This window comes from Alistipes communis, assembly GCF_006542665.1.
Classification (GTDB): Bacteria; Bacteroidota; Bacteroidia; order Bacteroidales; family Rikenellaceae; genus Alistipes; species Alistipes communis.
The window spans coordinates 1786390-2017075 of sequence record NZ_AP019735.1; the positions used below are offsets into that span (position 1 = coordinate 1786390).

The following is a 230686-nucleotide window of genomic DNA, read 5'->3' on the forward strand; positions in this document are numbered from 1 at the left end:
GAATCGCTGCGTGCGTCGGGGCGCCGGGGCGATGAGGCGTGGTACGATCTCTCGGCTGCGGTCGAGATTCCTCACCAGCGCAACTCGGTGACTTTCCGCTACGCTCCGCGTCGGGGCGCGGTTCCCGGCCTGCGTTTCCGCCACCGCCTGACGGGCATGGAGAGCGCATGGTCGGAGTCCGACCGGACGGGAACGGCCGATTACGCCCGTTTGCCGCAGGGGCGCTACACCTTCGAGGTCGCCGTGGGCGACGTGTTCGGCCGCTGGTCGGAACCCGCCCGTTTCCCGTTCGTCGTTCTCACGCCCTGGTACGCTACCGGCTGGGCCTATGCGGGCTACGTGCTGCTGCTGGCCTTCACTTTCTATTGTCTGTGGCTGTTGGTGATGCGTTTCTATCGCCGGCGTTACCTGCGGCGTCTGCGCTTGCAGGAGATCGTCGCGTTGCGGCGCGCCAACCGGGAGCTGACCCGGCAGATCGAGACGCGCGACGCCGAGATCGTGGCGCAGAGTTCGACGCTCATCGGGCGCAACGAGATCATCCTGCGCCTGCGCGACATGGTCAACGAGTTCCAGCAGAAGCAGGGCAACCGCACGACGGCGCCCCTGTGGCAGAAAGTCAACGCCTATGTAAGCAGCAAACTCGATACGGAGAGCGACTGGACGCTGTTCCTGATCAAGTTCGAGCAGAAGCACTCTTCCTATTTCCGCATCATGAAGGAACGCTTCCCCGACCTGACGACCAGCGATCTGCGTCTGAGCGCCTGCCTGAAAATGAATCTTTGTACCAAGGAGATCGCCTCGCTGATGAGTCTGTCGGTGCGGGCGGTCGAGAACGGCCGTTACCGGCTGCGAAAGAAACTCGGATTGACTTCGGCCCAGAATTTGAACGAATTCCTCTTGCATATCGATTCGCAGGAGTCGGGGCCGGAGGATGATGAGAAGTAGAATTTCGATTTTTAATCGGTTGATTTCAAATTATTTCATTGTTCTTTGAGAGGTAATTGAGAGGCAGTGGAAGAGTCTTTTTCGAGGGTGGAGTAGTCGGAGTGTAGCCGCTTTTCCCCGCGATTTTTCCGAACCTTTTAATTTTGTTTTCGTAAAAACTTTTCCGGGCGACGCTTCGGCGGATTCCGTTCCGCATTTCCCTGCCGAGGCGCGGAGCCCACAGTAGAAACATAAACCTAAAATTGCAATGAAAAAGAATCGACCAGAGAGTTGCGGCGTCGGCCGCCTCTTGTTCAAGGCGTTTGTATCGGTCGTTCTGCTGCTCGCGGCCTCCGTATCGGGCGCCTTCGCGCAGAGCACGATCGATGTAACGGGAAAAGTCATCGATGCGGACGGGCAGCCTGTCGTAGGCGCCAGCGTCGTGGTCGCGGGGACGTACACGGGTACGACCACGGGCGCGGACGGCGGTTTCGCACTGAAAGCCCGCGAGGGGCAGGAGTTGGAGGTTTCGTTCATCGGTATGTCCACGCAGCGCGTGCCCGTATCGGCCGTGCCGGTTACGGTGACGCTCGAAAGCGAGTCGACGATGATCGAGCAGGCCGTGGTGATCGGTTACGGTACGGCCAAGAAACGCGATCTGACGGGTTCGATCGTCAACGTCGACGCCGCGACGATCGCCAACCGTCCGGCGTCGAACCCGCTGGCCTCGTTGCAGGGCCGCGTGGCCGGTGTGCAGATCACCAATTCGGGTCGGGCCGGACAGGATCCCGAAATCCGTATCCGCGGTACGAACTCGATCAACGGCTTCGCACCGCTCTATGTGGTGGACGGAATGTTCACCGACAACATCAACTACCTCAATGCGAATGACATCGAATCGTTCGAGATTCTGAAAGACCCCTCGTCGCTGGCTATCTTCGGCGTGCGCGGCGCCAACGGCGTCATCATCGTCACGACCAAACGCGCCAAGATGGGGCAGACGGTGGTGAACGTCAACCAGTCGGTGGGCGTGAAGCACGTGGGGCACCGCATGTCGCTGACCAACGGGCCGCAGTTCAAGGAGCTCTACAACGAGCAGCTTTCGAACATGGGCGGCGATCCGTTCGACTATACCTATTATCAGGCCAATACCGACTGGCAGGACGCCATCTTCCAGAATGCCATGATCAGCCAGACGACGGCCAGCATCATGGGCGCCAACGAAAAGAGCAACTTCTATCTGGGCGTGGGCTACACCTACGAGCAGGGCAGCATCGTGGGTGAGGAGATGCAGAAGGTGACCGTCAATTTCAGCGACGAGTACAAGATGAAGGACTGGCTCAAATTCGGCGTGCAGATGAACGGCGCCTACATGTTGCCGGCCGATGCGAAGAACGTGACCGGCGCCATCCATGCGGCTCCGATCTCGCCGATCTACGACGATACGACGGGCGGCTACTACAAACTGCCTTCGTTCCAGAGTTCGCAGATCTCCAACCCGATGATCGACATCGAGGAGTTCGCCGCCCACAACAAGGCGCAGAACTACCGCTTCGCAGGCAATGTCTACGGCGAGATCAATTTCCTGCCCGAACTGAAATTCCGCGCCGCCTTCTCGATCGACTACCTGTCGAACAATTCGCGGCTCTTCACGCCCGTGAAATACGAATACGATCCCGATCTGGGGACGATCAACGCCCGCAGCGACCGCGAGTCGCTGTCGCAGACGAAGTCCAACACGCTCAATGCGCAGCAGGACTACATCCTCACCTATGCGAAGACCTTCGCCGACAAGCACGACCTGACGCTGATGGCCGGTCTGACGACCAACTTCACCAACTACGAGGAGCTCACCGGCGGCCGCAGCCAGAACGTCGCTTCGGCCGACCTGCCGATTCCGAACGATCCCGACAAGTGGTGGATCTCGTCGATCGGCGACACGGCGTCGGCGACCAACGGCGGCTCGCAGTACCGCAAGTTCACGATGTCGTACCTGTTCCGTGCGCTCTACAACTACAACCGCCGCTACCTGGTCAACTTCTCGTTCCGCCGCGACGGTGCGTCGGTGTTCAAGTACACGGGCAACACGTGGGACAACTTCTACTCGGTCGGTGCCGGATGGATCATGTCCGAAGAGAATTTCATGCGCAACCAGCATGTGATCGACTACTTGAAGATCAAGGGGTCGTACGGCGTGCTGGGTAACCAGAACGTCGGTACCGAGGGCGGCAATTATCCCGCGTTCCCGACGCTCAACTCCTCGAACGCCATCTTCGGCGACAACATCATCTCCTCCTATGCGCAGGCCTATCTGGCGACGAATCTGCGCTGGGAGAAGACCAAGGCGTGGGAAGTGGGCTTCGAGATGCAGATGTTCAACCAGCGCCTGCACATCGAGCCGACCTATTACAGCAAGAAGACCGAAGACCTGATCTGCTACCTCGAATCGTTCATGGGCGCGCAGGACGGTCTGATCAATTCGGGTTCGATCCGCAACCGCGGCTTCGAGTTGTCGGGATCGTGGAGCGACACGATCGGCGACGATTTCCGCTATACCGTTTCGGGTAACCTGACCACGATCGACAACGAGGTGCTCACGTTGGGCAAGACCTACTATCAGGGCGACAAGAGCGTGGCCGTATCGGAACCGGGCAAGCCCATCGGTTATTTCTACGGCTACGAGGTCGAGGGCATCTACCAGAACAAGGCCGACATCGCCTCGTCGCCGGAAAACACGCTGGCGGCCGTGGCTCCGGGCGACCTGAAATTCCGCGATGTCACGGGCGACGGCAAGATCACCGAAGCCGACCGTACGATGATCGGCAATCCTACGCCCGATTTCACCTACGGTTACTCGGTCAACCTGCAATACAAGAATTTCGATCTGGGTATCGACTTCCAGGGTGTCTACGGAAACGAGATCTTCAATACGAGCTTCCTGTCGGCATATGCACAGTATAATTATCATACCAAGCGTCTGGGACGTTGGAACGGCGAGGGCACGTCGAACTGGGAGCCGATTCTCGATTCATCGCGCGCCACGCAGATGATGAATTCGAGCTACTTCATCGAGGACGGCAGTTACCTGCGTCTGAAAAACATCCAGCTGGGTTACAGTTTCGGCGACCGGATCCTCAAGAAGATCCGTCTCAAAGCGCTGCGCGTGTTCATGAACATCGACAACCTGGCCACCTGGTCGCACAACACCGGCTATACGCCCGAGATCGGCGGTACGGCCCTTGCGTTCGGCATCGACACGGGCGACACCTACCCCATGCCGACGACCATTACTTTCGGTGTAAACGTGTCTTTCTAAAACAGCATAACCAATGAAAACGATCATAAGAAATCTGAAACTCTGGATCATCGCCGTCGCGGCGGTCGCATCGGCCGCGTGCAGCGACCTGCTCGACCAACGCCCGCAGGGCCAGTGGACTATCGACGACATCGAAGGCGGCGCCTACTTTTCGCAGGTAATGGCGCTCTACACCAAGGCGCGCCACTACAATATCACGTCGGGTATTCCCGCCTTCGCGGTGCATTACTACCGTTCGGAGGATTCGCGTAAGGGATCGACCACGACCGACGGTGCGGAACATGTGCCGATGTACGAGAATTTTCAGTATTCGGCGGCCAATTCGCTGTTGAATCCTTATTGGACGCAGAACTACGAGATCATCAATGCGGCCAATACCGTGCTCGACCAGATGCAGAAGGCGCAGGAGGCCGGTGAACAGCTCGATGAGGCGGAACTGCAATGCGGCATGGAAGCTCGCTTCTTCCGCGGCTGGTGCTATTTCAATCTGGTGCGTGCCTTCGGCGAGGTGCCGCTCGTCGACTTCGCCATCACCAATTCCGACGAGGCCAATATCCCCAAATCGTCGGTGGACAAGATCTACGAGTTGATCGACGCCGATCTGACGGCGGCCGAAGGGCTGCCCCGCCGCTGGGAGTCGAAATATATCGGGCGGGTCACTTACGGCGCCGCACGTGCGTTGCATGCCAAGACTTACGGCCAGCGCGGTCTGTGGTCGCAGATGTATCAGGCTGCCAAGAACGTGATCGATACCAGGGTCTACAATCTCGACACGCCGTTCGACGAGATTTTCCGCGAGGAGGGCGAAAACTCTTCGGAATCGGTTTGGGAGTTGCAGTGCACGGCCACCGTCGCGCAGCCCGCGACCAACGATCTGGGCAGTCAGTTCTGCCAGGTGCAGGGCTGCCGCGGTTCGGGTACGAGCAATCTGGGCTGGGGCTGGCACATGGCCGACCAGTCGATCGTCGACGTGTTCGAAGAGGGCGATCCGCGCCGCGACGAGACGCTGCTCTACTTCTCGACCCCTTCGAAGCCGTGGCCTGCGATCGCTCCGGCGACCGGTAACGCCCCCTTCAACGAGTTTCTTGTATCGCAGGACGGTCTGGACGGTGACTACTACAACAAGAAAGCCTATTGCAGTCCCAAACTGCGCGAATATTACGGCAGCAACGACGGATTCTGGTACAACATTCGTATGATCCGTTACTCGGACGTGGTGCTGATGGCTGCCGAAGCGGCCTGCGAGATGGGCGGCGAGGCGATGATCGAGGAGGCGCTGGATTATCTGGAACAGGTGCGCGCCCGTGCCCGCGGCACCAATACGAACGTGCTGCCCAAGGTGACGACGACCAACCAGTTGGAGTTGTGCAAGGCGATCCACCATGAACGCCACGTGGAGCTGGCGCTCGAATTCGACCGCTTCTACGATCTGGTGCGCTGGCAGGAGTTCAGTATCGCCGGTGCGGAGGACGGTGCTTCGGCCGTGCTCGGCAACAAGGGCTACACCGCCAAGAACAAATACCTGCCGCTGCCTCAGGAGCAGGTCGACGCCTCGAACGGCGTACTGGTACAGAATCCCGATTATGCTAATTAAAACAAGTCAGATACCATGAAATTCCTCAGATATTTTCCGTTGATTTTGACGACCGCGGCGCTTTTGTCCCTCGGATCGTGCAAACAGGATTTGGGTCAGGATCCTCCCTTCGACTATCCGGATGAGGGCTCGTCGGGCGTACAGCTTCCCGATCCGCTCTACCATTTGGCCTGCGACGACGATCTGTTCCTCGACGGAACGCTCGCGGGCGAGATGAAGACCTTCACCGGCGAGTCGCCGATGTTCGTCGACGGCAAGTCGGGCAAAGCCTACCAGAACGTCGACGGCCAGGCGCTCATCCTGACGCCCGACGCCGCTTCGACGACAGCGCTCAAATCGTTGGGCAGCTACTCGATTTTCATGTGGATCAAGTTCGACGGTACGAACAAGAATGCAGCGGGTCTCTTCTCCATCGGCAACAAGACGATCGAGGTGGCCGACGTCGCCTTCTTCCTCAACAACGGCAACACGACCACTCCGTCGGAGTTCTTCTTCAAGGGATTCATGCAGGCGACCGGTGCGAGCGGCAAGCCCGATGCGTGGTTCGATGCCGGCGACGACGCCAAGATACAGAATATGGCCGGCGTCTGGGCGCATGTCGGCGTGACCTACGACGCAGGGACCTCGACCATCACGCTCTACCACAACGGCGGGGCGGTCTGCGACCGCGTGTTGAAGGACGGAGCCTTCGGTCCGATGACGTTCGACGAGGTGAGCGGCATCTGCCTCGGCGCCTTCCCGTCGCAGGTCGGCCTGGGTTCGGGTGCCGGCTGGACGGCCGAGGCTTCCTTCTATACGGGAGCCATGGACGAGATCTATCTCTACGATCAGGTGTTGACGCCGGCACAGGTGACGGCACTGTACGAACAGGCGAAATAGCAGGGCTCGATTTCTGCATTGATCGGAAGAGGGGACCGAAATCAGGCCCCCTCTTCTAAAAAAACGACGATATATGAAAGGTTTTCCGTTTTTCAAGCCTCTCCTGCCTGCACTGGTTTTGCTGGGTGTCGGCTGCGGCGGCGATTCGACCGACGACCGCACGCCCGCGGGCGATCAGCTGGCGTTGAGCTCGGTTACGATCGGCGGGCAGAGCGGCCTGTCGGATTTCGACGACGTGTCGCCCGACGCCGAGATCGTGCTCGACTTCACGGCGGCGCTCGACGCGGCGACCGTCGAGGCCAATATCTATCTGCTCGACGCCGGAGGCGCGAAGGTGGACGCCAGCGACGTTTACGACGGCGCGAAGCGCGTCACGCTCAAACCCTCCGCCGGGTTGAACGCGTATGCTTCCTACCGGTTGATCGTCGACAGCGGCCTGAAATCGGCTGCCGGGGAGGCGATCCTGACCGGCAAGGTGATCCGGATCCGGACGGGGCTGGACACGAGCGACAAATTCCCGCAGATTTCCGACGAGGAGCTGCTCACCAAGGTGCAGCAGCAGACCTTCCGCTATTTCTGGGAGGGTGCCGAATCGACGAGCGGCATGGCGCGCGAGCGCACCTCGTCGGGCGCGACGGTCACTACCGGCGGGACGGGCTTCGGCGTGATGGCCATGACGGTGGCCGCCGAGCGCGGTTTCGTGACCCGCAGCGAGGCGTGCCAGCGGGTGCAGCGGATCGTGACCTTCCTTGCGGAGCGGGCGACCTCCTATCACGGCGCCTTCTCGCACTGGATCGACGGCCAGACGGGGCAGACGCTTCCCTTCTCGGCCGATGACAACGGCGCCGATCTGGTGGAGACCGGGCTGTTGTTCCAGGGGTTGCTGACGGCGCGTGCCTACTTCGACGGCGCCGATGCGGCAGAGAGCAAGCTGCGCGCCGACATCACCGCCTTGTGGGAGGCCGTCGAGTGGGATTTCTTCACCAAGGAGGGGACGGAGAAGGTGCTCTACTGGCATTGGAGTCCCGACAAGGGCTGGGCGATGAACATGCCGATACAGGGGTGGAACGAGGCGTTGATCGTCTACGTGCTGGCCGCCTCGTCGCCGACGCATCCCATCGGCCGCGAGGTGTATGCCGAAGGCTGGGCGCGCGGCGGCGCGATGCGCAACGGCAAGTCGTTCTACGATACCGTGCTGCCGCTGGGCGAGGATTACGGCGGCCCCCTTTTCTGGGCCCACTATTCCTTCCTGGGGCTGAATCCCCGAGGACTCTCCGATGCCTACGCCGACTATTGGGAGCAGGTGTGCAACCATACCCGGATCAACTACGCGTATTGCGTAGACAACCCCAAGGGGTATGCCGGTTACGGTGCCGACTGCTGGGGACTGACGGCCAGCGATATTCCCGACGGCTACACCGCCTCGTCGCCGACGAACGACCGGGGAGTCATCGCCCCCACGGCAGCCTTGTCGTCGATGCCCTACACGCCCGACGAGTCGATGGCCGCACTGCGCTTCTTCTACTATAAACTGGGCGACAAGTTGTGGAGCGACTACGGGTTTATCGACGCCTTCGATCTCACGTCCGGCTGGTTCGACCGGGGAATGCACATTGCCATCGATCAGGGCCCGATCGTGGTGATGATCGAAAACTACCGCACGGGATTGCCGTGGAACCTGTTCATGTCCGATAAGGATGTGCAGAGGGGACTCGCCGAACTCGGATTTACGGTCGAGGCGGGCAGTTGACGCGTGCCGCCGCAAGTGATCCGCGACCGTGAAACTCCGTTTTTCGGGAAGCGAAATATTATACCATAAAAAACAGAGATTACGATATGAAAAAAACACTCATTACCCTGCTGGGCATCGTGCTCTGCGGCGCGGCCGTCGCCGTCGAGAAGCCTGCGGGCGCTACGATGGAGCAGTATGTCGACGCGCTGATGCGCCGCATGACCCTCGAAGAGAAGATCGGCCAGCTCAACCTGCCCAGTGCGGGCGACATCACCACCGGTCAGGCCAAGAGCAGCGACATCGCCGAGAAGATCCGCCGCGGCGAGGTGGGCGGTCTGTTCAATATCAAGGGGGTGGAGAAGATCCGCGACGTGCAGCGTATCGCCGTCGAGGAGAGCCGTCTGGGTATTCCGCTGATCTTCGGCATGGATGTGATCCACGGTTATGAGACGACCTTTCCTATTCCGCTCGGCCTGACGGCCACGTGGGACATGGAGGCCGTCGAGCGTGCGGCCCGTATTTCGGCCGTCGAGGCGAGTGCCGCCGGTATCTGCTGGACCTTCTCCCCGATGGTCGATATTGCGCGCGATCCCCGCTGGGGACGTGCGTCGGAGGGCATCGGCGAAGATCCCTTCCTCGGCAGCGCTGTGGCGCGGTCGTTCGTCTACGGCTATCAGGGGCGTGATCCGATGCATTTTGCCACCGACGAGATCATGGGATGCGTGAAGCACTATGCTCTCTACGGTGCTGCCGAAGCGGGACGCGACTACAATACGACCGATATGAGCCGCCAGCGCATGTACAACGAATATTTCCCGCCCTACAAGGCGGCCGTCGAGGCAGGCGTGGGCAGTGTCATGGCGTCGTTCAATGAGGTCGACGGGATTCCCGCCACGGCCAACCGCTGGCTGATGACCACCGTGCTGCGCGAGCAGTGGGGCTTCGAGGGCTTCGTCGTCACGGACTACACGGGCATCTACGAGATGATCGCGCACGGTCTGGGCGATCTGAAAGAGGTGTCGGCGCGCGCCGTCGAGGCGGGTGTCGACATGGACATGGTGAGCGAGGGTTACCTGGGAACCTTGCAGCAGTCGCTCGAAGAGGGGCGTATCCCGCTGTCCGACATCGACCGCGCGTGCCGCCTGGTGCTCGAAGCGAAATTCAAGTTGGGACTTTTCGACGATCCCTACCGTTACTGCGATCCGCAGCGCGCCGCCACGCAGATCTATACGCCCGCACACCGCGCCGAGGCGCGCCGTATCGCGGGCGAGAGCTTCGTGTTGCTGAAAAACGAAGGCGACGTGCTGCCGCTCCGGCGCGAGGGAACGATCGCCGTGGTCGGCCCGCTGGCCGCTTCGCGCGCGAACATGCCCGGCACGTGGAGCGTCGCTACCGATCTGACGAAGCCGCTGACGCTCGTCGAAGGGTTGCAGCAGGTGGCCGGCGAAGGGGTGAAGATCCTCTATGCCAAGGGCAGCAACGTGATCCGCGACGAGGAGCAGGAGCGCTATGCCACGATGTTCGGGCGCGATATTCCGCGCGACGGCCGCACCGACAAGCAGTTGCTCGACGAGGCGCTCGCCGCGGCGGCCGAGGCCGATGTGGTGGTCGCCGCGCTGGGCGAGGCTTCGGAGATGAGCGGCGAGAGCAGCAGCCGGTCGCAGATCGGCATTCCCGACGTGCAGCAGGAGTTGTTGAAGGCGCTCGTGGCGACGGGCAAACCCGTCGTGCTGGTACTCTTCACGGGGCGCCCGCTGACGCTCGAATGGGAGGCCGAGCACGTGCCTGCGATGCTCAATGTATGGTTCGGCGGCACGCAGGCGGCCGAGGCGATCGGCGACGTACTCTTCGGCGACGTCAACCCGTCGGGCAAACTTCCCGTGACCTTCCCGCGCAGCGTGGGGCAGATACCGCTCTTCTACAACCATAAGAATACGGGACGTCCGCTGCTGGGCGACAAGTTCGAGAAGTTCCGCAGCAACTATCTCGACGTGCCCAACACGCCGCTCTATCCCTTCGGCTACGGTCTGTCGTATACGACCTTCGACTACGGCGACGTGCGCCTTTCGGCGTCGGAGATGACCGCCGACGGGTCGATCGAGGCCACCGTGCGCCTGACGAACAGCGGCCGGCGCGACGGCGTGGAGGTCGTGCAGCTCTACATCCGCGACAGGGTGGGTTCGTCGACCCGTCCCGTGCAGGAGCTCAAAGGCTTCCAGCGCGTGGCGCTCAAAGCGGGCGAGAGCCGCGACGTAAGTTTTACGATCGACGTCTCGCTGCTCAAATATTACGATTTCGACCTGCGGTACGTGGCAGAGCCGGGCGAGTTCGACGTGATGATCGGCGGCGCGAGCGACGCGGTGAAGCAGGCAAGTTTCACCCTGAAATAACCTTCGCGGCATGAAGACGATCAAACGGATTACGGCGGCCATGGCGGCGCTCGCTCTGGCGGGCGTCGTCGCGGGCTGCGCGCAGCGTCCCGCAGCGACGCTTTCGGACGAGGCGTTGCTGGACAGCGTCGAGCGGCGTACGTTCGATTATTTCTGGTCGGGCGCCGAGCCCAACAGCGGCCTTGCGTGCGAACGGATCAACATGGACGGCATCTATCCCGAAAACGACGAGACGGTCGTGACGACGGGCGGCAGCGGCTTCGGTATTCTGGCGCTTATCGCCGGTATGGAGCGCGGCTACGTCACCCGTGAACAGGGGATCGAACGCTTCGAACGCATCGTCTCGTTCCTCGAACGTGCCGACCGCTTCCACGGCGCCTGGCCTCATTGGATCGAGGGCCGGACGGGCCGCGTGAAACCCTTCGGCAAGAAGGACAACGGAGGCGATCTGGTGGAGACGGCCTTTCTGGTGCAGGGGCTGCTGGCCGCGCATCAGTATTTCGCGCAGGGCAACGAGCGCGAGCAGGCGCTCGCACAGCGTATCGATACGTTGTGGCGCGGCGTCGAGTGGTCGTGGTATCGCAACGGGCAGAACGTCCTCTACTGGCATTGGAGTCCCGAATACGGGTGGGAGATGAATTTCGCCGTACACGGGTTCAACGAGTGTCTGGTGATGTATATTCTGGCGGCCGCTTCGCCGACCTATCCGATCGACCGCGAGGTCTATACCGAGGGGTGGGCCGAGAACGGGGCGATCGTCGACGAGCACGAGGTCGAGGGTTACCGCCTCCGCCTGCGGTATCAGGGCGTCGAGGCCGGTCCGCTCTTCTGGGCGCACTACTCCTTCCTCGGGCTGGATCCGCGCGGGCTGAGAGACGACTACTGCGAGGACTATTTCGGCGAGATGCGCAACTATTCGCTCATCAACCGTGCCTACTGCATCCGCAATCCCCGGCACTACAAGGGTTACGGCAAGGATTGCTGGGGGCTGACGGCCAGTTATTCGACGGCGGGGTATGCGGCGCACGCTCCCGTCGAGCGCGAGGATCGCGGCGTGATCGCCCCCACAGCGGCGCTTTCGTCGATCGTCTATACGCCCGAGGAGTCGATGGATGTGATGCGTTACCTCTACGGGCCGCTTCACGAGAAAGTATGGGGGCCTTACGGCTTCTACGATGCGTTCAGCCAGACCGACGACTGGTATCCGCAGAAGTATCTGGCCATCGATCAGGGGCCGATCGCGGTGATGATCGAGAACCACCGTTCGGAGTTGTTGTGGCGGCTCTTCATGAGCCACCCCGACGTACAGAACGGTTTGCGGAAGCTGGGCTTCGAGTCGCCCGTGCTGCAATAGGGGCGAAGCGGGATTTTTTGAGACGGGACGCATCGGTCGGTGCGTCCCGTTTTTTCAGATCGAACAGAAGAACGTGACCAGGAAGGGAACGCTGAAATCGGTGACGCAGCCGTGGAAGATCGCTACGACGGCATACTGCGGCCCTGCGACGCGGGTGAGGATCGGGAGGGTGGTGTCGAAGGTCGTGGCGCCGCCCGACGAAATCGCGGCCAGCGGCCCGAAACGGCCCGCTACCCACGGTGCGGCCAGCAGCGTGAAGAGTTCGCGCAGGACGTTGCAGAGCAGAGCGACCGTTCCCAGTTCGACGCTGCGCAGTTCGGAGATGAAGATGCTCGACAGCGAATAGTAGCCGAATCCCGCGCCGACGGCCATGGCATCGGCCGGCGGTACGGTGTGCAGCAGCGGCGATGCGAGCGCCGCTCCGGCCAGCGTTCCGACGACGGTGCAGAGGGGCAGCAGCGCCATGCGGCGGTCGAGCGAGCGGATACGCTCGACGAGCGTGGCGTCGTGTCCCAGCGACACGCCGACCGAGAACATCAGCCCGTAGAGCATGTAGGTGCTTACGGGCGAGGAGGCTGCGGTAGCCGGAATCCATCCCGCGACGCCGAAAATCGCTCCGGCTGCGAAGAAGGCGACGATCACCAGACTGCCGCGCAGTGCGGCGAAGGCCGGCGGAGCGGGTGCGGCGGAGTCGGTCGTGTCGGTGCGTCTGCCGCCGATCGACCGCCACAGCAGCCAGGCGCAGGCGATGCTTCCCGCCAGCGCTCCCGTGCAGAGAACGAGCGCCTGCACGCCGAGCGTGGCCAGCGACCGCATGACCTCTTCATTGCCGCCCACTTCCGTTCCCAGCATGAAGAGCAGCAGCCAGATGATGAACGTGATGACGCTGCCGAGCGCACGGAGCGGTCGGCGGCGCAGCAAGCGGCCCGTGAGGATGCCGCCGAAGAGGACAGCGAACAGAATCAACATCGGCAGTGCGGAATTTTGCGTGCAAAAATAGGAAAAAAAGCCGACGGCCGCAAGCTGTGCGCCTGCGTCCGTCGGAATGAGGTGCGTCGTTAACGGACGTCGAAACGGAAGCGGATCGTCCGGCGGTACGCTTCGCCGGGGCGCAGTTCGGCCGAAGGGAAATCGGGGCGGTTCGGTGCGTCGGGGAAACCCTGGCACTCGATCGCCACGCCGTCGTAGTCCGCGTAGGGCCGGCCGCTCTTCGAGAGCGGCGAGCCGGCGAGCCAGTTGCCCGTGTAGACCTGCACGCCCGGCTGTGTGGAGCGGACGCTGAGCCGCCGACCCGATTTCGGGTCGTACAGTTCGGCCACGGTCGTCTCCTCGTCCGCGCGCCAGTCGTCGACGGCCCAGCAGTTGTCGTAGCCTTTGCCGTAGCGCAATGCGGGGAAATCGGCGCGAATGTCGCGGCCGAGCGGTTTGGACGTGCGGAAGTCCATCGGCGTGCCGGCGACGCCGGCGAGTTCGCCCGTGGGAATCAGCGTTTCGTCGGTCGGCAGCCAGCGCGAGGCGCGGAGCCGCAGCTTGTGGCCGAGCACCGATCCGGCATTCTCGCCCGCGAGGTTCCAGTAGGAGTGGTTCGTCAGGTTGACGATCGTGGGGGCGTCGCACGCGGCTTCGAGTAGGACGGTCAGGCAGCAGTCGTCGTCCCACGCATAGGCGATGCGCGCCGTGAGCGTACCCGGGTAGCCCTCCTCGCCGTCGGGGCTGGTGCGGGTGAAGGCCACGCCGTCGCCGGTCGTTTCACCCTGCCACAGGCGGTTGGCGAATCCCGTCGGGCCGCCGTGCAGGTGGTTGGGGCCGTTGTTGACGGCCAGCCGGTACTCCTTGCCGTCGAGCGTGAAGCGCCCTCCGGCGATCCGGTTGGCGAAACGGCCGGGCGTCTTGCCGAAGCAGGCGCCGTCGCCGACGTAATCGGCGTAGGCGCGGTACCCCAGCGCCACGTCGGCCATGCGCCCCTCGCGGTCGGGAACGACGACGGCCGTGATGCCAGCGCCGATGTTGCACACGTCGACGTAAGCCCCCGCGGCGTTCGCGAGGCGGAAGACCTCGATCTCGCCCTGCGCGTGGGGTTCGGTGCTGATTTTCGAGACGGTCATCGCCCTAAAAGAGTTTGGCGGGGTATTCGCCCGCGTCGACCAATGCACGGATTTTGTCGACCACGCCCTGACGGTCGGCGGCGTAGGTCACGCCGAACCACTTGGCCGTGGTGTCGAGCACCTCGACCGTCGCCGTGCCTTCGGTGATGAGTTTGTTGACCATCAGCGGGATGTAATACTCGGCTTTGGGGTTGTCGATGTTGGCGCGCAGGAACTCCTTGAAATACTCCTCCGAGTAGCGGAAGTAGTCGGGCGTGAAGCCCCACATGTTCATCGAGACGGGGGTATTGTCGTCGGTGGTGGTCGGCTGTCCGTCGTCGCCCGTGAAGGTGATGCGGCCGTCGACGCGGGCGATGTCCGTCCGTTCGACCACACCCGTCAGGTAATTGTTCGCATCGGTTCGGCAGATGCCGCGCGCCACGGTGCCGCTCTCCGAGAGGGTGTTGCCCACGCGGTAGCCCACCATGCAGTAGCGGTTCTGTCCGTCGGCTTTCGACAACCACTGACCCAGTACGCGGAAGCCGTCGCGGCCGTAGAAGTCGTCGGCGTTGATGACGGCGAACGGTTCGCGGATGACCGCCTTGCCCATCAGCACGGCGTGGTTCGTACCCCATGGCTTGGTGCGCCCTTCGGGGCGGACGAAGCCCTCGGGCAGGTCGTCGACCGACTGGAAGACCACCTTGACGGGGATGTGGTTTTCGTATTTGGAGAGGATCTTCGTGCGAAAATCCGCTTCGAAATCCTTGCGGATGACGAAGACCACCTTGCCGAAGCCGCCGCGGATGGCGTCGAAGATCGAGTAATCCATGATCGTCTCGCCGTTGGGGCCGAGACCGTCCAGCTGTTTGAGACCGCCGTAGCGCGAGCCCATGCCTGCGGCCAGTACGAAAAGTGTAGGTTTCATATCGAATCTGTGATTGAATTGCATCGGGGAGGGTTAGTTCATGCCGCGCACGTGTTTTTCCCAGGCCCAGGCCGAGCGGAGCGTCTCTTCGAGAGGCCGTTCGGCCTTCCAGCCCAGTTCTTTGTTGGCGCGCTGCGTGTCGGCCCAGACCGCCTTCACGTCGCCGGCCCGTCGCCCGACGATCTTGTAGTTGAGCGTCAGCCCGTTCGCCCGTTCGAAGCCCTTCACCAGTTCCAGGACCGAGACAGGCGTGCCCGTGCCGATATTGAAAATCTCGTAGGCCTCCTTCATCCGCCGCTGCGTCATGCGGTCGACCGCGGCTACATGGGCTTTGGCCAGGTCGACGACGTCGATGTAGTCACGCAGGCAGGTGCCGTCGGGCGTGTCGTAGTCGTCGCCGAAGATCGAAAGGCATTCGCGCAGTCCGGCGGCCGTCTGGGTGATGTAGGGCACCAGATTCTGCGGCACGCCGCGCGGCAGTTCGCCGATGAGCGCCGAGGGGTGGGCGCCGATGGGGTTGAAGTAGCGCAGCGCGATGCCGTGCAGGCCCTCGTAGGCCGCGCAGCAGTCGTGCAGGATGTCTTCGGCCATCTGCTTTGTGTTGCCGTAGGGCGAGGTGGCGGGTTTGCGGGGCGTCTGCTCCGTGACGGGCAATGTGTCGGGCTCGCCGTAGACCGTCGCCGACGACGAGAAGAGGATGTTCGGCCGGCCGAACTCCTTCATCAGCGCGCAGACGTTCATGAACGACGCGAGGTTGTTGCGGTAATATTTGAGCGGTTCGGCGACCGACTCGCCGACAGCCTTGTAGGCGGCGAAGTGGATGACGGAGCCGAAATCGTATTTTTCGAAGACGCGTCGCAGCGCCGCTTCGTCGCAGGTGTCGACCCGCTCGAAGGGAACGTCGACGCCCGTGATGCGCCGCACACCCTCGACGGCCGCCGCCTCCGAGTTGGAGAGGTTGTCGATGATGACCGCGTCGTATCCGGCGGCGATCAGTTCCACGGCGGTATGCGAGCCGATGTATCCGGCACCGCCCGAAATCAGTACAGTCTCTTTTGCCATAATCTGGGGATAAGTTGTTGTGCGACAGATGTTCGTTTCAGCCGATCGGTTATTCCATGTCGAAGGTGAATTGGTCGTAGTCGGCCGTGCGCCACGCCTTGTCGCAGGTGACGGGCGAAAGGGCGAACATCGGCGAGAAGGTCCGCACCGATACGGTCCGTCCGTCGGGCAGGAATTCCAGGATGCGCAGCCAGCAGTCGCCGCCGTTGCCGTGCCACTGTCCGTCGGCCGTCTGGGCGTTGAACATCATCTGCGCGACCGATTTGCCGGCGGCGTTCTTGTCCGTGCGGAAGCCGACCGTCTCGAAGTAGTCCGTCGTGGGGTGGCATTCGTGGCCGCAGATGACCAGCCGGATGTTCGACGACGGATAGACGAGCTTGTCCCAGATCGCCTGCTGGTAGTTGGCGTCGGTCAGTTCGTAGGGTTCCGTTTTCTTGCGGTTGCCCTTCCATGCGATGAACGAGTGGGTCAGCAGGATCACCCGCGTGTTCGCGTACCTGGGTTCCGCAACCAGTTTGCGCGCCCATTCGATCGCTTCGTCGCGCGGCGCGAATTCGAGCGATACGACCAGCAGATCGCCCCACGTGTCGGTGTGGAACTCGTAGGCGGCGTTCTCCAACGTGGGGATTCCGTGCGCGTTGTTGCATACCGATACGATTTTGTGACGCCAGCACTCGTTGCGCGTCATCGGGAAGTAGTCGGGGAAGCGCGACAGGCGGTTCTCCGACTTGGTGTATCCGTAGTCGTGGTTGCCCGTGCAGACGACGTAGGGCAGCTTGTTGTCGAGCCGCTCGAAGGCGCGCGACGCGGCCCGCCACTGCTCGGCGCTGGTCTGGTCGGTCTTGCGGAAAGCCAGCGGGATGGCTGTTTCGTTCTGTTCGACCAGATCGCCCGTGCAGAGCGCCGTGAGGATGCGCAGCGAGTCGATCTCGCGGGCGATCCATGCCGTCTGCAACTCGAACAACGGCTGGTTGGCGGCGAACTTGGTGTAGCTCTGCGGGTCGGGAATGACGATGACCGAGAAGGAATTCGGGTCGCTCAGGCGGGCGCGCAAGGGGTAGTTCTGGGCTTGCAGCGACAGCGTGCCGGCGAGCAGAGCGAAAAGGAAGATCGTTTTTCTCATGAACGGGATGGTTTGAATCAGTCGATTTTATGTGCGCCGTCCGAGATGACGACGGGATAGACTTTGGGTTCGTGGCCGAACCGCTCGGTGAATTTGCGTTTGGCCGTGGCGATGAAATCGGCGAAGAGGTCGTCCTTCACGAGGTTGATCGTGCAGCCGCCGAAGCCGCCGCCCATCATGCGTGCCCCCGTGACGCCGCATTCGCGGGCCACGTCGACCAGGAAGTCGAGCTCCTCGCACGATACTTCGTAGTCCTTCGACAACCCCTCGTGCGTGGCGTACATCCGCTCCCCGACGGTGGCGTAGTCGCCACGCTGCAAGGCGTCGCAGACGTCGAGCACACGCCGTTCCTCGCCGATCACGAAGCGTGCACGGCGGTAGTCTTCGTCGGAGATCTCATCGCGGATCGCATCGAGCCGCTCCATCGTGGCGCCGCGCAGAAACTCCTGTCCCAGCATCTTCGCCACGCGCTCGCACGACTCGCGCCGGCGGTTGTAGGGCGAGCCGACCAGTTCGTGCTTGACGACCGTGTCGAGCAGCACGAGCTTGTAACCGACGGGATCGAAGGGGAAGTATTCGAACTCCATCGAACGGCAGTCGAGCCGCATCAGACAACCCTTCTTGCCGAAGACCGAGGCGAACTGGTCCATGATGCCGCACTTCACGCCGCAGTAGTTGTGCTCGGTCGACTGACCGATGCGTGCCAGTTCGAACTTGTCGATCCCCAGCGCATAGAGGTCGTTGAGCGCAAAGGCGAAGGTCGACTCCAACGCTGCCGACGACGACATGCCCGCTCCCAGCGGTACGTCGCCCGAAAAGGCGGTGTCGAAGCCGCCGATGCGGCCGCCGCGTTTCTGGATTTCGCGGCAGACGCCGAAGATGTAGCGGGCCCACGACTCGGAGGGTTTGTCCTCCTCGCGCAAGCCGAACTCCGCATAGGAGTCCAGATCGACGGCGTAGGCGCGCACGCGGTCGGTGCCGTTGGGGCGGATCATCGCCGTGATGCCGCAGTCGACGGCACCCGGGAAGACGAAGCCGCCGTTGTAGTCGGTGTGTTCGCCGATCAGGTTGATGCGTCCCGCCGAGGCGTAGAGTGTTCCGTGGGTATTGAAATGCCGCTCGAATGCGGCCCTTACATTGGATTGCGTCATGGTCCGAATGGGATTAGTGGTTTTAAAGTCTTACAAATATATAAAAAATTTAGTAAACGGCGATTCCGAAAAACGGGAACGGCCGGAAAATCGTTCACATTCATGTTCCTTTTCTCGTCTCGGCGCAGCTTGCACAAGTGCGGCTTTGCGCTCGGCTTATCGAAAAGTTCCCGTCGAGGACTCGTCGTCTCCGGCGTCTCTGACGGCGAGGGTCGTATGTCAGGCGTGGCGGGGATGCGCCGTCCGGCTGCGGATCGCGGCGAGCATGTCGTCGGTCATCCGCGAAAGATCCCATTCGGGACGCCAGCCCCACTCCTCGCGGGCGCAGGTGTCGTCGAGCGAGTCGGGCCAGCTGCGGGCGATCTCCTCCTTGACGGGATCGATGTTGAAGTCCATCGTGAACGAGGGGATGCGCTTGCGGATCTCGGCGGCGATGATGTCGGGCGTGAAGCTCATCGAGGCGATGTTGAAACTGTTGCGGTGGCGCAGCCGCGCGGGGTCGGCCTCCATCAGTTCCACGCAGGCGCGCAGCACGTCGGGCATGTAGATCATGTCCATGTAGACGTCGTGGGGCACGGCGCAGGTGTAACGGCCGCTTCGAATCGCTTCGTAGTAGATCTCCACGGCATAGTCGGTCGTACCGCCGCCCGGCAGCGTGACGTTCGAAATGATGCCCGGAAAACGGATCGAACGGGTATCGACGCCGTATTTGTGGTGGTAGTAGTTGCCCAGCATCTCTCCCGTCACCTTGCAGATGCCGTAGATCGTCGTGGGCTGCATGACCGTGTCCTGCGGCGTGCGGACTTTGGGCGACGAGGGGCCGAACGCCCCGATCGAGCTGGGGGTGAAGAGCGCGCAATGGTGCTGGCGCGCCACCTCGAGCGAGTTCATCAAGGCGCCGATGTTGACGTGCCACGCCATTTGGGGGTTGCGCTCGCCGACGGCCGACAGCAGGGCCACGAGGTTGAAGATCGTGTCGATCTCGTGTCGGGCGACGACTGAGGCTACCGACGTGGCGTTGAGTGCGTCGAGGACTTCGAACGGGCCGTCGGCCCCCAGCGCCTTGCATTCACGTACGTCGGTGGCCACGACGTTGCGCGAGCCGTAAATACCACGCAGGTAGGTCGTCAGTTCCGATCCGATCTGACCTCCGGCGCCGATAATAAGTATCTTTTTCATTGTTGCGGGTTGATAGTTGTGCGGTTCCGTTCCGCAAATCTAACGAAAGATATAAATAAATCGTGAAAAGCCGCGATTTTTTTTGCCAATTCGAAATTGTTGCTTATTTTTGCAACGCTTTTTAAGGCGATCGCTGTTGTAGCTCAGTGGTAGAGCACTTCCTTGGTAAGGAAGAGGTCACGAGTTCAAGCCTCGTCAACAGCTCATAAAATCAAGAGGTTGCAGAATTTGCAATCTCTTTTTTTGTGCTGTTTTGCGAAAACAAGCTGAGGGGGGAGGGCGACGAAATGTCGGACATTGGGATTGTTACTCAATAGTGCTTGTATCATCTGTAAATAGTTGAAAATTAAATTTCATTGATCTTTATCTGATTTTTTTGTTCTCTTGGCCTCTGTAACGTCGCTTCGGGATTTTCCTCAGGGCGAGGGGGCGCCGTTTTCGGGAGCGACGTGTTTCGCTCCGCAGCCTTTGTCATGAGCGAATCCGCCTTTCGGGGAGGGATGCGGTGAGGGTGCGCGGAACGTGAGCGAGTGCGCAGGTATCCCTGCTAATGGTCGGAATTATATCGGAGGATTTTTGTCGGGGAGGTGTTTTCGGAGTTGACGTCGCTTCGCTCGTCTTTCCCTGCGCTGCCGCGGGCGGTCCTGCACCGGTCTGTTGTGAAGTCGGTGACGCTTCGAACGAAAAAAGCAGAGGACATGTTCTCTGCCTTCACCATGGATTTTGGTTTGCGGAAAGAGAGGGATTCGAACCCCCGGAACCTCTCGGTTCAACGGTTTTCAAGACCGCCGCAATCGACCGCTCTGCCATCTTTCCGGCGACAAAAGTAGCACCTTATTTCCATTTTACCAAATTCCGGCCGGGATTTCGCCCCGCGCCCTTCCGGCGTGCGGCGGTCGGCGCACGGCCTTCCTGAACGGCCGTGCGCGGCTGCGGTTCCGACCGGCTGCTTGCCCGTTGTCCGTGTTCCTGCCGTGCGTCGCCCGTGCGGTCGCGGTCTCCCTTTGCCGGCGGGGAAAAAGGTCGAAACGGATGTTCGGGAAATTTTTATTAACTTTGTCGGATACGGTTAGGATTTCGAGACGAAGAATGTTGTAACCTTTATACCCTCTCTGTTATGAACAAATCTCAATTGGCGGAGGCCGTGGCCCGTGAGGCGCGGCTTTCGAAGATCGATGCCGTGAAGGCGCTCAATGCGTTCGTCAAGGTCGCCGTCGAGGCGTTGCGCGGCGATGAGAAGATTCTGCTGACGGGGCTGGGGACGTTTTCGACCGTCCGTTACCCCGAGCGTATGGGACGCAATCCCCGCACCGGCGCACCCGTGCGGATCCCGGCGCGCCGTGCCGTGCGCTTCCGCCCGTCGCGCACGATCGAAGACTGAACGGGCGAAACGACCGATCCGCTGAAAAAAACGCTATCTTTGCCGCACATCCGATCCGTTGAGGATGTCACAGACGAAAACCGCTCGCTATGCCGCAAATTTCCCTTCGGGCCTGTGAAATGCCCGAGTCGCCGATTCGAAAACTCTTTCCGCTGGCCGAGGCCGCCAAGGCCCGCGGCGTGAAGGTCTATCATCTCAACATCGGCCAGCCCGATCTGCCCACGCCGCAGGTGGGGCTGGACGCCTTGAAGCAGGTAGACCGCACCGTGCTGGAATACAGCCCCAGCGACGGCTACCGGTCGCTGCGCGAAAAGCTGGTCGAGTATTACGCCCAGTACCAGATCCGCCTGACGGCCGACGACATCATCGTCACGACGGGAGGCTCCGAAGCGGTGCTTTTCGCCTTCATGTCGTGCCTCAATCCGGGCGACGAGATCATCGTACCCGAACCGGCCTACGCCAACTACATGGCTTTCGCCGTATCGGCCGGCGCCGTGATCCGGCCGATCACCGCCTCGATCGAGGACGGCTTTGCGCTGCCGTCGGTCGAGAAGTTCGAGGAGCTTATCAACGACCGCACGCGCGGCATCCTGATCTGCAACCCCAACAACCCGACGGGGTACCTCTATACGCGCCGCGAGATGATGCAGATCCGCGATCTGGTGAAGCGCTACGACCTTTTTCTCTTTTCGGACGAAGTCTACCGCGAATTCATCTATACGGGGTCGCCCTATATCTCGGCCTGCCATCTGGAGGGGATCGAGCAGAACGTGGTGCTGATCGACTCGGTGTCGAAACGCTACTCGGAGTGCGGCATCCGCATCGGGGCGCTCATCACCAAAAACCGTGCGCTGCACGACGCCGTGATGAAGTTCTGCCAGGCGCGGCTGTCGCCGCCGCTCGTGGGGCAGATCGTCGCCGAGGCGTCGATCGATGCGCCGCGCGAGTACCATACGGAGGTGTACGACGAGTATATCGCCCGCCGCAAGTGTCTGATCGACGGTCTGAATCGCCTGCCGGGCGTCTATTCGCCGATCCCCATGGGTGCATTCTACACCGTGGCGCGGCTGCCGATCGACGACAGCGACCGTTTCTGCGCGTGGTGCCTCGGCGAATTCGACTACGAGGGCGAGACGGTGATGCTGGCTCCCGCCTCGGGGTTCTACTCCGACCCGACGTGCGGTCGCAACGAGGTGCGCATCGCCTATGTGCTTTGCCAGCAGGATTTGCAGCGTGCGATCCGCGTGCTGGGCGAGGCGCTGAAACGCTATCGACGCGAGGTGATGGGGGAGGAGTGATCCTGCCCGAACGACTGGAAAACGGAATCCTGCGGGATTCCGTTTTTCGTTCGCTGAAAGGGCGGATGTCCGTGCGGATGCGTCGGACGATGATTCCTCCGGTTTCATGCGGAGGGATCGTGCAGCGCGCAGTTTCCCAAATTGAAATAACATTGTTCGAAGTCAATATTGATTTTCAGGAACTTTTTGGCGTAATTTGCTGCTGTTTTTACATGAGTGTTGTTCAATGTGAAAATTATTTTCTATTTTTGTCTTGCCGCGCAAGCGGCAGACATACAGAAAGTGTTTTCGCACTGTCCTAATCTGAAAATGTGGCAATTTTCAACGAATCAAGGACAACGAACGGCACTCATTTCTTGTTAGCATATGGCAAGGCGTATTTTTGTGCGCCTATATCCCATATCTATCAAGTGTGGGGTATTGCATCTTCGTTTATTTGATTCGGGTTCGCCACAACCTTCAGATTGATAAACGAAATCGGCTCCACACTTTCTTTTTGCTATTACCCAGCCATACAGGAGCCGAGTGGCATTGATAAATCAACGTATTATGAGAGCAGAAACACAGTATGAAGATTTTATTGGCACGGTGGCGGCCGATTTCAATGCCGACGATTCGTTTGTCGAATTTTGCCGAGCAGTCGACATTGATCTTAACCGATATAAACCAGTCGGATTCCGATTCCATTGCAGTTATGGGAAATTCGATACGGCAATTCATTGTCAAGATTTGCATGAAGCGAAACCATATCTTGTCGAATTGAAATTTAAATGCGAGCCTATCGAGGTGTTTTTCCATTTATTCCGTGCATTGCAGGTGGTGGCATATGATCGCACTTGTGGAGAATATACAGAATTGCCGATTGAAAAGTCGTTTGTACTCGAATAATTAATTATTAAATGTTGTTATTATGAAAAAACTTTGGCTGGTAGGATTGGTTGCGGTTATTTTGTGTAATTGTAGTAAAGAAAACGACGGAAACAGCGGGTCGTTACCGCCATTACCTGATCCGGATGATGTTTGTTCGGCGATGGATAATATTGAATTTATGAATTTTTGCTATGAAAAATTCGATGCGAATAAGGATGGTAAAGTATCGGTAAGAGAGGCCGAGGCTGTGCGAGAAATAGCTTTCTCTAAGGGAGAAGGATTAAGGGGTTCGTTAAAAGGAATCGAACGGTTTCCTAATTTGGAAATATTAGATTGCGATAGCTACTATTGGGCTTCGGGCACGTGGTATTATAAATTTTCTTTTGCAGAATTGGATCTTCGATATAATAAAATGCTGAAAGAAGTGCTATTACATACATGTTCCAATCTTGTAACACTGGATTTGAGCCGAAATACGATGTTGGAGGAGTTGTCTGTATATGAGTGTAATGCGCTAAATACTTTGATACTTCCGGAAAATCTGAAAAAAATCGTTGGAGGTGATTGCCCGATATTACAGAAAATAATATGTTATGCAAAAAATCCTCCCAAGGGTTCTGATCCCGATTATTATTTGCGCTTCCCGGAAGAATGTGTTGTTTATGTTCCGGCCTCAAGTGTGGAAGCGTATAAGACAACAACGTTTTGGATGAAACTTGACATTCGGCCTTTGAACTAAAAGAAAAAACCGAACTTTCAAAGTTCGGTTTTTTCATAGGGTTTTTCCAGTTACAATCTAAATAAATTTGGATCAAAGGCTTTGGTTAAATCTGTTTTTTTTCTTTCATTTACAATACATTGCGATTCTTGGTTAGTTTCCCGACCAAAGATCAAGCACGATGTACCGGACACCTTTAGCTCTCTTGAAAGCCGAGATATCAGAACCCGTAAAAATCCTTTGGTAAACAGACTTTCCACAGCGGTCAGTATCCTGCCGCATGTTTCTGTATTGTTTACAAAGGCGAGAGGAGCAATCTATTTTGGTTTCACATCCTAGGTTCGGCGGATGATCTACACGACAAATACCGTCGAGGGATACCATTGGCAAATCCGTAAAGTCACTAAAAATAAAAGGTATTTTCCCTTCGGATACGGCCCTCGAAAAACTCACCTACCTATACACAAATCCGTCGCAAATAGACGATGCTCATTACAAACTGGGGACAGACCGCACAGCAACTCGCAATCCGATTCAATGATCGGTTTTCTATCATGTAAATATGGAAAAGATCCAAAAAATAGCATTAAATTTACGAAACGATTTCGGGATTGCTAATGATCCCAAAATCGCTCCGAAAAACTATTGACACATTTTGATTTACGCTCCCTTGCTTTATATTTCACTCCTGCCAAAAGTATGTTTGGCAGGAGTTTTTATGTTTACAAAATTAGTTAAGACAAGGAATTTACTTTGAAAGCCAAAAGATTTTGTTATCTTTGTATCAAATAAGGGTTATTTGACAAGATGGTTACGCAATGTAGCGAATTTCGCACATTCTCCAAATCGTTACCAAAACCCCTGCAAAATCTTCTTAAATCCTGTTTATCAGATTGAGACATCTATCAACTGATTGCTTAAAATATGCAGGATAGGAGCTAGCCGGCAAGAATTCTATTATTGAAATGGAGGAGCACTGGCAGTGTCAGAACTGCGGAAATTCCGTGCCGGACGGATTGACTGTATGTCCGAAATGCGGATTGGTTAAAGGTGGATTCGACGAGTCGCCGGAACAGACGGCAGACGGCTTGGAGATAGCTCGGGTCGAACGGAACGTCAAAGTAGAAATTCCATTTATTTTGTATCTGGGAGCGGTCTGTTCGATCGTGTTGTTGGGCGTCTTGGTTTATCTGTTGATAGAACTGTCGGGAATCGCTCGTGGATTTTCAGAATTCATTCATGGGATATAAATTCCGGAAAACCGGTAAGAAGAATATCCGTAGAATATTTGCTTTATGCCCGATACGACCGGGGATTGGTGCTGTTCGAGGTGGAAAAATATATGAAAAACTTAAATAACGATCGACGATGAAAAAACTGTTTTTTGCAAGCCTGTGGGCTTTGGCTTGTTTGGTCGTAGCTTGTTCCGATGAAAAAGACGAACCGAACGACGAGTCCGGATCGATCGTCGGCGAATGGGTATTTCAGAGGAACGAGTATTACCGGAACGGGAAACTGGTCGACAGTTTCACGGCCGTGGAAGAGGAGGACAAAGCGATTGCGATCTTTCGGGAAGACGGAACCTATCGTTATTACGATTTCCCGCCTGAGGAGTATTACGACGGGACCTACTCTTATGACGAAATGTCGGGCGTGTTGACGACGGATGACGGAGTGAATGAACAGACTTGTCTGACCGAAATAACCGTCTCGACGATGAAATGGATTTACGACGAAGGCGACGGCGAGGTGCTCGTCGAATATTATTCACGGAAGTGATCGGACGCCGGAACAGTCGGCTTTCGGGACGGGAACACCGTCCCGATTTTTTTACGGATAAGCATTTTTTTGTGTACGGAACAGTCGTTGCCGATTTCGGGAAAGTCCGGAGAACGGAGTTTCCTTTTTCGGCCAAATGTTTACTTATATTCCAGAATTTCGGAAATAACGACCAAATAATTTGTCGACGCGGCATTTAATTCCTACTTTTGCGCCGGATTTTTGTCTCGGAACGGAGCGCGTTTCGGGGCGTAACGGTTTAAAATTTGTGCGAATGAAAAGACTTTTGACGCTTCTCGTGGCCGTCGTCTCGGCGACCGGTCTTCGGGCCGAGGGCTATCAGGTAAACAACCTCTCGACCCGCCAGACGGGTATGGGCCATGTCGGCACGGCCATGAAACTCAATTCGGAATCCATCTTCTTCAACCCCGCTGCCACGGCGTTCCAGGATTCGAAATTCGACCTGTCGGTCGGCGCTGCGGGAATCCTTTCCTATTGTACCTACACCCCTTCGCCCACGATGGAGAACGGTTTCTATTCGGGCAACCGTCCCGAGTGGGAGTCCGACAACAAGATGTCGACGCCGATCTACGCCTATTTCAACTACAAACCTTCCGACCGCTGGGCCGTCGGCTTGGGTTTCTTCACGCCCAACGGTTCGTCGATGAACTGGGGCGACGACTGGCCCGGCGCGAATCTGGTGCAGGAGATCAATCTGGCGGCCTATACCGTGCAGCCGACCGTGTCGTTCAAGCTCTGCGACCGGGTGTCGATCGGTGCGGGTCTGATGATCACGTGGGGTAATTTCGATCTGTCGCGTTCGATGCTTCCCGTCGCGACGGGAAGTGCCACGGCAGCCGGAGGCCTTCAATTGGCAGCGAGCAAGTTGCAGGCACAGGTCGATCAGTTGGAGCAGTTGCCCTCGACGCCCGAGATCGCCGCTCAGATCGCCGCTTTGAACGGATATATCGGTCAGGCCAATGCCGGAGCCGGTTATTTCGCGGCGAATCATGCCGGCGAAGCGCTGGTGTCGGCACGGCTCGAAGGCTCGGCCGATGTGGCCGTAGGCGTCAATGCGGGCATCATGTGGGATATCAATTCCGAGTGGTCGCTGGGCATGTCATGGCGTTCGCGCATGAATATGAAGGTGGGCAGCGGCCATGCGGCGCTCAGCTACGTTTCGCCCGAGACGCAGCAATACCTTACGCTGCTCAACGCGCTGAGCACGATGGCCGGCGGCAGCGAAGTGATTCCCGGACTGGATCGGGGAACCTTCTCGGCCGAGCTGCCGCTGCCGACGACCGTGACGTGGGGCGTCAGCTTCCGCCCCGCACCCAAGTGGGAGTTCGCCGTCGATCTGCAATGGGTCGGCTGGTCGGCCTACGAGGCGCTCAACGTGGAGTTCAACGAGAAGGAGCTGGGCATCGACCCGATCTATTCGGTGAAGAACTACTCCAATACGCTCACGTTCCGGTTCGGCGGTCAGTACCGCGCCTGCGACTGGTTGACGGCGCGCATGGGTATGTACGTCGACGAAAGCCCCGTGAGCAGCGACTACCTCAATCCCGAAACGCCTTCGATGACGAAGGTCTCCTATACGGCCGGTCTGAGCTTCCGTCCCCGCAAGTACGTCTCGATCGACGTGGCCTACTGTTACGTTTCGTCGGCCGACCCCGAACGGACGGGTTCCTATCCGATTTACAGCTATCAGGACAACACGAAGCTCGAATCGATCTTTTCGGGCAATTACAAACTCCACGCCCACGTCCTTTCGTTCGGTGTGGGATTCAATTTCTGAGTCCGCCCGTTGTTTTTGCGGAAAAAACGCTATCTTTGCGGAGCCTGCCGTCCGACGGCCGGGCTCCGTTTTTTTTCGGGGCCGCCCGCACTGCGGGGCGGGCTGCGAGGCTCCATAGTTCAAGGGATAGAACGAGGGTTTCCTAAACCCTAAATTCGCGTTCGAGTCGCGGTGGAGCTACAAATGCGGGGGGGGAGGATTGTCCGGTTCCCCCGCTTTGCGTATTTTTGCTGCAAAATAAACAGAGAATCCGATGACCCGACTCGCTATTTTCGATCTCGACGGAACGCTGCTCAACACGATCGGCGATCTGGCCGTCAGTTGCAACGCCGTGCTGGCGCTGCGCGGACTGCCGCAGCACAGTTACGAAGACTACTGTCGTTTCGTAGGCAACGGCATCATGCGGCTCGTGGAGCGCGCACTTCCCGAAGCACTGCGCACGCCTTACACGGTCGACGCCGTGCGACGCGATTTCGTGGCGTATTATCTCGCGCATATCGACGAACATACGCTCCCTTACGAGGGAATTCCCGAACTGCTGGACGAGTTGCAGCGGCGGGGCGTGCGGCTGGCCGTCGCGTCGAACAAGTTCCAGGCCGGCACCGAGAAGCTCATCGGCCGCTATTTCCCCGACATCCGCTTCGACGTGGTTCTGGGACAGCGTCCCGACGTGCCGCTCAAACCCGATCCGGCGGTCGTCGGCGAGATACTGACTGCGACGGGCGTCGCCGCCGGCGAGGTGCTCTACGTGGGCGATTCGGGGGTGGACATGCAGACGGCCGCCGCCGCCGGCGTCCGTTCGGCGGGCGTCACGTGGGGGTTCCGCACGCGTGCCGAGTTGGAGCAGAGCGGCGCCCGGCACATCGTAGACCGCCCTGCGGAGTTGCTCGGACTGTTGTAATCTTTCCGGTCGGTTCTTCGGAGCCGGATTCTTCGCTGGTTATCAACGGAAAACGGAATCTCCGAGAGATTCCGTTTTCCGTTTTGTGCGGGCGGCGTTACGATTGGCAGTATTTATGTACATCATCGATCGTGATGGTGTCGCCGCTGAGGATGATGAGCCGTTCGATTACGTTGCGCAGTTCGCGGACATTGCCGCTCCACCGCATCGCCGAGAGCGCCTCCATGGCGTCGGAGTCGATCGGCTTGGGCGGGATGCCGTAGAGGGACGATATTTCGTCGACGAAGTGCTGCGTCAGTTCGGGAACGTCGGAGGAGCGTTCGCGCAGGGGCGGGACGCGGATGACGATGACGCTGAGACGGTGGTAGAGGTCTTCGCGGAAATTCCCCTTGGCGATCTCCTCGCGCAGGTTCTTGTTGGTGGCTGCGATCACCCGTACGTCGACGTCGATGTCCTTGTCGCTTCCCACGCGGCAGATCTTGTTCTCTTGGAGGGCGCGCAGTACTTTGGCCTGGGCCGCGAGCGACATGTCGCCGATCTCGTCCATGAAGAGCGTACCGCCCGTGGCCTGTTCGAACTTGCCCTTGCGCTGTTTGATGGCCGAGGTGAAGGCGCCGCGTTCGTGGCCGAAGAGTTCGCTTTCGATCAGCTCCGAGGGAATGGCCGCGCAGTTGACTTCGACGAAGGGGCCCGAAGCCCGTCTGCTCTTGGCGTGGAGCCAGCGGGCGACCAGCTCCTTGCCGGTCCCGTTCTCGCCGGTGATGAGGGTACGGGTATCGAAGGCTGCGATCCGTTCGACGACCTGCCGCACGTTGCCGATGGCGTTCGACGAGCCGATGATAGGCTGCACGGACGAGGTGCGCGTGCGCCGGGCGCGCCCCATCGCATGTGCGGACATGCGTTGTTTGGGGAGCGGCGTCTGTGTCGGAGCCTCCTCTTCCGAGTAACGCCGCAGCGTGTCGTAGAGACGGTTGATGTCGGAGGGGATTTGCAGGAAGTCCATCGCACCGTCGCGGAATGCGGTGACGGCGCGCTGAATCTGGTTGTCGCCCGCGCCCGCGAGTACGATAAAGGGAATTCCGAGCGGCGAAGCATTGCTGCTGTCGTCGGTGAGGACTACGTCGAAGGCCATTTGACGACACATTTCGGAAGCCTCCGATACGTCGTCCGTGGCTTCGATGGCATAACCTTCGTATGCGAGTCGTTCGCCGAGCGTCTTTCGCATACTTTTTGAATGGTCTAAAATTAAAACTTTTGTCATAAATATTCTGTTTTCTCTCGATTTTTTGTTTACATTTGTAGCCAAATTAGTGAAAATTTTCAGGCGAGTCAAACTCCTGTAAGTTCGGTGCAAACGCTTGCGGAGAGCCTTTTTTACCATTAAAAATTCGATGTATTCGGTCCGAACGGAACAATGTTCCGGCTGCGGGACGGTCTGCGCGAATCAATTCCGTTATGAAAAAGAATTATAATTACACCCGCTGCAAACTTTTCCTGCCGGAGTACGGGCGCCATATCCACGAGATGGTCGCGTCGCTGCTCGAAATCGAAGACCGCCGCGAGCGGACGCGGCAGGCCAAGGCCGTCATCGCCGTGATGGGCAACCTGAACCCGCTGTTGCGCGATACGGCCGACTTCACGCACAAATTGTGGGATCACCTCTTTATCATGTCTGATTTTCAGTTGGATGTGGACTCTCCCTATCCGCGTCCCTCGCGTCAGGATCTGACGGTCGCACCGCGGAGGATGCCCTATTCGCAGCGGCGCATCCTGTTCAAGCATTACGGGAAATATGTGGGAGAGATGATCCGTTCGCTGGTCGGCAAAAGCAGTCCCGACGTGAGCCGGACGGTCGACAATCTGGCGCGTTACATGCGTGCCAAGAGCTACGAGTACAATCAGGAACACCCCAACAACGAGGTGATCATAAAAGATATAAGACAAATGTCCGGCGGGAACATTTCGATAGACGAAGCTGCTATCAATAATCTCCGAAGCGACTATAAACAACACTTTACGGCCCACCCCCCAAAAGGCCCCCAGCGCACCGGCGGACGTCCCGTGCAGAAAGGCCGTAACAATCCGCGTGCCCGTCAGGGCAATTATCAGCAGAATCACCAGGGGCAGCATCAGGGATACGTTAAAAACGGCCGTTCGTACAATTCGACCAAATAATTTTGCGTTATAAGGCAAAAAAGTTATATTTGTAGTTACGAAAATCCGGTTGCGGCAGGCGTATCCCGCCGGAAGCGGGATAGGGAACGGTGCGATTCGGCCCGTCGTGTTGCGCGGACGGCCTCGTGCGGGATATTCCTGCGGACGGAGACGTTCCCGGTACGCGCGGTCTTTCCTTCGTTCGCCGAAACCGAATATTGTGTGTTTCCTGCGTTGGGAAGAGCGGCACGCTCTCCGCGCTGAATGAAAACGTGCGAAAAAATGGAGAAAAGCAAGATAGTGATGGGAATTCTGGCGGCGGCGACGCTCGGCGCCTGCCAGTCGTCCAAGGTGAAGATTTCGGGCCGCCTGGTCGGGGCTGACGCCCGGCAGGTCTACATCGAACAGCTTTCGGCGGGCGGCAAGGCCCCCCTGATCGATTCGGTGTCGCTCGACGACGCGGGTAACTACCGGTTCGAATTGAAGAACGTCCCCTCCACCCCGTCGCTTTACACGATCTCCTACAACGGCGAGAGCGTGCCCGTGCTGATCGAGGGCGGCGACCGCCTGACGATCAATTCGGCGGGCAGTTTCGCCCGCAACTATACGGTCGAGGGGAACGAGGAGTCGTCGCTGCTGCGCGAATTCAACCTCGCCTATGTCGAGGGGGCCGAAAAGCTCAACGACATCGCCGCAGCCTATGCCCGCAACGGCCAGTCGGAGGAGGAGCTCAAACGCCTTGCCAAAGCCTATTCGGACGAATACCTGCGCATCAAGCGTGCGCAGCTCGCATTCATCGTCGAACACAAGGCGTCGATCGCGGCGGTCTATGCGCTTTCGCAGCGCCTGCCCGGTGACCGCTACCTCTTCAACGGGCAGGGCGACGCCGTCTACTACCGCACGGTGGCCGATGCGCTCGAAGAGCGCTATCCCCAGTCGCCCTATCTGGCGTCGCTCCATGCCGAGATTTCGCGCCTCGATGCGTTGCAGAACCTCTCGGCGACGGTCTCCGAAGCGGGTTTCCCCGATCTGGAAATCGCCGACATGTACGGCAAGAAGGTGCGGCTGTCGTCGCTCGAAGGCAATGTCGTGCTGATCGACTTCTGGTCGCCGTCGCTGGGTAACAGCAACGCGCTGAACGCCGACCTGAAACAACTTTACGAGAAATACCACGACAGCGGGTTCGAGGTCTACCAGGTGGCTGTCGAGACGTCGAAACCGATGTGGATCAATACGGTGCAGGAGCAGTCGCTGCCGTGGATTTCGGTCTGCGACCTGCGCGGCGAAGCATCGCCCGCGCTGACGATCTACAACGTCCGCAAACTGCCCGCCAACTACCTGATCGACCGCAAGGGCGACATCGTCGCCAAAGATCTCTACGGAACTTCGCTCGAACAGCAACTCGAAAAACTGTTGTAAGGGCGATGATCTACTTCGCCTCGGATATTCATCTGGGTGCCGGCGATCCGGCGACGGCACGGCGCACCGAGCGTCGGTTCACGGCGTGGCTCGACGCCGTTTCCCGCGATGCCGAGGCGATCTACCTGCTCGGGGACCTGTTCGATTTCTGGTTCGAATACCGGCGGGTCGTGCCGCAGGGGTTCGTCCGCACGCTGGGCAAACTGGCCGAACTGACCGACCGCGGCGTGCGCGTGGTCTTCTTCACCGGCAACCACGACATGTGGGTGGGCGACTACCTGCACCGCGAATGCGGCGTGGAGATCCATACCGAGCCGCAGGTAGTGACGCTCGCCGGCAAGCGGCTCTTTCTGGCGCACGGCGACAATATCAACGTCGGCCACCTGCCGTGGCTCTGCTTCATGAATCGTGTTTTCCGGTCGCGGCCGCTGCGCTGGCTCTTTTCGTGGGGCGTGCATCCCGACTGGGCGGTGAAGTTCGGCCGCTGGTGGAGCGGTCGTTCGCGCAAGTCGCATGGCGGCGAGTCCGACCGGAGCGTGACCGAACCGTTGATCGCCTATGCCCGCGACCGGCAGCGGATCGATCCGGTCGACTACTATATCTTCGGCCACATGCACTACGCGCGCGACTATGCGGCCGACGGCCTGCGGGTCGTGCTGCTCGGGGCGTGGGACGCTCCGGCCTGTGCCGTGCTGGACGATGCCGGAAAGCTGGAACTCAAACGACTGTGACGTCATGAAACAATACCTCGATCTGCTGCGCAGGATTTGCGACGAAGGCGTCGTGCGGGGCGACCGCACGGGAACCGGCACGCGCAGCGTCTTCGGCCACCAGATGCGTTTCGACCTCGGCGAAGGATTCCCGCTGCTGACCACCAAGAAGGTCTTCCTGAAAGGGGTGATCCACGAGTTGCTCTGGTTTCTGCGGGGCGATACCAACATCCGCTATCTGGTCGAGAACGGCGTGCATATCTGGGACAACGACGCCTACCGCTATTACAACGAACTGTGCGTGCGCCACGGCGTGCTGCCCGTCGACCGCGAGACGTTCCTGTCGGCCGCAGGCGAGGAGTCGCCCGTCGAGGGCTACCGCTTCGGCGATCTCAACCACGTCTACGGCTGGCAGTGGCGCAGTTGGGGACGGCCCGACGGCAGTGCGATCGACCAGATCGCACGGGCCGTCGATACGATCCGCCGCAATCCCGAGTCGCGGCGAATCATCGTCTCGGCGTGGAATGTCGCCGAGGTCGACGACATGGCGCTGCCGCCTTGCCACGTGCTGTTCCAGTTCTATGTGGCCGACGGGCGGCTGTCGTGCCAGTTGTACCAGCGCAGTGCCGACACGTTTCTGGGCGTGCCGTTCAATATCGCCTCCTACGCCCTGCTGACGCTGATGATGGCGCAGGTGTGCGACCTTCGTCCGGGTGATTTCGTCCATACGCTGGGCGATACGCACCTCTACCTGAACCACATGGAGCAGGTGGCCGAGCAGTTGTCGCGCACGCCGCGCAAGTTGCCTTCGATGCGGCTCAACCCCGCCGTGCGGTCGATCTTCGATTTCCTTTACGAGGATTTTACGCTCGAAGGCTACGACCCGTGGCCGGCGATCAAGGCTCCCATGTCGTTCTGAGGCGCCGGAACGACCGTTAAAAGTTGAAACTGACATGATTTCGATTATCGTAGCCGTTGCCGAAAACGGCGTCATCGGGGATAACAACCGATTGCTGTGGCACATATCCGAGGATCTGCGCCGATTCAAACGCATCACGACGGGGCATCCCGTGGTGATGGGCCGCAAGACGTGGGAGTCGCTGGGCCGGCCGCTGCCGGGGCGGGAAAACGTCGTCGTCACGCGGCGGGAACTGTCGTTCGACGGTGCGCGGACGGTGCATTCGCTCGACGAGGCATACGCTCTCTTCCCGCCGGAGGAGGAGGTGTTCGTCATCGGCGGCGCGCAGATCTACGGCGAGGCGCTGCCTGCGGCCGACCGATTCTACCTCACGCGCGTGCACCGCGCCTACGAGGGCGATACACGCTTTCCGGAGTGGGACGCCGCCGAGTGGCGGCTCGTCGGGAGCGAGTCGTTCCCCTGCGGCGAACGGTACGAGTATCCCTTCACGTTCGAGACCTACGAACGGAAGCGGTAGGGAGAAGAGCCTTTTTCGTTAAGCCGGATTTGTTCGGACTCTGCCGAGGTGAGAAATGGACGAAAGAGATCAACCATTTCATTAAGCCTAGTGCAGAGCCGAACTCGGTTCGAGCTCTGCCGAAGCGGGAAATGGAAAAATGAAATTCAATCTTAAAACCGAATAAGATGAAAAAGTTGTTTTTGTTGCTTTTGGCGGGATGCCTGTGGTCGCTTGCGGCCGATGCGCAGCCCGTGATCGAAAAACAGGGCTCGAAGAAGGAGCCTTTCACGTTCGTACAGATCGCCGATCCGCAGCTGGGCTTCTGCGACAAGGGGCAAGACTGGCGGTGGACGGTCGACAATCTGAAAGCGACCGTCGCACGTGTCAACGAGCTTAAACCGGCCTTCGTGATCGTGACGGGCGACCTGATACACAACCATAAGAACGCCGAGCAGGCCCGGGCCTACCGTGAGAACATCGCTCTGATCGATGCGTCGATCCCCGTATTCCATATTCCCGGCAACCACGACATTCCCAAGTACGGGGCCGAAGCCCTGGCGCAGTACCTCGACGAATTCGGTTACGACCGCTTCTCGTTCTCCTACAACGGTTCTGCATTCATCGGGCTGAACAGCAATGCGATGGTCTGCGACAGCGAACGTGCGGCGGCCGATGCCCGCGCCCAGTTGGAGTGGTTCGGGAAGCAGTTGGAGCGCTACCGCAAGTGCAATCACATCTTCGTCTTCACGCATCACCCGCTCGTTTTGAGTCCCGACAGCCGGGTCACGCACAAATCGGCCTACGACGAACCTTTCCGCACGGAGTACGCCGCGCTGATGAAGAGATACGGCGTGCGTGCGGTCTTCGCCGGCCACACCCATATCACGGGGCTGACCGAGGTGGCCGGTATTCCGATGATTATCGCGGGAGCGTCGAGCTATCCGCTCTACGGGGCCTCGACGGGCATCAACGTGGTCGATGTCACGCCGACCGGTTTTAGCAGCGAGTTCGTCGCCAACGATCCTGCCGATGGGAATATCCGGTTGCACTGAGGCGGCAGCGGTAGTCCGTTCTGCGGGCAGGAAACGGCATCGGGGCGTTCGAGCAATCTCGAACGCCCCGATGCCGTTTTTCGTCCGTTTCAGTCTGCGACGGGTTGCAGAATGTTCCAGTCGGGGATGCCGATGACGGAGAGGAAGGGCGCGAAGGCCTCCTCCTCGCGGTCGGTGCCCGCGTCGCGGTAGGTCTCCCAGATCGGTTTCTTGCCGCCGGGGTCTTCGGCGTCGTCGGGATAGCGGCGCAGGCCGATGCGCAGCGTCCCCTCGTTGCGGTGGTCGAACCAGTTGTGCCACTGGATGCCGTCGATGCCGGGCAGGGCGGCGATTTTCTTCCAGCCGTAGGCGAAGCCCGCGCACTGGTTGCGCAGATCGGCTTCGGCGTAGGTGGGGGAGTTGGTTCCCGCTTCGGAGAGCCATACCGAGCGGCGCGTCGTGCCGCGGAAGAGGTTGGCCGGCGTCAGGGCCCATTTGCTGAGCACTTCGAGATTTTTGAGCGTGACGAAGGGGGTGTTCATCGCGAAAGTCGCATTCGGTTCGCGCCACGTACAGGGGTCGGAGATCGTCTCGGGGTAACTGTGGCAGGCGAGCGCCCAGCGAAAGTCGCCTTCCGCGCGACTGAAATCGCCGAGCAGCCCGACCATGTCGCGCACGGGATACCAGCCCGGGTTCGAAGCGCGGCTCCACGAATGGGAGAACGAGGCGAAGAATTCGGCGTTGGCGTCGTATTGGCGGACGATCGAGGCGCACAGGCGCATCGATTTGACGTAGGCGTTCGTGTAGGTCGTGATGAGTTTGTCGTCGCCCATGTTGGTCCAGTCGACGCCGCCGTCGACTTCGTTGTGGACGATCCAGTGCGCGATGCGGCCGTAGGCGTCGTCCTCGCGGCAGTAGCGCTGCGCGAGGAAATCGATCATCGCCGCGTAGGCGCGCACGGCCTTGGGGGTGGTCATGTTGGGCATGGTGTAGGTTCCCCGCGTGTAGTCGGGGTGTTGCAGCAGGGCGCCGAGTTCGGCGTCGCGCGCCTCTGCGGCGGGATCGACCAGCAGGATCACCGCGACGGTAATGTCGCGTGCGGCGGTTTCGCGGAGCGTGGCGTCGAGCGCATCGAGCTTTTCGGAGTCGAAATAGTAGGTTTCGCCGCAGTAGGCGTGTTCGACCATGCCGGCCTTTGCGGGCGACAGGTACATGAATTGCAACGGACTGACGTTGACCGTGGCGCTGGTGATGCCCAGGTCGTCCAGATCGCTCGTGTAGTCGCCGGCGTAGAATCCGCCCAGTCCCTTCTTCGACCGCATCGGTACGGGCGGCAGGTTACGCAGCGCGGCGACCTCGTCGGCGTAACGGCCGTGCGAGACGATGCGGTCGCCCTCGGCCGTGCGGCATACGACGGCCCATTGCGACAGCAGCCGGTCGTAGGGAAATCCTTCGGGCGAGGCCATGCGGTCGAGCGTGACGTCGAACGGACTCTGCGTGAGCGGTGTGGCGTATTTCTGGTAGGCGGTCTCGATGCGGGTGATGTCGGCGTAGGGCGGCAGTTCGTAGAGCAGGAAGCTCCCTTCGCCCGCATAGCTGCCCATGATGCGGATTTTGTCGGCGGTCGCCTCGACGCGGTCTACTTTGCTCGTGTACGATGCGTGGAGGTACTCTTTGAGTCGTTCCTCGTAGACCGATGCATTCTGGTCGTTCTCGTTTTCGGCCGCGTCTTCGGCACGTTCGGCGTCGGTCATTTCGCGCAGCCGCAGGTTGCGCAGGCGGATGTCGGCGTCCTTCACCGTGCCGAAGTCGATACGCAGCAGGTTGCCCGCTTCGCCCCAGAAGAACTCCTCGCGGCATTTGCGGATGCGCACGCTATACTCCTTCCATGTGTCGGCGGCCTCGAACGGCGTGGTGACGATCGTCCGTTCGACGTCGGGAATCACTTCGCCGTCGACTTCCGTCCAGAAGAAGAGCTGTATGTGGTCCGTGCGACGGTCGGTTTGATATTCGAAGGCCAGTACGTTGAGGTCGGCGGGGACGTTTCCGTCGAAGGGAACGGTGCAGAAATAGGGATCTTCTCCGGTAGTATGGATGCGGTAGACGCCCGTCGTCTCTTCTTCGATTTCGATGTCGTTCTGTACGCGGGGATCCATGTTCGGCACGAGCGTCAGCGGGGCGAGAGGCTCGGGGGCGGGCGGCGTGTAGACATCGGGGTCTTCGTTTTCGCAGGCACTCCCCGCGAAGAGCAGCAGTGCGGCGGCGAGCGTGTGTAGCGCGCCGTGCAGCAGGCGTCCGGAGCAGCCGGTTCCGGACGGGAATCGGAAATTCGTTTTCATGTTTTTCTGAAAATTTGGAAGTGACGAAGCCGTCGGCAGGCGACGTTCGTATTTTTCAATTTTTTAAGTAAAACAAGGCGCATGCCGGTTTACTGCATGGCCGGAACGGAAAAATTGCGCTTCGGAACGCCGCGTCCGGTGTGCGGAAGGCCGTTCGCCCCTCTCTCCGGTTGCGTGCGCCGGATGCGGGGAAGGAGGCCGTTCCGGCGCAACGGCGTTTGAAAATAGGTATTTATACTGTTTCCCGTCCGATACGTTACCGGTAACTTTGCCTGATGCAAAGTTGTAGGTTATGAGTCGTTATTTCGAAATGCTGATGGAGGACGTTCGCTTCCGCGAGGGGTTGAAGTCGTGCATGAACTGCGGGATCTGTACGGGAGTCTGCCCTGCGGCCGAGTTCTACGACTACGATCCGCGCCAGATCGTGGCGATCGTCCAGACGCGCGACGAGGAGCAGATCGAGCGTCTGTTGAAGGGCGACACGATCTGGTTCTGCGGCGAGTGCATGTCGTGCCGTCCGCGCTGTCCGCGCGGCAATACGCCGGGATATGTCATTCAGGCGCTGCGTACGCTGTCCCAAAAGCTGGGCTTTTTCGTCGAGAGCGAGAAGGGGCGCCAGCAACTCGCGCTCAAACGCACGATCGGCGAGAATATCCTGCGTACGGGGTATTGCGTGACGCCCAAGCTCGTCGCTCCCGACCTGCATCCCGAACAGGGGCCGGTTTGGAGTTGGGTCTACCGCAACGACCGCGAAATCTACTGCCAGTTCAACCCCACCTACGACCGTCCGGGGCCGGGCGCCGTGCGCCGAATCGACGACGCCACGCTCGGCGAGCTGCACCGCATCTTCGACGAAACGGGCGGTACGGCCTTCTTCGAGAACATCGAACGCTGCTCCGAGCGCAAGGCGCGCGAGTTGGGATACGACGGTGCCGACGAGCGTTATTTCATGGATGTATACACCCGCAATTCACAGAACGAGGATGAATAGAAATTGGCAAGACTACCAGAAGGAGATCGCCGACGACCGCTATTACTACGTGCGCAGCTGCATCCGGCAGAACTTTTTCCCGGGCAGCGAGAAGGCTTTTTTGGATATCATGCACGACGATCTGGGTCGCGACTGCTTCGACGATCCGCTCCACACCTCCTGCACGGGCATCGGCTATCACGCCGATATCGTGCCGTTGGAGACGATCATGACCGTCGTGGCGCGGCAGTTCGCGCTGATGGGCGAGGCGGGCTACGAGAACTTCATCTCGTCGTGCATCACTTCGTTCGGCATCTACACCGAGATACTGGCCACGTGGGAGGAGTTTCCCGAGACCGAGGAGCGGGCGCGCGAGGCGCTCTACAAGGCCACGGGCCGCACGCTGGTCAAGCCCAAGAATCTGGCGCACACGTCGGACGTCGTCTTCCATCACCGCGAGGCCATCGCCGCACGCGCCAGGCACCGGCTGGTGAATGTGCTCACGGGCGAGCCGCTGCGCGTGGTGGAGCATATCGGCTGCCACTACGCCAAGATCTTTCCCAAGTCGGGTGTCGGCGGTTCGGAGTTCCCCTACGTGCTCTCCGGCATGGTCGAGTCGTGGGGCGGCCAGTGCGTCGACTATCCCGAGCGGCGCCACTGCTGCGGCTTCGGGTTCCGCAACTATCTGGTGCAGGCCAACCGGGGCTATTCGGTGGCCAACACGCAGAAGAAACTCGAAAGCATGGCCCCCTACAAGCCCGATTTCATCGTGGCCAACTGTCCCGGCTGCGCGATGTTCATCGACAAGTGGCAGTATACGATCGCCGAGATGGAGGGCCGTACCTACGGCGAGAACGGGCACGGCATTCCGGTGCTCACCTACGAGGAGATGGCCGGACTGGTGCTCGGCTACGATCCGTGGGCGCTGGGGATGCAGATGCACCAGGTCGACGTCGAACCGCTGCTGGACAAGATGGGCATCGAATACGATCCGGCAGCCAAATATCTGGGAATGAACGGAAAATATATCGGACAACCCGCCTCCGCCATCGTCAATTGCGGTTCGCAGGATACGGTCTACAATATCAAACAGTGATGGGAAAACGCGTAATCGTCGTCGGCGGGGGAATCGCCGGCATGCAGACGGCATTGAAACTCTCCGCCGGAGGCGTCTCTGCGCTCCTGTTGGAGCGCGACGCCGACCTGGGCGGAAAACTCACGGGCTGGCACAAACTCTTTCCTTCGTTCACGCCGGCGCACGAGGTGCTGGACGAACTGCGCCGTCGGCTCGCCGCCAGCGACGTCGAGGTGCGCACGCGGTGCGAGGTCGCGGAAGTGGCGCGCGACGGCGTGATGCTTTCGACGGGCGAACGGCTGGAAGCCGACGCCGTGGTGGTCGCTACGGGCTTCACCCTTTTCGACGCCCGCATCAAGGAGGAGTACGGTTACGGCATCTACGACAACGTCTATACGACCGTCGACATCGAGCGGATGCTCAACGAGGGGCGCGTGGCGTTGAAGGACGGCACGGCGCCGCGCCGCATCGCCTTCCTGCACTGTGTCGGTTCGCGCGACGAGAAGGTCTGCCAGCACCACTGCTCGAAGGTGTGCTGCATCACGGGCGTCAAACAGGCCATGGAGCTCAAGGAGATGTTCCCCGCGGCCGACGTCTTCAATTTCTATATGGACATCCGCATGTTCGGGCCCGGCTACGAGGAGATGTACCGCGACGCCCAGCAGCGGCTCAACATCCACTTCGTGCGCGGCCGCATTTCGGAGGCCAGCCCGACGCTCGACGGCCGCGTGCAGATCAAGGCCGAGGACACGCTCACGGGGCGTCCGCTGAAAATGTCGGTCGACATGCTGGTGCTCATCGTCGGGATGCGCAGCAATGCGTCGAACGCCCGTTTCGCGGCCGGAGCGGGGCTCGGCGTGCAGCCGAGCGGGTTCCTGGCGCCCCGCGACGCCTTTCTTCACAATGTCGAGAGCGGCGTCGACGGAATCTTCTACGCCGGAGCGGTCACTGCGCCCAAGAATATCGGCGAATCGTTGTCGGAGGCGGTCGTGGCGGCCGACCGTGCGGCGGAATATCTCAAACGTGCATAGGACGATGGCGACGGTGAATTTCGGATTCGGCATCAACAAGCCGCGCGTGATCGATCTGGATCGCAACAATCTGCGCAAGAGCGACGAGATCCTGCGCGAGATGCCCGAGTTGCAGACCTGCATCGGCTGCGGGGCCTGCACGGCGCTCTGTACGGCGGGCAACCTGACGTCGTTCAACTTCCGCAAGGTGCATACGCTGGTGCGGCGCGGCGAGTACGAGGGTGCCTACGAGGAGATGAACAAATGCATGTTGTGCGGCAAGTGCCGGCTGGCCTGCCCGCGGGGGATCAACACGCGCGGCGTGGTGATGCTCATCAAACGTAAACTGGGGGATTTCTGACGATGAAGTTTTACGCACCCTTCTGCCTGCCGTTTCTCGTCGGCGCTTTGGTGATGGCCGCCGTCATCGTGTGGAAATACGTCGTGTGGTTCGCCGAACTGCCGCGCGCGGACAAGAAGCGGGTGCTGTTCGGCATCCCGACGCCGCGGACGCTCGGAGCCGTCGGGGAGGTGATCGGCGAATGCCTGCTCCATCGCCGTATCTTCCGCGTCAATCCGTTGCTGGGATACATGCACATGTCGCTGGCCTTCGGCTGGTTCCTGCTCATCGTGGTGGGGTGGATCGAAACGGTGGCCTACCTCGGCCTGCGCTGGGTGCCGTTGCAGGGACATGTCTTCTTCAAGTACTTCGCGCCGACGCTGATGCTGCGCGAGAAGCCCTTCTTCGATTTCGTAATGGACTTGCTGCTGCTCTTCGTCCTGTCGGGCGTGGCGCTGGCATGGGCCAAACGTTTCTGCTCGCGGGCGATGGGAATGCGCCGCACGACCCGACACGTGCCGGGCGACCGGATCGCCCTCACGGCACTGTGGTTCGTCTTTCCGGCGCGGCTCGCGGCCGAAAGCATCACCTGCGGCATCTACGGCATGGGAGGCTTCCTGACCGGAGGGCTGGGGGCGTTCATGGCCGAGCATCTCGGCCGGTCGACGCTCGTCGTGCTCGAACAGGGGGCGTGGTGGTTCTATTCGATCGCGCTCGGCGTCTTCTTCGTCGCGCTGCCGTTTTCGCGCTACATGCATATCTTCACCGAGATCCCGCTCATCTTCCTGCGTCGCTACGGTGTGCGCCCGCGCGAGAAGGAGTCGTCGGCCGACCGCTTCCAGATCGAAGCCTGCTCGCGGTGCGGCATCTGCATCGACCCCTGCCAGTTGCAGAGCGTGCTGGGCATCGACGACGTGCAGTCGGTTTACTTTCTGCGCGATCGCCGCTACGGGATGCTGACGCGCGAAGTGGCACAGAACTGCCTGATGTGCGGCCGCTGCCAGGCGAAATGTCCGGTGGGGATCGATCTCAACACCCTGCGGCTCAATTCGCGCGACACGATGCGCAACACCCCCGACGAACGGCGCTACGACTACTTCAAGGGACTCGACCGCTCGGAAGGCGAAGGGAAGGTCGGCTATTTCGCGGGCTGCATGACGCTGCTCACGCCGCGCACGATGACGGCCATGGAGCGCATCTTCACGGCTGCCGGCGAGGAGGTGTGGTGGGCCGACCGCAACGGCGGGGTCTGCTGCGGCCGGCCGCTCAAACTTTCGGGCGAAACCGACTCGGCGCGCCGCATGATGGAGTACAACACGCAGCTCTTCCGCAGGCACGGCATCCGCACGCTCGTCACCTCGTGCCCGATCTGTCTGAAAGTCTTCCGCGAGGAGTACCGGCTCGACGGTATCCGTGTCATCCACCATTCGCAGTATATCCTCGAACTGCTGTCCGCCGGCCGGCTGAGGCTGGAACGCGGCGCGGCGAGCTATGCCTATCACGACCCCTGCGAACTGGGGCGCGGCAGCGGCATCTACGACGAACCTCGCCGCGTGATCGAGGCGGTCGGCACGCTGCTCGAACCGGCGCATACGCGCGAAGATGCGCTCTGCTGCGGGTCGTCGGTGGCCAATACGGTCATTTCGGACAGCGATCAGGTGCGCATCGCCACGTCGGTGGCCGACGAACTGACGGCCACGGGCGCCGATGCGATCGTCACGGCCTGCCCGCTGTGCAAGAAGGCGCTCGTGCGCGGCACGACGACGGAGGTGTGCGATCTGGCCGAGATCGTAGCCAAACGGATTCGCTGAATCCGCCTGTCCGCCGGCCTGAAAGCCTGACGACCCGCCGGACGGCCGACTGCCCATCCGTCTGTCTGTCGCCCGCCGTTCTTCCGCTGGCGGGCGGAAGAGTGCGGAGATACGGAGAATACCTGCTCGTGCGGTCGGTTCGTAAACGGCTGTACGGCAGTCGAAAGGGTCTGCGAGAATGGGAAAGTTGCGATTTTATTTGGCAGATTCGAAAATTTGCCTTATCTTTGCATTCACAAAAGCGATAGATCGGGTGCCGCGGCACCGCATCGAACGATACATCGCGGGATAGAGCAGTTGGCAGCTCGTCGGGCTCATAACCCGGAGGTCGGAGGTTCGAGTCCTCCTCCCGCTACCAAAGCAGACAACTTGAAAGGGTTGTCTGTTTTTTGTTTTCATGAATTTCTGCGGGACGATCCCTTTTCATATTGTTGCTGTGCTTAGGGTCTTTCGACCTTGCCGGAAAGACGCAGCCCTGCCACCCGCAATGAAGCGCTGCTCTGTTCGCAACAGTTCGCTCGCATCCTCCTTTGATTGCGGACTGAGATGTTCCGATGCGAAAAGGGATGGTTTCGGATTTCCGTAATCGGATGCCATATCACGGAATATTTCAAACACCTTGTTCTCCGAAAAAGTTCGATAAATGCCTTTTCCCTTGTCCCATTCGACTCCTCCGGAATTAGGTTTTCATCGTGTTCCAATATCGAAGACCTCCATGTAGAGGCGGGCGTCGCGCGGTCGGTCTGTTTCCGCAGTTGCGGAGTTCGGGAGCCTGTTTTGCGGCGGGTCTTCCGACGGCGGTGCATGTATGCGTCGCGGGAGGATATTCGTTTTGAAAAATAGCGTGAAAAAGTTTGAATTATGATTTGAAAAGTTCATCTTTGCAAAAACGGAAGAGTTATGCGTAATCGGATTTTCGGGTGGATCATGACGGTGGGATTCGTCGCTGGCGGCGGGGAGGTTGCGGCACAGGAGCCGCTGCGGCAAGGGCCGCAGGAGAGTGTCGTGCTGCGTTTCGACGAGGCTCGGCGCGATACGCTGGCCGACGTGCCGTCGGCGACGGCGGAAACTCTGCCGGCCGCTGCCGGGCGGCCGTTCGCCTACAAACTCAACCACCGCCGCGTAACCCGCGAAGAGGCTTACGGGCGGGTTACATTGTGGAACGTCCGCCGCGTGCGGGTCAAGAACCGTCGTATGCGACTCGCCGATACGACACGGCGCGAACGGGTGCGACTGTTGAAATTCTTCATCGAACGCGACCGCCGCAAGGGCGTGCGGCCGCATCTGCAAGGTAACGTAGCGGGGTACAGGTGGAGTGCGACGAGTCTGGAAGGCGCACGGCAGCGCAGGCAGGCAGTGCATATCCGCACCTATACGCTGCGTGCGGAATACGATTCGCTGCGCCGTGCCGGTGGCATCGACCGGTCGGGTCGCATTCCCGACGGATTATGGCATCCGCTGCCGCACGACGCCCGTTATTTGCTCGACGGGATCGAAGTACCGGGCAGGGTTTTCCAGTTCATCGACGGATTGATCCTCCGTTCGCTCGACATTCGTACCGATTCGGCGACGATCGACGGACGTCCGCTCGTCGTCGGGAGAACCTATGCCGACCGTGCGCCGCTGGTCGTGATCGACGGAATGCCGTCGGATGTCGGAGAGTGGCTGCGGATGTGTCGGGCGAACGTCTTCTCGTTGGAGGCGGAGGTTCCGATGTACTATTATTACCTGCTGCCCGTCGAAGCGGTCGAAACCTTCGGCCGGCGCGGCCGGTTCGGCGCCGTCTGCATCGAACCGGCGCGCTGAGGGAGAAAATGCGGCGGATGAAAATTTCGTAAAAAATGGTCGGGACGGTCGCGGATTCCGAAAAAAATGTTGTACCTTTGTCCCCGATATCGGGAAGCCATGTACAAAGACCATCCGAACATATCCGCCTCTTTCGCGTTTCGGCGAACGAAGAGTAATCCGTCGGATTACGATACTTGCGGGCTTCTTATTTTCCAATTTAAAGGGTAACTGTTTTTCAGTTACTCTTTTTTTATGTACGCAGATGAAGAGATTGTTGCAGGGCGCCGAAGTGTGGCGTGACGGAGGGTTCGTGCGGGCCGACGTGCTCGTCGACGGCGACCGGATCGCGGCCGTGGGGCTCGGGTTGCCGGTCGAAGGGTGCGAGGTCGTGCCGCTCGGAGGAATGAAGATTCTGCCGGGGCTGGTCGATGTGCACGTACACTTGCGCGAACCCGGCTTTACGGCCAAGGAGACCATCGCCACGGGAACGCGCGCGGCTGCTCACGGCGGTTATACGACCGTCTGTCCGATGCCCAATCTTTCGCCTGCGCCCGATTCGCCGGAGCATCTGGCCGTCGAGTTGGAGGCGATCCGGCGCGACGCCGCGGTGCGGGTCGTTCCCTACGGCTGCATCACCCGCGGGCAGAAGGGGCGCGGCGAGCTGGTCGATTTCGACGCGCTGGCACCCGACGTCGTCGGCTTCTCGGACGACGGCCGCGGCGTGCAGGAGGAGGCGCTCATGCGCGAAGCGATGCGCAGGGTAGCCCGCACGGGGCGTCCCGTGGTCGCCCACTGCGAGGTCGAGGCCCTGCTCGACAAGGGATATATCCACGACGGCGGCTATTGCCGCGCGCACGGTCATCGGGGCATCTCGTCCGAGAGCGAGTGGCGGCAGGTCGAGCGCGACATCCGGCTTGTGGCCGAGACGGGGTGCCGCTACCATGTCTGCCACGTCTCCACGAAGGAGAGCGTCGAGCTGGTGCGCCGTGCCAAAGCGGCCGGACTGCCCGTGAGTTGCGAGACGGCGCCGCACTATCTGGTGCTGTGCGACGAGGATCTGCGCGAGGAGGGGCGCTTCAAGATGAACCCGCCGCTGCGCAGCCGTGCCGACCGCGAGGCGCTCGTGGCCGGCTTGCAGGACGGGACGATCGAGGTGATCGCCACTGACCATGCGCCCCACACCGCCGCCGAGAAGGCCCGCGGGCTGGCGGGCAGCGCCATGGGCGTCGTGGGGTTGGAATGCGCCTTCGCGGTGCTCAATACGGCGCTCGTCGGGCGGGGGATCATCTCCTTCGCGCGGCTGGTGGAGGCGATGGCCGTCGCGCCGCGCCGCATCTTCTCGCTCGGCGGCGGCACGATCGCTGCGGGCGAGCCGGCCGACCTGACGGCGGTGGACACCGAGCGGGCGGGGACGGTCGATCCCGACCGCTTCCTGTCGATGGGGCGCAGCACCCCCTTCGCCGGAATGGCGGTGCGGGGCGAGGTGATGCTGACGCTGGTCGGGGGCCGCGAAGCCTATCGCAACGGGGATTTGAAAAGATAACACAATACTATGAATATGAAACCTTATACGAAGAAAATCGTTCTGGAAAACGGACAGGAGTTCTACGGATACGGCTTCGGGGCGGACAAGGAGGCGATCTGCGAGATCGTGTTCAACACCTCGATGGTCGGTTACCAGGAGATCATGTCCGATCCGTCCTACACGGACCAGATGGTCGTGATGACCTACCCGCTGATCGGCAACTACGGTATGACCGACGAAGACTACGAAACGAAAAACCCGACCATCGGCGGCATGATCGTGCGCGAGTACAACGATTCGCCCTCGAATTTCCGTTACACGAAGACGCTCAGCGAGGTCTTCGAGGAGCACGCCATCCCCGGCATCGAGGGGGTCGACACGCGGATGCTGACACGCATCATCCGCAACGAGGGCAGCCAGCGGGTGATGATTACTTCGGTCGAAACGCCCCGCGAGGAGGCGCTCGCACGCATGGCCGCGACGCCGTGGCCGCACGACATGGTGTCGCGCGTGAGTTGCCGCAAGCGGTGGATGTCGCGCGTGCCCAACCACAAGTACGACGTGGTGGCCGTCGACTGCGGCATCAAATACAACATCATCCGCCTGCTGAACCGCGTGGGATGCAACGTGACGGTGGTGCCCTACGACGCTACGGCGGAGCAGATTCTCGCGTTCCGTCCCGACGGGCTGGTGCTTTCGAACGGCCCGGGCGACCCGAATGACGTGCAGGGGGTGATCGAACTGGTGCGCCAGCTGCGCGGGCGGCTGCCGATCTTCGGCATCTGCATGGGGCACCAGCTCATCTCGCTGGCCTACGGAGCGAAGACCTTCAAGATGAAGTTCGGCCACCGCGGCGCGAACCATCCGGTGAAGAACCTCCAGACGGGCAAGATCGAGATCACGAGCCAGAACCACAGTTTCGCCGTCGACGTGGCGTCGCTCGAAGGCACGGGATTGGAGCTCACGCACGTCAATCTGCTGGACGGTACGGCCGAAGGCGTCGCCTGCTACAAGGACGGGGTCTTCTCGATGCAGTATCATCCCGAGAGCGCTTCGGGGCCGCAGGACAGCGCCTATTTGTTCGATAAGTTCACTAAAATGATGGAGGATTGGAAAAATGCCTAAGAGAACGGATATCAAGAAAGTAATGGTGATCGGCTCGGGGCCGATCGTGATCGGTCAGGCCGCCGAGTTCGACTATGCGGGGACGCAGGCCTGCCTCGCGCTGAAAGAGGAGGGGTACGAGGTGATCCTGGTGAATTCCAATCCGGCGACGATTATGACCGACACGCATATCGCCGACAAGGTCTATATGGAGCCGCTGACGCTCGAATACGTGGCCAAGATCATCCGTTACGAGCGTCCCGATGCCATCGTGCCGGGGCTGGGCGGCCAGACGGGCCTGAATCTGGCCGTGCAGCTGGCCAAGAAGGGCGTGTTGCAGGAGTGCCAGGTCGAGATTCTGGGTACGTCGTTCGAGAGCATCGAGCAGGCCGAAGACCGCGAGCTGTTCAAGGAACTGTGCGAGCGGCTGGGCGAACCGGTGCTGCCGTCGCATATCGCCAACAACATGGAGGAGGGCATCGCCGCCGCCGAGCGGATCGGCTATCCGGTGGTGCTGCGTCCGGCCTTCACGCTGGGCGGTACGGGCGGCGGCTTCGCCGACAACCGCGAGGAGCTGGAGGAGCTGATGCGCAACGCGCTGATCCTCTCGCCGGTGCATCAGGTGCTCGTCGAAAAGAGCATCAAGGGGTATAAGGAGATCGAATACGAGGTGATGCGCGACGCCAACGATACGGCCATCTCGATCTGTTGCATGGAGAACATCGATCCGGTGGGTATCCATACGGGCGACTCGATCGTGGTGGCACCGTGCCAGACGCTCACCAACCGCGAATTCCAGATGTTGCGCGACAGTGCGCTCAAAATCATCCGTGCGCTCAAAATCGAAGGTGGTTGCAACGTGCAGTTCGCGCTCGACCCGCTGTCGTTCAAATACTACCTGATCGAGGTCAACCCCCGTGTGTCGCGCTCGTCGGCGCTGGCGTCGAAGGCGAGCGGCTATCCGATCGCCCGCGTTACGGCCAAGGTGGCCATGGGGCTGACGCTCGACGAGATCCGGCTGGCCAACACTCCCGCCTCGTTCGAGCCTGCGCTCGACTACGTGGTGACGAAGGTGGCGCGTTTCCCCTTCGACAAGTTCTCCGACGCGTCGAACAAACTCGGCACGCAGATGAAAGCCACGGGCGAGGTGATGTCGGTGGGCCGCACGATGGAGGAGAGCCTGCTCAAAGCGGTGCGCTCGCTCGAGACGGGCGTCTGCCACATCTACCACAAGAAGTTCGACACGATGTCGGACGACGAGATGCTGACCTACATCAAGGAGGGTACCGACGACCGCCTCTACGCCATCGCGCAGCTGATCCGCAACGGCGTCGACCTGGCGCTCATCTACAACAACACCAAGATCGACATGTTCTTCCTGGAGAAGTTCAAGAACATCGTCGAGATGGAGCGCACGGTGGCGGCGCACCCCTTCGACGAGGCGACGCTGCGCGAGGCCAAGCGCATGGGCTTCGGCGACAAGTACATCGGGATGCTGTGGGGCGCTACCGAGCACGAGATGTACGCCCTGCGCGAGAAGCTGGGGATTTTCCCCGTCTACAAGATGATCGATACCTGCGCGTCGGAGTTCTCCTCCTACGTGCCCTATTTCTACTCGACCTACGAGCAGGAGAACGAGTCGCTGGTGAGCGACCGCGAGAAGATCATCGTGCTCGGTTCGGGCCCGATCCGCATCGGTCAGGGCGTGGAGTTCGACTATTCGACCGTCCATGCGATCTGGTCGATCCGCAAGGCGGGCTACGAAGCCATCATCATCAACAACAACCCCGAAACCGTCTCGACGGACTACACGTGCAGCGACAAGCTCTACTTCGAGCCGCTCACGGTCGAGGACGTGATGAACGTCATCCACCTCGAAAAGCCCAAGAGCATCGTCGTCTCGCTGGGCGGCCAGACGGCCATCAACCTGGCCGAGCCGCTGGCGCGGCTGGGCGTGCCGATCATCGGCACCGACGTGCAGGCGATCCGCAACGCCGAGGACCGCGGCTGCTTCGAGAAGATCATGGAGCAGCTGGGCATCCCGCAGCCGCAGGCCGAGGCCGTGACCGACATCGAGGCGGGCGTGGCGGCCGCTACGCGCATCGGCTATCCGGTGCTGGTGCGTCCGAGCTACGTGCTGGGCGGCCGCGCCATGCAGATCGTTTCGAACGAGGAGGCGCTGCGCCATTACTTGCAGACGGCCGTCGAGGTCAACGACGACTCGCCCGTGCTGGTCGACAAATACATCATGGGCAAGGAGTTGGAGGTCGACGCCATCTGCGACGGCCGCGACGTCTTCATCCCCGGTATCATGGAGCACGTCGAGCGGACGGGCATCCACTCCGGCGACTCGATCAGCGTCTACCCGACTTTCAGCGTCTCGCCCAAGGTCAAGGAGAAGATCATCGACTATACGGTCAAACTGGGTCTCGAAATCGGCATCGTCGGCCTCTACAACATCCAGTTCATCTGCGACGGCCACGACGAGGTCTACGTCATCGAGGTCAACCCCCGTTCGTCGCGCACGGTGCCCTTCCTCTCGAAGGCCACGGGCGTGCAGATGGCCGACATCGCCACGCAGGTGATCCTCGGGCACAGCCTGCGCGAGCAGGGCATCACCGAGGTCTACGGCCGCGAGAAACAACGCTGGTTCGTCAAGGCGCCGGCCTTCTCCTTCTCGAAGATCCGCGGGGTGGAGTCCTACCTCTCGCCGGAGATGAAGTCCACGGGCGAGGCGATCGGTTACGACGACAAGCTGACACGCGCGCTTTACAAGGCGTTGCAGGCTTCGGGCATGAAGGTGGCCAACTACGGTACGGTGCTGCTCACGATCGCCGACAAGGACAAGGAGGAGGTGCTGCCGCTGGCGCGCCGTTTCTACAACCTCGGCTTCAACATCGAGGCGACTTCCGGTACGGCCGATTTCCTGCGCCGCCACGGCCTGCGCACGCGCTTGCGCCGCAAGCTGTGCGAGGGTAGCAGCGAGATCATCGATTCGCTGCGCCAAGGCCACGTGAGCTACATCATCAACACGATCGACCTGGATCAGCACAATACGCGCTTCGACGGCTACGAAATCCGCCGCACGGCGGTCGAGAACAACGTGACGCTCTTCACTTCGCTCGAAACGGTGAAGGTGCTGCTCGACGTGCTCGAAGAGATTACGCTCTCCGTTTCGACGATCGACGCGAAGTAATTTCGATTTCATGCGGCACCTGCGGAACATTCCTTGTCCGCTCCGAACGGGACATGCGCTTGGTATGCCCCGTCCGACTCGGACGCACGATGCACCACATCTGCCTGCCTGAAATCAAAATTCGGGAACAGAGTTATGTACAAGAAAGCAATCTACACGCTTCGCTCCAACGAACGGCTGACGCCTGCCGTATGGCGCATGACGCTCGAAGGCGACACGCAGTGGATCACGGCGCCCGGACAGTTCGTCAACGTCGAACTCGACGGGTGCTACCTGCGCCGCCCGATCTCGGTCTGCGACTGGGACGAACGGACGATCACGCTGATCTATAAAGTCGTGGGCGAGGGGACGGCGCTCATGGCCGGCCTGCGGCCCGGCGCGCGGCTCGACCTGCTCACGGGGCTGGGCAACGGCTTCGACGTGACGAAGGGCAGCCGCCGCGAGCTGCTCGTGGGCGGCGGCGTGGGCGTCCCGCCGCTCTACAATCTCGCCAAACGGCTTCTGGCCGACGGCCGCGAGGTCGCGGTCGTGCTGGGCTTCAACACGGCGGCGGAGGTCTTCTACCGCGACGAGTTCGCGCAGTTGGGCTGCCGCGTCGTGGTGGCGACGGCCGACGGGACGGAGGGCGTGCGGGGTTTCGTGACCGACGCGATCCGCGAAAGCGGCTTGGCATACGACTATTTCTACGCCTGCGGCCCGCTGCCAATGCTGCGTGCGCTGAGCGACGCTACGAAGTGCAGCGGTCAGCTGAGCTTCGAGGAGCGCATGGGCTGCGGATTCGGCGCCTGCATGGGGTGCAGCTGCAAAACCAAATACGGCAACAAACGCATCTGCAAGGAGGGGCCGGTATTGACGAAGGAGGAGGTGATATGGTAACGAAAACGATTGCGCGCGACCTGTCGGTCACGCTGAGCGGCTGGCGGCTGGACAATCCGGTCATTCCGGCCAGCGGCACGTTCGGATTCGGCAACGAATTCCGCGATTTCTACGACATCAACATTCTGGGCACCTTCTCGTTCAAGGGTACGACGCGCGACGCGCGCTTCGGCAATCCGACGCCCCGTATCGCCGAGTGCACGGCGGGGATGATCAACGCCGTGGGGTTGCAGAACCCGGGCATCGACGCCGTGATCGCCGAGGAGCTGCCCCGCCTGCGGACGTTTTTCCACAAGCCGGTGATCGCCAACATCTCGGGCTTTTCGGTCGAGGAGTACGCCTACTGTTGCGAACGTATCGACCGCGAGGAGGGGATCGGACTGATCGAGGTCAACGTCTCGTGTCCCAACGTGCGGCACGGCGGCATGTCGTTCGGCACGTCGCCCGAGTGCGCCGCCGAGGTGACGCGCGCCGTGAAGGCCGTGACGACCAAACCGGTCTATATCAAGCTCTCGCCCAACGTGACCGACATCGTGGCGATCGCCCGCGCCTGCGAGGAGGCGGGTGCCGACGGGTTGTGCCTGATCAACACGATGCTCGGTATGCGTATCGACGTGCAGCGCCGCAAACCGGTGATCGCCAACGTGATGGGCGGATTTTCGGGCGACGCGGTCTTCCCTGTGGCACTGCGCATGGTCTATCAGGTGGCCGGGGCGTGCGGGATTCCGGTGATCGGCTGCGGCGGCGTGTCGTCGGCGCGCGACGTCATCGAAATGATGATGGCCGGCGCGACGGCGGTCGAAGTGGGTGCGGCGAACCTGAAAAATCCTTATATTTGCAAGGAGATCATCGAGGCGCTGCCCTCCGAAATGGAGCGGCTGGGCATCGAACGGCTCGCCGACATCGTGGGTTGTGCTGCGCGGTAGGACGCCTATACGCAGGTGCGGAAACGTAAAAAGGGATGACGATGTTTCCGGCTGCGAAGCCTCCCTTTACGACCGCGTCGCCAGCCGAGTGCACCCGCTCGCGGGATGCCGAGGCGCCGCAGCGGAAATCGAGCGCAGCGAAGGGAAAGGGAGGTTTGGAGGGATTTTAAATACTGTTACATCTCGTCGCAGAGGCGTTCGGGGATGTACGGAGCAGGAACGGAAACGTAAAAGAAAAGATAAAGATGTTTCCGGCTGCGAAGCCTCCCTTTACAAAGGGAGGTTTGGAGGGATTTTAAATACTGTTACATCTCGTCGCACAGGCGTTCAGGGATGTATGGAGCAGGAACGGAAACGTAAAAGAAGAGATAAAGATGTTGACACGAGATGTAATCATAGCGTGCGATTTCGCCAGTGCCGAGGCGACGTTCGCTTTTCTGGATAAGTTCGAGCAGGAGCCGCGCAAGCCGTTCCTGAAAATCGGCATGGAGCTTTACTATGCCGAAGGGCCGTCGATCGTGCGCGAGATCAAGCGCCGCGGTCACCGGATCTTCCTCGATTTGAAACTGCACGACATTCCCAACACGGTGCGCAAGGCGATGGCCGTGCTGTCGAAGCTGGATGTGGATATGTGCAACGTCCATGCGGCCGGTACGATCGACATGATGCGTGCGGCCGTCGAGGGACTGACGCGGCCCGACGGTACACGGCCGTTGCTCATCGCCGTGACACAGCTCACCTCGACGAGCGAGGAGCGGATGCGCGGCGAACTGCTGATCGACGCGCCGATCGACGAAGTGATCGTCCGCTATGCCCGCAATGCCCGCGAGGCGGGGTTGGACGGCGTGGTCTGCTCGCCGCTCGAAGCAGGCATGGTCAAGCAGGCGTGCGGTGCGGAGTTTCTGACCGTCACGCCCGGCGTGCGCTTCGCCGACGGCGACATGGGCGACCAGGTGCGTGTCACTACGCCGGCGCGTGCCCGCGAGATCGGCTCCGACTTCATCGTCGTGGGGCGTCCCGTCACGGCGGCGTCCGATCCTGTGGCGGCCTATCGCCGCTGCGTGGCTGAATTCGTCGGTGCGGAATGAAATATGCGGGATGCGGGACGACGACGGCGTTTCCCATCCGAAAAATAGACGAGTCATGAAACCGGTGAAACTTTTCTACCTGAAAAACTGTCCCTTCTGCCGCAAGGCGCTGCGTTACATCGACGAGGCCAAGGCCGCCCATCCCGAGCTGGCGGCCGTCGGCATCGAACTGATCGAGGAGTCGGAGCAGCCCGCCGTGGCCGACGGCTACGACTACTATTACGTTCCGACCTTTTATGTGGACGGCGTGAAGGTGCACGAGGGCGGGATCTATCCCGACGAGGTGGAGGCGATTTTGCGCAAGGCAATGAAATGATATGAAGCCCGTGTTTTTTTCCGCACCCGAGCGCTGCGTGTCGCGCGACGATGCGCTCGTCGGCCGGCTCGTGGAGCTGTGGGAGGCGTCGGTGCGCGCCACGCATGACTTTCTGAGTGAGGAGGATATTCGCGGCATCCGCACCTATGTCCCCGACGCCCTGCGTTCGATAGCCGATCTGCGGATCGTGCGCGATGCGGAGGAAGTTCCGGTCGCCTTCATGGGGTGTGACGGCCGGCGGTTGGAGATGCTCTTCGTCGATCCCGCCTGTCGGGGTGCGGGTGTCGGCACCGTGCTGGTGCGCGAGGCTTTCGCCGCGGGGGTGACGGAGGTCGTGGTCAACGAGCAGAACCCCTCGGCGCGCGGGTTCTACGAACACGTGGGGTTCGCCGTGTGCGGCCGCAGCGAGCGCGACGAACAGGGCGGTCCCTTTCCGATACTGTATATGAAATTGAACGATAACAACAAACCGAACATGGAGAAAGCCATAGCAAAAGACCTGCTCTCGATCGGCGCGGTATTCCTGCGTCCAGAGCAGCCGTTCACCTGGGCGAGCGGTATCAAAAGCCCGATTTATTGCGACAACCGTCTGACGCTGACGGCCCCCGAGGTGCGCAAGCACGTAGAGGCGGGATTGGCCGAGATCGTCCGCACGAAATTCCCCGAAGCCGAAGTGCTGATGGGAACCTCGACGGCCGGTATCGCCCATGCGGCCATCACGGCCACGATCCTCGATCTGCCGATGGGGTACGTGCGCAGCGGCGCGAAGGATCACGGCCGCGGCAACCGCATCGAGGGTCGGCTCGAAAAAGGGCAGAAGGTCGTGGTGATCGAAGACCTGATCTCGACGGCGGGAAGCTGCATCGAGGTGGTCGAGGCGCTGCGCGAAGCGGGCGCCGAGGTGCTGGGCGTGGCGTCGATCTTCACCTACGGGATGCAGAAGGGGCTCGATCGGCTGGCGGCGGCCGGAGTCGTGAACTACTCGCTGTCGAACCTCGACGTGCTCGCGGAGGTGGCGGCCGAGGAGGGATATATCCGTCCCGAGGACAAGGCGCGCCTGATCGCCTTCCGCAACAATCCGTCGGACGAAAGCTGGATCAACAAATAATTCGAAGAGAGTTATGCGTCATTTGATCGAGCCTACCGATCTGTCGGTGGACGAAACCGAGCGGATCATCGACCTTGCGCTGGACATCATCGCCCATCGCGAAAAGTACAGCGAGGCCTGCAAGGGCCGCAAGCTGGCGACGCTCTTCTACGAACCCTCCACCCGCACGCGGCTGAGTTTCACGTCGGCCATGATGGAGCTGGGCGGCAACGTCATCGGTTTTTCGGACGCCGCGTCGTCGTCGGTGTCGAAGGGCGAAACGGTGGCCGACACGGTGCGCGTGATCGCCTGCTTCGCCGACATCATCGCCATGCGCCATTTCAAGGAGGGGGCGCCGCTCGTGGCGTCGCAGTACGCCGGCATCCCGGTCATCAACGCCGGCGACGGCAGCCATGCGCATCCCACGCAGACGCTTACCGACCTGCTGACGATCAAGCGCGAACTGGGACGGTTGGACGACCTCACGATCGGCTTCTGCGGCGACCTGAAATTCGGCCGTACGGTGCACTCGCTCATCAAGGCGCTGTCGCGCCGCACGGGGATCAAGGTGATCCTGATCGCGCCCGAAGAGCTGCGCCTGCCCGACTACATCCGGCACGAGGTGTGCGACAAATACGGCGTGCCGACCGTCGAAGTGCGCACCATGGAGGAGGTGATGCCCGAATTGGATATCCTTTACATGACCCGCGTGCAGAAGGAGCGTTTTCTGGACGAGGAGGAGTTCGAGCGGGTAAAGGACAGTTTCGTGCTGACGCCCGAGAAACTTGAAACGGCCAAGAAGGAGATGGTCGTCCTGCATCCGCTGCCGCGCGTCAACGAGATCACGCGCGCGGTGGACAACGACCCCCGCGCCGCCTATTTCCGGCAGGTCGAGAACGGCAAGTTCGTCCGCATGGCGCTGATCTATACGCTGCTGCAATGGGCGGGCGAACGGAAAGCGGCCCCTACGCCGCATCTGACCGAAGCATACGACGTCAATCGCCTGCGCTGCCAGAACCGCCGCTGCATCTCGGCCACCGAAGACGTCGACCAGCTCTTCCATGAGATCGACGGCGAACCGGGCAGTTACCGTTGCGCCTACTGCGAGGCGAAGCTGCGCGAATAACGGCGGCAGAGCCGCTTCCGGAATCGGTCGCGGCCGACCGGAAGAGGGGCGTTCCGTGCGTTGGAATGTTGATAAGATTGTTTATAATTTTATTTATTATAAGCTTCGGTTTTCCGTGAAAAAGGAGCTATCTTTGTGTCGTCGATAAGAAGAAACCGCACGCCATGTACGCTTTTTGGTTACAGCAGAATCAGAAAGGACGATACTCGAAAGGGTACGTACATCGTTCGTGTGCTCGGAACTGATGGAGAAAAAACCGCCGTGACGTATCGTGTCGCGGCGGTTCTTCTTTTCGGCGACGGAGCCTCTGCCGGGGTGATACGGAAGGAGTTGAGGCGGTTCGGGCGCGTGCAGGAGCGGTTCCGGGATGCGCTTCGCCGGAGAAGAGTACGCGCCGGTCGCATCCGGTGGAAAGCGGATATCGAACGTAACGGGAGCATCCGTCCGACGGGGCGGGCCCGCAAAGAAAATTTCTGATATGAGTGCGAAAGTAGGAGTCATCATGGGGTCGGCCAGCGACTGGGAGGTCATGGCCGCCGCCGCCGAGACGCTCGAAGCGTTCGGCATCCCCTATGAGAAGCGGGTCGTAAGCGCCCACCGTACCCCCGACCTGTTGGTCGAGTACGCCAAGACGGCGCGCGGGCGCGGCATCGAGGTCATCATCGCCGGTGCCGGCGGGGCGGCCCATCTGCCGGGCATGGTGGCCAGCATGACGCCGCTGCCCGTGGTGGGCGTGCCGGTCAAGTCGCGTGCGCTCAACGGGCTGGACTCGTTGCTGTCGATCGTTCAGATGCCGGCCGGCGTGCCGGTGGCGACGGTGGCGATCAACGGAGCGAAGAACGCCGCGCTGATCGCCGTGTCGATCTTGGCCTTGTCCGACGGGGAGGTGGCCGCACGGCTCGATGCGTTCCGGACGCGGCAGACGGCCGACGTGTTGAAAGCGGAGTTGTAGGATGGGTGCGGCGATGAAGACGATCGGTGTGATCGGCGCGGGTCAGCTGGGGCTGATGCTCGCCGAGGAGGCGCACAAGTTGGGGGCGCGGGTGGTGACGCTCGATCCTGCGGCCGATGCTCCCGCCGCACGTGTGGCCGACGGGCATATCGTGGCGGCCTACGACGACGGGGCGGCGCTCGAAGAGCTGTGCCGCCGCAGCGACGTGGTGACCTATGAATTCGAAAACGTCCCGGGCGAAGTGCTCATTCCGCTCGTGGAGCGATACAATATTCCGCAGGGCTTCCAGCCCCTCTACGACTCGCAGGATCGCCTGCGCGAGAAGCGCAACGCCGTCGCGCACGGCCTGCGCACGCCGCGTTTCGCGCCGGCCGACGACCGCCCGTCGCTCGAAGCGGCCGTCCGCGAGGCGGGCGGCTTCCCCTGCGTCTTCAAGACCCGCACGCTGGGCTACGACGGCCACGGGCAGGTCGTGCTGCGTTCGGAGGAGGATATGGCGAAGGTCGAACCCTATTTCGGCCGGCCGGGTATCGTCGAGGAGTTCGTAGCCTTCGATTTCGAGGCGAGCGCCATCGTGGTCGGCGACGGCCGCGAGACGGTCTGCTTTCCCGTGGGGCGCAACGTCCACCGCGACGGGATTCTGGATCTGTCGGTCGTGCCGGCGGAGATTCCGGACGCGCTGCGCGACAGGATCGTGAGCGAGAGCCGGCGTTTCATGCAGGAGTGCGGTTATCGGGGCATCCTTGCGATCGAGTATTTCGTCAAGGGCGACGAGATCTATTTCAACGAAATGGCGCCGCGCCCGCACAACAGCGGGCACTGGACGATCGAGGGATGCACGACCAACCAGTTCCGCGAACTGGCGCGCTACCTGCTGGGGATGCCGTTGGAAGAGCCGCGGTTGGTGGCTCCCACGGTGATGAAGAATATCCTGGGGCGCGATTTGGCCGCCGCCGAGGCGATCGCCCGGGAGGGGCGGGCGGATGTCCACGTCCATCTCTACGGCAAACGCGAGAGCCGCCCCCTGCGTAAAATGGGGCATATCACCTTCGTGGGCCTGAGCGGCGGGCAGTTCGCCGCCGAGTGGGCCGCGCGATTCGAATGACCGGCGGAGCCGTCGGGCCGCCGCAGCGGAATAAAGAGAAAAAAGAGAACTGAACGATATGAAGAACTACCGTATTTTCGTCGAGAAACGCCCCGGATTTCGGGTCGAGGCCGAGAGCCTGCAACACGATTTGAACGAGAACCTCGGATTGCACCTCTCGCAGTTGCGTCTGCTGAACGTCTACGACCTGTTCGGCTTCACGCCCGAACTGCTCGAAGCGAGCCGTTACAGGGTGTTCGGCGAGGTGCAGACCGACGAGGTGACCGACGCCTGCGACCTCGAAGGGAGGAAATTCCTGGCGGTGGAGTATCTGCCGGGACAGTTCGATCAGCGCGCTGCGTCGGCCGTCGACTGCGTGCGGCTGATCGATCCCGAAGCCGAGGTGCGCATCCGCTCGTCGCGGCTGCTGTTGCTGGATGCAGCGACGACCGACGAGGAGCTGGCGCGCGTGCGCAAATACTACATCAACGCCGTCGAGTCGCGCGAGAAGGATCTCTCGGTGTTGAGCGACATGGAGCAGGCCGAGGTGAAGCCCGTGGAGGTGCTCGCGGGACTGCGCGAGCTGACCGACGGCGAACTGGCTCCCTATTGCGCGAAGATGGGGCTGGCGATGAACGCCGACGACCTGCGCGAGGTGGTGAACTATTTCCGGGCCGAGGGGCGCGATCCCTACGAGACGGAATTGCGGATTTTGGATACCTATTGGAGCGACCATTGCCGCCATACGACCTTTACGACGGTGCTGACCTCGATTCGGGTCGACGAGTCGTTCATGCGAGCCGAGTTGGAGGAGTCGTTGGAGCTGTATCATAAGATCCGCCGCGAACTGGGCCGCGACGAAAAACCCCTCTGCCTGATGGATCTGGCCACGATCGGCGCCCGTTACCTGCGCAAAATCGGCAAGCTGGACGATCTGGAAGTGAGCGAGGAGAACAACGCCTGCTCGATCTTCGTCGACGTCGACGTGGACGGGCAGCCCGAAAAGTGGCTGTTGCAGTTCAAGAACGAGACGCACAACCATCCCACCGAGATCGAACCCTTCGGCGGCGCTTCGACCTGTCTGGGCGGTGCGATCCGCGACCCGCTGTCGGGGCGCAGCTACGTCTACCAGGCCATGCGTGTGACGGGTGCGGGCGATATCTATCAGCCCGTCGGCGAGACGCTCGCCGGCAAACTGCCCCAGCGGGTCATCAGCCGCAAGGCTGCGGCCGGTTATTCGAGCTACGGCAACCAGATCGGTCTGGCCACGACCCACGTGCGCGAAATCTATCATCCCGACTACGTGGCCAAGCGGTTGGAGGTGGGAGCCGTGGTGGGAGCCGTGAAGGCCGAAAACGTGCGGCGCGAAACGCCTGCCGCGGGCGACGTGGTGCTGCTGCTGGGCGGCCGCACGGGGCGCGACGGCATCGGCGGTGCGACGGGTTCGTCGAAGGAACACAATACCAAGTCGCTGGAAACCTGTTCGTCGGAGGTGCAGAAGGGCAACGCTCCGGAAGAGCGCAAACTGGAACGGCTGTTCCGCCGGCCGGAGGTGACGCGCCTTATCAAGAAGTCGAACGACTTCGGCGCCGGCGGCGTGTCGGTGGCCATCGGCGAGCTGACCGACGGTCTGGACATCTATCTGGACCGCGTACCGACCAAGTACGACGGCCTGAATGCGACGGAGCTGGCGATCAGCGAGTCGCAGGAGCGCATGGCCGTAGTGGTCGAACGGGCGGACATGGAACGGTTCATGGATTATTGCCGTGAAGAGAATATCGAGGTGACGCACGTGGCCGACGTTACGGATACGCGCCGGATGCGCATGTACAACCGCGACCGGCTCGTGGTCGACCTCTCGCGCGAGTTCATCGACTCGGCGGGTGCGGCCCACTATGCCGAGGCCGAGATCGGCGCCGTCGAGGCGTGCGACCCCTTCGTGCGCAAGCCGCAGGGTGCGACGCTCGCCGAGCGCATGGAGGCCGACCTGGCGGACGACAACGTGGTGTCGCAGAAGGGCCTCGTCGAGATGTTCGACTCGACGATCGGCGCTTCGACCGTGCTGCTGCCCTTCGGCGGCCGCACGCAGGGCTCCGAGACGCAGGTCTCGGTGCAGAAACTCCCCGTCGACGGATACACCGAGACGGCGAGCATCATGGCCTACGGCTACAACCCCTTCCTTACGTCGTGGAGCCCCTATCACGGGGCGGCTTACGCCGTCGTCGAGGCCTGCGCCAAGGTGGTGGCCGCCGGTGCGGAGTTCGGGGGGATGCGTTTCTCCTATCAGGAATATTTCGAACGGATGCACACCGCCCGTTCGTGGGGCAAACCGCTGGCGGCGCTGCTGGGTGCGCTGCGGATGCAGGTCGAGCTGGGGCTGCCGTCGATCGGCGGCAAGGACTCGATGAGCGGCACCTTCCAGCAGATCAACGTGCCGCCCATGCTCATGGCCTTCGGCATTACGATCGTCGACGCGCGGCGCGTGATCTCGACCGATCTGAAAGAGGCGGGGCATACGCTCTACCTGCTCAAACATACGCCGAAGGCGAACCGTATGCCCGATACCGCGGCGCTCCGAACCTTGTGGAACTATGCTTCCGAGCGGATCGCCGCAGGTCGGATCGTGGCGGGCTATGCCGTCGGGTTCGGCGGTGTGGCCGAGGCGCTGGCGAAGATGGCTTTCGGCAACGGAATCGGCGCGGAGGTCGAGTTGCCGGAGGAGGCGCTGTTTGCCTACGACTACGGTTCGATCGTGGTGGAGAGCACCGTCGAACTCGATGCGCCCTTCGCCGTGCGGCTGGGCCGGACGACGGCCGACGAAGCGTTGACCGTCAACGGCGAGCGGATGCCGCTCGACGCGCTGCGCCGCGCCAACAGCGAGCGCTTCGCTCGAATCTATCCCGACCGCGGCGCGAACCGCGGGACGGTCATGGAGAGCACACCCGCACCTCGCACGTTCGTCTACGGGGGCGAGGCGGTGGAGCACCCCGTGGCCTACCTGCCCGTCTTCCCGGGCACGAACTGCGACTACGACACGGCCCGCGCCTTCCGCCGCGCCGGCGCCGAGGTCGAGACGACGGTCTTCTGCAACCTTTCGGCCGAGGCGATCTTCCGCTCGATCCGCGAGATGAAGGAGCATATCCGCCGGTGCCACATCTTCGTGCTCAGCGGCGGATTCTCGTCGGGCGACGAACCCGACGGAAGCGGCAAGTTCATCGCCAACGTACTCAACAACAAGGATATCGCGGAGGAGATCCATGCGCTGCTCGACCGCGGCGGCCTGATCCTGGGCATCTGCAACGGGTTCCAGGCGCTCGTCAAGTCGGGACTGCTGCCCTACGGGCGGCTGGGCTGCGTGACGAAGGATTCGCCCACGCTCTTCCGCAACGACATCAACCGCCACGTTTCGCAGATCGTCACCACGCGCGTGGCTTCGACGGCTTCGCCGTGGCTCAGTTCGTTCTCGGTGGGCGATCTGCACAGCATCGCCGTCAGCCACGGCGAGGGCAAGTTCGTGGTCGGCGAGCAACTGGCGCGCCGGTTGTTCGAGCGCGGGCAGGTAGCTTTCCAGTACGCCGGCCCCGACGGTCATGCGACGGCCGAAGCGCCCTGCAACCCCAACGGTTCGTTCTACGCCATCGAGGGCATCGTCTCCGAGGACGGGCGTATTCTGGGCAAGATGGGCCATACGGAGCGCTACGGAGAGAACCTCTTCAAGAATATATGCGGGGAGAAACGGCAGCCGATCTTCGAGAATGCCGTCGCCTATTTCCGCAAACGGAACTAACCTTAAACTTGAATACGCATGAACCTGAAACGAATCCTTTTCTGCCTGACGGCTTGCGCCGCTGCGATCGCTACGTCGGTTCCCTGCGCCGCCAAGCGTCCGTCGGGTTCCGACCTGCGGCTGCTCTATTGGAACATCCAGAACGGCATGTGGTCGGGGCAGGACGACAATTACGACCGCTTCGTGGAGTGGGTGAAGGAGTTCGACGCCGACGTCTGCGTGTGGTGCGAGGCGCAGTCGATCTACCGTTCGGGCACGGCCGACAGGATGCCGGAGGCCGACCGCTATCTGGTCGGCAACTGGGGCGAACTGGCGGCGCGTTACGGCCACAAGTATTGGTACGTGGGCGGTCACCGCGACAATTTCCCGCAGGTGATTACCTCGAAATACCCGATCGAGAACGTCGAGCGGATCGTGGGCGAGGAGCCCGACAGCGTGGTGACGCACGGCGCGGGGTGGGCCCGCATCGTGAAGAACGGTCGCACGGTCAATATCGTGACGCTGCATCTGTGGCCGCAGGCTTACGCCTACCGGGCGACCGACGTGGCGGCGAGCCGCGACGCGCACGAGGGCGACCGTTACCGCCGCATGGAGATCGAGTATATCTGCCGGCATACGATCGGCACCGCTCCCCGTGCCGCCGAAGAGCTTTGGGTGATGCTGGGCGACAACAACTCGTGGTCGCGGCTCGACAACTGGTTCTACAAATGTCCGGAGGACGATCCGCGGCTGCTGACGCAGGACTACGTGCTCGAACATACGCCCTACGTCGACGTGATCGCCCGACAGCATCCCGGCCGGTTCCAGACGACGACTCATTCGGAAAAGCGTATCGATTTCGTCTACTGCACGCCGGCGCTCTACGATTGCGTGACGCGCGCCGAAGTGGTTCGCGACGACTATACCGAGCCGGTGCGCGATCCGAAGAAACTGTCGAATTTCTGGCACCCGTCGGATCACCGGCCGATCGTGGTGGACTTCGATCTGAAAAAAGCGAGAAAACAATAACTTCAAAAAATAGAACAAATTATGAAACAGCTCGAAATGCTTTACGAGGGTAAGGCGAAACAGGTTTTCCGCACGGACGACGACGATGTGATCCTGATGCATTACAAGGATGCCGCCACCGCTTTCAACAACATCAAGAAGGCGACCATCGAGGGCAAGGGCGTCCTCAATAACAAGATTTCGACGATCATTTTCGGCTATCTGAAAGAGGCGGGCATTCCGACGCACTACATCTCTACGCTCAACGAGCGCGACCAGCTGTGCCGCCGCGTGAAGATCATCCCGCTGGAGGTGATCGTGCGCAATATCGTGGCCGGTTCGATGGCCAAGCGGCTGGGGCTGGAAGAGGGGCTCAGACCGTCGAACACGATCTACGACATCTGCTACAAGTGCGACGAGCTGGGCGATCCGCTCATCAACGACCATCACGCCGTGGCGCTGGGCGTAGTGACTTACGACGAACTGAAACGGATCTACGACATGACGGCCAAGATCAACGAGGTGCTGACCGGTCTGTTCGACCGCATGAACATCACGCTGGTGGACTTCAAGATCGAGTTCGGCCGCACGTCGGACGGGCAGATCGTGCTGGCGGACGAGGTGTCGCCCGACACCTGCCGTCTGTGGGACAAGACGACCAACGAGAAGCTCGACAAGGACCGTTTCCGTCGCGACCTGGGGCGCGTGCGCGAGGCCTACGAGGAGATTCTCGCCCGTTTGGAGGCTTTGAAAAAATAGAGGAGCGACACGGCGGGGGTGGGTTCCCGCTCCGGTTTTCGTTTTCGGATTAACTAATACAGGAGGAATCACGATATGAATGAATTGCCTTTCGACTCCCTGCACGAGGAGTGCGGCGTCTTCGGCGTCTTCGGCGTGGACGATGCGCCGGGAATCGTCTACTACGGCCTTCATGCCTTGCAGCACCGCGGCCAGGAGGCGTGCGGCATCGTCAGTGCCGAGGAGGGCCGCCTCGCGTCGGTCAAGGGCGAGGGGTTGGTGACCGAGGTCTTCAACGGCGACAACCTTTCGACGCTCCACGGCCGCATGGCCATCGGCCATGTGCGCTACTCGACGGCAGGGGGCGGCGGCCGCGAGAACGTGCAGCCCTTCGTCTTCCGGCACCATACGGGTGATTTCGCGCTGGCGCACAACGGCAACCTCGTCAATTCACGCGAGCTGGTGCGTTACTTGGAGGACAAGGGGAGCCTCTTCCACTCGACCTCCGACAGCGAGATCCTCGCGCACCTCATCAAGAAGGAGCACAGCTCGGAGCACCGCATCTTCGCCATCATCGATGCGCTCAACATGCTCGAAGGCGGGTTCGCCTTCCTGATCATGACCGAGAACCGGCTCTACGCCTGCCGCGACAAATACGGCCTGCGTCCGCTGTCGATCGGCCGGCTCAACGACGGCTGGGTCGTCAGCTCGGAGACCTGCGCGCTGGACATCGTGGGCGCAGAGTTCGTGCGCGACGTCAATCCGGGCGAGATCGTCACGCTCGACCGCAACGGCATCCGCAGCCGCGACTATTCGATGTACAAGCGCAACTGCATGTGCGCCATGGAGTACATCTATTTCGCGCGCCCCGACAGCGACATCGAATGTTGCAACGTCCACGCCTTCCGCAAGGAGTCGGGCCGGCTCCTTTTCGAGGAGGCTCCGGCCGACGCCGACGTGGTGATCGGCGTGCCCGATTCGAGCCTTTCGGCCGCGATCGGTTACTCGGAGGCCAGCGGCATCCCCTATGAAATGGGGCTGGTCAAGAACCGTTACATCGGCCGTACCTTCATCCAGCCGTCGCAGGCGATGCGCGAGAAGGGCGTGAAGATGAAACTTTCGGCCGTGCGGTCGCTCGTGGCGGGCAAGCGCGTGGCGCTCATCGACGACTCGATCGTGCGCGGTACGACTTCGCTGCGCATCGTGCGGCTGCTCAAGGCCGCCGGCGCGAAGGAGGTGCACGTGCGCATCGCATCGCCCAAGATGACCCATCCCTGCTTCTACGGCGTCGACACCTCGACCTGCGACCAGTTGATCGGCCACCGCTGTTCGGTCGAGGAGATATGCCGCCAGATCGAGGCCGACTCGCTGGCCTTCCTCTCGGAGGGAGCGCTGCTGAGGGCCGGCAACCGCAAGGAGATGTGCATGGCCTGCTTCACGGGCCGTTATCCGACGGCGCTCTACGAACATGCCGCCGAGATCGGCCGCAAGGAGGACAAGAACCGTTAGCGGGGTATTCCTCGCGCGACAAATGTCAAACGAAAAACAGAAAAAACGATATGGCAGAAAGTTATGAGAAGGCCGGCGTGAATCTCGAAGCCGGTTACGAGGTGGTCCGCCGCATCAAGAAGCACGTCGCTTCGACGGCGCGCACGGGCGTCATGGGTACGATCGGCGCCTTCGGCGGCATGTTCGATCTGGCGGCTCTCGGAGTCAAGGAGCCGGTGCTCGTAAGCGGTACCGACGGCGTGGGAACCAAGCTCAAACTGGCCTTCGCGCTGGACAAACACGATACGATCGGCATCGATGCCGTGGCGATGTGCGTCAACGACGTGCTGGCTCAGGGTGCCGAGCCGCTCTTTTTCCTCGATTATGTGGCCGTGGGGCACAACGAACCGGTCAAGATCGAGGGCATCGTCTGCGGCGTGGCCGAGGGGTGCCGTCAGGCGGGCTGTGCGCTCGTAGGCGGCGAGACGGCCGAGATGCCGGGCATGTACGAAGGCGGCGAGTACGACATCGCGGGGTTCACGGTGGGCGTCGTCGAACGCAGCCGGCTCATCGACGGGTCGAAGGTCAAGACCGGCGACGTGCTGGTCGGGATCGCCTCGTCGGGCGTCCATTCCAACGGCTTCTCGCTGGTGCGCAAGGTGCTGTCGGACAACGGACTGGAACTGAACAAGGTCTATCCCGAACTGAGTAACCGCACGTTGGGCGAGGTGCTGCTCACCCCGACGAAAATCTATGTGAAGCCGGTGCTCGACGTGATCCGCCGGTGCGACGTCCACGGCATCAGCCACATCACCGGCGGCGGATTCGACGAGAACATTCCCCGCATCCTGCACGAGGGGCAGGGCATCGCCATCGAGGAGGGGACGTGGGAGATCCTGCCCGTGTTCCGCTTCCTGGAGAAGTACGGAAAGATCGCCCACCGCGAGATGTTCAACATCTTCAACATGGGCGTCGGCATGGTCATCGCGCTCGACGCCGAGGAGGCGCAGAAGGCCGTCGACATCCTCGCGTCGCACGGAGAGCAGGCGTCGGTCATCGGACGTGTCACCGACTCCGAAGGGGTCGTCATCCGGTAGCGTGCCGATGAAGCGGATCGCTGTTTTCGCCAGCGGCGAAGGGAGCAACTTCGAGGCGATCGCCGCTGCATGCGAGCGGGGGGCGATCGCGGCCGAGGTGGCACTCGTCGTCTGCGACCGGCCCGGGGCGCGCGTCACGGAGCGCGCGGCGGCGCGGGGCATCGCCTGCTTCGCCTTCGCGCCGAAGGAGTATGCCTCGAAGGCCGACTACGAACGCGAGATCGTCGCGCGGCTCGATGCCGTGGGAGTCGATCTGGTCTGTCTGGCGGGGTACATGCGCATCCTCTCGGAGGTGCTGCTCGGCGCCTACGGCGGGCGGATCGTCAACATCCATCCCTCGCTGCTGCCCGCCTTCAAGGGGGCGCACGCGATCGAGGAGGCCGTCGCCTACGGGGTGAAGGTCTACGGGGTGACGATCCACTGGGTCGACGCCACGCTCGACGGCGGGCGGATCATCGCGCAGCGCGCCTTCGCCTACGACGGCGACGACGTGCACGAGGTCGAACGGCGCGTGCACGAGGTGGAGCATGAATTATACGTGGAAACGATTGATAAATTGGTAAAAGCATAAAATACGAAAAATGAGGGCATTGATAAGTGTCAGCGATAAGACGGGCGTCGTCGACTTCGCAAAGAATTTGAAGGCTTTGGGCTGGGAGGTGATCGCCACGGGCGGCACGATGAAACTGTTGCGCGAGAGCGGTGTCGAGGTGTTGAACATCAGCGACGTGACCGGCTTCCCCGAGATTTGCGACGGGCGCGTGAAGACGCTTCATCCGGCCGTGCACGGCGGTCTGCTGGCGCGCCGCGACGTCGAGGAGCACGTCGAGGCGCTGCGCGTCAACGGCATCGAGTTCATCGATCTGGTCTGCGTGAACCTCTATCCCTTCCGCCAGACGATCGCCAAAGAGGGCGTTACGCTGGCCGAAGCGATCGAGAACATCGACATCGGCGGCCCTTCGATGCTGCGCAGTGCGGCCAAGAATTTCCGCGACGTGACCGTCGTCTGCGATCCGGCGGACTACGCCGCGATTCTGGACGAGATGCGCGCCGAGGGCAATACTTCGGTCGAAACGCGTCTGCGTCTTTCGGCCAAGGCCTACACCCATACGGCGGAGTACGACAGCATGATCGCCACCTACATGCGTGCGCAGGCGGGCCTGCCCGAGAAACTGTTCCTCGATTTCGATCTGGTGCAGTCGCTCCGCTACGGCGAGAATCCCCATCAGACGGCCAAGTTCTACCGCTCGGCCGAGGAGGTTCCCTTCTCGCTGGCCCATGCCCGGCAACTCAACGGCAAGGAGCTGTCGTACAATAATATCCAGGACGCCAACGCCGCGCTGAACATCGTGCGCGAGTTCGACGAGCCTTTCTGCGTGGGGCTCAAACACATGAATCCCTGCGGCGCGGCCGTCGGCCGCGACGTCGTGGAGGCGTGGACGAAGGCCTACGAGGCCGACAAGGTGTCGATCTTCGGCGGTATCGTGGCTGTCAACCGCGAGGTGACGCGCGAGGCGGCCGAACGGATGAAGCCGATTTTTTTGGAGATCATCATGGCGCCCAAGTTCTCGGAAGGGGCGTTGGAGGTGCTCTGCACGAAGAAGAACCTGCGGCTGCTCGAAGTCGACATGACGCGCAGCGACGTGCATCCGATGCAGTACGTGAGCGTCAACGGCGGTCTGCTGGCGCAGGAGCTCGACGTGGAGACGAAGCGGGTCGAGGCGTCGATGACCGTTACGAAGGCGCGTCCCGACGCTGCACAGCTGCGCGACTTGGAGTTCGCCTGGCGGATCGTCAAGCATGTCAAGTCGAACGCGATCGTGGTGGTGAAGGGGGGACAGACGCTCGGCGTCGGCGCCGGTCAGATGAACCGGATCGGATCGGCCGAGATCGCGTTGAAGGAGGCGCAGGCCAAAGGTGCGACCGAGGGGCTGGTCATGGCGTCGGACGGCTTCTTCCCCTTCGACGACTGCGTGACGCTCGCCGCCGCCAACGGTGTCGCGGCGATCGTGCAGCCAGGCGGTTCGGTACGCGACGAGGATTCGATCCGCAAGGCCGACGAAACGGGCGTGGCGATGCTCTTCACGGGGATGCGCCATTTCAAACACTGAGATGACGAGATCGGGGTCAGGTCCGCTGTCCGTTATTCGGGCAGGATTCGGCTCTGCCGCCGGAGAAGAACCGGGTGCGGCGGGACGGCAGCCGCGACGTGAAACCGCATGATTTTGAAACCGAATTAAAGATATATTTCGATCCATGAAAGTTCTTGTAGTGGGCGGCGGAGGCCGCGAACATGCCATTGTCGATGCGCTGACGCGCAGCGGAAGGATCGACACGATCTATTGCGCGCCGGGCAATGCGGGCATCGCGGCGCAGGCCGAGTGCGTCCCGATCCGCGAGACGGAGGTGGAGGCTTTGCGTGATTTTGCGCTGGCGCACAACGTGACGCTGACGGTCGTAGGCCCCGAAGCGGCGCTGGCGGCGGGTATCGTCGACTGTTTCCGTGCGGCGGGGTTGCGGATCTTCGGCCCGACGAAGGCGGCCGCGCGCATCGAGTCGTCGAAGGAGTTCGCCAAGGAGCTGATGGCCAAATACGGTATCCCGACGGCAGGGTTCCATGCCTTCACCGCGTATGAGGAGGCGCGCGACTACGTGGCCTCGCGTCCGTTGCCGGCAGTGCTGAAATACGACGGGCTGGCGGCAGGCAAGGGTGTGGTCATCGCGCAGACGATGGAGGAGGCCGATGCCGCGTTGCGCGACATGCTGCTCGACGACAAGTTCGGGCACGGCAAGGTGGTGGTCGAGGATTGGCTCGAAGGGCCCGAGTTCTCGTTCATGTGTTTCGTCGACCGCCGGCGCGTCTATCCGATGGCGCTGGCGCAGGATCACAAGCGGGCCTACGACGGCGACGAAGGGCCCAATACGGGCGGCATGGGCGCCTACTCGCCGCTGCCGTTCGTGACCGGGGAGGACGAACGGTATGCGTTGGAGCGGATCATGCAGCCCGTCGCCGATGCGATGTGCGCCGAAGGGTGTCCCTTCACGGGGGTGCTCTACGGCGGCCTGATGAAGACGCGCGACGGCATCAAGGTGATCGAGTTCAACGCCCGTTTCGGCGATCCGGAGACGGAAGTAGTGCTGCCGCGCCTGAAAAGCGACATCGTGGAGATCTTCTCGGCCGTGGCCGACGGCTGGGAGCTGGAGCACCCGCTCGAATGGCACGACTTTTCGACGGTGGGCGTGGTGCTGGCCTCGAAGGGCTATCCCGGCAACTATGCGAAGGGCGCCGTGATCGAGGGGCTGGACGAGGTCGACGGTGCGGTCTACCACATGGGTACGGCCTCGAAGGAGGGGCGGATCGTGACGGCCGGCGGTCGGGTGGCGATCGTCGTCTGTGCGGCGCCGACGCTCGGCGAGGCGCTGGAAAAGTGCAATCGGGAAGTAGGTAAGGTGCGGTGCGACAATCTGTTCCATCGTACGGACATCGGACGGAAAGCAATCAAGTGATTCTATGGCGACGATAATCAGCGGAAAAGAGTTGTCGGCCTCGATGAAGGCCGAAATGGCGGCGGCGGTGAAGGAGTTCCCCGCCAAATACGGGCGGGCGCCCCATCTGGTCGTGGTGCTCGTGGGCGACGATCCGGCCAGCGTGAGCTATGTGACGGGCAAGGCCAAGGCTTCGGCCGAGGTGGGCATTCGCAACACGACGATCCGCCGCCCGGCGGAGACGGGCGAGGCGGAGTTGCTGGCGCTGATCGGCGAACTGAACGTCGACGACGGCGTGGACGGGATTCTGGTGCAGCTGCCCCTGCCGAAGCATATCGACGAGGATCGGGTGATCGCGGCGATCCGCCGCGAGAAGGACGTGGACGGTTTCCATCCGCTCAACGTAGCCAATCTGTGGCTCAAACAGCCCTGCACGCTGCCCTGCACGCCGAAAGGAATTATCCGGATGTTGCAGCGGGCAGGTGTGGAGATCGCCGGCAAACGTGCCGTGGTGATCGGCCGCAGCAATATCGTAGGGCTGCCGGTGGCCAAATTGCTGCTCGACGCCAACGCTACGGTGACGATCGCCCACAGCCGCACGCGAAATCTGCCGGAGGTGACGCGCGAAGCGGACATCCTGGTCGTGGCGATCGGCCGGCCGCGTTTCGTGACGGCCGACATGGTGCGTCCGGGCGCCGTGGTGATCGACGTGGGGGTCAACCGCGATCCCGGGACGGGCAAGCTGTGCGGCGACGTGGACTACGCCGCCGTCGAACCTCTGGCCTCGGTCATCACTCCCGTGCCGGGCGGCGTGGGGCCGATGACGATCGCTTGTCTGATGGAGAATACGGTCGAATGTTTCCTGCGTAAAATGGAGCGGTGACGCGGCGGACGATCGGAATTACGGGGCTTTCTGCGATTTGCGGAAGGCCCCGTTTCGCATCGGGCCTCCGGTCGTCGGGGGATGTTGCGACCTGCCGCAGGGCGGTTCCGGAAGAGGTCGGGCGTTCGGCCGGATTCCGCGGTGCGCATCGTCGTCAGTGTTCCATGTCGTTCAGGTAGATTTCGAGTGCCCGTACCGAAATCTGGATTTCGCGGATGGAGACGCCGAGCGAGCCGATCAGCGCCAACAGGCCCGCACCGAAGACGTATGCGGCCACGAGCTGCAGCCCGATGTAGAGCAGGAACATCGTCACGACGCACAGGAACAGGCTGGCGATCCCCAGAATCTGCATGGCGCGGGTCAGGTAGAGCCGCCGCCGCAGGTTGTCGATCTGGGCGGCCGTCAGGTCGGAACGGTGTTGGAGGTATTGCGCTTTGAGCGTGCGGATCAGCTGGGCGTAGGAGAGAAACCGGTTGGTGTAGGCCAGCAGGATCAGCGAAATGGCGGGAAAGAGCAGCGCGGGGACGGTGAGTGTGAGTTCTTCCATAGCGAACGGATTATCGTGTCGTCGAGACAAAGATACGATTAAGCCGAGCGCAATGCAAATTTATTTGCTTTTTGCCGAGGCGGAGTATCTTTGGTTTGCGCCTTGGATGCTCTGTCTCGGCATAATCAAGCTTGCGCTTGCTTCTGCGCTCGGATTTTCGTATCTTTACGTCGCGGGACACGGACGGTTCCGGAGTCTCCGAATATTTTGTAGGAAAATAAGGGTTACGATGAAAACTGCGAAACGAATGAAACGTCTGCTCGGTTGGCTGCTCGTGTGCCTGCCCGTTGCGGCCGGTGCGCAAAGCGTGCAGGATTCGCTGGCGATCGCCGCGATCCGCTGGGATACCTGCTGCGTGCGGCCGCATCTGGTGGCCGTGCAGGCGCAACTCGAACTGTTCGGCGCGCCGCAGGCGATCTCGATGGTCAGGTATGACGCGGGAAGATACCGCACCCGCATCGTACAGCCGGATTCGCTGACGCTTACGTCGGTTTTGGCCGAGGCGGAGGGGGCCGTGGCGGCCGTGAACGCGGGCTATTTCAATGTGAAGACGCTCGTTCCCTCGACGTTCGTGCGTGTCGGAGGCCGGACGGTCGCCGCGACCGAAGCTCGGGAAGAGTTCCGCGTCAACGGCGTGGTGGCGATAAAGGGGCGCCGCGTGCGGATCGAACCCTATGTTCCGGCGGACGACGCGCGGCTCGCGCGGCGTTACCGTGACGCGCTGGCTGCCGGGCCGCTGCTTCTCTGCCGCGGCGAGGCGTTGTCGTATGCCGATCGCGAGGGCGGTTTCTGGGGCCGGCACCCCCGTTCGGTCGTGGGCGTCACGCGACAGGGCGAGGCGGTGATGATCGTCGTGGACGGCCGTTTCCCGGGGCAGGCGGCGGGTATGACGATCGGCGAACTGATCTATCTCGTGCGGCAATTGGGGCTGTATTCGGCGCTGAACCTCGACGGCGGCGGTTCGTCGACGCTCTGGTGCGAGGAGGCGGGCGTCGTGAACCGCCCGTCCGACAACCGGAGGTTCGACCACGAGGGCGAACGGCGCGTCACGAACTGCATCGCGGTGGTGGCGGAGTGATGCCGCCCTTTCCGATCGGGAAGCCGAGGCGTTCCGTCGCTTCGGCTTTTCGTCGGATTTCGGAAATGCCCCCCCCCTTCCCGCATCTGCGGAAAGGCGGAAACAGCGTGTTTTCACGTGGGGCTGAATGTGCTGTTATCAGCATGTCGATCTGCTTGATGCCGGCTGTGTCCCGGCTTCGTCTCCTCGGTTTTTTAAATTTTGTGAAAAATTACTGTTAATTTTTTCACATTATCGTTTTTTTTACTAATTTTGCATCGGGAAAAAAGGGACTTGCCGCGAGTGCGGAGCCTTCGTCGGGAGAGTCCCGGGAAATCCCGGATAGAGTTGGATAAAGAGGTTTTAATAACGAATACAATTATGGACAAAATGGATTTGAAAAAGTACGGCATCACCGGCGTTACGGAGATCGTGTACAATCCGTCGTATGACGAGCTGTTCCGCGAGGAGACCAAGAAGGGCCTGCGCGGTTTCGACAAGGGCGTTGTAACCGACATGGGCGCCGTGAACGTGATGACCGGCGTCTATACCGGCCGTTCGCCCAAGGACAAGTTCTTCGTGATGGACGAGACGACGAAGGATACCATCTGGTGGACTTCGCCCGAATACAAGAACGACAACAAGCCCGTGACGAAGGCTGCATGGAAGGAGTTGAAGAAGCTCGCCGGCCAGGAGCTTTCGGGCAAGAAGCTCTACGTGGTCGATACCTTCTGCGGCGCCAACGAGAACACGCGCTTGAAGATCCGCTTCATCATGGAGGTGGCCTGGCAGGCACACTTCGTGAAGAACATGTTCATCCGTCCGACCGACGCCGAGCTGGAGCAGTACGGCGAACCCGACTTCGTGGTGCTCAACGCTTCGAAGGCGAAGGTGAAGAACTACAAGAAGCTGGGTCTGAACTCGGAGACGGCCGTGGTCTTCAACCTCACGGAGAAGATGCAGGTAATCCTCAACACGTGGTACGGCGGTGAGATGAAGAAGGGCATGTTCTCCTATATGAACTACCTGCTGCCGTTGAAGGGCATCGCTTCGATGCACTGCTCGGCCAACACCAACGAGAAGGGCGAGACGGCGATCTTCTTCGGTCTGTCGGGTACGGGCAAGACGACCCTCTCGACCGATCCCAAACGTCAGCTCATCGGCGACGACGAGCACGGCTGGGACGACGACGGCGTGTTTAACTTCGAGGGCGGCTGCTATGCCAAGGTCATCAATCTCTCGAAAGAGAACGAGCCCGACATCTGGAACGCTATCCGCCGCAACGCGCTGTTGGAGAACGTGACGGTCGGCCCGAAGGGCAAGATCGATTTCGCCGACAAGTCGGTGACCGAGAATACCCGCGTGTCGTATCCGATCTTCCATATCGAGAATATCGTGAAGCCCGTATCGAAGGCTCCGGCCGCCAAGAAGGTGATCTTCCTCTCGGCCGACGCATTCGGCGTGCTGCCTCCCGTCTCGATCCTCACGCCCGAGCAGACGAAGTACTACTTCCTCTCCGGCTTCACGGCCAAGCTGGCCGGTACCGAGCGCGGTATCACCGAGCCTACGCCGACCTTCTCGGCCTGCTTCGGCGCAGCCTTCCTGTCGCTGCACCCCACCAAGTACGGCGAGGAACTCGTTAAGCGCATGAAGAAGTCGGGCGCCAAGGCATATCTCGTGAACACGGGCTGGAACGGTACGGGCAAGCGTATCTCGATCAAGGATACCAGAGGCATCATCGACGCCATTCTCGACGGCTCGATCGACAAGGCCAAGACGAAGAAGCTCCCGATCTTCGATTTCGAAATCCCGACCGCACTGCCGGGCGTAGATCCCGCGATCCTCGATCCGCGCGATACCTACAAGTCGGCTTCGGAGTGGGACGTCAAGGCGAAGGATCTGGCCGAGCGCTTCATCAAGAACTTCGTGAAGTTCACGGGCAACGACGAGGGCAAGAGCCTCGTGGCTGCCGGTCCGAAGCTCTAAGCCGGTCTTACCGTTCAGGAGGAGCGAAAGAGTACGCGAAGGGCCGGTTCGATCTTCCGCAGACCGCAAGTGTTTGTGTTGTTGGTAGGTGAGAGCGGTTCGGCGGAGGTACGGTTTCCGATAGGGATTTCCGGTTCAGGGAATCGACCTTCCGCAGGCGGTGCGATCCGCAATCGGTTCGAATCTTCGCGGAGCGGGAACTTCCGTTCCACTCGTTGATCCTCCTAACTATTGAATGCAGGTTGGAAAATCATCGGATTTTCCAACCTGCATCCTTTTTATCCGGTCGGGTCGATCGTTCCGGCGGCGGTGCGGATCTTCCGGATGCGGCAGGGCCGGTTCGTCTGGAATCTTCCGGCGATGCGGTCGGCCGCGACGGCCTTTTACGCGGTTTTGCCTGCCGGCGGCTGCCCGCGCGGCCGGGCGGAGAGGGCGATTCCGGAGTCTCGTGCGTTGGTTTTGTACGCCGCAATCGGGGATCGCTACTTTTTAAGGGGTGAAAAAGGGGATTTTTTAGGAAATTCCGGGGAATTTCCGTATCATTGTAGATCGAAAATCCGGAAATGTGGATTCTTCCGGGGATTCACGTTCGGGAAATCTTTCTCGTCGGAGGAGGATGCGCGGCGGTCGCCGGGATGGATTTCGGGGCGGAGTTCCCGTAACGTGAGTTCGACGTGAATCCATGACGGCGAATCCGCAGGCAAGGTCAACAATTTGTTACGTCGAACTCTCGTTACGTTTTATGGTGAAGCCCAACAACCTGCGCAAGGTGTCCATCGCCCGGTTGAAGCAGGAGATGCAGGATACGGTTTTTCTGTCGGACGATCTGGCCATTACGACCATCGATTATCTGCGCAATCCCACGTCGGAGATTCCCGTGTCGCTCGACGGGTTCGCGGCGATGATCATGATGAGCGGGTCGGCGGTGCTCTCCATCGATACCGAGACCTATGAAGTCCGGCCCAACATGCTGGTATTCTTCCGTCCCGGCAGCATCATCCGGACGATCCGCTGTTCGTCCGATGCGACGGCCTATCTGGTCGCCTGTTCGAAGGCGTTCGTCAGCGACATCCAGGTCGATATTTCGGCGTCGCTGCCCATTCACATGCGCTTCGGCCGCAAACCCTGTTTGCAGGTGACCGAACGCGACGTGGCCGAAATCCGGCAGTTTTTCCAGCTTATCAAGACCGTGATCCAGAGCGATAAGGAGCGGTATCGCAAGGAGATCATCCACACGCTTTTCACGGCGGTTTTCTATCTGATTACCGAGTTGAACCAGCGCGAGCAGTCGAGCGAGCAGAAGCAGGGCCGCTGCGAAGTGCTTTTCGACCAGTTCATGCAGCTGCTGGGCGAGTACAACAAGCGGGAGCGGAACGTGAGTTTTTATGCCAGGCAGTTGAACATCACCCCGAAATATCTCTCGTCGGTGGTGAAGGAGGTGAGCGGCAAGACGGCGGCCAAGTGGATCGACGAATCGGTCATCCTCGAAGCGAAGTCGTTGCTGAAATATTCGGGCATGAGTATTCAGGAGATCGCCTACCACCTCAATTTCAGTACGCAGTCCTTCTTCGGAAAGTATTTCAAACAGCATACGGGTACCTCGCCGTCGCGTTACAAGCGCAAGGGGTAACGACGAAGCGCGGGGTTCCGGAATCGGGACCCCGCGCTCGCATTTTATACGGAGCGGATCAGTCGCGCAGGTAGGCGCCCGTCGCACGCAGTTCGGCGCGCAGCGCCTCCACGTCGAGATCGGCGGGCTGCACGCCCGCCTTCAAGGCCAGCCGTGCGGCGCGTCCGGCCGCTTCGCCCAACGCCATGCAGGTCGACATGACGCGCGTCGAAGCCATCGCTTCGTGGTTCATCGACGAGCAGCGGCCCGCGACGAGCAGATTGCCTACATGGGCCGGAATCAGCGTGCGGTAGGGGATGTCGTAGCAGTCGTCGCACCAGTAGAGCGTGCAGTCGCCGCCCTTGGCGTGGTGGATGTCCACCGGATAGCCCGCCACGGCGATGGCATCGTCGAAACGACGGTCTTCGAGAATATCTTCTGCCGTGAGGACGTATTTGCCTACGATCACGCGGCTCTCGCGGATACCCATGAAGGGTGCGATTTTTTCCAGATGCGCTCCGGCGAAGCCCGGCACGAATTCGCGCAGGTAACGTTCCACCTCGTAGACCTGCTTGCGGCCCTCGATCTCGCCGTGCGTGTAGCTTTCGGGACGGGTCGAGTCGACGCCGTTCACGCGCGTCATGTTGACCCAGATCTCGTCGTCGGCAAGTCCCGTGATGAGGATCGTGCGTGCTACGGGGATGTGGATACCCTTGGCGCGCGCCTGCTCGATTTGGTTGCGCAAGCCGACGGTGATGAACTTGCCCGTGCGGAACTGCTCGGCCGGCATGGTGTCCATGTCGTAGACGTCGGGATGCTGGACGATCGCGTCGCGCAGCCGCTGCACGTCGACACCCTTCATACAGAACATCAGCGTCGGGGGCTGCATGCCGCCTTCGGCGTCGCCCTTGCGGCACTCGACGCCCGCGTGGAAGGCCACGTCGCCGTCGCCCGTGCAGTCGATGACGGTGCGGGCCAAGATCGCTTCGCGGCCCGCCTTGCTCTCGATGATGACGCCCTTCACGTCGTCGCCCTCCTTGACTACGTCGGTGCAGAAGACGTAGAGCAGTACCTCGACGCCCTTCTCCTCCATGATTTCGAGTGCCGTGCGCTTGGCCTCTTCGGGGTCGATGATCGTCAGGCTCATGTGCAGGGCGCAGGGACGGTGTTCGCTCGCTGCGCCGCGTGCACGCAGCCGGTCGATGAAGTTCTGGGGCAGGCCCTTGATGATCTGCGTTCCCTTGTGTCCCAGGAATCCGAGTACAGGCAGGCCGATCGTAAGGTTGCCGCCCAGAAAACCGCGGCTCTCGACGAGCATTACGCGCAGGCCGTCGCCCGCAGCCGCCTCGGCGGCCATGATGCCGGCGGGGCCGCCGCCCACGACCAGAACGTCCGCCTCGGCGCGGACGGGGATGTCGCGTGCCGGACAATGTATTGAATGTTTTTCGCTCATAATTAGGATGGGTTGTTTATCGGTTCATGATTTATCCGTTTTGACCCGCGGCCGAAACGTTTCGTTTTCGGTTGTAAATATATGTTTTTTATGTCGAAAAAGCAAATAAAAAGAAAACGTCCGGAGAGAAAACCGGACGTTTTTCGTATAAAGGGTCTCGTGTACGAGACTAAGCCTTGCCTGCCGAACCCAGCACGTTCTCGCATTTGTGCATGTAGAGCTTCTTCAACTCGTCGCGGGCCGGACCCAGGTATTTGCGGGGGTCGAACTCGGCGGGGTTGTCGATGAAGACCTTGCGTACGGCGGCGGTCATCGCCAGACGGCCGTCGGAGTCGATGTTGATCTTGCATACGGCGCTCTTGGCTGCCTTGCGGAGCTGCTCCTCGGGAATGCCGACGGCATCTTTGAGCTTGCCGCCATGCGTGTTGATGATCTTCACGTACTCCTGCGGAACCGACGAAGCACCATGCAGCACGATGGGGAATCCGGGGAGTTTCTTCTCGATCTCGGCCAGAATGTCGAAGCGCAGTTCGGGCGGAACGAGGATGCCCTCGGCGTTGCGGGTGCACTGTTCGGGCTTGAACTTGTTGGCGCCGTGCGACGTGCCGATCGAGATGGCCAGCGAGTCGACGCCGGTCTTCGTCACGAAATCGATCACCTCTTCGGGCTTGGTGTAGTGCGCGACCTCCGAAGCTACCTCGTCTTCGACGCCGGCCAGTACGCCCAGCTCGCCTTCGACCGTCACGTCGTGCTGGTGAGCATACTCGACGACCTTTTTCGTGAGGGCTACGTTCTCATCGTAGGGGAGCGACGAACCGTCGATCATCACCGACGAGAAGCCCATGTCGATGCAGCTCTTGCACAGTTCGAACGAATTGCCGTGGTCGAGGTGCAGCGTAATCGGAATACCCTTGCCGCCGTTGAGCTCCTTGGCATACTCCACGGCGCCCTGTGCCATGTAGCGCAGCAACGTCTGGTTGGCGTATTTGCGGGCGCCGGCCGACACTTGCAGGATAACGGGCGAATTGGCCTCGACGCACGCCGAAATGATCGCCTGCAACTGCTCCATGTTGTTGAAGTTGAATGCAGGAATGGCATAACCGCCCTTGATGGCCTTGGCGAACATCTCGCGCGTATTCACCAGTCCGAGTTCTTTGTAAGATACCATAACCGTTAAATTTTAGTTATTTGATACGAAATGAATCTCTATGGGAGTTCATGCAAAGATACAACAAAATTCAGAAACCGCCGCGCGGGAATTCGGAATATTTTTTAATAAATTGAAAAGCGTGCGGCGCGGGCGGATATTTCGCAAGAATTTCGTATCTTCGACGGCGTCTTAGATACTTCGCTCGGCATAATCAAACATAAATGTTTGCTTCTGCGCTCGACTTTTCGTATCTTTGGCCTCTGTAAATCGCAGACCGGCGGAGGGCGCTTTGCGCCGTCGTGCCGTGCATCGCGGCCGGGAAGCGGAGAGCGGATTTCCTTCGGGAAGAATGCCGGTGCGGTGCGATTGTAATGTTAAGGAACGTTTTCGTTAAGCCGAGTGCAGAGCCGAACTTGTTCAGGCTATGCCGAAGCGAGAAAACGAGGAAAGGAATTCAACATTTAACGATCTAAAAAATAACGCGAATTATGCCAGAATTCATCTATCAGGAGCCGTTCCCCGTGGGCGAGGACACCACGGAGTACCGTCTGTTGACCAAGGATTACGTGAAAGTCGTGGAGTGCGACGGCCGCAAGATTTTGAAAGTCGACCCCAAGGGGTTGGAGGAGTTGTCGAAGGCCGCCTATTCCGACGTGTCGTTCTACCTGCGTGCTTCGCACTTGCAGAAACTGCGCAACATCCTCGAAGATTCCGAAGCCTCCGACAACGACCGCTTCGTGGCCTACACCATGCTGCTGAACCAGTGCGTCGCAGCCGAAGGCGAACTGCCCACCTGTCAGGACACGGGTACGGCGATCTGTATCGGCCACAAGGGCGAGGACGTCTATACGGGCGCCGACGACGCCGAGCATATCGCGCGCGGCGTCTACGAGACCTACAAGGAGCGCAACCTGCGCTATTCGCAGGTGGTTCCCTTCACGATGACCGACGAGAAGAATTCGGGCACGAACCTTCCGGCGCAGATCGACATCTACGGAGGCCACCCCGGCATGGAGTACGAGTTCCTCTTCATCACCAAGGGCGGCGGTTCGGCCAACAAGACCTTCCTCTACCAGCAGACCAAGGCGCTGCTCAACGAGAAGACGCTCACCGAGTTCATCCGTACCCACATCAAGGATCTGGGCACTTCGGCCTGCCCGCCCTACCATCTGGCGATCTGCATCGGCGGAACGTCGGCCGAAATGTGCCTCTCGACCGTGAAGAAGGCCTCGGCGGGTTATCTCGACGCGCTGCCCACGTCGGGCAACGAGGGCGGCCGCTGCTTCCGCGATCTGGAATGGGAGGAGAAGGTGCTCAAAATCTGCCAGGAGAGCGGCGTGGGCGCTCAGTTCGGCGGCAAGTACCTCGTGCATGACGTGCGGGTGATCCGTGCGCCGCGTCATGCCGCTTCGTGCCCCGTGGCCATCGGCGTGAGCTGCTCGGCCGACCGCAACATCAAGGCGAAGATCACCCCCGAAGGCATCTTCCTGGAGCAGTTGGAGAAGAATCCCGCCCGGTTCCTTCCGAAGCAGGCGCCTGCCATGTCGCCGGCCGTCGACATCGATCTGGACGAGGGGATGGACAAGGTGCGCGAGATTCTGACGAAGTATCCGATCAAGACGCGCCTGAACCTGCGCGGAACGCTCATCGTGGCACGCGACATCGCCCACGCCCGCATCAAGCAGATGCTCGACGAAGGCAAGCCGATGCCCGACTATTTCAAGAAGCATCCGGTCTACTACGCCGGCCCCGCGAAGACTCCCGAGGGGATGGCTTCGGGTTCGTTCGGCCCCACGACGGCCGGCCGTATGGATCCCTACGTCGACCTGTTCCAGTCGCACGGCGGTTCGATGGTGATGGTGGCCAAGGGCAACCGTTCGCAGGCCGTCACCGACGCCTGCCGGAAGCACGGCGGGTTCTATCTGGGGTCGATCGGCGGGCCGGCGGCGATTCTGGCCAAGAACTCGATCAAGTCGGTCGAGGTGGTCGACTTCCCCGAGCTGGGCATGGAGGCCGTCCGCAAGATCTACGTCGAGGATTTCCCCGCCTTCGTCATCGTGGACGACAAGGGCAACGACTTCTTCGCCGACTTCAAGCACTGATGCCTGAAAAGGTCTGATACGCACCACAATCGGCTCTTCGGAGCCGACTGTGGTGTGTTTTGTGCCGCAGGCAATAAAACGGCCTGTTTTTCGTTACGTCCAAGATAGTACAACAGTCAATCGATATTACGGAATGAAACGAACCGTTTATACGTGGATGCTGACCTTGCTGACGGTATTCGGCGCAACGGTCGCGTCGGCCGACGAAAAGGTCTCCTTCGAGGTGAAGGCGCCGATGGTGGTGGCCAAAGGCGAAGCCGTGCGCGTCGAATTCTCGCTCAACGCCTCTCCCGACGAAGGTTCCTTCACGGCCCCGTCGTTCGAGGGGTTCGACGTGATCGCAGGACCGGCCTTTTCGCAGGGCAGTTCGATTCAGATCGTTAACGGGCAGATGACCCGCAGCAGCAACTACACGATCACCTACGTGCTTTTGCCGCAGCAGGAGGGCAACTTCACCATCGGTGCGGCCTCCGTGCGGGTCGGCAAGAGCCAGTACAAGACCAAGGCGCTGCCGATCGAGGTGGTGGAGGAGACGCCGGAGAGCAGCGGCGGCCAGCAGGCGGTGCAGGGCGGCCAGTCGGCCGACGACGTGCAGCAGGTCTCGAAGGACGACATCCTGCTGCGCATGATTCTGTCGCGCACGACCGCTTTCAAGGGCGAGCCGATCCGTGCGACGCTCAAACTCTACTACCGCGTCAACCTGCGGGGCGACAACGGCAGCAAGTTCCCGTCGTTCAACGGCTTCTGGGCACAGGAGATCGAGCAGGACGCACAGCCCCAGCGCGAACGCTACAACGGCAAGGTCTACGAGACGCAGGTCATCAAGGAGTATCTGCTCTACCCGCAGCAGTCGGGCGAACTGACCGTCGAACCCGCCGAGCTGAACGTCGTTGCGCAGGTGTTGGTGCAGAGCGCCAATCCCGATCCCTTCTTCGGCGGCGGCCACGAGGTCTACGACGTGCGCCGTTCGCTGCGCACGGCACCGGTCAAGGTGACGGTGCGCGACCTGCCCGCGGGCGCTCCGGCAAGTTTCAGCGGTGCCGTCGGCAAGTTCACGATGGCCTCCGACGTTCCTTCGACGGAGCTGGCGGCCAACTCGGCGGCGACCTATACGATCAAGATTTCGGGTACGGGCAACCTGTCGTTCGTACAGGCGCCCAAACTGACGCTCCCCAGTTCGTTCGAGCAGTACAACGTCAAGACGACCGAGTCGATGAAGACCACGGCGGCCGGTACGACCGGCTACCGTCAGTTCGAATACCCGTTCATCGCCCGCGCCGAAGGCGAGTACGAGATCGCACCGGTGGAGTTCACCTATTTCGACCCCGCGAAGAAGCAGTATATCACGCTTTCGACGGCGCGTCTGCCGATCAACATCGCGCCCGATGCGGGCGGCGGCGTAGCGGCGCAGGTGGTCACGGGTCTTTCGAAGGAGGATGTGAAGCTGCTGGGGCAGGACATCCGTTTCATCAAACTCGGACGCGGAAACCTGCATTTGCAGGGGCGGCCGTTCATGGGCGGGACGCTCTATTTCGTGCTGCTGGCGGCGATCGTGGGACTCTTCGCGGCGGCATACGTCGCGCTGCGCAAACGGATCCGCGACCGTCAGAATGCGGTGCTCATGCGCGGCAAGCGAGCCAACAAGGTGGCCGTACAGCGGTTCCGCGCTGCGGCGAAATTCATGCAGGAGGAGAACCGCCATGCCTTTTACGAGGAGATGCTGCGGGCGTTGTGGGGCTACATGAGCGACAAGTTCAACATTCCGGTGGCCAATCTGACGAAGGAGAACGTGCGCGAGGAGCTCAATAAACGGGGCGTTTCGCAGGAGTTGTCGCAGAGCTTCTCGGAGATCATCTCGCAGTGCGACGAGGCGCAGTACTCGCCGTTGGCCGGGGCGCGCATGAGCGACGTCTACAACGCAGGGGTGGATTTTATTTCGAAACTCGAATCGGTGATTAAAAAATAGGAGGCTATGAGAACCAGCCGGATATTTTGGAGCCTGCTGCTCCTGTTCCTGAGTCTTACCGCTGCTGCGCGGGCGCAGGGCGACCGCGATTCGCTCGCTGCCGCGACGACCGATCCGCTGACCGTGCAGACGGCCGGCGGCAACTCGCTGGCTGCCGTCGAGCAGGTGTGGGACGCCGCCAATACGGCCTATATCAATTCGGACTATCATCGGGCGATCGATGCCTACCGGCAGTTGATCCTGCGGGGCTATGCGTCCGATAAACTCTACTACAATCTGGCCAACGCCTACTTCAAGGTGGGGCGTTACGGCAAGGCGATTCTCTACTACAACCGCGCGCTGCGGCTCGCTCCGGGCGATGCGGACATCCGCTACAATCTCGACGTGGCCAATACCTTCACCAAGGACAAGATCGCCGTCGTGCCGGAGTTTTTCCTCAAAGGCTGGGTGCGCTCGGTGCGCATGTCGCTCGGGAGCACTGCGTGGAGCGTCGTCTCGCTGGCGGCGCTGGCGCTGCTCTTCGCGCTCGTGCTGCTTTACCTGCTGGCCGGAAGGCTGGCGTGGCGCAAGGCGGGTTTCTACGGTACGCTGGCGATGCTGCTCGTCTTCGTCGCCTCCACCTCGTTCGCCGTGACCGAGCGGCGCGAGCTGCTCGACAGTACGGAGGCCGTCGTGATGAGTTCGTCGGTCTCGGTCAAGAGTTCGCCCGACAAGGCGTCGACCGATCTGTTCGTGTTGCACGAGGGGACGAAGGTCCGCACGGTGAGCGAGCTGGGCGACTGGCGCGAGATCGTCATCGCCGACGGCAAGAAGGGGTGGGTCGAGGCCCGCACGATCGAAACGATTTAACGAAAACGCATCGCGGCGGCGACCGGTTCAGGTCGCCGCCGCGGATATTCATTCTCGAATGTCTCAATTACTGACCGACGTGGTGGAGGAGTTGTCCAAACTCCCCGGAATCGGCCGCCGCACGGCGTTGCGGCTGGCCATGCACCTGTTGCGCATGGAGCCGTCGATCGTGGCGGGCATGACGCGGAGCATCGACCGGTTCCGCCGCGAAATCCGTTATTGCAGGGAGTGCAACAATCTGTCGGACACCGATGTCTGCCCGATCTGCGAAGATCCGAAACGCGACCGTTCGACGATCTGCGTCGTGGAGCAGGTGGCCGACGTCCTCTCGATCGAACATACGCAGCAGTACCGGGGGCTCTATCATGTGCTGGGCGGCGTCATCTCGCCCATGCAGGGAATCGCGCCCTCCGACCTGAAAATCGACCTGCTGGTCGAGCGCATTCGCCGGGGCGGCGTGGGCGAGGTGATTCTGGCGATCTCCACCTCGGTCGAGGGCGAGACGACGCTCTTCTACCTGATGAACCGTTTGCGGGAGTTCCCCGACCTGAAAATCACCTCCATCGCACGCGGCATCGGGTTCGGCGACGAGCTGGAATACGTCGACGAACTGACGCTGACCCATGCGTTGCTCAACCGGCGTGCCGTGGAGTAGCGTACATGCCGGTCGAAAAGAGCGCCTGCCGTTCCGTTTTCAACGCATTCACCCCTGCCGCAGCACGCGGCAGGGGTGAATTTCATTTCCGGAGATTTTTCGGCTCGTCTCCGGTTGCCTGTGTCCGTTTAGAAACGGAAACTGAAATAGACGCGGAACGATTTGGTTTTGAGCTTCAAATCCTGCAAGTCGGTCAGCACGTCGTCCGCCGAGGGGATGTCGCCGCTGAAATCGCCGTCGGAGTAATCGCCTTCCAGATCGTCGAGGTTGAGACCCAGACCGTCGTACGACGCTTTGCCCCAACGCCATTCGCAGCCGACCGAGAGTACCTTCCAGGCTACGGCGAAACCCGTGTTGCAGAAGGTCGCATAGTGATGGTAGAACTCGTCGTTGAGGTACATCATCGAGTAGGAGGGTGTTACGCGGAAGTAGGCGCTCACTTTGAGGTGGTGCACCGGATTGATCGTCACCGACGGGCCGATCTGCATACCGTATTCGAGCTGGTGGGCCTTTTCGGAGTAAAGCTCGTCCGTGTCGTAGTCGTATGCCTCGACCTTGTATTGTGCGTAGTTGAGGTCCATCCACGACCAGTCGATGCCGAACTTGATCATGCCGGCCAGCGGCTTCTTGTGCAGGTAGTAGGTTTTACCCCAGACGATCGCCGCACCGAAGTCGCTTTTCAATTCGCCGCCGCCGAGTTTGTCCCACCCGTCGATGTCGGGAGAGAGTTTCTGGTTGACGTAATTCAGGTTGAAATACTTGGAACGGTCTTTCCAGATCGCGCGGTTGCTTTCCGCTGCTTCGGTCTCCTTTACGCGGGCCGACATGTCACTGAGCGCCTGATTCAGCGAGTCCAGTTTCTGCTGCGAGACTTCCTGCGCCGATGCGGCGATTCCCCCCCCCATGCAGACGGTGAAAATGAGCAGTACGAGTTTCTTCATAAAATCGATTTAGATTAGAAATTGGAATTATGTAAAGCAGTAAATGTCTTTTTTCATTTTCAACATCCGTTTTCCCTGTCCGGCTTTCGTCTTCATCGGGCGATAGCCGTTTCGCGCGGAGACGTGTTTCGGCATTCGTCGCCGTTTCGGGGGGGCGGAACCGCTTCCCGAACGCAAACCGTTGATATGCGGACGCATGGGAAAACCCGCTCCGGCTGCAAATATAGGAAAAAATACGAAAAGGTCGACTTTTCTGAATAAAAAGTCGACTTTCCGAGGGACAAATTTAAAGTGTATGACCGCTGTCGCGAATCAGAGCACTCCCAGGTTATCCAGGAAGATCAGCAGGATCACCACCGGACAAACCCAGCGCAGCAGCATGCCGAGCAGCGGCCAGAGGTGCAGGCGCAGCGCGCCATGGTTGGTCAGTTCCGCCGGCATGAACCGCCGGTCGAGTACCCAACCCGTGAAGATGCAGATGAAGAAACCGCCTGCGGGCAGCATGATGTTGGCCGTCACGAAGTCCAGCAGGTCGAAGAACGATTTCCCGCCGAGCTGCAACCACTGCCATGCGCCGAGCGACAACGAAGCGGCTGCACCCAGTACGATGCAGGCACCGGTGACGATCCATGCCGCCGCACGGCGGCTCAGATGCCACTCCTCCTGCACGTAGACGGTCAGCACCTCGTGCAGCGAGATCGTGGAGGTGAGGGCTGCGATGACCAGCAGCAGGAAGAAGATCGTCGACCATACCATGCTCAGCGGAAGCGTGTTGAAGATCGCGGGCAGGGTGACGAAGACCAGCGAGGGGCCGGCCGTGGGTTCGATGCCGACGCTGAAAACGGCCGGAAAGATCACCAGCCCCGCCAACACCGCCACGAGCGTATCGATGAAGGCGACTTGCAGGGCGGTGTGCGTGATGTTGGTGTCGTTCTTGAAATAGGAGGCGTAGGTCACCAGGCAGCCCAGACCGATCGACAGCGAGAAGAAGGCCTGTCCGAGCGCGGTGAGCACCGTCGAGGGCGTCACCTTCGAGAAGTCGGGAGCGAAGAGGAATTTCACGCCTTCGGTGCCGCCAGGCAGCAGGATGGAGTGGACGGCCAGCACCACGAGGATCAACAGCAGCAGCGGCATCATGATGCGAGCCGAGCGTTCGATCCCTTTCTGGACGCCCAGCGCGATGACGCCGTGCGTCAGCAGGGTGAAGACGACGGTGTAGAGCAACGGTTTCCACGGGTTCTGCGTGAAGGCGTTGAAGAGCGATTCGTAGGCTTCGGGGGTACTGATGCGTGTGAATTCGCCCGTGAGCGAGTGGATCATGTATTCCAGCGTCCAGCCCGAGACCACCAGATAGAAGCCCATGATGAGCAGCGGAGCCAGAATACTGTTGTAGCCCAGGATCGACCAGCGGCTCGAAAGGGTGCGGTAGGCGCCCACGGCGTTGCGGTGGGTATTGCGTCCGATGGCGAATTCCGAAAGCATGATCGGCACGCCGAGCAGCAGGACGCTGAGGATGTAGATCAGCAGGAACGCGCCGCCGCCGTTCTCCCCTGCGACATAGGGGAAACGCCAGATGTTGCCCAATCCGACGGCGCTGCCCGCCGTGACGAGCACGGCGCTCAGCCGGCCGCCGAATGTGGCCCGATGAGTTGTCTTCATAGCTTGACGTTTTCGTTAAGCCGCGCACAGCGCAGAACTTGTTCCGTCTATGCCGCAGCGGGAAAAGGTGCACCTATCTATCTTCGTCGGGAGAGGGCGGCGTTCGGGCCGGTCTCCCGTCTGTTTGCAGTATGCGCCCTGCTTCGGGCGGGCGTGTCCCGTGCATGTGGGCCGGCAACGCCGCGACGGCGATCGCCCGCGTCGTTTCGGGGCTATCCTTCCAGCGTCACCGAGACGCGGGCGATCTTGCCGCCCAGCGGGGGGGCGAGTTTGGCTACCGTGCAACGCACGTGCCGCACTGCGGGAAAGCGCGCGTGCAACGCTTCGATGATATTCGTCGCCACGCGCTCGATCGTGCGCTGCGTGACGGCCATGCGTTCGCGGACGATTTCGTAGACGGTCAGGTAGTTGACGGCCTCCTCCACGGCGTCGTGCGCGGCGATGCCGCCCAGTTCGGTCGTAATCGAGAGCGTCACCTCGAAACGGTTCCCGACGCGCTGTTCGAGGTCGTAACAGCCGTGGAAGGCGTGGAACTCCATGCCTTGAAGATCGATCGTGTAGAGCATAGGCGTATGCAGTATGCGCAATCGGGAAGATTCCTTTACGGAGCCTTCCCGATTGCGATGAAACTTATTCGACGGTCACGAGATAGTAGTTCTTCTTGCCGCGCTGCACGAGCAGGTATTTGCCGGCGATCAGATCGGCTTCGGTGACGGGGCGCATCGCATCGGCGACCTTCTCCTTGTTGAGTGCCACGCCGCCGCCCTGCACCATCTTGCGGCATTCGCCCTTCGAGGGGAAGATCTGCGTCGCCGCAGCGCAGAGGTCGACGAACGGCAACCCCAGTTCGGCGCGTGCCACGGTGAACTGCGGCACCCCTTCGAAGACCTGCAACAACGTCTGTTCGTCGAGCCGGCGCAACGCCTCGGAGGTCGCGCCGCCGAAGAGGATCTGCGACGCTTCGACCGCCTTCTCGTACTCCTCGCGCGAGTGGATCATCACGGTGATCTCCTCGGCCAGCCGCTTCTGCAACGTGCGCAGGTGGGGCGCTGCGTCGTGTTCGGCGACGAGTGCGTCGATCGTCGCACGGTCGAGCAGGGTGAAGATCTTGATGTAGCGTTTGGCGTCGTCGTCGCTCACGTTGAGCCAGAACTGGTAGAACTTGTAGGGCGACGTATAGCGCGGATCGAGCCATACGTTGCCGCTCTCGGTCTTGCCGAACTTGGTGCCGTCGGCCTTCGTGATGAGCGGGCAGGTGATCGCATAGGCTTCGGCGCCCAGCTTGCGGCGGATCAGCTCGGTGCCGGTGGTGATGTTACCCCACTGGTCGGATCCGCCCAACTGCACCTTGCAGCCGTATTTCTCGTAGAGGTGCATGAAATCGAAACCCTGCACCAGCTGGTAGGAGAATTCGGTGAACGACATGCCGTCGCCCTCGCCGTTGAAACGCTTCTTGACCGAATCCTTGGCCATCATGTAGTTGACCGTGATCAGCTTGCCGATGTCGCGGATGAAGTCGAGGAAGCCGATCCCCTTCATCCAGTCGTAGTTGTTGACCATCAGCGCGGCGTTGGGGGCGTCGGAGTCGAAGTCGATGAGTTTGGCCAGCTGCCGCTTGATCGCCTCCTGATTGCGGCGCAGCGTCTCCTCGTCGAGCAGGTTGCGCTCCTGCGACTTGCCCGACGGATCGCCGATCATGCCCGTTGCGCCGCCGACCAGTGCGATGGGACGGTGGCCGCACATCTGGAAATGTTTGAGAATCATCACTCCCACCAGATGTCCGATATGCAGCGAGTCGGCCGTGGGATCGATACCCAGATAGGCCGTCGTCATCTCTTTTTCAAGTTGTTCCTTTGCGCCCGGCATGATCGTGTGGATCATGCCGCGCCATTCCAGTTCCTCGATGAAGTTTTTGATTGCCATATTGTTTTTGTTCTTATTTTTTCGTGTTTTCGGTTATTCCACTTCCAGATCGAGCTCCCTGCGCAGTTCGGCCAGCAGCGGATTCTTCTCGTTCATGTGGCGGAGCCGGTCTTCGAGTTTGATGGGGCGCACGGCCCTGATCTGCTCGTTGATCGTCACCTCCAATTCGAGCGCCCCCTCCACGCCGGCGATCGCGGCGATGCGGGTGAGCATCTCCAGTTTGCTGCGCAGGATCTCCTCGCGCAGCGCCTCGGTCGGTACGGCCAGCCGCAGCGTGTGTCCTTCGATGCGCAGCTGCTCGAAGAAGGCGTAGAGACGGGGACGTTCCTGCCGGATGTAGTCGAGGATCGCCGTGCGGCCGCTTTCCAGCTTCTGTCCGCTCGCCGGGTCGATCGTGACGGCAGGCTGCGGTTGCTCGGCAGCCTCCGGCGCCGTCTCCGGTGCGGCTCCCCGCCGTGCCTGGCTCAGCAGCGACGACAGCGATGCGCCGCCGATGAGCGATGCGGCGTTTGTCGCCGCGGCAGGTCGGGACGCCTGCGGAGCCGGGGCCCTTGCCGGCATGGGTGCTGTTGCGGGCGGTTCGGCGGCCGGTGCGACGGCGGCCGTTCCCTGCGGGACGGGAGCCGCCTCGGGCGTGATGGCAGCCGCGGCGGACGCCGCCCCTGCGTTTCCGGCCGCGGGTGCCGGAGTTGCCGTCGAAGGAGTTCCTGTCGCAGTCGCGGCGGTCGTGGCGGATGTCGGAGCCGCATTCGGTCTGGAAGTCGTATGTCGGGGATTTGCCGCCGGGGCGTTCTGCCCCGTGAGCGGCGGTAGGGGATAGCTCGTGCCGAGTGCTACGCCGTCATTTTTTTTTTGACCGAGACCGGCTATTTTCATCAGTCCCAGTTCGACCAGCAGCCGTTGGTTCGACGATTGCCGGATTCGTCCGTCGGCTTCGGTCAGCAGCGAGATCGCCCCGAAAAGAAATTCGATTGTACAACGCCCTGCCTGGGCGCGGTATCGCTCCAGCAGGGTGCCCGTCAGTTCGATGAGCGACACCGAAGCGGCGTCGCGCGCCACGAGCAGGTCGCGCATGTGCTGCGCCAGACCGGCCATGAAGGTCTGGCCGGAGAATCCCTTGGCGAGCACCTCGTCGAACAGCCGCAGCGCCGAGAGGTAGTCGCCGCCGAGCAGCATGTCGGTGACGTTGAAATAGGTGTCGTAGTCCAGCACGTTGAGCGTCTGCGCGACGGACTTGTATTCGAGTCGCGCGCCGCAGAACGACACAGCCTTGTCGAACATCGACAGTGCGTCGCGCATACCGCCGTCGGCTTTCTGCGCGATGAGGTTCAGCGACTCCTCGTCGTAGCCGACGCCCTCCTGCCCTGCGATATATTTGAGGTACTCGACCGAGTCCTCGACCTTGATGCGGTTGAAATCGTAGATCTGGCAGCGCGAGAGGATCGTGGGGAGGATCTTGTGTTTCTCGGTGGTGGCCAGAATGAAGACGGCGTGTGCGGGCGGCTCTTCGAGCGTTTTGAGAAAGGCGTTGAACGCCGCGGCCGAGAGCATGTGCACCTCGTCGATGATGAAGACCGAGTAGCGGCCGCCCTGCGGCAGGATGCGCACCTGTTCGATCAGGTTGCGGATGTCGTCCACCGAGTTGTTCGACGCGGCGTCCAGTTCGTGGATGTTGAGCGAACGATTCTCGTTGAACGAGCGGCACGACTCGCAGTCGTTGCACGCCTCGGCCCCTTCGGGATGCAGGCAGTTGATCGCCTTGGCGAAGATGCGCGCGCAGGTGGTCTTGCCCACGCCGCGCGGGCCGCAGAAGAGGTAGGCGTGCGCCAGCTGCCCGCGCTCGATGGCGTTTTTGAGCGTCGAGGTGATGTGCTTCTGTCCGACGACCGATGCGAAGGTCGCGGGACGATATTTGCGGGCGCTGACGATAAAGTTCTCCATAACCGTACAAAGGTAAGAACTTTTCGTTAAGAATAGAAATCGCGGGCCGAAAATTCGCGGCCGTGCGTCATGTTGAGGGCCGGTCGTCCGCAGCCCGTTCGTAGGCGTCGATCATCGACGTGCGCGTATGGTTGACGATCCGTGCGCCGAGCGAGGCGGCATAGTCGCGCAGCACCTCGTGGCCGCGGAACAGCTCGGCCAGTTCGGCCATGTAGGAGGCCATCGTATAGGGGACGGGCGGGCAGGTGGCGTTGACATACATCGGATGGGCCTCGGCCGGACGGCCGTCGTCGTAGAAATGGCGGTCGATGCGGCACAGACGATTGCGCCGGTCGACCGTCAGCCCTTCGGTGAGCGTGTGGTCGACGCCGTAGAGATGCAGCGTGCGGTAGCCCAGCAACAGCCCGATGTACTCGCCGTGCTGGATCACCGTGCCGAAGTTGGCGCTTCCCAGCCCGTGGCGGTAGAGCCAGAACTCCAACCTCCGGAAACCGCGGTAAGGCTGCGTGTGGAAGGGCACGATGCGGATGCGTCCGTTGGGCAGCGCGGCGTGGTAATCGAACCGTTCGGGATTGTAATACTGCACGTAGAGCGTCATGGGCCATGTCACTTTGCGCGCGAGTGTGCGGTAGAGTGCTGCCACGCGGTCGCGTTGCGCGCTTGCGCGGAAGAACTGCGGATCGGAGAGGACGTAGTAGGCCGGCCGCAGACGCTCGAAAGCTTCGTGTTCGGCGAAGTAGTTCACCGCCAGAAAATCGCAGCCCGCGCGCGCTCCGGCCAGCAGGCGCGGCAGTTCGTCCGCCAGCGACGGGCCGTTGGCCAGCAGTGCCAGTTCGTCGGAGAGGGCGCCCTCCGTACGTCCGGCGCGTCCCACGTAGTTGCGGAAGTTCTCCTTGACGGCCATCACCGCGAAGTACCAGAGCGTCGAGACGCCGTTGTGCAGAAATCCGGTTATTTTTTGGGAAAGTCGCACCGCATTGGATTTTGATTGTTGCAAAGCTACCGAAAGTTCGCTACATTTGCAAGGATATGGAAGCAAACCCGCGACATGTGCCCGACCTCTCGGTGCTCGTTCCCGTCTACGGAGTGGAGCGCTATATCGCCGACTGCGCCCGTTCGTTGTTCGCGCAGCGCGACGTCGACGCGGAGTTCGTCTTCGTCGACGATGCTTCGCCCGACGGCAGCGTCGATCGTCTGCGCGAAGTCATGGCCGAATATCCCGCCGTCGGGGAACGGGTACGCATCCTGCGGCACGCGCACAACCGGGGAGTAGGCGCCGCACGGCGCACGGCGATCGAGGCCGCGCGCGGCACCTACATCTGCTTCGTCGATTCGGACGACGTGCTGAGCGACGACCGTGCGCTGGCGCAACTGTCGGAGGAGGCGCGTCGCACCGACGCCGACCTGATCTTCGGCGGCTACTGCGAGGTGTCGCCTGCGGGCCGCCGGCGGATTCACACGCCTCGGCCCGACCGCGACCGCGTGCTGCGCAGCCTGCTCCGACAGGATTACCGCACGTCCAACCGCCTCTGGGGTATCCTCATCCGCCGTGCGCTCCACACGCGCTACGGCGTGTGGCCTGCCGCGGGGCTGAACTTCGCCGAGGACTACGTCCTGCTGTCGCAGCTCGTCTATCGTGCGGCGCGCATCGCGGCGGTCGACCGTCCCTTCTACGCCTACCGCACCGCCAACGCAGGCTCCTGCATGAACACGCTTACGCGCCGTTCGGCCGACGCCTACGTCGAGGCCAACCGCGTCGTGACCGATTTTTTCCGCGCGCAGCCCGATTTCGAGCGCTGGCGCCCGGCACTGACGCTCGGCAAGCTGAACGTCGCCAAGTGGATTCTCATGCGCGGGTTTTCGCCGTCGGACTACCGTATGCGGCTTTTCACATCGGACGACGCTCCGATCGGCCTTGCGCAGCGGCTCTACGCCGCTGCGCTGCGCACCGAACGGCTGCCGCTGGTGCGTGCCGTTGCGGCGGCGGTCAACGCCCTCTGAAAACGAAACCGGAGACCTCAGCCAGAGGTCTCCGGTTTTTCATGCGATTTCCGACCGTTGTCAACGACACGCTTCGAGGATGCGGCGCGCCATGGCGCCGTCGACGTTGCGGGCCTCGCCGTAACGGGCGCCCCGCGCGTCGAACCGCCGTTCGATCTCGGCGATCGTCTCTTCGCCGATCCCCTCCTCCGACAGACGGGTGGAGAGCCCCAGCGAACGGAAGAATCCTTCGGTGCGTTCGATCGCCAGCCGGATGCGCTCGTCGCGCTCGCCGGTCGTGATGCCCCACACGCGCTCGCCGTATTGAAGCAGTTTGTCGCCCTTCTGCGCGCTCAGCACGCGCAGCGTACCCGGCAGTACGATTGCCAGCGTCGCCCCGTGCGTCAGTCCGTGCAGCGCCGTCAGTTCGTGGCCGATCATGTGGGTCGCCCAGTCCTGAGCGACGCCCATCGCGATGAAGCCGTTGAGTCCCATCGTCGCCGAGAGCATGAAATCGGCCATCAGGTCGTAGTCGTGCTGGTTCTTGCGGATTTCGGGTGCGATCTCGACGAGCGTCTGCAAAATGCCTTCGGCCCAACGATCCATCACCCGCGATTGCCCCGCGACGGTCATATACTGCTCCATGACGTGCACGAAGGTATCGGCCAGTCCGCAGGCCACCTGCCGCTGGGGCAGCGTGAAGGTCTTTTCGGGATCGAGTATCGAAAAGAGCGGGTAGTTGCCGTAGAAAGGATATTTCTCCTTCGTCTCGCGGCGCGAGATGACGGCGCCGTTGTTCATCTCCGAGCCTGTGGCCGGGATCGTCAGCACCGTACCCAGCGGTACGGTGCGCTGCGAAGCGCCCTTGCGCACCAGTTCCCATGCATCGCCGTCGTAGAGCAGTCCTGCCGCGATGAGTTTCGTGCCGTCGATGACCGAACCGCCGCCCACGGCCAGCAGGAAATCGACTTCGCGCTCCTTGCCCAGTGCGATCGCCTCGCGCAGCGTCTCGATCGACGGGTTGGGTTCGATGCCCCAGAACTCGACCGTGTCGCGGCCCGCGAGGGCGGCGCACACCTCGTCGTAGACGCCGTTGCGCCGGACCGAGCCGCCGCCGAAAGTCACCATCACGCGCTTGCCGGCTGGAATCAACTCGCCGAGCCGGGCGATCATCCCCTTGCCGAAGACCAGCTTCGTGGGGTTCTGAAAAATGAAATTCTCCATAATTTTTTATATCGTCGTTTCACATGCCTCTGCACGGATCGTGCAAACGCCGCGATCCTGAAACGGATTCATCCGTCCCTGCCGCCTATTTCATCTGCGGGCCGAACGCCTTGGGACGTACCATCGTCTCGCGGTAGACCTTGCCGAAGGAGTCGGTCACCTCGATTTCGAGCGTCGTCGCAGGCCCCGAAGCGTCGACCGTGAAGAGCGTATGCTGCTTGCCGCGCTTGCCGTAGTCGACGGGGTACTTGCCCTTCCATACCGACTGCGGGATGTCGTACGAGATGACGTAGAGCGGATCTTCGGTCTGCTCGCGCCGCACGGGCAGTTCGCGCCCGTTTTCGGTTACGCGGATCTTCCATGCGGGTTCCCAGCACCAGACGTTGATGAAGACGCGGTTGCCGCCCGCCTCCTCGCGGAAGTCGTGCCGCTCGGGGTAGTGAGCGAGGAACTCGGCCACATCCTCCGACGCGGTGTAATAACGCGCCACCTCGTTCATGTCGTATGCGCGGAACTGCTTGTCGCCGTCCTCGATGCTGCGGTAGGTCCACTGCATCCGCTTGCCGTCGATCGTGAAGATCGCATAGCCGTTCGGCCCGGCATCCGGTCCCAGCATCTGGAAGTGGTTGGCTCCCGTGCGCCACCATGAACCGCACACGGCGCCTATGTTGTGCTCGATCAGGCGGTCGTCTACGCGCGCCAGCAGATTTTTGTGGATGTGCCCCGACACGTAGTGCACCTCCTCGAATCCGTCGAAACAGGCTTTCAGTTCGGCGCTGTAAGCCGGATCGCTCAGACCGGCTGTCACCTTGTCGTTGAACTTGTTGTAACGGTAGGTCGCGGCGTGCATCGCCACTACGACGGGCGCCGACTTGTCCTCGACCGTCGCCAGATCGCGCCGCAGCCAGTCGAGTTGGAGGGAATCCACGCGGCGGACGTAGTCGCGTTTGCCGGCGATCCCGTCTTTGCTGTTCTTCTTGGGCGAGTTGACATAGATCAGGTTGTCGAGTACGACGTAGTGTACCTTGCCGATGTTGAACGAGTAGTAGCGCGGCCCGATGATGCGGCGGTAGGGCGCCGAAGCCGCCCAGTCGACCGAGTCGGAGTGGATCGTCGCACCGTCGTTGTCGTGGTTGCCCATCGCGCAGAACATCTGCGCGGGGTAGCCCACGATATTCATGGTGCGGCGGAAGTCTTTGAGCGAATAGCGGTTGGTGTACCAGTAGCCGTCCCACGCCGAATCGCCCATGTTGAGCGAGTAGACGGGCGTGTCGCCGAAACTCTCCGCCACGGCGCGGACGTCGGGGATGAAGCGGGTGCAGAACTGTTCGATGTCGCTGTTCTGGTTCGAGAGGTGGATGTCGGTCACGGCCAGCATCACATGGCGGTCGTTGTCGACCTTCGTCAGGGCGAAATCATGCCGTTCGACCTCCTTCGCAGGTGCTTCGAGCGCAGCCCAGAAGCGGGGGAACACCCCGTCGGCCGAGACCTCGTATCCCGACGGAATCGTGATGAAGACCGAGCCGCTGCGCTTGTCGGTCGGCAGCCAGTAACGGCCTTCGGCATCGGTGAATACGATCTCGGCGCCGTCCGATACGGCTACGCCGCGCAGCGGTTCGTCGCCGGCGTAAACGATGCCCTTGACCGTTGCGCCGGCCTTGTCGGCCACCTCGACAGCGGCCCAATCCCTGGCTGCGGCCGCGAAGGTCGTCAGCGACAGCGTAACCGCCAGCATGAGAGCGGTGAATCGTCTGAAAAGTTTCATTGTTCGATGAATCGTTTTGGGGAATAGTTTTATTTTGTCGGGTAAAGATACGAAAAGTCGGGCGCAGAAGCAAGCGTTAGCTTGATTTTGCCGAGACGGAGTATCTTCGGTGCAGCCAAAGAAAAAGAAAAATGCGGACGATTCCCGCAGGAATCGTCCGCATTCGTCACATACGGCAATCTTAGTTGCGGAAGAGGAGCCTGCCCCCTTCGACGTCGATCGAGATCGGGCGCGAGCGGTCGACCTCGCCCGCCAGGATCCGCTTCGAAAGGTCGTTGACGACTTCGCGCTGGATCGTCCGCTTGACGGGTCGTGCGCCGTACATCGGATCGTAACCCGCTTCGGCGATCCACGCCCGCGCCGCCGGCGTATAGTTCAGTTCCAGACCGTTCTCGGCCAACATGCGCCGCACGATACCCAACTGGATGTCGACGATCTTCTCGATATCCTTGCGCGTGAGCGGTTCGAACATCACGATCTCGTCGATACGGTTCAGGAACTCGGGCTTGAGCTGCTGCTTCAACAGGTCGATGACCGCCAGGCGTGTCCGCTCGACCGTATCGTCGGGCAACTTCTCGCCGTTGAAGGCGGCGGCGAAATTCTCCTGAATGAGCTGCGAACCCATGTTCGAGGTCATGATGATGATCGTGTTGCGGAAATCCACCGTCCGCCCCTTGTTGTCGGTCAGGCGACCGTCGTCGAGCACCTGCAACAGGATGTTGAAGACATCGGGGTGCGCCTTCTCGATCTCGTCGAGCAGCACCACCGAGTAGGGCTTGCGCCGTACGGCTTCGGTGAGTTGGCCGCCTTCGTCGTACCCGACGTATCCCGGAGGCGCCCCCACGAGCCGCGACACGCTGTGGCGCTCCTGATATTCGCTCATGTCGATGCGCGTCAGCATCGAGTCGTCGTTGAAGAGGAACTCGGCGAGCGCCTTCGCCAGCTCGGTTTTGCCCACGCCCGTCGTACCGAGGAAGATGAACGATCCGATCGGCTTGCGCGGGTCGTTCAGCCCGGCGCGCGAACGGCGCACGGCGTCCGAGATCGCGGCGATGGCCTGCTCCTGCCCCACCACGCGCTTGTGCAGCTCCTCCTCCATGTGGAGCAGCTTCTCGCGCTCCGAGGCGAGCATCCGCGTCACGGGAATGCCCGTCCAGCGCGATACGACCTCGGCCACGTCCTGCGCGTCGACCTCCTCTTTGATGAGGGCGTCGTTGCCGGCAGCCGTCTGAAACTCGGTCTGCAAGGCCTCGATCTGTTTCTGCGCCTCGACGATCTTGCCGTAGCGCAACTCCGCCACGCGGCCGTAGTCGCCCTGGCGTTCGGCCTGCTGCGCCTCGACCTTGTAGCGTTCGATGTCGTCCTTCTGGCGCTGGATCTTGGTCAGCAAGTCGCGCTGCCCCTGCCACTTGGCGCGCTTCTCGGCGTCGCGCGAACGCAGCTCCTCGATCTCCTTGGTCAGCGCTGCGACGCGTTCCTCGTCGTTTTCGCGGCGGATCGCTTCGCGTTCGATCTCCAGTTGTCGGATACGGCGGTCGAGGTTGTCGATCTCTTCGGGTACGGAGTTCATCTCCAACCGCAGCCGCGACGCCGCCTCGTCGATCAGGTCGATCGCCTTGTCGGGCAGGAAACGCGAGGTGATGTACCGGTGCGACAACTCGACGGCAGCGACGATCGCCTCGTCCTTGATGCGCACCTGGTGGTGGTTTTCGTAACGCTCCTTCAACCCGCGCAGGATCGACACGGCGTCGTCGGTGGTCGGTTCGTCGACCATCACCTTCTGGAAACGGCGTTCGAGCGCCTTGTCCTGCTCGAAGTATTTCTGGAACTCGTCGAGCGTCGTGGCGCCGATCGTGCGCAGCTCGCCGCGCGCGAGGGCCGGTTTGAGGATGTTGGCCGCATCCATCGCCCCCGACGACTTGCCGGCGCCTACGAGCGTGTGTATCTCGTCGATGAAGAGCAGGATTTCGCCTTCCGAGGCGATCACCTCCTGCACGACGGCTTTCAGACGCTCTTCGAATTCGCCCTGATACTTCGCGCCGGCGATCAGCGCACCCATGTCGAGCGAGAAGATCACCTTCGATTTCAGGTTCTCCGGCACGTCGCCGTCGACGATCCGGTGGGCGATGCCCTCGGCGATCGCCGTTTTGCCGACGCCCGCCTCGCCCACGAGAATCGGGTTGTTCTTGGTGCGGCGCGAGAGAATCTGCAATACGCGCCGGATCTCCTCGTCGCGGCCGATCACCGGATCGAGTTTGCCCGAACGCGCCTGTTCGTTGAGGTTGACGGCGTATTTACCCAATGCGTTGAACTCCTGCGACGCGGTCTGCGAATCGACGGTCGCCCCCTTGCGGAAGGTGCGGATCGCCTCGATGAGCTCCTTCTCGGTAGCGCCCGCACGTTTCAGCAGGTCGGCCGCCGCACCGCGTTCGGCGATCAGGCCGAGCAGCAGATGTTCGACCGACGCATACTTGTCGCCGAAAGTCTTTGTGAAGTCCACCGCACGCTGGATGACGCGCGAGGCGTCCTGCGAGAAATACTGTTCGCCGTTTCCGCCCGTCACCTGCGGCAGCGAACCCACGGCGCGGTCGGCCTCGTCGCGCAGGCCGCGCACGTTGACGCCTACGCGTCCCAGCAGGAACGTGCAGAGCGCGTCGTCGTCGCGGATGAGCACCGAGAGCATGTGCAGCGGCTCGATGGCCTGCTGCCCGCGTTGCTGCGCCAGCGTATAGGCCGCCTGCAACGCCTCCTGTGCCTTGATCGTTAAACTGTTTACATTCATAGTCGTATCTTTTGTTTTTTGTTTCTGCCCTCTTCCACGCAAAAGCCCTGCCAACCCGCCGACGGCGACATTTTGTCGCATCCGGCCGATAGAATGGCATCCCGAAAGGACACGATGTCACGCGTCGCCGCCGGTCGGCTGCCGCAGTGCGTCATTTTGTCCGGCGGCCGCTATGGAGATACCGGTCTCAGATGCGTTGCATCGGCTATGAATGTTATTCGGATTTTCGCAGACCTTCGGCCCGCGACGATTATCTGTTCGGCAGTTTTGCGATCACCTCGGCCAGCGCGAAATCTTCGGGATAGTCGATGTCGATCCCCTCGATGCGGTCTACGACGGCGACGTAGGGGTGCCGGCCGATGCGCTGATGCAGGTCGCACCATATTTCGCGGCGGAAGATGAAGAACGCGCTGGTCTCGACGAAGACCGGTTCGATCTCCTGCGTACGGGGAATCGCGTCGAGCGCATAGTTGAGCGGCTCGCCCCGGTACCAGGCGAAGGTCTGCATCCGCTCGGCGCTGAAAGCCGAATCGTAGCCCTCGTCGGTGACCTTGTGCAGGGCCGCCGCGATCGTCGCGGGGCGGATGAAGGGCGAAGTGGCGTGCGCCAGCAGGTAGACGTCGGCCACGACTTCGGCGGTGAAGGCGTCGTAGATTTCGCGGCCGAGCGTCTCGTTGCGGTCGAGCCGCGGGCTGCGGCGCAGGAACCGCACGCCGTCGGGCAGGTAGGGGCGCACGGCCGGGTCGCTGCAATAGACGTAAACCTCGTCGATCGCCTCGACTTCGAGCAGCGTGCGCAGGATGTGGCACAGCAGCGGTTCGCCGCCGAGCAGGCGGAGGTTTTTGCCTTCGACGCGCTGGCTGTTGAGACGGATGGGAACGAATGCGACGACTTTCATACGGATTTTACGGTTATTGTACCAACAGGTTGCAGCCCCGGATGTCGCTGTGGTCGATACGTCCTTCGATGCGGAACGATCCGTCGGCCGAGACGCGCCCCACGTCCTGCGTCTGAATGAAGGCGCATGAGAAACGGTTCGCCAGGTCGATGATGTCGACGCCGCCCCGCTGGTCGGGCAGCAGGCGGCAGAAGGGGTCGTTGACGTCGCGCACCGCGACGCGCATCCAGCCCGGCGTGCGGAAACGGCCGCCGCCGTCGGAGTAGGCCTGCGACGTGAGTTCGGCCATGCCGTATTCGGAGTGGACCCTGTCGACGCCGAACGCTTCGCACAGGATGCGGTGGAACTCCTCTTTGGGCAGCTCCTCGCGGCGGCCCTTCATGCCGCCGGTCTCCATGACGATCGTATCGCACAGCTTCGAGGCGTACCGTTCGGCCAGGTCCCACAACGCATAGCTCACGCCCAGCAGGATTTTCGGTTTCGGATCGGCTGCCATGTCCGCCAGCAGGCGTTCGTAGTCGTCGAGGTAGAACCCGCCCGAACCGCACCGTCCGATCAGGCGGTCGACCATGTAGACCAGCGACGACCCTTCGCGTTGCAGGTAGTTGGGCAGCAGGCCATAGAGGCTCCACCGCGCCGGATTGCCGTAGAAACGTTCGAATGCTGCGGTGAACGCCGCCTCGTAGAGCGCCGTTGAGGCCATCATGTGATGCGACGCGACGCTCTGTCCCGTGTTGCTCGACGTGAAGACGATCTGCGGTTCCGTGTCGCCGCAGTAGACGTCGCGCCACTTGAAGAATTCGATCGGCAGCATCGGGATTTCGTCGACGCGCCGCACGGCCGCCGGATCGACGCCGATCTCGGCGAGGTATTCGCGGTAGACACCGCACCGCTCGGCCTGGAAGCGGAACAATTCGAGCGCCGCGCAGTCGAATGCCGCGGCGGAATCGATCGCCAGTATCTCTTCGAAGGGTCTCATTCAGGGCAAAGGTACATATTTATTCCCGATTCGGTATCCCATTTCGGGTGTGGATCGGCGTTTTTACCGTTTCGGCCGGAAGCCGCGGATGCCCCGGACACGTCGCGCTACCGGCCGGAAAATCCAAAACAACGACTTACCGAACGGGTGTGCCGTTCCGTAAGTCGTTGCCGGAGTCGGGTCGGACGGCCCGTATGCGCTCGTGTCCTGCGCTACTTCTTGGTGTTCTTGGGCGCGAGGATCATGTTCATCTTCTTGCCGTCGAGCTTGGGCATCATCTCCACCTTGGCGAGCTCTTCGAGGTCGGTGGCGAAGCGCAGCAGCAGAATCTCGCCCTGCTCCTTGAAGACGATCGAACGGCCGCGGAAGAAGACGTAAGCCTTGACCTTGGCGCCCTCTTTCAGAAAGTTCTGAGCGTGTTTGAGCTTGAAGTTGTAGTCGTGATCGTCGGTCTGGGGGCCGAAACGGATCTCCTTGATGACCACCTTCACCTGCTTGGCCTTGATCTCCTTGGCCTTTTTCTTCTGCTGGTACAGGAACTTCTGGTAGTCTGCGATGCGGCAGACGGGGGGATCGGCCTTGGGCGAAATCTCGATCAGGTCGAGTTCCATCTCGTCGGCCATGCGCAATGCATCGCGGGTGGGCATGACGATCGGTTGCTCGATGTTGTCGCCCACCAAACGCACCTGCGGTGCCGTGATCTCGTGGTTGATGCGATGGGGATTCTCCTTCTGCGGCGGACGGCGCAGACCGCGCGGCCCCGAAGGACGATTCCCGTTCCCTTGATTATTCCCCGAGCCAGCGGGTCTCGGAGTGAATGGACGTGTCGTGTTTATAGCAGTGTCCTCCTAATTTGGTTAATAAAAGTTCTTTTCAACGGTCGTTTTCCCGCCTCGGCGGAGTTCGCGCAAACGCGGCTCTGCCGAGGCTCGGCGAAAACGGTTTATTTTTCGATCTTGTTGGCTTCCATCTCGGCCTTCACCAGTCCGACCATGTAATCCTTGTACTCCTCGAGCGTCATCTGGCCCTTGTCGCCTTCGCCCTGCACGCGGATCGAGACTTTGCCTTCGGCCTCCTCCTTCTCGCCCACGATCACCAGATAGGGGATGCGTTTGAGCTCGTTGTCGCGGATCTTGCGGCCGATCTTCTCGTTGCGGTCGTCGACCTGCGCACGCACGTCGTAGCGGTTGAGGTAGTCGGCCACCTTGCGGGCATAGTCGTTGAACTTCTCCGAGATCGGCAGCACGACCACTTGGTCGGGCGAGAGCCACAGCGGGAATTTGCCCCCCGTATGCTCCAACAATACTGCCACGAAACGCTCCATCGAACCGAACGGTGCGCGGTGGATCATGATCGGACGGTGCAGCTTGTCATCGGCGCCCTTGTAGGTCAGGTCGAACCGTTCGGGCAGGTTGTAGTCCACCTGGATGGTTCCCAACTGCCACTTGCGGCCGATGGCGTCGCGCACCATGAAGTCGAGCTTCGGACCGTAGAAGGCCGCTTCGCCGTATTCGATCGTGGTTTTCAATCCCTTCTCCTCCGTGGCACGGATGATCGCCTGCTCGGCCTTCTCCCAGTTTTCGTCCGTACCGATGTACTTTTCGCGGTTCGTTTTGTCGCGCAGCGAAATCTGGGCGGTGTAGTTGTCGAATTTCAGCGTGCGGAAGATGTAGAGGATGATGTCGATCACCTTCTCGAACTCTTCGAGCAGCTGGTCGGGGCGCACGAACATGTGGGCGTCGTCCTGCGTGAAGCCGCGCACGCGCGTCAGGCCGTGTAGCTCGCCCGTCTGCTCGTAGCGGTAGACCGTGCCGAACTCCGCCAGACGGATCGGCAGATCCTTGTACGAGCGGGGTTTGACCTTGTAGATCTCGCAGTGGTGGGGACAGTTCATCGGTTTGAGCAGGTACTCCTCGCCCTCGACGGGGGTGTGGATCGGCTGGAACGAATCCTTGCCGTATTTGGCGTAGTGGCCCGACGTGACGTACAGCTCCTTGTTGCCGATATGGGGCGTGATGACCTGCTGGTAGCCGTACTCCTTCTGCACCGAGCGCAGGAACTGTTCCAGCCGGTCGCGCAGCGCGGCGCCCTTGGGCAGCCACAGCGGCAGACCCGCTCCCACGCGCTGCGAGAAGGCGAAGAGTTCCAGCTCCTTGCCCAGCTTGCGGTGGTCGCGCTTCTTGGCCTCTTCCATCAGGGCGAGGTACTCGTCGAGCATCGACTTCTTGGGGAACGAGATGCCGTAGATGCGCGTCAGCATCTGACGTTTCTCGTCGCCGCGCCAGTAGGCGCCGGCAACCGACAGCAGCTTGATGGCTTTGATCGCACCCGTGTTGGGGATGTGCGGGCCGCGGCAGAGGTCGGTGAAATTGCCGTTGGTATAGAACGAAATGGTGCCGTCTTCGAGGGCCTCGATCAGTTCGACCTTGTAGGGGTCGCCCTTCTCGGTGAACTCTTTGAGCGCTTCGGCCTTGGGAACCTCGCGGCGGACGAGCGGCTCTTTCTGACGGGCCAGCTCCACCATCTTGGCTTCGATTTTCGGAAGGTCGGATTCGGTGATCGCCACGGGCGAGTCGACGTCGTAGTAGAAGCCGTTCTCGATGGCCGGGCCGATGCCGAACTTGATGCCGGGGTAGAGCGCTTCGAGCGCTTCGGCCAGCAGGTGCGACGAGGTGTGCCAGAAGGCGTGCTTGCCCTCTTCGTCCTCCCACTTGTAGAACTTGACGGAGGCATCTTCGTCGATGGGGCGCGACAGGTCGACCGTCGCGCCGTTTACCGAAGCCGCCAGAGAGTCAGCAGCTAAACGAGGGCTGATGCTTTCCGCGATTTGGTAGGCGGTCGTTCCCGCGGCGAATTCCTTCACGCTGCCGTCGGGAAATGTAATTTTAACCATTACTTGTGTATTTAATTGTTACGGGGCGATCGGCGCTTCCACAATTACGAGACGGAATACGCCTCCCGCTTGCCCTTTGTTCGTCGCAAAGTTACAATAATCTTCTAATTGAGGAGCGGTTAGCCGCTTTTTTCATGCGAAAATCGCTGCACCCTCCGTTATTCTCATACCCGATAGGCGTCCCACAGGCGGTAAATGCAGAAGGCGACGGCCGCGGCGGCGACCGCCAGCGTCACGACCATGTCGCCGTGGACGGCATAGCGGACGGCGGCCATGACCAATACCACGGCCCACAGGCCGAAGAACATCCAGGCCACCTTGCGCCTGGTCGAGAGGAATCCGTCGTCGCGTCGTGCCATATTCCGGTGCATGAAACGGTCAGTCGTGGCGTCCCTCCCGCATTTCGGGCAGGTCTTTGGCCGATGCGTCGCGGCCCCGGTCGCGCTCGAAATGCTGCAACGGGTCGGCCGACATCGCAGCCCAGCGGCGGCGGTTCTCGACGATGTCGAGGGCCGCGTAGATCGCGTTGCGCATCGACTGCGGATCGGCTTTGTCACGGCCTGCGATGTCGTAGGCCACGCCGTGGTCGGGCGAGGTGCGCACTTTGCACAGGCCGGCCGTGTAGTTCACGCCGTCGGGCGTGAGCGTCTTGAAGGGCGCCAGCCCCTGGTCGTGGTACATCGCCAGCACGGCGTCGTAGTGCGCGTAGTTGCCGCTGGCGAAAAAGCCGTCGGCAGCGAAAGGCCCGAAGGCGAGAACGCCCGCAGCGTAAGCGTCGTTCACGGCGGGGCGGATCGTCTCCTCCTCCTCCCTGCCCAACAGCCCGCCGTCGCCGGCGTGGGGGTTGAGCGCCAGCACGGCGATGCGGGGTTTCACCACGCCGAAATCGGCGACCAGCGAGCGGGCGAGCCGGTCGAGGGCCTCGGTGATTTTCCCGCGCGAGATTGCGGCGCTCACCTCCGCCAGCGGCAGGTGCGTCGTCACGAGCCCCACACGCAGCCGATCGCTGCACATCAGCATCATGGGCGAGCCTTCCAGTTCGGCGGCGAGGTACTCGGTGTGCCCCGTGTAGCGGAAGTCGTCGGCCTGCGCCGTCTCCTTGTCGATCGGGCCGGTGACCAGCGCGTCGAGCGCACCCTCTTTCAGATCGCGCACGGCGGCCTGCAACGCCTCGACGGCGGCCCGTCCCGCTTCGGGCGAGGGTTCTCCGGGGACGATGCGCAACTCCTGCGGGCCGCAGGCGATCAGGTTGACGCGGCCGCGCCGTGCGTCGCGCGCCGAGGAGACGGTGTTGAATGCGATCTCTTCCAGGTCGGCGATGCAGCGGCGGTAGTAGCCCGCCGCTGCGGGCGAGCCGTAGACCACGGGTGTGCACAGCTCCGCGATGCGGCTGTCGGCGAGCGTTTTGAGGATCACCTCCCAGCCGATGCCGTTGGTGTCGCCCTGCGTGATTCCTATTTTGAGTCTGTTGTCTGACATGTTCGAATCGCTTTAATTGACAAAGTTAAGATTTTTTTCGCACAATCGTGCGGCTTCGGCCGAAAAAACGCGCAAGGCGGGCAGCCGGCGGGACGGTCTGCCGCAATCCGGATGCGAATCGGAGGCGCCGAAAGGCTGTGTGTGCCGGTTTTCATTTCCGTACCCGTGCGGACCGAAGCCTGCGGGGCACGCCCTTGTGGCGGGCCTCCGCCTGCGGAGGCTTCGGCCCGCACGGCACGTGGGTGCCGCGCGGGGTTTGTTTTGACTATCATTTTTTTGATTTTCGGGAGGATTGCACTAATTTTGTGATTCCGAACATTCTTGCAGCCGACCACGATGAATCACGATGTCTTTATCAGCTATTCGAGCCGCAACAAACCGACGGCGCTGGCGATCTGTCATGTCTTGGAGGAGCATGGAGTCCGGTGCTGGATGGCGCCGCGCGACATTCCTCCCGGAGCCGATTACGGCGACGTGATCGACGAGGCGATCGTCGCCTGCCGGCTTTTCGTGCTGGTCTTCTCGGAACCGGCGTCGCTCTCGCAGTGGGTGAAGGGTGAGTTGAATCTGGCCTTCACCGAGAAGAAAATTATCATTCCCTACCGGATCGACGAGACGCCGTTGAAGGGTGCCATGCGCTTGATCCTGAATCAGACGCACTGGGTCGACGCCTATCCCGACGCCGAATCGAAATTCGGCGAACTGGTCGAGGCCGCCGAACGGTTTCTCGGGCGGCCGGCGGTCGGTGCGTTCCGCACGGAGCCGGTCGTTCCGCCATCTGCACCCACTCCTGCCCCTGCACGCCGCTACAAGGTGGGCGACTACTACAACGTGGATGGTAAACGTGGCGTTGTCTTCGAGGTCGACACCACGGGCGAGCATGGTAAAATCGTGAGCTTGACCGAAAAAGGTTTGTACTGGAGTACGGACGAAGAGTATGATCGGGCGATCGTTACGGGTGCGATACATCGGGCGGAAGGGTTGTGGAATCAGCGGATAATCGAACGGATCGACGGTTGGCGTGAAAAATATCCCGCTTTCGCGTGGTGTGCGGCGCAGGGCGACGGATGGTACTTGCCGGCGATCGAGGAGGTGAAAATCCTGTTGCTGAACAAAACGGTGCATGACGTCGTCAATCGAACGTTGGAACGAGTCGGAGGGGTTGCATTGAGTGCCGGAGGAACGGAAGCGTGGTATTGGTCGTCGACCGAAGTGGACGAATATTGCGCCGTGGATGTGATTCTGGCTTGTGGTGAGGAGTGTTGCGAGCCCAAGGCGGCCGATCCCTCCGTGCGCGCGGTGTCCGCTTTTTAGAATTCGGCCTTTCGCTTTTCGGTTTTGTCCTGCCGGTGTGGCGGGACTTTTTTTGTGGGGCCGGCGGAGAGTCGGCGGGGTAGAATAAGCGCGTTCCGTTTTTTCTGTGGCGGCCCGGCCGGACGGTCGCTTGCACGACGATCCGAACGAAACGGCAGTGAGCGGCCGAGCGCAGATCGGAACGCTCTCTGCCGCATCGTTCCGGCCTGCGGCCGCCTTACCGTCCGGCACTCGCCTGTCGGCGGAATTCGGCGCAGACGATGCCCGTGGCCATGGCCACGTTGAGCGATTCGGTGGCGTGCCGCTCGGCGGGGTAGGGCGGGATGAAGAGCTTGCGCGTGACCTGCGCGGCGCAGGCGGGCGTGACGCCTCGGCCCTCGTTGCCCATCAGCACGATGCCTGTCGGCGAGAGCTGCGTGCGGTAGATGTCGTCCCCTTCCAGAAACGTGCCGTAGATCGGCGTGCCGGCGGCGCGCTCGGCCGCCAGATAGGCTTCGAGGTCGCAGTAGTGGACCCGCACGCGCAGGATCGCGCCCATCGTGGCCTGTACGACTTTGGGGTTGAAACAGTCGGCCGTCGCCTCGGAGCAAACCACGTCGCCGATGCCGAACCAGTCGGCCAGCCGGACGATCGTCCCCAGATTGCCCGGGTTCTGCACGTCGTCGAGCGCCAGCACCAGCGACCGGCGCAGCTTTGCGGGATCGAGCCTGCGGCGGGGGATCTCGACGAGGGCCAGCGAGTCGGAAGGGGTTTTCAGTAGCGAGAGCCGTTCCATCTCTTTCGGCGAGACCGTCGTGACGTCCTCGCCTGCGAAAACGCCGTCGAGCGCATAGATGCGGCGGATGCGGAGCGTCGAGGCGCGCAGTTCGCCGATGAGTTTCCCGCCTTCGGCGACGAAAAGCCCCTCGTCGGTGCGGGCGCGTTTGTCCGCCAGCGAGCGGACGAGTCGGATGTCGGCTTTGGTCAGCATCTGAAAGGTCGTTTTTCGATCGTGAAGGTGCGCCCCTCCTCGGCCAGATCGCTTGCGGGGAAGAGCGTCCGCGCCTCGTCGAGCAGCGGTGCGAGCTCCTTGTAGCGCGACGAGAAGTGGCCGATCACGAGCCGTCCGGCCCCGGCGCGGAGGGCTGCCCGTGCGGCTTCGGCCGTCGTGGAGTGTCCCCGCTCGCGGGCGATCTTCCGCTCGGCGGCGGCGTAGGTCGTCTCGTGGTAGAGCAGGTCGACGCCTGCGGCCAGCCCCGCCGCCTTGGCCGAGAAGGCCGTGTCCGACAGGTAGGCGTACGACCGCGCCTTGTAGGGGCGGTAGGTCAGCTCCTCGTTGTGCAGCGTCTCGCCCGAATCGAGCCGCACGGCTTCGCCCCGTTTGGCGGCGGTGATCTGCGCGATCGAGAGGCCGTATTTCGTGATTTTGAATTTGTCGACGTTCAGCGGCGGCTCCTTTTCGCGGAAGAGGTAGCCGCACGTGGGGACGCGGTGGCGCAGCGGGATGCTCCATACTTCGAGCGAACGGTTTTCGAGGAGCGGCCGATGACAGGTCGTATCGACCTCGTGCCACTCCACGTCGTAGGGCAGTTCGCTGTCGAAATAGCGCAGGTGGCAGGCGAGAATCTCTCCGAACGGGGCCGGTGCATAGACCGGCAGCGGCGTGCGGCGGCCGTAAAGCCCGAGCGTCGAGAGCAGCGGGAAGAGCCCGAAGCAGTGGTCGCCGTGCAGGTGCGAGAGAAAGACGGCCCGCAGCCGCAGCGGATTGATCCCGTAGCGGAACAACTGCTGCTGCGTACCTTCCCCCGCGTCGACGAGGTAGTGTTGCTCGTGGAGGTTGACGACCTGTGCCGACGGGTGTCGTCCGGGCGTAGGCTTGGCCGAAGCCGAACCGAGGATGGTGACGGTGAAACTCATGGCTGCTGCGCGCTTTGCAGGATCGGTCTTTGCGGGCCGATCCTGTGGCAAAGATACGATTAAGCCGAGTGCAATGCAAATTTATTTGTTTTTGCCGGGCGGAGCAGCTGTGCCGCCGAGGATCGGGGAGCCGGTGCGTGCGGAGAAGATGTCTGCCGGTGTAAATGCGCGGGGGCGGCCCTGCGATTGCATACCGTCCCCTGCGTGGTTGCGGGGATGCCGGCCGTTCGTCAGTCGTAGGTGACGACTCCGTTCCCGTGCTGGTCGTAGTCGATCCGCGTCGTGTGCCCCGCCTGAATCTGGAAGGTGCAGTCGGAATATCCGTAAGTCGAAATTCGGTAATTGCCGGGGTTGAGCGGGATCGACAACCGGCCTCCTTCGTAAAGATATTCCCGGTTTTCGTAGATTTTGTTTCCGAGTTCCGTGTAGATCGAGATGGACTGGACATACATGTATTTTTCGATATCCAATACGATTTCTCCTGTGGTCGGGGCGTCGTCGTCGCAGGCGGTAAGACCGGCGAGCAGCGACAGGCTGAAAAGGAATTTCGCGAGCGTTTTCATCGGATACGAGGTTTGAAACCGGAAAATTACGGATTAATCGTAAGTCACCTCTCCATTGGTGCTGCCGTAGGCATAATAGACGGTGGTCGTGTGGCCGGCCCGAATCTGGAAAGAACAGCGATTGAAGCCATACATCAGTTGCATCTGGTAGTTCCCCGGATTGAGCGGGATCGACAACCGCGGATCGTTCTGATAGAGATATTCGGTATTCGTGTAGATCAGGCTGCCTCCTTCGGTATAGATGTTTAGTTCCTCGACTTTGGCGTTATCCCGAACGTTTACGATCAGTGTTCCCATGTTGTCGTCCTTGTCGCAGGCGATAAGACCGGCGAGCAGCGACAGGCAGAGAGCGAGTGCGGCGGGCGTTTTCATGGCGCTAAATAGTTTGAAGATTGGATTATTGCAGCTTAATCGTAGGTGACTACACCGTTGTAACTGCCGTAGGCATAATAGACGGTGGTCGTGTGGCCGGCCCGAATCTGGAAAGCGCAGTCGTTGAACTTCCACGTAGTATTGAGCCGATAGTTCCCCGGATTGAGCGGGATCGACAACCGCGGATCGTTTTGATAGAGGTATTCGGTATTGGTATAAATCAGACTGCCCTCTTCGGTGTAAATATTGAGTACCGAAGCTTTCGCATTATCCCGGATCTCTACGATCAATGTACCCATGTTATCGTCGTCCTTGTCGCAGGCGGTAAATCCTGCGAGCAGCGACAGACAGAAAGCGAGTGCGGCGAGCGTTTTCATAGGATAAAACCAATTGTCTTGTAGCAAATATAAGATTTCAGAGCCGGAAATACAACAAATCGGTTAAAAAATGGAAGATTTATTTGTCGTGCGCGAAGCGGGGATTGTCTTGTTTTTCCCTATTTTTGTATTCGATAACGAACCAATCCAATGAAATGAAGAGACTACTTACATGGTTGCTGGCTGTCGGGACGTTGCTTCCGGCAGCGGCGCAGCAGATCACGGAGCAGGACAAGGAGCGCGCGGCGGCCCTTGTGGAGCGGATGACGCTCGACGAGAAACTCGACTACATCGGCGGTTTCAACTCCTTCTATATCCGTGCGATTCCCCGGCTGGGCATCCCGCAGATCCGTATGGCCGACGGCCCGCAGGGCGTGCGCAACGATACGCGCAGTACGATGTTCCCGTGCGGCATCGCCGCGGCTGCGGCGTGGGATCGCGCGCTGGTGCGCGACTACGGCCGCGCTTTGGGGCAGGACTGCCGGGCGCGCGGCGTGCATATCCTGCTCGGGCCGGGGGTGAACATCTATCGTTCGCCGCTGTGCGGCCGCAATTTCGAATACTACGGCGAAGATCCCTATCTGGCGGCCGAGACGGCGGCGGCCTATATCGAGGGGATGCAGGCCGAAGGGGTCATGGCCTGCGTCAAACACTTCGTCGGCAACAACCAGGAGTGGAACCGCCACCACGTTTCGTCGGACATCGACGAGCGGACGCTCCATGAAATCTACCTTCCCGCCTTTCGCAAGGCGGTGACCGGGGCGAAGGTCGGCGCCGTCATGTCGAGCTACAATCCGCTCAACTGCGTGCACATGACCGAGAACCGCCCGCTGACGGTCGGCCTGCTGCGTGAGAAGTGGGGTTTCGACGGCATCTTCATGTCGGACTGGAACGCTACCTATTCGGCCGTCGGTGCCGCCAACGGGGGACTGGACCTCGAAATGCCGCGTGCCCGCTTCATGAATGCCGAGAACCTGCGTCCGGCATTGAAGAACGGACTGGTGACCGAGGCGACCGTCGACGAAAAGTGCCGCCATATCCTCCAAACGCTCATCGCCTTCGGGTTTCTCGATCGCGAACAGACGGACGCGAAGATCAAGGAACGCAATCCTTTTTCCGATCAGGTGGCGCTGGAGGTGGCGCGCGGCGGCATCGTGCTGTTGAAGAACGAAGGCGGGATGCTGCCGTTCTCGTCCAAAGTGCGCGACGTGGTGGTCATGGGGCCCAACGCAGGCCGCGTGCCCACGGGCGGCGGTGCGGGATTCGTCCATCCCTTCTCGACCGTGTCGGTGGGCGAGGGGATGCGGGCCGTCGGCAAACGTTTGCGCACGACGGTGCTCGATCCCGCTCCCGTCGGCGATCTGGCCGCGTCGGGACTCTTTTTCACCCCTGACGGCCGGCCAGGCCTTCGGGGCGAGTTCTTCGCCGGAAAGGAACTTGCGGGGATGCCCGTGACGACGCAGGTCGACGCTGCGATCGACTTCGACTGGGAGGGTTCGCCCGCCGACGGTGTTCCCGCCGACGGCTTTTCGGCCCGTTGGTCGGGGAGTTTCAAACCCGCGGCGACGGGGCGCGTGACCTTCGTCGTGCGCGGCGACGACGGCTACCGGCTCTATGTCGACGGCCGCGAGGTGCTCGCCGACTGGCGCGACCATGCGGCGACCACCCGCTCGGCGACGCTCGACGTCGTGGCGGGCAAGAGTTACGCCGTGCGGTTGGAGTACTACGACAATGCCTCGACGGCCTCCGTGTCGTTGCGCTATCTCTTCGAGAATGTGACGGATCTCGAGCGGCGGATCGCGGCGGCCGACGCGGTGATCTACTGCGCCGGCTTCGACAGCGATACCGAACGGGAAAACCACGACCGCACCTTCGCCCTGCCCGAAGGACAGGCCGCCGAGATCGCCGCCGTGGCGAAGCTCAACGCGAACCTCGTGGTAGTGGTCAACAGCGGCGGCGGGGTCGATTTCGCGCAGTTCGCCGACCGGGCGCGTGCGATCCTCATGGCCTGGTATCCCGGGCAGGAGGGCGGCCGCGCGGTCGCCGAGATTCTGACGGGAGCGGTTTCGCCCAGCGGCAAACTGCCGATCTCGATCGAACGGCGCGCCGAGGACAATCCCTGCTACGGCAGCTATTACGAGAACGTCGACCGTTCGCACCGCAAGGGTGCGCCGCAGCCGCGCGTCAACTACGACGAAGGCATCTTCGTGGGTTACCGTGGGTACGACCGCACGGCGACTGAACCGCTCTATGCCTTCGGTTACGGCCTTTCCTATACCACTTTCGCCTATTCGGGGCTGAAAGTCGTGCGGCAGGACGACGGCTCCTGTCGGGTGTCGTTCGACGTGAGGAACACGGGCCGCCGCGACGGCGCCGAGGTGGCGCAGCTCTACGTGAGCGACCTCGCGGCCAGCGTGCCGCGTCCGGTGAAGGAGCTCAAAGGCTATGAGAAGGTCTTCCTGAAACGGGGCGAGACGAAGCGCGTGGAGATCCTCCTGCCGCACGACGCCTTCGCCTTCTACGATACGGTGCGCCACGACTTCGTGGTCGAGCCGGGCGATTTCCTGATTCAGGTGGGCGCTTCGTCGCGCGACCTGCGGCTGAAAGGGACGATCCGCGTCGACTGATCTGCGGCGCGCGGCGGAATACGACGGGAGGCGGATGCTGCGGCGTCCGTCTCCCGTCGTCCCGCCCGATGCCGGGGTTCGGCGGTGCGTGTTGAAAATGACAGAAGCCTCTTATGCAGAGGCTTCTGTCGTTTGCAGGGCATCCGGCCTATTGCAGCAGGAAGCGCTCGCAGTCGAGCGCGGCGATGCAGCCCGAACCGGCGGCGGTGATGGCCTGCCGGTAGGCGGGATCCTGCACGTCGCCGGCCGCGAAGACCCCTTCGACGGAGGTTTTCGACGAATTGCCTTCGGTGTGGATATACCCCTCGGCATCGAGTTCCAGCTGGTTGCGGAACAGTTCGGTGTTGGGGTGGTGGCCGATGGCCACGAAGAACCCCGCAACGGCGAGCGTCCGTTCCTTGCCGTCGTTGTGGCGGATCGTGACGCCCGTGACGCCCGTGTCGTCGCCCAGCACCTCGGCGGTGTTGTATTCGAAGAGCACTTCGATGTTGGGGGTGTTCATCACGCGGTGCTGCATCGCCTTCGAGGCGCGCAGGTAGGGTTTGCGTACGATCATGTAGACCTGCCGGCAGATCGAAGCCAGATAGGTGGCCTCCTCGCAGGCAGTGTCGCCGCCGCCCACGACCGCCACGTCCTTCTTGCGGTAGAAGAAGCCGTCGCAGGTGGCGCAGGCGCTCACGCCCTGTCCCCTGTATTTCGTCTCGGAGGGAAGTCCCAGATAGCGCGCCGAAGCGCCCGTAGCGATGATGAGACTGTCGGCCTCGATCTGTTTTTCGCCGTCGACGACCAGGTGGAACGGCCGCGACGAGAGGTCGGCGCGCGTCACCGTGCCGCGGCGGATGTCGGCGCCGAACCGTTCGGCCTGCTTGCGCATGTGGCCCATGAGCTGGTTGCCGTCGATCCCTTCGGGGTAGCCCGGGTAGTTATCGATTTCGGTGGTGGTGGTCAGCTGGCCGCCCGGTTCGATCCCTTCGTAGAGTACGGGGTTCAGGTTGGCGCGCGAGGTGTAGATGGCCGCCGTATATCCGGCCGGGCCGCTGCCGATAATCAGACATTTGACTTTTTCCATGATTGTTATGCGTTGTGATTTTCGTTGTCAGGGTTCTACGGCGCCGAACTCGGTGAGTTGACGGCCCTCGTAGTCGAAGGCGGCCCAACGTCCGTCGAGGCGGGCCAGCAGACGTCCCGTCCGGTCGTCGTATTCGACGATTTCGTAGTGCGGTTCGAGGACGTAACGGCCCGTCTTGTCGATGAGCCCCATCCGCCCGTCGGCGGTCTGCACCTCGGCGCGGCCTTCGTGGAAATCGTTGGCCCAGCGGTATTGCGGGGCGATGAGATAGCGGTTTTGCGTGTCGACGTAGCCGTATCCTTCGGCGTCCTCGACGCAGATCATCTGTTCGAACATGTGTCCGACCCAGAGGTGGTTCCGAAAAGCGGTGCACGGTGCGCTGTACTCCGCCGAGGTATCGCACATCATTTGTGCCACGGAGGCCTTTTCGGCGACGAAAGCGCGCAGCGCGTCGAACTGCGGTGCGTCGTCGCCGCCGTCGAAACGCATGTAGGCGTAGCGCAGCGGCAGCAGCCGGTAGTCGGGCGTCATCCAGAGGTTGGCCGCTTTGAGGTTGTTGTGCGTCAGGCCGGCCTGCGCCAACTGCCGTTGCAGAGTATCGAGCGCCGAGAGCAGACGGTCGCGGTCTGCGTGGCCGACTGCCGTTGCGAGCGGCTCGCCCTCGGCGGGAAGTTCCTGCGCGACCAGGTCGCAGGTGCGCTGCGTGCCGGTGGCGTCGGTGTAGGTGAATTCCTCGCGCAGCATCCGCCACGGGAGCAGGAATTCGGCCGGATGATATTTGAGGCGTTGCGCCGTGGTCTCCGCGAGCCGGTGGGCGAGCGGCGAGAGCGGGCAGAACAGCCGCAGCCGGCGGTCGCCGAGCGTACACTGCGCCTCGGCGAAGAGCGTCGTGCGTTCGAGCAGCAATGCGCCCGTCCCGTCCTGTGCGAAGCGGGCTTCGCTCAGCGTGCGGAGCGACGTGCGGGGTGAGAGCAGCCCCTCCATGAAGCGGTGGATCGTAGGGAACATGGCTATTGGAGATTTACGCTGATCGACCCGACGTTGAGGATCGAGAGCAGTTCGGTGATCGATGCGTTGTAGCACATGCCGCGGAACGGCCCGCGGGCCTCGTCGCCCCGGAGCGAACGGATCGCGTCGTCGAAGAGCGGCGGCATCGGGCTCGAAATGTCGTAGAGCAGGCGGGCGTAGCGGTTGTTGTAGGCGGTCTCCCCGTCGGTCAGGAAGATGCGGCCCTTCGCTGCGTCGCCCGATGCGAGGTGGATGTTGACCAGCAGCGCACGGCCGTCGTCCGTGCCGAGCGAACGGATGCGCCCTGCGATCTGCGCGAGCTCCTCCTCGTCGCTGTCGGAAGCCTCGCCGTCGGTGATGTTGAAGACCAGCGGCGGGAAACTCTCGCGGTGTTCCGGCCGGCGGCACCACGCCTCGACGAGATCGTGGACGTAGAGCAGCGCTTCGTACATCGGGGTCTGTCCCGATGCGGCGGGAGCGATCCACTCGCTCACGGTCACCTCGTTGAATGCGGGCTGACCGTCGGGAAGGCGGCGTTCGATGCTGACCCGGCGGGTATTGCGCACGGCGTTCCGGAGCGCGGAGACCGGAACGAACGTTTCATCGGCCGAGAGGAGCGAGTGTACGCCTTCGCCCGAATAACCGACCACGGCGATGTCGTAGTAGTCGCGCACTTCGCCTTCGCGCGTGGCGCGCAGCAGCAGTTCCGACAGCAGCGAATTGGCGACCTCCGCCACGGCCGCAGCCTTCGAGGTGCGCCGTCCGCGGAATTCCAGCTCCTCGACCATCGAACCCGACTGGTCGATGGCCAGAACGAAGGCCGTGCGGTGACGGCGTGTGATGCTTTGGGTGTAGTTCATGGTTTATGTTGGTTTTAGGTCTCTCTATTCCAGTCCGCGGACGGCGCGGAAGTCGGCCCTGCGTTCGTCGTCCGTGGCGGCGTCGAGTCCGTAGCCGACGGCCATGTCGAACGAACAGTCGAACGCTCGGTCGGCCTCCGCGAGGCGTTGCAGCTCCTGTTGCGCCGCCTTCCCTTCGACGACGGCCCGTTCGATCTCGGCGGCGTCGGGCGTGTGTCCCAGCCGCCGGGCCAGGATATCGAGCGCCCAGCTGCGGGCGTAGTCGTCGTAGTGCTCCGCAAAGGCCTGCAACCGCTCCGTGAGGGCTTCGGGCGTAGTGACGGCATCCTGCTCGATTGCGTCGAGCAGCTCTTCCATGCAGGAGCGGGCGAGGTAAAGCCCAGCGGCGTCGATCCACGCGCCGCGGCCGTCGTATCCGTCGCCGCCGCGCGCGAGCAGGTCGCCGAGCGTCGCCGCGAGCGCTTGCTCGTAGCGCTGTATTCCGCGGCGCAGCCCCGTGAGCTTGATATGGACGGAGTTGTAGATGAAGCTCTGGGCGTCGGGGTTGCTGTCGTAGAGCGTGCGGAGCGCATCGAGGCCGGCTGCGAGGGCGTTGCCCACGAAGGGATTCCAGGTCTCGAAATTGATCAGGTCGCGGCCTGCGCTGCGTTTGTCGCGCTGCCGCCACTTCTCGATGTCGCGCACCGTGCCGTAGCTCGACAGATTGGCGCCGGGCAGCAGAGCCGAACGCCCCTCCTGTTCCAGCAGGTAGGAGAAGGGGAAGACTGACGTGTCGTGGTGATGCGTGTGGCGCCCCATGATCATCGTATAGACCCCTTCGATGGCCGGCGACATGACGTAGGCGCCGCTGGCGAACTTGCAGCCGCGCCGGTGGACGGCCTGATGCACGGCGCCGCACTTGAAGAGGTGGTTGCTCTGGTTGGTGCCGCTGCCGGCGTTGAAGAAGGAGAACATGCCGGCGATCAGCAGCGACGACTTGTGGTGCGAGACGGTGTAGGGGCCTGCGAAGATCGAAACCGCTTCGCCGTTCTCGCAGTGCGAGTTGGCGAAGAAGAGCGAATCAGAGGCGGTGTAGCCGCGGTCGAAGATACAGCGTTCGCCTATGAAGCAGCGTTCGATGAGCGAACCGTTGTCGACGAGCGCATGCTCGGCCGTGACGAAGTCGTAGGCCTTGACGTCGATGCCGATGCGCGAAAAGTCGCCGACCGTGCCGTTGGAGAGGACGGAGACCCCTTCGAGCGTCGCCCCGTGGCCGATACATACGTCGCGCAGCAGCCGGCAGTCGGTGATGCGGCAGTCGCGGCCGATGCTTCCTTGCGCGGAGCGTGCCGCGTCGGCCGCCCGCCGCGCCATACGGTCGAGGGCGGCGACGAGCGCCGGACGGTGGCGGTAGACGGCGGCCATGTAGGCGATCTGGGCGGTCAGGCCGCTGTAAATCCGTACCGTGCGGCCGCCGTTCTCGTTCATGACGGCCACCTCCGTGCCGTTTCCGAAAGCGCTTTCGCCGCGGCATTCCAGGCGGACGACCTCTTCGACGAGCGTCCCTGCGCCGATGTCGTAGTTGCGGACGCCGGAGTTGCGGATGCACACGCCCGATGCGAGCCGGACACGGCCGCCCAGCCGTGCGCCGCGCAGTTGCGAGGGGTGAAAGTCCTCCGCCACCTCGATCGACGACCAGTCGTCGGCCGTCGAGCCGGAGGCTTCGAGCGCGGCGATTTCGCCGGGGGTCAAAGCTCTGTATGTGTCCATTCGCGTCATATTTCCAATCTACAAATATAGCGTTTTAGCATGAGTTTTTCAACGGATGTGCGATTTTCTCCCGCCGCAGGCCGCTGCGCAGTTCGGCCGTACCATTGCGGAAAGGTTTCACGGCATCGCAGGGCGGGCAGTTGAGGACGACGCGGCCCGCCGTGTCGATGAAGTGCCACCGTCCGGCGATCTCCACCGCCGCCAGTCCTTCGCTGAAATCGAATCCGTTGTCCCACACGGGCGGGATGACGAACCGTCCGCCCGAGCGGAAACCCCAGCGTCCGGCGTCGACGGCCAGTTCGGGCGGATCGTCGGCGGGAGGGGGCGGCCGCAGCCGCCATGCGAAGAGCGAAGCGGCCTGCGGAAGTTTCGCGACGGGCGAGCGGAGCAACTGTGCCGTGCGGTATCCCACGGCGTCGCCGCGGCAGGCGAAGGCGTCGAGCATCTCGCGGTAGGCTTCGCTGCGCCCTTCTATGACGGCCGAAGGGTCGAGCACGAGCCCTTCGGCGGGATAACGTACGAGCAGCGAGGGATCGTGGGCCGCGGCATGGAGCACGGTGGCGATCAACGCCGCCGGATAGTCGTCGAGCGAGGCGTCGAAGTCCGCTTCCGTGCGTGCCGGATGCTGGAAGGCACGGGTTCCCAGTTCGGGGCTGCGCCGGCCGCGGAATTCGGGCAGGAACATCCCGTCGAAGTCGATCGGGCGGAGCCGCTGCCCGTCCCAGATCAGGTTGTCGGGTTTCAGGTCGCCGTGCGCCCACTGGGCCGGCAGCAGTCGCGCGGCCAGCGTGTCGAAGGCCGTCGCGAGTCGTGCGACGAGGAGTTTGTCTCCGTTCGCTGCGGCACGGTCCAGCGTGCGGGTGAGCGTCTCGCCCTCGATCCAGTCGTCCACGACGACATCCGCCCACATGCCCTCCGACGGGGCGGTGTAGAGGAAGAGTTCCGCAGGCCGGAACCGGTCGCCGTAGATCGCTTCGAGATGGCGGTGCGGGCGGGTGTAGCATTTCAGCAGGCGGTCGCGGCCGTCGAGCCGGATGCGGAAAATCACCGCGCTGTTGCCCGTATGGAACACGGGACGGCCGTCGGCCGTGCGGCAGACGTCGATCTCTCCCAGCGTGCGCGTCAGGCCGCGGGAGTTGAGAACCGATTCGATGTATTGGGTGACGGTGAAGAGCAAGGCCGGAGATGGTGAATCATGGGATCGCCGCGGCGATAAAAAAAGCCGGCCTGCGGGCCGGCCTTTGCATTCGGGTGTCGATCAGTGGCAGCCGTGGCAGCCGCAGTCGGCGTGCGACTCGCCTTCGCAGTGGCAGTCGTCGCCGCAACTGCACTCCCCGCAGCCGCATTTGCCGGCCAGGTCTTCCGGCGTCACGTCGCGCACCGAGATCACCTCCACGTCGAAGTTGAGCGTCTTGCCCGCCATCGGGTGGTTGAAGTCCATCTTCACGGTATCGTCGCCGATCTCCTTCACCACGCCCAGCATACGCTGGCCCTGTGCGTTGGCCATCGGAATCTGGCTGCCCACGAAGAGAATGTCCTCGGCCAGCTTGCCGTCGACCATGAATATCGTTTTGGGGAGGTCGACGATCGCGTCGTCGACGATTTCGCCGTAGCCGTCGGCGGGAGCGAGCGTGAAGGAGACCTTCTCGCCCGGTTCCTTGCCGACGATGGCCGCCTCGAATTTGGGCAGCAGCATACCGGTGCCGAAGATGAATTCCAGCGGCTGTCCGGGACGCGACCGGTCGGCGATTTTGCCGTCGACGGTGAGCGTGTAATCCACCGCCACCATTTTGTTGTTTTCTGCTTTCATGAATTTATAGAATTAAATATAGTATCGAAGTCGTCTGCGCGGGCGTCGCCGTCCGCGGCACTCTTTTTCTCGACATGCACGGCAAAGATAGTGCAAATTATCGGATTTCCGCTCCATCGGCTCGAAAAGAGACGGAACGTCCGACCGGACGTTCCGTCTGTGCAAGGTGCGATGTGCCGGCGGGAACTCTTCGAGTACGGCTCCTTCGGGCTGTCCGTCCGCGGTTTTCGTCTGCCGGCCGATGATACGGTACAGTCGGAACGTACAGCTCGATGCCTCCGTGCGGATTACTCCGTGCAGCGGCAGACGAGGTTGCGGTCGCCGTAGCCGTTGTCGATTTTCGAGACGTAGGGCCAGAACTTCGCCTCGGCGATCCAGCCGAGCGGGAAGGCCGCTTCCCGGCGCGAGTAGGGGTGCGACCACTCGCCGGCGATCTCCACGGCCGTGTGCGGAGCGTTGCGCACGACGTTGTCCTCCTGTCCGGCGGCCGCTTCGCACTCGCGCTTGATGTGCACGAGCGCCTCCATGAAACGATCCATTTCGGCCTTGGGCTCCGACTCCGTGGGCTCGACCATCAGCGTTTCGTGCACGGGGAACGAGAGCGTCGGGGCGTGGAAGCCGTAGTCCATCAGTCGGTGGGCGATGTCGCCGCAGTCGATGCCGTAGTCGTGTTTGAAATTCGTCAGGTCGAGGATCATCTCGTGCCCCACGCGGCCCGTTTCGCCGCTGTAATAGGTGCGGTACTCCGCGGCCAGTGCCGACGACATGTAGTTGGCGTTGACGATGGCCATCTCGGTGGCGCGGCGCAGCCCGTCGCCGCCCAGCATCTTGATGTAGCCGTAGGTGATGGGCAGCAGCAGCGCCGAACCCCACGGGGCCGACGCCACGGCGGTGATGCCTTCGTCGCCGCCCGTCGCGGCGATGGGGTGCGACGGCAGGAAGGGACGCAGGTGCGCGGCCACGCAGATCGGGCCGACGCCGGGACCGCCGCCGCCGTGCGGCATGGCGAAGGTCTTGTGGAGGTTGAGGTGGCAGACGTCGGCGCCGATGTAGCCCGGATTGGTGAGGCCGACCTGCGCGTTCATGTTGGCGCCGTCCATATAGACCTGTCCGCCGGCGTCGTGTACGGCGTCGACGATCTCGCGGATGCGGCTCTCGAAGACGCCGTGCGTCGAGGGATAGGTCACCATCAGCCCGCACAGCTCCGAGGCGTGTTCTTCGGCCTTGGTTTTGAGGTCGTTGACGTCGATGTTGCCCTTGGCGTCGCACGCCACCGTGACGATCTTCATGCCTGCCATGGCGGCCGACGCGGGGTTCGTGCCGTGCGCCGAGGCGGGGATCAGGATGACGTTGCGGTACCCCTGCCCCTTGGACTGGTGGTAGGCGCGGATGACCATCAACCCTGCGTATTCGCCCGCGGCGCCCGAATTGGGTTGCAGCGAGCAGGCGGCCAGTCCGGTGATCGTGGCCAGGTCGCGTTCGAGCGCGGCGATCAGCTCCATGTAACCTTCGGCCTGTTCGACGGGTGCGAAGGGGTGCATGTTCTGGAACCCGGCCAGCGACAGGGGTTGCATGAGTGCCGCCGCGTTGAGTTTCATCGTGCACGACCCCAGCGAGATCATCGAGTCGGCCAGCGAGATGTCGCGGTGTTCCAGCCGCTTGATGTAGCGCATCAGCGCGCTTTCGCTGCGGTGCGAGCGGAAGACCTCCTCGGTGAGGATCGGCGAGGTGCGGCGCAGCGCTTCGGGCAGCGTGCTCGGGGCGTGGCTCCTGGCGACTTTGGGTTTGCGTCCCCGCGCCTCGGCGAAGAGGGCCACGACCTCGGCCACCTCGTCGGGGGTGGTCACCTCGTCGAACGAGAGGCGCACGCGCTCCTCGGAGGGGTAGAAGAAGTTGATGCCCCGTTCGAGAGCGAGCGACTGGATGACGGCCGCTTCGGCCTCGATGTCGAGCGTATCGAAGAAGTGCTGGTTCGTGAGCTTGTAGCCCAGCGCCGCGAGGGCGCGGGCGGTGTCGCAGGCGGCCGTGTGGGCCGTCTCGGCAGCACGGCGCAGGCCTTCGGCGCCGTTGTAGACGCAGTAGAAGCCCACCATCGAGGCCATCAGCGCCGAGGCGGTGCAGATGTTCGAGGTGGCGCGCTCGCGCTTGATATGCTGCTCGCGCATTTGCAGCGCCATGCGCAGGGCGCGGTTGCCCAGCCGGTCGACCGAGACGCCGATGATGCGGCCGGGCATCTGACGTTTGTAGGCCTCGCGCGTGGCCATGTAGCCCGCGTGCGGGCCGCCGAAGCCCATGGGCGTGCCCAGGCGTTGCGCCGAGCCGACGCAGATGTCGGCGCCCCATTCGCCGGGAGCTTTCAGCAGTGCCAGCGAGAGCAGGTCGGCCACGGCCGTCACCTTCGCATCGTGCGCGTGCGCCGCTTCGACGAAGGCCGCGTAGTCGCGCACGGCGCCGTCGGCGGCCGGATACTGCACGACAGCGCCGAACTCCTTGCCCGAGAACTCGTAGCAGTCGTAGTCGTCGACGATGAGCTCGATGCCGAACGGCTCGCTGCGCGTGAGCAGCAGGTCGAGCGTCTGCGGGAAGAGGTTGCGGTCGACGAAGAGCTGCGTGCGCCCCTCCTTCACCGCGTCGCGGCTGCGCAGGGCGAACATCATGAGCATCGCCTCGGCCGTCGCCGTCCCCTCGTCCAAGAGCGAGCAGTTGGCGATTTCCATGCCCGTGAGCGAGAGCACGGCGGTCTGGAAATTGAGCAGCGCTTCCAGACGCCCCTGCGAGATTTCGGCCTGGTAGGGGGTGTAGGAGGTGTACCACGCGGGATTCTCGAAGACGTTGCGCGCCACGGCGGCCGGTACGGCGCAGGGGTAGTAGCCCATGCCGATGAACGACCGCAGCGGGTGGTTGCGGTCGGCCAGCGCACGGATATGTGCGGCGAATTCGTATTCGCTCATGCCCGCAGGCAGGTCGAGCGGTTTTTTCAGCCGGATCGACTGGGGGATCACCTGCGCGATCAGTTCGTCGACGCTTCCGACACCGATCGTGTCGAGCATGGCTTTGAGTTCGTCGGGATTGCTGACGCCGATATGGCGGTCAGCGAATGTATCAAAAGACATTGTCGGTTGTATTTGAAATTGTTGTACTTGTTTCGGTTGTCGCAGGACTCGGGCGGGGCGTAGCCGCTTCGCGGATATCGACATTCCCACCCCGCTGTCCCCTCCCTTCGCTTCGCTCGGTTTCTGCGGCGGCGCCTCGGCATCCCGCGGGCGGGTGCGCTCGGCTTGCGCGCAGTTGACAAAGGGAGGGGCTTCTCAGGGCCGTATTCTGTCGGTTATGTTTGAAATTGTTGTACGGGTTTTGTCAATACCTGAAACTGCTGCCGCCGATGAATTCGCGCAGCAGCGAGGTGGGCGGAATCTCGGCGGGATCGATCGGGATGAAGTTGTCGAGGAATTTCAACAGCCGCTTGGCCTCGCCGTATTCGGGCACCGTATCGGGCACCTCGCGCAGGATACGTTCGGCATAGGGGCGCAGCACCGAGATCTCGTAGAAAAGCGACGAGTTGAACATCACGTCGGCGTTCTCCTGATAGGGGAAGATGTGCTTCTCCTCGCCGCGCCGCACGCTCTCCCAGCGTGCGAGCGTCGCCTGCGCGTTGTGGCCGCGCGTGGCGTTGTCGCGCACCATGCGGCGCAGCAGGCGGTTGTCGGTGGTGGCGATGCGCGAGAGGTTGTCCATCGACACCGACGTGAAGCACGAGATGTAGATCTTGAACTTCATGTGGTCGGGGATGCTCGGCGTGAGGCGCGGGTTGAGTCCGTGGATGCCTTCGACGATCAGCACCGACCGGTCGTCGAGCCGCAGCGGATTGTCGTGCCACTGGCGTTTGCCGGTGATGAAGTCGTAGCGCGGCACGGGAAGGCTCTCGCCGGCGAAGAGGCGTTGCAGGTGGTCGTTGAAGAGTCTGAGGTCGATGGCTTCGAGCGCTTCGTAGTCGTACTCGCCGTCGGCGTCGCGCGGGGTCTTGTCTCGGTTGACGAAATAGTCGTCGAGCGAGATGAGCACGGGGTTCAGCCCCAGGATGCGCAGCTGGATGCCCAGACGCTTGGCCGAGGTGGTCTTGCCGCTCGACGAGGGGCCGGAGATGAGTACCATGCGCGTTCCCTGCGAGCGGTTGGCCGCGGCGATCGTGTCGGCGATACGCGCCAGCCGTTTCTCGTGGAAGGCTTCGGCGATCTTGATGAGCTCCGAGGCGTCGCCCGCCAGCACCTTGGCGTTGAGCCGGCCGACAGTCGGTACGCCCATGATGTCGACCCACTCCTTGTACTGGTGGAAGATGTCGAACAGCTTGTCCTGCGCCACGAGCGGTTTGAGCGCGTCGGGGTGGCTGCGTCCGGGCAGTACGACGTAGAAACCGTTGTAGTAGGGGCGGATGTCGAACAGGCGGATGTAGTCGGTCGACGGGGCGAGCGCGCCGTAGAAGTAGCCCTTCATGTCGCCCAGCGAGTAGAGCGTGCTGTAAAGGCGCGGTCGGGTGTTGAGCAGCTCGGTCTTGTCGTCGAATCCCAGCCGCGTGAATTCCATTGCGGCGTCGATCGACCGTACGCGGCTGCGGATGATCGGAATCGCCGCGTCGACCAGCTCCTCCATGCGGGTGCGGATGGCTTCGGCCTCCCGGGCGGAGATGCCGTCGCGCCCCTCGATTTCGCAGTAGAAGCCGCGCAGCATCGAGTGGCGGATGTAGAACTTGTGTTCGGGATAGAGCTCGCGGACGGCCCGCTGGAGGATGAACGACGCCGTGCGTTCGTAGACGCGGATGCCTTCGAAGTGTGTGGCGTCGATATAACGCACCGTGATCGGGGTGTATACCTTGTAGTTCAGTTCCTTGATGCGGTTGTTGACGTAGGCCGCCAGGTAGGGGTGCGGTCCCTTGGGCAGGTATTGCCGCTGGATGTCGAGCAGCGACGTTCCCATTTCGACCTCGATCGTGCGGTCGAGGTTCTCGCAGATGACTTGGATAAGATCTCTCATGAGGTATGGGGCAAAAGGTGCGTAAAGATACGAATAAGCCGGGAGCGATGCAAATTTATTTGCGGTTGCCGGGGCGGAAGTAGCTGAGACGCAGCCGACGGTAACGATAATTATTTGTGTCGGCAAGCGTGCCTGTTCCCGGGCGGTCAGCTTTCCGCAGGCAGCCGGATTTCGAGCAGTACCGGCAGATGATCCGATGCGCGGGCGGCGTCGCCCGCCTCGAAACGGTGCAGGACGCGCGCGCCGACCGTTTCGCACGTGACGCCGTTGTCGAGTTGCAGGATGTAGTCGATGCACTTTTTCGGATCGTGCGAGGGGTAGGTGCCCCCGTCGGTGGGCGTCAGTACCGTCCAGGCCTCCTGCAACGCGCGGAGCGTTCCGGAGTCGGGGAGGGCGTTCAGGTCGCCGCCCAGAAAGACGGGTTTGGACGCCTCGGCGTAGCGTTCGCGCATCACGCGGTTGATGACGGCGACCTGATCGCGCTGCGCTGCGGCCGACGTATGGTCGAGGTGGGTGGTGGCGATCACGTACCGCGCCAGTTCGACGACCGTCAGCACGCGCGGCTCCGCACCTTCTCCCCGCGGCAGGGCGACGGTGAAATGGTCGAGGATGCGCTCGCGGGTCATGACGCCGACGCCGTAGCTTCCGCCCCGATAGGGCATGGCGCGGCCGAAGCGGTAGTCCCAGCCGCCCATGGCCCGGGCGATGCGTTCGAGTTGGAAAACGCCGCCCGTGCGGGTCGTGCAACTGTCGAGTTCGTTGAGGCAGACGGCGTCGGCACCGACCTCCCGCATCATTTCGGCCACGAGCGGGTAGTCGTCGGCGATGTACTTGTTGAAGGTGCCTGCGTTGTAGGTCACCAGCCGTACCGTCTCCGCCGGTCGGGAATCGCCGCAGCCGGCCAAAAGAAACATGAGGCCGAGCAGCGGCGGAAACATTCGGAATTTATTCATGGTTCGCAAGGTTGGGTTTCCTACAAAGTTACGCATTTTTTTTCGCCGGATTCGCTCCGCATCGCCCTTTTTTGCAGGTCTGCCGTTGCGGCAGGGTTTGTGTGCGGCGGGAAGGCCGTGCCCGTCGGCCGGCGAAAGAAAACGTCGGAAAATTTGGAGGATCGACGGGGAGTCTCTATCTTTGTCTTCCCCATTATAATAAAGTGGGTTCTGGCCGGATGAATTCGAAAAAAGAGATACGTGTATGATGAAAAAATCGTTATTTGGCGCATTGCTGCTCTTCGTGCTGGCGGCTTGCTCGCCGCGCATGGAGACGGTGGTGATTCTTTCGACCAACGACATCCACGCCCATATCGAGAAGTTCCCGCAGCTGGCCGAAGCCGTCAAGAAGTGCCGCGATACGGTGAAGAACGTGATTCTGGTCGATGCGGGCGACCGCTGGACGGGCAACGTCTACTGCGATCGAGCCGCCGAGCCGCGCCGGCCGATCATCGATCTGATGAACCGCCTGCGTTACGACGTGGCGACCTTCGGCAACCACGAGTTCGACGCCGGACAGGCTTTTCTGGGCGTGCGCACCGCGCAGTGCCGGTTTCCGGTCGTCTGCGCCAATATCGTAAGCGATACGGCGACCTTTCCCCAGCCGGCGCCCTATGCGATCGTCGAGCGGGGCGGCCGCAGGATCGGCTTCGTGGCCTCGGTGACCAACTACGACCACAACAACCATCCGGCGGGGCACGACGAGAATTTCGCGGGGCTGACCTTCACGGACGCGGTGGATGCCGTGGCCGACCGGCAGTCGCTGCGCGACGAGTGCGACGCGCTGGTCGCCCTGACCCATATCGGGACGAAGAAAGACCGCGTGCTGGCCGAAAAGGCGCCGCGTTACGACGTGATCGTGGGCGGGCACAGCCACGACGAGACAAACGAGACGGTCGGCGGCGTGCTGGTGACGCAGACGGGCAAGAATCTCGACAACGTGGGCGTCACGGTGCTCCGCTTCCGCGGCGACGAACTGGTGGAGAAGAGCTTCCGGCTGGTGCCGCTGGCGGGCTACGAACCCGCACCCGCCTACCAGCGGATGGTCGAAGGTTATTACAGCGATCCGGCGCTTCGGGCGAAGGTGGCCGACCTGCGCGGCCGGCTGGACAAGACCGGGCTGGCCAACGTCTTTACCGAGGCGGTGCGCGAGGCGGGCAAGGCCGACGTCGGTATCTACCACATCGGCGGCGTGCGGCTCGATTCGCTTGCGGGCGAGGTCGTGGCGGCCGATATCTACAACCTCGATCCTTTCGGCTCCAAACTGGTGACGGCCGAGATGACGGCCGACGAGCTGGCGCGGCTGGTGAAGACCAAATTCAACGATACGGTCAACCTCGACGAGTCGCACCGCATCGACATCTACATGACCACCCCTTATGTGATCCGTACCGACGAGCGGTTCGAGGCGCAGTCGGTCGCTTTCCCCGAACTGAAACCCGGCCGCCGCTACCGCGTGGCGATGGGCGACTACATTTTCAAGACCTATTCCGGTCTCGATTATACCGACGGAGCTCCTACCGGGACGCTGTTGACCGACGTATTGGATTCATATTTGCGCGCCCGCTCGCCGCTGGCGCCCGACAACGAACCCCGTCAGCGGATCGAGTAGCAACCGGCTGACGCATAGGGTGAAATCGGATCGCAGGGAGCGCAGTTCCCTGCGATTTTTTTATTTCACAAATTGATATATCGTTTATATTTTCGGACAGGGCGCTTGTGCTGCGCGGTTTTATTCTCTAATTTTGCCGATACTCGAATGTAATGAAACTATCAATCTAATTTTTTTCGAACGATGAAACTTTTTCGACTGTTTGTCGTCGCGTGCATCCTGACGTTCTGCGCCGGACGTGCCGCGGCGCAGGAGCAGGAGACGCCCGCACCCAAGACCTACAAGATCTATGCGGTGTGCGACGCGCATCTCGACACCCAGTGGAACTGGGACCTGACCCACACCATCCGGGAATACATTCCGCGCATCCTCTTCCAGAACCTCTGGATGCTGGAGCGGTATCCCGATTACAAGTTCAATTTCGAGGGCGGCATCATCTACCGATGGATGAAGGAGTACTATCCGCTGCACTACGCCCGTTTGCAGAAGTATATCGACGAGGGGCGCTGGCACATCAGCGGCGCGTCGTGGAATGCCAACGACCCCAACATGCCTTCGGCCGAGTCGTTCATCCGCAACATCCTGCAAGGACAGGAGCTCTACAAGCGCGAGTTCGGCGTGCGTTCGACCGACATCTTCCTGCCCGACTGCTTCGGGTTCGGGTACACGCTGCCTTCGCTGGCGGCCCACTGCGGCCTGATCGGTTTCTCGACCCAGAAGCTGAGCTGGCGCAAGCACGACTTCTTCCCCGACGCACCCTATCACAAGAAGAACCCCTTCTCGTGGGGCGTATGGTACGGTATCGACGGGCAGTCGCTCATGGCGGCCTTCGATACGGGCGGGTATACCGCCGAACTGCCGGCCGACGCGGGGTATAACAAGGATTTCATCCGCCGCGCTTCGAACGGCTTCGACAATACGGCCATGCGCTATTACAGCGGCGGCCACCTGCACGGCACGACCAACTGCGGCGACAAGGGCAACAGCGGCACGGTGACCACCGCGCGCCGCATGGCCGAGGCCATGGCCGACCCCGATGCGCCGGTGCAACTCATCAGCGCCACGAGCGACCAGCTCTTCCTCGATTATATGGATCGCCGCGACGAACTGCCGACCTACGACGGCGAACTGCTCATGGACGTACATGCCGGCGGCTGCTACACCTCGCAGGGAGCGATGAAGTACTACAACCGCCGCAACGAGGAGCTGCTGGGCGCCGCCGAGCGCGCCGCCGTGGCGGCCGACTGGCTGGGCGCGAAACCCTACGACCGTGCGAAGCTCAACGAAGTGTGGCAGCGCGTGCTGTGGCATCAGTTCCACGACGACCTGACGGGTACGAGCATCGCCGACGCCTACCGTTATTCGTGGAACGACGAACTGATCTCGCTGCAACAGGCTACCGAGGTCATGACGGCGGCCGTCGGTGCGCTGAGCCATTCGCTCGACACGCGGGTGAAGGGTACGCCCGTGGTGGTCTACAATCCCGTGACCTACGACCTGCGCGATCTGGTGGAGGCCGAAGTGCCGCTCGACGCCCGTGCCAAGGGGGTGGCCGTCTATGCGCCTTCGGGCAGGCGGGTGGCGGCGCAGATTCTGTCGCGCGAGGGCGACCGGGCGCGCATCCTCTTCGCCGCCGACGTCAAGGCGGCGGGATATGCCGTCTACGACGTGCGCCCCGCTTCGGGCGTTGCGAAATCGTCGGCGCTGAAAGCGTCGGAGCGGACGCTCGAAAACCGGATCTACCGCGTCGAGCTGGACGCCAACGGCGATATCCGCTCGATCCGCGACAAGCGTGCCGGCCGCGAGCTGGTGGCCGAGGGCAAGGCATTCCGCATGGCGGTCTTCGAGGGCAACCCGTCGAACCGCTATCCGGCGTGGGAGATCATGAAGGAGACGATGGACAAGCCCGGGCGTCCGATCGACGGCGACGTGCGCATTTCGATCGCCGAACAGGGGCCCGTGCGCGCCACGCTCAAAGTGGAGCGCAGTTACGGTCCCTCGAAGTTCGTGCAGTACGTGTCACTGACCGACGGCGGCGACGACGACCGCATCGACGTGCGCAACACGGTCGACTGGTCGAGCCGCAACGTGCTGCTGAAAGCCGAATTCCCTTGTGCCGTGGCCAACGCGAAGGCGGCTTACGACCTCGGACTGGGCTTCATCGAGCGCGGCAACAACACCGAAACGGCCTATGAAGTGCCTGCCCAGAAATGGGTCGATCTGACGGATGCCGACGGCAGCTACGGCGTGACGATTCTCAACGACTGCAAATACGGCTGGGACAAGCCGGCGGACAATACGCTGCGCCTGACGCTGCTCCATACCCCTTCGACCGAGAAGCGCTATGCGCACCAGCGGACGCTCGATCACGGCGTACACCACTATACCTACTCGATCGTGGGACACACGGGCGCCCGCACGGAGGATGCGCTCGTGGCGGGCGAGGCGCTCAACATGCCGCTCGTGGCCTTCGTCGCGCCGAAACATGCGGGGCATCTGGGCCGCACCTTCTCGATGCTCGCTGCGTCGACCCCGCAGATCGGCGTGCGTGCGCTCAAAGCTGCCGAGGACGGCGACGGCTACATCGTGCGCTGCTACGAGACGACGGGCAATCCCGTCGAGGGGGCGCGCATCACCTTCCCGGCGGCGATCGTCTCGGCCGAGGAGTGCAACGGTATCGAGGAGCGCATCGGCGACGCCGCGTTCGAGGGGCGTTCGCTCGTGGTTTCGGCCGGAAAGTTCGCCCCCAAGACCTACCGCGTGCGGCTGGCCGAGCCGGCCGTGCGGTCGACGCTCGCGATCGACAACGCGCCCGTGAAGCTCGACTACGACATCACGGCCTACACCACCGACGAGTTCTTCACCTACTATACGATCGACAAGGCGCTGGGTTCGTTCGCCGCCGAGCTGATTCCCGCCACGGTCGAGTGCGACGGCGTGACCTTCGCCATGGGCGAAGCCAACACCGACGACGCCGTGCTCTGCAACGGCCAGACCGTCGCGCTGCCCGCCGACCGGACCTATACGAAGCTCTATGTGCTGGCGTCGGCCGTCGAAGAGCCGCGCACGGCCGAGTTCCGCGTGGGCGATCGCACCTACGAGGCCGAAGTGCCGCTATGGAAAGGTTTCTACGGCCAGTGGGGCTGGTACGGCAACAGCGAGGGCTTCATGCAGCGCGCCAAGATCGGGTATCTGGGTACGCACCGTCACCAGACCGACCTGGGCAACGTTCCCTACGGTTTCTCCTACATGTATCTGCTGACGTTCGACATTCCCGAAGGCGCGACTACGGTGACGCTGCCCAAGGACAAGAAGGTGCTGGTCTATGCGATGACGGCGTCGAACAACCCGATCGACGACGTGAAGCTGGCGAGCCGTACCTTCGTGCGTCCCGACGAACGATAGCGCGACAGTCTCCACCGACTCTTCTTCCAACATTTTTTTCGTGAAAAGGCCGTTCCCGTCTGCGGGGCGGCCTTTTTCGCGGCGGCGGGAGACCCTTCGCATCCGAAATCGCGGTCCGGTGAAAATAATCGCGCGCGATTGTTGTGAAATCCGCGAATTAATTCCTAACTTTGCAACCCCGCTGCGTGCGGGTAACGTACGAGTATTAACCATTTAACGAGCGATTGTATCGCAAACACTGTTTCCGTTATGGAAGAGAACAAAACTGTAGTCACGAACGAGAACTTCGACTGGAACGCGTTCGAGAACGATCTGGGCGTCTATTCCCAGCCTAAGGAGGAGATCGCCGCCGCTTACGACAAGACGCTGTCGAACGTCGCCGTCGGCGAGGTGGTCGAGGGCACGGTCATGAGTATCGGCAAGCGCGAGGTTGTCGTCAACATCGGCTACAAGAGCGAGGGCGTCATTCCCGTTTCCGAATTCCGCTACAACCCCGAACTGGCCGTAGGCGAGAAGGTCGAGGTCTACGTGGAGTCGGCCGAGGACAAGAACGGCCAGCTGTCGCTTTCGCACAAGAAGGCGCGTCAGCTCAAATCGTGGGATCGCGTCAACGAGGCGCTGGCCAACGACGAGATCATCAAGGGTTACATCAAGTGCCGCACGAAGGGCGGTATGATCGTCGACGTGTTCGGCATCGAGGCGTTCCTGCCCGGTTCGCAGATCGACGTGAAGCCCATTCGCGACTACGACGTATATGTAGACAAGACCATGGAGTTCAAGGTGGTGAAGATCAACCAGGAGTTCCGCAACGTGGTCGTTTCGCACAAGGCGCTCATCGAGGCCGAGTTGGAGGCTCAGAAGCAGATCATCATGTCGAAGCTCGAAAAGGGCCAGATCCTCGAAGGTACGGTCAAGAACATCACCTCCTACGGCGTGTTCATCGACCTGGGCGGCGTGGACGGCCTGATTCACATCACCGACCTGTCGTGGGGTCGTGTGAACCATCCCGAGGAGATCGTGCAGCTCGATCAGAAGCTCAAGGTCGTGATCCTCGACTTCGACGAGGCCAAGAAGCGTATCGCGCTGGGTCTCAAACAGCTCACTCCGCACCCGTGGGAGGCGCTCGATCCCGACCTCAAAGTCGGCGACAAGGTCAAGGGCAAGGTGGTCGTCATGGCCGATTACGGTGCGTTCGTCGAGATCGCTCCGGGCGTAGAGGGCCTGATCCACGTGTCGGAGATGTCGTGGAGCCAGCACCTGCGTTCGGCGCAGGAGTTCATGAAGGTCGGCGACGAGGTCGAGGCCGTCATCCTGACGCTCGACCGCGCAGAGCGCAAGATGTCGCTGGGCATCAAGCAGCTTACGACCGATCCGTGGGCCGATATCGAGCAGAAGTACCCTGTCGGTACGCGCTGCGTGGCCAAGGTGCGCAACTTCACCAACTTCGGCGTCTTCGTCGAAATCGAGGAGGGCATCGACGGCCTGGTGCATATCTCCGACCTGTCGTGGACCAAGAAGGTCAAGCATCCGGGTGAGTTCACCCAGATCGGCGCCGACTTGGAGGTCGTGGTGCTCGAAATCGACAAGGAGAACCGTCGCTTGTCGCTGGGTCACAAGCAGCTCGAAGAGAATCCGTGGAACGAGTTCGAGGGACAGTTCTCGATCGATTCGATCCACGAGGGAACCGTTACCGAACTGGTCGACAAGGGCGCGATCGTTTCGCTGACCGATTCGATCGAAGGCTTCTGCCCGATGAAACATCTCGTCAAGGAGGACGGCACGACGGCCAAGGTCGGCGAGAAGCTGCCCTTCAAGGTGCTCGAATTCTCGAAGGCCACCAAGCGCATCACGCTGTCGCACAGCCGTACGTTCGAAGATGCGAAGCGTGCCGAGTATGCTGCCGAGAAGGCCGAGAAGAAGGCTGCCGCCGATGCAAACAAGTCGGTGGTGAAGAAGATCAACGCTTCGGTCGAGAAGACCACGCTGGGCGACATCGCCGGGCTGGCCGAGCTGAAAGCGCAGATGGCTGCCAAGGAGGAAGAGGAGAAATAGCCCTTTTCCTGCCGGATTTAGGAGAACGCTCCCGACGGATAAGTCGGGGGCGTTTCTGTTTTATCCGCAGGCGGGCGATGCCGACCTTTACGGCAGGCTGACGTATCCTGTTTCTCGGACTGCGGTCGGCGAGGGGCTTCCCGGCGGTTCGGCGCCGGCGTCAGGTAGTGCGCGAGCAGGGGCGCATTGCAGTCCGCCGCATGGGGCGGCGGCGAACTTCCGGCATCGCGGAGCGGTGTCGCCGGGCGGACGGGGTCGTGCGCAAAGGCAGAGATCGAATGTGCGGAATGCCGTTCGTCTGCAATGTCCGATCGGGTACGGGTAGGCGTTCGCGCGCAGGCACCGGCCGGTCGAGTGTCAAAATTCGTTATCGAAATGTCAAAATGTATATTTCACCCATGACGGAAAATGGCTAACTTGCGTTTCAAACGAAGCATGTAATTCCAAACTTTAAAACTATCGACCATGAAAAGATTTCTTCTGCTGTTTCTTGCGACGGTCGTCACGGCGTGGAGCGCTTCGGCGCAACTCTCCGTGTCGCAGCTTCGCACCGAGCATCTGACCGACCCCGTGGGGATCGGGGAGCGCCGTCCGCTGTTGAGCTGGGAGGTGAGCGATGCGTCGCGCCGCGGCGTGACGCAGAGCGCCTACGAGATCCGCGTCAAGTCCGGCGGGCGTACCGTCTGGCGGACGGGCAAAGTGGCTTCGGCGGAGTCGGCCGGCGTCTTTTACGACGGCACGCCGCTGACGTCGGATACCCGTTACACGTGGCAGGTGCGCGTGTGGGACGATCGCGGCAAGGCTTCGGCGTGGAGCCGTCCGGCCTTCTGGCGTACGGGGCTGTTCGACGTCGGGGAGTGGCAGGCACGCTGGATCGAGCCGGCCGTGAGCGACGACCTCGCTGCGATGTTCCGCCGCACGTTCCGTGTGACGAAACCCGTGGCCGAGGCGACCGTCTATGTGACCGCCCACGGCATTTACGAGGCGAGCGTCAACGGGCACCGTGTGAGCGACGACCTGCTGACGCCGGGCTGGACGGCCTACAAGAAGCGGCTGCAATATCAGGCTTACGACATCACGCCGCTGGTGGTCAGGGGCGACAATGCCATCGGCGTTACCGTGGCCAAGGGGTGGTGGTTGTCGAAACTGCCGTGGAGCCGCGAGTTCAACTACGGCGACAAGTACGGCCTGCTGGCGCAGATCGTTCTCCGCTACAAGGACGGTACGAAGGAGGTGATCGCTACCGACGACACGTGGCGCGCCTCGACGGGCGAAGTGAGCTACGGCAACCTCTACGACGGCGAGACGATCGATCTGAACCGGCGTCAGAAGGGGTGGGACACCCCGTCGTTCGACGATGCGTCGTGGGCTTCGGTGCAGGTGGCCGACACCTCGCTCGACAACCTGACGGCCAGCGTCAGCCCGGCCGTGCGGGTAATCGAAACCTTCAAACCCGTCAAGATCTTCACGACCCCGTCGGGAGCCCGCGTGATCGACTTCGGCCAGAACATATCGGGGCGCGAGCGCGTGCGTCTGCGCGGCCAGCGCGGCGACACGGTGCGCATCTACCACTCCGAGATTCTTGAAAAGGGCGAATTCTTCACCCGCAACCTGCGTAAGGCCAAGGCGTTGAGTACCTATATCCTTTCGGGGGAGGGCGAGGAGTGGCTCGCGCCCCGGTTCGCCTTCTACGGCTTCCGCTACATCAAGGTCGAGGGAATCGACGGCGAGCTGAACCCCGAGGATTTCGTCGCCGAGGCGATCAGCTCGGCGACGCCCGAGAACGGTACGTTCGTTTCGTCCGACTCGCTCATCAACCGGTTGCAGTCGAATATCAAGTGGGGGATGCTCGACAACTTCGTCGATATTCCGACCGACTGCCCGCAGCGCGACGAGCGTCTGGGCTGGACGGGCGACGCGCAGGTCTTCTTCCGCACGGCGACGTTCAACCGCGACGTGCAGACCTTCTTCAACAAGTGGATGGCCGACGTGGCCGCCGAGCAGTATGCCGACGGCGCGGTCAACGGCGTCTACCCCGTGACGCACCGCAGCCGTATTTCGGCCGGTTGGGGCGACGTGGCCACGATCATTCCGTGGCAGCACTACATGGCTTACGGCGACCTGCGGATGCTCGAACGCCAGTACCCCAGCATGAAGAAATGGGTGGACTACATCACCTCGCAGACCGAGAACGACTTGTGGAGCAAGGGGAACAGCTACGGCGACTGGGTATTTTTCAGTTATGCCGATGACAAGGACGGCCGGTCGGCGGTGACGATCCGACCCTTCATCCAGCAGTGCTTCTACGCCCATTCGCTCGATCTGGTGGTGCGCACGGCACGCCTGCTGGGCCGAACGGAGGATGCGGCGAAATACGAAGCGCTGCACAAGCGTGCGGTCGATGCCTTCCGCAACGAATACGTGACGCCCAACGGAATGCTCGTGTCGGATACGCAGACGGCCTACACGTTGGCGCTGATGTTCGACCTGCTGCCCGAGGCGCAGCGCGCCGGTGCGGCCAAACGTCTGGTCGATAACGTGAATCGTTACGGGCATATCACTACCGGCTTCCTCGGTACGCCCTATATCTGCGAAGTGTTGACCCGCTTCGGTTACGAGGACGTCGCCTACGAGCTGCTGCTCAACAAGAAGATCCCTTCGTGGCTCTATCCCATTTCGATGGGTGCGACCACCATCTGGGAGCGTTGGAACAGTATGCTTCCCAACGGTATGGTCAACTCGAACAGCATGGTGTCGTTCAACCACTATGCCTACGGTGCGATCGGCGACTGGCTCTATCGTTGGGCCGCCGGTTTGCAGGAGGCTGCTCCGGGCTTCCGTGAAATCCGGATCAAACCCTACCTGAACGATCACTTCACTTCGATGAAGGCCGAGCAGCGGACGCCCTACGGCCTGGCGTCGAGCGGTTGGACGAAGGAGGGCGACGCGCTGACGCTGACGGTCGAGATTCCGGCCAACACTACCGCCGAGGTCTATGTCCCGTCGGCTGCTGCCGACAAGGTGACCGAGTCGGGCCGCGCACTCGACGGCCGCAGCGATCTGAAAGTTGCGGGCTGGGACGACGGCTATACGCTCGTGCGCCTCGGTTCGGGCCGTTACGAGTTCCGGTCGACGCTGAAATAAGGGATTCCCGACGATACGATGAGGGGTGGGGTACGATTGTGCTCCACCCCGTTCGTTTTGCAGTGCGATCGGGCAGGCCTCCGGCCTGCTGAATGAGTATAGAGGAATTATTCGGAATAAATCATCGTTGCGTGCAGCGCACAACAGACTCCGCATTGCGAAAAATCGGGAAGAAGAACGGGCGGAGGCTGCGCCGTCGAAAACGCGGGCGCGAGCTCGTCCGCGTAGCGTTTTAGGCGCAAGCCGTCGGCCGTTCCCCGACTTTTTCGCCCTGCGGACACTTTTGGCGCCACCTTTTGGTGACAAAAGGTGGTAAATCCGCTCCTCGCAGGAAACACCCAATCAGAGGTACGGAACTTTCCCAAAGAAAGAGAGAATCGATTTCACTTTTTTTCTGTGCTTTTGGCTTGATCCAAAAGCACCAAAAGATCAAGCACGGCGAAAAGTAGCAGGTGCCGCCATCCGCGCTCGCTGAGCGGGCACAAAAGACTGCGCTGTTTTGCACGCCCGCTCCGGGCGCTCGCGCCGCTGCCGTCACTGCTTCCGCTATTTTCGCAGTGCGATCCCGCAGGCCGGAGGCCTGCCATGTGCGGACGCAAACAAATAATCATCGTTGCGTGCAGCGCGCCGCAGCCTCCGCCTTGCGAAAAGTGCAGAGAGCTGCATCGTCCCGATAATCTGGTTCCTCGTGCAATGCTCTGAACGCGACAGCGCCGCCGGAACTATTCCGGCGGCGCTGCTCTGTCGTTTCTGCGGATCGGCTTACATCATGCCGCCCATGCCCCCTGCGGGCATCGCAGGCATGGCGGGCTGCTCCGACTTCTTCTCCGCGAGTACGCACTCGGTGGTGAGGAACATCGACGCGATCGACGCTGCATTTTCCAGTGCTACGCGCGACACCTTCGTCGGGTCGATGATACCGGCCTCGAACATGTCGACGTATTTGTCGTCGCGGGCGTTGTAACCGAAGGCTCCCTTGCCCTCCTTGACCTTGTTCACGACGACCGAACCCTCGCCGCCGGCGTTCTCGACGATCTGGCGCAGCGGTTCCTCGATCGCGCGTTTCACGATCTGGATACCGGTGGTCTCGTCCTCGTTGGCGCCCTTCATGTTGGCGAGCACCTCCGTGGCACGCAGGTAGGCCACGCCGCCGCCCGGGACGATGCCCTCTTCGACGGCTGCACGCGTCGCGGCCAGCGCATCCTCCACGCGGTCCTTCTTCTCCTTCATCTCGACTTCGGTCGCGGCGCCGACATAGAGCACGGCCACGCCGCCGGCCAGTTTGGCCAGACGCTCCTGCAACTTCTCCTTGTCGTAGTCCGACGTCGCGGCGTCGATGCCGGCGCGGATCTGCGCTACGCGGGCTGCAATGGCATCCTTGGCACCTGCGCCGTCGACGATCGTCGTGTTCTCCTTGTTGAGCGTCACCTTCTCGGCCGTACCCAGCATCGAGAGGTCGGCGTCCTCGATCTTCATGCCCTTGTCGGTCGAGATCACCGTCGCGCCAGTCAGTACGGCGATGTCTTCGAGCATCTCCTTGCGACGGTCGCCGAAGCCCGGGGCCTTGCAGGCGGCGATCTTCAACGTGCCGCGCAGCTTATTGACCACGAGTGCCGACAGCGCCTCGCCGTCGACATCCTCGGCGACGATCAGCAGCGAGCGGCCGCTCTGGGCTACCGGTTCCAAGACGCCCATGAGCTCCTTCATTGTCGAGATCTTCTTGTCGGTAATCAGGATATAGGGCTTGTCCAGCTGGGCCTCCATCTTTTCGGGGTCGGTGATGAAATAGGCCGAAATATAGCCGCGGTCGAACTGCATACCCTCGACCACGTCCACATGGGTGTCGGTGCCTTTGGCCTCCTCGACCGTGATGACGCCCTCCTTGTTGACCTTCGACATCGCTTCGGCGATCAGTTTGCCGATGTTGGGGTCATTGTTGGCTGAAATGGACGCCACCTGCTCGATCTTGGCGATGTCGCTTCCTACCACCTGGCTCTGCTCGCGCAGCGATTCGACCACCTTGGCCACCGCCTTGTCGATACCGCGTTTGAGGTCCATCGGATTGGCGCCGGCCGTCACGTTTTTCAGTCCCACGCCGATGAGCGCCTGTGCCAGAACGGTCGCGGTGGTCGTGCCGTCGCCGGCGTTGTCGTTGGTCTTCGACGCCACCTCGCGCACCATCTGCGCACCCATGTTGGCGATCGCATCCTCCAACTCGACCTCCTTGGCGACGGTCACGCCGTCCTTGGTGATTTGCGGAGCACCGAACTTCTTGTCGATGATGACGTTGCGGCCTTTGGGGCCGAGCGTGACCTTCACGGCGTTCGACAGCGCGTCGACACCCTCTTTGAGCATCTCGCGTGCCTCTACGTTATATTTGATCTCTTTTGCCATAGCTTTTACGGAATTTGATGTGTTTTACGAATCGGTGAAATTACAACGTTGCCAGAATATCCGACTGTTTCATGATGAGGTAGTCCGTGCCGTCGACATTGATCTCCGTCCCGGCATACTTGCCGTAGAGTACCTCGTCGCCGACCTTGACCTCCATCTTGACCTCCGACGTACCGGGGCCTACGGCCACGACTTTGCCTGCCAGCGGTTTTTCTTTCGCGGTGTCGGGAATGATAAGTCCGCCCGCGGTCTTCTCCTCGGCGGGATTCGGGAGAATGAGCACTCTGTCCGATAAAGGTTTTACGTTCATAGTTCAACTATTTTTGGTTTGACATTCGTTGAAAAATTCTCTCTGTTGCGGTTCGGGGCGGCAGCCGTACGTCCGCATGGCCGCACCGATCCGTTTTTCTGTTTTCGGTGGGGGATTCCAACAATTGATATGCCAAACGGATTTTGGCAGACGCGGTGCCCTTTTTGGCAGATCGGGGCTGTCATTTTGACACGCTTCCGGACGCGGCCGGTACGGGACGCGACATTCGAGAACCGCGGTCGGCGGCCGGCGTTTTCCCGTACGATGCGGCGCTGCGGGCCGCCTTGCGCAGACGTCGGGTTTCGCTTCGCTGCCTGTGCAGCTCGGGATCGTAGATACGGATGCCGATCGAGATGCCGATCTTGTTGGGATACCACTCCGACGAACCGTTGAAGGGATCGGGGTGCAGCGGTTGTACGGGGCGGTGCGGCTCCATCTGCGTGCGGCCGTCGAGGTCGTAGCCGTTGTAGAAGCTCGTCATCCACGACCAGCCGAAAAACACGTCGAAGACCCACCGCTTGCGGAAAATCCGTTCGTAGCCCGCACAAGCACCGAACATGAATCCGTAGCCTTTGCTGTAACGGTTTTCGAGGTGGATGCCCCAGTTCTCGATGTAGGGTTTCGACATGCGGAAAGCCATCATGCCCGCATTGCCGCCCACGTACCAGCCCCGGGCATAACCGCGGAAGTAGTAGCGGTATTCGTTCAGGAAGATGCCGAAGTGCATCGGTTTGCTCTGCCCGTCGACGTTGATCGATTTCCACGGCGAATAGACGAACTCCGTCTGGAAGGCGGAGTGGTCGGTCAACCGGAACTCTACGGCAGGGTTGACGACTCCTACGAGTGCGTAGAGGCCGTTGAGTTTCGCGTAGATCTGTGCGTCGGTCGCTGCGGGACGGAGCAGCGAGGCGAGCAGGAGCAGCGACGAGATACCGAAACGTTTCATCTTCGATGAGGTGTGTGTTGCGTGCAAAGATACGAATAAGTGAGGGCAGAAGCAAGCGCCGGCTTGATTATGCCGAGACGAAGTATCTGAGACGAAGTCAAAGATACGAATAAGCGGGGGCAATGTCGAATTTATTCGAACATTGCCGAGCGGCGGGCTTCGGCGCAGCCGAAGTCGGAAAAGCAGGGCCAGAAACAAACGACCGGTTCGGTTCTGCCGGAGCACGACGTCCGGGGTGCAGTCGTAGAGGCGGAAAACGAGGAGCGAAGGGAAACTCGCTTGCTTCGTTTTGCGAGATGCGTCTCCGCGAAAGTTCCCCTGATCCATTCGATAGATGCGCCGAACGTGGGTGTGCTGTCCGCCGAACGGCCGAGCTACCGGCGAATGCCGGCGAGCGACCGTCCGCCGCATGGGGCGGGGTTTTCCTGCTGGCAGCGTTCGGCGACGCCGGACGGTCGACACGGAACATCGTCGGGATGTTTTGGCGAAAGAAGCCTGCTTCGCGAATCGTTCCGTCGGAAATCGATTCCGTCGGCTCCGCGGGTTCCTGTACACGCCGGAACCCGACGCTCTTTTCCCGAAACGCCCGTCGCCGGTTCGAATAATTTTCGGGCGAAATCCTTGCACAGACCAAAAAAACGTATTACATTTGCACACCGATTCGTGAAGTTCCGGCTTTGCGGTCGAAACGGTGGATGTAGCTCAGTCGGTTAGAGTGACGGATTGTGGTTCCGAAGGTCGTGGGTTCGAGTCCCATCTTCCACCCTCGAAGTTCTTGAAATAAAGAGTAATGCGAAGCAAAAAACCTTATGTATCAGCGATATGTAAGGTTTTTTCGTTTTTTAGGCGATGTATTCGAGCGTATAAAAAAGCAGGTTGCCCGGACCGAAATCGTGACCTGTTTCGCTCGAACCGAAAATAGGTCACGATTTACGATCAATGCGTTGAATTACATTGTTTTGCGTCCAATAATCTCTATGCTGCATACGTTTAACCGATCCAACCCAAGCAGCATTATGAAACGCACGACATTCAGCGTGGTCTTCTTCTGCAAGAAGACGAAACTCACGAAGAAGGGCACAGCGCCGATCTATGCCCGTATCACGACCTCCGGCCGGTCGACGGAGATTTATACCCAGTGCCGGATCGAACCGGAGCATTGGAACCAGCGTTTGGAACGTTGCATGTTGCGAGACCCCGTTTCTACGCAGATCAACGGGATTCTCGCTACTTACCGCACAAACATCCTCGCTGCCTACGGATAGCCTTATTAAGGAGGGCAAGACTCCGGACTGCTTCGCCATCAAGCACCGATTGGAACATGCGGCAGCGAGTTCGCGGATGTTCCTTGTCGAGTTTTCGAAATACTGCGACAAACGGCAAAGGGAGGTGGGTATCCGCCTTACGCAACTCACGGCGAACAAATACCACCGTCTGCTGCGTTATATGACCGAATACATGAGAGAACAGTACAGGAAAGACGACCTGCCGCTGGATGCGATCGACTATGCATATATCGACGGATTGAATACGTTCATGCAGACGGCGCATAACTGCAAGAACAACGGCGCCGTGAACCTGCTGTGCTGTCTGAAAAACTTTATCCTCTATGCGATACGGAACGAGTGGCTGGAAAAGAATCCGTTCCGCTACTACAAGATGAAGGTGGATCGGACGAACGTCAAGGTTCCGCTGACGAAAGAGGAGCTCGAAACGCTTATCCACAAGCCGCTGCCGAACGACCGGCTGGCCCGCATCCGCGACGTGTTCTCGTTCTGCTGCCTGACGGGGCTGGCCTTTACGGATGTGGATCACCTGCGCAGGGAGCATATCACGACCGACGAGGACGGGACGCAGTGGATCCACAAGCCGAGGGAAAAGACGGCGGTAATGAGTCGTGTGCCGCTGCTACCGCATCCGATCGCACTGCTGCGGAAATACGAGCGGGATGAAACGTGCAGGGCGAGAGGCAAGCTGCTTCCCGTGCCGTCGAACGCGAAGATGAACGCCTATCTGAAAGAGTTGGCCGATATATGCGGTATTCGCAAACGCCTTTCGACGCACACGGCTCGTCATACGTTCGCTACACTCATTCTGGCAAGCGGGGCGACGCTCTACAATGTGGCCAAGATGCTGGGACACTCCAATACGAACATGACCCGCCATTATGCCCGAATCCTCGATTCATCCATTATGCGGGACATGCAGACCGTAGCCAAAGCGATGGATCTGTAAATCGAACGGTCAGCGAAGGCCACGAGCGGCCGTAGCGCATAAACGGACATCGCACGTCGTTACGGTCATCGAATTGTGTCGAACTTAAATCGAATCTTATGGATTACATGCTCATCGAGACGGGAGCCTGCAACGAACTGCGGGCGCTCGTCGACCGCCTTCTCGAACGCATCGCCGCCTATCACGCCCGATGTATGCCTTCCGCCTCTGCGTGGTGAATGACCTCCGACGAGGTCTGCAAAGCGTTGAGTCTTTCCAAACGCGCCTTGCAGCATTACCGCACCACAGGGGTTATCCCTTACTCCTCGCTGGGCAACAGGATCGTCTTCCGCGAGGCGGACATCGCCCGGATTTTACAAGCGAACTTCATTCCGGCAGAAAAGCGATGAACGACGGCATCATCCTGCGCACGTCGCCCGAATTTACGGCATTGTGCAAGAACCTCCTCCAAGCGATCGAACGACTCGACGGACTGCTCGCCGAGCTACGGCCTTCGATTCGTTCGGAAACGTACCTGACAAGTGAAGAGGTGCGTATGATTTTCGACCTCTGCCCCCGCAGTTTGCAGAATTACCGCGACAACCGGCTGATTCCCTATACGACCATCGGAGGTAAGATTCTCTATCCGCAATCGGCGATCCTCGAACTGCTCGAAGCGAATTTCGTCGACGTGCGACGATAGACGACAAGAAGGAGGAGGACGATTTGTCCTTCTCCTTGTCATTTCGGAATGTGACGTATGGAATCGTCGGGTGCGATCTCGAAAATCTTGCCTGTTCCGAAATCCAGCCGGATCGGATATTTGCGCAGGTAACGCACATACTTTCCGCCGAACGACTTCCGTATGGCTTCGGCCATGAACACCAAACCCGTGCAGACGGTTATCGGGACTTCGTACTGCGGATACCGGTGCATGATCTCGATGCGGCACTCATCCATCTCTTCGAGCGAGAACGTCTCGCCGTCGATAATGCGCAGGATGCGCCGGCACAGTTCGTAGTCGCGTTGCAGGCGGCAGATCTTCTCCGTATGTCGTTGCAGATAGCGGCGGCAACTTCGCGCTTGGGCTGGAAGACGAGGCGGTTCGTCGCGGCGTTCTTGCCCACGAAGCACCACTCCTCCTCTCCCGTCAGCGGGTCTTTGTGCTTTATCAGGCGTTCCAGCGTGCCGCCACGCTCCAGCGCGGCCTTCTCCTGCGTGGAGAACATCATTTTGTACTCTTCATGCTCGTACTCCGGCACGGCGAGCGGTGCGTCGAGGGTCACCTTCAGCTCGTTGTTATGGTCGCGGTAGAAGCGCGGCGAGAACATTCCCGACACCTTGATCCCGGGCATGACCTCCGCAGTCACCGGAACCAGCTCTTCGACGGGAAGACCCATACGCATCGCCTCACGTGTTTGCGGCGTCAGCGCATCGAAGTCGATGCCCAGCTCCCGCAGTGCGGCTCGCGGAATCTCCGCATGGTCGTACTTCACCCGTTCGAGTTGCATCGTATCCACACGATGATCGTACAGCGCCTTCAGCCCCTTCTCGTCGTTGGGGTTTTGCGTCAGGCGAAGCAGGTCGTTGACCACATCCTGCACGGCGTTGAAGGGTACTTTCAGAAACTGGAAGTCGACGGCTTTGTCCGACTGCGACTTGAAGCTGCGGATGAAGGCCGCCACCGCACCGCTCTTCGCGACCTCGAAAAACGACGGCGCGTTCTTTGTCAGTGGCTCCACGGTATGCACCTCGTAACGGTTGCCGCGTTCGCGCAAGTCCGAAACGACCTGCACCTCGCCCGTTCCGGGATGGCGCGCCAGAAGCGTCTCTTTGTAGTCGGGCCACCGAGGCTCCTCCGGCGCTTGATTCTTTTCCTTTTCCATAATGATTGATGATGATTGATTGATAATTCACTTCGGATGTCTCGCAGGGCATCCGTCGCAAATATATCGGAGGACAAAGGGGAATCGTACCGCTGGCCGCCCGAGGCCGTTCAGGGCCGTCCGGATCTCTGAGAACACAAAAAACGGATACCGAGGGACGGTATCCGGAAGTGAAAACGAGGCGGTGCGTTATTCGGCGTTCTTATCGTAAAGCGCCCTGACGGGCTGGATGAAATGTTCGATGAGCCGCATCTCTTTGGTGATGATCTCGGCCGTGCCGTCCATGCCGTGAATGAGCGGAAGCTCCTTCTTGTACGACGTGCGCAGCGCGTCGGGAAAGGCGACGGTGACGATATAGCCCTGCGTACCGTCCGGAACGGCGGAAATCGTCCGCACGACACCGCGCAGGATGCCGAACTCCATGTAGGGAAAGCCGTTGAGCTTCACGTTGACCTTCTGCCCCGGCTCCACATCCCCGCGTGACGCGGCCGGCAGATGAAGCCGGCCGACGACCTCCGTCTCGGCCGCGGGCAGGATGCTCGCCAGCAACTCGCCGGCTGTCGTCTGACGTCGGTACGGACCGCTGTTGAGCAGTGTCACACGCCCGTCGGCCGGAGCCTCGACGACGTGCTGCGCCTTCCACTGAGCGATCGCCGACGTGAGCTGTTGCAGGGTCGCCTCGCTGCCATTGGCGCGGTAGGCGGCATAGGAGAAGCGCAGATCGTCGGGCAGGGTCTCGTCGGTCGGCAGCCACAGGCTCTTTTCCAGATGCTGCACCTCGCGGTACTCGTCCCGTGTGGCGTAAAGAACGAGCACGTCGCCCTTTGCGACGGTTTGACCCTCGGTCGCGACCGCCTCGGCGATGCCGGTATGCGGCGCCGTCACGTCGACCGGCGGAGGAACGGTCGTAAGCGTGATCGTCCCCGTGACCGTCTGAGGGTAGCGGATGAAGTAACACCCCAGAAACAGCAGCGCCAGCAGAACGAAGATCAGCGTGATGCCCCAGCGCACGATCCACGACGGCATCGTGCCGATGATCTCGTCGGCCTCTTCGCTGTATGTACGGTCGTAAAGCGGCATATCAGTTTCCCAATTCGAGTTGGTTTCTAACCAGATTGTAGTAGTGGCCACGGCGCGCCGTCAGCTCCTTGTGCGTGCCCTGCTCGACGATGCGGCCCCGGTCGAGCACCACGATGTTGTCGGCATTCATCACCGTCGACAGGCGGTGCGCCACGACGACCACCGTGCGCCCCTCGAAGAAAGATTGCAGCTTCTCCATGATCGAGCGTTCGTTGGCCGCATCCAGCGAGTTGGTCGCCTCGTCCAGAAAGAGGTATTTCGCATCCTTGTACGCCGCGCGCGCGATGAACAGACGCTGCCGCTGTCCCGTGCTCAGGCCGTGGCCGTCCAGTCCGATCTTCGTGTCGTAGCGCATCGGCAGCGACTCGATCCACTCGTCGATGTTGGCCATGCGCGCCGCACGCCGCACACGCTCCATGTCGGGCTGTTCGTCCACGACGCCGATATTGCGGGCGATGGTGTCGGCAAAGATCGTCGCCTCCTGCATCACCACGCCGCAGTCGCGGCGCCAGCAGCTTTCGCTGTACTGTCCGAGCGGCCGGCCGTCGAGTAGCACCTCGCCCTGCGTGGGGCGGTAGAAGCCCAGCAGCAGCTTGAGCATCGTCGTCTTGCCGCTGCCCGACGCCCCGACGATGGCCGTCACCTTGCGCACGGGGATCGTCAGCGACACTCCGTCCAGCGCGCGTTCGGAGTTGGGGCCTTCGTAGTGGAACACCACGTCGCGGAACTCCAGCGGCGCCGAGTCGGGAATCGTGCGGATACGCGGCTCGTCGTCCGGCTCCTCGTCCGGACGGTCGTAGATCTCACCCAGACGCTCCAGCGAAATCTTGGCGTCCTGCGTGGCCTGCATGAACGAAATGAACTGCGAAAGCGGGCCGTTCAACTGCCCGAGGATATACTGCATGGCCATCATCATACCGAGCGTCATGTCGCCCTTGATAACGGCGCTCACGGCCAGAAACGACACGACGATGTTCTTCGTCTGCGAGATGAACAATGCCCCGACCTCCTGCGTCTGGCCCAAAGTAAGGCTCTTGATGCTGATCTTGAACAGACGTGCCTGGATGCGTTCCCACTCCCAGCGTTTCTGACGCTCGCATGAGTTGAGCTTGATGTCCTGCATCCCGCCGATAAGCTGGATCATGGTGCTTTGGTTCTCCGACGACTCCTGAAAACGCATGTAGTCCAGCTTGCGGCGGTATTTCATAAACAGAAGCACCCACAGCGCGTAGAGGATGCTGCCGCCGAGGAACACCAGCAGGATCGTCGCGCTGTAACCGGCCATGACGCACGTATAGACGATGAAGGTCAGAATGGCGACGGCCATGCTCAGCAGTGTTCCCGTGAGGAACGACTGCACGCGACCGTAGTCGCCGATGCGTTGCAGGATGTCGCCGCTCTTCTTCGCATCGAAATAGGCGATCGGAAGCCGCATGAGCTTGCACAGAAAATCCGAAATGTAGGAGATGCTGATGCGTGTGGTCATGTGCAGCGACAGCCACTGCCGGATCAGGTTGTTGGCGAATTGTCCGAGCGTCAGGGCCACCTGCGCGATGAGGATCATCACCACGAAATTCAGGTTGCCCGTACCGATACCCACGTCGACGATGGATTGCGTCAGGAAAGGCAGGATCAGGTTCAGACCACTGGCCACGAGCATCGCAAGCACCAGTTGTACGAAGTAGGACTTGTAGGGTTTGAGGTATTGCAGCAGGTAGCTGAATTTCAACTGCGTGTTCTCCTCGCCCGGAGACTCGTAGAAGCGCGGAGTGGGTTCCAGCAGCAGGATCACGCCCTGTTTTCCTGCTCGGCTTTCGTCCGTCTCGTCGTCGTAGACCTGCGTTTTGAGCCACCCCCGCAGGAATTTCTCCTCGTCGTACTTCAACAATCCCACGGCTGGATCCGAAACGTAGACCCACCACTTGCCGCGGCGTTTGCGGATTTTATAGACGACGACGTAGTGTTTGCTGTTCCAGTAGACGATGCACGGCAGCGGAACCTCGTCGCGGAACACCTCCCACGTGGTGCTGATACCCGTCGTGCGGAAGCCCAGAGACTCGGCGGCATCGCTCAGGTCAAGCAGCGATACTCCCTCGCGTGACATGTAGCAGCGGTCGCGCAGCGTGAGCATCGAGTAGTTCTTGCCGTAGAACTTCGAAATGATGCGCAGGCACGCCGGACCGCAGTCCATCGAGTCGGGTTGCAGGTAGGAGGGAAACATAGTCCAAAGATAGCATTTTTCAGCGAGAATCCGCTGTCAGTCCGAACTTTTTCAGCTGGATGATCTTGCCATTTTGCGTGACGCCTTCGATAGAGATGTCGTAATCGGCCGGTGCGTCGGAGGTGTAGAACTCGACGGTGGCACGACCCGTCTCGTCGAATTCAACCGAAGGGTTCCAGTAGAGCGTCGTGCGGTAGTCGGGAGCCATCGAGCGACGGGCCTTCTCCGTCGCGTATGCCGGAGCATAAAACTCCGCAGGGGTTTGATAACCTAACGGTGAAGCTATACTCACGTCAATAGCTGGCGCAACCGCCAATGCTTGATCCAATTCATCTCCCGTTTTGGTCGTAATCGAGACGATAGCTCCATCGAAAACGCCCCATAAAAACATATTCCCTCCGGCGATTAGATCAATGCGTGAAATCCATTCCATCGGCCATGTAGTACATATTGGCATGGTCAAATTTTTATCGGGTTCCAATCCTCCTCGTTCCAAAGCAATCTCCGTCATCGATTTCTTTTTCGTTCCCGTAACGATTAGCTGCCCGATGGTCGATCCTGCTTGAAAATCCGCATCTGCACTATGAGGCGTTGTTGTATTATCGAGTACTCCATCTATCATAAAAGAGACATTCGCTCCATGATATGACAATCTGCCTCCGATGAAATTCATTCCCGGCATACGCTGGACGAATTCCATTATACTATATGCGCCCATTTCTTTTATTTGTTGCATATCCCATGTATGCGCCGCCAGCCGATGCTCGGGCCGTGTGGATTCGAGGCGTTTGTGATGCGTGACATACACCGTGTCGATGAGGATGTTTCTCATATCGGTCTGTCCTCGCTGCTCGATGTAGTGCCGTGCCTGGGCGAGGTAGGGACTCGCCGCATCCGTTTCCGGCACGCGGGGCAGCGTCCCCACCTCGGGAAACGAATCGCGCGCGACCTTCACCGTTGCCTCCGGCAGCAGCCCTTTCGCTGCTGCGGGACGCAGCACGTAGAGCGTGCTGTCGGGGAAGTCGAAGCCGTTGAGCGCGAACCGTCCCTCCTTGTCGATCGGCGCCTGCAACGAGTAGTGCCACCGCGGCGCGATCATCCGCATCTCGTAGCGGTCGAGCTTCTTCTTCCTGTTCCACAGTCCGCCCTTGTTGATCCGCCCCGCGATCTCCTGCCCGACTTCGAGCGGGTAGGCCGGCGTCGCATACTCGCCCCGTACCGCGGCCGGCACGTCGTAGCGCCGCCATCCCTGCGTGAGCAGCAGTGCGTCGAGCGCCGCGACCCGTGCGGCGTCCCGCCCCTCGAAGTACCAGTCGGGCGTCTCGATCGTACCCCGCAGTTCGGAAGTGAGCAGCAGCGTCGAATAGATGCTGCCCGACATCGCCGAGGGCACCGCCGCACGATCCGTCACCGCGATCGAGAAGTCGCCCGCGGCAGGACCTCCGTCGGGATCGGTCGCCGAGACGGCGAGCGTGACCTTCGTCCGCTGTTTCAACGAACCCCGCACCTGCATGTCGGTCGTCGCAAGTTCTTCGCCCCGATTGAAGACCAGACGCTCGGAGAGCGCGTTGCCCGCCTTGTCCAGCAGCAGAATTTGCAGCACCCCGCCCGGCAGCTTGTCGCGCTTGAAGATCAGCGACGGAAGATCGTCGTTCCACTCTCGGAAGTAGCACAGATTGCCGCGGCAATGGACGAGCAGCCGCAACCCCTTCGGCAGAGGACGACCCGACTGCACCATCACCGTAAAGTCCCGTTCGGTCTGCAATACGCGAAGCACGCAGGCGAGATTGTTCGATGCGGGCAGGTCGAAGCGTTCGGTCTTTCCGCCCTCCATCGTGCATTCGGCGTAGTAGCGTTCACCCGTGTGGGCTGTGAAGCGCAGAGAGCCCATGCCGCCGTGAAGCGTGCGAAGCGTGTCGACCACCTCCTCGCGGTCATTCTTCACCACGCCCGCGACCTCGACCGACCCGCCGTCGTCTCCCAGTGCCTTGAAGGCCACGCAGCAGTCGTAGCCGTCGATCAGGTAGCCCCCTTCGGGGAAGAACGAGACGTCGAAGTCCGAGACTTTGCGCACCGAGGTGTTGCGCTGCGTCCTGCGGCTCTCCCGATAGGGCCGGATCGTGAGCGGCTTCTTGAAGAAGTACTCCGGCCCCGGATTGCGCATGTAGAGCGTATAGGCCGTAAGCGAGTAGTCCCCGAAGCGTTCCAATGACTGCGTGGGAAGGTAGCCGCTGTACACGCTGTCGCGCGACAGGAGTTTGATCCGCCGCACCAGCGACCCGCGGTCGTCGCGAAGCTCCACGTAGACGTAGCGGCTCGCGGCAACGGGACGGTGCGTCGCCGCATCGGCGCAGTGCGCGCGAAGCCAGATCGTATCCCCCGCGATATACGAATCCTTGTCCGTCGATACATGAAGCTTCTCCTGCGGGTAATGCTCGATCTGCTCAATGAACGGGTTCGCATAGTACGACGGCTGGGCGAATCCATACGACAGACCTCCTCCGATCAAATATCCCAATACAAGAAAAAATCCCCTCATAAGCACGCAAAGAACTTTTAGCACTCTCAAATATAGAAAAATTTCGATAATTATTTTGATAATACAAACAAAATATTGTATATTTGAGTGTCTAACCTAAAACTTTACTACCATGAAAAAGAAACTGCAACTCAAAAAAGAGATCGTTTCTATCTTGGATAGAAACCAGATGAACAATTTGACTAAAGGTGGAGCTGGCACTGGTATTAATACAGGGACTGTTATTATCAGAACACAAAAGACAGATTGTCCTACAGGATGGACAGACGTTTGTACGGATAATACAATAGCATGTGCGACATTTGCATGTCCATCTAAAGGGTGTATTTCCGATCCTTGCATTGAGCAGACCGAAGTTTGTCCAAATCCATCCGAGGGTTGCCAACCCGAAACGGATATCTGTGATTTCTCAGATCTCTATTGCGCAACGAATGATGGCTGCTATTGTGCAGCTTCGAAAGATACATGTATCGGATAACATCAGTATCAAGACAATAAACAGAAAAGTCCCTATTGGGACTTTTCTGTTTATTGTCTATTCCTTAAAGCTGCATAACTTCTACTCAAATATTCATATATCATCATTTCGCAAAGACGATTCTGCGACCGGAATAGGCGGTTCATCGTCATATGTGTTAAACTTCGAAGATAGACAGGGAAATACGCATCGGGAACTGACTGTTTAATCTCAAATGAGAGTTGTCGGAACTGTTGCTTTCGTATTTCTAATATCGAATTAGGAAATTCATCTTGCAATCGAGTTTGTAGGACTTTGTATAGATCGTTTCGCAATAATCTATACTTATCGTTCAGTTGTTTAGTCGCCCGATGAACGGTAAAACCAAATTCCGTTTTGAACGCTGTTGCCGCATCGGTCATGAATTTTTCTTTTTCAGGCAATGATAGATTGAAAACCTCTAATAGATCGTCTATTAAGAGTAATCCGATACGCCATCTAATTTCTTCACGAGGGTATGTTCCGAACAGAAATTTCTGCTGTAAAGTCTGCATTATTCGGACAATACATTCGCTATCGATGCAAAATAACCGTTCTGTCTGCACCATTGTCTCCTCACAATAGCGCTCTATTTCGCGAACATAAGTGTCGCAGGCGATCGTCGTCACGAGGCGGCTTTCCACGCAAGGCTGGAACGTCTCGTAGAATGCCCCGAACACTTCGCCGTAACGCGATGTATCGGGAAGATGCAGGCGCAGGCGCAGATGGAACAGCGGATCGGTGTAGCGGATGAAGAAGAAATCGTCGATCGCACCGCTTTCGCGCAACCGCCGCACGAAAGGGCTGATATGTCGGGTCAGCAGGATGTCGGCACTCTGTGTTCCCGTATAGAGTTTGAAGAACAGCCACCGACTGCCGGGAATGAAAATCCGTTCCATAGCATTACTTGTGTAGAATAACGATCATTTCGTTGGTATATCCGTTCGCCTGCTCATCATGTACGACGGCATGTTCCGTATCGAAGAGGAATTCCTCGACCGATACCGTCTTATATTTTCTGAGCAGTGAAAACAGTAGCCGGACACATCGGTCGTCGTGCAGATCGAGCAACAGTTCGTTGTCGCCCATCGGATGCACGACCCGTCGCGGCAGCCGCCGTTCGGCCATGTAGCCGGCGAACGCTTTGCGATGCTCTTCGGTACGGTATGCCGAGAACGCCTTCACGTCGTCGTAATTGAGCTTCCACCGCCGGCGGGAAAGAACGATGTTCTTGTAACGGATGCGCGGCATATAGTCGAGCGTCGAGAAGAGCGATCCGACGGCGAAGCCGAAACCCTGCGTTCGTTGCAGGCTCTGCATGTCGGCTAGAAAACGATACATCGGAATGGGGCTGAGCGAATAGTTGTGCGCACAGGTCAGACGGGGGATGACCTCTTTGTCGAATCGCTTCGACCGCAGGTAGAAACGCCCCTTGCGCACCGACAGGATCAGGTCGGAGGCCGGAATGCGCTCGGCAAGCGTCTCGTCGAGGTTCGAGAGGTAGTCGATGACGTAATCGCGGAACACGGGACGCGACGAAATATTGCCGATGCGCGCTTCGGTGATGTGGGCGACCTCCGCAATGATTTTCCCCTCGTTGGCCTGCCGTTCGTAGTCGGCTACCTCGCGCACCAGCGCGTCGATGGAGGCGTCGGTATGGCAGAAGCGCCCCAGCAGGTTCGCGCCGCCGTTCGACCCGACGGATTTGAGGTAGATCGACCGCCCGTCGGCATCGTCGCGCAGCAGGTTGAACATGACGGGGATCGTGTCGGGGTAGACGATCGCCTCGGGTCGGCGGTTCGGGAAATCCTTTTCGTCGATCGTGATCTCTTCGGCGTCCCGCTTCATCGCCTCGATGTATTTTTTGAGCAGCAGCACGTCCGTTGCGCTGTAACCGCCCGTTTGTCCGCCCTGCGCGCCATACGACGGCACGATACCGTCGATGACGGGATTCACGTCGTTGTGGCTGCCCTGCGCATAGGGATACCCCAAGCCCAGCTCGTTGTCCAACGCCAGCATCAGCGGCACCTCCTCGGTTTCATAACGCTGCACGAACGCCTGCTGGAAGGCTTGCAGATTACCGTTCTGGTAGGTGCCCGAAATACTGCCGACGAAATCGACGTACTCTTTCAGATCGGTCAGCACGCCGGTCGAAAGCTGTGCCTGCGCAGGACGGAACAGGTCGGCCTGAAAGAGAAACTTGACGTCGTAGGGAACGCCCAGCGGTTCGATGAGCCGTTCGATCTTCGCGTATTCCTCCTGTGTCATGCCGGGCGGACGGGCGTCGATGGCTGCGAGCCGCTCCTGCACGCACGCCAGCGTCGGGGCGTATTCCGTGTCGCCGAAGCGTTGCAACTTACGGATGAGCGTCGTGAGGATGTCATCGCCGACGATAGCCGGAGCCAGCTCCGTAGTAAGCAGGGAGGAGGCGATCAGTTCGTCGATGTAGGCTTCGGCCTCCTCGCGTGTGATCTCGTCGTCGACGAGGCTTCCGGCCAGCGTGTCGAACGTCGCGCCGTCGCGCGCCAGCGCAAACACGGCCGTCAGTTCGGGAGTGATCTCGACCGAAGCCATCTGATGCTCCGTCTTCTTGCCCCGGTGGAAATACTCGATGTAGCGGTACTGTCCGGCGATCTCGTAGAGCGTATCGTTCGGGAAGAGGCGGAGCTGCCGGCGGACCGCTCCGTGCCGTTCGATCCGCTGGATCAGCGCGCAGAGGTACTGCATGTCGAGCCGTGTAGTACGCCGTGCGGCGATAGGCTCCGCAACGGCGATCTGCGTCGAGGAGCCGAAGCGCCCCGTCGAGCAGCCGGCAAAGAGACCGAAGGGCGTACAGCGCGAGCAGGCGCGCAGGAAGTATTTCAGAGCCGCCGCGTCGCCCTTCTCCTCCGCATCCTCCGTCTTGTCGCCGGTGAAGGTATAGAGATCGGGCGAGGCGAGGTAGAGCGCTTCGCGGAAGCAGGGCTGCTGCATCGTCCGTTCGGGATTGTCGAGCGCCGAAAGCGGAAAGAGCGGCGTGCGCAGTACGAAAGTCGGGAACGCCCGCAATTTGATCTTGGCCATAGATTAAAGCATAAAAAACAGTTCGGTCCAGTCGAACGCTGCGGAATCGTCCGCTTCATGCTGCATCGACAGCAGCCACAGACCGACGCCCGTCACGCCTGAAAGCAATGACAGGTCGGTACGCCACTCCGGCTGTTCCGAAGGAAAAAAGAATTTGTAACCGGCGATGCCGTCTTCCCATCGGGCATGTGCCAACGTCTGTTCGTGCCAGAAATCACAGGCCGCGCGTAACCGTTCATCGCCCGTCTGTCGATACATGTAGTGGAAGATCATCGCCACGCCTGCGCTGCCGTGACACAGGCCGGCATCGTAGGCCATCGTCTCACGCAGTGTACGGCGGCCTGCGGCATGAAGTATCACTTCATGGGTCTTTGTTTTCAGCGTTTCGTCGTCCAACACCTTCCCCGCGTTCCACAAAGCGACCGCCACGCCCAAATCGCCGTAGCACCATGCCAGACGGCTCGCCTGTCGCTGCGGTTGCGACTCCTGCGATGTACTCGGGAAATGACACCCGCACACTTCAGGATCATCGTACTCCTGAGCAAGGATATAGCGAACGGCTCCTCGCAGCAGTTCCGTAATTTCCGTATTCGCAGGATGGTGTCGTGCGAGCGCGCAAAGGACCAATACGATTCCCGATATGCCATGCGAAAGACAGATGTTGTAACCTCTTATACCTTTTTCTACGGGAGACAGCGTAGATTGCCACTTAAGCCGATCGCCGTCGCAAATAGCCGTGCGGTGCAACCAACGGGCGGTTTCCGCCGCGAATGTTTCATCTTCACGGAAATGATACGCTACGCCCATTGCGCCATGCAGCAGGTCGTAGTCTCCGTCACGGGCGAAATCCCGTTGCAGACATTGAAGCAAGTGTGGTTTATATTGTTCTTCGATCTCCGAATAATCGACTTCCAACCGGCCGCTCCGCGTGAGGTGCCGCAGACACTCCAATACCCCGGCCATTCCGTTGCAGTAGGTATGGATGGCCGGCTTCGAGCAGATCGCATCGAAGCATTGCTCCGCATAACGATCGAAACAACCGTTGTTCTCTTCGGGATGGTATTGGAGGTAGTGGGCCAGAAACAGCAGGCGGCCGAAAGCTCCCGAATAGAGACCAATCCCTGATAATGAATCGGATTTACACAAGAGATGATCGAAAATGTTTTCAATCCGGTTTTTGTGCTGAGAAACTTGTGGCATAGTAAAATGCGAGGCAGTATTGCAGGCTTGACTTTGTAAAAGAAAAGAATCAAAATATTAAATTGATCCTATTCTCCGAACGATTCTCATTTAATTAACACGAACACGTATATAAAATTGATACAGTTCCACAAAATTGGGTATCACAGTCCGCTCCATGAGTCTCTAAGACAATACAATCGGTCTCTTCTTGCGTCTGTGTCGGGCAATCACATGCTGTTTCCAAAACTGTCGGACAATTTGCATCAAGAGATCCACGCATAAATCGGGATCTACAGATGCACACATAGGCTCCTTGACGCAGGACAAAGTTTTTCCGTAAGAACTGCGCATTTAAGGGACTCACATCTGTTAGTTGGGTCATAAATCGTCGTATTTACTCCGGCTTTCGTCATTGACACATCGAGTTTCGATCAAGAATAGAGACGACCTCTTTGTTCTGTTGAAGTTTCTTTTTCATAGTATTAAGTTTTAAGGTTTGTGCTATAAAGTTATAAAAATAAACTTGAATAAAAGAAATTATTGTAATATTTTTTCTCGTAGGTAACAGATTATTTATTATTGTAATATCATGAATATAATATAACTGTCGAAGCGGCTATGCAATTACAAATTGTACTTTGCCGATTTAAAAAATCTTTATTTTTGAGAAAACAATACCGCTCCGACTATGCGCAACCGAGCATTCTCACTTTGTGTCGCAGCGACATTTTATGCCTCTGCGACTTTAAGCGCTCCTCCCCCGAAGGAGCCGTTCACCGAGCAGCTCTCCCGCTACCCGCAGGAGAAACTCTATGTCCATACTGACAAGGAGCACTACATCGCGGGCGACACGGTGTGGCTGCGCGCTCACTGCGTCGACGCCGCGGGCGACTACACGCTCTTCATGCGTAACCTCCCCGAGGACTACCCTCTTCCGCAAGCCCCTGCGCGTGGGCGGCCTGCGAGACGACGAAAAATCCCCGCACGAGGAGCGCCGGCGCGAGTGCTTCGACGTATCCTTCTTCCCCGAAGGGGGCTATCTGGTCAACGGATACTCCTGCCGTGTGGGCTTCAAGGCGTTGGGCGACGACGGACGCCCGCGCTTCTCGGAGGGGGGGGGCTGCTCGACGACAAGGGCCACTTCATCGACTCCCTGCGCACACGCCATGCGGGTATCGGCAGCGTGGAGTTCCCGCCCCGTGCCGGACGGCGCTACATGGCCGAGTTCCCCGACCGGAAGGGACGTCTGCACCGCTTCGAACTCCCCGATGCCAAGGACTATACCTTCGTGCTGCGCGTCGACCCCACCGACTCGACCTTCATAGTCTCCATCCGTTCGGGACGCAACTGGCTGCCGCGCGGACTGCGGCTCGTGGTGCACCGCTGCGGCACGCAGTGCTACAACAAGGCGTGGGATCCGCTGGTGCCAACGCTCACCTTCCGCCGCGAGGAGCTGCCCGAGGGGCTGTTTCAAGTGCTGCTCCTCGACGAAGCGACGGGCAAGGCCCTCTCCGAGCGGCTGGTCTTCAACCCCGGCGACGATCTCCGCCTCCCGCGAGCCGGGACGACGGCGCAAGGTGACGCTCGACATCGCCGTGCGGACTCCCGACGGACGTCCCGCAAAAGGCGACTTCTCGATCGCCGTCACCGACCGTTCGGCCATACCGCTCCGCACGGCGGGGGACATCTACTCCACGCTGGTGCTGTCGTCCGAACTGCGGGGCGTGATCGAGGAGCCGGATTACTACTTCAACGCGCAGCACGCCGACGCCGCGCAGGCGCTCGACGAACTGCTGCTCACGCAGGGGTGGCGCCGCTACGACGTCCCGAAGCTCCTGCGCGGCGAGTACGAGGAGCCGCGCGATCCGCTGGTGGCGGGGCAGGAGATCGCAGGGCGTGTCGTCCCCGGGAACGACGCACGCTTCCAGAAGCGCATCGACAGTTACTCCGTGCAGCTGCTGATCCCTCGCTCGGGATTCGCCACGCAGACCCGCATACGCCCCGACGGAACCTTCTCCCTGAGCGGATTCGACTTTCCCGACAGCACCACCTTCGTGCTGAGGGCCGCACGGAAAGGGTCCGAGGTCGACAACCTGCCCATCGAGGTCACACCCGATTCGTTCCCCACGTTCTCCCGGCTGCCCAAACCACGGATCTTCGACCCGAGGTATGCCGATCGCGCCCTTGAATACATCGACTGGCGGGGATCCGCTGACATCCGAAACGTCCTTATCGACCCGATCGACGTGATCCACCACATCAAAGAACCCGATCCCGTCGAGCAACGTATGGCGACCCGATCCTATTCTGCACAGCAGATCAAGGAGTCGGGAGCCGTAACACTACTGGATATCCTTCAACGAATACCGGGTATGTATCTTGTCGGCCAGCGGGTATGGTACAGAGGGAAGCAACCGGCTTTTATGATTGATGGAATTGTTGAATATACCCCTAAAATGTTGATGAATTACGGACTTACAGCCGGAAGAGTCAGAGACAAGAGCGTGGATGAAATGAAGGAAGAGTTGAGACAGAAAGACAATCCTCAAGTCAATGTCAATAATCTAAAAAATCATACATTCACTCCATTGGGAGAAGGCAAAGGGTTCGGCCATGACATTCAATACACGGAGGACTACGACGCCCTGCCGACGTGCCTCTCGACGCCGCTCGTACAGATCAAGCGGGTGAGCATCATCGAAGGGGCTAACGCTTCTTTTTGGGGCAATAACCTGAAAGATAGCATCATTGCCATCACGCTCAAGAAGGGCAAGGAGCTGGAAGAGGCATACGCAGGCATGGAGTCCGAAAGTGTGCGGTTGATTACCCCGCTGGGGTACCAGACGCCCGCCGAGTTTTACCCCCCCCGCCTACGAAACCGAACAGAGCCGCCGGTCCGACGTTCCCGACTTCCGAACGACGCTCTACTGGGATCCTGCCGTGCGGCTCGACAGCGACGGCCAGGCGCAGGTGGAATTCTTCTCCTCCGACGCAACGGTCGACTACGAAGCTATCGTCGAGGGCGTGACCGACGACGGGGAGATCATCCGAGCGGGCGAGTTTATTCCGAACAATACATAACCCGGCTATTTCTTCTCCAACAAATATTTCAATTTGTCGTCGTTGCTTATGCGTTTGATCTCTCGTCGAATAATCTCCTCGACATCGGTTTTGATACGGATATAATTCGCCTTGACGACCTCATCCATACGATCCGTGCCGTTCTCATCGACGAAAGACGCAAGTTCGGGGATCGGGACATAGGCGGCCGTTTCAGCCGTTATACGCCGGGTATCGAGGTCGATGCGGGCATGGAATATCTTCTGCTCGATAGGCTGGTCGATATTGTCGGCCACAGCTCCGACGAACATACCCTGCGAGAAGTTGGCGATCTTGGATGCAGGGATCAGATTGTCAAGCTACGTATTGGTCGAGGTCGTCACGTTGTCGTTCGAGCGGGATACCGATTCCCTCTGCTGGACGATCTTCCCGAAACGCTCCGACAGCGTGCGGGCCGTGTCGCCCACGACCTGCCCGACGAAGAGATTACCCACGGTATTCTGAATGACCTTAGCCTCCTTCTCTCCGTAGTCGCGTTCCAGCTGCGAGAAATCCTGAAAGCCCAGACATACGGCGACCTTGTTCGATCGGGCTGTCGCGATAAGATTGTCCAGCCCTCGGATATATACCGTCGGCAGCTCGTCGATGATGACCGCCGACTTGAGACGGTGTTTCTTGTTTATCAGACGGATGATGCGGGAGTTGTATAATCCCAAAGCGGCGGAGTAGATGGACTGCCTGTCGGGATTGTTGCCCACGCAGAGAATCTTCGGTGCCTGCGGATTGTTGACGTCGAGCGTGAAGTCGTCGCCCGTCATCACCCAGTAGAGCTGCGGGGAGATGATGCGCGAGATCGGATCTTCGCCGAGGCGATCTGCCTCTGCAACTGGTCCTGCGCATTGTTCTGCCAGGCGTCGATAAAGGGCAAAAGGTAATTCTCCAGTTCGGAATAGGAAGCCAGAATCGGGAAGATCTTCTCGTAGGGCTGGCACAACAATTCGATGACGTGCGGGAAGGTGCAGAACTGTCCGCCGTCGTAGAGCGTAGGCTCGGCACTCGGCGCCTTGCCGCATTTCTGCGGTAGGTTTCCGAGAGCCTGCCCCCGAACCGTGCTTACATGTCTCCATGTACACGGCTCTCCGTTATAATTCAACTTAGTGTTATACATTGCCATGTATTTTAGCATTACATTCTGGACAGACTGCCAATGTTTTACGGTGCATTTTGAGCATGATGCGTTCCCATTCGTTCTTGCCTGTCAAGTCTTTCAAGGCACGAACATGGTGCATCACCGTTTTGCCATGCGCTCCGCATACCTCGCACTGTTCCGCCTTTAGTCTCTCAACAAGACTTGAGGCTGGCAGAAAATTGGTGTTTGGCATTATGTCGCATTTAGCATCACATTGAGCGTCTTTTCTCTTGAAACCCTCATTATAGAACACACGGCATTTGCATTGCCCTTTTGCATCCGTGTAACTGATTACAAAGTCTTTGTCTTTCGAGTATTTCTTTTTAATCTTCCGTACACTGCTGCTTTGCTTTTTGGCGATGCTTTTGTACATACTGTATTCCATAATATAACCGAACCTTTTGCAAAGAGTAGATACATTGTTCGCTATCGAGTAATAATTGTAGAATCCTCTTATCTCCTTATTGAATTGGGCTATAATATCCTCCGGTTTGCAGTTCATCATATAACTGCGTGCCTTTGGCTTCCAATCCTCCTTGCCATTGGTTTGTATAACCCTCATGGCTTTGTAGTCAATCAACTTGTTCTTGACCACCTCTCTCGGGAGTAGAAGTACAACCTTGCGGTTGAACATTCTTTTGAGCACTCCATTCTTATCTCTCTTGGTGGCTTTGGAGTTGCGTACGGTTATTTCATATCCCAGAAATTTAGCTTTTTCTTGTGCTTGGGTTATAAGCGTTTTCTCTGCCGACAGTTCAAGTTTTAGCTTATCTTTCATGAATTGTGTGATATTCGCTTTGATTTGCCCACATTCTTCATGGCTGCCGACAACCCCAATCAAGAAATCGTCTGCGTATCTGACATATTTCAACCGTCTGTACTCTTCATCCATTTCCATGACACAAGGCATTTGTTGCATCTGTCGGTAATACCCTTTGATTTTATCAATAAGGTCTTTCCGTACCTTTGTATCGGTTTCGGATTTCAGTTTCTTTTCCAACTTGTTCTTACGGTCTTTAATCCGACGGTAATCCTTATCCAATCTTCTGCTTGCGCCTTTATTGAAAGATTGGGCGTATTCCTCCATGTACTTGTCGAACTTGTCAAGGTAAATATTAGCCAGTATGGGACTAATGATGCCGCCTTGCGGAGTTCCACTGTACGTGTGTCTGTATTTCCAATTTTCAATATACCCAGCGTTCAGAAATTTACGGATGAGCCTTATGAACCTCTCGTCCGCTATGCGTTCTTCGAGTATGCCAATCAGAACGTTATGGTCTATGTTGTCGAAGAAGCCTTTTATGTCCCCCTCTATAAACCATTTTGTTCCGAGAAACGTATCTTGAATTTGGGTTAATGCAGTCTGGCAACTCCTACGTGGTCTGAATCCATGTGAGGTATTTTCAAAACTTCCCTCGTATATGGCTTCCAGTATCATGTGTACCACTTCCTGCACCAACTTGTCTTCAAAAGACGGGATGCCCAACGGGCGTTTCTTTCCGTTCTTCTTAGGGATATAGACCCTTTTGGCTGGGTTGGGTTTGTAGCTTTCGTCTCTAAGCTTGGAGATTAGATTTTCTATTCTCTGAATGCTCATTTCGTCAACTGTCTTGCCGTCTGTCCCAGCGGTCATATTGCCCTGTTTGGCATAGATTCGCTGGTAGGCGGTATAGAACATCTGTTCATTGAATAGAATACGATACAACCGTTCGAACTTATAGCCCGATACATTGCTGTGTTTCACTAAGTTGTTCAATACATTCTTTGGATTTCTCATAATGTCTCTCACATTTTCCTTTGATTATATTGATTATATAACTGCTTCCCTTCGCCATGTGCAGGGCATTACCCTGCTCGGACTACTACGGAAGCTCCGTTGCCATGCCGAATATTCAAGAACGACTTCTATAGCCTTTCGGCGTTTCGGTTTAGGCAATCCCCATTTAGCGGGTGTAATAACAAGCATGACAGACTGTCGGATGCAACGTTCGTCCGTTAATCTGCTTATTGCAGACGTGTCGCAGTCAGTTCTTTGCCCCATACAACCTAAACACTTGCTGGGGTACATGCGATATGGCGTTGGTAACTGCCTTCCGCCACAGCCCTGGTATGTGCCACTGGATTGTTGTTCAACCAGTTCAGGCTTCATCCTCATGTCCGTCTTTCTGTCTTGCCATTCAGTCGCAGCGTGGCAGTTGGCTGACTTATGGCTTCTCCGACATGCTACACTCCCCCTCGGGTTTCCCTCTGGGATAAGTCGGATGACAGTAGGTCTTATTTTCATAGAACTCTAACCTAATCTATTGCTAAATAGATATTTATTACACTGCCTTATGGGCGCACTTCAGATACCAGATGATCGCGGCCAGCAGAACGATGGCCGAGTCGGAGAAGAAGTCGCCCTCTTTCTGCGCCCAGCTCTTATTGAGGTTCAGCAGGATGACGTAGGAGCTTTCGTAAGCGTCCGATATGTCGGTCATAAACCGAACATCGAGGGGGTTGCAGCGGTTCGAACGCCGGGAGTCGTCGAAATTGATGACGCAGAACTGCGGCCGCACGGCATACCGGTCCTGATGCCGCAGCAGGTGGTTGTAGGCGATCGTGGAAAGGTCGTCGAACTTGTAATCGTAGATGTAAAGCGCATACCCCTTTTCGATGCACTGACGGATGTAACTGTTGATGACGGCATAGCTCTTTCCCGAGTCGGGCGTTCCGAGGACCATCATCGCGCGGAAGGGATTGATGACATTGATCCATCCTTGCTGCCATGCACCGTGATAATAGTAGCGGGTGGGGAGGTTGACGGAATATTCGTTCGCAAGATAACGTTCTTCCTGCCGGAAGCTCTCGTTGTCGTCGTTGAAGGGATCATCCGTCAGACGCGGCGTCATTCGGCGCCGCATCCATACTCCTGCGGCCGGCAGCGACAGATACCCGGTGAAGAGCGTTGCGGTGTAGCTTCCCATACGGATGTCGGCATCGGCAGGCAGTTCCCGCAGAAAGTCATTTCCGAAGAACAGCAGTACCCTGACTGTCGCGGCGGTGACTATATGCCATGTCTTGACCTTATTATCGCGGACGCTGCGGGTACCGAGGCATCCCAGCACAAGCAGTATGAAGCAGCAAAACTTCGAGGTAACGGAATAGGAGAAGAGGTGCGTCGTCCGCTGAAACGACAGCAGTATCCAGTCGAGTACCGCATGAGTCATGCCGCGTGCGGCGAACCATCCGTAGCAGAACCAATAGCTGTTGAGCAATAAAAAGAGGACACTCACGGCCCGAATGAACTGCACGACCTTTTCGAGTCCCCGCAAATCGTCTTCATGTTGCATAAGGCGTCGATATTTGACGCCAAAATAGGACATGATTCCATAAAAACGCCTCATGGCCCGTCGTGGCCGTCCGAGGCCGTTCATCGGGCGCACCTTTTGGGTGCGCCTTCGTCAACGCTGACTCAGCTCGACGAGAGCCTCCCGCATCGTATCGAGAAACTTCGTGAGGTGCAGTTTGCGGTTGATCGTCGTATAGCGGCAACGATCCGGATTGAGAATCGAGACGTTCAGGAAGCGCTCGAACGCCCGTACCAGATCCTTGAAGGTTACGGGGGTGCCGTTCGGTTTACGGACAGCACCCAATGTGTGCAGCGCCACGACCACCTCCATCAGATCGGCCAGCGTGAAGGCACTCGACCAAGCAAGCGGGACCTCGTTTTTCGGCGGCTCGGCAGCCGTCGCCGCGGGATAACGCAGTTGCAGCAAGACAATGCGACGCTCTGTTTCGAGAAAAGAGAGCGCCGCATCGAGGAAGTATCCCTGTTCTTTCGTCGGGACGGAACGATGGACTTTCAGATACTTGAAAGCCGTTCTGAGGCAAGCATACAGCCGCAGCAGGTCGAGTTTCGACTCCTCGGTCCGGGCTCTGTGTGCGATCTGTCTCACGAAGAGCCGGAAGGCCGAAATCAGTTGCAGGCGTTCATCCGAAGTGAGGTCTCGGTCAGGCAATGTCCGCAGCAGGCTCAATAACTTGCATCGAGCGATGAAATCTTCGGTTCGCATAATCGTAAAGTTTTAGGTTAATGACTCGTAAGAGCGAATGCCCTTATACAAATTTACGATTTACGGCGCTTCCGTTTTTTACGTTTCCTGCGCTGCCGCTGTTCGAACTCCATCTTTCACCCTCGAAGTTCTTGAAATAAAGAGCAATGCGAAGCAAAAAACCTTATGTATCAGCGATATGTAAGTTTTTTTTGTTTTTAGGCGATGTATTCGAAGGCATAAAAAAGCAGCTTGTTCGGACCGAAATCGTGACCTGTCCAATCACAGCGCGCTCGTTTCCGGACTGGGGGTATGCTGGATCCCGTTTAGAGTGGTATGCCGGCCGCAACTTCCCGGCTGCCGTGTCGTTCGGCAATCCTGCGTCTTAGTTCGGGTATCATCCAGACGGGGCCGTTTCGACGGCTTTTTTCGGCTCCTGCGACCGCTTTTGCAGGGCGGATTCGCTGCTATCGGGCCGAAAGAGGTATCGGACGATACTTTTTCTTCGCGAAAAATCGTTATCTTTCGGGGTATGTTTTCCAGGTGTTGCATAGGGTTGCTGTTGTTGTCGCTGCTGCCGGCGTTCGTTCCGGCGCGGGAGACGGCGCCGCGTATCGACCTCCGCCACGGAGTGCGTCCCGATACGATCCGCCTGAAAGCGGAGGACCTGAAACTGGGCTTGCCCTGCGACAGCGTCTATCTCAAACGCAGGGATTCGTTGCGGCGCAACGACAGCCTGCGCCGTCAGGCCGAACAGCGCAACCAGCGTCTCTACGACAGTATCCGTTCGAAGACGACGCGCCGTGCCGTACCGCGTTTGCTCTACCGGATGCTCTTCGTCAACCCCGTACTCGATACGACAGCCAACGGACGGGTGCTGGACGAGAGCCGGCAGTTCGAACGTTACTCCGGCCGGCGGATCGGCGAGGTGGTCATCGCGCAGGATCCGGTGTTCACCCCCGACGGCAACTGGCTCGAACGCACGGGCAACAAACTGCACGTGATGACGCGCGAGCGGGTGCTGCGGCGCGACCTGCTCTTCGAACCCGGGGATACGATCGCTCCGGAGCTGCTGGTGCGCAACCTCCAGCTGCTCCGTTCGCGCGCCTATATCTCGGATGCGACGATGGAGCTGACACCGGATTCGCTCGACTCGACGCGCGTGGTGGTCACGCTGCGTTCGCGCGACAGCTGGACGATCAGCGCCGATGCGGCGCTGCACGGCGAGGGCCGGACGATGATCGGTCTCTCCGACGCCAACATCTTCGGCTCGGGCAACCGCCTGAGCGTTGCGACCAATTTCAGCCGCAACGATTTCGGCTACGGAGGCAACGTCGTCTCGTACGACATCCCCAACTTCCTGGGGTCGTTCTACAAGGCCAACTTTTCGGCGGGCCGCGATTTCTACAACAGCGAGCTGCGCATCGGCGTAGGCAAGGAGTTCATCCTGCCGACCGACTACGAACTGGGCATCGCCTACAACAACGTCAAGGCGAAGTATTATCTGGTCGACCGCGACACCTCCGACCTGGCCAAGTCGAAGCGCTTCGACGTCTGGGCTGGGCGTTCGCGCTACATTCGTTCGATCCGTTCGAGCGTCTTCCTCACGGCGCGTTACGGTTTCGCGCGCTACTCGCTCCGTCCCGACGTGACGAAGACTTACAACCCGGCTTTTCACGATACCGACGACGTGCTGGTCGGGCTGGGGCTTTACCGCGAGAAGTTCTACACCACCAATATGATCTACGGCTTCGGCACGAGGGAGTATCTGGCCACCGGCTACAAGGCCGAGCTGGTCGGGGGGTATTCGTGGCGGGAGTTCGGCGAGGACATGTATATGGGTCTGAGCTACAAGGCCGGCGGATTCACCCGCGCGGGTTATCTCATGGGCGGCTTTTCGCTGGGCAGCTTCATCGATCTGGCGACGGGTCAGTGGACGCAGAGTGCCGTGGACGTCAACCTGCGCTGGTTCTCGCCGCTGTTCGTGTGGAAACGCAGCCATATCCGTCAGTTCCTTTCGCTGAACTATACGCAGGGGTGGAACCGGCTCGAAGGATCGGACGAGGTGCTGCGGTTCACCGCACAGGACGGCCTGTCGCTGCTCAAAGAGGATCTGGTGGGGACCAACCGGATGGTGCTCAATACCGAAACGGTCTTTTTCACGCCCTACCAGCCGCTCGGTTTCCGTATCGCGCTGTTCGGCTTCGCCGATTTCGGTCTGCTGGGACGCGACGCCAATATTTTCAAGAATAATTTTTACACGACCTTCGGACTGGGCGTCCGCCTGCGTAACGAACGACTGGTGTTCAGCACGATCCAGCTGCGGCTGGGCGTTGCGCTCGGCAAGGGCGGCTGGGCCGACTGCCGCTATTTCCAGGCTTCCAACGGGACGCGCATGGAGCAGTACCGCTATCTGCCGAGCCGTCCCGAAATCGTCCGGTTTCGGTGATCCCGCCCGCTTGTACGGAAAAAGCCCGCATACTGAATGCGGGCTTTTCTGGTGCGTGTTCGGGCGGGTTTCCCAGCCTTGCCGTGCACGACCTGCGCATTAAAGCGCAGCGGAACGCAGGAACCGTCCGTAGAACTGGTTCCACTCCGTGTTTTCCTGATACTGTTTCAATGCATCGGCCTGGACGTTGATAACCATCTCCGGGGAGGTCGTCGGGAACGAATCGCTGTATACGCTCGGCGGCATCATCGGTTTGCAGTTCACGGTGCGGAGTTCCGTGCAGCCGTAGAATGCGTGTACGCCGATTCTCGTCACGCCTGCGGGGATGGTGATCTCGGTCAGCTTCGAGCAGTCACGGAAGACGTTGTCGGAGATTTCGGTGATACTGTTCGGGATGTCGATCACGGAGAGACCCGCACAGCCGTCGAAAGCCCCTACGCCGATCGAGGCGGTCTTATCGCTGAGCGTGACCATGACCAGTGCCGTACAGTTCTCGAATGCCGTGTCGCCGATCGTCGCGACGCCGGACAGGTCGACCGATGTCAGCGCCGTGCAGTTCTTGAACGTACCGTCTTCGATGGCGGCGAGGGTGGGCGACAGGGTGATATCCTTCAACTGCGAGCATCCTGAGAAGGCCAGCGTCCCGATCGCGGAGACTTTTTCCAGATTTCCGATCTCGGTGAGTTCCGCGCAGTTCTTGAATGCGCCAGCGGCGATCTCTTCGATCGTTTCGGGAAGGTCGATCGTCTGCAAAGCGGTCGACTCGAATGCGTTGGCTCCCACTTTGGTGACTTCCACTCCCTTCTCGAAATAGATGCGGCCGGTTTTCGTCGTCTCGTCGTAGTCGCTGTCCAGGGCTGCGGGGACGAAGGTGTTGTCGCTGATGAAGATCTCCTTGTCGGCGGTGTAGGTGATGCCGGGTTCCATTTCCACGGTCTCCTCCGTGATGTCGATGTCGAAGACCTTGGTGATATTCAGTATTTTCGAAGCGGTGATGGTCGCTTCGTTGTGAGTCGTGTGGGTGAACCGATAGTTTTTGCCCTCCTTCGATCCGATGAATGTCAGCGTGAAACCCGAGGCGAACGTGCGGGGCGCCACGACGAAATAGAATGTCTTCGGGGTGTCGGTCAGCGGAATGGACTTCGATGCGGTCAGCGTGACGGATGCCGATCCTTCCGATTCATCGATCGTCAGTTCGCCCGTCTTCGCATCGATCGTTCCGGTGCCGGCGATCAACTCGTTGTCGGAGTTGCTCATCAACGTGATGCGCCGCAGGTCGATTTTGCCCGTGACGCGGACTTTCACCAATCCCGCGATGTTTTTCATCGGCGCTACGGTTTCGGCTCCTTCGGTGTGGCCCACGGCGGGATTCTGTTTATGGTCGAACGTGTTTTCGACCAGCGGCTGGGTCGCAGGGACGATGTTTCGTGCATGGATTTTACCTTCGGCGATCATCGCATCCATGATGTAGGGATACAGGATGTAGTAGGTGTCGGCCGGAATGGTCATGCCTTCGAGTTTGGCTCCGTGTCCTTCGTCGAGCAGCTCCTTGATGGTGAATTCGCTGCTGAATGACATGGAGGAGAATACGCTGAACGAGTCGTTCGCGTCCCATTCCACCCAGTTGTCGTCGCCGAGCGTCGAGCGTGTGCTCTGTGCGATCACGCCCAGCTCCGTGATCTTCTGGTCGGAGGGGGTGTCTGCGGTTTCGTCGGTTCGGGAACATGCCGCGACGCCGAGCACGAGGACGATCGCCATCATGCGGAAAATGATTTTTTTCATCTCTGTGTCGTTTTGTCGGTTAGAATTCGAAGTCTTCTTCCTCGAACTTCCCTTCCTGCGGGTCGTCGGTTACTTGGGATACTTGGAATCCTCCTTCCACGACGAAGGAGCACCACTCGATTCGTGGCGATTCGTAGGTCTGTTTTTTCATGGTGTTTTATGTTTTAAGTAAATAGGATAGTGCGAAATCCCGCACGGGGCGCATCGGGGGCGCCTCGCGACGGAGTCGGAAAACAGGGATTCGGAGGAGATGTCTACCGGATGGCGAGGGCAATTCCCCCCCCCTCACGAAGCGGATTACGCTTTCTGTGCGAAACGGGATATGTTGATCCGTGAGACAAAGTCGTAGACAATAATGATATTCGACGATGCAAAGATAGTGAATATATTTTCAACAACGGCCGTTTAAACGAAAATTTTTATGATTCAACCCCTTTGAATCATTTGATTTAACTGTTAATTGCGGGGGAGGCTGTTTCCGTGTCGTAATTCGGTTTCGCCGCGAGCGGGGCTGTCTTCGGCGGCCGGAAAGGGAATTTTCGAATACGTGCAGGATCATGTGTCTCCGGATTCTTCGATAGAAAGATACGATTTACGATTCGGACGAGGTAAATGCGATTCGGATTCTTCCGGAGCACGTTTGTCATGAATCGGGGGCTGATTCTCGGACTTGGCTGTCGGGAACTCGCGGTTCAGGCGGGCGACGGAAATCCCCTTTATCACCCGCGACAACAGGCGAGTGCAGACAGGGATGGCTGTCTGCCGAGCCGCCCGAGCGGACGTGCCGCCGCAGGGGGCACAAAGGGGATTCAGGGGATTGTCGGTCGTGCGCTGCGGCGCATATCGCCTGCGGTAAAACAGTTCGGCCCCGAAAACCTTCGGGGCCGAACTTGTCGTACAGCAAAATCCTTAGTCCTCGAACTTCGCTGACAGGAACTCGCGGTTCAGGCGGGCGATATGCGCGATGGAGATCGCCTTGGGGCATTCGGCCTGGCAGGCACCCGTATTGGTGCAGTTGCCGAAGCCCAGCTCGTCCATCTTGGCGACCATTGCTTTCGCGCGGCGTGCGCCTTCGACGCGGCCCTGCGGCAGTTTGGCCAGCGACGACACGCGGGCTGCGACGAACAACATCGCCGATCCGTTCTTGCAGGTGGCGGCGCAGGCTCCGCAACCCACGCAGGCGGCGGCGTCCATCGACTCGTCGGCGTCGGCCTTCGGAATCGGAATGGCGTTGCCGTCGGGCACCGAGTTGGTGCGTACCGAGATGAAGCCTCCCGCTTGCAGAATCTGGTCGTAGGCCGAGCGGTTCACCACCAGGTCTTTGATGACGGGGAATGCTGCCGAACGCCACGGTTCGATGGTGATCGTGCTTCCGTCCTTGAACTTGCGCATGTAGAGCTGGCAGGTCGTCACGGCCTGCTCCGGCCCGTGTGCGTGGCCGTTGATGTGGAGCGAGCACATGCCGCAGATACCTTCGCGGCAGTCGTGGTCGAATGCCACCGGCTCCTCGCCCGCATGGACGAGGTTGTTGTTCAGGATATCCAGCATTTCGAGGAACGAGGTGTCGGGCGAGATGTTCTCGACACGGTAGGTTTTGAAAGCGCCCTTCGATTTAGCGTCCTTTTGACGCCATATCTTTAATGAAAAATTCATAATGCAATCTTGATCTTAAAGTTTAACGTCAAATGGATTTAGTCCTTGTAGTTGCGCTTTGCGAGGTGTACGAACTCGAAATTGAGCGGCTCCTTCGTCAGTTCGGGAACCTCGTTCTCGCCTTTGTACTCCCATACGGCGGCGTATACGAAGTGTTCGTCGTCACGGTCGGCCTCGCCTTCGGGCGTCTGGTGCTCGACACGGAAGTGACCGCCGCACGACTCCTCGCGGTTCAGCGCGTCGCGCGCCATCAGTTCGCCCAGTTCGAGGAAATCGGCCAGACGCAGAGCCTTTTCCAATTCGACGTTGAAGTCGTCGGCCCTGCCCACGACCTTCACGTCCTTCCAGAACTCCTTGCGCAACGCCTGAATCTCGACGATCGCCTTTTCGAGCGACTCCTTGGTGCGGGCCATACCGACGTTCTCCCACATGATGTGGCCCAGCTTCTTGTGGATATCGTCCACCGACTGCTTGCCGTTGATCGACAACAGCTTCTCGATTTTGGCGCGTACGCCCTTCTCGGCCTCGTCGAAGGCGGGCGTGTCGGTCTTCACCTTCGGGGCCTGGATCTTGTGCGACAGGTAGTCGCCGATGGTGTAGGGCAGCACGAAGTAACCGTCGGCAAGACCCTGCATCAGCGCCGAAGCACCCAGACGGTTGGCTCCGTGATCCGAGAAGTTGGCCTCGCCGATGGCGTAGAGGCCGGGAATGGTGGTCATCAGGTTGTAGTCGACCCAGATGCCGCCCATGGTGTAGTGTACGGCGGGGAAGATCTGCATCGGCTGCTCGTAGGGGCTCACGTCGGTGATCTCCTTGTACATGTCGAAGAGGTTGCCGTAACGCTGCTTGATGATCTCCTTGCCCAGACGCTCGATAGCGGTCTTGAAGTCGAGGAAGACGGCCAGACCGGTCTCGTTCACGCCGAAGCCTGCGTCGCAGCGCTCCTTGGCTGCACGCGACGCCACGTCGCGCGGCACGAGGTTGCCGAAGGCCGGATAGCGGCGCTCCAGATAGTAGTCGCGATCCTCCTCGGCGATGTCCGACGGCTGCTTGGCGCCGCTGCGGATCGCCTTCACGTCCTCGATCTTCTTCGGTACCCAGATGCGGCCGTCGTTACGCAACGATTCGGACATCAGCGTCAGCTTCGACTGCTGCGTGCCGTGTACGGGGATGCAGGTGGGGTGGATCTGCGTGAAGCAGGGGTTGGCGAAGCCGGCGCCCTTGCGGTAGCACTGGAAGGCGGCCGAACCGTTCGACGCCATGGCGTTGGTCGAGAGGAAGAAGACGTTGCCGTAACCTCCCGACGCCAGTACAACGGCGTGTGCTCCGAAACGTTCCAGTTTGCCTGTCACGAGGTTGCGGGCGATGATGCCGCGCGCCTCGCCGTCCTCGATGACGATGTCGAGCATCTCGTGGCGCGGATAACTCTTCACCGAACCTGCCGCGATCTCCTTGTTCAGTGCGGCGTAGGCACCCAAAAGGAGCTGCTGACCCGTCTGGCCGCGGGCATAGAAGGTACGCGATACCTGCGCGCCGCCGAACGAACGGTTGGCCAGCAGGCCGCCGTACTCGCGTGCGAAGGGCACTCCCTGGGCCACGCACTGGTCGATGATGAGGTTCGAAACCTCGGCCAGACGATAGACGTTGGCCTCGCGGGCGCGGTAGTCGCCGCCCTTGATCGTATCGTAGAAGAGACGGTATACCGAGTCGTTGTCGTTTTGGTAGTTCTTCGCGGCGTTGATACCTCCCTGCGCGGCGATCGAGTGGGCGCGGCGGGGCGAATCCTGGATGCAGAAGACCTTGACGTTATAGCCCAACTCACCGAGCGAAGCGGCTGCGGACGCGCCGCCCAGGCCGGTACCGATGACGATGATGTCAAGTTTGCGTTTGTTGGCAGGGCTTACGACTTTGATGGCCGCCTTGTGGTTGCTCCATTTCTGAGCGAGTTCGCCGGCGGGAATTTTGGAATCTAATTTGAAAGCCATATCGGGTGTTTTTTTAATTTATATAAAGGTTAACATACACCGGCCGAACAAGGGCAGATGCTCTGCACGAAATAGACCACGACGACTGCTGCGAAGCCGAGGAATACGATCGAGGCGACGACGGTGGCCAGCCCTTTGAGGCGCGGGTACCACGTGTCGTTGGCCCAGCCCACCGACTGGAACATCGACCATACGCCGTGCGTGAGGTGGAACCACAGGGCAGCGAACCACAGCAGGTAGATCACCACGTAATACCACTGCGAGAAGGTGTATTGGATCAGCGCGGCGCCGTCGGCAGGATGGAACCCCAGCGAGTTCTCGTGCCCGCCCATGATCTCCACGAGCTGCATCTTGGCCCAGAAGTTGAAGAGGTGCAGTGCCAGACCGGCCAGAATGATCCAGCCCAGTACGAGCATGTTCTTCGAAGCCCAGTCCACGCCCGGCTCGGTGACGGTCACCTCGTAACGCTGCTTGCCGCGCGCCTGGTAGTTGTTGTAGGTGAGCCACAGGGCGTAGGCGAAATGGATCAGCACGCCGGCGGCCAGCACCACCGTACCGGCCAGCGCATACCAGTTGGCGCCCAGAAATGCGCAGATCGTGTTGTAGCCTTCGGGCGAGATGATGGCCACGAGGTTCATGGACATGTGGAAGAGGATGAACAGTACGAGGAAGCATCCCGTCAGGCTCATCACCAATTTCTTGCCAAGAGATGAATTGGTCAGAAAACAGCTCATAATGTTTGAATTTTGTTTATTTTTGTTAAGGATTTCTTACAAGTGCCACAAAGATAGGTATTGTTTGTGTAATAACAATGCGAAACGGGTGGAAATTGTCGGATAAAATACCTGAAACATGGTAAAAAAAGAGATACGGGAAAGGATGCGGCGGCTCAACCGCGCATTGGACTCGCAGCAGCGTCTGAGGGCGTCGGCGGCGATCTTTTCGGCGGTCGAACGACTGCCCGAGTTCCGTGCGGCGCGGACCGTCGCCGTTTTTGCCGCACTGCCCGACGAACCGGCTACCGACGAGGTGCTGGCGCGCTGGGCCTCGACGCGGCGCGTGGTGCTGCCTCGTGTCGAGGACGACGCGATGCGGTTCTATGCCTGCCGCCCCGACGCGCTGGTCTTCGGGGCTTTCGGCATTTTGGAGCCGCAGGGCGAGCGGCCGTGTCCGGCCGGCGAGATCGATCTGGTGGTCTGTCCGGGCGTGGCTTTCACGGCCGACGGCCGGAGGTTGGGGCGCGGACGGGGCTATTATGACCGCTATCTCGGGGATCCCGCTTTCAGGGGATTCCGCGTAGGCGTCTGCTATGCGCACCAGCTGGTAGACGACCTGCCCGTCGAACCGCACGACGTGCGGATGGATCGGGTGATAACGGGGTGAGGATCGGGTGGAACTCCGGTCTTCGGCCGATGAAAACGATCGGGTTGTCCGGGATTTTGCTCCTGGATTCGATCTCCGGCCGACCGGCAACTTCGCTGCGGTCCGTGCGGTAGCGTATCGGTCTCCGACGGCGAACCGTCGCGACGGTTCGCGGATAAGCGTAAATAAGGGAGCCGCCGCTGAACTCGGTCAGCGGCGGCTCCCTTTTTCGCTTCCGTGTCGTAGGCCGGATCAATCGTACCGGCACGACGGGAGAATGCTCCCTTTTAGCAGCACCCCTGCGCCAGCATGGCGTTGGCGACCTTCATGAAGCCGCCGATGTTGGCACCCTTCACGTAGTTGACGTAGCCGTCGGGCTCGGTACCGTATTTCACGCATACCTCGTGGATGTTCTGCATGATGGCGCGGAGTTTGGCGTCGACCTCTTCGGGCGACCAGTGCAGACGCATCGAGTTCTGGCTCATTTCCAGTCCCGACGTGGCTACACCGCCGGCGTTGGCCGCCTTGCCCGGCGCGTAGAGGAGTTTGTGCTCCTGGAAAACCTTGATCGCCTCGGGCGTCGAGGGCATGTTGGCGCCTTCGGCCACGCAGATGCAGCCGTTCTTCACGAGTGCGGCGGCCTCGTCGCCGTTCAACTCGTTCTGCGTGGCGCACGGCATGGCGATGTCGCATTTCACGCCCCACGGACGCTGGCCTGCGTAGTAGGTCGCTTCGGGATAGCGGTCGGCGTACTCCTTGATACGCCCGCGGAAGACGTTTTTCAGCTCCATGACGTATTCCTGCTTTTCGGGCGTGATGCCCGTGGGGTCGTAGACGTAGCCCGACGAATCGGAGAGCGTCACGACCTTGGCGCCGAGCTGGGTGGCCTTCTGGGCGGCGTACTGCGCTACGTTGCCCGAGCCGGAGATGCAGACCGTCTTGCCTTCGAACGAGAGGCCGCGCGTCGCGAGCATCTCCTGCGCGAAGTAGCATGTTCCGTATCCCGTCGCTTCGGGGCGCATCGCCGAGCCGCCCCAGCCGATACCCTTGCCGGTGAAAGTACCGGTGAATTCGTCGCGCAGACGTTTGTACTGCCCGAACATGAAGCCGATTTCGCGGCCGCCCACGCCGATGTCGCCCGCCGGAACGTCGGTGTCCTGTCCGATGTGGCGCGCCAGCTCGGTGACGAACGACTGGCAGAAACGCATCACCTCGTTGTCGGATTTACCCTTGGGATTGAAGTCCGAACCGCCCTTGCCGCCGCCCATCGGCAGCGTCGTGAGGCTGTTCTTGAAGGTCTGCTCGAAGGCGAGGAATTTCAGGATCGAGAGGTTCACCGAAGGGTGGAACCGAATACCTCCTTTATAGGGACCGATAGCGCTGTTCATCTGTACGCGGTAGCCGCGGTTGATCTCGATCTCGCCCTTGTCGTTGAGCCAGGGCACGCGGAAGATGATGACGCGCTCGGGTTCGGCGATGCGTTCGAGCACCTTCATCTTGCTCAGGACGGGGTTCATGACGATGTACTCCGCCAGCGATTCGGCAACCTCCTTCACCGCCTGATGAAATTCGGGTTCACCGGCGTTTTTGGCAACGATTCCGGCCATGAATTCGTCGACAAATTTTTGTGCTTCTTTCTCCATAATTAAGAGGTGTTTTTGAGTGAAGGCCCGATGAATTCGGCATCGAACCGACTGGATTGCTTGTCGTATGTCGCGAAGCCCGATGCCGAATTCACCGCACTCCGCGTTCCGGGTGCTACGGGACCCGTTCCGAATGGGGAGGGACCCTCCTAACCTAAACCTGTAACCGTATAAAAAAGGCAGCGGTCGTACGCTGCCGAATGTGCTAAAAGAGATAGCGTTCGTTGCGCACCTTCTTCACGAGCCGGAAGATGTCCTCCCACGCCTCCTCGCCGAAGGTCGTGCCGACCACCTCGATGACTTTGCCCGCCGTGATCGCGCCGATGGTGCCGCACTGCCGAAGCGAGAGTCCGGCGCACATGCCGTAGAGGAACCCCGCGGCGTAGAAGTCGCCTGCGCCCGTCGTGTCGACGCGCCTGGCGGCGGCCATGATGCCGACGTGCACCACTTCGCTGCGGTGTTTGATCAGCGCGCCGCGGATGCCGATCTTGACGATCGCCAGTTCGCAAAGCTGCGAAATGGCCTGCAAGGCGTTGATCGGTTCGTTCTCGCCCGTGAAGGCGATCGCTTCGTCCTCGTTGGCGAAGACGATGTCCACGTATTTTTCGACCAGGGCGCGCAGGAAATCGAGGTTCTCCTTGACGATGTTGAAACTCGCCAGGTCGATCGCCACCTGCAATCCGCGTTCTTTGGCCGTCCGGGCCGTGTGCTCGATCAGTTCGTGGTTCTGCACCAGGTACCCCTCGATGTAGACGCAGTCGAATCCTTCGAAGATGTCGGCGCGGACGTCGGCCGCCGTCAGTTCGAGCGCGGCGCCCAGATGCGTGATCATCGTGCGTTCGCCGTCGGGCGAGATCAGCGCCACGCACTTGCCCGACCGCTCGCTGCCGCGGAAGATGAAGGGCTTCACACCGAGGTTCGCGAGCGCCTGCTCGAAGAAGTCGCCCGTCGTATCGGGACCTACCTTGCCGATGAATCCCGTCCCGCAGCCCAGACGCGCCATGGCACGGATCGTGTTGCCGGCCGAGCCGCCCAGTGAGAGCGAATAGGGCAGTCCAGCGACCGATTTCGATATTTCGGTCTGCAACTTACTGTCCACCAACGACATGGATCCTTTTTCGAGCAAGTATTTTCTCAGTACGGAGTCCGACTCCAAATTGACCAGCATGTCCGTCAGGGCGTTGCCGATGCCGATTACGCGTTTCATCCGATCGTTCTCTTCGTTTGGGTTCTGCGGGGAGCTTACATGGAAAGTATCTTCACGAGATTCACGTAATCCCGATTGATCGATTTGTTGTGACGCACCGCACGCGAGAAGGGCACGTAGACCAGTTCGTTGTTCTGGATGCCGATCATCACGTTGCGCTGCCCCTCCATGATCGCCTGAATGGCCATGGCTCCCATGCGCGAGGCCAGGATGCGATCCTGTGCCGAGGGCGATCCGCCGCGCTGGATATGTCCCAGGATCGTGACGCGCGCGTCGTACTGCGGGAACTCTTTTTTCACGCGCTCGGCCAGCCCCATGGCGCCCCCCGTGCGGGGATTTTCGGCCACGATGACGATCGCCGAGTTCTTGCTCTTGCGGAAACCCTGGCTGATGAGTTCGGCCAGCTGGTCGACCTCCGTGTCCATTTCGGGGATGATGGCCGCTTCGGAACCGGTGGCGATCGCACCGTTGAGGGCCAGGTATCCGGCCGTGTGTCCCATTACCTCGACGAAGAAGAGCCGTTCGTGGCTCGACGCCGTATCGCGCAGTTTGTCGACGGCCTCCATGATCGTGTTGAGCGCCGTGTCGTAACCGATCGTGGCGTCCGTACCGCCCAGGTCGTTATCGATCGTACCGGGCAGCCCCACGATGGGAATGTCGTGCTCCTGCGCGAAGATATTGGCGCCCGACAGCGAGCCGTCGCCGCCGATGACCACCAGTGCGTCGATACCGGCGGCTTTCAGGTTTTCATAGGCCTGCTGACGCCCCTCGACCGATTTGAACTCCTCGCAGCGAGCCGTTTTGAGGATCGTTCCGCCCAACTGGATGATGTTGCTTACGGACGAGGAGTGGAAATCGACGATTTCGTTCGTCACCAGACCGCGGTAACCGCGCAGAATTCCCTTGACCGTAAATCCGTTGTAGATGGCCGTGCGGGTAACGGCGCGGATGGCGGCGTTCATGCCTGGGGCGTCGCCGCCGGAGGTCAGGATACCGATGCATTTGATGGCTGCCATAGCGAAAGGAGTATTATCACTTCGGGACAAAGTTAGTAAAATAATTTATGAATACCGCTCTTTTTTACAGCTTTTTTTATGCCGAAACGGGAAGCCGTCCGGTGCGGCCTCCCGTTTCGCGGCGACGGGTCGTTCCGGCCGTCGTCATTCGTAGCTCTCGTCGTCGAAATCGATGTCGACGCTGTGTTCCGTCACGCGGATGTCGACCTTCTGTTTCTTGGGTCCCTTGATCGTGATCCGGTGTGCGGAATCGCTTGCCGGAGCGGTCTGCGGGGCGGGTTCGGTCGCAATGACGGATACGGTGTCGGCGGCCACCCACTCCTGCATACGGTCGATTTCCCTGTCGCGGAGTTCGTCGCGCGCCTCGTCGAAGAGTTCGTGCAGGCGGTGCCGCTGTTCGCCGCCGTACTCCCGCAGGATCAGTCCGCCGGTAGCGACGATCGTCAGGATCCAGAGCAGGAAGACGATCAGCGTGGCGCGCCCGCTGGGTTTGCGCGAGGCGATCAGGCAGAAGAGGATGTAGATAAGCAGGAGCAGCGGGATGAGCACCGTCAGCAGACCCATGACGCCCATGGCCGTGGTCGTCATCGTCCAGCCTGCGATCGATAGCGTTCCGCTGCCGCCCGGATCGCCGAAGATCAGGGCGAAGAGTACGATGAGCAGGATGCAGGCGGCGAAGGTCAGACCGAAGATGAAGAATCCGATGAAGATCTTGATGACGATGAGCGCCAGTTGTCCGAGGGCGTAGATCACGCGGGCGACGATCGATTTCACGTCGCTGTTCGTCTCGCTGTCCCGAACGGTTTTTTCGCGGATCGAGCGCACGGTGATCGGCTCGCCCTCCATTTCGAGCTTCTGCCGCGCGGAGCGTGCGGCCGGCACGGCGAACCACATGATGAAGTAGCCCAGTACGAAGACGCCGAACAGGTTGGAGAAGAAGGTCGAGAGGGTGCCGGAGAAGGGCAGTACCTCGACGAGGATCAACAACAGCAGCGGTGCGAAGAGCGTCAGGCGCACCCATGTGGGGTCGACGTCGAAGTAACGCCCCAGCCCGGCGCACACCCCGCCCAGGCGGGCGTTCTCGGTGTCGCGGTAGAGACGGCGCGGGATGCGCGGCTGCTTTTTGGCTGCGTCGGTTTCGCTTTCGGACGAGATGTCCTCGGCCGTTCCCATTTGCGAGATGATCTGTCGCAGGAGCGGGGTCTCCACCACGCGCGAGTTCTCCTGCTGCGAGAGGATCAGTTCGGCGATGCGCGCCTCGATGTCGGCGACGATTTCGTCGCCGTCGGCCGTCTCGGCGTAGGTCGCTTTGAGACTGTCGAGGTAGCGGCTCAGAAGGGCGTAGGCATCGGCGTCGAGCGTGAAGGCGATGCCCGAAATACTGCATTTTTTGACCTCTTTCATGGCGGTTATCGTTTATGGGTGACGGATCCTGTCAGGTTCTTTTTGAAACCGACGAGCCGGCAGTCGCCCCAGTAGGAGACGCTTCCGCCCGACGAAGCGGCGGCTTCGAGCGTCTCGGAGCAGGTGATGCGCACCGAAGCGCCCGACGAAGCGCGCGCTTCGGTGCGCCGGGTCAGCAGATTGCGGGCCTTGCAGGTGGCTCCCGACATGGCGTTGATTTTGCACTCCTCGGCCACTCCCTTGACATTTATTTCGGCTCCGCTGTGCGCTTCGATCGCGCACCGGCCTACGGCCAGATTGGCCTTGATTTCGGAGCCGCTGGTGGCCGAGAGGGTGCAGCCGTCGCCCTCGCAGGCGATCTCGGCATGTGCGCCGCTGGTTGTGCGGACGTTGAGCGTCGGGGTGTTTACGACGGTTCGGCAGGTGACCCGACCGCCGCTGGTGGCCGTCAGGCTTTGCAGTACCTCAGGTTTGGGTATGCTGATGCGGACGTCGCAGTCGCGGATGTTGTCGATTTCGGGATCGATCGTCAGCAGCAGGACGCCCTGTTTGTCGATCGTCGTGACGACATAGCCGATGATCTTTTCGTCGGCTTCGACGACGAGTTTTTCCGAATCGCTTTCGACGATCGTCGCCGCGACGCCGCGGGCGACTTTCAGCCCCGTGTAGCGCCCTGCCTCGCGCGTTTCGGTGCGCATGACACCCGACCCCTTGATCGTGCGGGCGCGTGCGGCGGTCTGCGCCGGTACGAGACCGAGCAGGATGAAAAGTGTAGAAAATAGAACGATGCGTTTCATATGCGGTTAACGTTTGAGTGCGGAGTATTTTCCGACCGTGGTGTCCCACTGTTCCGATTTCAGTCCCGTAGCGTCGATGCGGGAGGTTCCTCCGGCGACGATGCGGCAGGCGCGGGTCGTTCCGGCGAGCGTCATGCCGGCGCCTCCGCTGCTCTCGGCATGGAGCGAGGTCGCGTCGAGCGACACTTGCGTGGCGGAAGTACCGCTGCTCTCGATCCGGCACTCCGTGCATTTGACTCGGGTCGTGATGCGGGCGGCGCCGCTGCTTTCGATCGAAGCGTCGTCGCAAAGGAGTTCTCCGTTGCAGACGAGGCGGCTCGTGCCGGAGGCTCGGAGTTCGATGGCGCGACCTGTCGCCGTGCTTTTCAGTTTGATTTCGGAACCACCGGTGGCCGAGATGCGTTCGAGGGTGCCCGTCATCGCCTCGACGGCGATGTGCGCGGTGCCGCTGGTCTCGATCGCGGCGTCATTGGTTTGCAGCGGGTGTTCGGCCGTGATTTTGGCGGCTCCGCCGGCTTTTAGTCCGGTAATTCCGGCCAGCGGTGTTTCGAGCGAAAATGCAGCGATGCCTTTGGCGTCGAGTCGTGTGATGCCGGCGGCCGGAACGTAGACGGTCAATTCGGCGTTTTGCACCGTGGCGTCTGCCAGTCCGATGCGGAGCGTCCCCTCGGCGACCGAGGTCTGCACGTGGACGAGGAGGTTGTCGTCGGTCTTGACGGTCACGCGGCCTGCGGGGTAGTCGCCGACGAGGACGTGGGCGATGCTGCCCGCTTCGACGGCGTGGAACGATCCGACGTCGCGGGTCTCGGTGACGATTCTGCCGCTGCCTTTGAGGGTTTTGTTGCGTGCAGCGGTGGCCGGAAGGGCGATTGCACAGGCGGCTGCCGCGGCGAGGAGAAGGAGTGCCTTTTTCATGGTGTAATAGGTTTGTGTCGGTTTCGGATGCTTCGCGTGTGATTTCGGAGCGATTCGACGCCTCCGGTAGTCATGTCCCGTCGCCCGCCGTCGGAGACGGCACCCTCCGTCGTGCGGAGTGCGGCGACTGCGTGAAGCCGGAGTGTCTTTTTTTCGTTCGGAGATCGGTTTATCGGTTTTCGGCCGGTTTGCCGCCGTGACGGATCACGTCGATCTGCTGTACCATCTCGATCCACGCTTGATCGAGCGTGCGGAGTGCTTCGCGGCCTTTCTCGGTCAGCGTGTAATATTTGCGGGGAGGCCCCTGAGGAGATTCTTCCCAGCGGTAGGTAAGCAGACCTGCGTTTTTCTGGCGGGTGAGGATCGGATAGAGCGTGCCTTCGACCACGATCATCTCGGCCGCTTTCAGCTCGGCGATGATCCGCGGGGCGTAGGAGTCGCCGCGCGAGAGGATCGCGAGGATGCAGTATTCGAGAATGCCTTTCCGCATCTGGGCTTTTACGTTGTCTTCTGCCATGGCGTTATCGTTTTGGGATTATTTACGGGTGTTGATGCTTTGCGGCTCTTCGGGAACGACCAGCCAGAGAATGATGTAGATCCAGATCGAGAGGCCCCCGAAGAGGATCAGGAAGAGTGTCAGCAGCCGGATCACCAGCGGATCGACGCGGAGGTAGTCGGCCAGTCCGCCGCAGATGCCGGCAATGGCGCGGTCGCTGCGCGAACGGTAGAGTTTGCGCGGAGCGGGCTCCGGCTCTCCGATCTGCTCTCCGATCTGCTCCCCCGTGCAGCCGCCCGTGCGGTCGGAGGGGCATTCGCCGAAGTCGTCGGGCTGCCCGAGTTGTTCCATGGCGTACTGTACCGACGCGAGCGACACGACCATCATCGGCGACGAAAGCCGTTCACGGAAAATGTCGGCGATACGCGCTTCGACATCCTCCATCGTGTTGTTGTCCTCCTGCGGCAGTCGCCGGCGGATGTCGTCCAGATAGCGGCGAAGCACGGCGTAGGCGTCGTCGTCGAGCGTGAAGGCCTGCGAGGCGATGTTGACGTTTACAGTCTCTTTCATAACGGTACTGTTTTGAGGGGGTATCTAAAAAACTTTAATTACTCTGTCGTTGCAAATATAATACGATTATTTATACTTTGCAATACAAAGTACTGAATTTTTATTGAAATATCGATTTTTTCCGCTTACCTCCCCGCTTACGATGCGCGTCGACGAACTGCCGGCGACCGGAACGGTACAGTACAGTATTAGGTCTCGGAGGGGATACGTTCCCTCCGCACGGTGTGCGGGTTTCCTGCCGGCAGCGTCGGTCGGGAATCGGATTCGGAGGTACGATTGCGGATAGGTATGCGATTTTTCCGGTGGAGGGCGCCGCCTTTTCCGGCCGCAACCGGCGGGACTATCATCCGGCCTTACGGACGAGATGGCGGATAATCGGTATTGCCGGATACGTGACCGGATCGGCGTCGATCCGTTGTCCGAGTGGGGCTGCCGCAGCGGCCGGAACGCAAAAGCCCCGGAACGTGCCGCACGGACGTTTCGGGGCTTGCACCGGAGGAGCGGATCACTGTTCCACGCGGTAGAGGAAGCGGGTCAGGATGCGGTCGTTTTCTTTGGTTTCTTCGGGAATCTCCCCATAAGGGGCGATATTGATATGGATGAAATACTTTTTTTTCAACATTTCGTTATATTCGTCGTCGGCGTTCGCCCGCTCCCGTTCGGCTGTGGTGGCCGGACGGTAACCCATCAGCAGCCGCTCCACGTTCCAGCGGTTGTGTTCCACACGGGCCGCCGTCTCCACCTCCTGCCCGTCCAGCGGATGCGGACGGCAGGGATCGATACCCAGCGAGCGGAGTTTGGCGGGGATGGCGTTGGCGGCGTAGATGTTCGACCATTGGAACGCCAGCGATTGATCGTTCCAGTATTGGTCGATCTTATCGTCTGGCCAATCGGCAATTTCGAATCCGGCTGCGAAAGTTTTGAAGTCGAACTTTTCATTGAGTTCGTCCGCTGCTTTTTTCGCTGCTTTTTTTGCATCGGTGAAATGGTTGTAGACGTAGTTGATGCGTTTGGCCTTGCGGATGCGCTGTTTGAGTGTGGCGTCGTAGCTTTCGCACATCATGCCGAACGGATATACGCTTCGGTAACGGGACGAACGGCGGGCGATTTCGAGAATGGTGGCCGTCTCCTTCTGATAGACGAAGATCGGAACTTGCCGGTCGTAGAGTGGTTGCGGCAGGTAGAGCGCGGCGGCGACGTTCTCCGGTGCGGAGTTGCCGCAGATCGCCAGCGTGGGGAGCGCCTTTTCGTCGGCCGTCCAGTCTTTGAGCAGTTTGCGCACGTGGGGCGATTCGATGCCTCCTGCGACGAATTCCCACTCCACGTCCAGAAAATCCTCCTGCGGGGTGTGGACGTTGGTCGTTTCGCTGCCGGCCGCGTCGAATTTGCGCAGCGTATGGTGCGACAACCGGAAAAGCGGTTCGTAACGGCCTTTGAGAAAGTTCATCTCCCGTTCCGCATCGGGGTCGATGAAGGTGATGCGCGTGCGGATCCCCTGTGTGACGAAGTTGGGGTAGTGGGCGATGTGGGCCGCCGTGACGCCCATCGCCACGCCCATGCGGCTCATGCCCACGACGATCAGGTGGACGTAGCGGTCGCTTTGCGCCCGGATGCCGTCGCGGTCGAGCGGCGGATAGAGAATATCCCGTCCGTTGCAGTTGCAGCAGCCCGACACCAGCACGCGCTGCGCCCAGTTCTCGTGGAAATTGGTCGCCGAGAAGTGGATGCGGCTCTTCATCCGCTCGGCCTCTTCGAAATCGGCCAGTTGGAAGACCTGGAACGAACTCTGGTATTCGAACGACAGGTGGCAGGGCAGCGGATCGCGGCGGTGCGCTGCGCCGAGAATCGCCGAAATCTGAACCAGCGCGTTGATGCTTACCGAGTCGTGTTCCAGTTCGCCGTCGTCGCTCAGCACGAAGACGCGGTCGGCGCGGTGGATGTGGATCTTCTCCAATTCTTCGCGCGAGTCGCGCTGGCCGTGGAGGATGATGAGGCGGCGCTCCTCGGCGGGCGAAAGTTCGGCGTGCAGCTTCCGGCGCAGAGCCTCCGCATCGCTCTGCGTGAGCAACACGATGTCGCGGCGGCGGTTCTCCGGCTCGGCGTGCAGTTCGCGGATCAGTCCTGCGGCCGTGTCGTTGGCTCCCAGCAGGACGATATGCCCGTCGAAGCGGTAGCGGATTTCGCCTTGTCTGAAACGGGCGATGCGTCCCGTGAGTATGTTCGAGACGACCGAGATCAGTCCTCCGGTGAAGAAGATCGCGCCGAGGAAGGTGAGCGCCAGCAGCGGCAGGCGTTCATAACCCAGCGGATCGCCATCCTGCAACACGAACGAACCGGGATCGAGCAGCAGTTCGAGGATGCGCATGTCGTGTAGCTCGGCTGTGCAATAGCTTTTGATCCAGAGCGAGAAGCCCAACACGAGGGCCAGAATGCCGAAGAGCCAGGTGATCTGTTTCCAGCTGGCGCCCGAAAAGGAGCGGTCGAAGCCGAGTTTCAGGGTTTTCCACAAGCGTCGGATCATGATGCGGCGGTTTTTCGGTTAGCGTTTGCGGATTTCGAATCCGAGGTGTTCGATCAGTTTCAGCGTTTCGAGCGCCGTCTGGCGGTCGTAGGTGCGTTCCTCTTCGGGTAGCTCCTCGTAGGGGATCAGGCAGGGGTGTTCCTTGCGGGCGTCGTTGCGTTCGGGTCCGAAACGCCAGCCCTGGGCGATGCGGGTAGCCGCCCATACCTCGTGGACGTTGCGCGCGAGCGCTTCGGTGAGGGGTGCCAGCGCGGCGGGCAGTTCGATGCGGCTGACGTCGATCGGCTGCGGAATATAAGGTTGTTTCATGTTCGTCTCTTTTTCGGTGGCATTCCTGCGCGCGCTCCTGCCGGTCGGTGCGGCGGCCGTCGGGAAGGCGGACTTGCGAAGCGGCGGGAATGCGTGTTGTCCGAACAAAAATAGTGATTTTTTCGAACCGCACGATTTATTTCTGCCAAAAGTTGGCACTCCGGTTGGAATATTGAATGGAAAAGGGGAAATTCATCCGCTTACCATTACGAACATATTAGGTGTGATGTTGATTTACGATTTTACGCGGCTCGAACCCGGCGGACTCTACCTCTTTTTTCCGGCGGCCGCTCCTTCGGGCGGATTGTGGGGGATTTTCGAGCGGCACGACCGGCGGGGCGGAGTGCTGCTGGCCGTTTGTTCGAGCGATCTCCGAGGCTTCGAACTGTGGTCGCCGCTGCCCTCGGGATATACTTCGTGCCGTCCTCCCTCGCAGGAGGAGCTGGGTCTCTTTACGCGGGGGCTGAATCTGCGGTTCTCCTGCGACTGAACGGAGCGCAGGGGCCTGCGGTCAGATTTCCTCTTTGAATCCCTGGGCTTTGAGGCGGATGTCGCTGCCGTCGGGCGTTACCAGATAGCACTCCGTGCCCGGCTGGGTGATATGTCCGATCACGTCGACCAGGCCCAGCCGCATCACCTGCTCCTGCATGGAGAGCGGCACGGTGAAGAGCAGCTCGTGATCCTGCCCTCCGTTGAGGGCTGCCACCACGGGGTCGGTGTGCATCTCCTCGGCCAACTGATGCGTCTGCCGGGCGATCGGGATCCGTTCCAGGTAGATGCGCGCGCCGCAGTCCGAAGCCTTGCAGAGCTGCATCAGGTCGCTGGCCAGCCCGTCCGAGAGGTCGATCATCGCCGTGGGGCGGAGTTTCTCTTCGGCCAGCGCGGCGATCACGTCGCGGCGGGCGCGGGGTTTCAGGTATTTTTCGAGCAGGTATTCGTGGCCGGCGAACTGCGGTTCGGGATTTTCGACGTCGTGCAGGACGCGCTTCTCGCGTTCGAGCAGCTGGAGACCCATATAGGCGGCGCCCAGATTTCCCGTGATGCAGATCAGATCGTTGGGTTTGGCTCCGTTGCGGTAGACGATGTCACTGCGTCTGGCACGGCCTATGGCCGTGACGTTGACGGTCAGCCCCGTCACCGAAGCGGTCGTATCGCCTCCCGCCAGGTCGATGTTCAGCTCCTCGCAAGCCAGGCGGACACCCTCGTAGAACTCCTGCAACGCCTCGACCGAGAATTTCGACGACACGCCGAGCGACAGCAACAGTTGTTCGGGCAGGGCGTTCATCGCCAGGATGTCGCTCGCGCCGACGGTGACGGTCTTGTAGCCCAGATGTTTGAGCGGGAAGTAGGTGAGGTCGAAGTCGATCCCTTCCATCAGCAGGTCGGTCGAGACGAGCGTCGCCTCGCTGCGCGAAGCGGCGATCACGGCCGCGTCGTCGCCTACGCCCCGCAGGGTCGTCCGGTTGCGGGGGGCGAATGCGCCGGTGAGTTTGTCGATAAGGCCGAATTCCCCCAATTCGGCGATCTGCGTCCGTTTGTTCTGTTCCATGCCTCCGATCGAATTTTGCACAAAAGTAGCGAAAACTTTGCCGTTTCGCAACTTCGCTCTCCGCATTCCGTCCGCCGCAGCCGCTCGGCGGTCATCCCACGGGAGGATTGAACGTCCGTACAACGGCCCTGCCGCCGCTTTTCCGAAGGAAAAGGTCGCCGGCGCACCGTCCGGCGGGGCGGAGATATTATAATTTTTAAAGAACTTTGCCGTTTTCGGGAAAATAGATTATTTTTGCCGTTGTGAAAAAACTAACACAAACTATGCTGAACATCGTATTATTTGGGGCGCCGGGCTGCGGCAAGGGGACGCAGGCGTCGCGTCTGAGGGAACATTACGGAATCAACCACGTCTCGACGGGCGAGGTGATCCGCGCCGAGATCGCGCGCGGAACCGAGCTGGGCCGCAGCATGGAGGAGTATATCAAGACGGGCCGTCTGGCGCCCGATGCCGTCGTCATCGGGATGATCGCCAACTACGTGGCCGAGCACCGCGATGCGGCGGGCAATATCTTCGACGGCTTTCCCCGCACGACGATTCAGGCCGAGGAGTTCGACAAGATTCTCGGCGGGTACGGGCTGGGCGTGACGCTCATGGTCGACATGCATGTCCCCGAAGAGGAGCTGGTGCGCCGCATCCTGCTGCGCGGCAAGGATTCGGGCCGTGCCGACGATGCGTCGGAGGATGTCATCCGCAACCGCATCAAGGTCTATCGCGAGCAGACCGAAGTGGTCGGTGCCTACTACGCCAGGCAGAACAAATATTTCGAGGTCGACGGCGTCGGCTCGATGGACGAGGTCTTCGACCGGATCTGTCGGGTGGTGGATGCGCACAGATGATTTTTTCGAAGGAAGAACCGTATGAAAGTCCGGAAACTTGTTTTTCGGACTTTTTTCATTATTTTTACCACACCAACCGCCGGTGTTCCGGCCTGAAACTTTGCCTATGAAACCGATTCCGATCTGCCGCGTTCTCGCGGCATTGCTGCTGTTGCCGCTTTTTGCCTGCGGGCCGGACGGCGTCGTCCCGCGGCGTACGGTCATCGCGGGACGTGTGGTCGATCTCGCCGGGGGAGCTTCCGGGGCGGTGCTGTTCAATACCGAAGATCCCTTCGCGTTGAAAAGCCGTATGGCAGCCCGTGTCTCGCCCGAAGCGAATGATTTCCATTTCGTATTCCGAACGGCCTATACGACCGGAATGACCGGCGTATACGGCGATTTCTTCGATCTGATCGTCTCCCCCGGCGACTCGGTCTATGTGACCATCGACGCGGGGCGGATGCGTGCCGGTGATCCCGATGCGATCCGTTTTTCGGGCGACCATGCACGGACCAACAATGCGCTTGCGTCGGTCGCCGGCCTGAAAAGAAGGCTGTGCGAGCAGGCTCCCGCCGTCGAGGGCGATCCGCAGGAGTATCTGGCGAGCTACCGGCGTTACCGGCAGGCCGTCGCCGATTCGCTCTCCGCGCGCCGGCTTCCGGCCGAGGTGCGCGAGGCGGTGGCCCGTGACATCGATATGGTGCAGATATGGAACCACGACCTCGATCCGGCGGCATGGCGGGCGATCTTCACCGATCCGATGTTCGACATCTTCGATCTGGAACGCAATATGGTCTCTGTCATCAACTATTCGGCCGGCATCAGCTATTATCTCGGTGCGATTTGTCCCGACGAGATCGAGGCCGTTCGGTCGGGCGCAGCGCCGGCCGAAGCGTTGGCGGCCGTTGCGGCCCGGCTCGATGCCGACCCGCAGATCGGCCGGGGACTGCGCGATTACCTGCTTTACGGTTGTATGGAAGGCATGCGTGCGAACGGTGCGGTGCCGGCCGAACGGATGGCCGGATTGTTCCTCGATCCGGCCTATGCGGCGCGGGTGCGCGAACGGGCGGCGGAACGTCCTGCTTTCAGCACTGTCCCGCTTTCCGGCGTGCTGCGGTGCGATGCGGCGGGACGGATCGATACGCTGCCCGACTGCGAGCTGCTCTCGACGTTGGCGGCCCGTCATCCGGGGAAGGCGCTCTACGTCGATTTCTGTTCGACATGGTGCGGTCCTTGCCGCAGCGAGTTGAAAACGGCGATGCCGATCCTGCGCGAACATTACGCCGGCTCGGACGAGGTCCGTTTCGTCACGCTATGCCTCCAATCGCGTCGCAAGGCATGGATCGAATTTCTGGATGAATTCGGTCTGACGGGGCTGGGCGAGAACTATTTCCTGCCCGATGCGGCTTCTTCGCTGACGCTGGCCGAATACGACCTGTCCGGTTTTCCGACCTATATGCTCATTGCGCCCGACGGACGGCTCGCGACGTGCGATGCACCGCGTCCCTCGCAGTTCGAAGCGGCGACGGAGGCGATCGACGCCCTGCTGGCCGGAAAAGGGGTGCGCAGCGGCGAAAAGTGAAAATAATCCGTTGCGGAGTATTGATAATTCGCGGGAAATCGCTATCTTTGCCCCGCTATTTGGCAATTAATTAATTTTTAGCATTATGAACAATTACGAAACCGTTTTCATTGTCACGCCGGTTCTCTCCGAGGCTCAGGTTCAGGAGGTGGCTGACAAATTCCAAGGTGTCATCACCGAGAACGGCGGTCAGCTCGTGAATGTGGAGAAGTGGGGGCTCAAAAAGCTCGCTTACCCGATTCAGAACAAGACCACCGGTTTCTACTTCCTCGTGGAGTTCACGGGCGAGGGTTCTCTGATCAACACGTTGGAGACCCAGTATCGCCGCGACGAACGTGTGATCCGCTTTTTGACGTTCAAGCAGGACAAGTACGCTGTCGAGTATTCGGAGAAGCGTCGTGCAAAACTTTCTAACAAAACGCAGGAGGAGTAACCATGGCACAGGAGAACAAAGCACAGGCATCGGAGATCCGTTACCTCAATCCGGTATCGGTCGACGTGAAGAAGAAGAAGTACTGCCGTTTCAAGAAACTCGGCATCAAGTACGTGGATTATAAGGACGGCGAGTTCCTGAAGAAGTTCCTCAACGAGCAGGGCAAGATCCTTCCCCGCCGCCTGACGGGTACTTCGCAGAAGTTCCAGAAGAAGGTCGCACAGGCCGTTAAGCGTGCGCGTCACCTCGCCATTCTGCCGTTCGTAACCGATTGTATGAAATAATCAAGGAGGAGCAAGACATGGAAGTGATTCTTTTGAAAGATATGGAGAAGCTGGGCTACGCCAACGACATCGTGAACGTGAAGCCCGGTTACGCGAACAACTACTTGATTCCTCAGGGTTATGCCAAGGCCGCGACCGCTTCGGCGAAGAAGGTGCTGGCCGAAAACCTGAAACAGCGTGCCCACAAGGACGCCAAGATTCTGGCCGACGCACAGGCACTGGCCGAGAAGATCGCCAACCTGCCGCTCACCATTGCGATGAAGGCCGAGGAGGGCAAGATCTTCGGTTCGGTGACCGCAGCCGATCTGGCCGAGGCGCTGGCAGCCAAAGGCGTCGAGTTGGATCGCAAGACGATTACGGTCGAGGCGATCAAGAACGTCGGCGAGTACGAGGCTTCGGCCAAGTTGCACCGCGAGGTGAAGGCCACGATCAAGTTCACGGTCGTAGCAGAGGAGTAAACGTCGAGTTTTCTCTTCGTTTTCTCGCCTCGGCAAAGTTCGCGCAAGCAGCGACTTTGCGCTCAGCTTAACGAAAACGTTGTAATGTATTGATAGTGGTTCCGGGATTCAGCTTCTGCTGAATCCCGGAATCTTTTTGCGGTGGGTTCGTCGGAGGTTGCAGCGGGTTGTCAGGTTTTCGTCGCAACCGTGTCGGTTTGCATTATCTCGGACGGCCTCTTGTCTGTTTTGGATATTGGGGATTCCAGAGAGATATGGTCGTGATTTCTTCAATCAGCGTCTCAGGTAGCGGCGATATGAGTTGTTGCCGGCATAGCTATCCGGCTGCATCGGAGCAGGTTGCGGCATGTTCTAACGAGGTCCAACAAAGTAGCGTGCCGTATGGCCTGATCTACATACGCTTCGGAAATCGATTTCGGTACGGTTATTCTTGTACTATTAGGATTGCAGATTCCCTGCGTTAGTATGAGTTTGCTGCGATGATGACCGACGGGAGTTGATCGCCAGTCAAAGATGCCCTCCCCTTATTCTCTCCCTGAAAGTAAAAGAGGCCGATCCATGCAGGATCGGCCTCCCGAAAAGGGTTAATCAATCTTATTTTTTAACGATCATGATGTCGTCGATAGCAAACCGGCTCTTGTTCGTAGAAATAACGGCCACGTTATCTCCCGGATGCAACGTGATATCGATCGAATAAGTTGTCCACTTGTAGTTGCAGAGGTAGTCGCTGCTTGTCCATCCATCTGCCAAAGTGGAATCCATCGTGATACTCGTTACTTTCTCGAAGGTTTTGGTCGCCGCGCGATATACTTCGATATCGACGACTCTTCCATCGGTCATTAACGGGCAGCCTTTGAACGAGAATGTGCAAAGCGTTCCTTCTGCGCTCAATAAAGGACTGTCAAGTGCGGGAGTTGCAATATAAAATCCGTCCTTCGAACTTGTACCGACTTTGACATAACCTTGATGAGGCGATACCTGATCGCCGATGTACCACCCTTTCAGCGAGCCGGATTTGTCTCCTGCGATTCGATTCGCCTGGCCCTTGTATGTTGCTTGGCCGTCGATGTAATTTGCGGTGGAGGCCATGCCCCATGTTGCAAGCAAGTGCGAATTTGCGAACGGATATACGACCCATGCTCCTTCCCACGGATTCGGGGTATCGGCTTGTTTGGAAACGATCGCTTTATCGGACCAGTACGGCGTGGTGCCTGCGGCCGTATTGATGAAATCGGACTGCATCGTAATATTGTCGAATCCTTGGTAAAGAATTTCATTCGCCGCAGGGGTGTGTTCGGCTTCGGTGCGGAGTGTAATCACGGGAGAGAAGTCCGATTCTCCGTTTGTGGCCTTGATCGTAACGGTACCCTTGCTTCCTTGGAAACTGTAATTTCCGACGGTCTTCACGCGGAAATAGTAGGTCGTTGCCGGTTCCAGCTGGCCGAATGAGATCGACGTAGGAGGCAGAAGGTTCGTTCCATTCTCTTTTCCATACCAAGAAGAGCTGCCGAACGAACCGTTGGTCGAGGCTTGACCGTCCACGCAATAGATCGAATAAATGGGGTTCGCCATCGATTCTTCCTTGGAAAGTTCGACCTGATAAGCGCGCGATCCGGCTCCCGCACCACCGGATACGTCATCCCAGTTTACGCTGAGGTGGGTCGGACCGACGTTGCGTGTAATTTGCTGGATATTTCCGGTCTTTGTCGGTTCGGGATCGGCTTTTACTTCGGAACCATCCGAATAGACAGACGCTACGCTTACGCTGTAAGACGTATTGTAATCAAGTCCGGTTACATGGTAGGATAACTCTTCTGTTTCCCCGACTTTTTGATCGTCGATATAAATTACATAACTTTCCGCCGTATCGTCTTCTTCCCATTTGAGGTTGAGATCGGAGAAGAACGGCACAACGGTGACATCTTCGGGGCCGTTCTTGGCATTGGGATCGATATGCATGACTCCTGTTCCGACTTTTACTTTGGCCGGAACGTTGTAAGAACTCAGAATATATGCCCATTCGGAGTAGACCGAACGGGGATAGTTTGCGCGTACCCGTACAAAATATTTGCTTCCTTCGGTCAGTCCTGTGAATTGAGATGCATCATACGGAGAGTCTGAGGATTGAAGTGTATGGGAGACCGTATTGTCGTAAGCATCTCCGCCGACATCTTTTTTCTTTAAGATTTGAACCGTAAAAGATGTCGCCCCGCTTTTCAATGCGGCGTTAGCGTCCCAATACACTCCGATGGATGAACTCGACGAGTTCATTTCGTCGTAAGAGACTTCGGCGGGAGCCGGCATACTCGAATCGATACCGACCGTCGGATCGTCATCTTTACAGCTACTCAGAACAACAGCTAACATAGCGGGAATCGCTATAAGCATTTTATTGATTTTCATAAGTTTGTCTTGAACTGTTTGTTAGATAATAAACACAAAATAACATAAATCAAGGTCTCGCTTCTCAAGCGAACCTTAATCCACATTATTCAATTTATCTAAGAGTCGGCCGGACATCGATGTCCGCGCCTTTGTTCCAAACTTGCAATGCAAATATATATCTTTTTTTTCAAAAACAAACTTTTTTCCTGAAATTTTTAATTTCATCCGGATTTTCGGGCGCATTTCATAAATGCGGACGGATGGAAAACCGTGTCGGGAATCGAAGTGAATCGAAAAATCTGATTGGGGAACTGAAAGAAATTGAAAGTATTTGGTTTCTAAGGCATTGGATTTTTTGAAGGAGATGTAGGGGGGGGGTAATTTGTTATTTGTCAGCGATTTATGCTGTTTTTTATTCCCTTTTCGTCGGGCGATCGGAATTAATTTTGGTTTCGAGTAAAAAAATATCCGATTTTATTTGTTTGAATTCGAAATTTATTATATTTGCATAAAAGTTTTTTGTATAAAATATAAGTAATAACCCCTAATTCATTGACTTAACAACCTAAACGAAAATTACGACGACCCAGAAAGCCATCCAAACATTCCCTTAAACCATTATTCGATTATTTTCAGAGAATCCAAACTCGCAATCGTCCCCGTTTGAATGTCCTCAGGGCAGGCAGATGTTTTCCTATATAAATAGGTAAAGGGACGCCTGAAAATTACTAAAAATGTTGGAACTAATTAAAGAAGATTAGAATGAAACACGTACTACTTCCCCCCCCCAGTAAAAAGTTTGCTGTGCGAGGTGTGTTCACGTGTGCTCTTGCTTGTTTGATGATGCTCATATCATCGAGCGTTTTCGCACAGAGCCAAACGATTTCTGGTACCGTTACCGACGCTACGACCAACAGCCCGCTTGCAGGTGCGGCGATCATGGTCAAAGGAACGACAGTAGGTACCATTTCCGATGCGGACGGTTCGTATCGCATCAAGGCCAAACCGACCGACGTGCTGGTATGTACGTTCTTCGGTTACAAATCTCAGGAAGTTACGGTCGGCAATCGCTCGGCTGTCAATTTTGCCATTGCAGAAGATAATACGAAAATCGACGAGGTGGTTGTCGTAGGTTACGGTACGCTGAAGAAAACGCAGCTGGTAGGTGCTGTCGAGAACCTCTCCGGCGAAGCGCTCGAAGGACGTACAAATGCCAACATTACCCGTTCGTTACAGGGGCAGATCCCGGGTCTGAACATCATCCAGACCGACGGTAAGCCCAACCATCAGGGTTCGGTATACGTGCGCGGTAACGCGACGGGTTATCAGTCGCGTAAGAGCGGTACGAGCGGTGAAGGTACGAAGCACTCGATCGGTCAGGGCGGTTCGGCTCTGGTGCTGATCGACGGTGTCGAAGGCGACCTGACGACAGTCAACCCCGAAGACGTCGAGACGATTTCCGTGCTGAAGGATGCCGCTTCGGCTGCCGTATACGGCGCTCGTGGCGCATTCGGTGTGATTTTGGTAACGACCAAAGCAGCTAAAAAGGATCGGGTTACCGTAAACTATAACGGTTCGTTCTCCATTAATCGTCGTACGGTGATTTGGGAAGACCATCTAGTATCCGACGGTTTGCAGTGGGCGGAAGCTTTCGCCGAGTTTTTCCAGGGTAATGACCGTACTCCCCAGTCGTCGGGAACGTTCCCCAGTGATGTCAACAAGGAGATCGGCTTCTCGCAGGCTTATCTCGATGAGTTCCGTCGTCGCAAGACCGATCCTTCCTACGAAAAGTATGGTAATTTGTATGGAAACCTGAACGAATTGGGCTCTACTACCAATAAGACCGTTTACTACGGCAGCACGGATTGGGTGGATATGTATCTGAAGGATTATAACTTCACGCAGACGCACAATATTACCGTATCGGGTGCCGGTGAACGCTCTTCATTCGCGATTTCCGGTCGTTATTACAATCAGGACGGTATCTATAATATCGGTGAGGAGGATTTCAAGTCCTATAACTTGCGTGCCAAGGGCGATGTGAAAATTGCCAAATGGTTGACGTTGGCCAACAATACGTCGATTTTCAGCCGTAAATATCACCAGCCTTTCGTCGTAAACGGATCGATGCCTATCTGGCGTCAGATCGAACACCGAGCTCAGCCGCTCTATCCGGTGTATAACGAGGACGGTACGCCGACTTACGCTGCTGCCGCAATGGTTTATGAAGGATGGATGCGAGATGAAGCCTACCAGGAGGATAATAAACTCGATGCGATCACGACGACGACTTTGACTGCTGAGCCGATCAAGGACGTATTGAAGGTTTCGGCAGACTTTACCTACAAGGCTATCCGTTCGAAAAAGGATCGTCTTTCGCCTACCCAGACGGGTTATACGACGGCAGGAGAGCCGCATGAATACAATCCGAACTCTTATAAGTCGCATTGGACATACGATACCGATTATGTCGCATCGAACATTGTTGCGACGTGGACTCCAAAATTGGGCGAGAATCACAATCTGAACGTTGTGGGCGGTTGGAATATCGAGAAGACGAAGTATCGTAACACCTATTTGCAGCGTAGAGGTATCCTCTATCCGTCGCTTCCTTCGTTCGAACTGATGGATTCGTCTGAATATAATGTTTCCGACGGTGGCTACGATAAATCTATGGTCGGTATCTTCGGCCGTATTAACTACACCTTGCTCAATCGTTACATCTTCGAGTTTGCCGCTCGTTACGACGGGTCGTCGCTCTTCCCGACCAATCAGCAGTGGGGTTTCTTCCCTTCGGGCTCGATCGGCTGGCGTATTTCGGAGGAGCCGTGGATGAAATGGTCGCGCAACTGGTTGGATAACTTCAAGATCCGCGCCAATGTGGGTTCGTTGGGCAATGCTTCGATCGATCCGTATCAGTTCTTGTCCCTGATGCGTACGAGCAATAGCGCTAGCAAATCGATCGAGAAGTCGTCTATCTTGATTAACGGCGAGCAGGTTCCTTACACTTCCTGGCCTACGATGGTTCCGGCGTCGTTGACATGGGAGACTGTTACGACGTATGATATCGGTGTCGATTTCGACTTGTTGCGTAATCGTTTGTCCGGTTCATTCGATTACTATTGGCGTTATACCAACGATATGTTGATCAATGGTCCCGATTATCCGCAGGTGCTTGGTGAGACTTCGCCCAAGGGCAATTTCGGTGCATTGAAGACCAAAGGCTGGGAGGCATCGCTTTCGTGGCGCGACAGCTTTAAGGTCGGCGGGAAACCGTTCAATTACAATGTGAAGGTCAGCGTCTGGGACAGCCGCACTTGGGTGAAGGATTACTACAACTCCGATGGTGCGATCTACTCTTACTATAAAGGCCAGGAATTGGGCGATATCTGGGGCTTCCGCACCGACGGTTATTTCTTGACCAATGAGGAGGCAAATAACTGGGCCGTAGATGCGTTCCATAAAAATGGCAACAATTTCCGTGCTTATGCCGGTGACTTGAAATTCCTCGATCTCGACGGTAACGGAAAGATCGAAAACGGAGGTGAGCGTCCTACGCTCGACAACCATGGCGATTTGGACATTATCGGCAATACGACGCCGCGTTATCAGTATGGTATCAATTTGGGTGCGAACTGGAACGGTATCGGTTTGAGTGTCTTCGTTCAGGGTGTCGGCAAGCGCGACTGGTATCCGATGGTCGAGTCCGGTTTCTTCTGGGGTATGTACAACCGTCCTTACGGTTATTTGCCGAAGGTTCATACGACCGATGCGGTCATTATGGATTACAGTACCGAAAACTGGCGCGTAACCAATCCGGGGGCATATTATACCCGTCGTGTAACCTATGCGGCTAATCGTAACGTCGGTCCTCTGACTTATGAAAACGATTATTATCTGCAGGATGCATCGTATTGGCGTATCAAGAATATTACGATCGATTATACGTTCCCGCAGGAGTTGACTCGTAAGATTCGTATCGAGAAGTTGAAGATTTATGTATCGGGCGATAACATTTTCACCCATTCGCCGCTCTTCAAGCATACCGATATGTTCGATCCGGAAACGATCGGTTTCGGTGATAGCGATTACAATGATACTACCGGCGGTTTGAGCGGTGTAGGTCAGGGTTACAGCTATCCGATGCTGAAGACGTGGACGATCGGTTTGAATGTCACTTTCTAATGAATGTTAAATTATGAAAAATATTATTAGATTATTTGCAATAGGGGCCGTTGCCTTCACCGGAGTTTCGTGTGAAGACTTTTTGTCGGCGGATCCGGTGAATAGAGTTTCGGCCGAAGCCTTTTTTGTTTCGGAATCCGATTTACAGTTATATTGTAACGGTCTCCTCGAATCGTATTGCCCGTCGGCGAATACGATTGGTATGGGAGATAGTTATACAGACTTGACCGCCAGCAAATCGGGTACGGATTATTACAAACCGGGGGCAGCATGGGATGCAGGTAAGCAGACCGGTTGGGATGTCGGTGATTGGAGAAGTATCCGTCGTGCCAATATTATGCTGCGGGACATGGTTCGAGCCAAAGAGAATGTTTCAGAGGCCGTTTATAATCATTATGAAGGCGTAGCGCGTTTTTGGCGGGCTTATTTCTATTATAGCAAAGTGAAGACGTTCGGCAATGTGCCGTGGATCGATCATGTACTCGATGTCGACGATGCGTTGCTCTATGCCGGCCGCGACGATCGCGAATATGTGATGAGCAAAGTGTTGGAGGATCTGAATTTCGCTTGCACGTATTGTTCTACCGATACGAAGACTTACAAGAACGTGATTAATCGTTGGGTAGCTTTGGCTTTCAAATCGCGAGTTTGTCTTTTCGAAGGTACTTATCGTAAATATCACAAGGTCAATCCGTCGACGAATCAGCCTTGGAACAATAAGTATGAGAGTGCCGATGATTTCTTGCAGGAAGCTGTCGATGCCGCCAATACGATTATGACGAAGGCGGGGTTGAAGTTGCACAATGACTATCATGCCTTGTTTACGACGTCGGCTTTGGGCGATATCAATGAAGTGATTTGGTATCGCGAGTACAAGACGAGTGACGGTCTGAATGTATGGAACGACCTGACGTTGAATTACAATACTTCTACTGCAAGTCAGAAGGTTTCGCCGACGAAGGCCTTGATGAACATGTATCTCACGACCGACGGTACCCCGATCGAGTCGGATCAGGTTCCGATGAGCAAAGAGTTTGAAGGCCGCGATCCTCGTCTGAGCCAGACGGTTCATGCTCCGGGACACGAGTGGACGTACGGCGGTGTAACCGGGCCTAAGCCTTTGAACTTCACGCACGTCGTTACCGGCTATATGTTTATGAAATGGAGTCAGGAGTTCGAGAACAACTACACGACTGGGCGTGGCGATAATTCCGTACCTATTTTCCGCCTTGGAGAAGTTTTGCTCAACTATGCGGAGGCGAAAGCCGAGCTCAATAACGGTTCGTTATCTCAGGAGGACTGGAATTTGACGGTAGGCGCGTTGCGCGATCGTGCTGGGGTTAAGAATATCTGGCCGGAAGATACAGCGAACTATAAGCCCGATCAGTGGTTGATCGATTATTATGCTCAGGCAGAGGGCGCCGCTATTACGAATCTGTCGAATACGATTCTCGAAATCCGTCGTGAACGTGTTACGGAGCTGATTCTCGAGAACCTCCGTGTCGATGATCTTTATCGCTGGCATTGTGCGAATCTGATCGCTCTTCGCGATACCGAGAAGGGTTGGAAGGGTGTATACTTATCGGCTGATGAAGTTAAGAACGGTATGGAATTCAACGGATACACGTATACCTTTACTGCGGCGGATACCAATCCTAACAACTATTGCATTGGTACCAGCATGAGTGATAATAACTGGACGCTGACCGACGGCGATCACGGTTATCTGGTATACCACGAAGATTTACGTTTCGACGAGCGAATGTACGTGCGTCCGATTCCTTCTGCGGCATTGTCATTGAATACCAATTTAGGCCAGAACTACGGTTGGGAACAGTGATCTTTGCAGGAGAATAGAGTTTGATTAAAAAGATAAGTGGTCTTTGTTTTACTCAAAGATCGCTTATCTTTCTAAATAGTACGCGATTTTATTTACTGTGAATCCAAATAAGGAAGGATTATATATGTTAAGAAAGTTTTATTATCTGTTTTTGACGGTGGCTTTGCTGGGCGGAGCCGCTTGTTCGAGTTCCGATTCTGATGACTCGGATCCTACGCCTCCCGAGGGTGAGACGGTCCTTGTCGGTCAGATCTCGGATGCTACGACGGGGAAAGGTATTGCCGGCGTTCCCGTGACGGACGGCTATACGTTTACTACTACGGATGCCGACGGTAACTACCGCCTCGTAGCGAACCGTTATTGCCGCAATGTCTATTACGTTACTCCGGCGAACTATAAGGTGGCTCTCGATCCTTCCTCCAAGTTGCCGCTGTTCTATTCGACCTCTACGATTCAGCGCTACAAGGAGAATCGCAACGATTTTAAACTGGAACCGCTTCCCGCTGTCGAGGAGAATTTTACGCTCGTCGCTATCGGGGATCCGCAGTGTAAGACGGATGATGATGTGACTCGTTGGGAAACGGAGACGATTCCCGATATCAAATCCACACTCAAAAGTGCACAGGAGGAAGGTCGGTGGACGAATGCCTATGCCGTTACATTGGGCGATATTACGTTCGACAATACGGTGCAGTGGGATCCGATGAAAAAATCGATGTCGAACATGCAGATCGGGACGGATTATCTGCCGATCTTCAACTGCATGGGCAATCACGACCACGATGCCTCTCAATCGACTCCATACGCTGCTCAATTGAACTATGTCCAGCGTTTCGGCCCGGCCGACTATTCATTTAATAGAGGTAAGGCACATATCGTTGTGATGGATAATGTCGTTTGCACGAGATCTACGGGTTCGACGTGGAATTATGAAGCCGGACTTCTGGATCAGCAGTATAATTGGCTGAAAGCCGATCTGGACCTGGTCGAGAACAAGGCGGACAAGATTATTTTCTTTTGTGCCCATATTCCTTTCCGTAACGGGGGAAAGAACACGGGATCGAATGTGAATGAAGACAAGCATTATGCGGATGTCCTCAATTTGTTGACGCAATTCAAGGAGGCGCATATCATGATCGGACATACGCATTATCCGCAGAATTATATTCATACCAAGTATGTGTGCCAGGGTGGTAAGCCTGTGTATGAGCATGTTCATGGCGGTGCCTGCGGTGCTTGGTGGTCGAGCAACCTGAATGTCGACGGGGCTCCCAACGGTTACAGCATCTACGAAATCAAAGGCAATGTCGTCGATAACTGGGTAGCGAAATCTACCGGACGGCCCGAGACGTACCAGATGCGTGTATACGATGGCAATGCCACCTATACGGGATCGAAGGAATACTCCTACACTTGGACGGGTGGCGGTACTGGCGCCGGTATCAAGACGAACGGCAATGCGGCATTGAAGGATTGTTTCGTCGTTTCGATTTGGAATGACGATCCCCAGAATTGGAAGGTGGAACTCGTTCAGAACGGCGTTGTTACGCCGATGTCGCGTATAAGTTCGAATATTGCTGATATGTGTGCCGTATCGTTCTTCTTTAACGAATGCGGCAAGACGACGACGACCTGGAACAAGGCATTGCAGCATTATTGGTACGTCAAAGCTCCCGGAGGAAATCCCTCGACTGAAAAGGATTGGGTCGTACGTGCTACGCAGACGATTCCTGCAAGCGGGAAGACCAATGTCTATGAAGCAGCTGCTTTCCAGACCGATTTTTCGGGTTTCGCAGCTAATTGATCCATAGAGGTTGTATTTAAAGCGGTGTGCCTATTAAGCACACCGCTTTTTTGTTGGTATGCAGGGGTATCCGTAATATTTTTCGTCCGGATATCGCTACACCACGGGATGTAAATATTGGGATGCTCTGAGTACGAATGTTCTTGGATAAGAATCATCTCGCTTCTGGCGATCGGAAGCGGGATGATTCGGCGGATTGTCGAGGATTGCTTTTCGAAGGCGGCCCGTTGCCCGGTTGTGTTCTCCTATTTCACCTTGCTGCTGCCGACCATGCGGTATTTTTCGCAAAGCAGCTCCACGACCGGCGCCACGGCTTTTGGGAAAACCTTTCGCAGGTCGATCTCCTCGCTTTCGAGCAGTACGCCTTTGAGCGCGCGCATGAAGTTGTCCTTGATCTCGGTGGCGAGGTTGACTTTGACGATGCCGTTGGCGATCGCTTCGCGCACCATGTCGTGGGGGATGCCCGAACTGCCGTGCAACACCAGCGCCGCGTCGGTCGCCGCATGGATCTGCGCTAGCCGTTCGATGTCGAGCCGCGGAGCCTGCTTGTAGAAGCCGTGGGCCGAACCGATCGCCACGGCCAGCGCATCGACGCCGGTCGCTTCGACGAACCGTGCGGCCTCTTCGGGCGTGGTGAAGCCTCCGCCCTGCGCCTGTCCCAGTTTGGCGACGTAGCCCAGCTCCGCTTCGACGTTCACGCCGTAGGGGCGTGCCAGTTCGACGACCCGTCGGGTCGTCGAGACGTTCTCGTCGAACGGACGTTCGCTGGCATCGATCATCACCGAGTCGAATCCTGCATCGAGACACCGCTCGACCAGTTCGACCGATCCGCCGTGGTCGAGATGAATCCACCCTTCGACGCCGTAGTCGGCGATCGCCCTGCGGCCCATTCCGACGGCCTGTTCGAGCCCCATATAGTTGATCGAGCTGCGCGTGAGCTGCAACAGCACGGGAGCCTGCATTCGCTGCGCAGCCTGCATGACGGCCGTGAGGGTCTCGAAGTTATAGAAATTGGTCGCCAGCACGGCCGTCCGGTCGCGCTGGCATTTTTTCAACAGTTCTTTTACGTTCATTACAGCAGGTTGTTAAGGTCGACCAGATTGAATGCGTAGAAATACTTGTCCATATCGTGTTCGATGCGGCCGAGTACCACCTCTTCGGGGTCCATTCCCACACGGCGCAGGTTGTCGTAGAGCCGTTGGCGCGCTACGAGCGCTTCGGGTTCCTGCCAGATGTAGCGGCAGCCGGTCTTGACGAGCCACGTGCGGCGCTCGGCGCTCAGTGCGCCGAATGCCGATCCTTCTTCGGCGGGCAGCAGCCACTTCTTCCAGCGGCCCGACGCTTCGACCAGTCGTTCGAGTGTCTCGGTGATGCGCGAACGCATGGCGATACGTCCTTCGGCCAGGAGCTTCTGTTCGGTACGTTCCAGTTCGGCCAATCCGTCGTATTCGCTCATCGTGAACTCCGGGCCGACGTTGGCGGCGCCCATGCCGCACAGCGGGTAGTCCTGCGGATTGCTTACGCCGTCGGTGTAGTGTCCCTTGATGTAGCTGCCCAGCGGACGGACTTTCGCCGTGAGACTGCGGGCTACCTCCGTGTCGAAGAGGGTCGTGTGGAGGTCGGTTCCCACCTTGCCCACGATGAAACAGGGCCATACGTCGGAGAGCCCTTCGCGCGCCAGTCCTGCTTTGAGTTCGGCGATGAAGGTGTCGAACGTCCGTTCGTCGGCCAGACCGCCGTGCACCTCCTCGGTTCCCACCTCGTAGGAGATTTCGGGCAGTCCCTTCGCACGGCGGAAGGTTTCGCAGTGCCGGATCAGCTCCACCGTGCGGGCGGCCACGAGACGGATGTCGATCGTCTGGCCGGCCGGTACGTTGATGTCCACCGTCGGATCGACGTGGATCAGATCGTACCCCGCCAGCAGCGCCGCTTCGAACGAGCGCTTCACCCCGTCCATCGCGGCCTCGGTCGACCACTTCTCGGTGCGCTGCTTGTCTTTGAGCCACGGACCGCCGTGGTCGATGGCCACGATATAGATTCCGTCGAAGTTGACGGCGGCGGCCTCCATGCGCACGAGCTTCACGAACTCGTCGGGCCGCATCCCCGTGTACCCGCCGTCGCAGTCGATCTGATTGAGTGTCGCGGCGAAATAGATCGGCGCGTTGTTGCGCTTGGCGGCACGGAAGGCGGCCTTGATGACCGCCGTCGAATTGGGACAGGCGGCGAAGAGGGTGCGACGGATGCCGGTTTCGCGTTCCAGCTCCGCGATGCGTTGCAACAGTTTTTCGGTTTTTGCCATAATCGTTGGGTGTTGATGGTACCGGGTTTCGTCAGACGGGGGCGGCCGGAGACCGCTTCCTGCGGAAGTGTTGTCCGCCTCCTGCGGTCGGAAAGGGGGCTGCGACCTCCCTGCCGGTGATACTATCGGTTGATGAACATTACTTTGTTGAAGAACTCCTTGCGCTCACGCATGACGCCGAACGCCTTGTCGGCCTCCGAGAGCGGGAAGCGGTGCGAGATGAGCGGACGCACGTCGATGCGGTGCGACGCGATGGCCGCGAGCGCCGTGCGCCATTCGTTGCGGACGTCGTTGTAGCTGCTGTTCCACGTCCCTTTCAGCGTGAGCTGCTTGCGCAGAATCTCCCAGTAGCCTTTCTGGGTGAGGGTCATGTCGCCGGCGGGATTGCCCATCGAGACGACCGTACCGAAACTTTTGACCGCTTTGAGGGCCTGCTCCCACGTTTGCGCCACGCCGGCTCCTTCGATGCAGGCGTCGGCGCCCCGGCCGCCGGTCTGCGTGCGGATATACTCCACCGGATCGGTCTCGCGCGAGTTCACGGCGTCGAATCCCTGTTTGCGCGCGAATTCGACTTTGGTCGGATCGATGTCGCACAGGATGACGCGGAACGCGCCGGCGGTTCGAGCCCACAGTCCCAGCATGATGCCGATCGGGCCTGCACCGAACACGGCGACGGTGTCGCCGATGCCGACCGACGCCTGACCGATGGCGTGAAGCGCTACGGCGGCCGGTTCGCACATCGCGGCCTCCTCGTAGGAGAGCGAGTCGTCGAAGAAGACCAGGTTCCACTCCTTCACGGCGATGTATTCGGCGAAAGCGCCGTCGCGCCGCGAGCCGTAGTAGTCGTAATCGCTGCACTGTGCGTATTCTCCCACCTGGCAGGCTTCGCATTTGCGGCACGGCAGCAGCGGGAAGACTGCGGCACGACGGCCGACGAGCGACGGGTCGTCGGCTTCGACGATCTCCCCGGCGAATTCGTGGCCGGGAATCGTCGGGAAATGGTAGGTTCCTTTGGTAAAGACGCGCGGCAGATCGCTTCCGCAGATTCCGCAGGCGTGCACTTTGAGCAACACCTCTCCCGCCTGACGCACGGGCATGGGCACATCCTCGTAACGCAGGTCGCCGACCGCATGGAGGTTGAGCGCTTTCATCGTATTTTTCATCTATTTATATATTTAGGTATAACGTCTTTTGTGCCGGCAGGCCGGAATCCGCTTCGGCATCCGCCGTCGCGTCTGCTGGTTGTCGTTTCCGGCCTTCAACGGTCTTGCGTGTCCGCAAGGCGGTTATCGGAGTTTCCCGACTGCGTTTGCCGTACGCTTCCGATCGAATTCGATTTCGTTTTAATTCTATTTTCTTTCGAATGCTTTTACAAAAATAGAATTTAACTTTTAAAGTTGCAACTATTTTGCGGAAAAAATGCGTTGCGGTCATCGTCCGTCCGGAACCGTTCCGCGACCGGAGACACGGGACGCATCCGCTTTAATACGCCGGCGTTCGGCGGTCTCGGCGTGGTTGGGCGTTGCGTCCGGCGTCTCGTTTCGGCAGGGACTTCGGCACGCATCTCTTTGGGGTGTGACGGCTCGGAGGAAGGGCTTCCGCGTCCGCTTGGGTATGGACAGAGAGATCGCAGTGCGGACAGGCGGCGGCGTGTGGAAGAGAACGGAACTGCGGAGAGCATCTGACGGCGGGGCGGATTCCGCCGCGATTTCTCCCGTCCCGCCATGTGCTTCCGGTACGGGCCGACCGGATGTGGATTTGCAGAATCGGAACCGATTCGAAATTTAGTAGTGTATGTTTACGATTTATTTCGATTTTCGAAAGGGATGCGCGGGTATTATCGTTTCCGATAAATCCGCCGAAAGATGAACGCAGCCGGCCTTTCCGGAGGATGGACAGGGCTTTCCGGAAATAAATGTCGGAAAAATAACGCTAAAAGCTTGCTATTCCACGCGGTTTTTGTAACTTTGTGTCTTGGAATAGTAACTTACTAACTCTTAAATCGAATGAACAATACGCAATGTATTCTCGATGCTTTAAAAATCGCAACCGATACGAAAGCATTCGAACTCGGCGAGGGTGTTCTTCACCGTGCTCCGGCTCTTTTTAAGGAGTATTTTCCGAATCGGAAGGCCGTCATCGTCGCCGATAACAATACATGGAAAGCCGCCGGCGAAGCCGTCGACGCGTCCATGCGCGAGGCGGGAATTCCCTGCGAGCGTTTCCTTATTGAAGAGGAGGAGTTTCATGCCGACTGGCCCTATGTGGAGCGGATCGACGAGATGCTCGACCGCACGGGGGCCGTCGCCGTCGCCGTCGGGTCGGGCGTCATCAACGACTTGTGCAAACTCGCGTCGTTCCACCACGGTCAGTCCTATCTTTGCGTGGCTACGGCCGCTTCGGTCGACGGTTATTCGTCGTCGGGCGCAGTGGTGTCGCGCGACGGCGCCAAACTCAATATCGAAACCCATGCGCCGCTGGTGATTCTGGCCGACGTGGGCGTGCTGGCCGCCGCGCCGAAAGAGATGACAGCGGCAGGTTATGCCGATCTGGCGGCCAAGATACCCGCCGGCGCCGAGTGGATGATCGCCGACCTGTTCGGTACGGAGCCGATCATTCCCGCTGCGTGGAACGTCTTCATGAACGATCTGGATGCGATGCTCGCCGATCCCGAAGGGGTGGCGGCCGGCAAACCCGAAGCGATCGCTTCGCTCTTCGCCGGTCTGACGCTGAGCGGCATCGCGATGCAGGTGGCCAAGTCGAGCCGTCCGGCGTCGTGTACCGAACACCTGTTCAGCCACGTGCTCGACATGACGCACCATCGCTACAACGGCAAGTTCCAGTCGCACGGTTTCCAGGTGGCGATCGGTACGCTCACGATGTGCGCCTTCTTCGACGAGTTCTTCAAGATGGATCTCTCGACGCTCGACGTCGACGCCTGCGTGGCCGCATGGCCCTCGCTCGAAGCGGAGCAGCGGCGTGCGCTCGATCTGTTCCGCGATTTCCCCGTGCCGGAGCTGGGTTATACCGAGATCACGAAGAAGTGGAACGATGCCGAGACGGTTCGCGTACAACTCACGCGAGTCAAGGAGAACTGGCCCGCCTTCAAGGCACGGTTGCAGGCGCAGTGCTATCCGTTCGAGAAGATGCGTGCGCTGTTCGCCGCCGCGGGTGCGCCGACCGATCCTTCGCAGATCGGTGTTTCGCGCGAGCAGTTGCGCAGCATGGTCGATTTTACGCAGTTGTTGCGCTGGCGCATCAATCTGCTCGATCTGGCCAAACGCGCACGGATTTACGATGAATTGGTCGCCCGCGTCTTCGGCAAGGGCGGAGCTTGGGAAATCGCATAATCGACGAGCCTTATGACTGCGGAACAGACCAAACGATTCAAATACTGGCAGTGGCGGACGATCATCGGAACGATGATCGGTTACGCCATTTTTTATTTCGTTCGCAAGAACTTCTCTTTCGCCATTCCCGGTCTTACGGCCGAGTATGGCATCTCGAAAACGACCTTCGGCGTCATCATGACCCTCGTCGGGCTGATCTACGGCGTGTCGAAATTCGTCAACGGCGTACTGGCGGACCGCACCAACGGCCGCTGGCACATGGTGACGGGCTTGTCGGTGTGTTCGGTCATCAACTTCATTTTCGGCTGCGGTGCGATCATCTGCGCATGGATTACGGGGCAGACCTACGGGACGACGTTCATCCATACGCTGGTCGTCCTGTTCGGCGTGCTGCTGATTCTGAACAACATGTTCCAGGGGTGCGGCTTCCCGCCGTGCAACCGCCTGATCACGCATTGGGTTCCGCCCAAGGAGCTGGCGACCAAGATGTCGATCTGGAACGCTTCGCACTCGATCGGCGCCTTCATCATCGCGATCTTGTGCGGGTATCTGATGGGCCATACGGGTACGGATATGACGGGCGATCCGGAGATGCGGCAGCGCGTCGTGGAGAATACGGCGAGCATCACCGAAAAGATGGACGCCGCTTCGGCCGAAGCCTATGTCACCAACGCGTTGCAGCATGTCGGCGCATGGCAGTGGACGTTCTGGGTTCCGGCTGCCATCGCGGTGCTGGGCGTGATCTTCATCATCGTTACGTTGCGCGATACGCCCAAGTCGGTCGGCCTGCCCGAATTGGAGGGTACCAAGACGCAGCTCGACGAGCACGATTCGTCGGAGGAGTTCAAGGCGTTCCTGCGCAAGAAGGTCTTCCTCAATCCCATGATCTGGGGGTTGGCCGTGGCCGACTTCTTCGTCTATATCGTGCGTTTCGCCGTGCTCGACTGGGGCCCGACCTTCTTGCAGGAGTCGCGCGGCCTCTCGTCGAGCATGGCCGGCTGGACGGTCGCCATCTTCGAAGTGTGCGGTATCACGGGCATGCTGCTCGCGGGTTGGATCTCCGACAAATTCTTCGGGGGCCGCGCGCAGCGCACCTGCGTCTTCTGCATGGCGGGCGTGATCCTCTTCATCTCGCTCTTCTTCGCCCTGCCGGAGTCGACCGATCCTGTCGTGCTGCTGATGATGCTCGCCGTGGCGGGATTCTTCATCTACGGCCCGCAGGCGCTCATCGGCGTCATCGCGTCGAACCACGCCACGAAGAAGGCCGCTTCGACGGCCAACGGCGTGGTGGGTATGGTGAGCTACGTCAGTGTCGTCGTTTCGGGCTGGGGCTTCGGCTTCATCTCCGACCACTTCGGCTGGCGCTGGGTCTTCATCACGATGATCGCCATGGCCGTGCTCGGATTCCTGGTGCTGCTGTCGATGTGGAACACCAAGAGCGACGGATATGAGCACGACGCCGCCGAAACCAACTAAAACCTTATAAGCTTATGAAAAACTTCTTTTTGAAACTGGGTGTCTGCGCATTGGCGCTCACCGGTGCCGCCGAGGCGCTGGCGCAGGAGCAGGTCATCCAGCTCTTCGCCCATCGGGGCAGCCGTTTCGAGTACGACGAAAACACGCTGCCGGCCTTCAAGGCCTCCTACGATGCGGGTCTGCGCGGTTTCGAGACCGACATCCGCATGACCCGCGACGGCGAACTGGTGATCTCGCACGACGAGACGCTGGCACGTCTGACGCCCTGCAAGCGCGTGGTGGAGACGATGACGGCCGACGAGATCCGCAAGGTCAAGACCAACCAGGGTAACGACCTGATCTTCCTGCCCGAGCTGGTGGACTTCTTCGCCGACAAGGACAACGTATACATCGAGTTCGAAATGAAGACGAAGCCGGTCGAGAGTTATCCCGAAGAGCGGTTGCGCGAGTACTGCGAGAAGGTGTACAACACGGTGATGGCCAAGAAACCCGCCAACTCGCTCTATCTGTTCACGTCGAGTGACAAACGTGCGCTGAAAATGATGCGTTCGCTCCACCCCGACGTCGATCTGCTGCTGATTATTTCGAAGCCGATCTGCGAGGAGACGATCCTCGAAGCGATCGACATGGGCATCAAACGGTTGGGCTGCCGCATCGAGGGCACGTCGAAGGCGATGGTCGATCTGGCGCACAAGGCCGGACTCTATGTCTCGCTGTGGCCCGGTCAGTCGCCCGAAGAGTTCATGCGGGGTGCCTATCTGGGTGCCGATGCGCTCAACAGCGACCGTGCGGTCGAGGTCAAGAACTGGCTTGACAAGAACGCGCCGTGGATCAAGTATAAATAGCGTCCGTTCCGTCGCAGGCCCGTTCGGCGTGCGACGTGTATAACGGGGACGTTCGGACGAGTCCGATCCTTGCATTACCCCCGCCGGAAATGTTTCCGGCGGGGGTATTCCGTTTGCGGGTCTCCCGACCCGTTTGCAGGTGCCTGTGCGGCGGCGTTTCCGGCTTCGGGGGAATGAGTTTCCGTGCCGCAGCACGGGAGGCACGGCGGCCGGAACGGCCCGCACCGGCGCCGGCCGGTGTGGCGGGGCTGCGGGCCGGTTATTTGCTTCTGATACGTTTGCGCCGTTTCTTCTCCACCTCCCGGTCGTGCTGCTCCTCCATCTGTTTGCGATAGATTTCGATCTTCTCATTGAGATGTGAAACGTCTTCTTTCAGCATTTTGCGGAACGTGTTCAGACTGACGGGAGCCTCTTCGATCACGAATTTGGTATGGATTTTCCATAGCGGGAGCTTCCCTTTGCGGATGTAGGGTTCGGCGAGGCGTTGGACGTATTGCGCCTGTTTGAGATAGCTGAGTCGTTCTTTGGTCACTTTCATACGATGATTCGTTAGCGGGTTAATCAATATAAAGTTCCGAAAACCGGCCGGCCGAAACAAGCAAAGCAACGTTTGTTGGTGGATGAAATATAATATTGTATAAGTAAATAATAAATTGTACGATCTTGTTTGCAGGAAGTTGCCGTTTCGGATCGCCGCACGGATTGTCCGAAAAGGCGCTCCGTGGCGGGATCGGCGCTGCGGACAATGCGCGGACATAACCGCAGCCGACGGGAGCGGCCCGCCGACAGTGACGCCGCCGACGCTCCCGTGAAGGACGGAATCCGGAAGGATACTACTTATTATTTATATAGTCCGGCGGATCGGAGGCTTTTCCGGCCCTCGAAGTACAAGATAAGTTTGGGATTCGTCCCTTCCGGACGAAGCGGAAGGGACGGAACGACGCAATGGAGACGGGGCGGCGGGCGGCGTTTATTCGATCAGTGCCCGAAGCGGTACGTCGAGTGCGTTGCAGATGATGCAAAGTGTTTTGACCGTGGGATTTGAACGGCCCGTTTCGATACGGCTCAGGTTCGAACGTTCGATGTCGCAGCGGTAGGCCAATTCCTGTACCGTGAGCTTTCGAGCCTTTCTTAGTGTTCTGATTTTTAGAGCGATAAGTTTTATCTGTTCTGTATAGTCGATTGGCATCCCGAAAAATTTTACGAAAAGTTTTGTATTGCAAAGATTTTCATATATCTTTGCATCATGCGTATCATATATGATACCAACAGTCCGGCGGCGGGTGGCATGAAATCCTGCCGATAAGGGATGACAACTATGTAGGAATCAGTAAGTAAATACCGAAAAGACACGAAGTTCAAACCATTTCAAAACATCTTTAATTTCTTCATTATGAAAAGACAATTCTTAGGTAGACTCCTATCGCTGTTCCTTGTCGGAACGGTGGTAGCCGGAGTCGGTTGCAAGGACTACGATGACGACATCACGAGTCTGAACAACCGGATCGACGAGCTGACGACGGGGCAGATCGCTTCCGTGGAGAAGCAGATGCAGTCTCTGCAAAATGCGGTCGACCGGTTGGACGGGGTTGATTCGGGCTTGAAGGACGAAATCGAGGCGTTGCAGGGCAAAGCCGAGACGCAGGCCGGAGAGATCGGAAAGTTGCAGGAGGAGTTGGGAAAGGCGGCCTCCGCATCGGAAGTCGAAGCGCTGAAAAAACAGATCGAGACGCTCGAAAGCGATAAGAGCAAGCTGGAGAAGCGGATCGAGGCGCTCGAAAGCGCCCGCACGAGTTTGCAGGATGAAATCGACGCCGTGAAGGGTTCGCTGGCGAACTACCTGACCAAGAGCGACGCCGAGGCGACCTACGCCACCAAGACGACGGTCGAGAGTCTGTCGCAGCTGCTCAACCAGATCAAGGCCAACTACGTTTCGGCCGAAGGGCTGGCTTCGACGCTCGAAGGTTACGTGACCGACGCCGAACTGGCCGATTATCCGACGCTGACCGTCTTACAGGAGGCGATCCGCCAGAGCGAGACGGCGATGAAGAACTCGCTGGGCGAAGCGATGGAGCCGATCCTGGCGAAATATAACTTCGTCCAAAAGGATGTGCTCGATCTCGAAATCCAGGATTTGCAGGAGCAGATCGATGCCCTCAACGGCAAGCCCGACGCCGACGGTTCGCTGGCCAACATCAAGAGCCGGCTCGAAGCGCTCGAAAATGCCGAGATCAAATACGACGAGTCGAACGCCGCCTTCACGAAGGGCGTGGAGGACTGCATCGGCAAGGCGCTCGCCAACGACGGCGCGATCGATCAGGCCATTGCCAATGCGATTAAGGATGTCGCCGGTGAGTATGAGGGGACGATGCAGGATCTGAAAAACCTCATCGACGGCCTGCGCATGGACGTGGATCAGCTCCTGAGCCGTATCCAGAGCCTCGTCTATGTTCCGGCTTACGACGATCACAAGGCGTCGGTCAACGCGCTCTACTATGCCCCCGAAGGCGAGGAGCCCGTCCTGCTGGCGAACGGTACGGTGGAGATGACCTTCCGCGTTACGCCCGTCGAGGCTGCCGGACAGCTCGTGGCCGCCTATGCCGCCGAGCCCGAGATGTTCTCGCTGGAAATGGAACAGGTGAAGACGCGCGCTACGGTGCCTGCGCTGAATATTCAGAAGGTCGAGGCCGACGAGACGGGCAACGGCCGCTTCATCGTGACGGCGCTTCCCGCCGATTTCACCCCCGACTTCTTCACGGGTAAGGTTTCGTACAGCATTGCGCTGCGCGTACAGAAAGCCTACGACGCGGAGGCCGGGAACGACTATTCGGCCAATGTGGTTTCGGATTACGTGAACCTCGTGCCGGCGCGCGCCGACGTGAAGGCCGTCGTGCTGGCTCCCGCCAAGGAGGACGGTTCGATCGACGCCGACCGGATCGTCGCTGCGGACGGCGAAGTGGCCTACGAGATTCCCTACGACGATACCGACATGGTCGTCGAACTGATGAAGGGCTACAAACTCTGGGCTACCGACGGCGAAGCCTACTACGATCTGGCTCAGCTCGCCGACATGGGTTATTCGCTCGAAGCGCCCGTCGTGGCCTGCACGAGCAAGGCATTCAAGGCCGACGGCACGGAGTTGGAGTCGGCTGACAAGGGCAACTTCGAGGTTGCGAACGGCGGGGAGGAAGTCTGCGACGAGACGGTCAAGCTGATCGCCGCCGACAAGTCGACGCGCAACAACTACCTGCTCACCGAGCACGCCTATACGGTCGCTGCCGCCTACGATGCGCTGAACCCGACCTTCAACAGCCGTGTGACGATCGTCAAGACCAAGCGCGGCGTAACGCTCGACCTGTTGAAGTACGTCTGGAACTACTCCGATTTCCGGACGGTCTACGAAGCCGGCGGCGAGTACGAAGGTTCCGAGCGCGAATTCACGCTCAAAGTAACCGAGTCGACGCTTCCTCAGGACATCACGCCCGAGAACATCGTAACCTACTGGAACCAGGGCGGCAGCGCCGTGGTGAAGGCCGTCGAGCTCGACGCGGAGGGCAAGCCGACCGAGACCGTCGACGACAATGTGAAGGTGGTTCCCGTGGCTTACGATGCCGACGAGGGCTATACGCTGCGCGTTTCGGGATACACCTTCGGCAAGCGTTATGCCGTCGAAGCGTCGAGCGAGTTCGAGAACGTACAGGTGACGATCGCCTTCGAGGCCGAGTTCGTCGCACTGCCCGAGAAGATCGAGGTTACGCTTCCCGCCGCTACGCTCGCATACGATGCCACCGAGGAGCTGTTCGTAGCCGAGGATACCTCCGTTGTCGGCGAACTCTTCGAGCAGGTGAAGGATCACTTCACGGATGCCGCCGAACTGGCTACGTCGCTTACCCGTCCTTACTATGGAGGCTCGCCCAACAGTGCGAACGCATTCTATACGGCTGTCTGCGGCGACCGGACGCTGGAGAAGAACTACTGGTTCCTCGACGGTTCGAATCCTGCGACGATCACCCGCATCGCCGTGGCCAACGACGGCAAGATGACCTCCCACATGCAGGTCAATCGTGCCGATGTGGAGACCGACGCCGACGTATTCGCCTTCGAGACGAAGCTCGTTCCCAACTACGGCCTGCCGATCTATGTCAAGGGCGAGGCCAGGGTCGAGATTCCCGCCTATGCCGCGCAGCACGTCGACGCATGGGTCTACAACGCGGACGGCAAGTGGCAGTCGGATGTGAAGGGGCTCTGGTCGCCGAGTTTCGGATCGAGTGCGCTCACGGGCTTCTCGGTAGCCGACATCGATCTGGAATCCGCCTTCACGATCGTCAAGAAGGATGCGCAGGGCGTATGGGTACCGGTATCGGACGATGAGATCGCTGCACAGAAACTCGTCTTCGCTTACGAGATTCCCGCGACGGCTCCCGCCCACGACGGCATCGAGATCGCCGGTAACAAACTCTCGTATTACGGCCGCAACGAATCCGTGCCCGTCGTCGGTACGCTTTCGATCGACGGCATCGTCATCGGCAACGCCTTCACGGCCGTGAACGACTATACGTCGTATGAGGTCAACAAGTTCGACCCGATCCGCTCGTTCACGCAGTCGGAGACCGTCGAAATCCCGACCCGCACGGCCGAGGCGACCTATACGAAGAATATCTGCGAGGTACTTTCGCTGCGCGATATGCGCGACGCCGACGATATGAAGGGCTTCGAGCTGATCGATCACGATGCGACGCTGGCCGATCCGTGGATCACGGGCGACGACACCAACGGCTTCGCTACGGGTGTCCGTCCCAACAGCGACAAAGTCTTCGGACTGGAAGCGATCCGCATCGTCAGCTTCTCGGTGACCTATGCCGACAACGGATTCGACGCTTCGGCGGCACTCGGCGACCGTGTAACTGTCGACGAGACGACCGGTCGGATCACCTTCTCGAATCTCAACAACCTCTCGTTGCAGAAGGATGTCGACGTGACGGTCAACGTCGAGGTGGCTTATCCCTGGGCCGTGAAGAGCGGTAAGGTGACCTACAAGATTCTCAAATAGCGGGGATCGTCTCTCCTCCGTCGCGACGGAGGACGATTCGGGGCAGAGTTTTCACAACTCTGCCCCTTTTCGTTCCCTTGCGGCGATGTATTCGGAGCAGGGGGCGCCTTGCCGTCGCAATCCCGATTCGGCGCATGCATCGGCATACATGCGCTTTTATCCCGTCGCCGTGCGCTATGTCAGCATGTGTCTCAGTGCGGAGGCATAATATCCGATAGGGTGGAGACGGCGTTCTGCCCTCGCCGTCCTTCGTCGGGCCGTCTTCCGCGGACGTTCTCACTGTGCGACGGCAGGAACGCACGCAGGCAAAGCGTATTTCGTGGTATTTCGCGCACCTTTTCTGGAAAAACCGTTGCAGGGATACGCTCCTTCGGGGAAAAAGCGCGCGTTTTGCGTCGAAAAACAGACATTTCTCCTGTGTCCGAATGCCGTCAGTGCCGTTCATGCAGATCGGTGCCCGCAGGCCGCTGGAACGCCTGCAAGCCGAACTCCGGCAGAAGGGTGAGCACGCGGTCGGTAAGTGCGCTCTGGAACGCTTCGTAGGGAATCCATTCGAAGTGGCGCGTGAAGCAGTAGAACTCCAAAGGTACGCCTTCGGACGTGGGTTGGAGCGTGCGTACCATCGACATCAGGTCGCTGCGCACGTCGGGGCAGTTGCTCAGGTAATTCGCGAGATACTCCCGCAGCGCTTGCAGGTTGACGATTTCCTGCGATGTATCGGCCGCAAGATACCCCTTTTCGCGGAGCCGCGCCGTCTCTTCCGGCGTGCACCGGCGAATCGTGCGGGCGTCGATGAAGACCGAGCGCTTGATGCGCCGTCCGCCGCATTCGCGCATGCCCCGCCAGTTCTGGAACGAGTCGCTGACCAGCGCATAGGGCGGAATCGTCGTAATCGTCTTGTCGAAATTCTGCACCTTGACCGTCGTCAGCGTCACCTCGATTACATACCCGTCGGCACCGTATTTACTCATCGTTATCCAGTCTCCCGGTCTCAGCATATCGTTGGCCGAGAGTTGAACGCCGGCGACGAGCCCCAGTATGCTGTCCTTGAAAATCAGCATCAGCACGGCGGCCGATGCACCCAGTCCGGCCAGAATGCTCGTGGCGTTCCGGTCGATGAGAATCCCGATGATCAATACGATGCCGACGCTGACGGTCACGAGTTTGAGCATCTGGTAGATGCCTTTCAACGGCCGGTCGCGCAGCGTTTCGTGTTTGTTCGAAATGTCGTAGAGCGCGCTGAGAAAGGTGTTTAGCAGGGCGATCGTCACGACGATGAGGTAAATCGAGCAGCCTTTGTGCAGCAGTTTCAGCAGCGAGGGGTCGTCGCCGAAGGCCAGCGGCAGCAGCAGATATAGGAGGACGGGCGGAATCAGACGGCAGGCGGCGTGCAGGACTTTGTCGTCGAACAGATGGTCGTCCCACATCGTCCGGGTCTGGGCGCTGATGCGTTGCAGGGCAGGTGTCACCAGATGCCGGAACAATTTCACCGCGAGGTAGCAGATGAGGACGATGCCTGCGACGAGCAGGATGCGCGAGCCCCACTCTCCGCCGGAGTTGTCCAGCCCCGCGCGGCGGAGCAGCGATGTCAGGTCTTGGTTCAGATTGTCCATGCCGGGTCTCAGTTTTGAGGGCGGCCGCATGGTGCGGAACCGGTCGTTCCTGTCCGGCCGCCGAAAGCGAGGTCGTTTTCACCGTCAAAGATAGGAAATAAAAACGAGAACGGGAGCGGTTCGTGCGGAGAGTTCGCGCCGGAGGGTTCGGCAGGCGGTTTTCGTCAGAAGGTGCGGATTCAGGTCTTCCCGTGTCGCAATTTGTCCCGCTTGTGAAGCGGGACTGTCTCTGACGGCTCGCGGTGCCTCCTCCCGGTCCGCCGGAACGAAACAGGGATTGCGATACGTGACTGCGCGATTCCGAAACCTTATTTTTCCTGCCGCAGCGTTTCGGGCGATGCGATGACCGTGCGCTCCGTGATCGCAAACGTCCCCCTGCCTTCCGCGGCCGAAAGCGGGCGAGGCACGATACCGATGTCGGCGCGCGCGACGGCGAGATACGGCAATGCTGTCAGAAATAGCGTGATTTTCAGCTTCATTGTTTCGGATGTATTCGAAAAGAGGGCCGACAAGCCCGGACGTTCCGTTGCTTGCCGGCCCTCGGCCGGTTATCGGATACAGCGGTTATTTATTGTAACGAATCGCGAAATACTCGAGGCTGCTTGCATGCTGGGAGGCCAAAGCCGCTCCGGCAGCGCTTCCGTTCAGGCGGGCGTTGGCATAATCGCTGCCGTCGCTGCAAAGGTCGCTCGTCGGACGCAGACGGATGTAGACGTCCGGGTGGCCGAGGATTTCCTGCGGCAGTTCGAAGTCGATGTACTTGTAGGCCACGATCGACGAGTAGAGCGTATTCGACCAGACGGAGACGTCGGGCACCGTGTATTCGCCGATGAGATTCCATTGCGAGTCGTCTTCGGGCGCCTGCGAGTCGGTGAGCGCCCACTCGGCGCACCAGTAGCGGGGCGAATAGAAGGTCTGCTGCGTGTTCATCACGGAGATTTGCATCGAGATGTGCGAGGTCGAAATGCCCTCGGTCGAGAAGTTGATCAGCCATGCGTAGAAACGTCCCGTGTCGTCGTCCCACCAGTAGTGGTTGGAGAAGGCGGTGTAACAGTTGCCGCTTACGTTGGCCTTGCCGCGCATCGACGTACTGCCGTTGTAGTTGATTTGCTGGGAGCTCGTCGGGATTGCGTCGTTTCCGGGCCAGCCTCCCGAACCGCTGGCTGCGTATTGGTCGGAGGCGTACGGGCCGCACCACTCGATCGTTCCGTCGGGATTGCGGCTGATGAAGGCGTCCATCTTCGGATTCCAGCTCTCCTTCGAGGGGTCGATTACGATGCCGATACCGTTCTTGTTGCCGTAGTTGGCGCCGAAGAGGTTGTTCGCGCTGTTGCCGACGGGCCCTAAGTATTCGTACGTGCCGCCGCCCACCATGTGCTGCTTGTAGGTGGCTTGCAGGTACTCCTTGGAGGCCGAACCCGAATACTTTTCCTGATAGGTGTGCGTCAGCCAGCCGTTCGTGCCGTAGGTGGGTTTCTGCACCTCGTTCTCCGTGTCGGGGTTCCAATAACGATATTCGGTCAGCAGTGCCGAGAAGCTGTCTTCCACGCTGTTCTGCATCTTGCCCCAGATGTCCTCCTTGTTCTGGTGGCGGATCTGATAGCGGCCGATGTAGCCGAGCGTCGGGTCATCCGTCATTTCGGCAGGGTCGGCTCCGTTGCGCCATTCGAAACGCGAGAAACGTTCGTGGACGATTACGCCCGAAATGTCGCCCGAACCGTAGGGCAGCCGTGTGCCGTCGCTGCGGTATGCGCAGTTGGTATTGGTCATCATGTACATGGCGTCGCCGTTGATGTCGCGCACGAGCAGCGGGTATTTGCTGATACGGTGTGCGTTCGTGCCGATTGCGTACCCTTCGTTGACCGGCGTGATCGAACCTTTGCGTACGGGGAACTCGATCTCTTTGAGTGTCACGTAGGTGTAGATGTCGTCGTCGGTCAGCTCGTTCATGTGTTTCTCCTTGACGGGAACGTCGGAGGCCGAACCGGCGGTGCGCGAAATGACCATCGACTTGGTGACACCCTCCAATTCGTAGCGGTCGGGATTCTCGACCAGGTTGCCGGTGGCGCCTTGAATGAGGAGCTGCACGTGGTCGTACTGGTCGAAGATGTTGTCCTCGACCTCGTTGGTGAGAATCGAGATGCCGTAGCGGCCGTCCTTCGATTCGAGGTAGAGGGTCCGTTCCGAAACGGTGTAGTCGATTGTCGAGGTGGTAAGTTGGGTGTTCTCGCCCGCATTGCGGTTGTCGGGGTTGCTCACGACGATGCCTTCGATGATGACGTAGTCTTCGATCTTCTTGTTGAGGGCGTAGTTTTGGCGGAACTCCTCGAAAGTGATGTTGCGGCCGAGCGTCTCTTTGGCCGTGCGTTGCAGCAGATTGAACTCGACGGAGACGGTCTCGTCCCATCCGTCGGTGAATGAGAGCGACACGGCGGCCGAGCGCGGAACCTCTTCGGCGGGGTTGGCGTCGAGCGTGATGACCAGCTCGCGCTCCTCGCTCTCGGCGTCGACGATCTCGATCTCCTGGATCCAGTCCGTATTCTCGGGATCGGAGTATTCGGTCTCCACCGTAATGTCGGAGAAGGGAACGTTGGTCTCGATGACCGACTTGTTCTCGCCGCCGGCCCCGGGGACGATGATCGACGAATTTGCGAATGCGATGCGCGCGTCGATGAGCGCCTTCTGCTTGATGTAGAGCGTGTCGCGCCGCGAATCCACGTCGGAGCAGAGGACGATGCCCGCCTTGCGTTTGAAATCCTCGTTGAATTCGCATTCGGCCGTGATTGTGGCCTTGCCGTCCGTCGTCTCGCCGCACGCGAGGCTCAGCCAGTCGGATTCGTTTATCCGTTCGATATGGTATGCGCCGTTGGTGTAGATGTCGATGTCGAACGAGTTCGCATCGGCCTCGACGATGAACTCTTTTTCCAATGCGCCCAGTTTGACGAGGTCGATGTCCTCGGCGTCGACATTGGTGCAGGCAGCTGCGATTCCGACCGCAGCGGCGATGCTCCAAAACTTGAATATCGATTTGCGAAAGTTCATGTTGTTTCGGTTTTGTCGTTGTTGTTTTTCCGGTCAGGCGGTCGGCTGTCGTCCGCCGCCCGACCGAAATGCGTTTAGTTGTAACGTATCGTGAGCGTACCGATTCGAACCTGACAGTTGGCGGCCGTGATCTCCGGCGTGAGCGTGCCTTTTTCGATGCCCAGATTCGTCGGATAGGTCGAAGCGCTGCTGCTCGGGGCGATGTCGGTCACCTTGTCGGCTACTTGCAGGCGCAACACCACCTTCTCCTTGCCGAAGCAATCGGCCGGCAGCCGGCGCAGATGCTCGGTGTAGCCCGGCGTCGAGTCCTGCGATGTCCCGCTCCACCATACGATCGAACGCTTCTTGATGATCGGGCAGTCGGGAACGGGTCGGAACGTCGTGCCTCCGTCGACGGAGTAGAGCAGATTCCAGTGCGCAGGGCCGGTCAACGAGGTGTTGTTCATGTTTCCGTGTCCCCAAACGATGCCGAAAATCAGGTTCGATCCGGTGATGCCCTGCGTCGAGAACGAGATGTCGAAATATTTGCCTTCGTCCTTGTCGAAATCCCACCACTGGCGCGAGAGTACGACGCTGCCATTGGGCACCAGTCCCTTCTGTTCGGAAGTTCCGCCGCCGTTGCCCGAGCAGACGACATTGTTGAAATCCGGTGACCCGGCCTGCGTGGCGTCGTACTTGTCGATCTCGCCCTCTCCGATTTCCGGTGTGAGGTCGTTCTGGCGGTCGTTCCAGTTCCACTCGACGATGGTCTTCGAGAACGGCTCTTCGGTCAGGGCGATCTCACCCTGAGTCATGGCGCGCAGCTGGTAGCGGCCGAGGTCGCCGAAACGGACGGGCGCCACGTCGTCGGCCACGACGATACCTCGGAACGTGCCCGAACCTTGGGCTACGACCGAATAGAATTCCAGATCGCGTCCCGAGCTGAAACGGCGCCAGGGTACGGCCGCATTGGTCAGCATGTGGATTACTTCGCCCGTCTTGTCGTAGCACATCAGCGGTGCGACGTCCCAGCGCGGCGCGGTGGCGCCGATTGGGTTCACGTCGTCTTTGAGCGAGTAACCGTCGGTGCAGTTGGTGTAGGCGCCGTCCTTGCACATGATTTCCAGGTCGGGTACCGAGACCAGCGTGAAGATGTCGTCGTCGGTGAGTTCGGCGATACGTTTGGTCTTGACGGGAATCTTGAATTCGTCGGGTGTCGATGTATCCAAAATGTTGGCCGCCGTCAGTCCCGTGATGGTGTAGCATTCGGGGACGGCCTTCTTTTCGAGGATGGCGCCGTCGAGCGAGAGCCGCACCTTCGAGAAACGTTCCAGCGTGTTGTCGTCTTCGGTTGCGAATTTCAGGCAGAAACCGTAGCGGCCGTCCGTCGATTCGAGGTAGACCGTGCGGTCGTTCTCGGTGCGGTCGAACGCATACTGTCCGGTCTGGGGGCTCGAAACGATGTTCTTGCTGGCCGGGTCGCTGACCACGAATCCCTCGATATAGCCCGCCAGCGAGATTTCGCCCGGGGTCATTCCGCGTACGGTCGCGAAGTCGACGGCGGTGGGATAGGCTTTCTGGGTGATTTTGCAGACTGCCGAAACGGAGGCGCCCAATGCGTCGGCGTAACTGAGGTTGAGCGTGGCGGAACGGGCTTCCGAGCTGTCGTTCTGAGTCAGCGAGAAGGTCAGCCCCTCGTCCGTGAGCATGGGTTCCGACAGCCACTCGTTGCCCTCCTCGACGGGGGTATCGTAGGTGATATCGTAGACGATTTGGTCGGCGTAGGGTACGAGATTATTTGTCGTGGCCGGAATCGTGCACTGTTGTGCATAACCCTCGTAGGTCTCGACGGAGCTGTCCAGTTTGAGCGAAGGCTCGGCGATTCCCTGCGAGATGCTCAGCACCGAGGTGGTGGCTGTGCCCTCGGCGTCTTCGATGAAGAGGGTCAGGTCGGCCAGGCGCGTGGAGCCGGCCTCGTTGCCCTCGACGGCGAACGACACGCCCTCGTGCGTGATGGCGACCTCGGAAATCCAGGGCGTAACGGGTTGCGCCTGCGGCTTGTCGTCGCCCTCTTCGCTTTCGGCGCGCGTCACGACGGGTACGGGTTCACCGGGCACTCCGTCCGCATCGTAGTAGGTGACGGAAGCCTCCACGTCGTCGATGCAGTACCGCAGGTTGGTGTCGATGGGTGCGAAGATTCGCGATGGCGCCTTCAATAGCGCTACGGCGGGTTTGGCGAACGCGAGCGACGGTTCGGTGACGGTGCCCGCTTGGGTGAACATTACGGTGTCGGCCAGTTCGCCTTTCTGGAAGACGACCCCGACTTTGCGCGAAATACCGTAGTTGGCCGCGTAAGTGAAGACGATTTCGTGGTTGCCGTAACCTTCGAGCTTGTTGAGCGACGCCCACTTCACGTTGCGCGTGAAGCGTGCCGTCCACTCTCCGTTCGAATAGACCAGCACGTGTGTCGAGCCGGCCTCTTTGCTCAGCGACAGTTCCCGTGCCGCCACCGCCAGCGGCAGGTCCATCTCGAAATCCTTCTGACAGCCGGTCAGGGCGGCCGCGAATGCCGCGACGGCGATCAGCAGGCCGGCGGCCGATCTTTTGTGTTTATTGAGTGATGTTTTCATAGTCTGAGAGTTTCTGGTCGTTACAACCCGTAGGCCTTGTATTCGTTGTTGTCGAGGTTATTCTTCGAGTAGGTTACCTCCGTGTCGGGAATGGGGTAGTAGCGGTGGCACGGTTTGATGAGGCTGGACGTCGTATTGAGTTGCAGAGGGCCATAGTCGCTGTTGCTCGTCACCGCATCGTACCAGATGCCCCAGCGCACCAGATCGTACTTGCGCTGGAATTCGCCGAAGAGCTCCCGCGCCCGTTCGTTGCGAATCTCCTCTTCCAGGCGTGCGGGCGTACGGTAGATGTAGTTGCCCAGTCCGGCGCGCGTGCGGGTCATGTCGAGGTACTCGATCGACTTCTCGTAGTTTTCTTTGTAGAAGTAGCACTCGGCCATCATCAGCAGCGCGTCGGCGTAGCGGAATACCTTGTAATTGTTGCCGTCGGCCGATGCCTGCATGTTCGGGCACCAGAATTTCGGACCGCACCAGGGACGGGTGTTGGTGCTGTTGAAGGTCTTGTCTTCATAGCCCCACGCCATGTTGTATTTGGCGCGGATATCCTTGCCCATCTTGGATTGGAGTCCCTGACAGAAGTAGACGTTCGGCCGCATGGCCGTCCATACGGTCGCCTGATCGCCGAGTTCGGGAATGTCGACGCCGTCGTAGATGGACGAGTTGGCCGAACGCGGATAGGGCTGGCAGATGCAGGCCACGTTGGAGGTATAGGTGAGACCGCCCTGCGTGTAGGTGTGCTGAATCTCCATGATGGATTCGGGAGTGTTCTTGTTGCGGAAGAGGATGTTCTGGGCGTAGTCGTACTGCGACAGGGGGCCGTAGATGGTCTCGATCTGTTGCAGCGCTTCGAGGGCCGTGTCCCACTCCTTGTTCCACATGGCCATTTTGGCGATGAGCATGTAGGCGCAGGAGGCTCCCAGCCGGTTGGCCTCGTTGTCGTAGGTGCGAGTCTGGTCGACGAGCGGCGCGATCGACTGCAAGTCTTTGATTACTGTCGCGCGCGTTTCGTCGGCATCCATGCGCGGCAGCACCTGAATGCGGTTGAGCACCTCGTTGTCGGTGACGTCGTCGAAGTAGAAGGGAACGTTGCCGAAGAAGCAGGTCAGCGTCCAGTAGTAGAACGCGCGCAGAGTCTTGGCCTCGCAGAGCAGTTGCAGGTATTGCTCTTCGGAGAGTACTTCGTTCTGATAGGCGCGTTCGATGCCGTTGACGGCGAAATTGCAGCGCTGTACGCCGAGGTAGCCCTGTGTCCAGACGGTCGAGCCGAAACGCGGCACGGCGGGCGAGATGTCCAGACTGGCGTCGCGCGTACCCGACGGGCAGTATGCGATGTCGGTGACGCATTCGGTGGCGAGCATGTAGGTGTAGGTGTAAATCGATTTGATGGGGATGTAGCAGCTGTTCACGACCGACTGGCACTCCGAGTATTTGCGGAAGAAATTGTCGGGACTCGAAATTCCCGACGTGTCCTCGTCGAGCGAACACGACTGGAACAAGAGGGAAGCCGAGAAGAGCGTCGCATACAATATGTTCTTGATTTTCATAGTTCTTATGATCTTATTGGTTTAGTATCTCAACTGGATGCTGAATATGATGGTTCGGGGTTTGGGGTAGGCGCCCAAGTCCATGCGGCGCAGCGTCGACGAGGTGCCTTCGCTCGATACGTCGGGATCGAATCCGTTGTATTTCTTCCACAGATAGAGGTTTTCGCCCGATACGCTCAGCGTGAGGTCGCGCAGCCACGAGCATTTTTTCCGCAAATCGAACGTGTAGGCGAGCGTGACGTTTTTCAGTCGCAGATACGAAGCGTCGTGAATCATGAAGTCGCTCGGTAGCGCGGCGTCGCTCTTGGCTCCGGCGCGCGGGATGTCGGAGTTGGGGTTGCGCACGGGATGCCAGGCGTCGAGCATGTAGCGGTACTGGTTCGCGAACTGGGAACCGGCCATGTAGATCTCCGAATAGTTGTAGATCTTGCCGCCGAGCGAGTAGGCGAAATAGACACCCAGTTTGAAGCCGTGAATGTAGAACGTGTTTTGCAGACCGCCATACAGATAGGGGTCGGCGTTGCCCTGATAAATCAGGTCTTCGCGCGACATCACGCCGTCGTGGTTGACGTCGTAGTAGCGTGCGCCGCCGTCGGTGTTGGAGACGCTCACGTAGGTCTTCGTAATTTCGTTCTCCTTGCGTTCGTCGGCGTTTTTCCACGTGCCGCCGTACTTGAAGCCCCACAGCGAGTTGAGCGGGTATCCCTTGACGTATCCGTACATCATGTAGCTGTTGTTGCCCGGCGAGTCGTAAGCCGAAATGAAGTCTTCCGAGCCGATGTCGTCGACCATCTGGTCGTTATGCGACATCGTGAGCGTCGTCGTCCAGTGGAAGTTCGGCCGCACGATGTTCTGGCTCTCGATCGAAAGCTCGATGCCCTTGTTCGACGTCGAGCCGATATTGGTCCAGCGCGAGGTGTAACCCGTCTGGGCGGCTACGGCCAGCGACATGAGCAGATCGGTTGTCTTGGATTTGTAGGCTTCGGCCGTGATGTTCAGGCGTCCTTTGAACATCGACCAGTCGATGGCCACGTTGTAGGCGGCCGTCTTCTCCCATGTCAGGTCGGGCGAATCCAGACGGCTGCGGTAGAAGGCGACAGGCTGCGAGCCGTCGAACAGATAGCCGCCTGTGGTGGACGAGAGCACGGCCAGCGAACGGTAGGTGCTGATCGCGTCGTTGCCGGTCAGACCGGCGCTCACGCGAATCGACAGGTCGTCTATCCAGTCGCAGTCTTTCAGGAAGTTCTCGTTGGCCAGATTCCACTTGACGGCCGCCGACGGGAAGAATGCCCACTTGTTGTTGGCCGCGAAGTTCGAGGCGCCGTCGTAACGGCCGGTCACCGTGAGGTAGTAGCGCGATTTCCAGTTGTAGTTCAGACGGGCGTAGACCGACATCTTGGTCTTTTTCGAGTAGGCCGTGCCTGCCGAGTAGGTCTCCTTGTCCAGGACAGCGTTCATGTTGTTCCACATGATGGCGTCGTCCATGTAGCCTTTGCCCGAGAGATTGAAGTCGTGCGACACGAACCGGTAGGCCGAGAAGCCGCCGAGGACGTCCAGCGCATGGCCGTTCTTCTCGAACTTGTAGCCGGCCGTCGTCTCCCACGAGAACGAATTCTCGTCCCAGTCGGCGCGGTATGCCTCGCCGCCTTCGTTTTCGCTCTTCATGGGCAGCGTGCCCGGATAGTAACGGTACGTGTGACGCTGGTAGAGGTAGTAGGAGAAGGTGCTGTTGATCGTGAAGTTCTTGATCGGTTCCAGTTTGAGCGAGAAGTTGTGGTTGCTCGAATGACGTTCGAGGTAATGGGTGTTCTGGTCGATCAACGCACGCGGCGTATTGATTTTCTGTCCGTTGTAGTACAGCGGGTTGTATGTGTCCGTCGGTTTGAGCAGCGGTGACAGGTATTGGGCGCCGCTCCACCAGTTGGTGCCGCCTATCGTGGCCTTGTTCTGGTCGTTGTGCCTCCATGTATAAGACCCCGTGTAACCGACTTTCAGCCATTTGAACAGCTGGCGTTCGAGGTTGATACGCCCCGTGAAGCGCTTCTGGCCGCTGTCGTCGATGATGCCCTGCGTATCGTTGTAGGAGAACGAAGAGTAGTACGAGGCTTTCTCGTTGGTGCCCGAGAGCGAGAGCGCGTAATTCGAGTAGATGGCCGTGCGGGTGATCTCCTTGATCCAGTCGGTTCCCTCGCCCAGCGAGAGCGGGTCGGGGTACACCGAGCCGGAGAGCGGCGTATCGGCGCCGATGTCGGGATGGTTGGCGTCGGAGCCGAACGAGGCGTAGTCGTTGCGGTATTGTGCGAATTCCGCCGCGTTCATGATGTCGAGGTGGCGGGGCAGCTGCGAGAAGCCGATGTCGGTCTTGAACGTGATGTTCGGCTTGCCCGTCGTGCCGAGTCCCCGTTTGGTGGTGATGAGGATGACGCCGTTGGCGCCGCGTGAACCGTAGATGGCCGTCGACGAGGCGTCTTTCAGCACGGAGATGGAAGCGATGTCGTCGGAGTTGATGTCGTTCAGGTCGTGGATGGCGTCCATCACGCCGTCGACGACGATCAGCGGTTCGTTCGAGGCGTTGATCGAACGCGTGCCGCGGATACGGATGGTCGTGGTGGCGCCCGGTTCGCCGGTGGTCGACATGAAGTCGGCGCCGGCGATACGTCCCTGCAATGCGTTGTCGACCGAGAGCGTGGGCAGGTCCTTGATGTCGTTCATCTTGACCGTAGAGACCGAACCGGTCAGGTCTTTCTTGGCCACTTGGCCGTAGCCGATGACCACCACTTCTTCGATGTCGGTGGAGGCGTCCTTTTCCAGCCGGATGTTGAATTTCGTGCGGCTGCCCACCTTCGTCGTCTGTGACGTGTAGCCGAGGTAGGAGAATGTCAGCGAATCGGAGGGTTTGACTTTGAGTGTGAATTTACCTTTGGTGTCGGTCGTCGTGCCCTGCACTCCGCCAGCGACGACCACTGTGGCTCCGACCAGCGGATTGCCTTCGGAGTCGAAGATGATGCCGTGAACCGCCTGCGGCTGTTCCTGAGCCTTCGCCGGTGCCGTGTATGCTGCGAGCATTATCAGAATCGCCCCCAGCGACATCGCACGGGCGAAAACGCTCATTGTGTGAAGAAATTTGTTCATTTCAGGTTGTTTTAGGTGATACGACTTGTTCCGGCCTGCTTACTCCTGACCCTCCTCGAGAGGCGCTCCGAGGATTATGTCCTTGCCGCTGCCGTTGTTTTCGGTAAAGTAATTCTCTTCGTCCGCTTCGAGGCGGCGGATGTAGAAATTGTCGAGGAAGATGCGGTTGTTGACCGGCGACGTCTGGGTGAACGAGCCGCAGCTGATGCGGATGCGCGTGTTGACCGTAATCGGATTGAGCTGCGTTCCGACCACGAAGACCAGCAGGTCGCTTCCCTCCCACATGTTCTCGGGGAACTCGTCGCTCCGGGGGTCGTAGTAGGCGGCTTCGAGCTCGATCGAGGTCTTGCCCGTGTCGGCGAAATCGGCGATTACGCCCCCGTCGAGTACCTCGACCTTGATTTTGTTGTCGTCCTTGGCTCCGGTGTAGAAGTCGGTATACGCCACAGCGCGGAACGAGACCATGAGCATCGAGTCGCTGCGCAGCGTGTTGGTGTAGGGCGAAATCAGGTCGGCGCCGTGTCCTTCGTCGTCGCCCAATTTCAGATAGCCGTTCTTGCCGTAGCAGTGGGCGTGCTCCTCGCCGTCGATTGTCGTGGAGGAGAAGCCGTAATCCTTCTGGGCGGTCGTCCAGTCGTCGATGGGCGTCTCGTCGTCCGTGAAGCGGGGATCGGTTTTGCCGTACTTCATGGAGGAGAAATCGTTGCTCACGCGAGCTGTCGAACCTTGGTGTACGGGCACTATGCGGTTGTAGTTCAGCGTCCCGTCGGTCGCCGCCAGAATCAGCATACCCGTGCGCCGCGTGTAGTAACAGCCCGTTTCGACACGCCGCTGGACGTCGAGGGTCACTATGCGGCACCCCGTCAGCGGGTCGACCGCAGTGTCGTCCAGGACTGCCGCCCAGGGCATGTCGGCGTCGTCCTCCCACGAGGCGACGAAGTCGACGTTCGCCTCCGCATAGATTTTCGCCTGCCCGCCCTGCACGCCGACGTATACGGCGTCGACCGGCTTCTTTTCGATCGGGTCCGCGTAGACCGCGATCGACTCGCTGCGGTCGGAGTTCGAGTGCGTTTCGCACGACACGCAGGCCGCCGCCAGGCACGCGATTCCGATCGCTCCCCGCAGCAAGCGGGCGAGACTTTCCGTCAGAAATGTTTTTCTCATAAGTCGATAAGGTTAACAGTAGTAGTATTGGTTTCAGGTCGGAGATTCGTTCCCAACGGTCATTTCAACTCGAAATCCACCAAAATCGGACGGTGGTCCGAGGGGTCGTAGAAGTTGGACACGTAGGGACTCTTGGTTGCCGTCGTCCACTTGTCGATGACGATCAGCGCGTTCGCGACACGTCCGTACATCGAGGGCGAGGCGTACATGAAGTCGATGCGGGCATTGCCGTAGGTCGACGAGATGAAGCGTCCCGGGTTGCGCTCGGCGATGATGTCCACCAAATCGGTATTGTTGCGGATGTGATCGTGAACCAGCAGACGGGTGTCGTTCTCGGGATAGTTGTAGAACCAGTTGTCGACGCGGGAACGGGCGTTGAAGTCGCCCATCATCAGCCAATCCTCCTGTGCGGCGTAGGCCGGATCGTTGACCGTCTTGTCGCAGATGTACCCGATTTCGAACGCACGGTACTTGTCGCCTTCGTTGTTGGCGGCGCTCGCCGCCTGATTTGCCGAGCCGGTGACGCCGAAGGCGTAGGCCTGCGGCCACGTGTGGAGCGTCACGACATTGATTTTATGACCCTTCACGGTGACTTGCTGGATGGCGGCGCCGTGCGAAACGGGTTTTCCCGCCTGCTCCGTATCCGTGATTTTGAGCAGCGTCTCGATCGGATATTTCGAGGTGATGGTCTGCGGATAATTGTCGCGCCAGCCGCCGACGGCCGTATACGAGTGGCCGTAGCGCGCTGCCAGTGCCGGCCAGCCGTCGGGCAGGAACTTGTCGGATGCGGGCGCTCCTGCATTGGTGTTGTCCTTGTAGATGGTCGCCGATTCGCACCATACGCACACGTCGGGGTCGTACTTCTTCACCCAAGCCGTGAAGTTGTCGTAATCGTTGGCCTGATCCGACCACATGCCGTTTTGAATATTCCAGTAGAGCACGCGCAGAATGTTCTCGCCCCGCTCCGCTTCGCCGAGCGAACGCACCTCGATGTTGTCGAGATAGAAGCCATGGACGCCGCTGCTTGTGTCGTTGCCCGCCCAGTAGAGCATCGTGCCGTCGGTCGCGTTCTCCACGACGACCTCCACGCGGTGCCACTCCTTGACGGCCGACTCGCTCGACGGGAGCGTCACGTAGTTTTTCTCGACGATGTATTTTCCCGTTGCACCCGAGTAGCCCGAATTCTCGTCGGTCAGCGTGACGGAGTGCCCGTCGACGGTCGCCGAGGCGATCATTCCTCCGTTGAGGACTTGGAACAGCAGGACGTCCGTCGAACCGTACTGGTAGCAGAAGTCGAATGCGACGCGCACGGAGCCGATGCCCTCTATGGCTTGAAGCGCGGCGGTCTGGAAGATGCCGCGGCCCGTGTTCCCCGTGCCGCAGGCGAGATAACCCTGATACTCCTGACAGCGGAACATGAAGGTGTAGTCGGCGATGTTGCGGCTGGCCACGTAGGAGTCGGACATTTGATGCGACGTGCCGACCGTCTTGCCGTTGACTTCATCCCACGTATTCGACTGGATGAAGGCCGACCCGGGGTTGTTGTAGGCGACCCGTTCGAAGGCGTCCGCATAACCGTCGCGGTCCGTTCCCGAGTCCGTCGTAACGGTTTCGGCCGTCGGGGCGTAGCCCGACGCCTCCTGTCCGCCCATGATGTCGCCGCCCCAGACGAAGTTGTCGAAACCTTCGTAGAAGACGAGGTCGGCGTCGGGCGTATAGGCCAGATCGACGGTGTATACTTCGCCTGCGGCGAGTTGCAGGGACGCCAGCGTATGTTTCATGGCGCGGTGCTCCGCGTCGCCGACGGTAATCTCCAACCCCGTCGGATAGTCGCCCGGCGCCAGCATGATGTGGAAATGTTTCGGCGTTCCCTTGTCCAGCGCCACGCAGCGGCCGTCGTCGGTGCAGTTGAGCACGGCGAAGTCGACGCCTTCGGTCATCGAGAAGCCCCCGCGGGAGGGGAGGTAGTTGGCGAATCCGGCCACGATTTCTTCGTCGGGCGACGCGACCTTCACCGAAGCGATTTCGGCCGATCCCGTCAGCGCCACGTCCAGCACGGCGAAAGCGTCGTCGAAAATCAGCTTGTTGCCGTTTTCTTTGGTGTACGAACCGTACATCGGGTACGATTGCAGCGCTTGGGCGGTCGTCGTCCAGAACTGCGAGTAGGGGAGTTTCACATCGGTGTAGACCGAGGTGTCATACCAACTGCCGGACTCCGTAGTGGTCAGTGTGGCGTTGTAGGTGCCGGCGTTCGATGCCGCGACGTCGATATAGCGGCGGTCGTTCTCATCGGTCGCAATCGCATAGGGCTTGCCGTTGACCGTTACCTTCGACTCATTCCATACCCGCTCGCCGACGCCCATCGGCCGGCGGATGCCGTTTTCCGACTCGGACAGGTAGAAACGCACTTTGCCGTCCACCACCTCGATGTCCTCGTATTCGTCGCCGTCCGGTCGGTCGGGACGGTCGGGGTCGTCGATTTCTTTTTCACCGTTGCCGCACCCCAGACAGCAACAGCAGATCAGCAATACTGTCGTTTTGCTGAAAGAGTTTAAGGTTCTTAGTAGATTTTGAAGCATAGTATATGGGATTTAGGAATTCTGCGGGGACAGGATGCGGCCGGAAACGGAATGCAAAAAGAGGAGCGCACATTGCAGAAAACAATGCGCGCACGTGTAATCGTACGTGTGTTAGTGGGTTACGATCTAAATACCGATGGGGGGGGAATTATTCCCTCGCTACGGCGCGTAGAAGCGTGCCGCATCCTGCGAGCGAAGATCGTATAGACGATGGTCGAGGTTCCCATCCGGTTCGGTTTTGGTCGGGTCGCTTCTCCATTAAGGGGAAGCATTTAGACAAAAATAAATAAAAAATTTCAATTTGCAAAATACGGAACGAATAAATTTTCATGCGGTTGGTTGTCGTTTTTGGTATTTTCGTTTCATCCGGCCGGAGTTTTTCTGCGCATGAAATCGCGGGATATTGTTTCGGGGGGGGGCGTGCGGGGATTGCTGCCGGAGCTGGAATTGCTCCGTACGGAGGGTTCCGGGGGGGGGCCGGCGGCATGAAGGTCTCGGGGCGCTGTTGAGCGTATCGCCGTATGCCGGTGTCCGACCGAGAGGCGAAACCCTTTGATTTCCGGCTCGATTTCTGACTCGTCCCGCGACGCCGGCGTCGTCGTTCTCTTCGGTGACTCGTGTAAGTTGCGATACCTTTTTCTGCCGAAGATAAATCTCCGACATTCGTGCGAATGATATTGCGGAGTCATTGGCTTCCGTATTGCAATCGTCCCGTTTTGCGAACGGCACTATCCTCCCCCCCCCTCCGAGGAGAAGGGGGCGTTGTCCGAGGTGTCCGCTCGAAATGGCGATATCGGTATTTATCCGTCCGAATACTCCTGTTCGTTTTGTTTTGCATGTTCCGCTCGTTCCGCCGTCTGCGGTCGGTGCCGCGCATTTTTTTGCGAGTGCAGGCTGCGTCGGATAGCGGCGAACCGCCGGTGCAGCCGGCGATGCCGAGGCTGAATACCTATTTTAAAATGGGTCTTGTCGTTATATTTGAAGAATCTCCGCCAATTGTGGAACCACAAGGGGAGGGCGAAGTGTTCAATATTGTAGTTTTTGATGGTCTCGCATGTACTTGCAGCCGCGGATAAAGCCCATGGCAGTGAGTCGTTATCCGCATCGTTTTCGAATCTTCATCCCGACCGTCGTTAGTTGTCCCGGCCTGCCGCAATCCATCCGGCAGGTCGCTTCGTCCCCCCCCCTGCATAAGATACTGCGACGCGATTACAACTCATATAACCGCGGACCCGATAAAATTCATTATCCGCCTGTTCGGAGCGACTGTATAGGCCCGAATGCGGCAACTAACCGACAACTAAATACTTAACGGCTAATATCGAAATTTTCGGATAGCGACCATTTATGTCCCACTTGTGTACCACCGCCACTTTTCGGACTATATACCACAAGAGAAAAATCCTTGATATTCGGCTGAATATCAAGGATTCTCGGTTAGTCGGGGTGACAAGATTCGAACTTGCGACAACACGCCCCCCAGACGTGTACTCTAACCGGGCTGAGCTACACCCCGATGGCGTATGGTGCAAACCCTCGGTCGGTTTTGCGGTGCAAAGATAATTATTTTCTGAAATATTTACTACTTTTGTCCGAATAATTTTCGTAAAAAGTGAAATTCGCCCTCGAAATCCGCCGAGGAATTCTTTTCGGCCTCCTTGCGATCGTCGTCGTCGTGCTCTTCGCCTTCGATCTCGCATCGGGATCGGTCGGCGTGGGCGGCCGCGAGGTGTGGGCCTTGCTGACGGGCGGGCCGTGCGATCCCATGGCGCGCGACATCATTCTGAAAATCCGGTTGATAAAGGCCGTCGTCGCCGTGCTGGCGGGGTTTTCGCTTGCGGCCAGCGGCCTGTTGATGCAGACGTTGTTCCGCAATCCGCTGGCAGGCCCTTTCGTGCTGGGTATCAGCTCGGGCGCGAGTCTCGGCGTGGCGTTGTTTCTGTTGGGGGCGCCGCTGCTGGGCATCGCAGGGCATTCGTTGCTGGCCAGCGTCGGTACGGCGGGCGCCGCATGGATCGGGTCGGCGCTCATCCTGTTGTCGATCATGGCCGTCAGCCGCCGTATCAAGGACATCATGGTAATTCTGATTCTGGGAATGATGTTCGGATCGGCCGTCGGGGCGCTCGTCGAGATTCTCCAATACATGAGCAACGAGGCGGCTCTCAAATCGTTCGTCGTCTGGACGATGGGATCGCTCGGCGATGTGACGATCCCGCAGCTGACGCTGCTCGTGCCGGCCGTGGCGGTCGGTACGGGATTGACGTTCGCCGTACTCAAACCGTTGAATCTGCTGCTGCTGGGCGAGCGCTACGCCCGCACGATGGGGCTGAATGTCGGCCGTACACGCACGTTGATCTTTCTGGCCACGACGTTGCTGTCGGGTACCGTGACCGCCTTCTGCGGCCCGATCGGTTTCGTGGGGCTGGCCGTGCCGCACCTGGCGCGGATGCTCTTCGCCAGCGCCGACCACCGCGTGCTCATGCCCGCCTCGATGCTGCTCGGTGCGGCGATGCTGCTCGTCTGCGATCTCTGTTCGAAACAGCTGGCGCTGCCGGTCAATACGCTGACGGCGCTCATGGGCATTCCGATCGTGGTGTGGGTGGTGGTGCGTAATAAGAATATCGTATGACACACGTCGAATTGCAGCATATCACTATCGGCTACGGGCACCGGGTGCTGCTCGAAGATGTTTCGGCGGCTATCGGCGGCGGACGGCTCGTCGCGTTGCTGGGACGCAACGGCACGGGGAAAAGTACGCTGCTGCGTGCGGTCGCGGGGCTCGAGGCGCCGCTGTCGGGCGGGATACGGCTCTGCGGACGCCTGCTGAGTGCGACGCCGGCGCACGAGCTCGCGCAGGTCGTGAGTTTCGTCACCACCGAGAAGGTGCGCATCGCCAACCTCGCCAGCCGCGACGTGGTAGGGTTGGGGCGGGCTCCCTATACCGACTGGCTGGGGCGTCTGCGGCCCGGAGACCGTGCGGTCGTCGACCGTGCCTTGAATCTGGTGGGGATGGGCGGTTTCGCCGACAAGCCGATGGATCGCCTGTCGGACGGCGAGGCGCAGCGCGTGATGATCGCGCGTGCGCTTGCGCAGGACACGCCGGTGATCTTGCTCGACGAGCCGACGGCTTTTCTCGACATGCCCAATCGCTACGAGTTGTGTACGCTGCTGCGTCGGCTGGCGCATGACGAGGGGAAGTGCATCTTCTTTTCGACGCACGAACTGGACATCGCGCTGACGCTGTGCGACGCCGTCGCGCTGATCGATCCGCCGCGGCTGCACCTCCTGCCTACCGACGAAATGATTCGCAGTGGCCATATCGAACGGCTTTTCGACAACGGGACGGTGGCCTTCGATGCCTCGACGCGCACGGTAACGGTGCGGAGGTGACTGCGGAATAGATTGCGTTTGTTCTTGCAGTGCGTTGATTATCGGGAGATTGCAGTTTAAAATGCGTTTATTCCGCAATTTTTTTATTCCATTTTTTGTTTCGATCGCTTTTTTGCTTATCTTTGCACCGCTAAAGTACGCTGCGAGGCGGAAATAGCGGTGAGTAGGCCCATTCGTCTATCGGTTAGGACGCAAGATTTTCATTCTTGAAAGAGCAGTTCGATTCTGCTATGGGCTACAAACGAGAGGCCGCGGGGCTGCCGGCGCCGGAAGCGGGACGGAACAGAAGTTTCGCCCAGTGCGGATCGGCAGGGTGGGCGGCTTTCACGGGTGATACGTTGCAGGAGCGGGTTTTAGCGACCTATCCGAGGGCGGCTACGGCCGTTTTGCTTATTGACGAAAAGTGAAATAAAATAAAAAAACGAAATTATGGCAAACCATAAGTCATCCAAGAAGCGGATTCGCCAGACCGTTACCAAACGTGCGCACAACCGTCTCTATCACAAGACGGCGCGCAATGCGGTGAAGGCGCTGCGCAATACCAGCGAGAAGAGCGCTGCCGAAGCGTTGCTGCCCAAGGTAACGTCGATGTTGGACAAGTTGGCCAAGCACAACATCATCCACAAGAACAAGGCCGGTAACTTGAAAGGCGCGCTCCAACTGCACGTCAACGCGCTCTAAGCCGGATCGGGCGGGATACGCCGCGGAAAAGAAAACGGGAATCGTTTCATAGGAAACGGTTCCCGTTGTTTATCGGGGGGCGTGTGCTCCTTTCGGTATGTCTGTTGCCCTTCGGTATGTCGGGGGGGGGCGTGCCGGTCGGAACGGAGCGGGACGGGCGGAAATCTCCTGCTTGAACGAACTTTTCGGGAATTCACGGAGCAACGTGCCATGCAGGCCAGGTTTCGGCCTTGCGAAACCCCACAATCCGGCTTGAAATATTGCGGGCCTTTGCGCCGTGCGGGTTGAAGTCTCCGCCTGCGGAGGCCCGCCACCGTGGGCGTGTCCCGCAGCCTTCGGCCCGCAGATACGACGCAGCCGATCTTGGCGTCGGAATTCTTTCCGAAGAATCGATTTCTTCTGTGGAGCATATTCTTTCTTATGTGCTTTTGTCTTGATCCAAAAGCACCAAAAGATCAAGCACGGCGAAAAGCAGCGGGTGACGACACCTGCGCTCACTGAGCGGGCACAAAAGACTCCGCTTTTGCGGCGCAATCCTTTGCGCCGCTTCGACTGCGGCGGCTCGGCAAAGTCCGCAAGCGGCCTCTGCGTTCGCCTGCTGAACGTCGTTTTGCACACCCACTCTTGGCGTTCACCCGGTGCCGTCACTTCATCCGCTACTTTCGCAGTGCGATCCCGCAGGCCGGAGGCCTGCCATGTGCGGACGCAAACGAATGATTATCATTGCGCACAGCGCACAACTGTCTCCGCATTGCACCGGAGGAGGAATCAGATCGGACGGCGGTTCCCTGCGGACACTTTTGGCGCCACCTTTTGGTGACAATAGGTGGTAAATCCGCTCCTTGCAGGAGACGCACAATCGGAGGGGCAGGATTGTTTCCCGAAGGATCGATCGGAAAAAAATTCTCTTAGATTCTTTCTTCCGTGCTTTTGTCTTGATCCAAAAGCACCAAAAGATCAAGCACGGCGAATAGTAGCGGGTGCCGCCACCCGCGCTCGCTGAGCGATCACGCAAGATCTGCGCCGTTTGCGCACGATCGCTTCGGGCGCTCGCGCCGCTGCCGTCACTGCTTCCGCTATTTTCGCAGTGCGATCCCGCAGGCCGAGGGTCTGCTAAATTGAGTACAGAGGAATTACATCGTAATAAATCATTGTTGCGCGAAGCGCACAACAGTCTCCGCATTGCGAAAAGTGCGGAAAAAGAAACGAGCAATGACGAGCGTTAAAAAACGGGGCCGGTTTGCTTGCAAACCCGCGACAGGCGCCCGTTTTAGCGAGGCGCTGTGAGTTTCCCGCAGCTTTTCGCCCTGCGGACACTTTTGGCGCCACCTTTCGATGATAAAAGGTGGTAAAAACTGCTCCTCGCAGGAGACGCCCAATCGGAGGTGCGGGATGCTTCCGGATATACATTCAGGATGTTTCCGACGCTTTCACACTCCGATTCTGCTAAAACTAACGATTGTAAAAGATTCGCTCTTCGACTGCGGCCGGAGAGCGGCAGCCCGCAGCCGTCCCATGCGAAGGGCTGCATCGTTCCGCCACAGGCGGTCGATGCATTCTCTGCCGGCCGCAGGCTGACAGACGATAACACGGCTACATATTCCCGACGGTCTGCAATCGGCCCTCGCGTCGGAATCCTCTCGGATTTCCTCCTCGGGATGGCGGGCCGATTGTAAGAACTCGTTCGTATTGTAAATCGGAACCGCCGCCCCGAGAGGGGCGGCGGTTTCATTATCCGGCAGCGATCGGACTATCCGATCAACTCGGTATATTGCTCGGCCGTGAGCAGCGTATCGTACTCGGCGGGATCGCTCACCCGCACCTTTACGAGCCAGCCCTCGCCGTAGGGATCCTTGTTGACGATCG

The 230686-nt window shown here is 59.8% G+C and carries 172 protein-coding genes, 7 tRNA genes and 3 pseudogenes (2 of these 182 running past the window's edge); 92 read left to right on the forward strand and 90 right to left on the reverse strand.

Annotation, left to right across the window (positions count from 1 at the left end):
• The 7 genes from FMF02_RS07395 to FMF02_RS07425 form a co-directional block, all read left to right on the forward strand.
• Positions 1 to 945: the 3' end of a triple tyrosine motif-containing protein gene (locus FMF02_RS07395; RefSeq protein WP_141412668.1), read on the forward strand. 1905 nt of this gene lie to the left of the window's left edge; the window shows 945 of its 2850 coding nt (coding positions 1906–2850); its start codon lies off the left edge, out of view; the stop codon is at positions 943 to 945.
• Positions 946 to 1192: 247 nt separating this feature from the next.
• On the forward strand, positions 1193 to 4240 hold the full coding sequence (locus tag FMF02_RS07400) for a SusC/RagA family TonB-linked outer membrane protein (protein WP_162852313.1): 3048 nt from the start codon (positions 1193 to 1195) through the stop codon (positions 4238 to 4240).
• A 13-nt stretch (positions 4241 to 4253) separates the two neighbouring features.
• A complete protein-coding gene (locus FMF02_RS07405; RefSeq protein WP_019130410.1) occupies positions 4254 to 5834 on the forward strand; it encodes a RagB/SusD family nutrient uptake outer membrane protein in 1581 nt (526 codons plus the stop codon).
• Positions 5835 to 5849: 15 nt separating this feature from the next.
• Positions 5850 to 6713: a LamG-like jellyroll fold domain-containing protein gene (locus FMF02_RS07410; protein WP_019130409.1), complete on the forward strand. Its 864-nt coding sequence runs from the start codon at positions 5850 to 5852 to the stop codon at positions 6711 to 6713.
• Between the two features lie 73 nt (positions 6714 to 6786).
• Complete coding sequence (locus FMF02_RS07415) at positions 6787 to 8463, forward strand: glucoamylase family protein (protein ID WP_141412669.1); 1677 nt, start codon at positions 6787 to 6789, stop codon at positions 8461 to 8463.
• An 86-nt stretch (positions 8464 to 8549) separates the two neighbouring features.
• Entirely contained in the window at positions 8550 to 10835 is a 2286-nt protein-coding gene (gene bglX, locus FMF02_RS07420) for a beta-glucosidase BglX (protein ID WP_141412670.1), read from the forward strand.
• 40 nt (positions 10836 to 10875) lie between these two features.
• Complete coding sequence (locus FMF02_RS07425; RefSeq protein ID WP_244611649.1) at positions 10876 to 12189, forward strand: glucoamylase family protein; 1314 nt, start codon at positions 10876 to 10878, stop codon at positions 12187 to 12189.
• A gap of 54 nt (positions 12190 to 12243) precedes the next feature.
• Here FMF02_RS07425 and FMF02_RS07430 read toward each other — a convergent pair whose 3' ends face one another.
• The 7 genes from FMF02_RS07430 to FMF02_RS07460 all read right to left on the reverse strand — a co-directional run bounded on the left by FMF02_RS07430 (position 12244) and on the right by FMF02_RS07460 (position 19713).
• Positions 12244 to 13158 carry a LysO family transporter gene (locus FMF02_RS07430; RefSeq protein ID WP_141412672.1) on the reverse strand — a complete coding sequence of 305 codons (915 nt, stop codon included), beginning with the start codon at positions 13156 to 13158 and terminating at the stop codon, positions 12244 to 12246.
• An 89-nt stretch (positions 13159 to 13247) separates the two neighbouring features.
• Positions 13248 to 14294, reverse strand: coding sequence for an aldose epimerase family protein (locus tag FMF02_RS07435; RefSeq protein ID WP_141412673.1), 1047 nt, complete (start codon positions 14292 to 14294; stop codon positions 13248 to 13250).
• Positions 14295 to 14298: 4 nt separating this feature from the next.
• Positions 14299 to 15198: a glycosyltransferase family protein gene (locus FMF02_RS07440; protein WP_141412674.1), complete on the reverse strand. Its 900-nt coding sequence runs from the start codon at positions 15196 to 15198 to the stop codon at positions 14299 to 14301.
• A gap of 33 nt (positions 15199 to 15231) precedes the next feature.
• A complete protein-coding gene (gene galE / locus FMF02_RS07445; RefSeq protein WP_141412675.1) occupies positions 15232 to 16260 on the reverse strand; it encodes a UDP-glucose 4-epimerase GalE in 1029 nt (342 codons plus the stop codon).
• Positions 16261 to 16309: 49 nt separating this feature from the next.
• Positions 16310 to 17383: a metallophosphoesterase gene (locus FMF02_RS07450; RefSeq protein WP_141412676.1), complete on the reverse strand. Its 1074-nt coding sequence runs from the start codon at positions 17381 to 17383 to the stop codon at positions 16310 to 16312.
• 17 nt (positions 17384 to 17400) lie between these two features.
• Positions 17401 to 18534: a galactokinase gene (gene galK, locus FMF02_RS07455; RefSeq protein WP_141412677.1), complete on the reverse strand. Its 1134-nt coding sequence runs from the start codon at positions 18532 to 18534 to the stop codon at positions 17401 to 17403.
• Between the two features lie 219 nt (positions 18535 to 18753).
• Positions 18754 to 19713 carry an NAD-dependent epimerase/dehydratase family protein gene (locus tag FMF02_RS07460; protein WP_141412678.1) on the reverse strand — a complete coding sequence of 320 codons (960 nt, stop codon included), beginning with the start codon at positions 19711 to 19713 and terminating at the stop codon, positions 18754 to 18756.
• Between the two features lie 132 nt (positions 19714 to 19845).
• Here FMF02_RS07460 and FMF02_RS07465 point away from each other — a divergent pair.
• Positions 19846 to 19917, forward strand: a tRNA-Thr gene (locus tag FMF02_RS07465).
• Between the two features lie 527 nt (positions 19918 to 20444).
• Here the strand turns inward: FMF02_RS07465 and FMF02_RS07470 are convergent.
• Positions 20445 to 20529: transfer RNA gene (locus FMF02_RS07470), tRNA-Ser, on the reverse strand.
• A gap of 301 nt (positions 20530 to 20830) precedes the next feature.
• Here FMF02_RS07470 and FMF02_RS07475 point away from each other — a divergent pair.
• From FMF02_RS07475 to FMF02_RS07520, 10 genes and pseudogenes are all read left to right on the forward strand, one after another.
• Positions 20831 to 21094, forward strand: a complete 264-nt coding sequence (locus FMF02_RS07475) for an HU family DNA-binding protein (protein WP_019130379.1) — start codon at positions 20831 to 20833, stop codon at positions 21092 to 21094.
• Between the two features lie 89 nt (positions 21095 to 21183).
• On the forward strand, positions 21184 to 22392 hold the full coding sequence (locus FMF02_RS07480; RefSeq protein WP_141412679.1) for a pyridoxal phosphate-dependent aminotransferase: 1209 nt from the start codon (positions 21184 to 21186) through the stop codon (positions 22390 to 22392).
• Positions 22393 to 22941: 549 nt separating this feature from the next.
• Positions 22942 to 23280: a hypothetical protein gene (locus FMF02_RS07485; RefSeq protein WP_141412680.1), complete on the forward strand. Its 339-nt coding sequence runs from the start codon at positions 22942 to 22944 to the stop codon at positions 23278 to 23280.
• Between the two features lie 22 nt (positions 23281 to 23302).
• Positions 23303 to 24001 carry a leucine-rich repeat domain-containing protein gene (locus FMF02_RS07490; RefSeq protein ID WP_141412681.1) on the forward strand — a complete coding sequence of 233 codons (699 nt, stop codon included), beginning with the start codon at positions 23303 to 23305 and terminating at the stop codon, positions 23999 to 24001.
• Between the two features lie 318 nt (positions 24002 to 24319).
• Positions 24320 to 24540, forward strand: a pseudogene (locus FMF02_RS14070) (transposase); the annotation flags it as partial.
• Positions 24541 to 24945: 405 nt separating this feature from the next.
• Complete coding sequence (locus FMF02_RS07500; protein ID WP_141412682.1) at positions 24946 to 25230, forward strand: hypothetical protein; 285 nt, start codon at positions 24946 to 24948, stop codon at positions 25228 to 25230.
• Between the two features lie 118 nt (positions 25231 to 25348).
• Entirely contained in the window at positions 25349 to 25759 is a 411-nt protein-coding gene (locus FMF02_RS07505; RefSeq protein WP_141412683.1) for a lipocalin-like domain-containing protein, read from the forward strand.
• A 274-nt stretch (positions 25760 to 26033) separates the two neighbouring features.
• Positions 26034 to 27557 carry an OmpP1/FadL family transporter gene (locus tag FMF02_RS07510; protein WP_141412684.1) on the forward strand — a complete coding sequence of 508 codons (1524 nt, stop codon included), beginning with the start codon at positions 26034 to 26036 and terminating at the stop codon, positions 27555 to 27557.
• 108 nt (positions 27558 to 27665) lie between these two features.
• Positions 27666 to 27737 (forward strand) — tRNA-Arg (locus FMF02_RS07515).
• A gap of 73 nt (positions 27738 to 27810) precedes the next feature.
• A complete protein-coding gene (locus tag FMF02_RS07520) occupies positions 27811 to 28458 on the forward strand; it encodes an HAD family hydrolase (RefSeq protein ID WP_141412685.1) in 648 nt (215 codons plus the stop codon).
• Positions 28459 to 28555: 97 nt separating this feature from the next.
• On the opposite strand, the gene FMF02_RS07525 is transcribed toward FMF02_RS07520, so the two are convergent.
• Positions 28556 to 29683, reverse strand: coding sequence for a sigma-54-dependent transcriptional regulator (locus tag FMF02_RS07525; RefSeq protein WP_244611549.1), 1128 nt, complete (start codon positions 29681 to 29683; stop codon positions 28556 to 28558).
• A 230-nt stretch (positions 29684 to 29913) separates the two neighbouring features.
• On the opposite strand from FMF02_RS07525, the gene FMF02_RS07530 reads away from it, so the two are divergent.
• From FMF02_RS07530 to FMF02_RS07555, 6 genes are all read left to right on the forward strand, one after another.
• On the forward strand, positions 29914 to 30633 hold the full coding sequence (locus tag FMF02_RS07530) for a DUF4290 domain-containing protein (protein WP_141412687.1): 720 nt from the start codon (positions 29914 to 29916) through the stop codon (positions 30631 to 30633).
• A 261-nt stretch (positions 30634 to 30894) separates the two neighbouring features.
• A complete protein-coding gene (locus FMF02_RS07535; RefSeq protein WP_019130370.1) occupies positions 30895 to 32031 on the forward strand; it encodes a peroxiredoxin family protein in 1137 nt (378 codons plus the stop codon).
• A 5-nt stretch (positions 32032 to 32036) separates the two neighbouring features.
• The gene (locus FMF02_RS07540; RefSeq protein WP_141412688.1) at positions 32037 to 32762 is read left to right on the forward strand and encodes a UDP-2,3-diacylglucosamine diphosphatase; all 726 of its coding nucleotides are present in this window, start codon (positions 32037 to 32039) and stop codon (positions 32760 to 32762) included.
• 4 nt (positions 32763 to 32766) lie between these two features.
• Complete coding sequence (gene thyA, locus FMF02_RS07545; RefSeq protein WP_141412689.1) at positions 32767 to 33660, forward strand: thymidylate synthase; 894 nt, start codon at positions 32767 to 32769, stop codon at positions 33658 to 33660.
• Between the two features lie 34 nt (positions 33661 to 33694).
• Complete coding sequence (locus FMF02_RS07550) at positions 33695 to 34177, forward strand: dihydrofolate reductase (RefSeq protein WP_141412690.1); 483 nt, start codon at positions 33695 to 33697, stop codon at positions 34175 to 34177.
• A 167-nt stretch (positions 34178 to 34344) separates the two neighbouring features.
• Entirely contained in the window at positions 34345 to 35211 is an 867-nt protein-coding gene (locus tag FMF02_RS07555; protein WP_141412691.1) for a metallophosphoesterase family protein, read from the forward strand.
• Positions 35212 to 35300: 89 nt separating this feature from the next.
• Here FMF02_RS07555 and FMF02_RS07560 read toward each other — a convergent pair whose 3' ends face one another.
• Positions 35301 to 37529: a DUF5722 domain-containing protein gene (locus tag FMF02_RS07560; protein ID WP_141412692.1), complete on the reverse strand. Its 2229-nt coding sequence runs from the start codon at positions 37527 to 37529 to the stop codon at positions 35301 to 35303.
• Positions 37530 to 37821: 292 nt separating this feature from the next.
• On the opposite strand from FMF02_RS07560, the gene FMF02_RS07565 reads away from it, so the two are divergent.
• From FMF02_RS07565 to folD, 28 genes and pseudogenes are all read left to right on the forward strand, one after another.
• Positions 37822 to 38520 (forward strand): 4Fe-4S dicluster domain-containing protein, encoded by a 699-nt coding sequence (locus tag FMF02_RS07565; protein ID WP_019130364.1) that lies wholly within the window; start codon positions 37822 to 37824, stop codon positions 38518 to 38520.
• The gene (locus FMF02_RS07570; RefSeq protein WP_019130363.1) at positions 38513 to 39595 is read left to right on the forward strand and encodes a heterodisulfide reductase-related iron-sulfur binding cluster; all 1083 of its coding nucleotides are present in this window, start codon (positions 38513 to 38515) and stop codon (positions 39593 to 39595) included. Before FMF02_RS07565 ends, FMF02_RS07570 begins: the two co-directional genes overlap by 8 nt.
• Positions 39595 to 40605: an FAD-dependent oxidoreductase gene (locus FMF02_RS07575; protein ID WP_019130362.1), complete on the forward strand. Its 1011-nt coding sequence runs from the start codon at positions 39595 to 39597 to the stop codon at positions 40603 to 40605. Before FMF02_RS07570 ends, FMF02_RS07575 begins: the two co-directional genes overlap by 1 nt.
• 4 nt (positions 40606 to 40609) lie before the next feature.
• Positions 40610 to 40945, forward strand: a complete 336-nt coding sequence (locus FMF02_RS07580; RefSeq protein WP_019130361.1) for a 4Fe-4S dicluster domain-containing protein — start codon at positions 40610 to 40612, stop codon at positions 40943 to 40945.
• Between the two features lie 2 nt (positions 40946 to 40947).
• On the forward strand, positions 40948 to 42735 hold the full coding sequence (locus FMF02_RS07585) for a (Fe-S)-binding protein (protein ID WP_141412693.1): 1788 nt from the start codon (positions 40948 to 40950) through the stop codon (positions 42733 to 42735).
• Positions 42736 to 43017: 282 nt separating this feature from the next.
• Positions 43018 to 43093, forward strand: a tRNA-Met gene (locus FMF02_RS07590).
• 542 nt (positions 43094 to 43635) lie between these two features.
• Positions 43636 to 44541, forward strand: a complete 906-nt coding sequence (locus tag FMF02_RS07595; RefSeq protein WP_141412694.1) for a hypothetical protein — start codon at positions 43636 to 43638, stop codon at positions 44539 to 44541.
• A 244-nt stretch (positions 44542 to 44785) separates the two neighbouring features.
• Entirely contained in the window at positions 44786 to 46066 is a 1281-nt protein-coding gene (locus FMF02_RS07600; RefSeq protein ID WP_141412695.1) for a dihydroorotase, read from the forward strand.
• A gap of 15 nt (positions 46067 to 46081) precedes the next feature.
• Positions 46082 to 47173, forward strand: a complete 1092-nt coding sequence (gene carA / locus FMF02_RS07605; protein ID WP_026074885.1) for a glutamine-hydrolyzing carbamoyl-phosphate synthase small subunit — start codon at positions 46082 to 46084, stop codon at positions 47171 to 47173.
• Complete coding sequence (gene carB, locus FMF02_RS07610) at positions 47166 to 50348, forward strand: carbamoyl-phosphate synthase large subunit (protein WP_141412696.1); 3183 nt, start codon at positions 47166 to 47168, stop codon at positions 50346 to 50348. Before carA ends, carB begins: the two co-directional genes overlap by 8 nt.
• Positions 50349 to 50483: 135 nt before the next feature.
• A complete protein-coding gene (locus tag FMF02_RS07615) occupies positions 50484 to 51224 on the forward strand; it encodes a dihydroorotate dehydrogenase electron transfer subunit (RefSeq protein WP_141412697.1) in 741 nt (246 codons plus the stop codon).
• The gene (locus FMF02_RS07620; RefSeq protein WP_019130353.1) at positions 51218 to 52150 is read left to right on the forward strand and encodes a dihydroorotate dehydrogenase; all 933 of its coding nucleotides are present in this window, start codon (positions 51218 to 51220) and stop codon (positions 52148 to 52150) included. The genes FMF02_RS07615 and FMF02_RS07620 overlap by 7 nt, the downstream gene beginning before the upstream one ends.
• Positions 52151 to 52524: 374 nt before the next feature.
• The gene (pyrF, locus tag FMF02_RS07625) at positions 52525 to 53238 is read left to right on the forward strand and encodes an orotidine-5'-phosphate decarboxylase (RefSeq protein ID WP_276708020.1); all 714 of its coding nucleotides are present in this window, start codon (positions 52525 to 52527) and stop codon (positions 53236 to 53238) included.
• A 55-nt stretch (positions 53239 to 53293) separates the two neighbouring features.
• Positions 53294 to 53554, forward strand: coding sequence for a glutaredoxin family protein (locus FMF02_RS07630; protein ID WP_141412698.1), 261 nt, complete (start codon positions 53294 to 53296; stop codon positions 53552 to 53554).
• A 247-nt stretch (positions 53555 to 53801) separates the two neighbouring features.
• Positions 53802 to 53918 (forward strand): annotated as a pseudogene (locus tag FMF02_RS13895) (GNAT family N-acetyltransferase); the annotation flags it as partial.
• 111 nt (positions 53919 to 54029) lie between these two features.
• Positions 54030 to 54662 carry an orotate phosphoribosyltransferase gene (gene pyrE, locus FMF02_RS13900; RefSeq protein WP_170214365.1) on the forward strand — a complete coding sequence of 211 codons (633 nt, stop codon included), beginning with the start codon at positions 54030 to 54032 and terminating at the stop codon, positions 54660 to 54662.
• Positions 54663 to 54675: 13 nt separating this feature from the next.
• Entirely contained in the window at positions 54676 to 55767 is a 1092-nt protein-coding gene (pyrB, locus tag FMF02_RS07640) for an aspartate carbamoyltransferase (RefSeq protein ID WP_019130349.1), read from the forward strand.
• A gap of 478 nt (positions 55768 to 56245) precedes the next feature.
• The gene (gene purE, locus FMF02_RS07645) at positions 56246 to 56719 is read left to right on the forward strand and encodes a 5-(carboxyamino)imidazole ribonucleotide mutase (protein ID WP_141412700.1); all 474 of its coding nucleotides are present in this window, start codon (positions 56246 to 56248) and stop codon (positions 56717 to 56719) included.
• A 13-nt stretch (positions 56720 to 56732) separates the two neighbouring features.
• Positions 56733 to 57824, forward strand: a complete 1092-nt coding sequence (gene purK / locus FMF02_RS07650; protein ID WP_141412701.1) for a 5-(carboxyamino)imidazole ribonucleotide synthase — start codon at positions 56733 to 56735, stop codon at positions 57822 to 57824.
• 58 nt (positions 57825 to 57882) lie between these two features.
• On the forward strand, positions 57883 to 61590 hold the full coding sequence (locus tag FMF02_RS07655; protein ID WP_141412702.1) for a phosphoribosylformylglycinamidine synthase: 3708 nt from the start codon (positions 57883 to 57885) through the stop codon (positions 61588 to 61590).
• Between the two features lie 18 nt (positions 61591 to 61608).
• Complete coding sequence (locus FMF02_RS07660) at positions 61609 to 62598, forward strand: endonuclease/exonuclease/phosphatase family protein (protein WP_141412703.1); 990 nt, start codon at positions 61609 to 61611, stop codon at positions 62596 to 62598.
• A gap of 21 nt (positions 62599 to 62619) precedes the next feature.
• A complete protein-coding gene (gene purC / locus FMF02_RS07665; RefSeq protein WP_019130343.1) occupies positions 62620 to 63336 on the forward strand; it encodes a phosphoribosylaminoimidazolesuccinocarboxamide synthase in 717 nt (238 codons plus the stop codon).
• Between the two features lie 75 nt (positions 63337 to 63411).
• Positions 63412 to 64824: an amidophosphoribosyltransferase gene (gene purF, locus FMF02_RS07670; protein WP_019130342.1), complete on the forward strand. Its 1413-nt coding sequence runs from the start codon at positions 63412 to 63414 to the stop codon at positions 64822 to 64824.
• Positions 64825 to 64874: 50 nt separating this feature from the next.
• The gene (purM, locus tag FMF02_RS07675; RefSeq protein WP_019130341.1) at positions 64875 to 65900 is read left to right on the forward strand and encodes a phosphoribosylformylglycinamidine cyclo-ligase; all 1026 of its coding nucleotides are present in this window, start codon (positions 64875 to 64877) and stop codon (positions 65898 to 65900) included.
• Positions 65901 to 65907: 7 nt separating this feature from the next.
• The gene (gene purN / locus FMF02_RS07680) at positions 65908 to 66471 is read left to right on the forward strand and encodes a phosphoribosylglycinamide formyltransferase (protein ID WP_141412704.1); all 564 of its coding nucleotides are present in this window, start codon (positions 65908 to 65910) and stop codon (positions 66469 to 66471) included.
• Between the two features lie 10 nt (positions 66472 to 66481).
• The gene (gene purH, locus FMF02_RS07685; protein WP_141412705.1) at positions 66482 to 68011 is read left to right on the forward strand and encodes a bifunctional phosphoribosylaminoimidazolecarboxamide formyltransferase/IMP cyclohydrolase; all 1530 of its coding nucleotides are present in this window, start codon (positions 66482 to 66484) and stop codon (positions 68009 to 68011) included.
• 145 nt (positions 68012 to 68156) lie between these two features.
• The gene (purD, locus tag FMF02_RS07690; RefSeq protein WP_141412706.1) at positions 68157 to 69407 is read left to right on the forward strand and encodes a phosphoribosylamine--glycine ligase; all 1251 of its coding nucleotides are present in this window, start codon (positions 68157 to 68159) and stop codon (positions 69405 to 69407) included.
• A 4-nt stretch (positions 69408 to 69411) separates the two neighbouring features.
• Positions 69412 to 70269 (forward strand): bifunctional methylenetetrahydrofolate dehydrogenase/methenyltetrahydrofolate cyclohydrolase FolD, encoded by an 858-nt coding sequence (gene folD, locus FMF02_RS07695; protein ID WP_141412707.1) that lies wholly within the window; start codon positions 69412 to 69414, stop codon positions 70267 to 70269.
• Between the two features lie 154 nt (positions 70270 to 70423).
• Here the strand turns inward: folD and FMF02_RS07700 are convergent, their stop codons facing one another.
• Positions 70424 to 70816 (reverse strand): DUF2721 domain-containing protein, encoded by a 393-nt coding sequence (locus FMF02_RS07700; protein ID WP_141412708.1) that lies wholly within the window; start codon positions 70814 to 70816, stop codon positions 70424 to 70426.
• 247 nt (positions 70817 to 71063) lie between these two features.
• On the opposite strand from FMF02_RS07700, the gene FMF02_RS07705 reads away from it, so the two are divergent.
• The 3 genes from FMF02_RS07705 (at position 71064) to FMF02_RS07715 (ending at position 75489) form a co-directional block, all read left to right on the forward strand.
• Positions 71064 to 71894, forward strand: coding sequence for a phosphodiester glycosidase family protein (locus tag FMF02_RS07705; protein WP_162502284.1), 831 nt, complete (start codon positions 71064 to 71066; stop codon positions 71892 to 71894).
• A 360-nt stretch (positions 71895 to 72254) separates the two neighbouring features.
• A complete protein-coding gene (pckA, locus tag FMF02_RS07710) occupies positions 72255 to 73859 on the forward strand; it encodes a phosphoenolpyruvate carboxykinase (ATP) (RefSeq protein WP_019130334.1) in 1605 nt (534 codons plus the stop codon).
• Positions 73860 to 74601: 742 nt separating this feature from the next.
• Complete coding sequence (locus FMF02_RS07715; RefSeq protein WP_019130332.1) at positions 74602 to 75489, forward strand: helix-turn-helix domain-containing protein; 888 nt, start codon at positions 74602 to 74604, stop codon at positions 75487 to 75489.
• Positions 75490 to 75547: 58 nt separating this feature from the next.
• Here the strand turns inward: FMF02_RS07715 and FMF02_RS07720 are convergent, their stop codons facing one another.
• Together FMF02_RS07720 and FMF02_RS07725 are read right to left on the reverse strand one after the other, a co-directional pair.
• Positions 75548 to 76921 (reverse strand): FAD-dependent oxidoreductase, encoded by a 1374-nt coding sequence (locus FMF02_RS07720; RefSeq protein ID WP_179952755.1) that lies wholly within the window; start codon positions 76919 to 76921, stop codon positions 75548 to 75550.
• 169 nt (positions 76922 to 77090) lie between these two features.
• The gene (locus FMF02_RS07725; protein WP_019130330.1) at positions 77091 to 78089 is read right to left on the reverse strand and encodes a class II fructose-bisphosphate aldolase; all 999 of its coding nucleotides are present in this window, start codon (positions 78087 to 78089) and stop codon (positions 77091 to 77093) included.
• A 470-nt stretch (positions 78090 to 78559) separates the two neighbouring features.
• Between FMF02_RS07725 and FMF02_RS07730 the strand changes: the two genes are divergently transcribed.
• From FMF02_RS07730 to recR, 4 genes are all read left to right on the forward strand, one after another.
• On the forward strand, positions 78560 to 80173 hold the full coding sequence (locus tag FMF02_RS07730; protein ID WP_019130329.1) for a fumarate hydratase: 1614 nt from the start codon (positions 78560 to 78562) through the stop codon (positions 80171 to 80173).
• Positions 80174 to 80306: 133 nt separating this feature from the next.
• Positions 80307 to 82139: a BatD family protein gene (locus tag FMF02_RS07735; protein ID WP_394344394.1), complete on the forward strand. Its 1833-nt coding sequence runs from the start codon at positions 80307 to 80309 to the stop codon at positions 82137 to 82139.
• Between the two features lie 6 nt (positions 82140 to 82145).
• Complete coding sequence (locus FMF02_RS07740) at positions 82146 to 82988, forward strand: tetratricopeptide repeat protein (RefSeq protein WP_141412711.1); 843 nt, start codon at positions 82146 to 82148, stop codon at positions 82986 to 82988.
• Between the two features lie 58 nt (positions 82989 to 83046).
• On the forward strand, positions 83047 to 83643 hold the full coding sequence (recR, locus tag FMF02_RS07745) for a recombination mediator RecR (protein ID WP_141412712.1): 597 nt from the start codon (positions 83047 to 83049) through the stop codon (positions 83641 to 83643).
• Between the two features lie 128 nt (positions 83644 to 83771).
• Here the strand turns inward: recR and FMF02_RS07750 are convergent, their stop codons facing one another.
• The 6 genes from FMF02_RS07750 to FMF02_RS07775 all read right to left on the reverse strand — a co-directional run bounded on the left by FMF02_RS07750 (position 83772) and on the right by FMF02_RS07775 (position 91080).
• A complete protein-coding gene (locus FMF02_RS07750) occupies positions 83772 to 84584 on the reverse strand; it encodes a hypothetical protein (protein ID WP_141412713.1) in 813 nt (270 codons plus the stop codon).
• A gap of 312 nt (positions 84585 to 84896) precedes the next feature.
• Positions 84897 to 86243, reverse strand: coding sequence for a sodium-dependent transporter (locus tag FMF02_RS07755; RefSeq protein ID WP_141412714.1), 1347 nt, complete (start codon positions 86241 to 86243; stop codon positions 84897 to 84899).
• Between the two features lie 212 nt (positions 86244 to 86455).
• The gene (gene folB / locus FMF02_RS07760) at positions 86456 to 86809 is read right to left on the reverse strand and encodes a dihydroneopterin aldolase (RefSeq protein WP_019130322.1); all 354 of its coding nucleotides are present in this window, start codon (positions 86807 to 86809) and stop codon (positions 86456 to 86458) included.
• A 64-nt stretch (positions 86810 to 86873) separates the two neighbouring features.
• On the reverse strand, positions 86874 to 88166 hold the full coding sequence (gene tyrS / locus FMF02_RS07765) for a tyrosine--tRNA ligase (RefSeq protein WP_141412715.1): 1293 nt from the start codon (positions 88164 to 88166) through the stop codon (positions 86874 to 86876).
• A 33-nt stretch (positions 88167 to 88199) separates the two neighbouring features.
• Positions 88200 to 90107 carry a DNA polymerase III subunit gamma/tau gene (locus FMF02_RS07770; RefSeq protein ID WP_141412716.1) on the reverse strand — a complete coding sequence of 636 codons (1908 nt, stop codon included), beginning with the start codon at positions 90105 to 90107 and terminating at the stop codon, positions 88200 to 88202.
• Between the two features lie 67 nt (positions 90108 to 90174).
• Positions 90175 to 91080, reverse strand: a complete 906-nt coding sequence (locus FMF02_RS07775) for a hypothetical protein (protein ID WP_141412717.1) — start codon at positions 91078 to 91080, stop codon at positions 90175 to 90177.
• Positions 91081 to 91136: 56 nt separating this feature from the next.
• On the opposite strand from FMF02_RS07775, the gene FMF02_RS07780 reads away from it, so the two are divergent.
• Entirely contained in the window at positions 91137 to 92108 is a 972-nt protein-coding gene (locus FMF02_RS07780) for a glycosyltransferase family 2 protein (RefSeq protein WP_141412718.1), read from the forward strand.
• 60 nt (positions 92109 to 92168) lie between these two features.
• Here the strand turns inward: FMF02_RS07780 and FMF02_RS07785 are convergent, their stop codons facing one another.
• The 9 genes from FMF02_RS07785 to pdxA form a co-directional block, all read right to left on the reverse strand.
• A complete protein-coding gene (locus FMF02_RS07785; RefSeq protein ID WP_141412719.1) occupies positions 92169 to 93311 on the reverse strand; it encodes an iron-containing alcohol dehydrogenase in 1143 nt (380 codons plus the stop codon).
• 85 nt (positions 93312 to 93396) lie between these two features.
• A complete protein-coding gene (locus FMF02_RS07790) occupies positions 93397 to 95076 on the reverse strand; it encodes a calcineurin-like phosphoesterase C-terminal domain-containing protein (RefSeq protein ID WP_141412720.1) in 1680 nt (559 codons plus the stop codon).
• A gap of 181 nt (positions 95077 to 95257) precedes the next feature.
• A complete protein-coding gene (gene clpB / locus FMF02_RS07795; RefSeq protein WP_019130314.1) occupies positions 95258 to 97858 on the reverse strand; it encodes an ATP-dependent chaperone ClpB in 2601 nt (866 codons plus the stop codon).
• A 250-nt stretch (positions 97859 to 98108) separates the two neighbouring features.
• On the reverse strand, positions 98109 to 98756 hold the full coding sequence (locus tag FMF02_RS07800; protein WP_141412721.1) for an acylneuraminate cytidylyltransferase family protein: 648 nt from the start codon (positions 98754 to 98756) through the stop codon (positions 98109 to 98111).
• Between the two features lie 13 nt (positions 98757 to 98769).
• On the reverse strand, positions 98770 to 99735 hold the full coding sequence (locus FMF02_RS07805; protein WP_141412722.1) for an acyltransferase: 966 nt from the start codon (positions 99733 to 99735) through the stop codon (positions 98770 to 98772).
• Positions 99736 to 99947: 212 nt separating this feature from the next.
• Entirely contained in the window at positions 99948 to 100484 is a 537-nt protein-coding gene (infC, locus tag FMF02_RS07810; RefSeq protein ID WP_034779623.1) for a translation initiation factor IF-3, read from the reverse strand.
• Between the two features lie 194 nt (positions 100485 to 100678).
• Positions 100679 to 102628, reverse strand: coding sequence for a threonine--tRNA ligase (gene thrS, locus FMF02_RS07815; RefSeq protein WP_141412723.1), 1950 nt, complete (start codon positions 102626 to 102628; stop codon positions 100679 to 100681).
• Positions 102629 to 102792: 164 nt separating this feature from the next.
• A complete protein-coding gene (locus FMF02_RS07820) occupies positions 102793 to 102987 on the reverse strand; it encodes a hypothetical protein (RefSeq protein ID WP_141412724.1) in 195 nt (64 codons plus the stop codon).
• 19 nt (positions 102988 to 103006) lie between these two features.
• Positions 103007 to 104107: a 4-hydroxythreonine-4-phosphate dehydrogenase PdxA gene (gene pdxA / locus FMF02_RS07825; protein ID WP_141412725.1), complete on the reverse strand. Its 1101-nt coding sequence runs from the start codon at positions 104105 to 104107 to the stop codon at positions 103007 to 103009.
• Between the two features lie 336 nt (positions 104108 to 104443).
• Here pdxA and FMF02_RS07830 point away from each other — a divergent pair, with 336 nt between their 5' ends.
• Positions 104444 to 105421: a toll/interleukin-1 receptor domain-containing protein gene (locus tag FMF02_RS07830; protein WP_141412726.1), complete on the forward strand. Its 978-nt coding sequence runs from the start codon at positions 104444 to 104446 to the stop codon at positions 105419 to 105421.
• A gap of 217 nt (positions 105422 to 105638) precedes the next feature.
• Here the strand turns inward: FMF02_RS07830 and FMF02_RS07835 are convergent, their stop codons facing one another.
• From FMF02_RS07835 to FMF02_RS07855, 5 genes are all read right to left on the reverse strand, one after another.
• A complete protein-coding gene (locus FMF02_RS07835) occupies positions 105639 to 106388 on the reverse strand; it encodes an RNA methyltransferase (RefSeq protein WP_141413607.1) in 750 nt (249 codons plus the stop codon).
• Entirely contained in the window at positions 106385 to 107317 is a 933-nt protein-coding gene (locus tag FMF02_RS07840; RefSeq protein ID WP_141412727.1) for a ribonuclease Z, read from the reverse strand. Before FMF02_RS07840 ends, FMF02_RS07835 begins: the two co-directional genes overlap by 4 nt.
• Before the next feature lie 230 nt (positions 107318 to 107547).
• Positions 107548 to 107880 (reverse strand): hypothetical protein, encoded by a 333-nt coding sequence (locus tag FMF02_RS07845; protein ID WP_019130305.1) that lies wholly within the window; start codon positions 107878 to 107880, stop codon positions 107548 to 107550.
• Between the two features lie 33 nt (positions 107881 to 107913).
• The gene (locus FMF02_RS07850; protein WP_019130304.1) at positions 107914 to 108252 is read right to left on the reverse strand and encodes a hypothetical protein; all 339 of its coding nucleotides are present in this window, start codon (positions 108250 to 108252) and stop codon (positions 107914 to 107916) included.
• Between the two features lie 35 nt (positions 108253 to 108287).
• On the reverse strand, positions 108288 to 108629 hold the full coding sequence (locus FMF02_RS07855; RefSeq protein ID WP_141412728.1) for a hypothetical protein: 342 nt from the start codon (positions 108627 to 108629) through the stop codon (positions 108288 to 108290).
• A 155-nt stretch (positions 108630 to 108784) separates the two neighbouring features.
• Here FMF02_RS07855 and FMF02_RS07860 point away from each other — a divergent pair, with 155 nt between their 5' ends.
• Entirely contained in the window at positions 108785 to 111256 is a 2472-nt protein-coding gene (locus FMF02_RS07860) for a beta-glucosidase (RefSeq protein WP_141412729.1), read from the forward strand.
• A 148-nt stretch (positions 111257 to 111404) separates the two neighbouring features.
• Here the strand turns inward: FMF02_RS07860 and trxB are convergent, their stop codons facing one another.
• From trxB to FMF02_RS07905, 9 genes are all read right to left on the reverse strand, one after another.
• Positions 111405 to 112325 (reverse strand): thioredoxin-disulfide reductase, encoded by a 921-nt coding sequence (gene trxB, locus FMF02_RS07865; protein WP_394344395.1) that lies wholly within the window; start codon positions 112323 to 112325, stop codon positions 111405 to 111407.
• A gap of 27 nt (positions 112326 to 112352) precedes the next feature.
• Entirely contained in the window at positions 112353 to 113333 is a 981-nt protein-coding gene (locus FMF02_RS07870; RefSeq protein ID WP_141412731.1) for a WG repeat-containing protein, read from the reverse strand.
• A gap of 2 nt (positions 113334 to 113335) precedes the next feature.
• On the reverse strand, positions 113336 to 114193 hold the full coding sequence (locus FMF02_RS07875; RefSeq protein ID WP_019130299.1) for a vWA domain-containing protein: 858 nt from the start codon (positions 114191 to 114193) through the stop codon (positions 113336 to 113338).
• Between the two features lie 24 nt (positions 114194 to 114217).
• Entirely contained in the window at positions 114218 to 115942 is a 1725-nt protein-coding gene (locus FMF02_RS07880) for a DUF4954 family protein (protein WP_141412732.1), read from the reverse strand.
• Between the two features lie 34 nt (positions 115943 to 115976).
• Positions 115977 to 117119: a WG repeat-containing protein gene (locus FMF02_RS07885; RefSeq protein WP_141412733.1), complete on the reverse strand. Its 1143-nt coding sequence runs from the start codon at positions 117117 to 117119 to the stop codon at positions 115977 to 115979.
• Positions 117120 to 117200: 81 nt separating this feature from the next.
• Entirely contained in the window at positions 117201 to 117752 is a 552-nt protein-coding gene (locus FMF02_RS07890; protein ID WP_141412734.1) for an FKBP-type peptidyl-prolyl cis-trans isomerase, read from the reverse strand.
• A 287-nt stretch (positions 117753 to 118039) separates the two neighbouring features.
• Positions 118040 to 120865: an aminomethyl-transferring glycine dehydrogenase gene (gene gcvP, locus FMF02_RS07895; RefSeq protein WP_141412735.1), complete on the reverse strand. Its 2826-nt coding sequence runs from the start codon at positions 120863 to 120865 to the stop codon at positions 118040 to 118042.
• Between the two features lie 244 nt (positions 120866 to 121109).
• Positions 121110 to 122780, reverse strand: coding sequence for a nucleoside kinase (locus tag FMF02_RS07900; protein WP_141412736.1), 1671 nt, complete (start codon positions 122778 to 122780; stop codon positions 121110 to 121112).
• Positions 122781 to 122926: 146 nt separating this feature from the next.
• A complete protein-coding gene (locus FMF02_RS07905; protein ID WP_244611550.1) occupies positions 122927 to 123733 on the reverse strand; it encodes an endonuclease/exonuclease/phosphatase family protein in 807 nt (268 codons plus the stop codon).
• Between the two features lie 244 nt (positions 123734 to 123977).
• Here FMF02_RS07905 and FMF02_RS07910 point away from each other — a divergent pair, with 244 nt between their 5' ends.
• The 4 genes from FMF02_RS07910 to FMF02_RS07925 all read left to right on the forward strand — a co-directional run bounded on the left by FMF02_RS07910 (position 123978) and on the right by FMF02_RS07925 (position 133985).
• Complete coding sequence (locus tag FMF02_RS07910; RefSeq protein ID WP_232044749.1) at positions 123978 to 125384, forward strand: bifunctional metallophosphatase/5'-nucleotidase; 1407 nt, start codon at positions 123978 to 123980, stop codon at positions 125382 to 125384.
• A 183-nt stretch (positions 125385 to 125567) separates the two neighbouring features.
• On the forward strand, positions 125568 to 128789 hold the full coding sequence (locus FMF02_RS07915) for an alpha-mannosidase (protein ID WP_141412737.1): 3222 nt from the start codon (positions 125568 to 125570) through the stop codon (positions 128787 to 128789).
• 249 nt (positions 128790 to 129038) lie between these two features.
• Complete coding sequence (gene rpsA / locus FMF02_RS07920) at positions 129039 to 130841, forward strand: 30S ribosomal protein S1 (protein ID WP_019130290.1); 1803 nt, start codon at positions 129039 to 129041, stop codon at positions 130839 to 130841.
• A 465-nt stretch (positions 130842 to 131306) separates the two neighbouring features.
• Positions 131307 to 133985: an alpha-L-rhamnosidase gene (locus FMF02_RS07925; RefSeq protein ID WP_141412738.1), complete on the forward strand. Its 2679-nt coding sequence runs from the start codon at positions 131307 to 131309 to the stop codon at positions 133983 to 133985.
• A 762-nt stretch (positions 133986 to 134747) separates the two neighbouring features.
• Here the strand turns inward: FMF02_RS07925 and groL are convergent.
• The 3 genes from groL to FMF02_RS07940 form a co-directional block, all read right to left on the reverse strand.
• A complete protein-coding gene (groL, locus tag FMF02_RS07930) occupies positions 134748 to 136379 on the reverse strand; it encodes a chaperonin GroEL (RefSeq protein ID WP_019130288.1) in 1632 nt (543 codons plus the stop codon).
• A gap of 40 nt (positions 136380 to 136419) precedes the next feature.
• Positions 136420 to 136689: a co-chaperone GroES gene (locus FMF02_RS07935; RefSeq protein WP_026074868.1), complete on the reverse strand. Its 270-nt coding sequence runs from the start codon at positions 136687 to 136689 to the stop codon at positions 136420 to 136422.
• A gap of 181 nt (positions 136690 to 136870) precedes the next feature.
• A complete protein-coding gene (locus FMF02_RS07940) occupies positions 136871 to 137635 on the reverse strand; it encodes a DUF3575 domain-containing protein (RefSeq protein ID WP_141412740.1) in 765 nt (254 codons plus the stop codon).
• Between the two features lie 690 nt (positions 137636 to 138325).
• Between FMF02_RS07940 and FMF02_RS07945 the strand changes: the two genes are divergently transcribed.
• From FMF02_RS07945 to FMF02_RS07960, 5 genes are all read left to right on the forward strand, one after another.
• Positions 138326 to 138401 (forward strand) — tRNA-His (locus FMF02_RS07945).
• Positions 138402 to 138651: 250 nt separating this feature from the next.
• Positions 138652 to 138900 (forward strand): Arm DNA-binding domain-containing protein, encoded by a 249-nt coding sequence (locus FMF02_RS14020; RefSeq protein WP_317129818.1) that lies wholly within the window; start codon positions 138652 to 138654, stop codon positions 138898 to 138900.
• A gap of 76 nt (positions 138901 to 138976) precedes the next feature.
• Positions 138977 to 139870 (forward strand): site-specific integrase, encoded by an 894-nt coding sequence (locus FMF02_RS07950; protein WP_317129819.1) that lies wholly within the window; start codon positions 138977 to 138979, stop codon positions 139868 to 139870.
• Between the two features lie 218 nt (positions 139871 to 140088).
• The gene (locus FMF02_RS13810) at positions 140089 to 140259 is read left to right on the forward strand and encodes a helix-turn-helix domain-containing protein (protein WP_141412741.1); all 171 of its coding nucleotides are present in this window, start codon (positions 140089 to 140091) and stop codon (positions 140257 to 140259) included.
• Entirely contained in the window at positions 140256 to 140552 is a 297-nt protein-coding gene (locus tag FMF02_RS07960; protein WP_141412742.1) for a helix-turn-helix domain-containing protein, read from the forward strand. The genes FMF02_RS13810 and FMF02_RS07960 overlap by 4 nt, the downstream gene beginning before the upstream one ends.
• Positions 140553 to 140751: 199 nt before the next feature.
• On the opposite strand, the gene FMF02_RS07970 is transcribed toward FMF02_RS07960, so the two are convergent.
• The 4 genes from FMF02_RS07970 to FMF02_RS07985 all read right to left on the reverse strand — a co-directional run bounded on the left by FMF02_RS07970 (position 140752) and on the right by FMF02_RS07985 (position 147575).
• Entirely contained in the window at positions 140752 to 141735 is a 984-nt protein-coding gene (locus FMF02_RS07970) for a hypothetical protein (protein ID WP_141412744.1), read from the reverse strand.
• A 189-nt stretch (positions 141736 to 141924) separates the two neighbouring features.
• Entirely contained in the window at positions 141925 to 142815 is an 891-nt protein-coding gene (locus FMF02_RS07975) for a beta-barrel domain-containing protein (protein ID WP_141412745.1), read from the reverse strand.
• Position 142816: 1 nt separating this feature from the next.
• Positions 142817 to 145036, reverse strand: a complete 2220-nt coding sequence (locus FMF02_RS07980; RefSeq protein WP_141412746.1) for a peptidase domain-containing ABC transporter — start codon at positions 145034 to 145036, stop codon at positions 142817 to 142819.
• 19 nt (positions 145037 to 145055) lie between these two features.
• Complete coding sequence (locus FMF02_RS07985; protein WP_141412747.1) at positions 145056 to 147575, reverse strand: hypothetical protein; 2520 nt, start codon at positions 147573 to 147575, stop codon at positions 145056 to 145058.
• Between the two features lie 112 nt (positions 147576 to 147687).
• On the opposite strand from FMF02_RS07985, the gene FMF02_RS07990 reads away from it, so the two are divergent.
• On the forward strand, positions 147688 to 148053 hold the full coding sequence (locus FMF02_RS07990) for a hypothetical protein (RefSeq protein WP_141412748.1): 366 nt from the start codon (positions 147688 to 147690) through the stop codon (positions 148051 to 148053).
• 50 nt (positions 148054 to 148103) lie between these two features.
• On the opposite strand, the gene FMF02_RS07995 is transcribed toward FMF02_RS07990, so the two are convergent.
• The 5 genes from FMF02_RS07995 to FMF02_RS08015 all read right to left on the reverse strand — a co-directional run bounded on the left by FMF02_RS07995 (position 148104) and on the right by FMF02_RS08015 (position 154462).
• Complete coding sequence (locus tag FMF02_RS07995) at positions 148104 to 148970, reverse strand: thiopeptide-type bacteriocin biosynthesis protein (RefSeq protein WP_141412749.1); 867 nt, start codon at positions 148968 to 148970, stop codon at positions 148104 to 148106.
• Between the two features lie 4 nt (positions 148971 to 148974).
• Entirely contained in the window at positions 148975 to 151134 is a 2160-nt protein-coding gene (locus FMF02_RS08000) for a lantibiotic dehydratase family protein (RefSeq protein ID WP_141412750.1), read from the reverse strand.
• A 3-nt stretch (positions 151135 to 151137) separates the two neighbouring features.
• Complete coding sequence (locus FMF02_RS08005; RefSeq protein ID WP_141412751.1) at positions 151138 to 152334, reverse strand: lanthionine synthetase C family protein; 1197 nt, start codon at positions 152332 to 152334, stop codon at positions 151138 to 151140.
• Between the two features lie 1018 nt (positions 152335 to 153352).
• Positions 153353 to 153568 (reverse strand): hypothetical protein, encoded by a 216-nt coding sequence (locus tag FMF02_RS08010; RefSeq protein WP_141412752.1) that lies wholly within the window; start codon positions 153566 to 153568, stop codon positions 153353 to 153355.
• Positions 153569 to 154258: 690 nt separating this feature from the next.
• Entirely contained in the window at positions 154259 to 154462 is a 204-nt protein-coding gene (locus tag FMF02_RS08015) for a hypothetical protein (protein ID WP_162502285.1), read from the reverse strand.
• A 794-nt stretch (positions 154463 to 155256) separates the two neighbouring features.
• Between FMF02_RS08015 and FMF02_RS13660 the strand changes: the two genes are divergently transcribed.
• Complete coding sequence (locus tag FMF02_RS13660) at positions 155257 to 155397, forward strand: hypothetical protein (protein WP_162502286.1); 141 nt, start codon at positions 155257 to 155259, stop codon at positions 155395 to 155397.
• 5 nt (positions 155398 to 155402) lie between these two features.
• On the opposite strand, the pseudogene FMF02_RS08020 reads toward FMF02_RS13660, so the two are convergent.
• The 4 genes and pseudogenes from FMF02_RS08020 to FMF02_RS08040 form a co-directional block, all read right to left on the reverse strand.
• Positions 155403 to 156418 (reverse strand): annotated as a pseudogene (locus FMF02_RS08020) (TraM recognition domain-containing protein); the annotation flags it as partial.
• A 118-nt stretch (positions 156419 to 156536) separates the two neighbouring features.
• Positions 156537 to 158342: a group II intron reverse transcriptase/maturase gene (gene ltrA, locus FMF02_RS08025; protein WP_141412754.1), complete on the reverse strand. Its 1806-nt coding sequence runs from the start codon at positions 158340 to 158342 to the stop codon at positions 156537 to 156539.
• Positions 158343 to 158886: 544 nt separating this feature from the next.
• On the reverse strand, positions 158887 to 159897 hold the full coding sequence (locus FMF02_RS08035; RefSeq protein WP_141412756.1) for a YWFCY domain-containing protein: 1011 nt from the start codon (positions 159895 to 159897) through the stop codon (positions 158887 to 158889).
• Between the two features lie 111 nt (positions 159898 to 160008).
• Entirely contained in the window at positions 160009 to 160620 is a 612-nt protein-coding gene (locus FMF02_RS08040; protein WP_141412757.1) for an RteC domain-containing protein, read from the reverse strand.
• A gap of 511 nt (positions 160621 to 161131) precedes the next feature.
• Here FMF02_RS08040 and FMF02_RS08045 point away from each other — a divergent pair.
• Positions 161132 to 163048, forward strand: a complete 1917-nt coding sequence (locus tag FMF02_RS08045; protein WP_141412759.1) for a BamA/TamA family outer membrane protein — start codon at positions 161132 to 161134, stop codon at positions 163046 to 163048.
• Between the two features lie 99 nt (positions 163049 to 163147).
• Here FMF02_RS08045 and FMF02_RS08050 read toward each other — a convergent pair whose 3' ends face one another.
• The 5 genes from FMF02_RS08050 to FMF02_RS08065 all read right to left on the reverse strand — a co-directional run bounded on the left by FMF02_RS08050 (position 163148) and on the right by FMF02_RS08065 (position 169202).
• A complete protein-coding gene (locus tag FMF02_RS08050) occupies positions 163148 to 164830 on the reverse strand; it encodes a leucine-rich repeat protein (protein WP_141412761.1) in 1683 nt (560 codons plus the stop codon).
• Positions 164831 to 164849: 19 nt separating this feature from the next.
• Positions 164850 to 164981, reverse strand: coding sequence for a hypothetical protein (locus FMF02_RS13955; RefSeq protein ID WP_262710092.1), 132 nt, complete (start codon positions 164979 to 164981; stop codon positions 164850 to 164852).
• Positions 164982 to 165739: 758 nt separating this feature from the next.
• Positions 165740 to 166483 (reverse strand): succinate dehydrogenase/fumarate reductase iron-sulfur subunit, encoded by a 744-nt coding sequence (locus tag FMF02_RS08055; protein ID WP_019130284.1) that lies wholly within the window; start codon positions 166481 to 166483, stop codon positions 165740 to 165742.
• A gap of 38 nt (positions 166484 to 166521) precedes the next feature.
• Positions 166522 to 168468 (reverse strand): fumarate reductase/succinate dehydrogenase flavoprotein subunit, encoded by a 1947-nt coding sequence (locus FMF02_RS08060; RefSeq protein WP_019130283.1) that lies wholly within the window; start codon positions 168466 to 168468, stop codon positions 166522 to 166524.
• A 29-nt stretch (positions 168469 to 168497) separates the two neighbouring features.
• Positions 168498 to 169202, reverse strand: a complete 705-nt coding sequence (locus FMF02_RS08065) for a succinate dehydrogenase cytochrome b subunit (protein ID WP_141412762.1) — start codon at positions 169200 to 169202, stop codon at positions 168498 to 168500.
• A gap of 118 nt (positions 169203 to 169320) precedes the next feature.
• Between FMF02_RS08065 and FMF02_RS08070 the strand changes: the two genes are divergently transcribed.
• Positions 169321 to 169851, forward strand: coding sequence for a 5-formyltetrahydrofolate cyclo-ligase (locus FMF02_RS08070; RefSeq protein ID WP_141412763.1), 531 nt, complete (start codon positions 169321 to 169323; stop codon positions 169849 to 169851).
• Positions 169852 to 170117: 266 nt separating this feature from the next.
• Here FMF02_RS08070 and gdhA read toward each other — a convergent pair whose 3' ends face one another.
• The 10 genes from gdhA to FMF02_RS08120 form a co-directional block, all read right to left on the reverse strand.
• Positions 170118 to 171473, reverse strand: a complete 1356-nt coding sequence (gdhA, locus tag FMF02_RS08075; RefSeq protein WP_141412765.1) for an NADP-specific glutamate dehydrogenase — start codon at positions 171471 to 171473, stop codon at positions 170118 to 170120.
• 205 nt (positions 171474 to 171678) lie between these two features.
• Positions 171679 to 172680, reverse strand: a complete 1002-nt coding sequence (locus FMF02_RS08080; protein ID WP_019130279.1) for an adenosine kinase — start codon at positions 172678 to 172680, stop codon at positions 171679 to 171681.
• A 35-nt stretch (positions 172681 to 172715) separates the two neighbouring features.
• Complete coding sequence (gene pfkA / locus FMF02_RS08085; RefSeq protein ID WP_141412766.1) at positions 172716 to 173696, reverse strand: 6-phosphofructokinase; 981 nt, start codon at positions 173694 to 173696, stop codon at positions 172716 to 172718.
• A 144-nt stretch (positions 173697 to 173840) separates the two neighbouring features.
• On the reverse strand, positions 173841 to 175100 hold the full coding sequence (locus FMF02_RS08090; protein ID WP_141412768.1) for a PspC domain-containing protein: 1260 nt from the start codon (positions 175098 to 175100) through the stop codon (positions 173841 to 173843).
• A 5-nt stretch (positions 175101 to 175105) separates the two neighbouring features.
• Entirely contained in the window at positions 175106 to 175897 is a 792-nt protein-coding gene (locus tag FMF02_RS08095; RefSeq protein ID WP_141412769.1) for a GIN domain-containing protein, read from the reverse strand.
• A 6-nt stretch (positions 175898 to 175903) separates the two neighbouring features.
• Positions 175904 to 176812 carry a GIN domain-containing protein gene (locus tag FMF02_RS08100; RefSeq protein ID WP_141412770.1) on the reverse strand — a complete coding sequence of 303 codons (909 nt, stop codon included), beginning with the start codon at positions 176810 to 176812 and terminating at the stop codon, positions 175904 to 175906.
• A 169-nt stretch (positions 176813 to 176981) separates the two neighbouring features.
• The gene (locus FMF02_RS08105) at positions 176982 to 177329 is read right to left on the reverse strand and encodes a PadR family transcriptional regulator (RefSeq protein WP_019130273.1); all 348 of its coding nucleotides are present in this window, start codon (positions 177327 to 177329) and stop codon (positions 176982 to 176984) included.
• Positions 177330 to 177347: 18 nt separating this feature from the next.
• Positions 177348 to 177878 (reverse strand): PspC domain-containing protein, encoded by a 531-nt coding sequence (locus tag FMF02_RS08110; RefSeq protein WP_141412772.1) that lies wholly within the window; start codon positions 177876 to 177878, stop codon positions 177348 to 177350.
• 505 nt (positions 177879 to 178383) lie between these two features.
• Entirely contained in the window at positions 178384 to 180399 is a 2016-nt protein-coding gene (locus FMF02_RS08115; RefSeq protein WP_141412773.1) for a TrkA-related ion transporter, read from the reverse strand.
• Between the two features lie 18 nt (positions 180400 to 180417).
• Positions 180418 to 180708, reverse strand: a complete 291-nt coding sequence (locus FMF02_RS08120; RefSeq protein WP_019130270.1) for a RyR domain-containing protein — start codon at positions 180706 to 180708, stop codon at positions 180418 to 180420.
• A gap of 226 nt (positions 180709 to 180934) precedes the next feature.
• Between FMF02_RS08120 and FMF02_RS08125 the strand changes: the two genes are divergently transcribed.
• On the forward strand, positions 180935 to 181198 hold the full coding sequence (locus tag FMF02_RS08125; RefSeq protein WP_141412775.1) for a hypothetical protein: 264 nt from the start codon (positions 180935 to 180937) through the stop codon (positions 181196 to 181198).
• A gap of 21 nt (positions 181199 to 181219) precedes the next feature.
• On the opposite strand, the gene thiL is transcribed toward FMF02_RS08125, so the two are convergent.
• Positions 181220 to 182257, reverse strand: a complete 1038-nt coding sequence (gene thiL / locus FMF02_RS08130; RefSeq protein WP_141412776.1) for a thiamine-phosphate kinase — start codon at positions 182255 to 182257, stop codon at positions 181220 to 181222.
• A 263-nt stretch (positions 182258 to 182520) separates the two neighbouring features.
• On the opposite strand from thiL, the gene FMF02_RS08135 reads away from it, so the two are divergent.
• The 5 genes from FMF02_RS08135 to rplI all read left to right on the forward strand — a co-directional run bounded on the left by FMF02_RS08135 (position 182521) and on the right by rplI (position 185832).
• The gene (locus tag FMF02_RS08135; RefSeq protein WP_141412777.1) at positions 182521 to 183096 is read left to right on the forward strand and encodes an adenylate kinase; all 576 of its coding nucleotides are present in this window, start codon (positions 182521 to 182523) and stop codon (positions 183094 to 183096) included.
• 106 nt (positions 183097 to 183202) lie between these two features.
• The gene (locus FMF02_RS08140) at positions 183203 to 184657 is read left to right on the forward strand and encodes a TlpA family protein disulfide reductase (RefSeq protein WP_141412779.1); all 1455 of its coding nucleotides are present in this window, start codon (positions 183203 to 183205) and stop codon (positions 184655 to 184657) included.
• Positions 184658 to 184742: 85 nt separating this feature from the next.
• On the forward strand, positions 184743 to 185090 hold the full coding sequence (gene rpsF, locus FMF02_RS08145; protein ID WP_019130265.1) for a 30S ribosomal protein S6: 348 nt from the start codon (positions 184743 to 184745) through the stop codon (positions 185088 to 185090).
• Between the two features lie 2 nt (positions 185091 to 185092).
• Positions 185093 to 185374: a 30S ribosomal protein S18 gene (gene rpsR / locus FMF02_RS08150; RefSeq protein ID WP_141412780.1), complete on the forward strand. Its 282-nt coding sequence runs from the start codon at positions 185093 to 185095 to the stop codon at positions 185372 to 185374.
• A gap of 17 nt (positions 185375 to 185391) precedes the next feature.
• Positions 185392 to 185832 (forward strand): 50S ribosomal protein L9, encoded by a 441-nt coding sequence (rplI, locus tag FMF02_RS08155; RefSeq protein ID WP_019130263.1) that lies wholly within the window; start codon positions 185392 to 185394, stop codon positions 185830 to 185832.
• Positions 185833 to 186426: 594 nt separating this feature from the next.
• Here the strand turns inward: rplI and FMF02_RS08160 are convergent.
• Entirely contained in the window at positions 186427 to 188235 is a 1809-nt protein-coding gene (locus FMF02_RS08160; protein WP_141412782.1) for a fibronectin type III domain-containing protein, read from the reverse strand.
• A 744-nt stretch (positions 188236 to 188979) separates the two neighbouring features.
• On the opposite strand from FMF02_RS08160, the gene FMF02_RS08165 reads away from it, so the two are divergent.
• From FMF02_RS08165 to FMF02_RS08175, 3 genes are all read left to right on the forward strand, one after another.
• Positions 188980 to 192402 (forward strand): SusC/RagA family TonB-linked outer membrane protein, encoded by a 3423-nt coding sequence (locus FMF02_RS08165; protein WP_034779602.1) that lies wholly within the window; start codon positions 188980 to 188982, stop codon positions 192400 to 192402.
• A 13-nt stretch (positions 192403 to 192415) separates the two neighbouring features.
• Complete coding sequence (locus FMF02_RS08170) at positions 192416 to 194242, forward strand: RagB/SusD family nutrient uptake outer membrane protein (RefSeq protein WP_141412784.1); 1827 nt, start codon at positions 192416 to 192418, stop codon at positions 194240 to 194242.
• Positions 194243 to 194366: 124 nt separating this feature from the next.
• The gene (locus tag FMF02_RS08175; RefSeq protein ID WP_141412786.1) at positions 194367 to 196046 is read left to right on the forward strand and encodes a calcineurin-like phosphoesterase C-terminal domain-containing protein; all 1680 of its coding nucleotides are present in this window, start codon (positions 194367 to 194369) and stop codon (positions 196044 to 196046) included.
• A 245-nt stretch (positions 196047 to 196291) separates the two neighbouring features.
• Here FMF02_RS08175 and FMF02_RS08180 read toward each other — a convergent pair whose 3' ends face one another.
• The 3 genes from FMF02_RS08180 to FMF02_RS08190 form a co-directional block, all read right to left on the reverse strand.
• On the reverse strand, positions 196292 to 197119 hold the full coding sequence (locus tag FMF02_RS08180) for a class II fructose-bisphosphate aldolase (protein ID WP_141412788.1): 828 nt from the start codon (positions 197117 to 197119) through the stop codon (positions 196292 to 196294).
• Positions 197119 to 198345 (reverse strand): class II D-tagatose-bisphosphate aldolase non-catalytic subunit, encoded by a 1227-nt coding sequence (locus FMF02_RS08185; RefSeq protein ID WP_141412790.1) that lies wholly within the window; start codon positions 198343 to 198345, stop codon positions 197119 to 197121. The genes FMF02_RS08180 and FMF02_RS08185 overlap by 1 nt, the downstream gene beginning before the upstream one ends.
• Positions 198346 to 198467: 122 nt before the next feature.
• Positions 198468 to 199508, reverse strand: a complete 1041-nt coding sequence (locus FMF02_RS08190; RefSeq protein WP_141412792.1) for a galactitol-1-phosphate 5-dehydrogenase — start codon at positions 199506 to 199508, stop codon at positions 198468 to 198470.
• 843 nt (positions 199509 to 200351) lie between these two features.
• On the opposite strand from FMF02_RS08190, the gene FMF02_RS08195 reads away from it, so the two are divergent.
• From FMF02_RS08195 to FMF02_RS08205, 3 genes are read left to right on the forward strand one after another with little or no spacing between them, the layout of a single operon-like run.
• A complete protein-coding gene (locus FMF02_RS08195; RefSeq protein WP_019130255.1) occupies positions 200352 to 201695 on the forward strand; it encodes a sn-glycerol-1-phosphate dehydrogenase in 1344 nt (447 codons plus the stop codon).
• Positions 201696 to 201707: 12 nt separating this feature from the next.
• Positions 201708 to 203171 carry an MFS transporter gene (locus FMF02_RS08200; RefSeq protein ID WP_019130254.1) on the forward strand — a complete coding sequence of 488 codons (1464 nt, stop codon included), beginning with the start codon at positions 201708 to 201710 and terminating at the stop codon, positions 203169 to 203171.
• A gap of 14 nt (positions 203172 to 203185) precedes the next feature.
• Positions 203186 to 204016 carry a glycerophosphodiester phosphodiesterase gene (locus tag FMF02_RS08205; protein ID WP_019130253.1) on the forward strand — a complete coding sequence of 277 codons (831 nt, stop codon included), beginning with the start codon at positions 203186 to 203188 and terminating at the stop codon, positions 204014 to 204016.
• Positions 204017 to 204275: 259 nt separating this feature from the next.
• Here the strand turns inward: FMF02_RS08205 and FMF02_RS08210 are convergent, their stop codons facing one another.
• Positions 204276 to 204554 carry a hypothetical protein gene (locus FMF02_RS08210; RefSeq protein ID WP_019130252.1) on the reverse strand — a complete coding sequence of 93 codons (279 nt, stop codon included), beginning with the start codon at positions 204552 to 204554 and terminating at the stop codon, positions 204276 to 204278.
• A gap of 432 nt (positions 204555 to 204986) precedes the next feature.
• A complete protein-coding gene (gene relB / locus FMF02_RS08215; protein ID WP_026074861.1) occupies positions 204987 to 205205 on the reverse strand; it encodes a type II toxin-antitoxin system RelB family anti-toxin in 219 nt (72 codons plus the stop codon).
• A 204-nt stretch (positions 205206 to 205409) separates the two neighbouring features.
• Between relB and FMF02_RS08220 the strand changes: the two genes are divergently transcribed.
• Positions 205410 to 209066 carry a coiled-coil domain-containing protein gene (locus FMF02_RS08220; RefSeq protein WP_141412793.1) on the forward strand — a complete coding sequence of 1219 codons (3657 nt, stop codon included), beginning with the start codon at positions 205410 to 205412 and terminating at the stop codon, positions 209064 to 209066.
• A 431-nt stretch (positions 209067 to 209497) separates the two neighbouring features.
• On the opposite strand, the gene FMF02_RS08225 is transcribed toward FMF02_RS08220, so the two are convergent.
• The 9 genes from FMF02_RS08225 to FMF02_RS08260 all read right to left on the reverse strand — a co-directional run bounded on the left by FMF02_RS08225 (position 209498) and on the right by FMF02_RS08260 (position 226265).
• On the reverse strand, positions 209498 to 210679 hold the full coding sequence (locus FMF02_RS08225) for a mechanosensitive ion channel family protein (protein WP_141412795.1): 1182 nt from the start codon (positions 210677 to 210679) through the stop codon (positions 209498 to 209500).
• A 308-nt stretch (positions 210680 to 210987) separates the two neighbouring features.
• Positions 210988 to 211158, reverse strand: coding sequence for a hypothetical protein (locus tag FMF02_RS13665; protein WP_162502287.1), 171 nt, complete (start codon positions 211156 to 211158; stop codon positions 210988 to 210990).
• Positions 211159 to 211243: 85 nt separating this feature from the next.
• The gene (locus FMF02_RS08230; RefSeq protein WP_141412797.1) at positions 211244 to 213721 is read right to left on the reverse strand and encodes a DUF5689 domain-containing protein; all 2478 of its coding nucleotides are present in this window, start codon (positions 213719 to 213721) and stop codon (positions 211244 to 211246) included.
• A gap of 74 nt (positions 213722 to 213795) precedes the next feature.
• Entirely contained in the window at positions 213796 to 216330 is a 2535-nt protein-coding gene (locus tag FMF02_RS08235; protein WP_141412799.1) for a BACON domain-containing protein, read from the reverse strand.
• A 20-nt stretch (positions 216331 to 216350) separates the two neighbouring features.
• Positions 216351 to 217874 carry a RagB/SusD family nutrient uptake outer membrane protein gene (locus FMF02_RS08240; RefSeq protein ID WP_019130244.1) on the reverse strand — a complete coding sequence of 508 codons (1524 nt, stop codon included), beginning with the start codon at positions 217872 to 217874 and terminating at the stop codon, positions 216351 to 216353.
• A 21-nt stretch (positions 217875 to 217895) separates the two neighbouring features.
• Positions 217896 to 220964: a SusC/RagA family TonB-linked outer membrane protein gene (locus FMF02_RS08245; protein ID WP_026074860.1), complete on the reverse strand. Its 3069-nt coding sequence runs from the start codon at positions 220962 to 220964 to the stop codon at positions 217896 to 217898.
• An 81-nt stretch (positions 220965 to 221045) separates the two neighbouring features.
• Positions 221046 to 222170 (reverse strand): hypothetical protein, encoded by a 1125-nt coding sequence (locus tag FMF02_RS08250; protein WP_162851453.1) that lies wholly within the window; start codon positions 222168 to 222170, stop codon positions 221046 to 221048.
• Between the two features lie 59 nt (positions 222171 to 222229).
• Entirely contained in the window at positions 222230 to 224698 is a 2469-nt protein-coding gene (locus FMF02_RS08255) for an endonuclease/exonuclease/phosphatase family protein (protein WP_019130241.1), read from the reverse strand.
• A gap of 1492 nt (positions 224699 to 226190) precedes the next feature.
• Positions 226191 to 226265, reverse strand: a tRNA-Pro gene (locus tag FMF02_RS08260).
• Positions 226266 to 226361: 96 nt separating this feature from the next.
• Between FMF02_RS08260 and FMF02_RS08265 the strand changes: the two genes are divergently transcribed.
• From FMF02_RS08265 to rpsT, 4 genes are all read left to right on the forward strand, one after another.
• Positions 226362 to 227378 carry an iron chelate uptake ABC transporter family permease subunit gene (locus tag FMF02_RS08265; protein ID WP_141412801.1) on the forward strand — a complete coding sequence of 339 codons (1017 nt, stop codon included), beginning with the start codon at positions 226362 to 226364 and terminating at the stop codon, positions 227376 to 227378.
• Complete coding sequence (locus FMF02_RS08270; RefSeq protein WP_141412802.1) at positions 227375 to 228139, forward strand: ABC transporter ATP-binding protein; 765 nt, start codon at positions 227375 to 227377, stop codon at positions 228137 to 228139. The genes FMF02_RS08265 and FMF02_RS08270 overlap by 4 nt, the downstream gene beginning before the upstream one ends.
• A gap of 166 nt (positions 228140 to 228305) precedes the next feature.
• Positions 228306 to 228377: transfer RNA gene (locus FMF02_RS08275), tRNA-Glu, on the forward strand.
• Positions 228378 to 228568: 191 nt separating this feature from the next.
• A complete protein-coding gene (gene rpsT, locus FMF02_RS08280; RefSeq protein WP_019130236.1) occupies positions 228569 to 228820 on the forward strand; it encodes a 30S ribosomal protein S20 in 252 nt (83 codons plus the stop codon).
• Positions 228821 to 230570: 1750 nt separating this feature from the next.
• Here the strand turns inward: rpsT and gcvH are convergent.
• Positions 230571 to 230686: the 3' portion of a glycine cleavage system protein GcvH gene (gene gcvH, locus FMF02_RS08285; protein WP_019130235.1), read on the reverse strand. Its footprint extends 262 nt past the window's final position; only the last 116 of its 378 coding nucleotides appear in the window; its start codon lies off the right edge, out of view; its stop codon occupies positions 230571 to 230573.

Bases quoted from the DNA above. Each gene is read 5' to 3' on its own strand.
- ltrA (WP_141412754.1), bottom strand. From the start codon at position 158,342: ATGAGAAATCCAAAGAATGTATTGAACAACTTAGTGAAACACAGCAAT.
- FMF02_RS08190 (WP_141412792.1), bottom strand. From the start codon at position 199,508: ATGAAAAATACGATGAAAGCGCTCAACCTCCATGCGGTCGGCGACCTG.
- FMF02_RS07555 (WP_141412691.1), top strand. From the start codon at position 34,345: ATGAAAAAGTTGTTTTTGTTGCTTTTGGCGGGATGCCTGTGGTCGCTT.
- rpsF (WP_019130265.1), top strand. From the start codon at position 184,743: ATGAACAATTACGAAACCGTTTTCATTGTCACGCCGGTTCTCTCCGAG.
- FMF02_RS07530 (WP_141412687.1), top strand. From the start codon at position 29,914: ATGAAAAAGAATTATAATTACACCCGCTGCAAACTTTTCCTGCCGGAG.
- purC (WP_019130343.1), top strand. From the start codon at position 62,620: ATGAAACAGCTCGAAATGCTTTACGAGGGTAAGGCGAAACAGGTTTTC.
- purM (WP_019130341.1), top strand. From the start codon at position 64,875: ATGGCAGAAAGTTATGAGAAGGCCGGCGTGAATCTCGAAGCCGGTTAC.
- FMF02_RS07400 (WP_162852313.1), top strand. From the start codon at position 1,193: ATGAAAAAGAATCGACCAGAGAGTTGCGGCGTCGGCCGCCTCTTGTTC.
- FMF02_RS07570 (WP_019130363.1), top strand. From the start codon at position 38,513: ATGAATAGAAATTGGCAAGACTACCAGAAGGAGATCGCCGACGACCGC.
- FMF02_RS14020 (WP_317129818.1), top strand. From the start codon at position 138,652: ATGAAACGCACGACATTCAGCGTGGTCTTCTTCTGCAAGAAGACGAAA.
- FMF02_RS07730 (WP_019130329.1), top strand. From the start codon at position 78,560: ATGCCAGAATTCATCTATCAGGAGCCGTTCCCCGTGGGCGAGGACACC.
- groL (WP_019130288.1), bottom strand. From the start codon at position 136,379: ATGGCAAAAGAGATCAAATATAACGTAGAGGCACGCGAGATGCTCAAA.
- FMF02_RS07415 (WP_141412669.1), top strand. From the start codon at position 6,787: ATGAAAGGTTTTCCGTTTTTCAAGCCTCTCCTGCCTGCACTGGTTTTG.
- FMF02_RS07425 (WP_244611649.1), top strand. From the start codon at position 10,876: ATGGCGGCGCTCGCTCTGGCGGGCGTCGTCGCGGGCTGCGCGCAGCGT.
- thiL (WP_141412776.1), bottom strand. From the start codon at position 182,257: ATGGAACAGAACAAACGGACGCAGATCGCCGAATTGGGGGAATTCGGC.
- FMF02_RS08220 (WP_141412793.1), top strand. From the start codon at position 205,410: ATGAAAAGACAATTCTTAGGTAGACTCCTATCGCTGTTCCTTGTCGGA.
- thyA (WP_141412689.1), top strand. From the start codon at position 32,767: ATGAAACAATACCTCGATCTGCTGCGCAGGATTTGCGACGAAGGCGTC.
- FMF02_RS08105 (WP_019130273.1), bottom strand. From the start codon at position 177,329: ATGGCAGAAGACAACGTAAAAGCCCAGATGCGGAAAGGCATTCTCGAA.
- FMF02_RS08195 (WP_019130255.1), top strand. From the start codon at position 200,352: ATGAACAATACGCAATGTATTCTCGATGCTTTAAAAATCGCAACCGAT.
- FMF02_RS08175 (WP_141412786.1), top strand. From the start codon at position 194,367: ATGTTAAGAAAGTTTTATTATCTGTTTTTGACGGTGGCTTTGCTGGGC.
- rplI (WP_019130263.1), top strand. From the start codon at position 185,392: ATGGAAGTGATTCTTTTGAAAGATATGGAGAAGCTGGGCTACGCCAAC.
- FMF02_RS07780 (WP_141412718.1), top strand. From the start codon at position 91,137: ATGGAAGCAAACCCGCGACATGTGCCCGACCTCTCGGTGCTCGTTCCC.
- FMF02_RS13665 (WP_162502287.1), bottom strand. From the start codon at position 211,158: ATGAAGCTGAAAATCACGCTATTTCTGACAGCATTGCCGTATCTCGCC.
- FMF02_RS08110 (WP_141412772.1), bottom strand. From the start codon at position 177,878: ATGAAAGAGACTGTAAACGTCAACATCGCCTCGCAGGCCTTCACGCTC.
- FMF02_RS07655 (WP_141412702.1), top strand. From the start codon at position 57,883: ATGAAGAACTACCGTATTTTCGTCGAGAAACGCCCCGGATTTCGGGTC.
- pyrE (WP_170214365.1), top strand. From the start codon at position 54,030: ATGGAGAAAGCCATAGCAAAAGACCTGCTCTCGATCGGCGCGGTATTC.
- FMF02_RS07560 (WP_141412692.1), bottom strand. From the start codon at position 37,529: ATGAAAACGAATTTCCGATTCCCGTCCGGAACCGGCTGCTCCGGACGC.
- FMF02_RS07900 (WP_141412736.1), bottom strand. From the start codon at position 122,780: ATGAGAGATCTTATCCAAGTCATCTGCGAGAACCTCGACCGCACGATC.
- FMF02_RS07935 (WP_026074868.1), bottom strand. From the start codon at position 136,689: ATGAACGTAAAACCTTTATCGGACAGAGTGCTCATTCTCCCGAATCCC.
- FMF02_RS07975 (WP_141412745.1), bottom strand. From the start codon at position 142,815: ATGCCGCTTTACGACCGTACATACAGCGAAGAGGCCGACGAGATCATC.
- FMF02_RS07460 (WP_141412678.1), bottom strand. From the start codon at position 19,713: ATGAAAAAGATACTTATTATCGGCGCCGGAGGTCAGATCGGATCGGAA.
- FMF02_RS07790 (WP_141412720.1), bottom strand. From the start codon at position 95,076: ATGAAACTTTTCAGACGATTCACCGCTCTCATGCTGGCGGTTACGCTG.
- FMF02_RS08270 (WP_141412802.1), top strand. From the start codon at position 227,375: ATGACACACGTCGAATTGCAGCATATCACTATCGGCTACGGGCACCGG.
- FMF02_RS07660 (WP_141412703.1), top strand. From the start codon at position 61,609: ATGAACCTGAAACGAATCCTTTTCTGCCTGACGGCTTGCGCCGCTGCG.
- purN (WP_141412704.1), top strand. From the start codon at position 65,908: ATGAAGCGGATCGCTGTTTTCGCCAGCGGCGAAGGGAGCAACTTCGAG.
- FMF02_RS07960 (WP_141412742.1), top strand. From the start codon at position 140,256: ATGAACGACGGCATCATCCTGCGCACGTCGCCCGAATTTACGGCATTG.
- FMF02_RS08070 (WP_141412763.1), top strand. From the start codon at position 169,321: ATGGTAAAAAAAGAGATACGGGAAAGGATGCGGCGGCTCAACCGCGCA.
- folB (WP_019130322.1), bottom strand. From the start codon at position 86,809: ATGCTCTACACGATCGATCTTCAAGGCATGGAGTTCCACGCCTTCCAC.
- FMF02_RS07700 (WP_141412708.1), bottom strand. From the start codon at position 70,816: ATGGAAGAACTCACACTCACCGTCCCCGCGCTGCTCTTTCCCGCCATT.
- FMF02_RS08000 (WP_141412750.1), bottom strand. From the start codon at position 151,134: ATGGCCAAGATCAAATTGCGGGCGTTCCCGACTTTCGTACTGCGCACG.
- FMF02_RS13955 (WP_262710092.1), bottom strand. From the start codon at position 164,981: ATGAAAAAACAGACCTACGAATCGCCACGAATCGAGTGGTGCTCCTTC.
- rpsT (WP_019130236.1), top strand. From the start codon at position 228,569: ATGGCAAACCATAAGTCATCCAAGAAGCGGATTCGCCAGACCGTTACC.
- FMF02_RS07510 (WP_141412684.1), top strand. From the start codon at position 26,034: ATGAAAAGACTTTTGACGCTTCTCGTGGCCGTCGTCTCGGCGACCGGT.
- pyrF (WP_276708020.1), top strand. From the start codon at position 52,525: ATGTTGACACGAGATGTAATCATAGCGTGCGATTTCGCCAGTGCCGAG.
- FMF02_RS07565 (WP_019130364.1), top strand. From the start codon at position 37,822: ATGAGTCGTTATTTCGAAATGCTGATGGAGGACGTTCGCTTCCGCGAG.
- FMF02_RS07505 (WP_141412683.1), top strand. From the start codon at position 25,349: ATGAAAAAACTGTTTTTTGCAAGCCTGTGGGCTTTGGCTTGTTTGGTC.
- FMF02_RS07430 (WP_141412672.1), bottom strand. From the start codon at position 13,158: ATGTTGATTCTGTTCGCTGTCCTCTTCGGCGGCATCCTCACGGGCCGC.
- FMF02_RS07705 (WP_162502284.1), top strand. From the start codon at position 71,064: ATGAAACGTCTGCTCGGTTGGCTGCTCGTGTGCCTGCCCGTTGCGGCC.
- carB (WP_141412696.1), top strand. From the start codon at position 47,166: ATGCCTAAGAGAACGGATATCAAGAAAGTAATGGTGATCGGCTCGGGG.
- FMF02_RS07785 (WP_141412719.1), bottom strand. From the start codon at position 93,311: ATGGAGAATTTCATTTTTCAGAACCCCACGAAGCTGGTCTTCGGCAAG.
- FMF02_RS07485 (WP_141412680.1), top strand. From the start codon at position 22,942: ATGAGAGCAGAAACACAGTATGAAGATTTTATTGGCACGGTGGCGGCC.
- FMF02_RS07720 (WP_179952755.1), bottom strand. From the start codon at position 76,921: ATGAGCGAAAAACATTCAATACATTGTCCGGCACGCGACATCCCCGTC.
- FMF02_RS07535 (WP_019130370.1), top strand. From the start codon at position 30,895: ATGGAGAAAAGCAAGATAGTGATGGGAATTCTGGCGGCGGCGACGCTC.
- FMF02_RS08040 (WP_141412757.1), bottom strand. From the start codon at position 160,620: ATGCGAACCGAAGATTTCATCGCTCGATGCAAGTTATTGAGCCTGCTG.
- FMF02_RS07860 (WP_141412729.1), top strand. From the start codon at position 108,785: ATGAAGAGACTACTTACATGGTTGCTGGCTGTCGGGACGTTGCTTCCG.
- FMF02_RS07740 (WP_141412711.1), top strand. From the start codon at position 82,146: ATGAGAACCAGCCGGATATTTTGGAGCCTGCTGCTCCTGTTCCTGAGT.
- FMF02_RS07620 (WP_019130353.1), top strand. From the start codon at position 51,218: ATGGTAACGAAAACGATTGCGCGCGACCTGTCGGTCACGCTGAGCGGC.
- FMF02_RS07855 (WP_141412728.1), bottom strand. From the start codon at position 108,629: ATGAAAACGCTCGCCGCACTCGCTTTCTGTCTGTCGCTGCTCGCAGGA.
- FMF02_RS07845 (WP_019130305.1), bottom strand. From the start codon at position 107,880: ATGAAAACGCTCGCGAAATTCCTTTTCAGCCTGTCGCTGCTCGCCGGT.
- gcvP (WP_141412735.1), bottom strand. From the start codon at position 120,865: ATGTCTTTTGATACATTCGCTGACCGCCATATCGGCGTCAGCAATCCC.
- FMF02_RS07450 (WP_141412676.1), bottom strand. From the start codon at position 17,383: ATGAGAAAAACGATCTTCCTTTTCGCTCTGCTCGCCGGCACGCTGTCG.
- FMF02_RS07880 (WP_141412732.1), bottom strand. From the start codon at position 115,942: ATGGACACATACAGAGCTTTGACCCCCGGCGAAATCGCCGCGCTCGAA.
- FMF02_RS07805 (WP_141412722.1), bottom strand. From the start codon at position 99,735: ATGAGACCCTTCGAAGAGATACTGGCGATCGATTCCGCCGCGGCATTC.
- purD (WP_141412706.1), top strand. From the start codon at position 68,157: ATGAAAGTTCTTGTAGTGGGCGGCGGAGGCCGCGAACATGCCATTGTC.
- FMF02_RS08160 (WP_141412782.1), bottom strand. From the start codon at position 188,235: ATGAAAATCAATAAAATGCTTATAGCGATTCCCGCTATGTTAGCTGTT.
- FMF02_RS07970 (WP_141412744.1), bottom strand. From the start codon at position 141,735: ATGGAAAAGGAAAAGAATCAAGCGCCGGAGGAGCCTCGGTGGCCCGAC.
- FMF02_RS07600 (WP_141412695.1), top strand. From the start codon at position 44,786: ATGAAGAGATTGTTGCAGGGCGCCGAAGTGTGGCGTGACGGAGGGTTC.
- FMF02_RS07840 (WP_141412727.1), bottom strand. From the start codon at position 107,317: ATGAGTTTCACCGTCACCATCCTCGGTTCGGCTTCGGCCAAGCCTACG.
- pckA (WP_019130334.1), top strand. From the start codon at position 72,255: ATGGACAAAATGGATTTGAAAAAGTACGGCATCACCGGCGTTACGGAG.
- FMF02_RS08240 (WP_019130244.1), bottom strand. From the start codon at position 217,874: ATGAAAATCAAGAACATATTGTATGCGACGCTCTTCTCGGCTTCCCTC.
- purE (WP_141412700.1), top strand. From the start codon at position 56,246: ATGAGTGCGAAAGTAGGAGTCATCATGGGGTCGGCCAGCGACTGGGAG.
- FMF02_RS08045 (WP_141412759.1), top strand. From the start codon at position 161,132: ATGTTTTCCAGGTGTTGCATAGGGTTGCTGTTGTTGTCGCTGCTGCCG.
- FMF02_RS08115 (WP_141412773.1), bottom strand. From the start codon at position 180,399: ATGATCCGACGCTTGTGGAAAACCCTGAAACTCGGCTTCGACCGCTCC.
- tyrS (WP_141412715.1), bottom strand. From the start codon at position 88,166: ATGGCAATCAAAAACTTCATCGAGGAACTGGAATGGCGCGGCATGATC.
- FMF02_RS07525 (WP_244611549.1), bottom strand. From the start codon at position 29,683: ATGCGAAAGACGCTCGGCGAACGACTCGCATACGAAGGTTATGCCATC.
- FMF02_RS07500 (WP_141412682.1), top strand. From the start codon at position 24,946: ATGGAGGAGCACTGGCAGTGTCAGAACTGCGGAAATTCCGTGCCGGAC.
- FMF02_RS08235 (WP_141412799.1), bottom strand. From the start codon at position 216,330: ATGAAAACATCACTCAATAAACACAAAAGATCGGCCGCCGGCCTGCTG.
- trxB (WP_394344395.1), bottom strand. From the start codon at position 112,325: ATGGAAAAAGTCAAATGTCTGATTATCGGCAGCGGCCCGGCCGGATAT.
- FMF02_RS08250 (WP_162851453.1), bottom strand. From the start codon at position 222,170: ATGAGAAAAACATTTCTGACGGAAAGTCTCGCCCGCTTGCTGCGGGGA.
- FMF02_RS07990 (WP_141412748.1), top strand. From the start codon at position 147,688: ATGAAAAAGAAACTGCAACTCAAAAAAGAGATCGTTTCTATCTTGGAT.
- FMF02_RS08230 (WP_141412797.1), bottom strand. From the start codon at position 213,721: ATGAACTTTCGCAAATCGATATTCAAGTTTTGGAGCATCGCCGCTGCG.
- pdxA (WP_141412725.1), bottom strand. From the start codon at position 104,107: ATGTCAGACAACAGACTCAAAATAGGAATCACGCAGGGCGACACCAAC.
- FMF02_RS07405 (WP_019130410.1), top strand. From the start codon at position 4,254: ATGAAAACGATCATAAGAAATCTGAAACTCTGGATCATCGCCGTCGCG.
- FMF02_RS08185 (WP_141412790.1), bottom strand. From the start codon at position 198,345: ATGGCAAAAACCGAAAAACTGTTGCAACGCATCGCGGAGCTGGAACGC.
- gdhA (WP_141412765.1), bottom strand. From the start codon at position 171,473: ATGGAGAAAGAAGCACAAAAATTTGTCGACGAATTCATGGCCGGAATC.
- FMF02_RS07715 (WP_019130332.1), top strand. From the start codon at position 74,602: ATGGTGAAGCCCAACAACCTGCGCAAGGTGTCCATCGCCCGGTTGAAG.
- FMF02_RS08080 (WP_019130279.1), bottom strand. From the start codon at position 172,680: ATGAAACGCGTAATCGGCATCGGCAACGCCCTGACGGACATGCTGGTC.
- FMF02_RS07985 (WP_141412747.1), bottom strand. From the start codon at position 147,575: ATGAGGGGATTTTTTCTTGTATTGGGATATTTGATCGGAGGAGGTCTG.
- FMF02_RS07585 (WP_141412693.1), top strand. From the start codon at position 40,948: ATGAAGTTTTACGCACCCTTCTGCCTGCCGTTTCTCGTCGGCGCTTTG.
- FMF02_RS07905 (WP_244611550.1), bottom strand. From the start codon at position 123,733: ATGAATAAATTCCGAATGTTTCCGCCGCTGCTCGGCCTCATGTTTCTT.
- FMF02_RS08100 (WP_141412770.1), bottom strand. From the start codon at position 176,812: ATGAAAAAGGCACTCCTTCTCCTCGCCGCGGCAGCCGCCTGTGCAATC.
- FMF02_RS08205 (WP_019130253.1), top strand. From the start codon at position 203,186: ATGAAAAACTTCTTTTTGAAACTGGGTGTCTGCGCATTGGCGCTCACC.
- FMF02_RS07595 (WP_141412694.1), top strand. From the start codon at position 43,636: ATGCGTAATCGGATTTTCGGGTGGATCATGACGGTGGGATTCGTCGCT.
- FMF02_RS07750 (WP_141412713.1), bottom strand. From the start codon at position 84,584: ATGAAGAAACTCGTACTGCTCATTTTCACCGTCTGCATGGGGGGGGGA.
- FMF02_RS08120 (WP_019130270.1), bottom strand. From the start codon at position 180,708: ATGAAACAACCTTATATTCCGCAGCCGATCGACGTCAGCCGCATCGAA.
- FMF02_RS07520 (WP_141412685.1), top strand. From the start codon at position 27,811: ATGACCCGACTCGCTATTTTCGATCTCGACGGAACGCTGCTCAACACG.
- FMF02_RS08035 (WP_141412756.1), bottom strand. From the start codon at position 159,897: ATGCAACATGAAGACGATTTGCGGGGACTCGAAAAGGTCGTGCAGTTC.
- FMF02_RS07630 (WP_141412698.1), top strand. From the start codon at position 53,294: ATGAAACCGGTGAAACTTTTCTACCTGAAAAACTGTCCCTTCTGCCGC.
- FMF02_RS07725 (WP_019130330.1), bottom strand. From the start codon at position 78,089: ATGGTATCTTACAAAGAACTCGGACTGGTGAATACGCGCGAGATGTTC.
- FMF02_RS07475 (WP_019130379.1), top strand. From the start codon at position 20,831: ATGAACAAATCTCAATTGGCGGAGGCCGTGGCCCGTGAGGCGCGGCTT.
- FMF02_RS07410 (WP_019130409.1), top strand. From the start codon at position 5,850: ATGAAATTCCTCAGATATTTTCCGTTGATTTTGACGACCGCGGCGCTT.
- FMF02_RS07755 (WP_141412714.1), bottom strand. From the start codon at position 86,243: ATGAAGACAACTCATCGGGCCACATTCGGCGGCCGGCTGAGCGCCGTG.
- FMF02_RS07890 (WP_141412734.1), bottom strand. From the start codon at position 117,752: ATGAAAGCAGAAAACAACAAAATGGTGGCGGTGGATTACACGCTCACC.
- FMF02_RS07980 (WP_141412746.1), bottom strand. From the start codon at position 145,036: ATGTTTCCCTCCTACCTGCAACCCGACTCGATGGACTGCGGTCCGGCG.
- FMF02_RS07830 (WP_141412726.1), top strand. From the start codon at position 104,444: ATGAATCACGATGTCTTTATCAGCTATTCGAGCCGCAACAAACCGACG.
- galK (WP_141412677.1), bottom strand. From the start codon at position 18,534: ATGACGCAATCCAATGTAAGGGCCGCATTCGAGCGGCATTTCAATACC.
- FMF02_RS07490 (WP_141412681.1), top strand. From the start codon at position 23,303: ATGAAAAAACTTTGGCTGGTAGGATTGGTTGCGGTTATTTTGTGTAAT.
- FMF02_RS07910 (WP_232044749.1), top strand. From the start codon at position 123,978: ATGATGAAAAAATCGTTATTTGGCGCATTGCTGCTCTTCGTGCTGGCG.
- purK (WP_141412701.1), top strand. From the start codon at position 56,733: ATGAAGACGATCGGTGTGATCGGCGCGGGTCAGCTGGGGCTGATGCTC.
- FMF02_RS08055 (WP_019130284.1), bottom strand. From the start codon at position 166,483: ATGAATTTTTCATTAAAGATATGGCGTCAAAAGGACGCTAAATCGAAG.
- FMF02_RS07875 (WP_019130299.1), bottom strand. From the start codon at position 114,193: ATGAACTACACCCAAAGCATCACACGCCGTCACCGCACGGCCTTCGTT.
- FMF02_RS08225 (WP_141412795.1), bottom strand. From the start codon at position 210,679: ATGGACAATCTGAACCAAGACCTGACATCGCTGCTCCGCCGCGCGGGG.
- FMF02_RS08060 (WP_019130283.1), bottom strand. From the start codon at position 168,468: ATGGCTTTCAAATTAGATTCCAAAATTCCCGCCGGCGAACTCGCTCAG.
- pyrB (WP_019130349.1), top strand. From the start codon at position 54,676: ATGCGTCATTTGATCGAGCCTACCGATCTGTCGGTGGACGAAACCGAG.
- FMF02_RS08135 (WP_141412777.1), top strand. From the start codon at position 182,521: ATGCTGAACATCGTATTATTTGGGGCGCCGGGCTGCGGCAAGGGGACG.
- thrS (WP_141412723.1), bottom strand. From the start codon at position 102,628: ATGGTTAAAATTACATTTCCCGACGGCAGCGTGAAGGAATTCGCCGCG.
- FMF02_RS07615 (WP_141412697.1), top strand. From the start codon at position 50,484: ATGTACAAGAAAGCAATCTACACGCTTCGCTCCAACGAACGGCTGACG.
- FMF02_RS07850 (WP_019130304.1), bottom strand. From the start codon at position 108,252: ATGAAAACGCCCGCCGCACTCGCTCTCTGCCTGTCGCTGCTCGCCGGT.
- FMF02_RS08180 (WP_141412788.1), bottom strand. From the start codon at position 197,119: ATGAACGTAAAAGAACTGTTGAAAAAATGCCAGCGCGACCGGACGGCC.
- FMF02_RS07480 (WP_141412679.1), top strand. From the start codon at position 21,184: ATGCCGCAAATTTCCCTTCGGGCCTGTGAAATGCCCGAGTCGCCGATT.
- FMF02_RS13810 (WP_141412741.1), top strand. From the start codon at position 140,089: ATGACCTCCGACGAGGTCTGCAAAGCGTTGAGTCTTTCCAAACGCGCC.
- FMF02_RS07770 (WP_141412716.1), bottom strand. From the start codon at position 90,107: ATGGAGAACTTTATCGTCAGCGCCCGCAAATATCGTCCCGCGACCTTC.
- FMF02_RS07440 (WP_141412674.1), bottom strand. From the start codon at position 15,198: ATGAAACCTACACTTTTCGTACTGGCCGCAGGCATGGGCTCGCGCTAC.
- FMF02_RS08210 (WP_019130252.1), bottom strand. From the start codon at position 204,554: ATGAAAGTGACCAAAGAACGACTCAGCTATCTCAAACAGGCGCAATAC.
- FMF02_RS08125 (WP_141412775.1), top strand. From the start codon at position 180,935: ATGTTGATTTACGATTTTACGCGGCTCGAACCCGGCGGACTCTACCTC.
- clpB (WP_019130314.1), bottom strand. From the start codon at position 97,858: ATGAATGTAAACAGTTTAACGATCAAGGCACAGGAGGCGTTGCAGGCG.
- FMF02_RS07870 (WP_141412731.1), bottom strand. From the start codon at position 113,333: ATGTTCCCTACGATCCACCGCTTCATGGAGGGGCTGCTCTCACCCCGC.
- FMF02_RS07820 (WP_141412724.1), bottom strand. From the start codon at position 102,987: ATGGCACGACGCGACGACGGATTCCTCTCGACCAGGCGCAAGGTGGCC.
- FMF02_RS07915 (WP_141412737.1), top strand. From the start codon at position 125,568: ATGAAACTTTTTCGACTGTTTGTCGTCGCGTGCATCCTGACGTTCTGC.
- pfkA (WP_141412766.1), bottom strand. From the start codon at position 173,696: ATGGCAGCCATCAAATGCATCGGTATCCTGACCTCCGGCGGCGACGCC.
- rpsR (WP_141412780.1), top strand. From the start codon at position 185,093: ATGGCACAGGAGAACAAAGCACAGGCATCGGAGATCCGTTACCTCAAT.
- FMF02_RS07540 (WP_141412688.1), top strand. From the start codon at position 32,037: ATGATCTACTTCGCCTCGGATATTCATCTGGGTGCCGGCGATCCGGCG.
- relB (WP_026074861.1), bottom strand. From the start codon at position 205,205: ATGCCAATCGACTATACAGAACAGATAAAACTTATCGCTCTAAAAATC.
- FMF02_RS07940 (WP_141412740.1), bottom strand. From the start codon at position 137,635: ATGAAACGTTTCGGTATCTCGTCGCTGCTCCTGCTCGCCTCGCTGCTC.
- FMF02_RS08245 (WP_026074860.1), bottom strand. From the start codon at position 220,964: ATGTCGCTGGGGGCGATTCTGATAATGCTCGCAGCATACACGGCACCG.
- FMF02_RS08170 (WP_141412784.1), top strand. From the start codon at position 192,416: ATGAAAAATATTATTAGATTATTTGCAATAGGGGCCGTTGCCTTCACC.
- folD (WP_141412707.1), top strand. From the start codon at position 69,412: ATGGCGACGATAATCAGCGGAAAAGAGTTGTCGGCCTCGATGAAGGCC.
- recR (WP_141412712.1), top strand. From the start codon at position 83,047: ATGTCTCAATTACTGACCGACGTGGTGGAGGAGTTGTCCAAACTCCCC.
- bglX (WP_141412670.1), top strand. From the start codon at position 8,550: ATGAAAAAAACACTCATTACCCTGCTGGGCATCGTGCTCTGCGGCGCG.
- purH (WP_141412705.1), top strand. From the start codon at position 66,482: ATGAGGGCATTGATAAGTGTCAGCGATAAGACGGGCGTCGTCGACTTC.
- galE (WP_141412675.1), bottom strand. From the start codon at position 16,260: ATGGCAAAAGAGACTGTACTGATTTCGGGCGGTGCCGGATACATCGGC.
- carA (WP_026074885.1), top strand. From the start codon at position 46,082: ATGAAACCTTATACGAAGAAAATCGTTCTGGAAAACGGACAGGAGTTC.
- FMF02_RS07950 (WP_317129819.1), top strand. From the start codon at position 138,977: ATGTTCCTTGTCGAGTTTTCGAAATACTGCGACAAACGGCAAAGGGAG.
- FMF02_RS08090 (WP_141412768.1), bottom strand. From the start codon at position 175,100: ATGAAAGAGGTCAAAAAATGCAGTATTTCGGGCATCGCCTTCACGCTC.
- FMF02_RS07580 (WP_019130361.1), top strand. From the start codon at position 40,610: ATGGCGACGGTGAATTTCGGATTCGGCATCAACAAGCCGCGCGTGATC.
- FMF02_RS08200 (WP_019130254.1), top strand. From the start codon at position 201,708: ATGACTGCGGAACAGACCAAACGATTCAAATACTGGCAGTGGCGGACG.
- FMF02_RS08165 (WP_034779602.1), top strand. From the start codon at position 188,980: ATGAAACACGTACTACTTCCCCCCCCCAGTAAAAAGTTTGCTGTGCGA.
- FMF02_RS07550 (WP_141412690.1), top strand. From the start codon at position 33,695: ATGATTTCGATTATCGTAGCCGTTGCCGAAAACGGCGTCATCGGGGAT.
- FMF02_RS07925 (WP_141412738.1), top strand. From the start codon at position 131,307: ATGAAAAGATTTCTTCTGCTGTTTCTTGCGACGGTCGTCACGGCGTGG.
- FMF02_RS08005 (WP_141412751.1), bottom strand. From the start codon at position 152,334: ATGCCACAAGTTTCTCAGCACAAAAACCGGATTGAAAACATTTTCGAT.
- FMF02_RS08065 (WP_141412762.1), bottom strand. From the start codon at position 169,202: ATGAGCTGTTTTCTGACCAATTCATCTCTTGGCAAGAAATTGGTGATG.
- FMF02_RS07575 (WP_019130362.1), top strand. From the start codon at position 39,595: ATGGGAAAACGCGTAATCGTCGTCGGCGGGGGAATCGCCGGCATGCAG.
- purF (WP_019130342.1), top strand. From the start codon at position 63,412: ATGAATGAATTGCCTTTCGACTCCCTGCACGAGGAGTGCGGCGTCTTC.
- FMF02_RS08050 (WP_141412761.1), bottom strand. From the start codon at position 164,830: ATGAAAAAAATCATTTTCCGCATGATGGCGATCGTCCTCGTGCTCGGC.
- FMF02_RS08095 (WP_141412769.1), bottom strand. From the start codon at position 175,897: ATGAAACGCATCGTTCTATTTTCTACACTTTTCATCCTGCTCGGTCTC.
- FMF02_RS07995 (WP_141412749.1), bottom strand. From the start codon at position 148,970: ATGGAACGGATTTTCATTCCCGGCAGTCGGTGGCTGTTCTTCAAACTC.
- FMF02_RS07435 (WP_141412673.1), bottom strand. From the start codon at position 14,294: ATGACCGTCTCGAAAATCAGCACCGAACCCCACGCGCAGGGCGAGATC.
- rpsA (WP_019130290.1), top strand. From the start codon at position 129,039: ATGGAAGAGAACAAAACTGTAGTCACGAACGAGAACTTCGACTGGAAC.
- FMF02_RS07800 (WP_141412721.1), bottom strand. From the start codon at position 98,756: ATGAAAGTCGTCGCATTCGTTCCCATCCGTCTCAACAGCCAGCGCGTC.
- FMF02_RS07735 (WP_394344394.1), top strand. From the start codon at position 80,307: ATGAAACGAACCGTTTATACGTGGATGCTGACCTTGCTGACGGTATTC.
- FMF02_RS08140 (WP_141412779.1), top strand. From the start codon at position 183,203: ATGAAACCGATTCCGATCTGCCGCGTTCTCGCGGCATTGCTGCTGTTG.